Genomic DNA, 184,461 nt, shown 5'->3' on the forward strand with positions numbered 1-184,461 from the left:
TCGAAGGGGGCACGACCGATGGCCGCACCATCACCCGCGAATGGATTGAACAGATGGCCAAGCGCTACAACCAGTCCACCTATGGCGCCCGGGTCAATATGGAACACATCCGGGGCTTCGACCCCAAGGGCCAGTTCAAGATGTACGGCGACATCACCGCCGCCAAGACCGAAGAGGTCGACATGGAAGGTGAAAAGCGTCTGGCCCTGTTCGTGCAAATCGACCCGACCCCTGAACTGATCGAGCTGAACAAGGCTCGCCAGAAGGTTTACACCTCTGTCGAGATCCACCCCAACCTGAACGAGAAAGGCGCCTACCTGGTGGGGCTGGCTGTCACCGACAGCCCGGCCAGCCTCGGTACCGAAATGCTGCAGTTTTGCAGCAAGGCATCGGCCAACCCGCTGGCCGAACGCAAGCAATACAAGGAAAGCCTGTTCACCGAGGCGCTGGAAACCGTCATCGAATTCGAAGACGAAAGCGACAAAGGCCCCAGCCTGGTCGAACGCATCGCCGCTATGTTCAGCAGCCACAAAAAACAATCCACCGCGGATTTCAGCGACGTGCATCAGGCCGTCGAAGCCGTGGCCAAAGAAGTGACCACCATCGACGCAGACCTGCAGAAGAAGTTCACCGAGCAGGCCAAGACCATCACCGAGCTGACCAGCCAGCTGGAAGCCACCGCCAAAGCGCTGGCTGACCTCACCGCCAAGCTGGAAGGCCAGGAAGATCTCAGCCACAAGCGCCAGCCTGCCACCGGTAGCGACGGCACCACCATTCAAACCGACTGCTAAGGACCCCATCCATGCGTAACGAAACCCGCCAGAAGTTCAACGAGTTCACCGGCCAGGTGGCCAAACTCAACGCCATCACCAGCGCCATGGTGCAGTTCAGCGTGCAGCCCAGCGTCCAGCAGACCCTGGAAACCAAGATGCAGGAGTCGGTCGCCTTCCTTTCCATGATCAACATGGTGCCGGTGGATGAACTCAAGGGCCAGAAGGTCGGCATCGGCATCAGCAGCACCATCGCGGGCCGTACCAACACCGATAGCAAGGACCGCCAGCCCAACAACCCGGCCGCCCTGTATGACCACAACTACGAGTGCGCCCAGACCAACTACGACACCATGATCGGCTACGCCCAACTCGATTCGTGGGCCAAATTCCCCGACTTCCAGACCCGTATTCGCGATGCCATCATCACCCGCCAGGGGCTGGACCGGATCATGATCGGCTGGCACGGCACCAGCGCGGCTCCCGACACCGATCGCAATGCCAACCCCCTGCTGCAAGACGTCAACATCGGTTGGCTGCAGCACATCCGCACAGATGCACCGGCCCAAGTCATGAGCGAGGGCACCGAGGGCAGCGGCAAGATCTACGTGGATACCACCGACGGCGACTACAAGAACCTCGACGCCTTGGTGTTCGATGCCGTCAACGAGCTGATTAAACCCTGGTTCCAGGACGACACCGATCTGGTGGTGATCTGCGGTCGCAAGCTGCTGTCCGACAAGTATTTCCCCATCATCAACGACGCCAGCGACAACCAGAACAAGTTGGCAGGCCAGGTGCTGGTGAGCCAGAAGCAAATCGGCGGGCTCAAGGCTGTGCGCGTCCCCTTCTTCCCGGAAGACGCTCTGCTGATCACCAAACTCAGCAACCTCTCTATCTACTGGCAAGACGGAGCCCGCCGCCGCCATATCGAGGAAGAGCCCAAGCGCAACCGCATCGTCAACTACGAAAGCTCCAATGACGCCTACGTGGTCGAGGACTACGACTGCGCCGCCCTGGTCGAAAACATCGTCATGGGGCCGAACCCGGCCCCCGGCGCGTAAGGGGGTGGTATGACTCCCGCCCGTCGCCACCGCGAAAGAGCACTGGCCGCCCTGCAAGGGGCGGCCAGTCCCCAGTTCGACCAGGCCCGTGCCAACGCTTACGAGCTGCAGCTGATGCAGTTGGCCGAACACCGCCGCACCCTCAAGAGCATCCAGAGCATCGAGCGCAAGATCGACGCCAAGCGCACCATGCTGCCGGTCTACAAGCCGTGGATTGACGGACTGCTTGCCGCTGATCGCGGCGGCCAGGATGACGTCCTGGTGACCGTCATGCTCTGGACCCTCGACACCGGCGATCTGGAAGGTGCCCTACCCATGGCGTCCTACGTGCTCCGCCATGGGCTCAGTACCCCTGATCGCTACGAGCGCACGGCCGCCACCATGATCGCCGAAGAGGTCGCCGATACCGCCATCAAGCAACAAGAAGCCGGAGCGGGTCCATCCACGTCGTTGCTAGGCCAATACATGGCCCGGCTGCACGGCAGCGACATCTTCGACCAGGTGCGCGCCAAGCTGCACAAGGCAGTAGGGCGCGCCTGCCTCGCCGATGGGCGCAAGCAACTTGCCGCCGAGCACTATCGGCGCGCCATCGAACTGCACGACAAGGTCGGCATCAAAAAAGAGCTCGAAGTGCTCGAACGTGAACTGAAAAAAGAACAGCAGCCCGACGCCCAAGGCGGCGGCAGCTAACCGAGCGAACCCCGCACCCTGGGCGGCTCGGGCCTGACGAATGCCAGCGGCATACCAGACGGCCCGACCACCGCCCAACAAGCGGATAAACAAACACAGGAGCACCATGAGCACCGGATTCATTGCCACAGCCCCGACCGCGCCAGATGAAGGGGAGATAGCCAACAGCCCCTTCTGGCCCGCGATCTCGCTGCCTGACCTGCGTGAAACAGTCCGGCTTGATGGCACCGTCACCACCGCCCGCCTCACCCATGCCGTGGTCGACGCCATCACCAGCGTCAACCGGGATCTGGCAGATTGGCGCAGCGCCCGTCAGGCCGAAGGCCACGCCACCCTGGCCGCTGTCCCGAGCGAGGTCATCAACAACGAATCGGTGCACCTGCACAGCTACCGGCGCGCCGTCTATGCCATGACCCGCGCCAACCTGCTGGAGCGTTACACCGACTACAGCGCCACCGGTGACGGCGTCAAAGGGGCCGATGCCAAAATCATCAGCTCGGATGACCTCTACCGGGATGCCCGCTTTGCCATTCGCGACATCCTCGGCACCACCCACAACACAGTGGAGCTGATCTGATGCAACTGCGCAGCCAACAGGGCGACACCCTCGATCTCATCCTGTTCCGGCATTACGGCTACACCGCAGGCATCACAGAGCAAGTGCTCAACCTCAACCCCGGTTTGGCCACGCTCGGCCCCATCATCCCGACCGGAACCCTCATCAACATGCCAGCGGCCCCCACCCAGGCCGAGCAGCCGCTGATCCAGCTATGGGACTGACCATGAGCCGCCTCGACGACGAACTCGAACGACTGGCCGACATCAGCGATCAGCAAATCGCTGCCCGCATTCATGCCGCCCGCATCAGCGGCACCGGCCCCCACTACTGCATCGACTGCGAAAACCCCATCCCGCAGGCGCGCCGTGAAGCGATCCGGGGCTGCGAACGCTGCGCCGAGTGCCAGACCATCACCGAATTCCAAACCGCTCGCCACTACGGCGGCAAACGATAACAACAGGAGAGCACGATGCCAGAACCGATTTCATCCAGTGCAGCAACCAGCACCCTCACCGGTCTGGCGCTGCTGTCCCTCTTTCCGGGCGTTGACCCCGGCGTACTGCTCGGTGCATTCGCCGGGGCGCTGGTGTTCATCGCCACCACCGCCGAACTCGGCAACCTGCGCAAGGCGGGCCTGTTCGTTGCCGCCTTCGTGGCGGGCGCGCTGGCGGCTCCGCTGGTTGCCGCCATGCTGGCCAGCGTGCTGCCGCTCAGTGTCGAAGTACCTAGGGCCGTCGGTGCAATGCTGGCCTCGGCGCTGGCCGTCCACCTGTTGCAGTGGATCCTGCGCAAAACGCCGGAAGACCTGCTCAAACTCCGCAAAGGGGGCTGACATGAAACAACAGGAAAAGACAGCTTTCTCTCTGGTCAAGCGGCTGGAAGTACTCCTGATAATTGGTGAGAAATCAGCATTGATATTGGCAGCAATCTGCTTGTGGCTGATGTTGATTGAGTTTCTGAACGGAGCACCTCTAGACCCGGTGAGCACCTTAGGGAAAGCAGTAATTTGCGCGTTCGTTATTGAACTGGCGCGAGTGGTAATCCTGTTCATCAAATGGGCTCAGCGTAAGCGCCAAGCCTGCAAAGGGGGCTGACATGTTGACCATCCTCTACGCCATGATCTGCGCCGCCATCGCCCTGCGACTGGCTACCTTCAACCGCAACGGGGGCGACTACCGCCCCCTTCCTGCCCTGCTGGCATGGGTCATCACAGTGGCCGCCGGCTCCGTGCCACTGCGCGCCATGCTGGGTGTCATGCCATCACCAGATCCCGCCGCCGTCCTGCTGGCCGCCGTGGTGCTGACCGCCCTGCTCGGGTCGAGGGGGTCAGTCATGCGCCTGATGCCCCGCCGCCGCCAGCAGCCAACCACCGCCCGCCACCTGAACGGGAGATTTCAGCCATGAGCCTCAAAAAAGGGGATACCGGCACCGCCGTGGCCGATCTGCAGCGCCGCCTCACCAAGGCCGGTTATCCGGTAGAGCCTGACGGCTGGTTTGGCGATGCCACCGAGCAGGCCCTGCTCGCCTTCCAGCGGGACCACATGATCGCCGCCATCGGTCAGGCAGGCCCCCGCACAATGACCGCCCTGCTTGGCAGCGAGCGCGGCAACCAGCTCACCATCCACCACATGCAGAGCGGGGCTGACCTGCTGGCCCTGCCACTCGCCACCATGGCCACCGTCGCCCAGGTCGAAAGCATCGGTGAAGGCTTCACCAACGCCATGCGCCCCGTGGTGCTGTTCGAGCGGCATGTGTTCTACAAGCAGCTCACCAAGCACCTGGGTAAGGCAACCGCCGACCAGATGGCCGCCAGCTACCCCAATCTGGTCAACCCCAAGCGCGGCGGCTATGCCGGTGGCGCGGCAGAGTGGGAACGGCTGCAACTGGCCATCAGCCTGCATAGGGATGCCGCCATCGAATCGGCCAGCTGGGGCATGTTCCAGATCATGGGCTACCACTGGCAGGCGCTGGGCTTCACCTCGGCCGGCGACTGGCTGGCGGCCATGCAGCGCAGCGAGGTCGACCACCTCACCGCCCTGTGCCGCTTCATCCAGCAAGACGCCGCCATGCACAAGGCCCTGCAAGGGCGTAAATGGGCCGACTTTGCCCGCCGCTACAACGGCCCCGCCTACAAAGAAAACGACTACGACACCAAGCTGGCCAAGGCATACGACCACTTTGCCAAGGTCTACCTGGTGCAGGAGGTGGCAAATGCACATTGAAATAACAGGCCGAGAAACAGGTAAAACGGAACGGCTTATCGCGACAGCGAACCAGTTGATAGCCCAGGGCAAGAAAGTAGTGATTGTCTACCCCAGTGGCGCTCGTCAGGCAGATTTTAAAAAGTGTTGTCCGGGGGCAAAAGTCAGCGGTGACAAAAACCTGACTAAACAAGAGTGGTTTGCAGACCTCGACGCAGACCCTGATGCGATCTGGATGTATGACGAGTTCGACTGGTTCCAAAAACAGAGCGTTATCAAGATCCGTCCCAATGGGTATTACTACACCACGCCAAGGCCGCCATTTAACTTGATGAAGCCAACGGGGAACCGCCCCATTGCCAAGTTGATGCAGACGTATCAGACCCACGTCGACACCATCATCATCATGCCCTGTCACACTCGCCATCGTGACGACTCGATTCCGATGGATTTCTGGGGGATTGATTGTGCTGACTAACCTACTGCGATCCCCCCTCACCTGGTTGCTGCTGGCCTTGGCCATCGCCTTGGGCGGCTGGGGCTGGTCTGCCACCTCTGCGGCGACCGCCAAGGGGAAGGTCACCACCCTGCAAAGTGACCTCAAGGCCGCCGACGACAAGGCCAAAGAGGCCGAGCGGCGGGAACGACTCAAAGACACCACCATCACCACCCTCACCGGCGAGCTGACCGCCCAGGCAGAAGCCGCAGCCCAACTGCAAAACCAGCTCGGCGAACTGTCGATGACCGCCGCCACCCGCGCCGACACCATCAAGAGGCTCAAACGTGAAAATGCTGAACTTCGGACTTGGGCTGATAGCCCTCTGCCTGATCCTGTTATCAGGCTGCTCAAGCGCCCCGCCATCACCGGCGCCGCAGATTATCAGGCTCACCTGTCAGGGCCTGACCCCCTGCCAGCTGCCGCCAGCCAGCCCGGTCAATAACGGCGACCTGCTTGACCAACTGACCCAGACCGAGGCCGCCTGGGCCAGCTGCGCCGCCAAGGTCGATAGCCTCATCACCTGCCAGCAACGGCAGCAACAACAAGGGAGCGGGGATGGAAAAGCCAAAACAGATCCGTGAAGTGCTGACCAACTGCGTGCCGCACCTCAAGACCAACCCAGACAAACTTCACATCTTCATCGCCCCGGGCAACGTTGAAAGCACCGGTGCCCGCTCGCTCTCGTTCGAGTGGCAATACCCGCTCTCTATCGGGATTGAAGATTTCGCCGGCCATCCGGATCAGATCATGGTGCCGCTGCTGGCTTGGCTGCGCCAACACCAGCCCGAGCTGATGACTAACGACGAACGGCGCAAGGATGGCATCACCTTCGAGGCCGAATACCTCGCCAACGACCTGATGGACCTCATCATCACCGTCAAGCTGACAGAGCGGGTCAGGGTCTGGCAAAACGAACAGGGGATAGGCTGGGAGCACCTGCCAGAGCCGCCGGAAGACCCCTACGACGGCATAACCTGGGAACTCTTCATCAATGGGGAGCATCAGCCATGGCCACCGACGACCTGAGCCGCCTGACCCAATGGGCCGATGGGCTGCTGGCCAGCATGGAACCCGCCGCACGCCGCCAGTTGGCGGGCGAAATGGCGCGCAAGCTGCGCGACAGTCAAGCAGGCCGGATCCGCACCAACATCCAGCCAGATGGCAGCCCCATGACCCCGCGCAAGCCACAGCCCAAGTTGAAAAAAGGCAGGGGCCGCTTGCGCAGAAAAATGTTCTTCAAAATCACCAGCAGAACCTGGTTAAAGGCCAGCGCCACCCAATCACAGGCCGTGGTTGAGTTTGTCGGCTCGGCCAACCGCCTCGCCACCATCCACCAATATGGCTTGAAAGACCGCATCAAGGGCCGCGAGATCCGCTACCCCGCGCGTGAACTGCTTGGCATCACAGAACAAGAACGCGATCAACTCGAAACCACCCTGCTTACCCACCTAACCAAAGGGCTGTAATCATCGCCGCCAGTGTATCCACCGTGGATACACTGGCGGCCCCTCGCCTTACTCGCCATTGCCCAAAACAATGGCCCCATGCAACCGACCCCGACCGAACTCCAACGCCTGATCGACAACCTGATCCGCATCGGCACCGTGACCGCCGTGCGCTCAGGGGAATGTCGCGTCAAAACCGGCGACATCGAAACCAACTGGCGGCCCTACACCACAGAAAGGGCCGGGGCTAACCGTACCCGTCACCGCCTGAGTGTCGGCGAACAGGTCATCTTGTTGTCAGTCAGTGGCGATCTGCGCAATGCGTACATCCTCGGCTCACTCAACGCCACCGCCGCAGACGAGCCACTGGCTGACGATGACAATCCCGATATCGATCGCACCGAATACAGTGATGGCGCCGTCATCGAATACAACCCGGACACCGGCGCACTCAACGCCACCGGCATCAAGTCTGCCAATATCGCGGCCAGTGTCACCGTCAAGCTGATCACCCCCTTGGTGGAATGCACCCAGGCGCTCAAGGTCGGTACCACCATCACCGCCGGCGGTAAAATTACCGCGCCCACCGCCAAGATTGGCAACGTCGAAGTCACCACCCACAAACACAGCGGCGTCAGCACTGGCGGCGGCCAAACAGGGGGCCCTGTATGAACTGGCTCGGCATGAACGCTGCAACCGGTCGCGCCATCAGCGCGACCAACCACATCATCCAGTCGGTGCGCGACATCCTCATCACACCGGTGGGCTCTCGCGTCATGCGCCGCGACTACGGCAGCGAGCTGTTTTACCTCATCGACCAGCCCCAGCATCAGGCCACCCGCCTGCGCCTGATGGCCGCCACAGTGCAGGCCCTCATCAACTGGGAACCCCGCATCACCATCACCAAAGTCGATGTGCAGAGCGGCGGCATGGATGGCTCACTCACCATTGAACTGACTTGGCAGCGCAAAGATGGCGGCGCCCCTGAATCAGCAAGCATCACCATCCCCACAGGAGTCGCCTCGTGAGCACCATCACCCTCTCCCAACTGCCCCAGCCAGACGTAATCGAAAGCCTCGATTTCGAGACCATCCTCGCCGAGCGCAAAGCCTATTGCATCAGCCTCTATCCGGCAGATCAGCAAGCCGCCATCGCCGCCACGCTTGACCTCGAATCCGAGCCCATCACCAAGTTGCTGCAAGAAAATGCCTATCGGGAGCTGATCCTGCGCCAGCGCATCAACGAAGCCGCCGTGGCCAACATGCTGGCTTGGGCAAAAGGGGCCGACCTCGACAATCTGGCGGCCAACTGGAATGTGCAGCGCCTCACCATTCAGCCAGGTGACCCGACAGCCACCCCACCTGTGCCAGAAATCAAAGAAGATGACGCCGCCCTCAGCCTGCGCGCCCTGATGGCGTGGGATGGCCTCAGCGTGGCAGGCCCGACGGGCGCCTATGAATATTTCGCCCTCTCGGCAGATGGCAAGGTGGCGGATGCCAAAGGCTCCAGCCCATCCCCTGCCCAGGCGCTGGTCACCATCCTCAGCACTGAAGGGGACGGCACCGCCGATGCCGCCCTGATCGCCAAAGTCACCGCCGCCCTGAACGGCGAAAACGTCCGCCCGGTGGCCGACCGGCTCACAGTGCAAAGTGCCGGCATCATCAACTACACCATCAACGCCCAACTGCACATCGACAGCCAGGGCGCAGAAGCAGACGTGATCCTGCAAGCGGCCAGCGACAGCCTGGCCGCCTTCATCAATCCCCGCCGCCGCATCGGGGTCGAAGTGCCCCGCTCTGCCATTGATGCCGCCCTTCATGTGCAGGGGGTGCGCAAGGTCGACCTGATCGGCTGGGCAGACATCACCCCCAGCGCCACCCAAGCCGCCTACTGCACCGGCTTCACCGTGGAGCGGGCATCATGAGCGCCCTGTTGCCGCCCAGCACCAGCCGCACCGAGCGCCATCTGGCCACCACGGGGGCGCAGGCCCAACAGCTGCCGCTCCCGTTGCGCACCCTCTGGTCACCCTGGACCTGTCCCGCCCACCTGCTGCCCTATCTGGCTGCCAGCTGGAGCGTCGACCGCTGGGATGACAAATGGCCAGAAGCCACCAAGCGCCAGGTGATCGCCAACAGCTACTTCGTTCACAGCCGCAAGGGCACCATCGGCGCCATTCGCCGGGTGGTCGAACCCCTCGGCTTTCTGATCCGGGTGCTCGAATGGTGGCAAGAAACCCCCGCCGCCACCCCGGGCACCTTCAAGCTCGACATCGGGGTACTCGATACCGGTATCACCGAGGCTATGTACCAGGAGCTGGAACGGCTGATCGCCGATGCCAAACCCATGACCCGCCATCTGACCGGCCTTGCCATCAGCATGGAATCCCGTGGCCAGATCTACATGGGGGCAGCCTGCCACTTGGGGGAAGAGCTCACTGTTTACCCCTATCAGCCTGGCCCTATCGTTGTCTCTGGGGTCGATGTCTTTGGCGCAGCTGTCCACACCATCGATATCACCAGTATCAGTACCGAAGCTGGCGAGTATCACTTCAACAAATGGGCCGCAGCCGTTGAATTTGCATGCGCCCTCGGATTTTCGGAGGTAACTAATGGCGTCCACTAACCAGGGCGATGACGCTGTATCACGGCTTGATGCAGCCGTCACCGCGTTTGAAGAAGTCCTGACAGGGCAAGAAGGGCAAACAGTGACTGTTCCTGGCCATGATCCGCAGCCTACTCTGGCTGAACGGGTTAAGCAGTCGCTGAAACCAAGTACAGACACAGCTGAAAATGCAGCACAACAAGCTGAAATATCTAAAAATCAGGCTGTTGCTGCAGCAGCAGAAGCAAGGAGGATTTCTGGTTTAGAAGATATTGACGATGTTATGATAAACAGTGGCTTATCTTATGGTGGCCCTTCTGGGAGATTTGCTCTTAGTGGTGCGGCATTCAGGAGAAATACAAAAGACTCTCAAGAGTGGAAAATGGTTACAGACCCGACACATGTGCCTGTTAATACATTTAGTATCACAGGCGGGGTTGACCTAGAGATAACATACCAAGGGAGGCTAATAGGTGCTCTGGTATGTGGGGTTGATGAATCTCTTGCAATAGATGGTGTTTTTGTTGGTGGTTCTGTTGGGCCAGACAGAGCAATTATAAGCATGGGTGCGCCATGCAGCTTTGTTGTTGACTTGGATAATGACAACGCTATTAAATTTGACAATAAGTTTTTTGATATAAGTCGTTTTCAGGTATCCATATCCGCCGGTGGTCAAATCACTATTGGTCATCCTCAGAGAAGGCTAATGCAGTCACCTATAGTTCAATTCTCTGCAGCAAACTCTCAGTTTGAATACCTTGTGCCTCACTATGTTAACGAGCCTACGCTGGGCGGGTTCAGTTTTTTCTTGATTGGTGAGGCAGAGGGTGTAATTGCTTACAATGGAAGTAAATGGGTAATAAGCTCTTCTGCTTGGATAAATGATGGTGTAAATGATGAAGTGTCATTTAGTTACGATGCTGTGCAAGGTCGACTTGATGTTACTCACCCATCAATTATTGGAAGTCCAGGGATAAGTATTGATCCTATTTATAATGGGGCTTCTTTTAATACTCAAGTAGGGTCGTCAAAGTCACAAACATCTTTTAGTGTGTTCTTTAGAAAGCCAGACGGCTCTATTCCTTCCCTTAGTAGCGCCCTGTCGTTTGAATTTTCAAGAGGTATGAGCGCAATAAGAAAAAAGCCGTCAGGAAAAATAAAGGTGTACTTGGGTAACGTTAAGGTCAACTGCAATCATGTTGATTATGAATTTGGTAACTTCTGGACCATCGGGTTAATGGGGGATTAAATGGCAAACTTTTTCGCAATTCTGACCAACGCCGGTGCGGCCAAATTGGCAAATGCCACCGCGTTGGGCATCCCACTAAAACTGACCAGTATGGCCGTCGGTGATGGTAATGGGCAGCCGGTTACCCCAAATCCGGCAGCAACCAATCTTGTCAACGTAAAACGAACGGCTCCCCTCAATGCCTTGTTTGCTGACCCGGTGAATCCATCACAGTTGGTTGCCGAACAAATCATCCCTGAATCTGTCGGTGGATGGTGGATCCGTGAACTAGGCCTATTCGATGAGGATGGCGTTTTGATTGCCATCGCCAACTGTCCAGATACATATAAACCACTGCTGTCCGAAGGTTCTGGCCGCACCCAGGTTATCCGCATTGTGCTGATCGTCAGCGACACCAGCGCGGTGGAACTCAAGATTGACCCGTCCGTGGTGCTGGCCACCCGCAGGTATGTCGATGATTTGATGGCTGCACACAAGCAAAGCCGCGATCACCCGGATGCCAGCGAAACAGCCAAGGGCTTTACCCGCTTGGCCACCCAGGCAGAAGTGGATGCCGTCACTGCAGATGATGTGGCCGTCACCCCGAAAAAACTGACTCAGCACTACAAACGCAAAAATATTCTGGGGCCTGTGTCACAAACTGCCGGCATCCCGACCGGGGCGATCATTGAGCGGGGCAGTAATGCCAACGGTGAATACATCAAGTTCGCCGACGGCACCTTGGTATGCATAGCGTTGGTATCCATCACCTATTTTCAGTCAACCATGCTGCAAAAAAACTGGGTGCTCCCCCATCCGCATGTCAGTGGCACCATCGTCATATTCACAGGGCCCCAACTCACAGATGTCTCCTCACGTCTGAACCGAGCAGCGGCACCAGCAGCCGCATTCAATGGGCCAATATCCACCACCCCACTGAGGCTGTTTGCCACTGGCTCGGATGTGTTTCAGTCAGGGGATTATGCCAATGCATGCGGCGCTCTGGCCATTGGCCGCTGGTATTAAGGAGACACCATGAAAATCACCCTCTCACCCGCTCGCCGTGATGAACAACTCACCGCCCGCGTCACCGGCGACACCCTCTATCTGAATGGCGAAGCGATCGACTTCACTCCGCTGCAAGACGGGGATGTGCTGCCATATACCGCCATCGACAATCCCTTCATAGGGGATGACGTCTGCCGTATTGATGGCGAAATTCACCTCACCCTGGTGCTGCCTTACGGCGCCAATGCCCCCTATGAAACCCGCTTCCCGGCAGCATTCACCGAGCCCATGACAGTGGTCAATGGCGCGGTACCCTTGCCAGCCTATGACGCAGTGGAACAGGAGACCACATCATGACGATTGACTGGACACAACGGATCACGCAAGAACAGCAGACTCAGCAACTTGCCAACTCGTTGCGCGCCCTGCGCGATGTGGCGATCAGCAAGACATCCTGGCTCGTTGACCGTCATCGTGATGAACAAGATGCCGCCATCGCCACAACATTGACGGCAGAGCAGTACACTGACCTGCTCGCCTACCGTCAGCAGCTCAGAGACCTGCCCTCCGCCACCGGCTGGCCCGCCATCGAGATGCCGCCGCCCCCTGCCTGGCTGGCACAACCCTAACCAACACCCCGCCCTGTGCGGGGTGTTTCGTTACTGCCGCTCATCAACCCCTTGTCACCGCCGTTCCAGTGTATCCACGCCGGATACACTGGCCGCCGCTCGCCTGTCATCCCCTGCCCCTGCATCCTGACCCTGCTCGCACCACATGCATTACCTACGCAAAGAATGCTCCGTCCGGACAACAGGAGAACCTATGGCACTGGACCAATTTCACCACGGCGTGCGCGTCGTGGAAATCAACGAGGGCACCCGTACCATCCGCACCGTCGCCACGGCGGTGATCGGCATGGTCTGCACCAGCGCCGATGCTGATGCTGCCTACTTCCCGCTCGACAAACCCGTGCTGATTGCCAACCTGCCGGCAGCCATCGCCAAAGCAGGCAGCAACGGCAACCTCAAAAAGTCGCTGCAAACCATTTATGACACCGTCAACACCATCGTCATCGCCGTGCGCGTGGCTGACGGCGCCGACGCAGCCGAACTGACCAGCAACATCATCGGCACCATCAAGCCCGATGGCAGCTACACCGGCCTCAAGGCACTGGAACGGGCCGCCCCGGTCACCACCGTCAAGCCGCGCATCCTCTGCGTGCCGGATAACTGCACCCTGCCGGTGGCCACCGCCCTTGCTGGCATGGCCAAGAAACTGCGCGCCTTTGCCTACGTGCCGACCATCGCCGAAACCGTCGAAGCCGCCTTGGCCTATCGTGAGAACTTCGCCAGCCGTGAGTTGATGCTGGTGCATGCCGACTGGACGGCGTGGGACGTAGCAGCGAATGCCAGCGTCAAGCTCGATGCCTGCCTCAAGGCCGCCGCCATGCGGGCCCTTATCGACAAAGAGATCGGCTGGCACAAGACCCTGTCGAACGTCGGTGTGACCGGGGTCGATGGCATGACCAAGTCCCTGTTCTGGGATCTGCAAGACCCCGACACCGAAGTCGGCCTGCTCAACGCCAACGAAATCACTGCCCTGATCCGCGCGGATGGCTTCCGCTACTGGGGCAACCGTACCTGCGCCGACGATCCCCTGTTCCAGTTCGAAAACTACACCCGCACCGCCCAGGTGCTGGCCGACACCATCGCCGACGCGCACATGTGGGCCGTCGACAAGCCCATGACCCCGACCCTGGTGAAAGACATCATTGAGGGCATCAAGGCCAAGGGTCGCGAACTGGTGACCGGCGGTTACCTGCTCGGCTTTGACTGCTGGTACAACGAGGAGCTCAACGACAAAGACACCCTCAAGGCTGGCAAGCTGCGCATCGATTACAACTACACACCGGTGCCGCCGCTGGAAGACCTCGGCTTCCAGCAGCGCATCACCGATTCCTACCTCATCGACTTCAGCGCCCGCGTCGCGGCTGCAGCATAAGGAGCCACCATGGCACTGCCACGCAAAATCAAACGACTGAACGTCTTCCTCAACGGCGATAACTGGGTCGGTGAAGCGGAAGACTTCACCCCGGCCAAGCTCTCTCGCAAATTCGAGGCCTATCGCGGCGGCGGCATGGGCGGTGCCGTCAACATCGACATGGGGATGGATGACAGCGCCCTTGATGTCTCCTTCACCTTTGGCGGCTACGGCGACCAGCTCCTGCGCTGCATGGGTGAACCCAAAGCCGACGGCACCAGCCTGCGCTTTGCCGGTTCCGTCCAACGCGATGACACCGGTGAAATCGTCGCCGTCGAGATCGTCTGTCGTGGCCGCTTCAAAGAGCTCGACCGTGGCACCCTCAAGGCGGGTGACAATACTCAGGCCAAGGTCAGCATGGTCAACACCTACTACAAAGAGACCGTCAACGGCCAGGTGATGCATGAGATTGACCTGCTCAACATGATCGAGATCGGCCCCGATGGCATCGACCGCATGGCCGAGCACCGTAAAGCCATCGGCCTCTAACCCACCCAACAACACAACGGGCGGCCAACAGCCGCCCTCACCACATCAACATCAGGAACAAACACCATGGAAAACAAAGTCATCACCCTCGACACCCCGATCCAGCGCGGCGAAAGCACCATCACAGAGCTGACCATCCGCAGCCCCCAAAAAGCGGGCCACCTGCGCGGCCTCAACACCATGGACATCGTGCAGATGAACGTCGACACCCTCATCAAACTGCTGCCACGCATCACCGAACTGAGTGAAACCGAAGTGGCAGACATGGCTCCGGCTGATCTGCTCAAGGCTGGGGTAGTGGTGGTCGGTTTTTTGATGGGCTCGCAGCAGGAGGCTTACCTCACTGCATAGATGACCTGATGGCCGAGATTGCCATCATCGCCCACTGGCCGCCATCCGAGATGGCGGCCATGGAAATCAGCGAGCTGATGGGCTGGCACCAACGCCTCGTTGAGACTCACAACCGCATCAACGGGGCAGAAGAACAATGAACCCTCTCAAACTTCAAATCCTGCTCGGGGCGGTCGACAAGCTCACCGCCCCCCTCAAAGCAGTCAGCGGCCAGAGCCGCCTCACCGCCAAAGACTTGGTCGACACCAAGAAAAAAATCCGCGACCTCGAAACCCAAGCGGGTCAAATCGAAGGTTACAAAACGCTGGGTGCCCAGATTGGTGCGACCAAAGCTAAGTTAAAGCAGGCCGAGGGTTCGTTCAGCGAACTGCAACGCAAGATTGCCGATACCCCCAAGCCAACCCGGCTGATGATCAATGAGTTCAACAAGGCCGAAAAAGCCCTCAACCAGCTCAAGACCAAACAGGGCGAGATGATCACCCGTCACGGTCAGATGGGTGAGGCGATGCGTAAGACTGGCATCAACACCGGTAACCTCAGTGAAAGCCAGCGCCGCCTCAAAACAGACTTGGCCGCAGCCAACACCGTGCTCGACTCTCAGCGAACCAAACTGGGCCAACTGGCCGACCAGCAAAAGCGCCTCAACCAGGTAAAAGCCAACTACCGGAAAACCCAAGAACTGCGCGGCCAGATCGCGGGCCACGGTGCGACCGCTCTTGCCACGGGTACCGCCGTAGGTATGACAACGTTGAAACCTGTCATCGAATTCGCTAGAGCCGAAACATCAGTCGTTGACCTCAAGGTGTCCATGATGGGTAAGGGCGGCCAAGTGCGGCAGGAGTTCCAAGCCATCAGCGATCTGGCCACTAAGCTTGGCAACAAACTGCCGGGCACCACAGCCGACTTCCAGAACATGATGAGCACGCTGATCCAGCAGGGTATGAGCGCCAAATCCATCTTGGGCGGTCTGGGCGAAGCGACCGCCTATCTCGGCGTGCAGTTGAAAATGCCGTTCGACCAAGCGGCGCTGTTTGCGGCCAAGCTGCAAGACGCCACCGGAACAGCCGAGAACGACATGATGGGGTTGATGGACACCATCCAGCGCTCGTTTTACCTCGGCGTTGACAGCGGCAACATGCTGGGCGCCTTCACCAAGCTCACCCCGGCCATGGGCATATTGCGCAAGTCAGGGCTTGAGGCAGCCAAGGTGCTGGCCCCGCTGGTCATCATGGCCGATCAGGCTGGCATAGCGGGTGAGTCATCAGGGAACGCCTACCGCAAAGTTTTCCAGATGAGTATGAACACCGGCAAGATTGCCAAAGCCACAAAAGGCACCGGGTTGAAGCTGAATTTCACCGATGGCAAGGGGGAATTCGCAGGGATGGAGAACATGTTTGCCCAGCTCGCCAAGCTGAAAGGGGTGAACACTGAGCGCCGCCTGCAAGTCCTGAAGGGCATCTACGGCGACGATGCTGAAACATTGCAGGTGCTGGAGCTGATCATCAGCAAAGGCATGGACGGGTACCGAGCCACCCAGAAGAAAATGGCAGACCAAGCCGCCCTACAAGAGCGGGTCAATGCCCAGCTAGGTACCCTGGGCAGCTTGTGGGATGCCGCCACTGGTACCTTCACCAATGCCATGGTCAACTTTGGTGAAGCAATCAGTCCAGAAATCAAAGCCATCACCCAGTGGATAGGTGACCTGTCCGAGCGCCTCGGCAACTGGGCAAAGAAAAACCCTGAACTATCCAACACCCTGATGAAGATTGGCGCCATTGTGTCGGTCGTCACCATCGCATTCGGTGGTCTGTCACTGGCAGTCGCCGCCCTGCTTGGCCCTATGGCAATCATGAAACTGACGTTCGGGATCTTGGGGGTCACTTTTGGCGGCATGCTCGGGGCGATCACAGCGGTGTTGGTGCCCATCGCAGCCTTGATCGCGCTGGGTATTGCCATCGTCAAATTCTGGGAACCCATCAGCGCATTTTTCAGCGGGCTATGGCAGGGCATCATGACCGGGCTGGCTCCCGTCTTTGAGGCCTTCAAACCGTTCGCCCCGCTGATTGATGGCATCGGCACCGGGGTTAAAGCGCTATCAGGCTGGTTTGGCGACCTGCTCGAACCACTCAAGTTCTCCAAGGAAACGCTGGAAGGGTTCGGCAGCGCTGGCGAGTTCGTCGGCCGTATCCTGGGCGAAGCCTTCAACATTGCCCTAACCCCGCTCAAAGCCTTCCTGTCCGGCATCGAGTGGCTGCTTGAATCGCTGGGCATCCTCGAAACCAAGAAAATCCCGAAGTTCGAGATCCCAACCCCCAGCACCCCTAGCTATGCCAATGGCAACTTAGGCACACCAGGGCTTTCATCGGCTTATCGCTACGGTACCGGAAACTACAACCAGCCTGCTGCGCTTGCAGGTGGTACTGGCTACAGCCCACGCATCGCCGACACGCCAAAAATAAAACCCAAGGCCAGTACCACTACAGTCAACAGTCAGCCGTTCTACCAGCTCACCATCAACGCGGCGCCGGGGATGAATCAAGAACAACTTGGCCAGCTGATGATAGAAAAAATCAGAGAACAGGAACGCGCCAACAAGACGCTGGGCCGTGCCAGATTCAGCGATGGGAGCTGATATGCAAGTGTTAAATTTCACCCAAAACAAACGTAGCGGGCCGTGCTGGCCCGCCTTACCCTGTGCCGGTGCGTGGGGTGGTGATGTGGCTTATTTGCCATTATTTGCCCTGAATTGTGTGGTTCGGATGTTGCTGGTTGCATCAGGTTGCGCGATACTGCGCTTGCAACGGCAAAATCCGTTGCCGGGATTAGCCTCCTGTCAGCATGAAAGCGCACAACACGCGCCCGCGTGTTTTTTTGTGCGGCTCAGTCACACCCTGACAATGGTGGACTGGGCGAGGGCCCTTCGGGGCGCCGGGTTCATTTCGGCCGGTACGCCAACCTCGTCCAGTTTGCCACCCCTTGTTATGGCGGGCTGGGCGGGAGCGCTTCGGCGCGCCGGTTTCCTTTTGTGCCCGGTAAGGCTAATCCCGTCCAGTTCGCCACCAGTTATTAGCCTGACGGTGGCGATTCACTTGCACAAAAGGAATCGAGCCATGAACACCATCACCACCTTTGCCCCTGCCGACATCATCAGCCTCAACCATGGCCAGCCCATGACCACCTCTCTCAAGGTGGCCGAAATCTTTGGCAAGCGTCATGACAACGTGCTGCGCAAGCTGGAATCGTTGGAATGCAGTCAGGATTTTCGTCTCCTCAATTTTGAGGAGACGTTCCAAGACGTGGATATGCCGAAAGGTGCAACTAAGAGAGCGCCGGTTTGGAACATGACCAAAGACGGCTTTATCTTTCTGGTCATGGGCTTCACCGGCAAACAGGCCGCTGCCATCAAAGAGGCATACATCAATGCCTTCAACTGGATGGCCGCCCAGCTCGCCGCCCGCACCAGCCCAGACTACGCCAACCCCCTCGCCACCATCGACAACTACACCAGCATGTTGCGCAAAGCTGACCGTGACAACGTGCTGCTCGAACGCCAGCTCGAAGACCGCCTTTTCCTGCTGATGGAAGAAATGAACCGCCTGCGCGACGACATGCGCACCATCCACCGTAACCACACCATCGCCCGCGATCTGGCTGACCATATCGGCATCACCGCCCGCTTCGCGCTGCCAAGAAGGAGCTGACACCATGATGATGACCCTGGGCTGGTTCGTGTTTATGCGCTCGACCGTGGCCCCCCAATCCCAACAAGATGAATGGGCATGGCGCCACCCGGGCAATAACCGGGTCGGCGCTCGCCCGGCTTATCAGTTCCTCGGCCCCGATGATGAAACCAGCACCCTGAGCGGGGTGCTGCTGCCCGAGGTGACCGGCGGCCCCGTCTCCCTCGACATGCTGCGCCAGATGGGTGACAGCGGTGAAGCCTTCCCCCTGATCCAGGGCGATGGCGTGATGCGTGGATCCTTCGTGATAGAGGGCATCAGCACTACCCGTACCGAGTTTTTCGACGATGGCGCAGCCCGCAAAATTGAATTCACCATCAAGCTCAAGCGGGTCGATAGCAACGACAGCTCCCTCGGCAACACCTTGCTGGGCCGCACCGCTGGCAACCTGCTCGGCCGCCTGGGTGTGGGCAAACTGATCGGCAGTGTCGGCAATAAACTAGGGGGGCTGTTCTGATGGGCGCCTTTGACCAGTTCGGCAGTCGTCTGGCCGACAATCTGGGCATCACCAACCCGCTCGACGCCCTGCGCCAAGGCCATCCGGTACCGGCTTACCAGGTACTGGTCGATGGCAGTGACATCTCGGCCGCCATTCGCCCGCGCCTGATGTCGATGACCATCACCGACAACCGGGGCTTCACTGCCGACACCATCGAGATCACCCTCGATGACAGCGACGGTCAGCTCGACATGCCACGCCGTGGCGCCACCCTGCGCGCCTTCATCGGCTGGCAGGGCAGCGCCCTGGTCGACAAGGGCACCTATAAAATTGACGAGGTGGAACACAGCGGCGCCCCCGACGTGCTCACCCTGCGTGGCAAATCGGCCGATTTAAGCGGTGAAATGAACAAACTACGCGAGCGCAGCTGGCACTATGAAACCATCGGCGCCATCGTGGACGTACTGGCCACCCGCTATGGCCTAGTCCCTACAGTAGGTGATGTGTTCAAGGGGATGATGATCGACCACATCGACCAGACCAACGAAAGCGATCTCGCCTTTCTCACCCGCTTGGCGACTGAGCAGGATGCCATCGCCACCGTCAAGTCTGGCCGCCTCATGTTTATCAAGGCCGGTCAGGGCACCACCGCCAGCGGCCAGCCACTGCCGGCCATCACCATCACCCGCCAAGATGGCGATCAGCACCGATTTTCAGTGGCAGACCGTGACGCTTACACCGGCGTGACGGCCTACTGGCAAGACAACAAGGCCGCCGAGAAAAAGAAAATCGAGGTGAAGCGCAAGAAGAAGACCAAGCCGAAACCGGAGCGGCCCCTGCCACCTGGCGTGGTCGTCAACAAGACCGAGCGTGAACTGCTGATCGGCAACAGCGACAATGTCAAAGTGCTGCGCCACATCTACACCAGCGAGCGCAGAGCAGCCAACGGAGCCAGGGCTGCATGGGAAAAGCTGCAGCGTGGGGTAGCCGAGTTCGACATCACCCTGGCCAAGGGCCGCCCCGAGCTTTACCCCGAACAGCCCACCACCGTCAGGGGCTTCAAACCCGACATCGACGCCGCTCCTTGGCTGCTCACCCAGGTGGTGCACGACCTCACCAATCAGGGTTACACCAACCGCGTACAGCTCGAAGTGAAGCTGGAAGAACTGCCAGAATGAAAAATGGCGGCAGAGCCTAAGCCCTGCCGCCACTATCGATCATCAAACTCCCTGCCGCCACTTTGCCGCCACAAACCAAGAACCAAAGCTCAAGCAACTGAAAGTAAAGGCATTTTCAGCACATAACCACTAGAGGTGATTGTAATTAAGGTGTGACATCCGATGGGATTCCCGCTTTACGCGGACTCCGGTAGCAGCTGAGTTCAGCCGCCAGAATGTCATACATGTCGCTGATCGAGTCAACCTTGTTTGCAGTGAAGTTCGCCTGCAGTGTGCTTTTGAGATGGGCCTTGTCCGGCATCCGCTCACCGCAATAACGCTTGTTGGACTGCTTGACCATCTCACCAGCCCGGCTGCTCAGCGCCCGCTCGGCGAAGGTCTCACCAAACTTGGCCTTGGCCTGCTTGTCTCCCAACATGAGCGCGCTGTCGACCACACCGTTCAAATAGGCAGAGCAGCTCGCCGATACTGCATCTTGCTTGCAATCCTCCAGACTGCCGGCCCAAACAGCCGGACTCATCAGTATCATTAACCACCCATATTTTCTCATAACCCCTCCGTGCTTTGATCCGCTTCCCGGTTGGGAAGCGACATCCGCAAGGCGAGATAACCGACGACTGCCGCCAGCGTGGACCCCACCAGGATCCCGAGACGTGAATAGCTGCCGTAATCCAATCCGCCATGCTCGAACGCCAGCGATGCAATGAACATCGACATGGTAAAACCGATACCACACAAAATGCTGACGGCAAAAATCTGCTTGAAGTTGACCCCGCTCGGCAATTGAGCAATGCCCAGTTTGACCGACAGCCAGCTGATGGTGAATACCCCAAGCGGTTTGCCCACAAACAACCCGAGCATGATACCCATTGGAACCGGACTCAGCAGGGAGGACAAACCGATTCCCTCAAGGGAAACCCCGGCGTTGGCAAAGGCAAACAGCGGCAGGATCAAATAAGCACTCCAGGGATGCAAAGCATGCTCCAGATGCTTGAGCGGTGAGGCATAGCGCTTGCCGTTGAGCGGGATCATGAAGCCCACGATCACGCCAGCCAGGGTCGCATGGACGCCAGACTTGAGCACCGCAACCCAGAGTACCAATCCGACCAGCATGTAGAGGCCAATCCTGTCCTCGCCACGACGATTCATCCACAGCAGAGTCAGGGTCGCAAGGATGCCAACTGCCAGTGCCTCCAGCGACAGCTGCTGGGTATAGAAGAGCGCTATGATGATGATGACCCCAAGGTCGTCCATGATGGCCAGCGCCAACAGGAATACCTTGAGGCTCACCGGCACCCGCTTGCCGAGCAGCGCCATCACCCCGAGGGCAAAGGCGATGTCGGTCGCAGCCGGGATCGCCCAGCCAGCGCGCGCCACTTCATCCGAATAGTTGAAAAAGGCGTAGATCAAGGCCGGAGCCAGCATGCCGCCCACCGCCGCGATGGCCGGAAAAGTCGCTTGCACCCGAGAGGAGAGCGCCCCTTCCAGCATTTCACGCTTCACTTCCAGACCAACCAGCAGGAAGAAGATCGCCATAAAGCCATCGTTGATCCAGAGCAACAGCGGCTTGTTGATATCAAGAGCTGCGATTCGCACCTGTACCGGCGTATCCAGGAACGCCTGATACCCACTCGCCAGACCCGAGTTGGCCAGTATCATCGCCAGCACGGCCGCCATGATCAGAATGATTCCGGAGGCGGCCTCCAGCTTAAGAAATTTTTTGAATACATCACTCATGGTTAAATTATCCTCGGCATTGCTTTGATTTGAGTCTATATCCCATAACAATTAATGGAAAATCGTTTCTTACTGCTAAATACAACGGGAAAACCGAGAATATAATGGAGGGGCATCTGCGATTTGCCGGTTCTCGCCGTCCTCTGTACGACAACGGCTCAACCGATGAAATGAATTTCAAACTGTATTGATATATGAAAAAGGCGCCCCGGGGCGCCTTTCGATCAGATGGCGACGGGCGCCTTGATACCGGGATGGGGGTCATACCCCAGGATTTCGAAATCCTCGAACCGATAGTCGAAGATGGAATCGGGCTTTCGCTTGATCGCCAGCTGAGGCAAGGGCCTCGGCTCACGAGAGAGCTGCAGCGCAGTCTGCTCCATATGGTTGGAGTAGAGGTGCACATCACCCCCGGTCCAGACGAAGTCGCCCACTTCCAGATTGCACTGCTGAGCCATCATGTGAGTCAGCAGAGCATAGCTGGCGATATTGAACGGCAGGCCGAGGAAGACATCACAGCTACGCTGGTAGAGCTGACACGAGAGCTTGCCATCCGCCACGTAGAACTGGAAGAAGGCGTGGCAGGGAGCCAGCGCCATTTTGTCCAGTTCACCCACGTTCCAGGCTGAGACTATGATGCGGCGCGAATCCGGATTGTGCTTGATGTCATCCACAGCCCGCTGGATCTGATCGATGACAGCGCCGTCGGCCGCCGGCCAGGAGCGCCACTGGGCGCCATAAACCGGGCCCAGATCGCCATTCTCGTCGGCCCACTCATCCCAGATGCTGACACCCTGCTCTTTCAGATAGGCGGTATTGGTGTCGCCATTGAGGAACCAGAGCAGCTCGTGAATGATGGAACGCAGGTGACATTTCTTGGTGGTGACCAGCGGGAAACCCTGCGCCAGATTGAAGCGCATCTGATGCCCGAACAGGGAGACGGTACCAGTGCCAGTCCTATCGGACTTGACGGTGCCCTCATCCAGGATCTTCTGCATCAGGTCGAGATAAACCCTCATTGCTTGACCTCCTTCCCGGCATTACCGAACAACTGCGGACGCTTGTAAGCAGCCCAGACCATCAGGGCTCCGGCGACAATCATGGGCATAGACAGGATTTGGCCCATGCTGATCTCCTGGAAATAGAGACCAAGCTGGCTGTCCGGTTGGCGTACAAACTCCACCAGGAAGCGGAACAGACCATAACAGAACAGGAACAGGCCGGAGATGGCGCCACCGGGCGGGTTCTTGCGCCAAAAGAGATTCAGGATAATGAAAAGCACCACTCCTTCCAGCGCGAACTGATAGAGCTGGGAGGGATGGCGCGGCTCGGGCCCAGCCTCAGGGAATATGATGGCCCAGGGCACATCGGTCACCCGTCCCCACAGCTCACCGTTCAGGAAGTTGCCGACACGACCCACACCCAGACCAAACGGAATGAGCGGCGCCACAAAGTCGGCCACAGTAAAGAAGTGACGCTTGGTCTTGTGGGCAAACCAGATCATGGCGGTAATGACACCGATCAGGCCACCGTGGAAGGACATGCCACCGGTCCAGATCTTGAACAGGTAGAGGGGGTCGGCCAGGAACATGTCGAAGTTGTAAAACAGTACATAACCAACCCGGCCACCGAGGATCACCCCGAGGAAGCCGTAAAACAGCAGGTCAGAGACCTCGTTGCGGGTCCAGCCGCTGTTCGGTGCATCGGCGCGACGTCCCGCCAGCCACATGGCGAAGGCGAAACCAAACAGATACATGAGACCATACCAGCGTACCGATAGTGGCCCCAAACTGAATGCTACAGGATCAACCTGCGAGAAAACCCAATATCCATCGTGCTGCATATGCGGCCCCAGTCATTAGAAAAGCCGCATTTTCCGATCATTCGTCAGCAGGGACAAGGCATGATTATCAATCAGTCTGTTTCGTTTTGTGACCGGCCCGCAGCAAGCCGCCCAAACCGTGCTCTTCCAGATAACGAGCGAACAAGCCACGCAGCACATGGGGATTGTCGTGCTTCAGGCCATCAGCCATCAGCGCAGTCAACTCGCTCAGGGTGGATTGACGCAGCACATACTTGATTCTGGAGATGTTGTGGGTGTTCATACTGAAGCGGCGATACCCCATGGCCAGCAACAGCAGTACGCCAACAGGATCGCCCGCCAGCTCGCCGCACACAGACACAGGTTTCTGGTAACGATGGGAGGCATCGACCAGCAGTTGCAGGGCGCGGATCACAGCAGGATGGAAGGCATCGTAGATGTTGGCAACGCGGGCATTGTTGCGATCCACTGCCAGCAGATATTGGGTCAGGTCGTTGCTGCCCACCGACCAGAAGTCGATGAGCGGCGCCATCTCCGGCAGGATATAGAGAGCGGAGGGCACCTCTATCATCACCCCCAGGCTGGGGTAGCGGATCACCGCATCGCGGCTGGCCGCCTCTTCAGATACTTCCCGCCAAGCTTGATCGAGCAGCCGGCGGGAGGCCTTGATTTCACTGACGCTGCTGATCATCGGCAACATGATGGCCAGATTGTCCAGCCCTTCGCTGGCCCGCAGCATGGCCTTGAGCTGTACCAGGAACAGTTCGGGGTGATCCAGCGTGAGCCGGATCCCCCGCCAGCCAAGGAAGGGATTTTCCTCGACGATGGGGAAATAGGGCAGTTGCTTGTCTCCCCCCACGTCCAGGGTCCGCATGCAGACAGGGCGATTGCGATAGGTTTCCAGAATGCCGCGATAGCGCGCCGTCTGCTCCCACTCTGAGGGGAAGCTGTCTTGCAGCATGAAGGGGATCTCGGTGCGATAAAGCCCGACCCCGTCCGCCAGATGATTGAGGGAGATCTCGGTATCGGCACTCAGCCCCGCATTGAGCAGCAATGACACCGGGGTACCGTCGGCAGTTTCCGATGGCTGGTTGTCGACGCTGCGCACCAGCGTATCCAGCGCCCGCTCCTCATTGAGCAGTTGCCGATACTCGGTCAGGATCACCTGATTGGGCTCGATGAAGAGATCGCCGCTGTAGCCATCGACCACCAGCATGCGACCGCCGATGTCGCCGAGCGGCAGATCCACCCCCATGATGGCCGCCACCCCCATGGCGCGGGCCAGTATGGCGGCATGGGAGTTGGTACCGCCCTTGAGCGATACCACACCGGTCAGGTACTCTCGCGGCACCTCGGCGAGGATGGTGGCCGTCACCTCGTCGGCCACCAGCACCACAGGCTCGCCGACCGTGATGTGTTCGGGTTCATTCTGCACCAGTCGGCTGATGAGCCGCTGGGCTATGTCCTTCACATCGGTGGATCGCTCCTGCAGATAGGGGTCTTTCATCCCCTTGAACTGCTCGATCAACCGGTCACTGATGAGCTTCACCGCTGACACGGCCGTCCAGTGCTCTTTGCTGACCTTGTTGCGGATGGGCTTGATGTAACCGGGGTCATTGAGCAGATGCAGGTAGATGTCGAAGATGGCGACCGAGTCCTGGCTGTAGCTCTCGCGAAAACGCAGGGCCAGACTCTCCAGATCGTGGCGCACCACTTCCACTGCCACGTTCAACCGTTCCAGCTGCTTGGCGTGCTCCTCATCCTTGCGCGGCGTGATGGCGCTGAGTTCCTTGCGAGGCCGCCACACCCAGGCCTTGGCCATGGCGATGCCACTGGCGCCGGCGATACCACGCAGTGGCTTGCTCCAGTCAGTTTTCTGCAACCAGCCCTTGGCCTGGGCCTGGGCGATGCGCGCGGCCAGCTGGGCTGCCAGCGTCACCATGAAGGACTCCTCCCCCTCATCGAAACGGCGGCTGTCTTTTTGTTGCACCACCAAAATGCCCACCACCTGGCGCTGATGCATGATGGGAGCGCCGAGGAAGGAGCGGAACGCCTCTTCCGCAACATCGGGCAGGAACTTGAAACTGGGGTGGGAGGGAGCATCGGCCAGGTTGATCAGCTCTTCGCGCTGGCCCACCAGGCCGACGATACCCTGCTCGAACGGCAGGGTTGCCTTGCCTACCGCCGACTCGGCCAGACCATCGGTCGCAGCCAGTCGGTAGCGGCGCATGTCCGGCTCGGACACATAGACGGAACAGCAGTCCACCGTCATGGCCCGCCGGGTCTGGCTGACCAATGCCTGCAAAGCCAACTCCAGAGTGTTGGCTTCGGCCATGCTTTCGACGATGCGTCTGAGATCCGTCAGCAACGAATTTGCTCCTTAGCGAGAGCGGTTGCGCCGCCCATCTTTCCGATTTACTTGCACCACAGGCACTGGCATCGCCAACGGGGCAAACTCCGTCATCACCCGTCGATAGACTTCCCGCTTGAAGGAGACAACCTGGCGTACCGGGTACCAGAAACTGACCCAACGCCAATCATCAAACTCGGGGTGACCATGACAGCCGAACTGGATCCTGGACTCCCTGCCCGGATCCAGCTGTAGCAAGAACCATTTTTGTTTTTGGCCAATACAGACCGGTGAACTGTCCCAACGAACAAGGCGTTTTGGCAAGCGGTACTTCAGCCAGTTGCGACTGGTGGCCATGATGGTCACATCCTCGGGCTTGAGGCCTATCTCCTCATACAGCTCACGATACATGGCCTGTTCTGGCGTCTCACCGTCATCAACTCCTCCCTGCGGAAACTGCCAGGAGTGCTGCCCATAGCGCTTAGCCCACAATACTTGCCCGTCACGGTTACAGATCACGATTCCGACATTGGGACGAAACCCGTCGCCATCTATCACGTGATCACCTTATAAAGGCTGAATCTATAAGGAGATTGTTCCACATTCACTCCGTGGCAGCAAACAAGGACTGCAATCCCCCACGCATGAATAACTTTCAATTTCAAGCCGACTTATGAACAAATCCAAGGATCAAGCCCCGCAAGTTGCCCACCCAGACTGTGCATAAGCCTGTTAGCAAGCGGGTATATACAGTAGTTTTGGTTATCTACTCTAAATTAAGCATCAGCATACAGCATGGTGATAAAAACAAAATATGTATTTAAATACATGGTGTTGAATGAACAGTGCTGGATCAAGATCCATGCCTTTCCCCGCCGGAGATCCGGGATCCCGATTGTGAACAAGTTCAACTGTTCAAAGATCCACCACGGCCAATTTATCCACAGGAGTGGCACACTATCTGCCCTGCCATCGCAGCAAAAATCGGTGCAGTTTCACATTTTTTTGTAACAACACCCTGACTATTACCACTTTACGGCAGTTATCCAAGATTTCTGTGGATAACTGTGTGCAACAGCATGAGCAAACCCTTGGACAACTATTTCAACTCGGGATCTTGTGCCGGGAAGATCTGCACTATAAAGACAAACTCTTTAAAAATCATTATGATAAGTCCTCACCTACAAAACGCCCCCCCCTGTGCAGCCCCCTGCCAGGAACGGTTATAAAAACAGCGATCCTCATCAAGGATCAGACTTGCTAAAATAATTCCCCTTTGCAGGAGTCATTCATGCCCACCAATCCCCAGTCAGAACAGGAACTGCTGGCCCGTGCCGACGCCATGGCTGGCTTCTCGCTGGCACAGCTGGCCACCGATGCAGGCATTGCTGTCCCTCGCGATTTGAGGCGGGACAAGGGCTGGGTCGGTCAACTTATCGAGTGGCAACTCGGGGCCAGCGCAGGCAGCAAGCCGGAGCAGGACTTCCCCGAGCTCGGCATCGAGCTCAAGACGATCCCCATCGATCCTTATGGCAAGCCGCTGGAAACCACTTTCGTTTGCGTAGCACCACTGATCGGCGTCAGCGGTCAGCGCTGGGAAGAGTCGAATGTGCGTAACAAGCTCTCGCGGGTACTCTGGATCCCGGTGGAGGGTAGCCGTGACATCCCCGTAGGAGAGCGCCGGATCGGCATGCCGCTGATGTGGAGCCCGAGTGAAGAGGAAGATAAATTGCTGCGCCAGGACTGGGAAGAGTTGATGGACATGATAGTGCTGGGAGAGGTCGAGCAGATAAGTGCTCGCCATGGTCAGGTGATGCAGTTACGCCCCAAGGCAGCCAACAACAAGGCGCTGACCCGTGCCATCGGCCGCAATGGTCAGCCAATTTTGACACTGCCACGAGGCTTTTACCTCAAGACAGGGTTCACTCATGGCCTGCTGCAACGACACTTTGCCCTGCCCCTTTGATCTCCGTTATAAACATCCTTGTCATAAAGTGATATAAAAATGGCCAGCAGCTATTTCTTCGCAATCAATGACAAGGAGGCGTCATGCCGATCAACAAGCAATTTCTCAAGTCCCGCCCCGAGGTCAAGGTGACCTTCGCGGTGGAAAAAGAGGCTGCAGGTGAAGCTGAGCAGGTATTGCTGCTGGGAGAGTTCAGCCAGTGGCAACCCATAGAGCTCAAACGGATGAAGAGCGGGGAGTTCAGGACCACTCTCAACCTGCCCACCGATGGCCCCAGCCATTTCGAATACTGCTACCAGCTGGTGAAACCGAACGGAGAGACGCTCTACGACAACGACTGGGAGGCGGACGACTATGTGCCAGGCCCCTTCGGACGGGACAACTCTGTGGTACGGGTCAATCAGTAAGCTGCGGTCAGAACGCTGGCGTACGGTCAGGATCCTGAACAGCGGACACAAAAAAGGCTCGCCATTGGCGAGCCTTTTCACTACCTGTCGAGCTATTTGCCGACATATCGACACCAATTCGAATCGAATTAGTTGAGCTTCTCTTTGATACGAGCAGCTTTACCGGACAGGTTGCGCAGGTAGTACAGTTTGGCGCGGCGAACATCACCACGACGCTTCAGTTCTACACTGTGGATCAGCGGAGAGTGAGTCTGGAATACACGCTCAACACCTTCGCCATTGGAGATCTTGCGAACGGTGAAAGCAGAGTGCAGACCGCGGTTACGCTTGGCAATAACGATGCCTTCGAAAGCCTGCAGACGCTCTTTGCCACCTTCTTTAACACGAACTTGAACACGTACGGTGTCGCCCTGGGCAAATGCCGGGATGTCGGTACGCAGTTGCTCTTGTTCAAGCTGCTGAATAATCTTGCTCATTGTCTTTCCTTACCTAGGATAAACTGAAAACTCTACTTAACGCTGTCACGCACTTCGCGGACATACTCGGCAAGAAGTAATTCTTGCTCGTCAGTCAGAGCTAGGTTGTTAATAAGTTCCGGCCTTCTTTGCCAGGTTCGTCCGAGCGACTGTTTGAGACGCCAGCGCCTGATCACTTCGTGATTGCCGCTTGTCAGCGCCTCGGGCACCGCCAATCCATCCAACAACTCCGGCCGAGTGTAGTGGGGATGATCCAGCAAGCCATCCGTGAAGGAGTCTTGCTCGGCACTGGCCTGATCACCCAAAACCCCAGGGACCAGACGCGAAACCGCATCGATCAGGGTCATGGCAGGCAACTCGCCACCACTTAACACGTAATCCCCGATAGACCACTCTTCGTCGACTTCGGTTTGTATCACGCGTTCATCGATACCTTCGTATCGACCGGCTACCAGAATCAGTTTCTGATTCGTCGCCAACTCGGTTACGCCCGCTTGAGTCAGCTTGCGTCCCTGAGGAGAGAGATAGATGACTTTCGCCCCGTCTCCCGCCGCTTGCTTGGCTGCATGAATCGCGTCACGCAGCGGCTGAACCATCATCAACATGCCGGGCCCACCACCATATGGACGATCATCGACCGTACGATGTTTGTCGTGGGTAAACTCCCGGGGGTTCCAGCACTCAATCTGCAGCAGGCCACTCTTGACGGCCCGACCCGTTACCCCGTGCTCGGTAATAGCTCGGAACATTTCCGGGAAGAGGCTAATCACCCCAATCCACATAAGAAACCTCCGGCACTCGTGTTACCGCGGGAAACTAGAAACCAGGATCCCAATCAACTTCGATTGTTCGAGCAGTCAGATCAATATGCTTGATCACCTGCTCTTCCAGGAACGGAATCAACCGCTCCTTCGCGCCAAAGGCATCTTTTACATTGGCCTCAACCACCAACACATCGTTGGAGCCGGTTTCCATCAATTCGGTCACCTTGCCCAGGTCGTATCCCTTGGTGGTCGATACCGAGCAACCGATAAGGTCACGCCAGTAAAACTCACCTTCAGGCAACGCAGGCAACAGATCAGCGGGTACGCCAATCTCGACATTGGTCAATGCCAGGGCATCTTCACGCAGATCGATACCATCGATCTTGCAAATCAGACCCTTGTTGTGACGTTTCCAGGCCGAGACCTTGAGTTCACGCCACACCCCGTTCTGATTGATCATCCAGGGGTTGTAATCGAAAATCGCTTCGGCAACATCGGTGAAGGAGTTCACTTTAAGCCAGCCCTTGATGCCATAAACGGTACCCAGAGTGCCCAGAACTACAGGTTTTTCCACCTTAACTCCTTACCGTTGGGCTGATTAAGCAGCTTTGGCAGCGTCTTTGATCAGCTTGGCAACGCGGTCAGAAACAGCGGCACCAGTAGCAACCCAATGCTCGATACGAGCCAGGTCCAGATTCAGCTTTTCAGCAGAACCAGAAGCGACCGGGTTGAAGAAACCAACGCGCTCGATGAAGCGACCGTCACGGGCGCAACGGCTGTCAGAAACTACTACCTGGTAAAACGGACGCTTTTTCGCGCCACCACGTTGTAAACGAATGGTTACCATATCGTCCTCATAAACATCTAATGAACAAGGCCTGCAAATACGCAGACCCTAGCTTAAAATAAGCCGCGTAATTCTACTTGGATTCGTAATAATTGCAACCAAGCCAGCTATTTTTTGCGCAAGGGTTGGCATGAAAAAGGCTCACCTCGGTGAGCCTTTCTGCCTGACAAGCAGGAAAATCAGAACGGACCGCGACCACCGCCACCAAATCCGGGCGGCAGCATGTTCTTCATCTGCCCCATCATCTTGCGCATGCCGCCCTTGCCGGACATCTTTTTCATCATGCGCTGCATTTCGGTGAACTGCTTGAGCAGCTTGTTCACGTCCTGCACCTGCATGCCGGAACCCGCAGCGATGCGGCGCTTGCGGGAACCCTTGATGAGATCAGGATGGGCACGCTCCTTGGGCGTCATGGAGCTGATGATGGCCTCCATCCGCACTGTGAGCTTGTCATCCATCTGATCTTTCACGTTATCCGGCAGGCCGGACATACCCGGCAGCTTGTCGAGCATGCCCATCATGCCACCCATGTTGCGCATCTGGGCCAGCTGTTCACGGAAGTCTTCCAGATCGAAGCCTTTGCCACTCTTGACCTTGTTGGCCAGTTTGGCGGCCTTCTCCTTGTCGACCGTGCGCTCCACTTCCTCGATAAGGGAGAGTACATCGCCCATGCCGAGGATGCGGGAAGCGAGGCGATCCGGATGGAATGGCTCCAACGCGTCTGTCTTCTCACCCATACCGATGAACTTGACCGGCTTGCCGGTGATATGGCGCACGGAAAGGGCGGCACCACCACGGGCGTCACCGTCGGCCTTGGTGAGGATCACGCCGGTGAGCGGCAGCGCCTCGTTGAACGCCTTGGCAGTGTTGGCGGCATCCTGACCCGTCATGGCATCCACCACGAACAGGGTCTCGACCGGCTTGATGGTGGCGTGGAGATGGATGATCTCGTCCATCATGTCGCTGTCGACGTGCAGACGACCGGCGGTATCCACGATCACAACGTCATAGAACTTCTTGCGCGCCTGATCGATGGCTGCGGTGGCGATATCAACCGGTTTCTGGCTGGCATCACTCGGGAAGAAGTCGACGCCGACATCGCTTGCCAGGGTTTCCAGCTGCTTGATCGCCGCAGGGCGATAGACGTCGGCACTGACGACCAGCACTTTCTTCTTGCTTCGCTCTTTGAGCAACTTGGCCAGTTTACCAACCGTAGTGGTCTTACCGGCACCCTGCAGACCTGCCATCAGTATGATGGCGGGCGGCTGGGCAGCGAGGTTGAGCTGTTCATTGGCCTCCCCCATCACAGAGACCAGCTCGCCGTGCACTATCTTGATGAAGGCCTGGCCCGGGCTCAGGGACTTGGCTACTTCCTGGCCCACGGCACGTTCTTTCACGCGGGCAACGAAGTCACGCACTACCGGCAGGGCGACGTCCGCCTCGAGCAGCGCCATGCGCACTTCGCGCAAGGTATCCTTGATGTTTTCTTCGGTCAGCCGGCCACGGCCACTGACATTGCGCAAGGTGCGCGAGAGTCGTTCAGTCAAATTCTCAAACATGACGCATTCCGGTTCTTGGCGTAACAAATAGGGGGATTATACCCCAGTCAGCCCTGTGAGGACGATTATTCACCGCTCGTGGCGCTCATCAGCCAGCTAACGGGCAAGCTTAACAAATGGGGGCATTATAATACCTCAGCCAGCGTGAGGTAGCGCTGGAGGACAATTATTCACCGCGCAAAGCGGTAGCCTGCTGCCTATATATGGGCAGATCGGCGGTAGCACAACTGGCGAGCATATCTTGTGCAAGGTATACTGCCACTCCTGTTCCAATCGCTTGTTCAACAACGACCTGGTTATGATCGTGATCTCTATTCTGGCCCTGGCATTCTATCTGCTCGCCATCGTCGCCTCGCTGCACCTGCTGCTCAATGCCAAACAAGTCGGGCAAGCGCCCCTGTTTGCCTGCATAGGACTGGCTCTGGTCGCCCATGGCGCGTCTGTGGCCAGCGAAGTGCTGGTGACCCATTCCGGCCAGAATCTCAGCATGCTCAACGTCGCGTCTCTGGTCAGCCTCATCATCAGTTGCTTCATGACGTGCGTCACCCGTCGCTTCAACGGCTGGATCCTGCTGCCCGTGGTCTACAGTTTTTCAGCCCTGCTGCTGGCCGCCAGTGCCCTGATACCGGGTCGCTATATCACCCATCTGGAAGCTCATCCCCAGTTGCTGCTGCATATAGGTCTCGCGCTGATGGCCTATTCGGTGCTGATGATCGCCTGCCTGTTTGCACTGCAACTCGCCTGTCTGGACCGTCAGTTGAAATCCCGCAAGATCAGCCAGCTACCGTCAATGCCTCCCTTGATGACGGTAGAGAAACGGCTGTTCCAGCTGATTTCGGCGGGCCTGTTTCTGCTGACACTTTCCATCGCCTCCGGTCTGTTCTTTCTGGAGGACATGTTCGCTCAGGGTAAATCCCACAAGGCAATCCTCTCGATCCTTGCCTGGTGCGTCTATGTATTGCTGTTATGGGGTCACCATACTCGTGGCTGGCGTGGTCGCAGGGTCATTACCCTGAGTTTTGTCGGCAGTGTCATCCTGACGCTGGCCTATTTCGGCAGCCGCTTCGTGAAAGAAGTGCTGCTGAGCTGATATTCACTTTTACTCACCTAGCCCCAACAGGAGCCCTTTTTGGACAGCATCTCAACGAGTACACTACTGATTGTCCTCGTTATCTTGATCTTTCTATCCGCTTTCTTCTCCAGCTCCGAAACCGGCCTGATGTCCATCAACCGCTACAAGCTGCGGCATCTGGCACAGACCAAACACAAAGCCGCACGCCGTGTCGAGCAACTGCTCGCCCGCCCTGATCGTCTGCTGGGCCTGATCCTGATAGGCAACAACCTGGTCAACATCTTCGCCTCGGCCATCGCCACCATTGTCTGTATCCGGCTCTTTGGCGATCTGGGTGTTGCCATCGCCACCTTCGGTCTGACCCTGGTCGTGCTGGTATTTGGCGAAGTCACCCCCAAAACCCTGGCGGCCATGTTCCCCGAAAGAATTGCCTACCCCGCCTCCTGGATCCTCAAGGGGCTGATGGTGCCGCTCTACCCCTTCGTCTGGCTGATCAACGGCATCACCAGCGGCCTGCTCAAGCTGCTGCGAGTGACGCCCAACAAGAATGATGCTCTCAATACCGAGGAGCTGCGCACCATAGTCAACGAGGCCGGAAGTCTCATCCCCCAGCGCCATCAGGAGATGCTGCTCAGTATCCTGGACCTGGACAAGATGACGGTGGAGCACATCATGGTGCCACGCAGCGAAATCTACGCCATCGACATCAACGATGACTGGAAAAGCATACTGCGCCAGCTGGCCCACGGCGCCCACACCAAAATACTGCTCTATCGAGACAACATCGATGACGTGGTGGGCTTTCTGCACGCCCGCGATGCGCTGCGGCTGATGGCCAGGGATCAGTTCAACAAGTCGAGCCTGCTGCGGGAAGTGGACGAGATCTACTTCATCCCGGAAGGGACGCCGCTCAACGTGCAACTGGCCAAGTTCCAGCGCAACAAGGAGCGGATCGGCCTCATTGTGGATGAGTACGGTGACATTCAGGGGCTGATCACTCTGGACGACATCCTGGAGGAGATAGTGGGCGATTTCACCACCACCATTACTCCCGCGCCCAGCGAAGAGATCCATCCTCAACCGGACGGTTCTTTCCTGGTGGAAGGCTCGGCCAGCATCCGCGAACTGAACAAGGAAATGAACTGGCAACTGCCCATCGACGGGCCGAGAACCCTCAATGGCGCAATTCTGGAATATCTGGAGGAGATCCCCCAGCCCAACATCAGCCTGCGGCTGGCTGGCTATCCCATCGAGATCATGGAAGTAGAGAACAATATGGTGAAGATGGCGCGGATCATGCCAGATTTATACCGCAACGTATCGGGTTTCGAAGATTGAAAAAAGGCTGCCGATGGCAGCCTTTTTTATCTCACTCATTCTCGTCGTCAGGCTCTGGTTCCAGCACCAGGGTCGGGATCAGCTCACCGAACACCTTCTGCAGCTCGTCGCGATTGGCCAGCAGGTCTTGCAGCGTGTAGCTGTCCATCACCGCCAGGAAGGCGTTCATCGCCTCCTTCAGGGCGCTTTTCAGCAGACAGACAGAGACGATATGGCAAACGGGCGAGTTGCAGTCGATGCCGTCCAGGTTGCCCTCCAGCGCACGGATCACCTGGCCAATATTGACTGTCTCTGGCGCGCAAGCCATGCGGATCCCGCCATTCTTGCCCCGCTGTGACTGCAGATAACCCAGCTTCACCAGCTGATTCACCACCTTCACCATGTGGTTGCGAGAGACGTCATACAAGGCGGAAACCTTGGCCACGCTCGACAATTCCCCCTGTGGCAAGGTCGCCAGATAGAGCAGGGCTCTCAATCCAAAATCGGTATAGCTAGTTAGTCTCATAGGGCCTGTGTCGCATCACGCGGAAAATTGATTATTGATCCAGATCAAATAAACATCTAGGATGCAGCTTATTAAGTGACATTTTAAATGTTTAATTAGAAAGGACCCCTTATGTTAGATCAAGCCACCATCGCCGTCATCAAAAGCACCATACCTTTGCTCGAATCGGCGGGCCCTGCACTCACCCAGCACTTCTATCAGCGCATGTTCAGTCACAACCCCGAGCTGAAGGATATTTTCAACCTGGCTCACCAGCGCAGCGGCGGCCAACCGCTGGCCCTGTTCAACGCAGTGGCGGCTTATGCCAAGAACATCGACAACCTGGGGGCCCTGGCAGGTGCAGTAGAACGTATCGCCCACAAACACACGGGCTTCATGATCCAGCCGGAACAATATCACATTGTAGGTAGTCATCTCTTGGCCACGCTCAAAGAATTGGGCGGAAGTGCAGTCACCGACGAAGTGCTGGATGCCTGGGGCAAGGCTTATGGGGTACTGGCCAGTATTTTCATCGGCCGGGAGAGCGAGATCTATCAGGAGAAGGCGAGCGAGATCGGTGGCTGGCAAGGCCCCCGCCCCTTCATCATCAAAGAGAAGCGGGTCGAGAGCGAGCTCATCACTTCCTTCATGCTGGCGCCGATCGATGGCAAACCCGTGCTGCATTTCAAGCCGGGCCAGTACCTCAGCATCCAGCTCAACCACCCGGAACTGGAATATCAGGAGATCCGTCAGTACTCCCTCTCCGATGCACCCAATGGTCGCGATTACCGTATCAGCGTCAAGCGCGAGCCGCAGGGTCAGGTTTCCAACCTGCTGCATGACCATCTGCAAGTCGGTGACAAGGTGGACCTGATGCCGCCAACCGGTGATTTCTTCCTGCAAGCCAGCTCCAACACCCCAGTGGTGCTGCTCTCCGCCGGCGTGGGCCTCACCCCCATGCTGAGCATGCTCAACCAACTGCTTAGCACGGGCCATGATACCGATGTCTGCTGGCTGCACGCTTGTGAACGGGGTTCGCTGCATGCCTTCAAGGAGGATATCCAGCGCAAACGCCAACAGCACCACAAGCTGCAGAGCCGGGTTTGGTATCGGGAGCCAAGTGATCAGGATGAGCAAGGGAAGGACTACGACTTCAGCGGCACCATGGACTTGAGTCAGGTGTCCGGGTTGCTGGTACCGCAGGCCCACTACTACTTCTGCGGCCCACTCGGCTTCATGCAGGGGATCAAGACACAACTCAGCTCGGCGGGTATCCCGACCGAACAGTTGCACTACGAAGTTTTTGGCCCCCACCAGGATCTTTAATCGGGGTTGCACCATATAAAGCAGTGAGGACCCGGCCTGTCATGGCACGGCGGCCGGATCCGGACCCACAGGTGAGAGCCTGTGGGTCCTTTTTATTTAACGCATCGCCTTGGCACGGGCAATGGCGTTGGCAGGCATGCGGTTGCCCAGTCGATTCAGCAGGCTGGTCGCCTTCTGATGCTGGGCCTTGTCACCAATGACAGTACTGTGCAGCCAGTGATACGCCTCTTCATAATCCAGCGGGCTGCCCAGCCCCTGCAGCAACATCTCGACCCACTCTATCTGTGCCCGTTGAAACCCCAGACTGGCCGCTTCACGCATCAGGGTTTCGGCCTTGAGCAGATCTTTTTGCACCAGGGTGCCCTTCCAGTAATAACGGCCCAGCTGTTCCAGCGCAGGTGCCAACCCCTGATTGGCTGCATCCCACATGAATTTGACCCCGAGCTCCGCATTGGGCTTGATGCACACTCCCCAGGCCAGCATGTCTCCCCACAGGAACTGATAGGCAGGCACCTTCATTACTTCGGCCCGCACCTCGATATCCTGGGTGAGCTGGCATCTGTCCTGTTTTACCTGCTGTAAATGACGCCCCTGCTCAATCCAGTTGAGCAACTCGTCCTGACGATAGAGGGGCACAGCCTGCAGGTTGCCGCTGTCATCTACACCGCTCGTCGGCGTACTGGTCATGGGTGGACTGGTTGGAGAAAGTCCGCCATCCGACGCGGTGGCAGCCGCAGCTGATGAGGCCTGCGCCATTGAAGGAGCGACTGGCAGTGGTGCTGCTGGCCCGGCTGCAGACACCTCAGGCTGATATGACGCGACCGGTCCAGCGGCGGAAACCGCAGGCTGAGATACAACCACCGGCTCGGCGGCGGAAACCGCAGGCGGGGATGCGGTCGCTGACTCTGCCACGGAAACTGCACTGCTTGCCGTAGGTGCGGCGGCGGATACCTGTGGCTCCGCGCCCTGTGCCTGGGTCGTCAGCAAACAAGCAAGGCCAAAAAGGGGAAGGGGTTTCATCATAAGGTTCTCCTGCTGCTCTCTATTATCGGCAGCCAGGCCCATCCCCTTAGCCCGTCACCGTCAGCACCCTGCAGCAATGACAAAGGGGAGCCGAAGCTCCCCTTTTTGTCAGCCATGCGGCTTACTTGACGAACTCGACACCCAGCTGGATATCGGCTTTCAGAGTGGCCAGCATGCCCTCCATCGCCTCTTGCTCGAAGGCACTCAGCTTGCCGTAGTCCAGCACGGTTTCGACGCCATTCTTGCCCAGCAAGATGGGCTGTGCGAAGAAGGTAGCGTGCTTGCCATCCCCTTCCACATAAGCGCACTCGATGACGTTGGCTTCGCCCTGCAGACCCTTGATGAGGGACAGGCCAAAACGACAGGCAGCCTGACCCATGGAAAGTGTGGCAGAACCACCACCGGCCTTGGCTTCAACCACTTCGGTGCCGGCGTTCTGGATACGCTTGGTCATGGCTGCCACTTCTTCTGCAGAGAAGGAAGCCCCTTCGATCTGGGACAGCAGCGGCAGTATGGTCACGCCACTGTGGCCGCCGATCACGTTGACACGCACCTTGTCGACATTCAGACCCTTGGCGTCGGCCACGAAGGTCTCGGCGCGGATCACATCCAGGGTGGTGACGCCAAACAGGCGACGCTTGTCGTAGACACCGGCTTTTTTCAGCACTTCAGCCGCGATGGCGACAGTGGTGTTGACCGGGTTGGTGATGATGCCGATCAGCGCTTTCGGGCAGGAGGCGGCACATTTTTCGACCAGATTCTTGACGATACCGGCGTTGATATTGAACAGATCGGAACGATCCATGCCGGGCTTGCGCGCCACACCGGCGGAGATCAGCACCACATCGGCGCCGACCAGAGCGGGGCTAGGATCTTCACCGCAGAAACCTTTTACTTTCACGTCAGTCGGGATATGGCTCAGATCGACCGCCACACCCGGAGTGACAGGGGCTATGTCATACAGGCTCAGTTCGGAACCAGCAGGGAGGCGGTTTTTCAACAGCAGAGCGAGGGCTTGGCCGATGCCACCGGCGGCACCCAGAACGGCAACTTTCATGATCAACTCCATGTTTAAGCGTAGGTTTAAGGTTGTTTCTTGTTGTGGGCCCAACCTTAATGGATCCCCCCATAAAAAACAATCTGATAACAGTTGCAATCACGGGTTCTGTGAGCCAATAAACAGGCGGCGCATAAAAATGGGGGGAAATGCAAAAAATCAGAGGAGAAGCACAGATTTCCCGCATTTATACCTACCACAAAGAGGTAGATCTACCGAGCTCAGGCCTGGAATGCCAGGGCTCGCAGTTCACACCAGCGAAACCCAATTGTTAACAATCCGTTCATGGTCAGGTAAAGCGCACCGGCCACAGTGAACACAGCCAGGGTGTCATAGGTCTGGGCGTTGAGGCGCTGGGCCAGACCCATCACGTCCATGATGGTAATGGTGCTGGCCAGTGAACTGCCCTTGAGCACCAGGATCACCTCGTTGGAATAGGCAGGCACCAGTCGCCGCGCAGCATGACGCACCTTCATCCACAGGGTCTGCCCGGCCGAAAAGCCGAGGGCGCGGCACGCCTCCACCTCACCGGACGGAATGGCATCGAGCGCCCCCTTGAACAAGCGGGTTGAATAGGCCGCAGTGTTGAAACCAAGGGCCAGCACGGCGCAGAACCAGGGCTGCTTGAGCAGCGGCCAGAGCGGTCCTGATTTGAGCCACTCGAACTGTCCCGGTCCGTAGTAGATGAGGAAGATCTGGATCAGCAGCGGCGTGCCGGTGAAGATCAGCACCCACAGCTGTACCAGCTGGGTCGCCACCGGAATGCGCTGCTCCAGCACCCATGTCATGGCAGCCGCCATCAGTACGCCGAGCAGCAGACTGAGAGCAGTTAATTGCAAGGTGATCGCCAGACCACCAAGCAGAGTCATGAAATAGTCCTGCATGGTCAACCTCCGTAGCGGCGGGTATAGCGGGCAGCCTGCTTAAGGCCAAATTCACTCACCAAGCTGATGGCAAGATAGATGAGGGCCGCGGCAGCATACCAGGTGAAAGGTTCATAAGTGCTGGCCGAGGCCATCTGGGCCTGACGCATCATCTCGTTCACCCCTATGAGGGAGACCAGCGCCGTATCCTTGAGCAACACCAGCCACTGATTGCCGAGGCCCGGCAGGGCATGACGCCAAGCTTGGGGCAACACGATGCGAAAGAAGATGTGCCCCTTGCCAAGACCGAGCGCCAGCGCCGCCAACCGCTGTCCGGCGGGCACCGCATTGAGCGCCGCGCGCAGAGTCTGGGTGGCATAGCTGGCAAACAGCAGAGAGAGTGCAAGCACGCCACAGGCGAACGGACTGAACTCCACATACTCGCCTGTGATGAGAAACAGCACCTGGGTCGAGCCGAAGTAGATGAACAGCACCACCAACAGCTCGGGCAAGCCACGGATCAAGGTGGTCAGTGTAGCCACAGGCCACACCAGCCAAGGCTGCTTACTCAGCTCGGCGGCGCTCAATCCCAGCGCCAATACCATGCCACCGACCAGTGATGCCAAGGCCAGCCCGAGGGTCATCCAGGCTGCATCCAACAACAGGCTCAACATGGCTTACTGCGCGAAGTATTTGTCGAAGATTTTCTGATAGGTGCCGTTGGCCTTGATTTCGGCCAGCCCCTTGTTCAGCTGGGTCAGCAGCTCCAGGTTACCCTTGGCCACTGCGATGCCAAAGCCGGTACCGAAGTACTTGGCATCGGTCACAGGCGCACCGATCACGACATACTCCTTGTGCTGCTTGAGCCAGTCGGCAGCGACTGCAGTATCGGCAAACACACCATCGGTGCGGCCATTCATCATGTCGAGGAAGGCACTCTGGTAGCTGGCATAGGGCACGGTCAGCAAGCCTTTGCTGATCCAGTTATCCACCAGATAGGACTGATGGGAGGAACCATTCTGCACGCCGACCGTCTTGTCGACCAAGTCTTCCGGTCCCTTGAAGGTCCCTTTCTTGGCCACGAACACGGCTGAGTTCTCGTAATAGATGTCGGAAAAGTCGACCTGGGCTGCCCGCTCCGGGGTCACATCCATGGCTGCAATGGCAGCGTCATAACGACGGAACTTGAGGCTGGGGATCAGGCTGTCGAAGGCCTGGTTGTGGAAGCTGCACTCCAGCTTGACCTGGGTACAGATGGCACGGGCCAGGTCGATGTCAAAGCCCTGAAACTCGTTTTTGTCGTCCAGGTATTCGAACGGTGCATAAGTCGCCTCGGTGGCGAACTTGATCTCTTTGGCCAGCACAGAGGTGCTCAGCAAACCCATGGCAGCAACCAGCAACAGACTCTTTTTCATGACAGCTTCCTTATCGATTTGAATATCAATGCATCAAGAATTCGGCAAACCGGCTGGTTTGCGGGGATTGGAAAATGGCGGCGGTGCCGGACTCGATGATCCGCCCCTTTTCCAGATAAATCACCTGACTGGCCACCTTGCGGGCAAACTCCACCTCGTGGGTCACCACCACCTGGGTAATACCTGTCTGGCCCAGATTGCGGATGATCTCGGCCACCTCTTTGGTGATCTCGGGATCGAGTGCAGCCGTCGGCTCGTCAAACAGCAGCACTTGCGGATCCATCATCAGGGTACGGGCAATGGCCACCCGTTGCTGTTGACCACCCGAGAGGCGGGCAGGCCAGGCATCACGCTTGTCGGCCAGTTGCAACTGGGTCAACAGGTAGGCACCCTTCTCGATGGCCGCGGCCTTGCTCATGCCGAGCAACTTGACGGGTGCCTCTATGAGGTTCTCCATCACGGTCAGATGTGGCCAGAGATTGTACTGCTGGAACACCATGCCTACCTTGCGACGCAGTGCCTGTGCCTGACGGTTGAATTCGGCAGCAGACAGGCCGGACGGGAAAGAAAATTCACTTTCACCGATGCGCAATACGCCGGCATCCGGCGTGTCCAGCAAGTTCATCATGCGTAGCAGCGAGCTCTTGCCAGCACCGCTCGGGCCCAGCAGCACCAAGGTTTCACCGGGCTCAGTCCGAAAGCTGACATCTTGCAGTACCGGCACTTTGTGCCAGGATTTTGCGATACCGATTAGTTCAATACCCATACAGCCCAATTGAATAAGTTTTCAAAATTTCGTCCCGATTTTAGCCCCAACATGGGGGGATGCAAGCTAATTTTGAATCAATATGCAGAACAACCGCCGCTTCCTTGCAAAAATAGGCACATGAATGCAAAATGGGCACGCTGTTCATATCTGCCGCCTGAGCGTGACAGGCAGCCACACCTCCTCATTCGTGAGTCCAAGATGAAACACAACGACAAGCAAGAAAAACTGGCCAAGGCCTTTAAAGCCTTGCTGAAAGAAGAACGATTTGGCTCCCAGGCAGAGATAGTGACTGCCCTGCAAGAGATGGGCTTCGAAAACATCAACCAGTCCAAGGTATCGCGCATGCTGAGCCGCTTCGGCGCCGTTCGCACCCGCAATGCCAAGATGGAGATGGTTTACTGCCTGCCGGTGGAACTGGGTGTACCCACCACTTCCAGCCCGCTCAAGAACCTAGTACTCGACGTCGACCACAACGGCGCCCTGGTCGTGATCCACACCAGCCCGGGTGCAGCCCAGCTGATCGCCCGCCTGCTCGACTCACTCGGCAAGGCAGAAGGGATCCTCGGCACTATCGCCGGTGATGACACCATCTTCATCACTCCGACCAGCGACACCGATATCGAAGAGCTCTATCTCTCCGCCCTCGAGCTGTTCGAACAGACCCCTTAATGTCAGCCAATGCGCAGGCCACCGCCTACTAGCGGTACCGCCAGAACGCAAAATCCCGGCCAAGGCCGGGATTTTTGTTTTCTGCGCACAGGTAAATGCTGACTTATTGACCCTGTGCCACCAGAAAATCTTCCGAGGGGGCAAAGAAGGCCGCACCAGTCACTGCCGTGGTGAAGCGCAGCAGGTGATCGAAATGGCCGCCCTCCCCCTTGTACATGCTGGCCATCATGGCATTGAAGTGCAACGGCGTGCGGCAGCAGGAGATGAAATAGAGTCCCTGCTCCGTCATGGTTCCCCAGGGCATGCTCTGACGCAGTATCTCCATGGATTCACCCTTGGGCGTCTTGAGGTTGACCCGCTTGATATGGGAGGTCAGCGGCTTGTCGGCCGACTCGTATTCGATGTTGTCGCGCTTGGTGCGGCCAATGATATCTTCCTGTTCCTTCAGGGCGAGCTTCTCCCAGTCGCTCATGGCATGTACCCAACGCTGCACATGGACATAGGAGCCACCGGCAAACTCGCCACCCTCAAGCAAGGCCACCTCAGCGCGGTGTTCATCTTGCGGGTTCTCAGTGCCGTCGACGAAGCCGGTCAGGTCCCGGCAATCCAGATTGCGGAAACCACGCACCTCTTCCACCAGCGCCACCAGTCCGGCCAGCAGCGCCATCACCCTTTGACCGGCGTGATGCAAAACATCGACCCGATCGGCACGCAATTGCACGAAGAGGTCGAACGGCGTATTTGGCGCCTGCTGACCGTTGGCTGATTGCGTCATAAAGCCGCGAAACTGGGGCGGACGGGCCACAGGGTAGAGGTCATCCCAGGCATCGGCGCCGACGGCGACCAGGCCAGTGAAACCGGCATCGGGGAAATCGGCGGCAACCGCTTCCCACAGGGCAGGCAAGCTGGCCAGACGGGCAACCAGTGCGGTCGCCTCTCCTGTGCGATTGAACATCAGATAGAGGGCGTGCAGATTCGGCTCTGCGCAGATCCCGGCTTGGGCTTTCATTTGTCTCTCCCCTGTATAGGCATTAGCGTGGTGCGATTATAAACCAGAGTGAATTCAATTCATTGATTTCATAACGATATCAAGTGGTTCACTGCACTGGTTCAAACAACACCAACCCATGGGGAGCGACCTTGACCCGAGCGCGATCCCCGCCGAGTGGCTCACCTATGCTCGCCTCCAGTCGCTGACCGCCACACTCGAACAACACCCGACAGTGATGACCGAGAAACTGCTGCTCCAGCACAGTCAGTTCGCCGTCCACGACGGCCTCCAGCAACAGTTGCTGGGGTCTGAGCATCAGTTGCAGCAGCTCGCCCAGGTTGCGACCATGAGGCTCGCTGCCACAGATAACCCCGAGCGCCGTCTGCACGCAGTGACTGTCCACCACCTCGGCGGCCAGATAATTCACCCCGCCCAAAAACTCGGCCACGAAGCGGTTCTGCGGGCGGCGATAAAGCTGCTCCGGCTGTCCCACCTGCTCGATATGACCAGCCCGAAACAGAGCCAGCCGGTCGGCGAAGGCAAACGCCTCCTCCTTGCTGTGGCTGACGAAGATGGCGCCGATCCCCTGCTGCTTGAGCAGGGTGCGGATCTCGAGGATCAGCTTCATCCGCACCTGGGTATCTATGTTCGAGAAGGGCTCATCCAGCAGCATCAACTTCGGCTTGCACACCAGAGCGCGAGCGATGGCAACCCTTTGCTGCTGCCCGCCAGAGAGTTGATGGGGATAGCGATCTCCCAGCCCCTGCAGCTTGACCAGCGTCAGCGCCTCCTCCACCTGCTGCTGACGGGCGGAGCGGTCAAGGCGAGTCAGCCCGAAACCGACGTTGTCGGCCACCGTCAGATGGGGGAAGAGGGCGTAATCCTGGAAGATCATACCGATGTTGCGCGCCTCGGGTGGCACGCTGACGCCCGGCCCATCCAGCAGGGTAGCACCGAGGCGGATCTCCCCTTCGGCCAGCGGCAACAGGCCTGCAATGGCCTTGAGCAGCGTGGTTTTACCGCAGCCACTGGCCCCCAGCAGACAGACAATCTCGTTGTCGGCCACCGACAGAGACAGCTGCTCCAGCACATTGCGACCGTTATAACGGCAACTGACGTTCTCAACCTGCAAGCAAGACACGGCTGACTTCCTCATATTCTTTTGATTCAGGCCGACCTGCGCCGGACAACAATTCAGGGAGTGATCTGCAGACTCAGTGCCCCTGGCTATCCAGGCTGCGGTTGACCCAGATGAGCGGCAACAGCCCTACCAGCACGATAACGATGGCCCCCAGGGCGCCGCGTTCCAGCATCTCGTCCGAGACAAATTGATAGACGTGGGTCGCCAGGGTATCGAAGTTGAACGGCCGCAGCAGCAGGGCGGCGGGCAGCTCCTTCATGGATTCGATGAATACCAGCATGGCACCGGCAAACAGACCCCGTCGCACCAGCGGCAGATGAACCCGCCGCAGCATACCGCCATCTCCCTGTCCCAGGGAACGGGCCGCCATGTCGAGGCTGGGGGAGATCTTGCCCATGCTGCTCTCCACCGAACCGATGGCAATGGCCACGAAGCGCACCAGATAGCCGAATACGATGGCAGTGAGGGTACCGGTCAGCAGCAAGCCAGGCCCCTGCCCCCCAAGCCACTCGGCCAGATCATTGATACCAAAATCGAGGGCTGTCAGCGGCACCAGCACGCCGATGGCGAGCACGGTTCCCGGCATGGCGTATCCCATGGCGGCGATACGCAGGGGCAGCAGACTCTTGACGCCGCCATCGAGGCGGCGGAAGAAACCGAGCAGCAAGGCGATCCCCATGGCCAGCAGGGCTGTCAGCGCCGAGATGAGCAGACTGTTGCCGGCGAAGCGGAGAAACTCCGGCGTCCAGGAGAGTTCGAAATAGCGCACGCCGTAATCGAGCAGGATGACAAATGGCAGGCCGAAACCCGCCAGCACCAGTCCCCAGCACCAGAGTCCGGCCAGCCAACGGCTGACTCCCTTGAGTGGATAACGCAGCGGCTGCTCATGACCCATGGATTTCTGAAACACCTGCTGACGCTGGCGGGAGCGGCGCTCCAGCGCGATGAGCAGCACCACGGCTAGCAGCATCATGCAGGAGAGCTTGGCAGCGGTGGCCAGGCTGCCATAGCCGAGCCAGGTATCATAAACCGCCGTGGTCAAGGTGTTGATGGCGAAGAAGTGGACAGTGGCAAAGTCGGCCAGGGTCTCCATCGCTACCAGGGAAACCGCCACCATGATGGCGGGGCGTGCCAACGGCAAACTGAGGCGGCGAAAGCTCTGCCAGGGGGTGCAGCCGAGCAGACGGCTGGAGTGAATGAGGCTGACCGACTGCTCCAAGAACGAGGCGCGGGCCAGCAGATAGACGTAGGGAAAGAGCACCAGCGCCAGTACCCAGGCGGCGCCGCCCAGGGATCGGATGGCCGGGAACCAGTAATCCGCCGGTCTGCTCCACTCAAACAGGGTGCGCAGCCCCGCCTGCAGCGGCCCCGAGTAGTCGAGCAGGTCGGTGTAGACGTAGGCGACGATATAGGAGGGCATGGCCATGGGCAGCATCAGCGCCCACTGCAGGGCTCGGCGCCCCGGTACCTGACACATGGCTACCAGCCAGGCGGTAGGTACGCCGAACAACAGGCTGAGTAGCACTACGCCCGCCACCAGTCCCAGCGTATTGGCCAGATAATCGAACAGCACAGTATCGGCGAGGTGGCGAAACAGGTCTCCGTCTGCCGAGAAGGCTGAGAAGATAAGGGCGAGTACCGGCAAACCCAGCAGCAGGGCGGTGGCCCAGCTGCTGACAATCCATCCACAATTTTTCATGAGACCACAGAAGTGGATGGGGCCCTTGGCCCCATCTGATTACAAGTCGAATTTTACTTCATCCAGCAACTGCAAGGCATCCTTGCGGTGCTTGGCGTACTCGCTGACCGGCATGGGATCAGACTTGAAACTGCCCCAGGACTTGACCATGGCGGAAGGCTCGACCCCGACCTTGACCGGGTACTCGGCATTCACGTCCGCATACATGTGCTGGGCAGTATCGCCAGCCAGGAACTCCATCAGCTTCTGGGCGGCTTCCTTGTTCTTGGCATGCTTGGTCATGGCCACGCCGCTCACGTTGACGTGGGCGCCACGGTCAGCCTGGTTCGGGAAGTTGATGTAGACAGCATCAGCCCAGGACTTCTGAGCCGGATCTTTCAACATGGCACCCAGGTAGTAGCTGTTGCCGAGGGACAGATCGCAGATGCCATCCTTGATCGCCTTGACCTGATCCCTGTCGTTGCCTTGCGGCTTGCGCGCCAGGTTGGCCTTGACCCCTTCCAGCCAGGTTTTTGCATCCGCCATGCCGTGATGGGCGATCATGGAGGAAACCAGCGCCACATTGTACTCATGCTTGCCGCTACGGGTACAAATTTTCCCTTTGAATTCAGGCTTGACCAGATCTTCGTAGCGGATGGTGTCGAGTTTGCCGAGGCGTTCCTTGCTCGAATAGATGGCACGCACTCGGGTGGTCAGGGCGAACCAGCGGTTCTCCGGGTCACGATAGATAGCGGGAATATTCTCCTGCAGTATCTTGCTGTCTACCGGCTGCACCAGCCCCTTGTCCACCAGATCAGTCAGACGGCTGATGTCTACGGTCAGCATCAGGTCAGCCGGAGAGAGCTTGCCTTCCCGCTCCAGACGCTCGTTCAGCCCCTCTTTGGCGAACACCACGTTGACCTTGATGCCCGATTCCTTCTCGAACTGCTGGATGATGGGCTTGATCAGTTCATCCTGACGGTTGGAGTAGACATTCACCTCTCCTGCCGCCAACGCCCCCTGAGCAGCCAGGGTAGAAAAAGCCAGTGCCAGCATCTTCATTTTCATCATCCATTCCTTGAGTTGCTATATCGAGTGATAACCATTGCTGTTTGTATTTTGCATTGGCCTCGCCAACCGGATCAAGAAAACATCGAGTGCGGGATCACATATTTAAACGCCGTGCAAACAAAAGGGCCGGATAGAATCCTATCCAGCCCCACCATGGAGTCAATCAACGACTACCTGTCGGCAACCCGTCCGGTCTGGCAATCCGAAACAGGGTTACCCATGCTCAAGCCGCCAGGGCACCCGAGCGATCAGAGCGCCTCGTCATCGCTTTCACCGGTACGAATGCGCACCGCCTGCAACAAATCGTAGACAAAAATCTTGCCATCGCCGATCTTGCCAGTGTACGCCGCCTTGCAGATCGCCTCTATGACCCCTTCGACGTTGTCATCGGCCGTCGCAATTTCCAGCTTCACTTTGGGTAAGAAGTCGACCTGGTACTCGGCTCCCCGGTATAATTCGGTGTGCCCTTTCTGGCGGCCAAACCCCTTGACCTCGGACACTGTCAGTCCTTCGACTCCCAGACTGGCGACGGCTTCACGCACATCGTCCAACTTGAAGGGTTTGATAATCGCAGTAATCAGCTTCATCTGGTTGCTCCCAATCCATGGTATGTGGTGAATTGGGTATCAATTCTTGTGCCAAGTCTTTTTATTGTTTAATTTCAAAAAGATAGCATTTATGCCCTGGATGAATCCCCCCCGGCATCACCAAGGGAGCACATCTCGCCCCATAATGAGGCACCAAGCTGAACCAGCCTCTCCCTATGCACCAAACAAGAGCACAGCAGTATGCTAGTCATCTCCAACAGCGTCACCCTCCCCTGGCATGAGCTGCAGTTTCAGGCCATGCGGGCCCAAGGGGCCGGCGGCCAGCACGTCAACAAGACTGACTCCGCCGTCTGGTTGCGCTTTGATTACCGCAGCTCTCCCAGTCTGCCCCCGCTCTACAAAGAGGGGCTCGACAAGCTGAGCGACAGCCGGGTACACGATGGTTTTATCCAGATCCGCGTCGAGACCCATCGCAGCCAGGACATGAACCGAAAAGAGGCCATGAGCCGCCTGGTGGAGCTGCTCAAGAAAGCCGCCTGGCGCCCCAAGGCCCGTCATGCCACCAAGCCGACCCGCAGCTCCCAGCGCAAGCGGATCGACGCCAAGAAGCGCAAGGGCGACATCAAGTCGGCCCGCGGCAAACCCGTGCTGGAGTGATACTGCCAGCCTTACGACTTGCCCACGCCAAGGATGAGAGAAGATGAGATACAGTTTTTGCGACAGCGCCCACGGCCCCCTGCTCATCGCCATCGATCAGGATGGCCTGCGCCACGTGGAGTTCATGCAGGGCGAGCGCCCCATAATGCCAACCCAGCAGTGGCGTCAGGATGATCTGGCTCTGGCCCCTTACGTCGAGCAGTTCGCCGCCTATTTCGCTGGCCGTCTGCAACGCTTCGATCTGCCGCTCGCCGCCAAGGGAACCCCCTTCCAGCAGTCGGTGTGGCGCGCTCTGTGCGACATTCCCTATGGCAAGACCGTCAGCTATCTCGAAATAGCCCAGTCCATCGGCAACCACAAGGCGGTGCGAGCCGTGGGTGCCGCCAATGGCCGCAATCCTCTCAGCATCATAGTGCCCTGTCACAGGGTGATAGGGCGCAGCGGCGAGCTGACCGGTTATGCCGGCGGCATCCCCATCAAGCGCTGGTTGCTGGCGCTGGAACAACAGAACGCCAGTTCGTTCGAGTTGACCCCTTGATAGTGGCTCCATCCCTGTAAAACACTCACTTCAGCCATTGGCACAACAGAGATCAGGATTGTTCGATTGGAGCCGTTTTGCGTTTATAAAAATGAACATAGTATGAAGAATCGCCTCAGAAGGGCTTCAGACAGGGTCAGGCATCATGGCTTCACACTTGGATGGCATGGCTCATCCCTCATTCAAGTGGCACCCATGTGACGCTTCCAATCTGTCTTTTTCCCCGCGCCTCCTCTGAGGCGCTTTTTTTTGTCTGAAAAACAGCCACAAAAAAGCCCGCCGAAGCGGGCTCTGACCGGAAGGTGCAAGCTTCGAGGTCAATCAGAGGGCGAGGAACAGCCCCGCCAGCGAGGCGCTCATCAGGTTCGCCAGCACACCCGCCAGTATGGCGCGCATGCCGTAACGGGCGATGAAGGATTTGCGCTCCGGCACCATGGCGCCCAGGCCACCGATGAGGATCGCCATGGAGGAGATGTTGGCGAAACCGCACAGGGCGAAGGTGACGATGGCCTTGCTCGATTCGTTCAGGGTCTGATCCTGCACCAGGGCGATGAAAGCGACGAATTCGTTGATGACTATCTTGGTCCCGATCAGGGCGCCAGCCGCCTGGGCCTGATCCCAGGGCACGCCGATCAGCCAGGAGACGGGGGCGAACAGCCAGCCCAGTATGATCTGGAAGCTCAGCTCCAGTCCCACCAGATCACCGGCCCAGCCGAGCAGGCCGTTGAGCATGGCGATCACCCCGACGAAAGCCAGCAGAGTCGCGCCGACCGCGACCGCTATGTTGAGGCCTGCCATGGCGCCATCGGCCGCCGCTTCGATGACATTGGTCGCACGGGGGATCTCCACGTCCTGATGGTGATCCACCTCGCCGACTCCGGGCGGCACCAGGATCTTGGCCATGGCCAGACCGGCAGGTGCCGACATGAAGGCCGCCGCTATCAGGTACTTGAGCTCAACCCCGATACTGGCGTAGCCCACCAGGGTGCCGCCAGCCACGGAGGCGAGACCGCAGCTCATCACGGCGAAGAACTGGGAGTCGGACATCTTGGAGAGGTAGGGCTTGACCACCAGCGGCGCTTCCACCATGCCGACGAAGATGTTGGCGGTGGCGGAGAGGCTCTCGGCACGGCCGGTACCCAGCAGCTTCTGCAGACCGCCGCCCAGCAGGGCGATGACCCGCGGCATCAGGCCTATGTGATAGAGGATCGCGATCACCGCAGAGAAGAAGATGATGACCGGCAGCACGTTGAACGCAAAGATGAAGCCCAGCTTGAACTTGGCCAGATCCCCGAACAGGAAGGCGATCCCCTCCTGACCGTAACCGATCACGCTGCTGACGCTCTCGCTGACCCCATTCAGCACGTGCTGACCGGCAGGCAGCCATAGCACCAGACCGGCAAAGAGGACTTGCAGGCAGAGGGCGAGACCCACTGTTCGCAACGGGATACGACGACGATTATCAGAGCAGAGTACGGCCAGGGCCAGGATACTCAGTATGCCGAGCAGGGCAATCATAGGGACTCCATCAGGTGAGGCAAAAGATGGGCGCGGATTCTGCTCCCCCCGCCCCACTACTGCAAGCCCGCCTGGTTACAGCCCTGTTAGCAAAAACGTTTGCACGATATCGGTTGCGCCAACCCGCTGATTTGGTTCAATTTTGGTATCATGCGAAAGCCAGTGTTCTTATATGGAAACGATTATTCCTCTGTACCGGACAATTTGCCGCCGAGCCAGGGGGCAAGTCGCTGCTCCCAATAGGGATTGGGGCCGAAGCTCTCCTTGAGGAAATCGATGAAGAGACGGATCTTGGGATCCAGATGTTCGCGCCTGGCGTAGACGGCGTGCACCGCCATCTTCTGGTTCGGCCGCCACTGGGGCAGCAGGGGGATCAGCTGACCGGACTGCAACTCCTTGTCCAGCAAGTAGTTGGCGACATAGGCGATGCCGAGCCCGGCCAGGGCGGCATCGCGCACCGCCTCCGCCAGATCCACCCTGTAGTTGCCTGCCACCTGCACCGTCTGGCGCTCCTTGCCCTGGCGAAACGACCACTCGTGGTAGCGCCGCTCCCGGCTCTGGTAGGTGATGCAGTTGTGCTGGGCCAGATCTTTTGGGTGCAAGGGTGTGCCGTGGCTCAGCAGATAGTCAGGCGAGGCCACCAGCACGAAGTGGATATCCGCCAGCCGCTGCCCCACCAGCGCTTCGGGCTTGTCTTCATAGGTGGTGATCCAGAGATCCAGCCCCTCATCCACCAGGTTGGTTCTGTGATCGAACAGGGAGACTTCCAGCTCCAGCTCGGGGTAGCGATCCTGAAACGCCTTGAGGCGCGGGATCACGTGCAGCCGTCCAAACGACTGGCCCACCCCAAGATGAAGCACGCCACTCACCTTGCCACGGCGCTCCGCCACCATGGAGTCCGCCTCCAGCGCCACCGCCACCAAAGCGCGGCAGTGACGGGCATACTCCTGGCCGAGTTCGGTCAGGGAAAAGCGGCGAGTGGTGCGCTGCACCAGCTGGGCACCGAGTTCGGCCTCAAGCTGGGCCAGCTGTTTGCTGATGTGGGATTTGGAGACGCCGAGCCGCCGTGCGGCCGCCGAGATGCCCTGTTCACGGACCAGGGCATCGAAGATCACCATTTGGGGCAGACGTTGCAGCACAGAGTTACCAGACAGGAAAGCGGACCTCCATTATTCCAGAGCAGCCCGCAGCGGGGTAGACCTAAAGCCCGAGCGCCCGTTTGACCTCTTTTTGCAGAGGATCGTCGGCCGGATTCTGGTTCGCACCATAGCTTGCAATCAGCTTGCCATCTCGCCCTATCAGGTACTTGTGAAAGTTCCAGCCCGGCGCCTCGCCCGCGGCCGCGGCCAACCCCTTGTAGAGCGGGCTCGCATCGTCACCGCGTACCGCCAGCCGGTTGAACATGGGGAAGGTCACCCCGTAGTCACGGCGGCAAACAGCGGCAGTTTTGTCCTCATCCCCCGACTCCTGCCAGAAGTCGTTGGACGGAAAACCCAGCACTATCAGCCCCTTGTCCTTGTAGGTCTGATAAAGCGTCTCCAGATCCCCAAACTGGCCGCGATAACCGCAATAAGACGCCGTGTTTACCACCAGTACCACCTTGCCTTCGGTCAGCTGGCAGAGGTTGTGGCGCTGGGTGCTGTTGAGCTCCCGTTGCTCCACATTGAAATAATCAGGGCAGGCGGCAGAGGTCGTCCCGACACCAAGCAGCAATAACAAAGTGAACCATTTCATCAGGCAACTCCTTTTGAACAGATGAGCGTCATACGCACAGATGGCGCAGCCGGTTCATCCCCATCATTTAGCGCAAGGGTATGCCGGTCAGCCAGCCATGACCCCAGAAGATCAAGATAGCCGTGACCGCAAGTCCAGCTCCCACGCTGATACCAGTACCAACCCAGTTTGCTGCGGGACGGGGATGACGCTGCCAGTCCCGCACCGAAATCCAGATGATGCTGACCAGGGCCCACAGACCGATACCGCCGAACAGCACCAGGGAGCGGGCCTCGCTGTTGACCGCAAGATGGGCGCCAGCCCAGAGCAGGGTACCAAGCAGCTGGGGATGAACCAGCCAGCGCCGGAAGTGGTTGGGCCCCTGGCCCGAGAAGAAAAGAATGAGCGCGACTGGCATCACGCCCATCACCAGAGCCGGGCCCCAGGCGGGCGGAAAATAGAGTGGCATGGGGCTGGACGAACGCCAGCCAGCCAGAATCAAGCCGAAAGCGACGAACACCAGCAGCGAGAAGAGTCCCTTGTAACGGTTCTCTCCCAACCGGTCGCGCAGGCGGGTTCGATGGGCCGCAGCGAAGCAGGGATAGAGATGGATAAGGGTAAACAGCAGTACCCCCAGGGTCAGCAAGATCATGGGTGGCTCCTTGTACTATGGGGGATCACTATGCCGCAAAGTGGTCGGCCAAAATATAGAAACCGTAGAAAAGCGATGGAGATACAGCAAGATAATGAAAAAAGCCGATCGGGAGATCGGCAAGGTATTGCGGTCAGATCTGCCACAAAGACAGGTCATCACCACGACACGGGGCAGGGTAAAGCCGGTGCCCGGCACCGGCCAAAAGAGGATCAGCGTCGCAGCATATAGAGCGCGGCCACGTTGCGGGCCGTGAGCTGCAGGTTGGTGGTGGCTGTCGCCAATGCCTCCGGCAGGGACATGGCGCGGTTGACCACGGCGAACACCGCATCCAGCCCGTGCTCATGCACCACACCGTAGTCGTCGGTGAGACACCCTGAAATACCTATCACCGGCTTGCCAAACTGCTTGGCACAGCGTGCGACACCGATTGGCGTTTTGCCGTAAATTGTCTGGCTGTCGATACGCCCCTCCCCCGTGATGACGAGATCCGCATCGGCCACAGCCTCGGCCAGTTTCAACGCCGCTATGACGATCTCGATGCCGGGCTTGAGCTCGGCACCGAGCAGGCCCACCAAGGCCGCCCCCATGCCACCGGCGGCGCCCGCCCCCGGGATTTCCCTCACCTGTTTGCCAAGGGCCTGCTCGATGCAGTCGGCGTAGCGGGAGAGGTTGGCATCCAGCTGGGTCACCATATCGGCGTTGGCCCCTTTTTGCGGGCCAAACACGGCGGAGGCTCCTGTCGGGCCGCACAGCGGATTGTCCACGTCACAGGCCACCTCTATGGTGATCCTGCTCAGCCGGGAGTCGAGCCCGCTCAGATCTATGGTGGCCAGATCCGCCAGCCCGACGCCGCCCGGCGCTATGGGAGTGCCATCGCGTTTCAGCAACTTGCCGCCGAGCGCCTGGATCATGCCGGCACCGCCATCGTTGGTGGCACTGCCGCCGATGCCGAGGATCAGGTGCTTCACCCCCATGTCGAGGGCCGCCAGGATCAGCTCACCGGTACCGAAGCTGGAGGTGTGCAGCGGATTGCGCAGCTCGGGGGGGACAAGGTGCAGGCCGGAGGCTGCCGCCATCTCGATGACGGCACGCTCGCCATCCCCCAGCAGGCCGACGAAGCCCTGCACCTGGTTGCCGAGCGGCGCTGTCACATAAAACGGCAGTATGCGACCATCGGTGGCATCCACCAGGGATTGCACTGTGCCCTCGCCGCCATCGGCCATGGGCAGCTTGATGTAGGTGGCCTCTGGCAACACCTGCTTGAAACCCGCCTCGATGGCATCAGCCACCGCCATGGCGCTCAGGCTCTCCTTGAATGAATCCGGTGCGATAACAATTTTCATATCAGTTCCTCAGGCGAGACCAAACACGCCAAACATCAGGGTGGAGACGGCTGCTATGGTCAGACCGACGGCTGTTTCATAAGGGATAAGCTTGAGGCGCTCCCCCACGCCCATGTGGACGCTGCCACCAGTGGCATGGAAGAAGGAGCCGTGGGGCATGTGGTCAAACACGGTAGCACCGGCATGGATCATGGCGGCCCCCGCCAGACTGCTGATGCCCAGCTCGATCAGGGTGGAGCTGAACACGTTGGAGGCCACCACGGTACCGGCCGTGGTCGAGGCGGTCGCCAGCGACATCAAAGCGCCCGAGATGGGGGCCAGCAGGTAGGAGGGCAGACCTGAGGCGGTCAGGCCGCTGATCAGCACATCCTTCAGACCCGAGTTGGCAATGATGCCCGCAAGGGTACCAGTACCCAGCAGCATGATGGCCACCGGCGCCATGCGGGCCAGGCCCGAGACCGCAAACTGGTTCACCTTGCTGAACTTGCCCATCATAAGGGCCCCGACCAGGCCGCCGAGGGGCAGAGCGATGAGCGGATCCACGACGATACCGGCCAGCGGACGCAGGGCCAGCAGCAGTATGGCAACCAGGGGCGCACTGATGGCGGCGGCAAAGCCGGGCAGCTTGCTGCCACTGAAGCTCACCACCTCGTCGGCGGCGACCTTGCTGCCCTTGTTGTTAAGCCGTTTGGCCAGCCAGTAGGCCATCACCAGCCCGAACAGGCCAGGTATGATGCCGGCCGCCATGACGGAGGTGAGCGGCAGGTGGAAGGCATCGGCCGCAGCGATGGCGTTCGGGTTGGGGGACATGACGTTGCCCGCCTTGCCGCCGCCTATCATGGCCAGCAGTATGGCCGCCTTGGATAGGTCGGCACGGCGCGCTATGGCCAGCGCTATGGGGGCGACCGTGATGACGGCCACGTCCACAAAGACGCCGACTGCAGTCAGGATCAGAGTGGCGAGTGCCAGCGCCAGCAGGGCCCGGGTCTCGCCCAGCTTCTTGACGATGGTCTCGGCGATGGTGGTGGCGGCGCCCGATTCGATCAGCACGCCCGCCAGCACACCGGCCGCCAGGATCCGCATCACGGCCGTGGTGATCCCCTGGGCGCCACCTATCATCAGGGCGACGGTCTGGGTCAGATCGGCCCCGCCGATCAGGCCACCAGCCAGGGCGCCGACTATCATGCCGTAGGCGGGCGGCACCTTCTTCAGGATGAGGAAGATGGCGATGGAGAGCGCGGCGAGAGCGCCGAGCGCGGATACAGGGATCATGACGGGCACCTTGAATGGGAGTGAGTGGTGGCCATTATGGTGATCCGGGATCGGAATGCGTTGGCTGAAAAGCCAAATAAGGTCTCTTTAAAGAGATGTTTTTTGTTCGTTAGAACAAATCAGCTGTCGAGATTGAGCCCGAGGTAGAGCAGGAACTTGTCGTCTAACTTGTTGAAATTCAACTCAGTTATCTGCTCGATCCGGGTCAGCCGATAGCGCAGTGTATTGGGGTGGATGAAGAGCGCCTCGGCACAGGGATGCAGATCACAATCCTGCAAGAAATATTGGCGCAGCGTCTTTTGCAGCGTTCCCTTTGTGTCCTCCTGCGCCAGCCTGAGCAGGGGCGCCCGCAACTGATCCGCCTGCCAGGAGTCCGCCAGACTGCCAAGCAGTACCGGCAACCGGTAATCCTCGAAGAAGTAGACCTGCTTGCGCGGAGCCTGCCGCATGCCCCGGCGTAGAGTATCCCGCGCCGTCTGGTAAGAGCGCGCCAGACCATCTATGCCGCCGAAGTAATCACCCACCCCTATCCGAACCTTGAAGTGGGGAATGCGGGCCAGCAAGTGCTTGATGCGGCTGCGCTCCTGCTCCGATTGCCAGACGCCGTCGCTCAGCTGAGCCGGTTTGAGCACCACTATCTCGTCGAGGCCGTTGATGGCCACCAGATTGTCCCGCTCCGGATTTTCCAGCAGATGCACTAGCTCCCGCAGGCGGGCGGGATCCGCCTCCTCCAGCGCCAGTACCGCCACCACCCGAGGCTGGGCCAGATCCAGCTCGAGGAAACGGGCTGCCTGTTGCAGTTGATCGATCCGCCCCTCACCGCGGATGAGCTGCAGTACCAGCTCCTCTTTGTGGCGCTTGTCCCACTGCAACTGCTCGGTGAGCGCCGCCTGCTCCAGAATGAGCTCGGCCGTCATGCGCACCAGCTCGGCGTAAGCACGCACTATGTCCGGATCACCCGAGATGCCGATGACCCCGAGCAACTCCCCCTGATAGGCAATGGGCAGGTTGATGCCAGGGCGCACCCCCTTGAGCTGCTGGGCGGTCGCCTCGCTTATCTCCACCACCCGGTTCTCGGTCAGCGCCAGCACGGCGCCCTCGTGGCGCTGATGGAGGCGCTCGGGATTGCCGGAGGCGATGATCAAACCGTGTTCATCCATCACGTTGACCGAGAACGACAGTATCTTCATCGCCCTGCTCACTATCTGACGGGCCAGGGTATCGTTTAGCTGCATAACATCTCCGGACAACAAGCTGGCATGACGCCTGGTGGCCCACAATCACACGGGCCGACGTGCAAAGATCCCACATCATCAAGACAAGCGCGGGAGGGATCGCTAGAATAGGCCACTTTACGCTATGTGTGACCCACCATGGATCATGGATCTGACGCTATGCCAGTCCGCTTTGTGGTGGCCTCATCCTTCCGATATGGACTCCGCTATGGACTATGAATTTCGCCGCGACCCGTTCGGTGGCTATCGCGCCCGGTTCTCCATGGGTCATGAGGCCATCGGTCAGTGGTTGATCGATGAAGTTGGCAAGGATGAGGAGAAGCTCGATGAGCTCTTCTCCATCATCGACCAGCTGTCCAATCGCACCCGCACAGAGTACCAGCTGCACGGCGGTGACTATTCACTGCTGCTCACCCATGAGGAAGCCGAGGTGAAAGCCAACGTCCTCAATATCGAACAGGATGAGGATCTCGACGATCTCGCCTACTACGATGATGAGCAGCTGGCCATGTGCGGGCTGGAAGACTTTGCCCAGGTGCTCGGCTCCTGGCGCGCCTTTATCCGCAATGAGGATATGGGCTGAATACCCACATTTAGGGCGAGCATGCCCCTTGCAACCCAACAGGATTGACTATGTCTATTTACGATTTTGACGGCGAACAACCAGAACAGCCGGAAGACGAGCAGGACCAGACCAAACAAGCCGTGCCTGCCAAGAAGAAAGGCAAGCAGGTGATGAACACTCAGGTCAACCTGAGCCCGCGCGATGCCAGCCGTCTGAACGGTCTGCACGTCGAAGCCATCACCACCCTGGACGATGTCAGCCTGCCGAAGAACGTCATTTTCAAGGCCGGCCTCATCGCCCTGGGCGAGCTGGAAGCCACCAAGCGCGCCGACATCATAGCCCGTGTCATCGCAGAATCTGGTCGATAAATCCCGTGTGATTGCCGGGGCTGGTCGCTAAAACGCCCCCAACCTGGCAATGCCGTATCAGAAAAGCCGGAGCCTCAGCTCCGGCTTTTTCATGGCGGCTCCTCGCCGCAGACTTACCCTTGCAGGGATCCGACCAGCCTATTAAGGCTTGTGTCATGATGTAACGACTTGTTAAGGTGCGGGACTTTTCTCGGCCTTGGAGACTCAATGTTACCTCTACCTGATTCGCTCATCTGGGGAGCACTGGCGCTGGCCGTCTTGCTCTGTCTGGTCCGTCAACGCCTGCCCGGCCTGCTCCTGTTGGGGGTCGCCCTGCTGGCCGCCCTTTACCTCGGTCGCCTCAGTCCTTCCGCCCTGCTGATCACGCTGGCAGGCCTCTTGCTGGCCTGGCGCACCCCCGGCCTGCCCCAACCCTGGCGTGGCGCCGCCCTGACGCTGGTGCTGCTGTGGGCCATAGCGCTGATGCTGCACTTCATCCCCGGCTTCAGCAATCTGAAGGTGCTGGACCAGGCACAGGCAGGCCCCGCCAGCGTGCCCTTCAACATGTACCTCAATCTGGACAAGCCGCTGGTCTTCTTCGGCCTGCTGCTGGCCTGGCCTGCCTTGCTCGGCCAGGGCGGTGCGATCCGCTGGCGAGCGCTGGCCCTCTTGCTGCTGCCGCTGGCGGCCCTGCTGATCACCGCCTGGCAGCTGGGGGCGCTCAAGCCCGAAGCGGGTCTGCCCCACTGGTGGTGGCTGTTTGCCCTCAACAATCTGTTGTTCACCTGCGTGGCGGAAGAGGCGCTGTTTCGCGGCTTCATCCAGCAAGGGGTGGCCGCCCGCAGCCGGCTTTGGCTCGGCATCCTGATGGCCAGCCTGCTGTTCGGCGCAGCCCACCTGGCCGGCGGCCCGCTGCTGATGCTGTTTGCCGCCCTGGCGGGCGCCTGCTACGGCCTGGCGTTCCAGTTCAGTGGCCGCCTGAGCGTCGCCATCGCGATCCACTTCCTGTTCAACTTCGCACATCTGGCCCTCTTTACCTACCCCCTGGCCAGCCGCTGATCCCAGGCGCCCCGGTCGGGCGCCCTTGTTATTCCTGCGTGCTGTCACTGCGACAACACTCACCCCCATTCTCTCTCTTGCTGATTCCTCCCTCTCCCCATATGGGGCCTTTCATTTATTTGTAACAAAAATGTAAATGAAATGACCTCTATGCCCGCCATAACAGTCACTTTCCATCGTGCCTCAACCAAAAGGACTTAATGATGCACAAGCCCCTCAGTTATGCCGCCCTGCTGCTGGTCAGCCAGTTTCCATTGCAGGCGCTGGCCGATACCGATGTCTACCTCACCAACAACGGCCCGGAACCCCTGCAGCTGGCGATCAGCCAGAGCGGCAGCGGCCAGCTGCAGGCTGGCAGCCAATGGATCCAGCACAGAACGGAGCTGGGCCCCTGGGAGAGCGCCATGGTGCTCAGCTTCAATCGCTACGAGGGGGTGAAGGCGGGCAAAAGCTATCTGTTCGAAACCCGTGTCACCACGGCCAGCGGCGACACCTATCGCCTCAACCAGTTGATGGAGGGCACCTGGTGGAACACCACATTGCAGCACGGTGGCGACACCCCGACCGTCAGCTCGGGGTGGAAGAGCGACCGCGCCCTGCATCGTACCCAGGGGCCGCAGGAGCTGGCCTTTGCCGCCAAATTCACCGGCCGTTACGACGATCTGCACTACATGCTGACCCCGCCACAACCATGGGAACAACCGGAGCCTTCACAGAGCAAGCTCAAGGTGGCCAGCTACAACGTCTGGGCGCTGCCGGTGATCGCCTCCAGCATTGGCGAACGGTTAACCTTGCTGCCCGATTACCTCAAGGGCTATGACGCCCTGCTGCTGCAAGAGGTGTTCGACGGCCGCCGCGAGGGCTTCCTGCAGGCGCTGGCCAAAGAGTACCCCTATCAGACCAAGGTGCTCGACAAGCCGGGGGTCAACATCCACGACGGCGGCGTGGTGATCGTCAGCCGCTACCCAATCGTGCGGGAGGCCCAGCTGGTCTATCCCCAGTGCACTGGCACCGACTGTTTCGCCGACAAGGGGGTCATGTATGCCGAGGTGATCAAGGGGGGCAAAGCCTGGCATCTGTTCGCCACCCACACCGCCAGCTTCGACACCGACGAGGCGAGACGGCTGCGCCAGATCCAGTTCGGCCAAATTCGTACCCTGGCCGCCAGCCTCAAGATCCCGGCCAGTGACACCGTCATCTATGGCGGCGACTTCAACGTCAACAAACGCAAGTTTGCCGATGACTACGCCAGCATGCTGGCCAACCTTGACGCCTATGAACCCGGCTATGGCGGCTATACCGAAGCCACCTTCGATCCCAGGATCAACCCCTACGCAGGCGGCCCCCTCTCCGGTGGCGCCAACGTCGAGTATCTGGACTATCTGGTGGTGAGCCGGGAGTACGGTGCCGCCAGTCATAACCTCAACAGCGTCTGGATCCCCCGCAGCAGCGATGGCAGCCTCTGGCCCGCCAGCAACCTCTCCGATCACTTCCCGGTCAAGGGCGAGATCAGCCGATGAAGCGCCGCTACGGGATCCTGGCCCTGGCAGTCCTCTCGCTCTTGCTGCTCAACCTCGGCTGGCAGAATGAGCCACCGCAGACGCCGGCCGAGGCACATTCCAGCCTGCGCGGAGCACGTCAGGCCCAGCAGGTGCCAGCCACCCCTATGACAGCCCTTATGCCCCGGCTCACCCCGGCTGTCAGCGGGGGCAAGCCCACCCAACAGCCCCCCAGCTGGCGGGAGATGCCACAGGAGCTGAGCCAGCGGCTCGCCAGCGAGATCAGCGACACCGACCAGCCGCTGAACGAGCGGCTGGTCAATCTGATCGCGCTGGAATCCCAGTGGATGAGTGAGGGGGAGAGCCTGACACGGTTGCAGGGGCGCTACGCCCAGGCCCTGGATCAGTTGGCCGCCGACAGCGAACAGCTGGCGCTGGCCGAACGGCTGGCCGCCCTGACCCGGCTGCAGGATGAGTGGGCGGCGGATCACCCGGATCTGGCGGCGGATCTGTTCAACCCGGATGCCCGCCTCTTGCAAGCACGCCAGTTGTGGGGGGATGAGGAGCTGGAGACATTGGCCCGCCACTTCCTGCCTGCCGACCGGGCCGAGACCAGCCTGGCCTTTGCCGCCACCCGTCAGCAGCAGCTGGATCAGCGCGGCCGCTACCAGCAGCAGCTGGCCGAGCTGGAGCAGCAACTGGCGGCCAGTCAGGGGAACATGGATCCCGAGCGCTGGCAGCAGCACAGGGAGGAGGTGCTCGGCCAGTTTCGGCGCGACTTCTTCGCCCAGGCACAAGGCAAGCCCTGAGCATGAAACGGCCCGGGGAGCATGACGTGGAAAAGAAAAAAGGGCCCGCCGGGGCCCTTTGTGTTTGTCCGACCATCAGGCCAGCGGATAGCTGGCGGCCAGCCCGTTCTCGCAATGCCAGTTGACCCACAGCTTGTGGTCGCTGCCCATCAGCAGGGTGGCGAAGTTGCGGGTGCGCAGGTAGACGGGGGCGCCGAACGGCTTGATGAGCTCGGCGCGTATCAAGCGGTTCTCGTCGAGGTATTCGGGATTGTCGTTGGTCATGGCGAGGATCCCCATCCACTGAAACTGGGTGGGACAGGGATGGACTATGCCGGAGGAGACCAGCTGGTGCACATTGGTGACCCCTTCCCGCTTGTCCTGGATGACGCCCAGGCAGCCCACGTGCACGTCGCCGGAGAGGATCAGTGTCTTGCTGCCCTGATCCTGCTGGCGCCGCAGTCGGGCGTTGTCCAGCAGCCGCATGATGAGACGGGCCCGCTCCCCCTGATGAGCCTTGGCCCGCCAGTGATCCTTGAGATCGTCGGTCAGCTCCTCTTCCCAGGGGGTGGCATCCAGCGCCGCCTCTGTGAAGGAGAAGTCCCGATAAACTACGGGCACCCCCGCCATCACCAGCAGGTGGCCCGCGTCGCAGGCGGCCAGCGCACCGTTGACCTGATCCCACTGGGACCGGCTCATCACCTGGGCCTGGGTGCGGGTTGCTCTGTTGTCCAGCGCCAGGATCCGGTAACCCCGAAACGTCAGCAGCCAGGAGTGGTGATTCAAATTGACCGGGTCCAGCAGGGAGGCATTGGCGCTGCTGCGCAGCTGGAACAGCCGGAAATAACGGGACGCGGCAGCATAGATGGCCCGATAGACATCACAGCCCTGCAGATCCTCGGGATAGCTGCCCCAGCCATCGAAGATGTCGTGGTCATCCCACATCATGGCGCTTGGCACCCGGGCCAGCAGGCGGGCCACCTCGGGCCGGCTCCACTGCTTGCAGTAGAGATCGCAATAGAAGCGATCGAGCTGCTCCTCCATGGTGCGGGTCGCCTTGCGTTTGACCTTCTCCGTCCTGTCCAGCTCGTTCCAGGCCTTGAGGCTGGGAACCGTGGTCCAGAGGGAATCGGCATAGACCTGATCCCCCCCCATCAGCAACAGCGAGAAGGGATGCGCGGCGTGTTCGGCGGCAAGCCTGTCCCACATCACATAGGGCTGAGGCGTGGAGGTGAGCAGCTTGAAGTCGGAAAAACCGTTGCAAGAGGCGTAACCGATGCGCACCGGCTCCGCCAGCCCCGGCAGATGAAACTGCCAATGGTCGTCCCCGGCCAGATCCCGGGCGGGTTCCCCATCTAGCAGGATGCGGTACTCCACAGCAGCACCCTCGGCGGCCGGGCTTGCCGTCCAGCTGGCCCGCCACAAGCCCCCTCTGGGGGTATCCGCCTGCTTGCTGGCAGGCAGCAAGGCGCCGTTGATCCTGATGCTGGCGCCCTTGCAGCCGGGCCCAGCCAGAAAGCAGATGCTGTACTGCGTCTCCGCTTCGAGCCCCAACAGGGGCCCCATTAACAGGCTTGTCATCTTCTATCCCTCCATGGTTGAACCCATGGAGCATAGTGAAACCGGCGTCCTTTGGTACTGCCCAATCAGGCAGTCCAACTCAGCCTTGAACTAGACCTTGCCCTTGAACTGCTTGACGCTGCGCTTGTTGGCGGTACGGCGGTTCGCCTGCTTGTCGCGCGGGGGGCGCTTGCCCTCCCCGCTGGCGGGCAGATCGGTCACCGGGAAACCTGCGAGTTCCCCCAGCGGCAGCTCGCGGCCGGTCAGAGTGCGGACCGCCGCCAGGATATCGCTCTCGCCGTGACACACCAGCGAGATGGCCAGCCCCTCGCACCCGGCGCGGGCGGTACGGCCGATACGGTGAACATAAACGGGGGCGCTGGCGGGCAGATCCAGATTGATCACCAGCGGCAGCGCTTCCACGTGGATGCCCCGCGCCATCAGGTCGGTGGCCACCAGCACCCGCACCTTGCCGGCCTTGAAATCATCGAGCGCCTGCTCGCGCACCGCCTGCTCCTTCTCCCCATGCAGGGCGGCAACCGGGATCCCCGCCCTGGCCAGCTTCCTGGCCACGCCGTCGGCATCGTCTCGCGCACTGATGAACACCAGCACCTGCGGCCAGGCCTGCTCCTTGAGCAAGCCGATCAGCGCAGGCACCTTGCTGCTCTTGTTGACCAGATAGAGCCGCTCCTCGATCTCGTTGACCAGGCTGTTGAGGGGATTGGCCTCGATGCGGGTCGGCGCTGTCAGCAGGCTATGGGCAAGGGCATCCAGCTCGGCAGGCAGGGTAGCGGAGAAGAGCAGGGTCTGACGCTCGGCAGGCATCTCATTCATCAGCCACTGGATGTCGGGCAAGAAGCCCATCTCCAGCAGGCGATCCGCCTCATCCAGCACCAGCTGTTGCAGGCCATCCAACCCCAGCACTTGCTGAGTAAGCAGATCCCGCAGTCGCCCCGGCGTCGCCACCAACAGTTGCGGCCCCAGCGCCAGCTCTGCCTGTTGCCGCTCCTGTGTCACGCCACCGCACAGGGTCAGGACGCGTAGCCCCAGCGCCTCGGCGACCCCTTGCAAGGCAGCGCTCACCTGCATCGCCAGCTCGCGGGTCGGCACTACGACCAGTCCCTGCACTAGGCAGGAGGCGGGATCCAGCCGTTGCAGCAGCGGCAGCCCGAACGCCAGCGTCTTGCCGCTGCCGGTCTGGGCCAGCGCCAGCAGGTCCTGCCCCGCCAATACCAAGGGTATTGCAAGCTGCTGGATGCGAGTCGGCGTGTGCAGGGTGGCAGGCAGGGCAGCCAGCAAGGCGGGATGGAGGTCGAGTTCGCTAAAGGTCATGGGGGTACGCGGATAAAGAAGTGGGAGGCGAAGTCTAGTTAGCAGGGCATAAGAAGTAAAACCCTATCCGCAAGCGGCAAGAGGAAGAGCACTGTGCCCGGGTCATGGCTGTCTACAATAGTATTATTCACCTCGAAGGCAGACAGACCATGCTCAGACATATCCCCATGCTATTGCTCGGCCTGCTCGGTATCACGACCATAGGTCTCTCCCAGACCTCGTCGACCACCTCCAGCCCCCCAGCCCAGCCGGTCCGCGTCATCAAGGCCCACCTTGGTGAATTGCCAGGCCTTATCAACGCCGACAAGACAGGCCCCTTCGTCGATCTGGTCCATGAGATTGATGCGCTCTACCCCGATATGACTATCGAGATCACCATCTACCCCATTGCCCGCGCCATGGCGGGGGTGATCAACGGCAAGGCCGATTTCAGCCTGCCCGCCATTCGCAATCTGCACGATGCAGACATGCTGCCCTATCGCTTCAGCACCCGCAGCTTTGGCAAGGTAGCTCATGTCATCTACAGCAACACTGCGAATCCTGTCACCACCGACATGGCCTATGGCATCGAAGCGACGCAACGGGATTTGTTAATCGAGGCCGTACCCGGTGAGCTCCCCTTTCAAGTACAACGTTCCATGAGTATCGAGCAATCCCTTCGCAAGCTCTCCCGTGGCCGTATCGATGCCTTTATCTGGGCACAGGAGGAAGCGGACCTGATGCTGCGCCAGCTGGGGCTGACCAATATCCAGCGAGAATTTTTTGGCGACTTTGAAGATGTGTTTATTATTCAGAAGGGCGCAGCCGGCAATGAGATGGATGCGTTTTTGGCGCAAGCCATAGAAAGGTTGGCGGCGTCAGGCAAGCTGGATGAGATATACAGCAAGATCCACAGACCCTACGAACACTGGCAGCCACACCCTGAGCCATTACCCGCCACCCAGCCTGTAAAGACCCCCTGATAACCGGGTTCCATCCATAAAAAAATCCCGCCACGGGCATGCCGTGGCGGGATTTTTGCGCTCGGAAGCTTACAGGGCAGCCAGGGCGGCCGCGTAGTTCGGCTCATCGGCTACTTCGGCAACCATCTCGCTGTGCAGCACCTTGTTGTCTGCATCCAGCACCACGATGGCGCGGGCAGTCAGGCCCACCAGCGGACCGGAGGAGAAGGCCACACCGTAATCCTGCATGAAGGCAGCACCACGCAGGGTGGAGAGGGTCACCACCTTGTCCAGACCTTCGGCGCCGCAGAAACGGGACTGGGCGAACGGCAGATCGGCGGAGATGCAGAGCACGACAGTGTTCTCCAGCGCGCTGGCCTGTTCGTTGAATTTGCGCACCGAGGTGGCACAAGTCGGGGTATCGACGCTCGGGAATATGTTCAGGATCTTGCGCTGACCGGCGAAGCTCGCCAGGGTCACGTCAGACAGATCCTTGGCAACCAGGGAGAAAGGCTTGGCCTGCTCACCGGCAACGGGGAAGTGACCGGCTACGGAAACGGGGTTGCCTTGCAGGGTAACGGAATTGCTCATGTTATGTCCTTGATTATCGAGGGAGGATAGGGCCCCCCAGTATAGGCGCGCCGGACGAGGACAAACACCCGCCAATCACAAGGATATAGCGGCACTTGCTCCTGGACCGAACTGGCAGCCCCTCTCAAACGAGAGAGGGAGATAAAGAGGCTTGACCTTGGACTTAACACCAAGGTTTACACTCGGCTCAGTTATCCAAGGTTCCGCACCGGCGGGATCCATCCAAGAGGGACTCATCATGAGCAAATCCTGCTGCAGCCATCAACACACAGCGGCCACCGGCAAGGCCGTCACCAGCCAAGTCGAACATCAACACGACAGCCACTGCTGTGACAATGTCGAACAGGTCAGTTGCTGCGCCAGCAAGGCACCCCATGATCATCAGGATCAGGGGGTGAGTGAATCGCCGGGGGATGAAGAGCCCCCCAGAGGAAGTTGTCAAAGCCAGGGCTGCTGCAGCCCGCAGCCGCCTCATGACCATGACCATGACCATGACCATGACCAGCATGATCATGCTCACCATGAGCACACCACCGACACCGCCGAGCCGTTAATCGCGCCGGAGCAGGACAGCCGCCGCCACAGCTGGCAGGTACTGGGGATGGATTGCCCCAGTTGTGCCCGCAAGATAGAGACCGCCGTCAGCCGGGTGGCAGGCGTGCAGCAGGCGCGCGTGCTGTTTGCCACCGAGAAGCTGGTGGTGGATCTCGCCCCCGGCCTCTCCCCCGACCCCGTCACCGCCGCCGTGCTGGCCGCGGGCTTCCGGCTCAAAGGCGCAACTCAGCCCGGGGACGACAACGCCAGGCGCCGCAGCCCGCAGATGGCCATGCTCGCCAAATATTGGCAGCCCCTGTCGCTGGCCGGCCTGATGCTGGTGGCGGCCCTGCTGCCGAAAGAGTTCGGCCAGCCGCTGTTTACCCTGGCCACCCTCTGGGGCCTGTGGCCCATCTCCCGCAAAGCCTGGGCCCTGACCAAGAGCGGCTCCCCCTTCGCCATCGAGACCCTGATGACGGTGGCGGCGCTGGGTGCCCTCTTCCTCGGTGAAACCGCCGAGGCGGCCATGGTACTGCTGCTGTTCATGCTGGGGGAGCATCTGGAGGCCTACGCCGCCGGCCGTGCCCGCGCCGGCGTCACCGCCCTGATGGCGCTGGTGCCCGACAAGGCGCTGCGGATCCGCACCAGGGTCGACGGTGACGTTCGGGAAGAGGTGGCGGCCGACCAGCTGCGTCCCGGCGACATCATAGAGATCGCCCCGGGCGCCCGCCTGCCGGCGGATGCCCGTTTGCTCGATGTCCTCGGCGCCTTTGATGAGAGCGCCCTGACCGGTGAATCCATTCCGGTGGAACGTCGCCAGGGTGACAAGGTGCCTGCCGGCAGTCTGGCGGCGGATCGGGTGCTGCGCCTCGAGGTGGTGTCCGAGCCCGGCAACAACGCCATCGACCGCATACTGCACCTGATCGAGGAGGCCGAGACCCAGCGCGCCCCCATAGAGCGCTTCATCGACCGCTTCAGCCGCTGGTATACCCCTGCCATGATGCTGGTTGCCCTGCTGGTGGTGATAGTGCCGCCGCTGGCCTTTGGCCAGAGCTGGGACGAGTGGGTCTATCGCGGACTGGCGCTGCTGCTTATCGGCTGCCCCTGCGCCCTGGTGATCTCCACCCCGGCGGCTGTCACCTCCGCCCTGGCGGCGGCAACCCGCCAGGGGGCCCTGATCAAGGGCGGCGCCGCGCTGGAACGGCTGGCCCATATAGACACAGTGGCGTTTGACAAGACAGGCACCCTGACCCTGGGCAAGCCGCAACTGACCGAACTTGTCAGCCTCAATGACCAGCCGGAGGCCGAACTGCTGGCACTGGCCGCCGCCATAGAGCAGGGATCCCATCATCCGCTGGCCCGCGCCGTGGTGGCCGCCGCCCGTGAGCAGGGGCTGACCCTGGCCGCAGCCCGGGATCTGCGCGCCCTGCCAGGCATGGGGGTGGAGGGACGCATCGACGGCACCCTCTGGCAACTGCTGGCACCGAGCCGGATTGACTCGCTGAGCCATGCCCTCAACGCACAAATAGCCACCCTTGAGCAGCAGGGCAAAACGGTGGTCGTGCTCGGCCAGCCGGGCACAGCACCGGCGGCCCTGTTGGCCCTGCGGGACCAGATCAGGCCCGAAGCGGCAGCGGCCCTGGCGGAGCTCAAGGGGCTGGGACTGCGCAGCATTATGCTGACCGGCGACAACCCCCGCGCCGCCGAGGCGATTGCCAACGAGCTCGGCATGGGCTGGCGCGCCGGCCTGCTGCCGGAAGACAAGGTGGAAGAGATCGCCAAGCTGGCCGCCAGCCAGAAGGTCGCCATGATAGGGGATGGCATCAACGACGCCCCCGCCATGAAGCGGGCCAACATTGGAATCGCCATGGGTGGCGGCACAGACGTGGCGCTGGAGACGGCCGATGCCGCCCTGACCCACAACCAGCTCGGTGGCATCGCCGCCATGATCCGCCTGTCGCGGGCAGCACTGGCCAACATCCACCAGAACATAGCGCTGGCGCTGGGACTCAAGGCCATCTTCCTGGTCACCAGTCTGCTCGGCATCACGGGTCTGTGGATTGCCGTGCTGGCGGATACCGGTGCCACCGCCCTGGTGACGGCCAACGCCCTGCGTCTGCTGCGCAAGCGCTGATCCAGCCCGCAAACGAGATCGCCATATGCCAAGCCGTCCCCCGACAGGGACGGCTTTTCTCTTTCCCCCTTCCTTCTCCTGACACCTGCAAAGAAAAAGCGCGGCTGCCGGTTGGCAGTCGCGCTTTGCTTACTCTCTCGGAGTTATCCCACCCTTGGCAAGGTGGAATTCAACCCGGGGCTGCCGAGCCAGCCCCGGACTCTATGGGTGTGCTTACTTGGCACTGCACTCCTGAATGACGGCGGTACCGGCCTTGGTACCAGCCGGGTCAACTTTCACCAGCACGCTCCACAATCCTTGCGGCAATGTGATGCTGTTGTTGGCACTGCCAGCCTGGGAGAAGCCGAGAGAGTAGCCCGTCTCGGCAGTGACAGCGCCACCGCCGTTGAGCAGGTACTCCTTGCTCCAGTCTTCATTGGCGACCTTGAACTCGCTGGTGCCCATGTAGTTGAACGCGGCCTGATAGATGGCGAGGTCGCCGTCCATCCCCTTGTAGCTCAGCTGATACTGGGGCTGGGCAGCCCAACCGGACAGCTCACCCTTGACGAACAGGTTGTAGCCGAGCGGATTGCCCGCCATCGTATCCAGCACCTTGCAGCTCTGCACAGGCTCGGTGAAGCTGACGCTAAGGGTCGGTTTGTCCTTGTTCATTGCCGTGAACACAAACTTGTAGCTGCCCGCCTTGTCAGCATTGAACGGCAGATCCCCGCCATTGGCGCAGAGCACGCTGACCTGACCTGTCGCCAGCTGGTCGGTGTCACTGCACTTGCCGTAGTTGATCGGGCCGTCCCAGTCACTACCGGCAATCTTCACCTGGGTGGTACCAAGCTGATCGGTCGTCACGTCGGTGGTGAACTCGTAGGTAAAGTTGCCACCAAAGATCATTTTGTTGACCGGATCCCACTCGTTCAGGAAACCACGCACGAAGACATCTGTGTCACCAAAGGGCGGAACCGTGCTCAGGTCTATCTTCTTGCTCACCGGCAGACCCACGCCCTGGGCTCCGGCCTGCGGTTTGACGAACACGGCGGCAGACCAGGCTCCCAGGGTCAGCTGACCACCACTGGCAAGGGCGCCATCGGCGATGCTGCTACCGGCATGGTGGGCCGGGCTCAGCTGCAGTGTGCTCAGATCGATGGGCTGATCCTTGCCATCACGGAAGTCGCTGATGCTCTGGGGCTGGTTGGTGGCGTTGATCATCACCACCAGGCCCTCGATGGCGGGATCCAGATCCGCACCGGCATTGACGCCATCATCCACTGTCATCACGATAAGCCCCGGCACCTGGTCAGGCCCGGTATTGCGGAAATCAACCCGTTTGATCACCTCGGCGCCGCTGCCAAGGCGCAGCAGACGGGAGGATTGACGCAGCTCGGCCAGCTCCTGATAGAAGCCCACCATGGTCGCCATGTCGGCCCCGCTCGGCTTGACGTGCTTGCCAAGTACCTGCTCGATCAACGGGTAGTTGTCCCCATCCTTGTCCTTGCGCGGCAACCCCTTGTCGAAGTTGTTGTCGGCAAGGGTGTAGTCGACCCTGTTGTACCAGTCACCCGAGTCATAGCTGTCCCGCTCCATGGACTTGGAGCGCAGCAGCTCGACACCTGCGTGGGTAAAGGGAATGCCCTGCCCCAGCATGGCGGTGGCCAGCGATACACCCTGCATCCGCACCAGATCGGCTCCTTCCGGCGCCTTGTAGATCAGGTTGTCGAACAGGGTCTGGTTGTCATGCTTGTCGACATAGTTCTGCACCTCGAACGGATCCTGGGCATAACCAGCCGGCTGACCGTTGTAGTCGATGTCGGAGCCCTTCTTCGGCATGCCGTCCTTGTCGGTCAGCACGAACTCCTTGAGGTTGCCGGCCATGCCGAGGCGAACCAGGTCGGATTGGTGCAGCGCGGTTGCCAGCTCGACGCCGTCCATCTCGTTGGCATCCACCAGGGCACCGTTGCCAAAGCCCTGGGTCTTGCGAATGGTATCGCCGCCGTCAAACGGACTGCCGCCGCGCACCGCATCACGCAAGCGGTCGGAGAAGGAGCCGATGCCGGTGCCGGCCAGGTGCTTCTGGGTCGCCTGCACGAAGCGCTTGTCATCCTGCACTTCGCCGAAGTTCCAGCCCTCGCCGTAGAAGTACATCTCGGGGTTGACCTGCTTCACTGCGGCCAGCGCCTGCACCATCTGATCTTTCGGGTGGTGACCCATCAGGTCAAAGCGGAAGGCGTCGATCTTGTAGTCGCGGGCCCAGGTCACCAGAGAGTCATCCATCAGCTTGGCGAACATGGCGTGTTCCGGCGCCGTGTTGGAGCAGCAGGTGGAGTTCTCGACCGAGCCGGTCTCCGGATTGAGGCGCTGGTAGTACCAGGGCACTATCTTGTCGAGCACCGACTTGGGACCAAGGCCGGCTTCGTTGGTGTGGTTGTAGACCACGTCCATCACCACGTTCATGCCGATGTTCTGCTTGATGGCCTTGACCATCTCGCGGAACTCCAGGATCCGCTGACTGCCTTCGGCATCGGTGGCGTAGGAGCCTTCCGGCGCCGTGTAGTGATAAGGGTCATAACCCCAGTTGAAGGAGTCAACGCCACGCAGATAGCCGGAGAGCTCCTGCACTTGCGGGCTCTCCTTGCTGTCGGCCCCTTGCAGATCGGCCAGCACGGCTTCTATGGTCTGGCCACCGCCGCAGTAACCGCCAAACTTGGAATCCTTCACCTCTGCATTGACCTGACACAGCTTGCTGAAGTCATCCTGGAGGTTGGCGACCTTGGCCGGATCCTCGTTGACGGTGGCGATGTCGAACACAGGCAACAGGTGCAGATGGCTGACGCCGCTTTGGGCAAGGGATTGCAGATGCTTGACCGGTACGCTGTCGCTGTCGGTCAGGCCGAGGAACTTGCCTCTGTGTTCCGGCTTGGTGGACTCATCGTTGCCGGTCAGATCCCGGACATGGGCCTCATAGATGGTGATGTCGGCAGGGTTCTGCTGGCTGTGGGGCGCCTTCAGGCTGTCCCACCCTTCCGGCTTGAGGGCCGGATCATCGAGATCCACCACCTGACTGAACTCGGAGTTCATCGCCAGGCTCAGGGAATAGGGGTCTGTTACCTGATAGGATTCCAGCTTGCGACTGAGCGGGTGATAGACCTGGATATCATAGCGGTAGAATTTTCCGACCAGCTCCTGACCTCCTTGCACGCTCCAGCTGCCGCTGGCGTCGTCTTGTGTCATGGTGCGCTCGCCGAGGGCCTTGTGCTGCTCGTCGAACAACGCCAGCTTGACCGACTTGGCGGTTGGCGCCCACAGCCGGAAGGTGACATTGCCCCCCTCAACGATGGCGCCATAGGCCAGCTTGGTGGCTTCCTCTGCGTAGAGGGCATCGAGGGCGCCGGCGCTCTGCACCAGGGTCGCCCCCTGCAAAATGCCGTCGGCATCCGTGCCTATGGCCACCAGCTCGCCCTTGAGCAGGGGCTTGAGATCTTTGCCGGATGGCAGGGCGAAGGCGGCGGCATCCTTGAGGTGCGGGTACTTGGCCTGCTGTTCGGCGGTCAGGCTGGTCGCGGTCAGGCTGAGATAAGGGAAGTCGAACACACCCTCGGCATTGGCCTTGATGGTGCCCGACTCCGTGTAATAGAGGCGCACATGGGGCTTGTCCTTGCCCCCTTGCCAGATCAGGGTGTTGCCGTCGATCAGATGGGCGCTGGCCCCGGCCACGCCAAAGGCAGCGGTAAAGGCATCGGCACGACTGTCGAAGACTTCGCTCTTGCCCGCAACTATGGCCACGGTGCGATCAGGGTGATCGCTGAAGACCACCTTCATGTCGGCGCCGGTCAGGTTGGCGAGATCGCCGTTGCGAACAATAAAGTTGATACAGCCTTCCAGCTTGGCCAGGGGAACCACCCAGCTGGGGCCGAAACTGTCGACCGCCGTCGGGGTATTGGCCTTGTCATCCCAACCCGCATTCAGACCGCTCTCGGCGGTGGCGTTACAGGCGTCGTTGTTCCACAGGTGCAGGCTGTGGTTGGCAAAGGGCCCTTCTATCCCGCGCGCGGCGCTGGTCTGGGTATCCACCAGGGCGATCACCGCCTGATCGGGGCCGGCAACCAGTTGCTCGGCAGGGGGCTGCACATCGGGCAGACGGGCGACAGGCCCATCCGTCGGTTCAGGGGTGGAGGGTGAAGAGCTGTTGTCATTGCAGCCGGACAAAAGCGCGAGCAGTGAGGCTGTTACCAGCGCCACTTTGGTCTTTTTCATATCCATTTTTTTATAATTCCCGCTGTAGTTAGTCTCGATATCCGAGTACCCGGTCATTGCCGAGCGATGCCATATTAATCAGCGGCAATCGTTTCAAATGTGAGCAGAAGGGCAAAAAAACCAACCATTTTCAACAAGATAACGTTTTCATAACGAAAGTTGGATCCGGCTCACAGACCCGGCCACCATTTGGCGCCATATCTGGTCGAACCCGCTGGCACCTTGAAAAAAACCAGTTTTCAATCAGCCAGATAGCGTGAGCAGGAGCAGCAGATGAAAAGGATTGAAGAGCAGGCCAAACGGCTGGATCTGGAGTATCAGGGGATTGCGCAGCTGTTTGACCAGTTTTGCCAGCAGGCGGGCGGGCTCGCAGAGCAGTATCACTTCTTCAATTGGCCCGACTTTGAAGACACGCCGCCCCTGAGTCGGGCCTTCACCCTGCTGGGAGAACCCCGTGAGCTGCGGCTGCGCTGCCTGCCGGGAGAACGCGGCACCTTGAGCGGCCTCATCCAGGTGCGCGGCGAAGATGGCACAGTGCATGCCAGCCTGGGTTTTCGGGCGGATGGTCACCTGTTGCTGGAGTCCGGACACTTGCTGGACAACCCGCCCGGGCTGCTGCTCAAGCTGCTGCTGGGGGCCATCTGGCAGCACAAGCCGGACGATGACCACAGCCAGCATCACTGACGCGCACCAAAGAAGGGGCCTTGGCCCCTTCTTTGAGCATCCACTCGACGTGTCTGCTTATGGCTGGGCGATCTCTATGGTGATGTGGACCAGCTCCTCGTGGATGGCGAGCCGCTCACGGATCTGGCCAGCCGGGATGGGCGTCGCCATCAATAGAGAGAGTACGCAGGCATACTGCTCCTGCCCCACCCGCCAGACGTGCAGATCGCGGATCTCGGCGTCCGGCAAGTCGGCTATCACCTCGCGGATCTCCGCCACCAGCGGGGTATCCATCTCGGCATCCAGCAGTACCCGGCCCGAGTCGCGCAGCAGCCCCCAGGCCCACACCGCCACCAGCACGGCCCCCGCTATACCCATCAGGGGATCCAGCCAGTCGGCTCCCCACAGCATGCCACCCACCAGCGCCAGGATGGCCAGCACAGAGGTGGCCGCATCCGCCAGCACATGGATGTAGGCGGCACGCAGGTTCAGATCCTGATGACCGTGATGATCAGCATGGTCATGATGAGAGTGATCGTGATCATGATGACCATGGCTGTGACCGTGATGATGACCCTGATCATCCTTGAGCAGCCAGGCACAGGCGAGGTTCACCAAGAGGCCCACCAGCGCGATGGCGATCGCCTGTTGATAGTGGATCGGACTGGGATCCAGCAGCCGGAACACCGACTCGAACAGCATCAACCCGGCCACCCCCACCAGCAGCAAGGCGCTGGTGAAGCCCCCCAGTACCTCTATCTTCCAGGTACCGAAGCTGAATCTGTGGTCGCGGGCAAAATGACGTGCGGCACGATAGGCCAGCACGGAGAGGCCGAGCGCCAGCGCGTGGGAGCTCATGTGCCAGCCGTCCGCCAGCAGCGCCATTGAGTTGTAGAACCAGCCACCGCTGATCTCCGCCACCATCATGATGACGGTGAGCAGCACGGCCCAGCGGGTTTTCTGTTCCGCCAGCGGATTACCCTGGTGCACAACGGGTTGATGGCAGTGGGATGAGACGAGGGATGACATGGATTTCTCCTGAGGGCGATGATGCAATATACTATACCCCAGTATAGTTTTATTGATCGAGAGGATCCTCCATGTCACACACCATTCACGGCAAGAAGAAGCTGCTGGCGCGGGTGCGCCGCATCAAGGGCCAGACAGGTGCACTGGAAACCGCACTGGAGCAGGAGGGTGACTGCGCCGCCATTTTGCAGCAGATCGCCGCCATCCGCGGTGCCGTCAACGGCCTGATGCTGGAGGTGCTGGAGGGTCATATGCGCGAGCATCTCGGCGCCGAAGAGGCCACCCCGGCTGAGCGGCTGGAGGATCTGGATCAGGTAGTGCGGGTGCTGAGATCCTACCTGAAGTAAAGGCTCCCCAGCCTGCTCGCCACTGGCGCCAGCCATGGGAGCAAGTCCGGACCCGAGCCCTTTACAGCAAAGGGGACCATGGCCGTGCACGGCAGGTCCGTTTCAGACTTGAGCCCTCGCCCGCTTTACGCCATCATGACCGCCGATCATTGATCCCCTTACCCTGGATTCCACTTCGCAAGGACCCCCCATGTTTGAACACGTCGATGCCTACGCTGGCGACCCCATACTGACCCTGGTCGAGACCTTCCACAAAGACACCCGTGAGCAAAAGGTGAATCTGGGGATCGGCCTCTATTACGACGAGCAGGGCCGCATCCCGCTGCTGGCGTCCGTGCAACAGGCTGAAGCCCGGCGCGCCGCTGCACCAGCTCCGCGCCCCTATCAACCGATGGAAGGGGCCGCCAACTACCGCACTGCGGTGCAGCACCTGCTGTTTGGCGCTGACCATGAAGCGGTCAAGGCCGGCCGCATCGCCACCATCCAGACCATAGGCGGCTCCGGCGCGCTCAAGATCGGGGCCGACCTGCTCAAGCGCTACTTCCCGACCTCAGAGGTGTGGGTCAGCAATCCGACCTGGGACAACCACAAGGCCATGTTCGAGGGGGCCGGTATCCAGGTGCACGACTACCCCTACTACGACGCTGCCACCGGCGGCGTCCAGTTTGATGCCATGATCGACTGCCTGAGCGCCCTGCCGGCCAGGAGCATAGTGCTGCTGCATCCCTGCTGTCACAACCCGACCGGCGTGGATCTCTCCTCTGCCCAGTGGGACAAGGTGATCGCGCTCGTGGTGGATAAGGGGCTAATTCCCTTTATGGACATCGCCTATCAAGGCTTCGGTGATGGTCTGGAAGAGGATGCCTACGCCATCCGTGCCATGGTGGCCGCCGGCGTCAGCTTCTTCGTCAGCAACTCGTTTTCCAAGAACCTCTCCTTCTACGGCGAACGCTGCGGCGGCCTGTCGGTCATCTGCAAAGATGCCGAAGAGGCGGGTCGGGTGCTGGGCCAGATGAAGGCGACAGTGCGTCGCAACTACTCCAGCCCCCCCACCCACGGCGGCCAGATCACAGCGGCCGTGATGAACGATGCCAGCCTGCACGCCCTCTGGGTCGATGAGGTGAGCGAGATGCGCATCCGCATCAAGGCCATGCGCCAGAAGCTGTTCGAGGTGCTGAGCGCCAAGGTGCCTGGCCGTGATTTTGGCTACTTTATCAGCCAGCGCGGCATGTTCAGCTACACCGGCTTCACGCCGGAGCAGGTTGACCGCCTGCGCGAAGAGTTCGCCGTCTATCTGGTGCGCTCCGGTCGCATGTGCGTGGCGGGCCTCAACAGCCGCAACGTCGACTATGTGGCCGACGCCATGGCCGCCGTGCTCAAGGGCTAACCCGTGCAAGCCCCACTCAAGCGGGGCTTTTTGTTTGTCCCTATGTTGTGGAGCTGTCATGGATCTGATTGCACTGTCCAGGCTGGGAGGCCGTCATCTGGTCACCCTGCATCTGCTGCTCGACAGCCAGAGCGTCACCCGCACGGCCGAGCGGCTCTGCACCACCCCTTCCACCGTCAGCAAGACCCTCAACCAGTTACGGGATCTGCTCGGCGATCAGCTGCTCTACCGCCAGGGCAACCAGCTGCTGCTCACCCCCATGGCCGAACGACTCGGCCCTACCCTGCACCGACTGCTGAGCGAGCTAAACAATCTCACCAGCCAGGGCGGTTTTGACCCCAAAACCTGGCAGGGACAACTGAGGTTTGCGCTGCGGGAAAGCAGCATGGTCTGGCCGATGGGGCCCATTCTGGGCCAGCTGATGCAGGAAGTACCGGGCCTGGTGCCCAACGTCTGGAACAAGGATGAGCAAGGTCTGACGGCACTGGCAGCGGGCAAACTCGACTTTGTTATCCTGCCCCACGACCAGAGCCAGCCCCTGCCCCGCCAGCCGGGTCTGGTATGGGAAACCCTGCGGGAAGACAGGCTGGTCTGTCTGCTGCGGGCGGACCATCCGGCGCTGGACAAGCCCTGGGATCTGGATGCCTACCTGAGCTGGCGCCATATCGCCATTCGCGATCAGGAACTGGCCAACCCCTTCTTCGAGCAGAGCCTGGCCCAGCTGCAGGTACGCCGCCAGATTGGTGCCACTCTGCCGGATTTTGGCAGCGCATCAGCCCTGCTGCGCCAGAGCGATCTCATCCTGACCGCCATCGAGGGTTGGGCGTTACAGAGCGCGGCTTTGGGGTTAGCGATCCGTCCAGTCCCGTTCGACTATGGCGCAGTCACCCACAGCCTGGTGTGGTATGGGCCGGCGGGCGAAGAGCCGGCGCTGTGCTGGTTCAGACAGCGGATCCTGACACTGGCCAGGGAGCTGGGTTAACGCCCCCGGGCTACACGCATTGCAGATCCTGCGGGCGCCATTACAGACCCGAAGAGGAGATGGCCCCACCAGGGGAACTCCCATGGCAAGGCTCGCAGAGAGGAGAAAGCCTCAGGGCTTCCTGGTGTAGATGGGATTGGGGAAGGGCGCGATGTTGTTGCCCAGCTCAGTGATGCGGGCGGCCCCTTGTTTGCGCACCTGATCGACCCGCAATACATGGTGCATGGGGATCATGGTGCGGTCGACGTCGGCAAATTCACTCTTCAATTTCTCGTGGCTGGGATCGACGATCAATGCCGTGTGGTTATCCCACACGAAGTGAGCGATCTCGATAAAGCCGAACAGCTGACCCTGACTCACTTCCCTGACATAGACTTCATAACGCTCGCTGTGGCAAATGAACTGCACTCGGTATAAGGCGTTGGATTCACTCATGTTCGTCTGTTGATTGTGGGCGAATACCCCATTCTAGCCGCCCCCTCTCAGAGCTCAAATAGACAGCAATCACAGTTACGTCATCTTCAGACTCAGACTGCAAAAAAGCCGCCTCCAGACTCAACATCAGGCAGGGCGCTGGCAAAAGCATCCCATCAAATTGCTTTGCGATCAGTTAATTAGCCTGCAAACACAGGGTCAGATAATGGCCGGCAGGGAAACGGGTCCAAGTCCCCTGTCGCTCACCGCCCTGGCGAGGCGGGTCAGCTCATCTCTGCCCGCCTCCGGCCAGCTCGTCGCCACCCCGCGCACACCATGCTGACGAAAGCCGTTGAGGCGGATGGGCACTGGCCCCAGACTCTGCAAGAAGAGGACAAGCGCTGCCCCCAGCTTGCCGTCGGCATCCAGAAAATCGCTGCGTCCCGGCACGTGGAGCAGCCGCAGCTCGGCCAGCTTGCCATGCCTCGCCAGCAGGCGCAGCGAGGCCAGCACCCGCTCGCGGCCAACACCTGTGAGTGAGTGGTGCACCGAGTCGCGCCACCCCTTGAGATCTATCATGGCGCCGTCCAGTACCGGCAGCAGCCGCTGCCAGCCCATTTCGCCAAGGGATCCGTTGCTGTCGAGCAGACAAGTCAGGTGCGAGAGATCCTGTGCCTGCCTGATGGCCGTGAACAGGGCGATCACGAACGGCAGCTGAGTCGTGGCCTCGCCGCCAGAAACGGTAATGCCGGTGAGCAGAGGGCCGTAGCGGCGCAGCAGGGCCAGCACCTCGGCAACCGACATCTGGCTGGTCTTGGGGCTGGCATGGCGCGGGCAGCCGTCGATGCAGCGATCGCAATCGGTGCAGAGCGCCGCCTGCCAACGCACTCTTCTCTCGCCAGGACGGCCCTCGATGAGCGTCAGGGCACCGCTCGGGCAAGTTGCCACGCAGTCACCGCAGTGATCGCAAAACCCCATGGTGTGAGGGTTATGGCAGCCGGGGCAGCGAAAGTTGCACCCCTGCAGGAAGAGCACCAGCCGGTTGCCCGGCCCGTCCACGCAGGAGAAGGGCAGCCAGCGGCTGACCGTTGCGGTGCGCTCCGTTGGCTCCCTCCTTTCCTTGCCACATTCAGTAGTCACACAGGGTCGCCTCACGGCCAACCACTCTCGGCGCTCGCTGACGAATGGCCGTCAGTTCACTCGCCTCGGCACCGAGACAGGTGGTCTGCAGCCGCGACCCTTCGGTCGCGAAACGGGCCACGTCGCTCTTGCGGATCATGTAGCCGGTCACCCGCACCAGATCGCTGTCCGCCACGTTGGCGGTGAACTCGCGCATGCCGATGGCGAGGGCCCCCTTGCAGAGCTGCAGCAGCGCCTGCGGGTTCTGGCGTATGGTGGGATCCAGGGTCAGGATCTCGCTGATCCCGGAGTGATAGAAACCGTGGTGCGGCGCCAGGGCCAGCACATGGCTGGCGGGATCCGGCTCCTGACCATAGGGGATGCGCACCCCGGGAGTCACATCGCGATCCACGCTGAGCCCACCCTGAGAGTGGAGCAGGGCGCGACCGCCCCAGGCGTGTACCTGTGGCGTCTCGCTCACATGGCGGGAGAGCTGGGCCGAGATGCGATAGCCAAGCTGGTTGGCCTCCTCGTCATGTCCGTAGCGCTCGGGCAGATTCTCCTTGTCCATCAGCAAATTGACCGCCTCCGCCATGCCATAGATGCCGAACATGGGTACGAAGCGGTCTTCGTCGATCAAGCCCTCCTGCACCAAAAAGCTGTCGAAGAAGCCGGACTCCTGATGGAGAAAGGCGGCGCGTGCCCCGATCAGCTGGGAGGCGAGACGGCAGTAGTGGGGTAGCAGACAGCCCATGAAGTCGTCTATGCCGTGGGCCTGCTCGGCCACACGCTTGAGGGAGAGTCGCACCAGGGTATTCGCGCCACCGGCCTGGGGCAGAGCGTTGTAGCAGCTGACGATGCCAAAGCCGCGCTGGTCGAAGGTGTTGCTATGGAGCGGATAGTTGGCGATGTGCGGCTTGCTGCAGCTGGCTATGTTCTGCACCGCCAGCATCAGCAGGTTGTCCGGGGTCTGCGCCGGATCGTGAAACAGGGTCAGGTTCGGCGCCACCTGCTTGAGCTCGCCGTCGATGCGCAGGATCAGGCGGCAGAGACGGTTGTCATCGGGACCTATATTGACGTGCATGAAGGCGTCCGGCAATACCCGATCCAGGTAGATCCAGAACCCTTTCAGCTTGCGATGGAGGGTCTCGTCATCCAGCTCGCCCACAAAGGGCAGCAGCAGATGATCGAGGCGCCCCAGCCAGACCGGCATGCCGGTGACGGAGGGCACATGGTGGTAGAGGATGCGCAAGGCATCGAGCGCCTCGTCAAAATCCTTGGGGGGAGCCAGCTCCAGCCAGGCGGATCCCTGACTCAGGAACTTTGCATAATCCGGCAGCACGTAACGCGGCTTGTAGGGGGCATGTCCCTCGAACATGTCACAGAGAAACCCCTGCGCCAGCGCCTCGGCGACCGCCGGTGGCAACTCTGGGTAAGGCAGCGCATTTTCGGCGGCCAACGCCAGGGCATGGTTCTTCTGAGCGGGCGAGAGCAGGGGATCGCGCACTATGCGCTGACAGGTTTCGGTGAAAGACATGGGGTGCTCCTTGGCGGATAGTCCCTAAATCCTCACACTTGAGAGGTGTTTTTTGAAGTGACATTCACAACATGGCGGATATCCATAAAGGACATCCACCATGCCAGATCACGGACCTACCCCAGCCAGGGCAAGAGGGCGGCCATGCCCCCCTGCCAGCGCAGCAGGAAGAAGCCCCCCATGCCCACCACGACCACCAGCAGGGTAGGCAGCCGCAGCAAGGTCAATACCGTCACCAGCAGGGTGGCGGCCAGGTAGTCCGGATCCCAGTCCAGCCCCTTGCCCGGCTCATAGCTGAAGACGATGGGCAACCAGATGGCGGTCAGCACCGACTGGGCCGAGAAGCTGAGGAAGGCCCCCATCTCGGCGCCGGGTTGATAACGGGTCAGCCGCGAGAAGAAGGCGAAGCGATTGAAGAAGGTGATCAGGGCCAGCAGGCCTATCATCAGCCAGCTCATTGTCATCTCCTCATCCGATGCAGCACATAGCCCACCACCATGCCGGCCAGCGCCGATATGATGATGTAGACCTCCGCCAGCAGCGGCTTGGTGAGCAGTGCAGTGCCGCCGCTGACCAGGGTCGCCGCCACCATGGGCAGGTTCTTGAGGGCGGGTATGGTCATGGCGATAAAGGTGGCCGCAATGGCGAAGTCCAGTCCCATCTTGTCCAGGCCGTCTATGTACTGACCGGCGGCGATACCGAGCAGGGTCGCCAGATTCCAGAACAGGTAGAACACGAAGCCCGCGATCAGGGCATAGCCGGGATGGAAGCGGCCGCTGCGCTCCCTGTCCTTGAGCGCCACCGCAAACATCTCGTCGGTCAGAAAGAACGCCAGACTGGCACGCCAGCGCAGGGAGAGCGGCAAGACATCACGGCGGAAGGTAAAGCCATAGAGCAGATGCTGGGAGGTGATGACGAAGGTGGATCCCATGATGGGCAGCAGGGGCGTCCCCGCCCCGAACAAGGTGGTAGCCGAAAGCTGGGCGGCACCGGCATAGACCAGCAGGGACATGCATTGGGCCTGTAGCGGGCTCAGCCCCACCTGCAATGCCAGGGCGCCGCACAGTATCCCCCAGGGGATGACGGAGATGGAGAGCGGCAGAATATCGATGGTGGCGCGCCACCAGAGCGTACGGGCGCTCTCGGCACCGGCGGGAAGGGCACTCGTTGCTGACGGCATGGGGTCATCCTTGTTGCATCCACGGCGAGCGGGAAAAACTAGCACGACACAAGGCCACAGACCAAGGACTAAAACGGATACTGCAAGGGTTCAGAAATGCAGTGCGCCCCCATGAAGGGGGCGCGCAGAGAGGCAATCAGGGCTGGATGATGATGGGGGTGCCGGGCTCGATGGCGTTCCACACTTCGTCCAGATCATGGTTGAGCATGGCGATGCAGCCATTGGTCCAGTTGGACGGCTGCAAACGTGTGTTGCCTATGCTGTTGCGCTGACCATGGATCATGATCATGCCACCCGGATTCACGCCCATTTCGTTGGCCGTCTTGATGTCGTCCAGATTCGGGTAGTTGATGTGGATGGCTTTGTAATAGTTGGAATTGGTTTTCTTGTAGTCGAGGATGTAACGCCCTTCCGGCGTACGCTGATCCCCTTCACGCTGCTTGTGTCCCTTTGGGGCCGGCCCCAGGGCAATCCAGTAGCGTTTGACCTCCTTGCCATCCTTCATCAGGGTCAGGCTGTAGGAAGACTTCTTCACCACTATCATGTCGGCAGACAAGGTGGCAAAACTCAATGCGGGCCACAGCCCCAGCAAACACAGTAATACGGCTCTCATTCCATCCCTCGACAAGCCTCTGGTTAGGGCTTTTCTTGTTACCAAATCATCTGAATGGCACCACCCCATGGGGCGGGCGAGCGCCATCATATTGGATCGCCATCAATACTCAATATATCCAGAGAAACATATCCCGTGCCATCTTTTATAAATTGTTACAATTAACAGCCAAAACAAGGGGATATCCCCCCTATATCGGGATAGTGCCCCCCGGGCGATTGGGGGGAAGATAAGGCGCTTTTTCACCTACTTGGAAACTTCCATCATGCGATGCCGACTCTCCCTGCTAATCCTGCTGATCTGCTCCCCTTTGCAGGCGGCCGAACCGCTCTGGCTGCGCGAGCCTGCGCTCTCCCCCGATGGCAAGCAACTTGCGTTCACCTGGCAGGGCCGAGTCTACCTGAGCGCAGGGGATGGCGGACTCGCCATGCCGCTCACCGACAGCGACTACCTGAGCCAGCGCCCGCTCTGGTCACCGGATGGCAAACAGATCGCCTTCGCCGCCAACTTATATGGCAACGAAGATGTGTTCGTGGTACCGAGCGCAGGGGGCGAGATGGTGAGACTGACCCGTGACTCCCGCCCCGATCTGCCCCAGGCATTCAGCGCCGATGGCAAGCAGTTGCTGCTGAGCAGCCAGCGACTGACCACGCCCGAATCGGATCACTTCGTGGCGGAAGGATTCCAAGCCAGCGCCCTCTACTGGACCCCCGTCGGTGGCGGCACCCTGACGCCGGCACAACCTCTGCCCGCCACCCTGGCTCGCCCCCATGGCAAGCAACTGGCCTATCAGATGCCGGGCATGGATCAACCGTTTCGCAAACATCAGCACTCGTTTGCCGTCTCCCGCCTCTGGCTGTTCGATGGCAAAGCCCATCACCAGCTGACCGAAGACAGAGTGGCCGCCAGCGATCCCGTCTGGGATGACAAGGGTGAGGCACTCTATTACCTGAGCGAGCGCAGCGGCGATTTCAACGTCTGGCGGCGGGATCTGGCCAGCGGTCAGGATCGTCAACTCACCCACTTCAAGGGTCACCCTGTGCGCGGCCTCTCCGCCTCCCGCCAAGGGGATCTGGTCTGGTCCTGGCAAGGGGAACTGTACCGTCTCGATGCGGGCAGCAAGACACCGCGCAAGCTGGCCATACAGCCACTCTTTGCCAACGCGCCCGCCGAGAGGAGCTGGATGCCAGGCCCCATCGACGAGGCCCTCGCCCGCCAGGATGGTGACGAGGTGATACTGGTGAGCCAGGGTAACTTGTATGCCATCGATACCCGCCGCGAGCGAGTGCGCCAGCTCACCCGTCATCCCAGCGAGCAGTCATCCCCCCTGTATGTGGACAAAGAGCAGGGGCTCATTTATCTCTCGGAGCAGGACGGCCCGGCCGCCCTCTATCGCCTGAACAAAGCGCAGCCGGATGGCTTGTTCAGCGATCCCGGCACCCTCACGGAACAGAAGTTGCTGGCCATGCCGGATGCCGCCATCAGCAAGCCGACCCTCTCTCCCGATGGCAAGCAGCTCGCCTTCGTGGTGGATGGTCAGGCCGTCCACCTGCTGGATCTCGCCAGCGGCAAACAGCGACCGCTGGTCGCCGCCGAGTTCAACCCCTCCCGCCACACAGTGGAGCTCGCCTTCGCCCCCGATTCCCGTCATCTGGCGCTGACCATACAGCCTGACTCGGCCCAGCAGGAGATCGCCGTCATCGACATAGCGGACCCCAAAGCCGAGCCGATCAATGTCAGCCTCAACGGCTATCGGGATATGAGTCCTGCCTGGAGCCAGGATGGCGGCATCCTCTACTGGCAATCCACCAAATACGGGGTTCTGGGTGCCGATGGGGAGCCGCTTGGCGGCAGCCTGCTCGGCCTCTACAGCAGCCGCGCCGCCAAGAGCGACTTCATCGCCGAGCAGACGCCCCCCAAAGCGGGTTACGGCTTCGAATCCGACCGGTTGGCACACAGAGAGGCGCTGCAATTGCAGCCCCCAGGTCTCATCCTCGCCAGCCGCATCGTCGATGATCACCTCATCTCGCTGGTGGAAGAGAGTGACACCAACGGCGAGAGCGAGATCAAGGGCTACGCCCAGGATCTGCGCAAGGGCGAGACCCGGGTGCTGTTTGACGGCCAGCCCGGCCCGGCGCAGGCCAGCCTCAATCAGGATGCCAGCCTGGCCACCCTGGTGCGGGAAGGAGAAGTGACCCTGATTGACACAGGTTCAGGCGAGGCAAGGTCACACCCTTTCGACCTGCTGCAGACCGGAAGCTCGCTGGCGCTCATGACCGCCGCCTATGACCAGATAACCCGGCTCACCCGCGACGAGTTTTATCATGCCGACATGAACGGCGTGGATTGGGATGGCTATGTGGCCGCCTATCGCCGCCAACTGGCCGGTATCAACAATGGCAGGGACTTCGGTCATCTGCTGGCGGAGCTGGCCGGTGAACTGAACGTTTCCCACACCTGGGGAGTGGGTCCGGCGTCATCCCCGCGAATGCCCGACAACACCGCCAGCCTCGGCGGCTACTGGCAAGATGGCAAGACGGGGGTTGAACTGGTCGCCCTGCTGGCCGGCGGCCCGCTGGAACAGGAGACAGACCTGACACCGGGTGCCCGTCTGCTGGCCATCAATGGCACCGAGGTTCCTGACCTGAACGCGCTGGATGCCCAGCTCAACCACCAGGCCGATCAGCGGCTGGCCCTCACACTGCTGCCCAAGGGGAGCAAGGCGCCGGTGCAGCTCGACGTCACCGCCATGGATCTGCAGCAGGAGTACAAGTTGCAACTGGATAGCTGGGTCGCCAAGCGCCGCGCCCGAGTGGCGCAGTTGAGTCAGGGTCGGGTGGGATATGTCTATCTGCCGGAGATGAACAGCGCAGTGTATGAGGAGATGGTCGCCGATGCCCTCGGCCGCCAGCGCAACCGCGAGGCGCTGATCGTGGACGTGCGCTTCAACAAGGGAGGCTATCTGGCCAATACCCTGGTGGAGTTCCTGACCGGCAGCGGCAGTGACAAGGGCATGGCGCGCAGCTGGCCACGCCACGGCAAGGGGGAGACAGACGCCGCCACCCGCCAGTGGACCAAGCCCTCGGTGGTTCTGGCCAATGCAGGCAGCTACTCGGAAGGCTCGGCCTTCCCCCAGTACTACCGCACCCTCAAGGTCGGCCCCATCATAGGTGAGCCAGTCCCGGGCACGGGCACCATGGTCTATGCCCATGACTCCAGACTGATCCCCGGACTCGCCTACGGCATCCCGACCCTGGGGCTGCGCAACCCGGATGGCAGCTTCTACGAAAATCAGGAGCTGATCCCGGATCTGCAGGTAGCGCTCACACCAGCCGACATGATCAGCGGACGAGATCCCCAGCTGGAGGCAGCCGTCGAGGCTGCCCTCGCCCAGCTGTCAACGAAAGCGAAATAGCTCCCGATGCAGGCGCCCGCCCGGCAACAGCCGGGTCAGGGCGTCTGCCATTCCTTCCGGACCGCAGAACCAGACGTCACCGGGCTTGCCCTGTGCAAGACCGGCCAGGTCCAGCCGCCCCGCTTCCTTGTCCAGATGCAGCCGATAACGAACCCCGGTACGCTGACACAACTCGGCCAATCGCTGGTGATAGACGGCGCCGACCAAGTCCGGAGCACACTGGATCAATGTGATCCCCTCCCCCCGTTCACCACGGGCCACCAGCCCCTCCAGCCAGGCGACAAAAGGGGTAATGCCGATCCCGGCGCCGAGCCAGAGCGACTGCCCCTGCCGGGGGGGACAGATAAAGGCGCCATAAGGCCCCGTCACTGTCACTGGGCCATCGACCCGAGCCGCCTCGACCAGCTGGCGGGTATGATCCCCCAGCGCCCGCACCGCAATCACCAGCTGACGCTTGTCGGGCGACACCCGCACCAGAGTGAAGGGGTGTGGGCCTTCCTTGGCATCAAACTCGAAGAAGGCAAACTGGCCTGGCCTGTAGTGCGACAGCGGCGTCTCCAGCTGCAAGGTGAATTCACGGGTACTGTCCGCCAGGGTGCGCAGCGCCACTATGCGGCCCTGATGGCGATCCCGCTGACCAGTCAAGCCCAGCAGGGAGTAAACCGCAGCCACAGCCCCTGCGCCGCCCAGCAGTGAGATCCCGAGCCCCACGGGTGTCAGCAGGCCAACCTGGGGCAACAGGCAGAGACCGTGTACCCACCCCGCCAGATAGATGAGCGGCGCCAGACGGTGGATCACCCGAAAGCGGCCATAGCTCACCAGCGACAACAGGCTCACCACCACCAGGGCTATCAGCAGATAGAAGCTCCACTCCCCCAGTGTATTGCCAAGGGCATGCAGGGAGAGGCCATTGCCAGCCCCTGCTCCCGCCCCGCCACCAGCCCCCCGGCGGGCAGGCCGGGTCAACCAGCCGGCCGTCACAGCCCACTTGGGTGCTTCCACCAGCAGCCAGTGACTGGTCAGGGCCAGGGTCGCGGCCATGGCGCTGTGACGATGGAGCCGCAACATGCGATCCAGCCCGCCACACCAGACTTCCAGCCTCGGCAAACGCAGCGCCAGCAACAGGGTCAGCGCCATGTAGCCCAGCCCCAGCAGGCCGGTCAGCAACAGCATCTCATGGCGCCAGGGCCAGATGCCGTTGGCATCCCCTGCATATCCAGCCCACCAGATCAGTGCCGCCAGCACCGGCAGCAGCCATAACGCTCGCTTGGTCACCATTTGTTGCTCCTTGTCCCGTCATCTCATGCATTGCTCACCCGGCTCGCCCAATGGCCACGCCGGTATCCTGATCCCATTACACGCCTGTGCCATGACAAGACTTTGCCAGCCACCGGCCATTTGGTGACAGAGTGTGACAAGAGGGAAGATACAAAAATGGGGCCTGATGGCCCCATGGTTAACCGGCTTTGCGCAGTGCCCGCTTGCGCATCAGGCGGTAAAGCAGCTGATTGTATTTGGCCCAGGAGTGGATCAGCAGGAAGATGCCGAGCAGCAGGGCCAAAAATAGCTGCCCGGCGCCCTGCGCATCCAGCGAGCCGATAAAGCTGTCCCCTTCCCCTTTATCCAGATAGTTGAGCCAGGGTTGCAGCGCCAGAAACAACCAGCCAATCCAGGTCACCAGCAGGATCAACAGATCCCGTAGTCGGTACTGCCAGCTGCAACGGGCACCGTTGCGTATGATCATCTCGTTGGCGAACTTATTTTTTGTCACGGAAGGACTCTCCTCTGTCAGGGCTTTCCCATACGGCAAGCTGGCCACGACGACGCAGGATCGCCTTGGGCACGGCAACGATCACTGTCACCAGATTGAGCAGCCAGTAGATAAGCGGATACCAGATACACCAGACGAAGCTGCGGGCCATTGTCTTGTCATAGTGGTTGTCGATGAAGATGCTGACCCCGAACTGCAGCAGGCAGATGGCGGTCATGATGACACCGGTCCACTGGAACAGCTGACCTTCGGCCAGCTCCCCCAGATCGGGCCGGATCAGCCAGATCAGCGCCAGCAGCAACATGCTGTAGCACCAGAGGACACTGGACAGATACTCCAGCAGCAGCAACCAGAAGTGGCGGTTGCGCCAGCGCATTGCCTGCAGGCCGTAACGCAGTATCACTTCGGCCCCGCCCTGGGCCCAGCGCAGCCGCTGCTTGTAGAGACCGCGCACCGTCTCCGGCATCAGCACCCAGCACAGTGCCTGGGGCTGGTAATGGATGAGCCAGCCCGCCAGCTGGAGTTTCCAGCTGATGTCGATGTCTTCGGTGACCATGTCCGTGCTCCAGCCACCCACCGCCTCCACCGCCGACTTGCGAAAGGCCACCACCACCCCGGACACGGTAAAGACGGTGCCATAGATGCGCTGGGCCCGTTTGATGAGACCTATGATGGAGCTGAACTCGCCGGTCTGGATCTTGCCGATGATGGTGGATCGGGTACGTACCCGCGGGTTGCCGGTGACAGCCCCCACCTTGGGGCTCTCGATGAAGTGCTTCACCATCCAGCGCACAGCGTCATGGTCGAGCACGGCATCCCCGTCTATGCCCACCAGTATTTCCCCCTTCGCCCGTTCGAGACCATTGTTGAGGGCCATGGCCTTGCCCTGATTGTGCTGGTGCAGCACGGTAAGGCGCGCATCCTGCGCCGCCAGCCGATCCAGTCGCTGCCCTGTGTCATCCTTGCTGCCATCGTTGATGGCCAGCACCTCGAAATCGGGATAACGCTGGCGCAGCAGGTGGCTGATGGTCTCCTCCACATTGGCCCCCTCGTTGTAGCAGGGCACCATCAGGGTCACCTTGGGATAGCGAGGCAACACCAGCCCGGTTCTGGCGAGCGCTATGTCCCGCCGCTCCCACTGGAAGTAGTAATAGAGGCCGCCACAGATCCACACCATGGCCATCATGCTGGGGTAGGCCAGGGTAAAAATCGCAATGCCTGAGAGAAATCCGCTCACCGTGCCGCCCCCGCTTGTGTGGCCATGGCCGCACTGACGGGCACGGCGGGGGCCACCGGCAGCTGGACTGGCTGAGGCAGGGTCTGCACCGAGAAGACGGGCTTCAGCACGGCGGGATCCGGCTGATTGTTGTGAGAATCGTCCGGGTAGTAGCCGAAGTTTTTCACCCCCTTGCGCTGGATGATCTGCATCCAGCGCGCCAGCTCCTCATCCGGGATCGGCTGATCGGTGCGCCAGTTGCGGCTTTGCAGCTCGAACACCAGCCGCTCCACCGGCACCTGGGCCAGGGATGTTTCCGCCAGCCGGGCCAGCCACTCATCCGGGTTTTCTGCCTGTTCCATGTAGGGCATGGCCATCACGGCCGTGTAGTCATAGGCCTTGGCGAACGCCGCCATGCTCTGGGCAAACCACTGCTGGGCGTCAGGCTCGGTCACCAGGGCCGCGTAGATGTTGCGGGCTGTCTTGAGGCCGTCAGCCCCTCCCTGGCGATAACGGGCGGCAGCGTCGCGCAGCGCCAGCGTAAAGTCGATCAGCAGGTCAGTCTTGTGCTCACCCTGAGCCCGCAGGGCCTGGGTGGTGCGCGCCAGCGGCATGGGCCCTTCGTAATCGCTGAGGAAGGCGTCATCATGGAACAGCAGGCCGTCGAACTTGGTGTAAAAGCCGAGATCCTCGTAGATATCCAGCAGCAGCTGACGGCTGGCGGCATCCCAGGGCGAGAGGCGCAGATACTGACCCCTGGCGGGGGTGCCGGTGCGGCTGTCGGTCACATAGGTGTGATTCGGCCCCATGTCATAGGCCATCACCGGCATCCAGGCATACACCTTGACCCCGACCCGGGTCTTGAGCTGCCAGGCGACCCGATTGAACAGATCCGCCCTGACCGGCATGTGGCGATTGGGGAAGTAGAGCGCCTCCGCGACCCCGTCACCGTTGTCATCGGCATAGGCCTGCAGATAGACAGTGGTGATGCCGTATCCCTTGATCCGCTCCAGCAGCAGGTCGATGTTCTTGTTCAGCTGCAACGGATCCTTGTCATAGACATAGTCCAGATCCACGTGCACCAGTCGCTCCTCCTGCCGCTCCCAGGTGTTGCCCCCCATGATCTCGTCCAGAGTCTCCAGGCTGGTGTCCTCCTCCAGCAGATAACGGCGCACAGTGGCTCCGGAATCCCCCAGGGTGTTGAGCCCCTCAATCAGGGTGAAGCTGTAGGGCATGCCGCTGTCACGGGCCAGGTTCAGCGCCGTCTGGTTGAAGGCACCATAGGGCCAGACCATGATGCGCGGTGCCCGGCCGGTCTGCTCCTTGAGCTGGCGGACAGACGCATCGAAGTCGGCTTTAACCCGCACCTGATAGTCCGCCATGGTTTCGTAACCGGCCGGACTCCAGCCCGCCGTGGTCACCGCCGGCTGCACATTGCCCTGGGGATTGGCGAGCAAGCCGTAGTGGGAGGCGAAGGTGTGGGAGGCTATCTCCACCAGTCCGGAGGCCTGCATCTCGCGGATCTGCGGCCAGCCGACGAAGTAGCTGCGCGGCAGCCTGTCGTTGCCATAGGGCACCAGCTTGTCGTCAGGCACATCCAGCCAGCTGCCCACCAGGGCATAGACGGCCGGGTAGTTGTAGAGCTTGAGCAGCGGGTAGACCAGCCGGTAGAAGCTCTCGTAGCCATCGTCGAAGCTGAGCAAAATGGCCTTCTCCGGCAGGGCTGCCTTGCCAGCCTTGGCATCCAGCACCTGCTGGAAGCTGACCGGGTGATAGCCCTGCTGCTTGATCCAGTTGAAGTGGCGGATCAGGGTGTCGCGCCGTATGGTCTGGGGATAGAGCTTGAGGTTGGGGGTCAATTTCAGATCGACGATGTCGTGGTAGCAGAGCACCACATAGTCATCGGGTTGACGGGCAGCCTGTGCGGCCAGCGGCATGAGCACGGACAACAACAGGAAAAGAGGGGCAAGCCAGCGTCTCATCACATGAAACTCCATTGCAGATTGGCGAAGACGAAATTTCCATATTCGGGGTTGCCGTCGTAGACGGCCTGGCGCCGGCCCAGGCCATAGCCCAGGCTCAGTGCCGGGGAGAACACCCAGTCGTGGCGATAGCTGAGTTGCCAGCCCGGGTCGCCGCCATACTCCTGCTGCCAGTACTGATTGCCGCCGATGACAAGGCTCTGCAGCAGGGCGCGACGGCCATCCAGCGGCAGCCGGTAACGCCCCGCCAGTTCCAGCTCCAGATTGCGATCCCGCAGGGGATTGAAGTAATCCACCGCAACCGCCTCGTTGCGGGAGGTGGCAGCCCGCAGTGTGGTGTCGAACCACCAGCGATCCCGACGCCAGAGATCCTGACGCAGCCAGCCGGAGGCGGTGAGCCGCCGATTGCCATCACTGATGTCCATTCGTTCCAGCCGCAGGCCCGCCTCCCGGGTCTCGTCCTGGCGCCAACCCAGATCCAGCTGATATTGATCTGCGTAGTTGCCCCGAGCCAGCGCCCGCAGCGGGGTATCGGCGCTGTTGAGGTTGATGGCAGCACCCAGGGTCCAGCGATCGCCCAACCGCCAGTCGAGGCGACTCCACAGATAGCCTTTGTGGTTGAGCTCGCTGCCCGAGCCGCCCTCCAGCGTCAGTTGCAGCGGATAGAAGGAGACTTCGGCCCCGAGCCCGCTGTAGGCGGCACGCTCCGGCTGCCCGTCAAATTCACCGAAGCTGCCTTGACGGCGCACAAACAGCCGATCGCCGCCATCATTGCGAGCGCTGTAAAGGCGGCTGTCGTAGCTCCAGTCACGACTGGCCTGTACCGAGCCCCCTTCATTGCGACCATGGGTCAGCTCAGTGGTCAGCATGGGGGCTTGCTCCAGAGCCAGCCGCTGTTGCAACTCCCGGCGATCCTTGGTCAGGTTGCCGAGGGCCCGCACCGCCTGCGGTGTCTGTTGCCACTGCCCCTGATCGAGGCGGGCGTGGAGGCGACCCGGCTCGGCGAGTCGGGTACGGCCAGTCGGCAGCCAGCGCACCGCCTGCTGATAGGCCTGCTCGGCGCCATCCGGGTGACCGCGCCAACGGCGGATGTCCCCCAGCTGCAACCAGAGCCAGGGATTGGCAGGGGCCGTTTTCAGCCAGCCTTCCAGCTGCGCCTCTGCCTGCCCGGCCTGACCCCGCCAGGCCAGCAGCAGGGTTCTGAGCTGCAGCACCTTCTCGTAGTCATCGTTGGGCATGCGCATATTGCCGGTGAAATCCCAGCGGGTCGGCGGCTCCTGCCAACCCGCCAGCAACCCCTGGGCGGCGCCGTAACGCTCCGCATCCGAGTAGGCGTAGAAACGCTTCTCCAGCAGCGTCTTGTCTTTGGCCCGCTGCGGGGTCGCCAGTTGCCGATAGATAAGGGAAGCCTCGTCCACCCGCCCGAGCCCAACCAGCGCATCGGCCCGCGCCTCCTGCACGTATTCCGGCAGCGGCCCCTCGGCTTGCAGTGCGGCAGACTCCCGCTCCGCCTGGGCAAACTCACCGAGGGCAACCAGGGTCACCACCAGATCACGGCGGGCACTGAGGTAGAGCACATGATCGCGGGGAGCCCGGGCCAGGATCTTGTCCTGCAGGGCCAGGGTGTGAGTGAGGGAAGTGCGAGCCAGCGCCGGATCCTCGGTCTGCGCCGAGATCCGCAGCAAGTTGACCGCCTGGTAGTAGTCGAGCCAGAGCCGATCCACCGGCTTGAACAGGGCAGGATACTGCCCCATCAAGTCGGCAGCGGCGGGACCCGCCCCCAGGCTCACCGCTACCCGATAGAGCGCCAGCACCTGTTCACTGTTGCCGGGTTCCAGCGCCAGCCACTGCTGGCGGGCCAGCATCTCCCCCATGGGATCCTCGGCCTGACGGGCGGCATAGATACGCGCCTCCAGCACGGCCCGATCGCGACCGAAACGGGCCTCGTACTCTCCTGCCGCCTGATGGGCCAGCACACGGTTGCCCTGATCGCTGGCGGTGAGAAACAGGCCAAGCCAACCGGTGGGATTGCCCGGGTCACGCCCCTGCAACACCCGGTAATAGCTGATTGCCTCAAAGTAGCGCTTCTCGTCCCGGGCGGCACGGGCCACCCCTTCCAGCGTGCTGTTGGCAATGGGACTGAACTCGCAGGGGGCGCAGGCTGCCAGCGCCCCCTTGCGATCCCCGCGCCACAACTGCACGGCAATCAGATCGTCCAGCACCTTGCCGTCGCCGGTTTGTCGATAGAGGGCATCCAGTCCTTGCGCCGCGGCGTCAAGCTCCCCTGCCCTGGCCTGGATGACCCAGGTTTCCCGTGCTCTATCCACTCCGCCAGCCAACACCAACAGGGGCAAGAGCGCCAATAACCAAAAGATGCGATTCATTCGCAACATTCCACCTTTGACACGCGCCGGGCAGATCGGTCCTTGAATGCCCTGACGATTACGCACATATGTCCGACCCTGCTGCCGTGGCAACGCAGGGTGACTTCCTGACGGATGTGCGGTTGTGATGGTGAAAGGCGAGGGATGAACCAACGCCTTCCTCAATGCGCGGTCCAGCTGTCTCCGGGAAGAGACCTGTGACTTTCCGAACCCGATTCGCATCGGGGGTGGCGAGGCGGCCAATTCTGCAGCGGCGGACGAGTTAGTCAATCGAGTCAGACAGGAACCATTCTCGATAAGCCACCGTCTGTTGCCTGTCCCTGTGGACTCAATTTTTCACTATTACTATTGAGGTAATTAACAGAATTCCATTTTGATTGGCCTGCATCGGAGGTCCATCAAGCAATGGGGTTAAGCTTCCCCCCTTGATTGCCCCCTGCAGCGAAGCTGACGCATCCGAATCCAGTATTGGCTAACTACGACAGACTACGTCACGACCACAAACAAGCCCCATCCGATAACCCCCTGACAGGGCGTCATCGACCCGAGCCTGCCCACGGATCCAGTGCAAGGACCTGTGGCTTGCCGCCGCTGGTGCGGGCAAATTTGGCTGTACCGCAGAACGGGCAAGGGCGTACCCTGATGCCATCGACTTGGCCAAGGATCTTGAATGAAGGGTTTACGGATAAAGGCGCCAGTACTGGGCTGCCTGCTGATTTCACTGCTGGCGGCGCCTCTGGCCGCCTCCCCCCTGATACTGCAAGGGGAGACGCTGAGCTATCGCATCGCCCCCGATACCCTGGCCATCTCGGTCAACAAGGTGCCGGTCAGTGCCGGTCAACCCGCCCGTCAGGTCGACAAGCTGACCCGGGGGGAGCAAGAGGCCAGCTGGCACTGGCCTGCCCAGGACGCCAGGGTCGAGGTCAAACTGGACGGCGATGATCTGCTGCTGACCCTTGTCAGCGACACGCCCCGTCAGCTGGCCTGGTACAGCCTGCCGAAAAACCAGACCCACCTCTCCATGGCCTTTGGCGAGGGCAGCCGCTTCTCGGTGCGTGACAGCGACTGGATCGGCTATGTCGGCGACGAACTGGCCGAACTCAACACCCATTACGACCTCAAGCTGCCGCTGTGGAGCCAGGATGCAGGCAAACAGACCTACAGCTGGATCCTGCAAACCCCCTACGACAACCAGCTCAACTTCACCCGCAAGGGGGGGCGCCTGCAACTGAGCGCCCGCCACGAATTCAGCAGCTTCAACCAGCAGGCTCCCATGGTGGTGCGTCTGAGCGTGGGGGATGACTGGCTGGCGGGGGCCCGTCGCTATCGGGAGTGGTTGCAGGCCGAGGGGGAGTGGCAATCCCTCGCCGACAAGTTTGCCCGGATCCCCGCTGGCCGCCGCCTGATTGGTGCCAGCCATGTCTATCTGTGGGGAGATGCCCTGCTGGATCGACAGGATGTGAAGGATTGGCCAGGCCTGCAGGCCAGACTCAATCAAAAACCGGCCTGGCTGCAAGCGTTCAGCGGTGAGGAGCGGGAAGCGCTGGCCGCAACGACCCCCGAGCCCTGGCAGCAGACATTGATCATGGCCGGGCTCAACCGGCTGATTGCCAGCCAGTTGCCCCTGCCCGCCCAGCAGGGCCCCGTCAGCCAGAGCAAGGTGCTGACCCTGCGCCAGCAGTGGGTCAGGGGTCAGCTGGGAGATCTGCTGGTTGCGCAGACTCGCTGGGGACAGGGCCTGTCACTGCCTGTGATAGAGGCGCTGCAACAGGCGGGACTGCACAAGCTCTGGCTCGGCACCCCGCAATGGACGGCAGCTCTGCAACAGAGTTATGCCGTCACCGCCGCCCAACGTCTGGGCTATCTGGTGGGCAGCTATGACTCCTACGATACCGCCATCCTCCCCGGCAGCAACGACAGCTGGCTCACCGCCCAGATCCCTCCCAAGATCGGCAAGCGCTGCGCCATCATGGAGGCCAACGGCAAACCCAAACCCGGCTTTGGTGGCGAGGGAGCCTACCTCAATCCCGGTTGCACCCTGCCCTTCGCCAAGAACCGCATGAGCGAGCTGGCCAAAGCCAGCGGTATCAACAGCCTCTTCCTCGACGTGGACGGCACCGCCATGGCCTCCAACGATTACAACCCGGCTCACCAGCAGGGGAGCCAGGCCATGATCGCCGCCCGCAATGCCCGCATGGCCTGGGTGGGAGAGCGGCTCGGACTGGTGCTGGGCTCGGAGGATGGCAATGCCCTCACCAGCAAGCCGCTGATGTTTGCCCACGGCATCCAGAGCTGGGGGGTCGGCTGGCAGGATGCCAGCATGCGCAAGCAGGCCAAGTCACCCTATTACCTCGGCAAGTGGTGGCCGGACGAGGCGCCGCAGGTCTTCTTTCAGCCCACTCGCCTCAAGCCGCGCTACCTGAAAACCGTGTTCAATCCGGCGGACAGGTTGCCCCTCTATCAAGCTGTGTTCCACGACTCAGTGCTCAACAGCCATCACTGGCTGCTGGACAACCTCAAGTTTCCAGGCATCAAGGAGGAGCGTGCCCTGCTCGGCCTGCTTTACAACACACCACCGCTGGTCAACCTGAGCCGCAGCACCCTGGAGAGCCGCCTGCCCGAGCTGGTCAGACTGAGCGATCAATTCGCGACGCTGCACGAGGCATTGTGGGACAAGGCGCTGGTGGGATTTCGCTGGCGCGACGGGGCGGGCCGGGTGCAGGAGACCCGATTCTCGGATGGCAGCCGGCTGGTCGCCAACTTCAGCAACAGCTCCATCATGCTCGATGGCCAGAAACTGCCGGGCAAGCACCTGCTCGTCGCCCTCAAGGGCAAGCCGGTCACCCTGCTGACGATGTAATCGACTCGCTCGCCATATAAAGAGAGAGCCCTGCCAATTGGCAGGGCTCTTTTGCAGGCGGGGTTCATCTAGCCCAGGGTGGCGGGCTCGACTTCGCTCTGGCACCGGATCCAGCCCTCGAAGTCCGCCAGCATGCGCGCCTCCGACTCGCTGTTGTCGGCAATCAGCTCAGTGCCATGCACCACCCGGATGCGGGCATTGAGGGGCGCCCCCTCACCGGCCGGCGGCCTTTGCTGCGCCGCCGCCATGCAGGCTTGGGCCTGCGCCCAGGCGTCGGCCACGCTCTGGTTGCATACCTCGGCCAGCGGCACTGCGCTGAATCCCTCGCCGGTCAGGCTCTGCAACGTCTCATCGTGGGTCATGCCGTTGCCCGGCCCCCAGTAGTGAGCCGCCAGATCCGGTCCGATGCGCGGGTTGTCGGTGAGGTATCCATCGCGCTGAAGGAAATAGGCGCGGGTCTGCTCCACCGCCATCAGTGCCAGCAGATAGCCGTGATAGGCACAAGCCGACTCCTGATTCAGCAGATGCGGAATGGCCAGCAGCGGCCTCGGGCTCTCTGTCCCCAGTATCTTGCGCTCCCACTGACGGGCCAACGCCAGCACGGCGTCCGGAGTGCGCTCGCTCTCCTCCATGGCGTAAAGATCCCGCTCGAAGTAGGAAACCAGCGCTATCTGGCGCTCGTTGAAGGCACGAAACGGCTGACGCGCCGCTATCATGGCCTTGATGAGCGAATCTGGGATCACCTCTCCCGCCGCGTTCCTGGCATAGCGCTTGAGCCAGTCCGCATCGTCCAGCAGGCTGTCGCAGAACATGGACTGGGTCTCGGCATAGGCCATGGAGGTGGGTGGAAACTCCTGTGAAAAGCAGGGGGCGTTGCCAGTCACATTGGCAAAGTGAGCGGCGTGGCCCCCCTCGTGGAACAGGGTATTGAGGCCACTCCAGCCGCTGCCCACCTGAGCCGGGTTGGCCAGACTGGTGAAGTTGACCACGGCGGGAACCCACTTGTCCTCCTGCCAGAAGCTGGGCACAGGGCCGTGGCAGAAGCCGTTCTCGTATTTCCCCTCCCGGGTCAGCAGATCCAGGGTCAGAGTCGCATCCCGATACTGGATGCCGAGCCGGCGGAAGCTCTCGACCCAGTCCTTCAGCGCCCGCGAGAAAGGCACATAGGGGTCGAGCTGGCGGGTCACGTCGCCGCTGACGAAATAGCGCAGGTTGTGGGGCTGCAGCGCCGCCTCTCCCTTGGCGCTTTTCAGCTCTGCCAGACTCTGTTGCACCCGCTGCTCGGTGCGGGCGATAAAATCATCCAGCACGGCAAACAGCTGTTCCGGGCTCATCTGCTCGTTCTTGCGCACCTTGTAATCGAAATAGTCGCGATACCCCATGGCACGGGCGAAGCGGTTGCGGATCGCCACTACCTCGAGAAAACCGTTGTCGACCACCCACTGCTCCAGGGTATGGAACATGGCCAGCGCGCTCTGGCGCACCGCCTCGTTCGGGCTGGCGGCAAGGGAGGTGCTGGCGGCGGGCAGACTGCCGGCGACCTGCTGACCCTGCTCATCCAGCAAGCTGAGTTTCAGCTCCCGGCGACGGGCAAACAGCGCCGCCTCGGCCGCCACCAGCTCGTCCATCAGGGCGGCGGCAGCCGGATCCTCGATGACGTTGCACTCGAAGAAGGCAATCCAGCCCCCCAGACCACGCTTGAGATCCGCCTCTTCGGCCTGGGCCAGCATCTCTCTGAGCTCCGGCAGTCGGGCCGGGTTGGCGCAAAACGCCTTGTAGGCCTGCTCGGCGGCGGTGAAACCTGCCTGATCATCACTGGTGCCCATGTAGGTGGACCAGAACAGGTCCTCCTTGCGCCTGTGTACCTGCAGGTAATCGGCATTGAGCTGATTCAAATAATTCCTGGCAATGGAATGCATAAATTCCCTCTTGTATGGGGCAGACCCGCACGGGTGCCCGCTCCTTTTGGTGAAATGCCAAGCCATTCACATTTTTTGGCAAATGATGCGCCGGGATGCGCACAACCACGCTACCAAAAGCGACGGTTTCTGTCTGCTGGCTATACTGGTTGTCAAAACACTCAATTAGCATTCAGTCACCACAAGTTATTGAAAGTTAATTAAATGTTAATAACGAAATAATCAGGGCCATCGTCATGTCTGGCCACAGCAAGACCCACAGGGAAATCAGGGAGACCTTATGTTCAAGCTTGGTGATATCGCAGTGAGCCGCAAATTGATGTTGCTGCTCTCACTGGCGCTAGTCGGTTTCATCGCACTGCTGCTTATTTCGGCCAGTGCCTTGCATCGCAATCTGATGAGTGAGCGGGAGGCCCGGCTGCAGGCCGTGCTGGATCTCGCCATGAGCCGCATCCAGTCACTCGCCACCACCTTGCCCGCCGCACAGGCTCAGGCAGAAGCAAAGGCCATGCTCAACAGCATGCGCTTCGATGGCGACAACTATCTGTTCGTACTCGATGAAACTCGCCACGTTGTGGTACACCCCGTCAAACCGGAGCTGGTTGGCCAGCAGATGGGCCAGAGCGGCACCGAGACGGCCGGGGATCACTGGCAACGCATGGTGGAACTCGGCAAGGGTGGCCAGCAGGGGCGGCTGGAATACCAGTGGATAGGACCCTCCGGTGATGCCGCCCAGAAGATGTCGCTGGTCGCCGGCTATCAGCCCTGGGGCTGGATCCTGGGCTCTGGCGTACTGCTGCAGGACATTGAAGCCACCATCTGGTCCCAGTACCAGCTGATGGGGGGCGCCACCCTGCTGGTGATCCTGCTGATGGGGCTGCTGGGGTTTGCCATCAGCCGCTCCATCGTCACTCCCCTGGCCGAGATCAAGCGAGCCATGCAGCAGGTGGCGGCCGGGGATCTGGTGATCAGCATACCGGTACACGGCAAGGATGAAATGGGGGTCGTCGCCGCCTGTACCAACCAGGGGCTCGATGCCATTCGCCACGCCTTGCTTGAAGCCAGCCAGGGGGCCCGCAATGTGGCAGATGCCGCCCTGCGGATCGCCTCCTCGGCGGAGGAGACCAATCAGGCGGTCAACAGCCAGCGGGACCAGCTCTCCCAGCTCGCCACCGCCATGAACGAGATGAGCGCCACCATTGCCGATGTGGCGGGTCACGCCGAAAATACCGCCCGGGATACCCAGGAAGCCACCAGCGAGGCCGGGCTGGGCAACCGTGATGTGCATGCCAGTGTCAATGGCATACAGGCACTGGCCACAGAGGTGGAACAGGCCACCCAGCAGGTCAATCAGCTCAAGGAGGGGGTAATGCAGATAAGCGAGGTGACCGCCGTCATCAGCGCCATCTCCGAACAGACCAACCTGCTGGCCCTCAACGCCGCCATCGAAGCAGCCAGGGCGGGTGAGCAGGGGCGCGGCTTTGCCGTGGTCGCCGACGAGGTACGCCAGCTGGCGAGCCGCACCCGCCAGTCCACCGAAGAGATACAGAGCACCATAGCCCAATTGCAGCAGCGGGCAGTGACCGCCGCCAGTGCCATGGATGCCAGCCGCAAGCTGGCGGAGAGCAGCGTCAGCCAGTCCGAAAAGGCAGGGCAGGATCTCTCCCTCATCGTCAACCACATCCAGCATGTGAGCGACATGGCGATCCAGATAGCCACAGCGGCGGAACAGCAGAGCGTGGTGGCCGAGGATATGAACCGCAACGTCAGTGGCATCAATGATTCGGCCCAGGAGATGTCACAATCCGCCACCTATCTGGCGAAAGAGAGCGAGCTGCTGGCAGACCTCTCCCGCAGTCTGGATGAGCGACTGGCGGTGTTCAAACTCGGCACTGCCATCGATCAGACCCTGGCACAGTGGCTGGCCCCGCTGCATCAGCAATCACATCAGGCCGAACGCCCCCGCGCGCGCCACTGAATCGTCTCGCCTTGTCGCACTCCATCCTCTGTCAGCCCGGCTGGCAGAGGATTTTTTCATGGATGAAAAATGTCGAATTTTTGCATCTTATCGACATGATGACCGACATTCGGCGTGATGAGACGATTAAATAATCCATTAAAAACATAACGTTAATTTTTAGCTCTACTCCGATGAGTCAAGCTGTAAACATTTACACTTAATTAACTAATCAAAATTGGCCATGATGATGGTGTCGCAATACGCGACACCATGACCCTTTATGTAGTCATTTGGCAAACTGGTTGAAAGGCCAGGACGCAAAGCCTCCGGTCTAAAGACATGTCGTCCAGGATAGCGGGGTTGCCACACGCAAGTGTGTATCGGGGAACTCCCCTGCCAACTTGACTGCCCACATCTATCGAACAGAGGAATGTATGGCAGCAAAAATCCAACTCAATCGCGTCGCGGCAGCGCTGGCGCTGCTGGCCAGTGGTAGCGTTCTCGCCCACGGCTACATCAGTCAGCCGGAATCGCGCAACTATCTGTGCAAGACCGGTGGCAATAGCCAGTGTGGCGCAGTGCAGTGGGAGCCCCAGAGCGTGGAGGGCCCCTCCGGCTTCCCGCAATCCGGCCCTCAGGATGGTCAGATTGCCTCGGCGGGCAGCCCGAACTGGAGTGAACTCAACGCCCAGACCAGCGATCGCTGGACCCGACGTGAAGTACAGGCAGGGCCATTCGCCATCAGCTGGACCTTCACCGCCAACCATGTCACCCGCAACTGGCGTTACTACCTCACCAAACAGGACTGGAACCCGAACCAGCCGCTGACCCGTGCCGCCTTCGATCTAACCCCTTTCTGCGTGGTGGATGGCAACATGGTACAGCCGCCCAAGCAGGTCACTCACAACTGCAACCTGCCGGAGCGCACCGGTTATCAGCTGATCCTGGGGGTGTGGGAAGTGGGGGACACCAGCAACAGCTTCTACAACCTGATCGATGCCAACTTCAAGGGCGGCACCCAGCCCCCCTTGAGCTGGAGCCAGGGGGGCACCATTTATCCCTCCACCGATCTGGCGGCCGGTGACAAGGCCAGAGCTCTGGTGTTCGACGCCAATGGCGTGCGCCCCGATCTGCAGACCGAGTTGACCATCACCACCACGGAACAGGGCCAGAAAAACAACTGGGCCCATGCCCTGGCCAGCAAGATCAATGCGGAGCAGAGCCAGATCCGCGCCGGTCAGCAGAACGCCGACAATCAGTTCAACCCCGTCTACGGCCAGAACCCTGTCTACCTCAAGGCAGGCAGCGCACTGGAACGGGTCGAGATCCAGCTCGAACAGCTGCAACCGCCGGTGGGCAACGACATCAGCGTGAGCGGTCTGGAGAGTGAATACCTGCTCGACGACGGCAAGGTGACCCTCGACTTCACCATCACTGCCCAGGGGGATCTGACTGTCACCAATACCTTGTATGACCATGGTGGTGTGGCCAGGGGGCAGTCTGCCGCCGACATCAAGGACAGCAGCCAGAGCTTCACCATGCCGCTCACCGGGCTCAGCGCAGGTCACCACCAACTGGTGATCGAGGCCAAGCCGAAGGCGGGTGGCGAAGCCCTGCAACAAACCCTGGACCTGATGCTCAAGGACTCGGCAGGTGGCGGTGACTACCAGTTCACCTTCCCGCAGGGACTCACCTCCTACACGGACGGCACCAAGGTGTTGCAGCCCAAGAACGGCAAGGTCTATCAGTGCAAGCCCTTCCCCTACCGAGGCTGGTGCAGCCAGTGGTCGGCCAGCGCCACCCAGTATGAGCCGGGTATTGGCACCAACTGGCAGGATGCCTGGATCCTGGTCAACTGATCCGCAGGCGCAGCATGATGCCATCAACAAAACGGGGAGCCACTGGCTCCCCGTTTTCTCTGGTGTTCTCTGGTGTGACAGCTCAGATCTGGAAGTCGATGGCGGGCTCGCCGCCCATGGCGCGGGCCTGAATGTCCGCCAGCGCCAGCTCAGGGTTGCAGAGCTGGATGAACTGCCAAGCGAAGTTGTGCTGGAACTGCCCCTGCTTGAGGCCGATCCAGGCGGTGTGGGGCGCAAACAGCCGGCTGCCGTCCAGCTGCACCAGTCCCTTGTCGCGCTGGGTGTCGAACGCCATGTCCGCCAGTATGCCCACCCCCATCTCCAGCTCGACATAGGTCTTGATGACGTCGGAGTCCTGCGCGGTCAGCAGGATCTGCGGGGCGATACCGGCCTCGGCAAACGCCTCATCCACCCGCGCCCGTCCGGTCAACCCGGCCTGATAGGTGATGATGGGCCAGTGTGCCAGCGCCGCCAGGGTCAGCTCCCGCTCGGCAGTGAGGGGGTGCTGCTCGGGCACCACTATGTTGTGATGCCAGCGGTAGTAGGGAAACGCCACCACCCCTTCGCTCTTGTCGAGCCGCTCGCTGCTGATGCCGATATCCACCTCGCCGGTCTGCACCAGCCGCACTATCTCCTCAGGGCTGCCCTGACGCAGCTCCAGTTGCACCAGCGGAAACTGTTCGCGAAACGCCTTCACCACCCGCGGCAGGGCGTAACGGGCCTGGGTGTGAGTGGTTGCCACCAGCAGCCTGCCGGACTCGCGGTTGGCAAAGGTGCTGGCCAGTTTGCGGATATTGTTGGCGTCATTGAGGATGCGCTCGGCGATCACCAGCAACTCCTTGCCCGGCTCTGTCATGCCGAGCAGCCGCTTGCCGTAGCGGATGAACAACTCGATCCCCAGCTCCTCTTCCAGCTCGCGGATATGGCGGCTGACCCCGGACTGGGAGGTAAACAGGGCATTGGCCACCTCGGTCAGGTTGTAATCCCGCCGTGCTGCCTCTCGAATGATTCGCAACTGCTGAAAATTCACGTCATCGCCTCCTGCGCTGACCGGCCGGTCGGGTTGGTCCCGCCGCCGTTTTTGTTATTGCCAGCCCGACCCTGTGCCGGACTGCAAGCCTGATACTGTTATCGCGATAAGAGGGTCACGCCCTGATCCTGTCGGTTGGCAAGGGTGGCGGCGAGTCGCTCTCGCCTGGATGCAAACCCTGGCCATCAAATCTGGTAGTCCGGGTAGAGCTGGGCCTGTTTGGCCACCAGCCGCACCCCCTGGCCCGGACTGAAGGCGCGGGCCGCCTCCTTGCTCAACTCGGCTTCGAAGTGTGCACCGTTTGTATCCCCATTGCCACGCAGTTCCACCCGGATGCGCGGCCCCATGGGCAGCAGTCGGGTGATGGTGGCGCGGATCCCCCCGCTTGCATCCGCAGGCACTATCTCCAGCTCGTGGGGACGCACATAGGCGATCGCAGCGCTGCCCTCCGCCAGTTGGGAGCTGATGGGCCCGCCCAACAGCTGCTCGCCGATACCGAGCCCCTGCCCGGCCACCCGACCGCGAAACAGGTTCACGCTGCCGAGGAAGCTATGCACGAAGGCGCTGGCGGGCTGGTCGTAGACCTCGGCTGGGGTGCCGATCTGCTCGACCTTGCCGGCGTTCATCAGCACCACCCGATCCGCCACCTCCAGCGCCTCCTCCTGATCGTGGGTGACGAACAGGCTGGTGACGTGCAGCTCGTCGTGCAGCTCGCGCAGCCAGCGGCGCAGCTCCTTGCGCACCTGGGCGTCGAGGGCGCCGAAGGGCTCGTCCAGCAGCAGCACCTTGGGCTGCACCGCCAGGGCGCGGGCCAGGGCCACCCGCTGGCGCTGACCGCCGGAGAGCTGGGTTGGGTAGCGATCGGCCACATGGCTGAGCTGCACCAGATCCAGCAGCTCCTTGACCCGGGCGCGGATCGCCGCCTCGGCCGGTCGCTCGCGGCGCGGCTTGACCCGCAGGCCGAATGCCACGTTCTCGAACACCGTCATGTGGCGAAACAGGGCGTAGTGCTGGAACACGAAACCCACGTTGCGCTCACGCACATCAAGGTCGGTTGCATGCTCACCGCGGATGATGACGTGGCCAGCGTCGGCCTGCTCCAGCCCGGCTATGATGCGCAGCAAGGTGGTTTTGCCACAGCCGGAGGGGCCCAGCAGCGCCACCAGCTCGCCATCGTGAAAGTCGAGGTTGATGTCGGCCAGCGCCGCGTACTGGTTGAAATGCTTGTTGAGCCCTTGAACCTGAATGCTCATAGATGCCTCTTTTCAATAATCGTTATATCGAGATCAATGGGGTATGGGGCCCGGCAGCTCGCGCAGCCGTGCCTCTCTCGCAATATCAGTGGGGCTTGTCAGGCTGCACACGTAGCCGGGCCAGCAGGGTTTCGCCCAGCAGGGTGAAGATCCCGAACAGGGCCAGCAGGCTTGCCACCGCGAAGGCGGCGCCGGTCTGGTACTCGTTGTAGAGGATCTCGATATGCAGCGGCAGTGTATTGGTCTGGCCGCGAATATGGCCGGAGACCACCGACACGGCCCCAAATTCCCCCACAGCCCGGGCGGTACAGAGCAGCAGGCCATACATCAGGCTCCAGCGGATGCCGGGCAGGGTGACACGCCAGAACATCTGCAGGCCGCTCGCCCCCAGCATGATGGCCGCCTCCTCCTCTTCCGGGCCACGGGCCTCCATCTGGGGCAGCAGCTCGCGCACCACGAAGGGCACGGTAATAAAGGTGGTGGCCAGAATGATGCCCGGGGTGGCGAAGATGACCTTGATGTCGTGCTCGCTCAGCCAGTCGCCAAACCAGCCGCGACTGCCGAACAGCAGCACCAGCATGAGCCCGGCGATCACCGGCGAGACAGAGAACGGCAGGTCGATGAGGGTGATGAGCAGCTGCCGACCGGGGAAGCGGAAACGGGCTATGGCCCAGGCCGCCGCCAGCCCGAACAGCAGGTTGAGGGGCACGGCGCAAAGCGTGACCAGGGCGGTCAAGCCCAGGGCGCTCAGGGCATCCGGCTCGCTGATGGCGTGCCAGAAGAAGGTAAGACCCGGGCTCAGCGCCTGAATGAAGACGGTGGCCAGCGGCAACAGCAGCAGAGCGGCAAACCAGCCCAGTCCAAGGGCAATGAGCAGCCATTTGACCCAGACGGGCTCACGCGTGACGGAAGGGTGGCGGGCCAGCGGGGCTGGCGCCACACCCTGGACCAGATCCAGTGTCGAGTTGGATGCGCTCATACGCGAGTCCCTCCTATGCGTGCCCAGCTCCAGGCCTGCAACTTGTTAATGAGCAATAACAAAATAAATGAGACCAGCAGCATGACCACGGCGATGGCAGAAGCGCCTGCATAGTCGTACTCCTCCAGATGACTCATGATCATCAGGGGGGCAATCTCGGAAACCATGGGCAGGTTGCCGGCGATAAAGATGACGGAGCCGTACTCCCCCACGCCACGGGCAAACGCCAGGGCAAAACCTGTGAGCAGTGCCGGGATCAAGGTCGGCCACAGCACCCGCAAAAAGGTTTGCCAGCGGTCGGCCCCCAGGCTGGCGGCGGCCTCTTCCTGTTCCGTCTCTGCCTCCCGCAGCACTGGCTGCAGGGTGCGTACCACGAAAGGCAACCCGATAAAGGTGAGGGCAATCACCACGCCGATGGGGTTGTAGGCAAGCTCTATGCCCAGTGGGGCGACCCACTGCCCGATCCAGCCGTTGGGGGCGAAGATGGCGCACAGGGCAATACCGGAGACGGCGGTGGGCATGGCGAACGGCAGATCGATCAGCGCATCCACCAGCCGGCGACCGGGGAAGGTGTAACGCACCAGCACCCAGGCGAGGATCAGGCCGAACAGGCTGTTCAGCAGCGCCGCGATGAAAGCGGCACCGAAACTCAGGCGAAAGGAGGCGAGCACCCGGGGTGAGCCGATCACCTGCCAGAATTCCCCCGCAGTAAGATTGTTCACCGCGAACAACACCAGCGCCGAGAGCGGCAGCAGTACCAGGATACCGAGATAGAGCAGGCTGAAGCCGAGGGTCGGACCAAAGCCTGGCAAGACGGAATAAGAACCAAATCGCATAACGCTTCCGTTTGTTATGAAAAACATTCGATACAGCGATTCTGCGCACGCCTGTTTGAGACAACAAACACCAATAACGCCTTTGCTAAGCACTTTTTTATCTAACCAGGGCGGCACTGGTTTTTAGCGCCATAAAATGAAAAAAAGGTCTTTTATATAAATAAAAGACCTAAAAAAATGGAGCGTCGTGCAATGTACCAAGCAATCAAAATCAGGCTGTTGTCATGTCGGGTGCTCTCTCTCCTTCTCTGCAAATTGAACGGGTATTGGCAACCCTTTCACCGAAAACTGAGGGCCGCGCGTCGCTCCCACGCAGCAGGCGCAGGCTCGACCACCATCTCGGCCCGGCGATAGAGGGTGCCGAGCAGGTTGAGCCCCAGGCTCCACTCCCCATGACCGGACTGGGCATTGATATGGCCCACCTCACCGGCATCGAACAGCGGCACCTGCCACTGGCGACTCCAGTATTCGGCTCGCTCGAAACTGAGCCAGGGATCGTTACGACTGGCGATCAGCTGGGCCGATACCTTGGGCGAACCGGCCAGCGCCTCATCCACTATGCCGAAATGGGCAGGATCGGCTGGCGCCACGATAAACAGCGAGGCCACCTTGTCGGGCTGCTGACGCGCCGCCGTGATGGCCGCCAGGGCGCCAAAGGAGTGGGCCACCAGATGGGCCCGGCCGCGCCGGCTGCGCAGCTTGCTCGCCAGCTTGGCGCTCCAGACCGTCAGGTCCGGCTTGTCCCACGGCAGGCCAACCATGCGCTGCCAGTGGGGGAAATATTGATGCCAGCGGCTCTGCCAATGATCCGGCCCACTGTTGTGCAGACCGGGAACCAGGAGGATCTTGTTCATCTTGGTGCTCCTATCAGCTGGCACAGGGGCCAGTGCGGGGTGAACATGCCACAAGGAAGCAGGGGGCCTTAGCCGCCCGGCTGGTAAATCTGGTCAAACAGCCCGCCTTGGGCGAAGTGCTTCTGCTGGGCCTTGTCCCAGTCCCCTTCCAGATCCTTGACGGTAAACAGGGTCAGTTGCGGGAACTGGGCTGCCGTCTCCTTCTGGATTGCAGGATTGCTGGGGCGGTAGTGATACTTGGCGATGATGCGCTGCCCCTCGTCCGAGTAGAGATACTCAAGGTACCCCTTGGCGACAGCCTCGGTGCCATGCTTCCTGGCCACCTTGTCGACCACGGCCACCGGAGGCTCCGCCAGGATGGAGACGGACGGCACCACTAGTTCAAACTTGTCGCTGTTGCCCGCCTGACCCAGCACCAGCAGGGCTTCGTTTTCCCACGCCAGCAAGACATCGCCGAGACCACGCTCGATAAAGCTGGTGGTGGCACCACGGGCCCCTGAATCCAGCACCTTGACGTTCTTGAACAGATCGCCGACGAACTGTTTGGCCCCCTCCTCACTGCCGCTTTTCTTCAGGGCATAGCCCCAGGCCGCCAGGTAGTTCCAGCGCGCCCCGCCGGAGGTCTTGGGGTTGGGGGTGACGATGGCCACATCCTTGCGCACCAGATCGCCCCAATCCTTGATCTGCTTGGGATTGTCCTTGCGCACCAGGAAGACGATGGTGGAGGTGTAGGGGGACGCGTTGTTGGCAAGGCGACTCTGCCAGTCGGCGGCGATAAGCCCCTCCTTGGCGATGGCATCGACGTCATAGGCCAGCGCCAGCGACACCAGATCCGCCTCCAGCCCATCCACCACGGCCCGCGCCTGCTTGCCGGAACCACCGTGAGACTGGCTCACCACCACATCGTCACCCGTCTTCGCTTTCCACTCTTTGGCAAAGGCGGCGTTGTACTCCTGAAACAGCTCGCGGGTCGGATCGTAGGAGACGTTGAGCAGACGTATCTCGGCGGCATTGGCCTGACCGAAGGCCAGCAGGGAGAGCAGGGTGAGGGCTGTCATTCGTAGTTTCATGGTGATACTCCATATCCTTGGGTTGAATGCAGCATGCCGCGGGCTTGTTATGCCGAGAACCAAGAAATAACGCTTTGCTTATCTCTTTTGCTCATATCAATCCGCAGCACGGTGCCACTCGCACACTCTGTGAGCCATGCCTCTCTGCCCCGGTACAGCCTGTGCCATCATGGGTTCAAGGTAATCACACAGCGAAAAGGAAGTCGTTATGTGGATCAATGCAGACCCCGTCAATGGCGCCCTGGTGTCGCTGGCCATCGGCCTCATCATAGGACTGGAGCGTGGCTGGCAGGTGCGCCAGCTGGGGGACAACCAGCGCATCGCCGGGATGCGAACCTATGGCCTCATCGGCTTGCTCGGCGGCGTCTGCGCCCTGCTGTTGCCGACCCTGGGCCCCTGGCTGCCGCTGCTCGGTCTGCTGGCGGTGGTCATGGGCTGCGGCCTCTCGGTCTGGCTGGCCCAGCGCTGGCAAGGGGAGTTCGGCCTCACCAGCTCGGTGGCCATGCTGCTCACTTATCTGCTGGGGCTGATGTCCGTGCTGCTGAGCCCGAGCGAAGCGGTGGCCTGCGCCGTGCTGGCCGCTCTCTTGATGGGGCTCAAGGGCAAGATCCAGCAAGGGATGCTGTTTCTGAGCGAAACCGAATTTCACGCCACCCTGCGCTTTCTGCTTATCTCCCTGGTGCTGCTGCCGGTGCTGCCCAACGAGGAGATGGGGCCCCTCGATGCCTTCAACCCCTTCAAGATCTGGCTGATGGTGGTGGTGATCGCCGGCATCTCGTTTTGTGGTCACTTCGCGGTGCGTCTGCTCGGCACCCGCGCCGGGCTGGTGCTCACCAGCATGCTGGCGGGGCTCGCCTCCTCCACCGCTCTCACCTTGCAGTTTGCCCGCCTCAACAAGGAGCAGGGCGGGCTGGAACGGCTGCTGGCCACCGGCATACTGCTGGCGGGAGCCACCATGTGGGTGCGGCTGCTGGTGCTGGTATTGCTGATCCACAAGGAGCTGGCGATGCGCCTCGCCGCTCCCCTGCTGCTGCTGGCAGTCATTGTCTACGGCTTTGCATTCTGGTTCTGGCGCCAGCGGGAAGCGCTGACCGACGGGCCAGTGCAGCCCAGAACCAGCAATCCGCTGGATCTCGCCACCGCCATCAAGTTCGGCCTGCTGCTGGCGCTGATAGGTTTCATGGCAACACTGTTGCAAAGCCGGGTGGGTGACTCGGGTGTCTATCTGCTGGCACTGGTGTCGGGGATCACGGACGTGGACGCCATTACCCTGTCGCTCTCCCAGCTCTCCCACAAGGAGCTGGGGCTGGAGGTCGCGGCCCGGGGCATACTGCTGGCGGGGCTGGTCAACTCGCTGGTGAAAGGCGTGTTGGCACTGGGTATTGGCGGGCGCCGGCTGGGACTCATGGTGCTGCTGCCCTATCTAGTTTCTGCCCTGCTGATCCTGCCGCTCATCTGGCCAAGCGCCTGATCTTGCAGCAAGTGACAGCCTGACGCTGCAAGACGGGTGGCGTATACTGGCTCCTCTTGGCACATGAGGAGAGACGAGCATGGCAAGCGACTGGGACAAGATACTGGCGGGCGGCGCCCTGGATAGCCAGAGCGAGGAGATAGCGGATGACAGGATCCGGGGTCAGGCGCTGCTGGCACAACTCAATGCGTCATCCGCTGGGGATCACCCCTTGCGCCAGCGCCTGTGCGGCGAGCTGTTCGGCCACTGTCCCGCTTCCAGCTGGATAAGCACTCCTTTCACTTGTGAATTTGGCCGCAATATCCACATAGGCGAGCAGACCTTCTTCAACTTCAACGTCACCATTCTCGATGTGGGTGAAGTGCATATCGGCAACCATGTGCTGCTGGCCCCCAACGTGCAGATCTACACGGCCACCCACAGCATGGATTACCTGGAGCGCCGCAACTGGACCGCTTACAACAAGCCGGTACACATAGGCGATGACTGCTGGATTGGCGGCGGCGCCATCATCTGCCCCGGTGTCACCATAGGGGCGCGTTCCATCATAGGGGCTGGCGCCGTTGTGACTCGCGACATCCCCGCCGACTCGGTGGCGGTGGGCAACCCCGCTCGCGTGATCCGCAGTCTGAGCCCTGACGCCCCCCGTGGCTGGGAGCTGGCACTGTGATCTGGCTCGCCCTGTTTCCACTGCTCTGGACCGCCTGGCTTGGCCTTGTTGACGCCAACTGGTGGCCGCTCGCCATCCTCACCACCATGAGTCTGCTGACGGTACTGGCCTACGCCCACGACAAGCGGCAGGCCATTCGCGGCGGCTGGCGCATCCCCGAATCCCGCCTCCATCTGCTGGAGCTGTGCGGTGGCTGGCCCGGGGCGCTGGTCGCCCGTCACTGGCTGCGCCACAAGACCCAGAAGGGCAGCTACCGGCTGGTGTTCTGGTTTATCGTGCTTCTGCACCTCACCCTGTGGGGACTCTGGCTAGGACGCCCCCTCTGGCAGGGGGTCTGAGGCGCCACTACCACAAACGTGGCCGGCATCAAGTCCCGGACAGGAACGAGGCCATCAATGGCATGATCCCGGGTATCTCCGGGCTCATGCTCACCACCAGAGCGGGCATTGCGGCTCCTCACCGGGTATGAGACAACAGGGCCATTTCTCGCATATTTATCGACAAGGAGTCACTCATGACCATGTGGACAGGCATAGTCCTGATCGTCTTTATCAGCATGCTGTTCGGCTATCTCACCAAACGAGCACGCTACCAGCTGGGAGATGCCCGCATCACTGACCGCCTCGGCAAGCAGGATGTGATCATCAACAAGTTGCAGGAGCGTATTGCCAACCTGGAAGCCATCGTCATCGAAGAGGAGAAGCGTCGCCCCTTCAGGGACCTCTGATCCGGCGACCTCGGCGGCAAACCGGCCAGCCTGGCGCTGCAAGGGTTTGCCGCTTCTCCCGCAATCCTTACCCTCCCCCGTATAGCCCCAAAAACTAAATTCACAGCAGGATCAGGACCCTGTCTTAGATTGCTGCATTTTTCGCCAAACTGGCTCAATCCCTGCTCTGTCATTGTCATCAGCCGTACCGGAGAGTGACATCATGATCAGCACCCTGCTTCCCATCGCCTCGATAGCCCTCAAGCTGGGCAGCTATCTGCTGAGCAGCAACGCCAAAGCCCAGCCCGAACCTGAGCCGGTACAGGAAGAACGCCTGCCCCCCACAGTCCAGAGCCTGTTCCAGCGGCTGGGGGTCAAGGATGCCGACAGCGAGCAGAACCGCCCCGCCATCAACCAGTTTATGAGCGAGCTGATGCAGACCCTGGGGCAGGAGAACAATGGCCAGTCCCTGCCCGAGGCCATAGACACAGCCCGCAACCAGCTCGCCAACGGCACCCAGAGCACCCGCTTGGATGCCCTGCAAAGCAGACTCGATACCCTCAAAGGCACACTGGGCAGCAGCGACCTCAATCTGGATCAACTGCTCGGCGCCTTCAAGCAGACCCTGCCCAATGGCAAGGGAGAGAAAATTGGTCAACTGTTTAATCTCAGTCTTTGATGAAGGATGAAGAGTTGTTGGTAGTAAAGAAGCCGCTATTTTTGCTGCTTTCTTGTCGCCTAGCTGTGTCTTATGGGGAGTTTTTGAATTTTGTTGGTCCTGAACACTATTTTTGGTTGATTTTTGCGGTTTTTACGTAAATTATTGCCATTGGTAGTTTTGGAGGCGGATAATGCTTATACAATTCAAAGTCACTAACTTTGGTTCCATTAGAGACGAACTCACACTTAGTATGGTGGCCAACGCTGAGAAAGAAATTGGTGGCCCGTTAGTTAAAACGTTTTCCCCTGGGGCTCCAGCAACAAAAGATTTGTTAAGAACAGCTGCTATCTATGGGCCGAATGCTTCTGGTAAAAGTCATTGTATATATGCAATGGCCCAGATGAGGAATATTATAATTCGCTCAGCAAGAACCCAAGAGGGTGATGAACTTCCATATAATCCATATCTTTTTTCTAAAGATAGTAAAGAGGAAGATACTGAATTTGATATTGAGTTTGTTACCCAAGGCATCAGATACCAATATGGTTTCTCATATAACAAAAATAGAATTGTTGATGAATGGTTATTTGCATATCCAAAAGGTAGAGCACAGAAATGGATTATGCGATATGTAGATGAGTCTGGTGAAAGCGCTTATGAGAGAAGTGACTTTTTATCAGGGTCTAAAAAATTATGGGAGACAGCGACAAGAAATAATGCGCTATTCTTATCTACAGCTGTCCAATTAAAATCAGAAGCATTGAAGCCAGTTCTTGACTGGTTTAGACATACATTAAGAGTAGTTAGCGTAAATGGTGTTGGTGAGTCTTTTTCACTTGAGCAAATATCACAAATAAAAACAAAGCAGAATATATTGAAATTCATGAAGTCTGCAGACTTTAGTATCAGTGACTTTGTTGTTGAAGAAAGAGAAGATATCCCTGATGATATACTTAAAAAGTATGATACAGATAAAGAGGATGTTAAGTTTGTTGACTTTAAAACTGTGCATAAAATGGATGATGGTGATATAGCAGAGCTAGATTATGAGCAAGAGTCTGATGGGACACAACGTATTTTCCAGTTGTCAGGGCCATGGATTGATACTTTAGAAAATGGTTATGTATTAATTATTGATGAATTGAGTCTTCATCTTCATCCGTCACTATCATCGTTTCTAGTCAAGCTATTCTATAGCAGGGCAAATAAAAATCACGCACAGCTGATTTTTACTACTCATGAGGTATCTCTTCTTTCTGATGAGTTAATGCGCAGAGATCAAATTTGGTTAATGAAGCGGACATCTGGAAAAGGATCAGTACTAGAGCCATTGTCAGACTTTTCCGCTAGAAAAGATGAGAATATAAGGAAAAGATATCTTGATGGTCGGTATGGTGCCGTACCGATGGTAAATGTTTCCAGTATGCTTGAAGCTTGGGATGCTGCTCCCTCTCTGAATGAGAAAGAGGGTTAATTTATGGCGAGAAAAGAAAGGAGGGCTAATGGAAATATATTTTCTAGAGCAAAATCAAAAAGAGAGTCATATGATAAAGTTCTGATTGTATGTGAGGATACAAAATCAGCCAAATATTATTTGGAGGGTTTCGTTCTGGATATAGGTTTAAGTAGTGCCAATGTCAAGGTTGTATCTGGCTCTGGTTCGGCACCAATCAATGTAGTTGATACTGCTATATCTTGCTCTGAGCCTGTAGGGGAAGATATTTATGATCAGGTGTATTGTGTGATAGACCGAGATCATCATGAGTCATTTGATCGAGCAATTGATAAAATAACTCGTCACATGTCTCTTCGGAAAACAAAATCAAAATTTTATCTCATAGTGAGTTATCCTTCATTTGAGATTTGGGTACTATATCATGGTCGTTACACCAGTGCCCATTTTGAGTATTGTGATGATGTAATCCGAGAGATAAAAAAACACTACATTAATGATTATGACAAATCAGATAGGGACATCTATGATAGAACTAAATCAGACATTAGTAATGCAATTTCTAACTCAAAGCGGTCTATGAAAAGGGTCGGCGATGAAGGAGGGGTTAATCCCTCTACAAATATGCATACACTGATCGAGCAGCTGAAATACATACTAAATCCGATATCTGCTTAAATTAGATAATGAACACACAGAAATAAATCCCACCTTCATCAAGAACAATATGGCTGTATTAACTTAATGTAAAACGGCAACCTCGGGTTGCCGTTTTGCTTTCTTCTTCGAATGACAAGCCGATGGGGTTAACCCGCCCGTTTGGCCAGCCACTGTTCGGCGGCGGTGAGGGCCGCATCCACCAGCTCGCGGGCGACGCCGCCTTTGGCAACCCGCTTGGCCAGCGTCGCTTCCAGCTCCAGGTTGGGATAGACATCCTCGCCGATGACGGGGCTGAAGCGCTGGAACTCGGGCAAAGAGAGATCTTCCAGCGGCTTCTTCACCTCAAGCGCATAGACCACTGTCTCGCCGACGATATGGTGCGCCTCACGGAAGGGTATCCCTTTGGCCACCAGATAGTCCGCCAGCTCGGTGGCATTGGCGTAGCCGCCCTGGGCCGCCGCCTTGGTGTGCTCGACGTTCACCTTCAGGTCGATCAGCACCAACGCAGCCATGTCGAGGCAGTCGTGCCAGGTGTCGAGGGCATCGAACAGCCCTTCCTTGTCTTCCTGCATGTCCTTGTTGTAGGCCAGCGGCAGCGCCTTCAGGCTCATCAGCATGCCCATCTGGGCGCCGACCACCCGCCCTGTCTTGCCACGAATGAGCTCAAGCGCATCCGGGTTCTTCTTCTGCGGCATCAGGGAGGAACCCGAGGTGACTGCATCGGAGAGCTCGACAAAGCCCGCCTCGCCGGTGTTGTAGAAGATGAGGTCTTCGGCAAAACGCGACAGGTGGGTCATGGAGAGGGACGCCACGTGCATCAGCTCCACCACGTGATCCCTGTCCGACACCGAATCCAGGCTGTTGCGGGTCGCGCCGCCAAAGCCCATGTCCAGTGCCAGCGCTTCACGGTCGATGGCATAGGCGGTACCCGCCAGGGCGCCGCAGCCGAGCGGGCTGGTGTCGAGCCGCTTCAGGGCATCCTGCAGACGGGAATAGTCCCGCTCCAGCATCTCCACATAGGCCAGCGCCCAGTGGGCGAAGGTGACCGGCTGGGCGCGCTGCAAGTGGGTGTAGCCCGGCAGCACGGCAGCCTGATTGGCACGGGCAGAGGCGACCAGCCCGGCTTGCAGGGCACTGATGGAACCGAGCAGCAGCTCGCCCTGCGCCTTGCACCAGAGTTTCAGGTCGGTGGCGACCTGATCGTTGCGCGAGCGGCCGGTGTGCAGCTTCTTCCCAAGATCGCCGACGGCGGCAATGAGCTGACTTTCGACCCAGGAGTGAATGTCTTCGGCATCGGAATTGAGGATCTGGTGGGGATCCTGCTGCACCGAGGCGAGCAGCACTTCCATCGCCTGTTGCAGCTTTCCTTGCTCGTCGGCGGTCAATACGCCCACTTTCACCAGCGCCTTGGCCCAGGCCATGGAGCCCTGGATATCCTGCTCCGCCAGCCGGTAATCGAACCGTAGCGAATCGTTGAACTGCTTGAACCTGCTATCGGCTCCCTGACTGAAGCGTCCACCCCAAAGTGCCATACTACTCTCCTTGAATGCGTTGTCGGCGGCGTCTGGCGCCGTCGAGCTTGAAATCGTGCCCTGTTTTTCTGCGAGCCTGTTATCTCACAGAAGCGGCCGAGGTGCTGCCGCTCTGCTCACGCCCCGCCATATGGGAGGACTGATAAAAGAGGGGGCCATGCCCCCTCACCAGTATCAGCGGATTGGCGTCAGCTTAGCCGTGGGTGTGGTCACCACCGATCGCCTGATGCTGCTCCTTCATGGCGCGGATCCGGCTGGCCAGGGTGTAGAGACGGATAAAGCCTTCCGCATGGCTCTGGTCGTACACCTCGTCGGCGCCGAAGGTGGCGAAGTCTTCGGAGTAGAGGCTGTTCGGCGACTTCTTCTGCACCGCAGTGACCTGACCCTTGTACATCTTCAGAATGACTTCACCGTCGAGATCCTCGGCGATGGCATTGGCGGAGGCGACAATGGCCTTGCACAGCGGAGTGAACCAGCGACCGTCATAGACCAGGTGAGAGAACTCGGCACCCAGCTTTTCCCGCCAGGCGCGAGTCGGTCTGTCCAGTACCAGCTCTTCCACCGCGCGCAGTGCCGCCACCATGACGGTGCCGCCCGGAGTTTCGTAGCAGCCACGGGACTTCATGCCCACCATGCGGTTTTCGGTGATGTCGATCCGGCCCACGCCGTGCTTGCCGGCACGCTCGTTCAGGGTGGTCAGGATCTGGTGCGGGCTCAGCGGCTGGTCGTCCACGGCAACCACTTCGCCTTTGGCGACGGTCAGCTTGACGTATTCCGGCTCGTTCGGTGCCTGCTCGGCAGAGACGGTCCACTGCCAGACCGCTTCGGACGGCTCGTTCCAGGTGCTCTCCAGCTCGCCACCCTCGGTGGAGATGTGCCAGGCGTTGGCATCACGGCTGTAGATCTTCTTCAGAGTCGCCTTGCAGGGAATGTCGCGGGCTTCCAGATAGGCCAGCAGATCTTCCCGGGAGCGCATGTCCCACAGACGCCACGGGGCGATCACTTTCAACTGGGGTGCCAGGGCAGCCACGGCACCTTCGAAACGCACCTGATCGTTGCCCTTGCCGGTACAGCCGTGGGAGATGGCATCGGCGCCTTCCGCCAGCGCTGCTTCCACCATCGCCTTGGCAATGATGGGACGGGCCATCGAGGTGCCAAGCAGGTAGGTGCCTTCATAGACGGCGCCGGTTTTCAGGGTCGGATAGACGTACTCTTTGACGAACTCTTCCCGCAGATCCTTGACGATGCATTTGACCGCGCCGGAAGCGATGGCCTTCTGCTCTATCCCTTCCAGATCGTCACGCTCCTGACCCACGTCGGCGACGAAGGCGATGATTTCGGCATCGTAGTGCTCTTTGAGCCAGGGAATGATGGCCGAGGTATCCAGTCCGCCCGAGTAAGCCAGTACGATCTTGTTGATTCCGCTCATTTTACTTCTCTCCATGATGATTCGATAAGGTGTTGTAATTCAGGGTCGGTGGTCGCGTTGCTTATTCCGCTACTTGTTGCCAAGCAGGGTCAGCAGCACGGCGTTCTGGATATGCATCCGGTTCTCTGCCTCATCCATGATGAGGGAAGCAGGCCCGTCCATGACGTCGGAAGTGATCTCCAGCTCCCGGTGCGCCGGCTGGCAATGCAGCACGTGCTGGATGCCGGTGCGCTCAAGCAGGGCCTGGTTGATCTGATAAGGCATGAAGATATCTTTTACCTGCTCCATTGGTGTGTTGTCACCCATGGAGACCCAGGTATCGGTATAAACCACGTCAAACCCTTCAATGTCGCCCACGTCATCGCTGATGTGAATGGTGGCGCCGGAATCGGCCGCCAGCGCCTGGGCCTGCAGGAAGATCTGGGTATCCGGGCCATAGCCTTTCGGGCAGATCAGGGTCACGTCTGTACCCAGAGTGGCCCCCAGCAACAGCAGAGAGTGGCTGACGTTGTTGCCATCGCCGAGGTAGGCAAGCTTCACCTTCGACAGATCGTCGTAATGCTCGGCAATGGTCATAAAGTCGGCCAGCCCCTGACAGGGGTGGTAAAGATTACACAGGCTGTTGACCACGGGCACAGAGCCGTAGGCTTGCAGGTCAACCAGGGTCTGGTGATCGAATACCCGCGCCACTATGGCGTCACACCAGCGGGACAGGTTGGTGGCGAAATCCTTCACCGATTCCCGCTTGCCCAGGGCACCGTTCTGTTGATCCAGATAGACGCTATGGCCGCCCAGTTTGGCGATGCCGATGTCGAAGGTCACCCGGGTACGCAACGAGGGCTTCTCGAACAGGGTAACCACACTCTTGCCCGCCAGTGCCTGGCTGTACTTCTTCGGGTCGGCCTTGACCGCTTTCCCCAGCGCTATCAGCGCCTCGATTTGAGCCTTGCTCAGATCGCTATCTTTCAGAAGATGTTGCATCGGAGGTTCCTTTTTCCAGCCAGGGTTAGAGGGTGACTTGGGTGCCGACGGCACCGCCAGCCAGCAGCTTGAGCAGTTGATCCGGGTAACGCCAGCTGGCGACACAGACCGGCTTGCCGAGGGTCTCGGCGGCGTGCAAGGCGGCTTTCACCTTGACCGCCATGCCATCGCTGATCACGCCCTTCTCCATCAGATCCAGTGCGGTTGCCTTGTTCAGCTGCGGCACCAGCTTGCCCTTGCCATCCAGGATGCCGCTCACGTCCGACAGCATCACCAGATCGGCGCCGAGCGCCTCGGCGATGGCGGTGGCAGCCTGATCCGCGTTGACGTTCATCAGCTGGCCGTCGGCCGTGATGCCGATGGAGCTCACCACGGGCAGGAACCCCTGCCCCAGAATACCGGTCACCAGCGCCGGGTTGCCCGGCTGGCAATCACCGACCGCACCGAGATCCGGATCGAGCTGGGTCACCTGGCACAGACCGCCATCGGCGAGGCACAGACCCACTGCCGGAATACCGGTGGCGATGGCCTTGGCCATCATCTGCTTGTTGGCCGTCCCGGCCAGCGCACCCGCAATGAAGGGGATCTGCTCGAACGGGGTGACCCGCAGGCCGTTCTTCTTGGTGGAACTCAGGCCCAATCCCTTGAGCAGGTCATCCACCAGACAGCCGCCACCGTGCACCAGCACCAGGGGTCTGTGTTGCTCATCCAGAAACGTTTTGAGGGTGCCGAACAGGGCGGTCAGCGCCTCGTCGTTCTCGATCAGGGCCCCACCCAACTTGATAACCAGTGTCTGCTTGTCCATATCTCTCAATCCTTTCTTAAATCAGGCCGGTGGCCGGGTCAAAACCGAATTTAATATTTATGCATTGCATTGCCTGGGAGGCGGCGCCCTTGAGCAAGTTGTCGATGGCAGAGACCACCACCAGCATATTGCCCTGCTGCTGCCAGGCGATATCGCAGTAGGGAGTGCTTGCCACGCCACGGATGGAGGGCATCTGGCCGGTGAGGCGCACCAGGGGTTTTCCTTCGTAGGCCTTGAGGAATGCCTGATCCACCTGGGTCGGCGTCACGCCATCCGCCAGCTGCACATAAATGGTGGCCAGGATGCCGCGCACATAGTTGCCAAGGTGGGGCTGGAACAACACCTCCTTGCCCAGGTGGTGGCTGATCTCCGGCTGATGCCTGTGGTTGAAGGTGCCGTAGGGGCTCAGGCTCACTTCGCAAAAACTGGTATTGATGGCCGCCTTGCGACCGGCCCCGGAGACGCCGGATACCGCATTGATGATGGGCTGCCACCCCTCGGCAATCAGACCGGCCTGTTGCAGCGGTTTGAGGGCGCACAGAGAAGCAGTCGGGTAGCAACCTGGCACAGCAATCAGCTGGGCGGCGGCAATGGCATCGCTGTTCCATTCCGCCAGACCGTAGGCGGCCTGCTCCAGCAACTGCTCGTTCTCGTGGGTGAAGCCGTAGAAGGAAGAGTAGAATTGCTGGTCCTTGACCCGGAAGGCGCCGGAGAGATCGAACACCGGCAGCCCCTTGGCCAGGAACTTGGGTGCGAGCTCGGCACTCACCTCATGGGCGGTCGCCAGCAACACCAGGTCGGCCTGGGTCAGGATCCGGGTCATGCCATCTTCATCCAGCGGCAGCAGCGGCTGATCCAGCGCGCCGACCCACTGGGGATGCAGAGAAGAGAAGCGTTTGTGGGCATCCTGGCTGCCGGCGGAAACATAGAGACCGAACAGCTTGAGTTGAGGATGGTTCTGGACCAGTGCGGCCAGTTCGGCTCCCGCGTAGCCACTGGCACCGACGATAACGGTGTTAAGCATTTTTGAGTATTCCAAGTCAGAGTTCGAAATTCACAGCATGGCGCTGCAGACAGTGCAAGGGGTGAGGAACCGCCCCTTCAATGCAACGAGTGCGGAGGGGCAATTCAGGCGGGGTTGTGTCGTCGGTTATAGATCAGGTGACAGAACATTAACTTTCCCTTACAACTAGAAGCCTTGTTGATGAGCCACGAATTCAGGCAAACTCACAGAATATTCATGCACTCACTTTGCATTTGTATTTTCTAACAGAAACGTTCCGGGGACGCAAGGAGCAGCTGATGGCCAATCTGGATTTTTTTGCACTTTATAAGAATATTATTGCGATTCCCTCTATTAGCAGCACAGATCCGCACTGGGATCAGAGCAATGAGGCGGTGATCCGGCTGCTGGCCGACTGGTTCGGCCAACTCGGCTTTCAGTGTGAAGTGACGGCGCTGCCGGAGCTGCCCGGCAAGTTCAATCTGGTGGCCACCATAGGCCAGGGAGAAGGCGGCCTGCTGCTGGCGGGCCACACGGACACAGTGCCGTTCGATGAAGGGGGCTGGAGCAAGGATCCCTTCAAGGTGACCGAAGAGGGCAACCGCCTGTACGGCCTCGGCACCATCGACATGAAGGGCTTCTTCGCCTTCATAGTGGAAGCGCTCAAAGAGATCGACCTCACCACTCTCACCAAGCCGCTGCGCATTCTGGCCACCGCCGATGAAGAGACCACAATGGCGGGGGCACGCGCCATCGCCGCCGCGGCCGAGATCAAGCCAGACTATGCGGTGATCGGCGAACCGACCGGGTTGGTGCCCGTGGTGGCCCACAAGGGCCACATGTCGGAAGCGATCCGCATTACTGGCAAGAGCGGTCACAGCTCGGATCCCGCCAACGGCGTCAATGCACTGGAGATCATGCATCAGGCCATGGGGCGGGTGCTGCGCCTGCAACTGCGTCTGGAAGAGACCTATGCCGACTACCGGTTCGCGGTGCCGCAACCCACGCTGAATCTGGGATACATACATGGGGGAGACAGCCCGAACCGCATCTGCGGCTGCTGCGAGCTGCACATCGACATGCGTCCCACCCCGCAAGTGGGGCCGGACGAGCTGATGGGCATGCTCAAAGAGGCGCTCGCGCCCATAGAAGTTCACCAGCCAGGCTGCCTGCACCTGCAACACCTGCACGAGCCCATTCCCGCCTATGCCTGCGCGGACGACTCAGTGCTGGTGCGCGAGGCGGAGCAGGCGAGCGGACACAAAGCGGAATCGGTGAACTACTGCACCGAAGCGCCCTTTATCCAGCAGTTGGGATGCCAGACGATAGTGATGGGCCCTGGCCACATAGCCCAGGCCCACCAGCCGGACGAATACCTGGATCTGTCGTTCGTCAAACCCACCACGGCAGTGCTCCAACACCTGATCCGCCGCTTCTGCCTGTAAGCCATAGGGTATGTAAGTAAGTTACTGACAGTCTGCCCGGGACAGGTGAAGGAAATACATGTTCTGAATCGGCCTGTTATTTGACCTTGCGCAGACAATCTGGGTAGATTGTCACCCTAAGATGACGGAGCATATGTTGTAATCACACAACAATAAGTGAGGCTGTCTCTCACCTCGGATGGAGAGAGACACCAACCAGATAAGGATGTGGAATGAACGAAAAGTACGCCGCTCTACGCGCCAACGTAGGCATGCTGGGTCAACTGCTGGGCAAGTCCATCAAGGATCATCAGGGACAAGCCTTCCTCGACAAGATCGAAACCATTCGCCAGTTGGCCAAGTCCTCCCGCAAAGGCAATGAGGCAGACCGGGAACGTCTGCTCGAAACCCTGCGCACCCTGAGCGATGACGAGCTGTTGCCGGTGGCCCGCGCCTTCAGCCAGTTTCTCAACCTGGCCAACGTGGCCGAACAGTTCCACACCATCTCCCGCCGCTGCGAAGAGCAGGTCTGCACGCCGGATCCGCTGGAGCAGATGTTCGCCAAACTCAAGGCATCCAACCTGTCGCAGGAGGCCATCATCCAGGCCGTGCGCGAGCTGGATATCGATCTGGTGCTGACCGCTCACCCGACCGAGGTGACCCGTCGAACCCTGATCCACAAACACGTGCAGCTCAACGACTGCCTGGAAGCGCTGGAACTCTCCGATCTGCTGCCCCGCGAGCGGGACAAGATCCTCAATCGCATCGAACAGCTGGTCAATCAGGCCTGGCACACCAACGAGATCCGCGAGCAGCGCCCGACACCGGTAGACGAAGCCAAGTGGGGCTTTGCCGTGGTGGAAAACAGCCTCTGGCCGGCCATTCCCGAATTCATGCGCAATCTGGACGAGCGTCTGCAACAGCACCTGGGTGTGCGGCTGCCGCTGGATGCCGCGCCGGTCAAGTTCACCTCCTGGATGGGCGGTGACCGCGACGGCAACCCCTTCGTTACGGCCAAGGTGACCGCAGAGGTACTGGAACTGGGCCGCTGGATGGCAGTGAGCCTCTTCTACAAGGACATCAAGGAGCTCACCTCCGAGCTCTCCATGTCCGACTGCACCGACGCCGTACGCGAGCGAGTGGGCGATCACCCCGAGCCCTATCGCGCTCTGGTGCGCGAGCTGCGTGAAGCGCTGCGCGAGACCCAGGAATACCTCACCGCCAAGGTGCAGGGTCAGGTGAGCGAGAGCCGCGACCTGATCACCACCACAGCCCAGCTGCGCGAGCCGCTGGAGCTCTGCTACCACTCAATGCACGCCTGCGGCATGGGCAACATCGCCGACGGCATGCTGCTGGACGTGCTGCGCAAGCTGGCCTGTTTCGGCATCCATCTGGTCAAGCTGGACATACGTCAGGATGGCGAGCGCCACGGTCAGGTCTTCTCCGAGCTGACCCGTTATCTCGGCATGGGCGACTACGCAGAGTGGAGCGAAGACGATAAGCAGGCTTTCCTGCTCAATGAGCTCAACTCCCGCCGCCCCCTGATCCCGACTGACTGGGAGCCGAGCGACGAGACCCGCGAGACCATAGACACCTGCCGGGTGATCGCCCAACACGACCCGGATGCGTTCGGCATCTACATTATCTCCATGGCGGGCGCCCCGTCCGATGTACTGGCGGTACAGCTGCTGCTCAAAGAAGCCGGTTGCAAGTTCCGCATGCCGGTCGCCCCCCTGTTCGAAACCCAGGAAGACCTGATGGCGGGCACCGCCGTGATGGAGCGCCTGTTGTCGGTGGACTGGTATCGCGGTTATATCCAGGGTCGCCAGTACGTGATGATCGGCTACTCGGATTCCGCCAAGGATGCGGGCATGATGGCCGCAGGCTGGGCCCAGTACGCTGCCATGGAATCTCTGGTGGCACTGGCCGAAGCCAGCAATCTGCGCCTGACCCTGTTCCATGGCCGTGGCGGCACCGTCGGCCGTGGCGGCGCCCCCGCCCATCAGGCGATCCTGTCCCAACCGCCAGGATCCCTGCGCGGTGGGCTGCGAGTGACCGAACAGGGCGAGATGATCCGCTTCAAGTTCGGTCTGCCGAAAGTCGCCATTCACAGCCTGAACCTCTACACCAGCGCCGTGCTGGAAGGGAACCTGCTGCCGCCGCCCAAGCCGAAAGAGAGCTGGCGCGCCGTGATGGAACAACTTGCCACCGTCTCCTGCGATCACTACCGCAGCATAGTGCGCGGTCATCCGGACTTCGTGCCCTACTTCCGCGCCGCCACCCCTGAAATGGAACTTGGCAAGCTGCCGCTCGGCTCACGCCCGGCCAAGCGCAAGCCCAACGGCGGCGTCGAGAGTCTGCGCGCCATCCCCTGGATCTTCGCCTGGACCCAGAACCGGCTGATGTTGCCGGCCTGGCTTGGCGCCCACAAGGGGCTGGAGCATGCCATCACGGACGGTCAGAAGAGCGTGCTGGAAGAGATGAGCCGCCAGTGGCCCTTCTTCCGCACCCGCCTCGAGATGCTGGAGATGGTGTTCCTCAAGGCCGACCTCTGGCTCGCCGAGTACTACGACACCCGTCTGGTACCGCAAGAGCTGTGGAATCTGGGCAAGCAGTTGCGCCAGGAGCTTGCCGACGCCATCCAGATCGTGCTGCAGCTGCGCCCGCAGGGAGACCTGCTGGACGACCAGCCCTGGATCAAGGAGTCCATCAATCTGCGCAACCCCTACACGGATCCCCTTAACGTGCTGCAGGTCGAACTGCTGGGCCGCTCGCGCAACCACACCGAGACCCTGCATCCCGAGCTGGATCAGGCGCTGATGGTCACCATAGCCGGTATTGCCGCAGGCATGCGCAACACGGGTTGATTAACAGCAGGCTTTAGCCATCTCGATCAAACCAAAGGGCGCCTCAGCGCCCTTTGTTGTTTTCTTGCAGCTAGACACAGGTGATGGCCTGATGATAAGAGCGACAAGAGACAAGGTTCGATTCGCAAAACGTCATCAACTCCAAGGCCTGCTCTCGACCTTTACTTGATCCGCTTCCCCTCTGCATCAACGACCCTCTCCCCATCTTCCTTGGTAAAAGCGCCTTGCTGGGGGCTCGGCAATATATCCAGCACTACTTCCGATGGGCGGCACAGTCTGGTACCAAGCGGGGTCACCACTATGGGGCGGTTGATCAGGATGGGATGGGCCAGCATGGCGTCGATCAAGTCGTCATCGCTGAAGCGGTTTTCGGCCAGTTCCAGCGCCTCATAAGGAGGGACGTTCTTGCGCAGCAGGTCGCGCACCGGCATCCCCATGGCCCCAATCAGCGCAACCAGCGTCTCGCGGCTCGGCGGTGTCTCCAGGTAGTGAACGACGGTCGGTTCAACCCCTGAGTTGCGGATAAGTTCCAGCGTATTGCGGGAGGTGCCGCAAGCCGGGTTGTGGTAAATGGTGATCTGGGTGTTATGCATGATTAAGCCTCTGCGTTGAGATAGTTGCGTTTCATTCTAAGAGCCACATTGACCAAGGCGATCAAGACAGGCACCTCCACCAGCGGGCCTATCACACCGGCAAACGCCTGATCCGAATTCAGGCCAAACACGGCGATGGAAACCGCAATGGCCAGCTCGAAGTTGTTGCCGGTGGCGGTGAAGGCGATGGAGGCATTCTTGTCATAGGGAATACCCAGCTTCTTGCCGACCAGGAAACTGGTGAAGAACATCAGCACAAAGTAGACCACCAGCGGGATGGCAACGCGTACCACATCCATCGGCAGCTCGACGATCATCTCGCCCTTGAGGCTGAACATCAGCACTATGGTGGCCAGCAAGGCGATCAGTGTGATGGGCGAAATGGCGGGGATAAAACGCTCGTTATACCACTTCTCCCCCTTCGCCTTGACCAGGTATTTCCGGCTCAGGAAGCCTGCCAGGAAGGGGATCCCCAGATAGATCAGCACGCTTTCGGCGATATCCAGCATGGTGATATCCACCGCGAAACCCTGCAAACCAAACAGCGGAGGCAGCACTGTAATAAACAACCAGGCCATGAAGCTGTAGGTAAGGATCTGAAAACCGCTGTTGAGCGCCACCAGACCCGCACCGTACTCCTTGTTGCCGCCGCCCAGATCGTTCCACACCAGCACCATGGCGATGCAGCGTGCCAGACCGATCAGGATCAGGCCCACCATGTAGTCCGGGTAGTCATGCAAGAATGTCAGGGCTATCACGAACATCAGGATGGGGCCGACCAGCCAGTTCATCACCAGTGAGAGGGTAATCGCCTGACGGTCGCGGGTCATGGCCCCCATGGTGCCGTAATTCACCTTGGCCAGCGGCGGATACATCATCAGAATAAGGCCGATGGCCAGCGGGATATTGGTGGTGCCGACCGACATGGCCTCGTTCCACTGGGCCACCTGGGGGAACAGATAGCCAATCCCCACCCCCATGCCCATGGCGACAAAGATCCAGAGGGTGAGATTGCGGTCGAGAAAGCTCATTTTTTTGCTGACGGGCAGATCGCAGCAGGCATTGGTACTCATCAAGAGACTCCATGGGGATTGGATGAAACGAAGGACTCAACCCGGGCAAATGCCTCTGTTGGTTGCGCCTTGGCAGTAAACTCGCTCTGATGCATGTCACCCCGCCCTGTGGACAGGGTGACACAGCGCTTGCAGCGCCTTGACACCCACTGGCTCGACGGCCTGCAAGGGCACTACGGCATAACGCTTCGCATGCTCCTGCTTGACCGCTTCGATATGGGGCTGCTGACGATACGCTCGCTGGGCCAGCAGTGGCGAGGTGACGCTGGCCGGGGCCAGCATGTGATTGACCACCCAGGCCCAGGGCTCGATACCGGCACGGCGCAGGTCAGCTTGCAGGTTGGCCGCCTCCTGCACCGGGGTGGGCTCGGGCAGGGTGACTATCATCACCTTGGTCTGTTTCGGGTCTTGCAACTGCATCATGGGGGTGGTGAAGTGCATCCCCTTGCCCCCCATCTGACGGGCAATTTCCCTGTGATAGGCACCGGTCGCATCGAGCAGCAAGAGGGTGTGACCGGTGGGCGCCGTATCCATCACCACGAAGCGCTTGCCCGCCTCGCGGATGATCCGCGAGAAGGCCTGAAACACGGCTATCTCTTCGGTACAGGGAGAGCGCAAATCTTCTTCCAGCAGAGCCCGGCCCTGTGCATCCAGACTCGCCCCCTTGGTGGCCAGCACCTGGGCGCGGTAACGCTCGGTCTCGGCGTGGGGATCGATACGGCTGACCTCCAGGCTGGGCAGTGCCCCTGCCAGTGTCTCCCCCAAATGGGCCGCGGGATCTGAGGTGGTCAGGTGAACCGGCAGGCCCCGACTGGCAAGCTCTACCGCCACCGCTGCCGCCAGGGTGGTTTTACCCACACCGCCTTTGCCCATCAGCATGATGAGCCCGTGACCATCGGTGGCCAGCTCGTCGACCAGTTGCTTCAAGCCGGGATGTTGCTGGTCCTGTGACTCGGCGGCCGGGCGCTCGACCTCGTCGGTCCCGTTGACAGGCGCTGCACCGAGCAACTGGCGCAGGCTCTCCACCCCTACCAGATTAGTGGCCAGCAGCGGCACTCTGTCTTGTGGAAGACTGGCCAGCAGCGCTGGTATCTGCGCCATCGCCTGTTGCTCACGTTGCCATACGGCAGTTGCCAGGGGGTCATCCGCCAGCTCGCTTTGGGGGAAGATGCCATTGATGACCAGTTGCTGATTGGCAAGGCCGATAGCGGCCAGTTCGTCATGGGTACGCGTTACTTCCCGCAGGGTCGAGGCTTGCGCCCGAGCCACCAGAACAAGCCGGGTTTTCCCGGCATCTGACAGGGCTGCAACGGCCTCTGCGTATTGGCTTCGCTGTTTTTCCAGTCCGGCCAGTGGCCCCAGACAAGAGGCATCCCCCTTGCCCTGCTCCAGAAACTCGCTCCATGCCCCCGGCAGTTGCAACAGACGTATGGTGTGACCTGTGGGTGCCGTGTCGAAAACGATGTGGTCGTATTCCCCCACCAGCTTGATGTCGGTCAGCAGGGCAGTGAACTCGTCAAAGGCGGCAATCTCTGTGGTGCAGGCACCGGAGAGCTGCTCTTCAATGCTGCGCACCACGCTGTCGGGCAATTTGCCGCGCACCGGGCCGACGATCCGTTCCCGATAGACTTGCGCGGCCGCTTGCGGGTCTATCTCCAGCGCCGACAGTCCGCTGACTGCCGCTATGGCGGTCATCCTGTTGCCTATCTGGGTATCAAAGACCTGACCTACGTTTGAGGCCGGATCCGTGCTGACCAGCAGCACCCGTTTACCGCTATCACACAAGGCGACCGCGCTGGCGCAGGCCAGCGAGGTCTTGCCTACGCCACCCTTGCCGGTAAAAAAGAGAAACGGCGGTGCATCAGTCAGAAACGAATAGCTCAGAAACGAGGACATAAGGGACTCCTATCAGGCAAAACAAGGCAATCAACCCCGCAGGCGGCAGGGATACGGCCAACTAAAGGGTCACGCTTAGCAGCAACCGCTGCTGCCGGAGCAGCAGCCACCCTTGACGATCCCTTTGATGGCGCCCGCTTTGCCCGGCCCGGCTGCTGGCGGATTGGCTTCAGCATCATCGATTGTTGTGCCACCGCTTTCAGCCGCTTTCGGTGACGCAAGACCGGCATAACGGGTCAATTCCGCGCGGCTGGGATAACGGCCTGTCAGCACCACCTGACCCTCTACCAGCACCAGCGGCAAGCCTTCCTCCCCCGCGTGGACAAGAAAGGCACTCACCGCCGCTGTCTCGGCAAACACCATGGGTTGCTGGGCCAGATTGAATCGCTCTATGGCAACCCCCTGCCCCTTGGCCCAGGCGAGGTCGGCGGCGAAGCTCACCAGGCGCTGTTCAACCTCGGTTCCGCACACACCGCTGGCACAGCACAGTGCCGGATCGAAAATCTGGATAACTGACATGGTATTACTCCTTATTGCAGCAAGATTGCTCGGGCAATACATGGGGCGAGCAGCCGGATTCGGCCCGCATCACGCCACAGGCTTCGGGGTGACCGGCACAGCACTCCTCGGTGAGATAACCGATCAAATCGAGCATCAGGGGGATATTGGCGCGATAGCGCAGAAAACGCCCCTCCTGCTCCACCGATACCAGTCCGGCGTGAAGCAGGGCCTTCAAGTGAAACGAGAGGCTGTTCGGTGCAATGTCGAGCTCGCCAGCGAGCTCACCGGCCACCCGCCCTTCCAACCCGGCCTTGACCAGCAAGCGCCATACATCGAGACGGATACCGGATGCGAGAGACTCGAACACCCTGGTGGCCACATCTTTGTGCATTTGAAGTCCCTCAATCCATGGAATGGATTCAACTATACAAGAATAGTTGAAGTGATCAATATGCCCACACTATCTCTGCACTCTGTTTTTGGCATTTTCCCTGTTGTGGGTAGTCCGGATGATTTTGTGAATGCATGGCCTTTGTTGCCACGGCAGGGATGATAAGATTGGCACCAACTCGTGGCCTTGGTTGTGGTGTGACGCTTTGCCACCCGGGCTGACGCGCACCGGACTCAATATACTCCTCGGATGATCGCCTCATCGAGCCTCTCATTCCAGACGCTCATCCGTGGAAAAACAGCACATCACAGACCCGATGCCAGATGACAACACAGCTCAAAAACAACGACTTAATGGTGGATGCACATTGATTAACATAGAAAACATCCAGCAGCACACCCCCATGATGCAGCAATACCTTGGCCTCAAGGCCGAGAACCCCGAGATACTGCTGTTCTACCGGATGGGTGACTTCTACGAACTCTTCTACGACGATGCCCGCAAGGCCTCCCAGCTGCTCGATATCTCCCTGACCAAGCGCGGCCAGTCGGCAGGCAACCCCATTCCGATGGCGGGGGTGCCCTATCACGCCATCGAAGGCTACCTGGCCAAGCTGATACAGCTCGGCGAATCTGCCGCCATCTGCGAGCAGGTGGGGGATCCCGCCACCAGCAAGGGGCCGGTGGAGCGCAAGGTCATTCGCATCATCACCCCGGGTACCGTCTCCGACGAGGCGCTGCTCTCGGAGCGACAGGACAACCTGATCGCCGCCGTCTATCACGATGGCCGTCGCTTCGGTTACGGCACCATGGACATAGGTTCTGGCCGCTTCTTCATCAACCAGTTCGACAAGGAAGAGACGCTGCTGGCGGAGCTGCAACGCACCAACCCGGCTGAACTGCTCTATCCGGAATCCTTCGCATTTTTGCAGCACGTCGAGGGCCGCCGTGGCCTGCGCCGCCGTCCCGAATGGGAGTTTGAACTGGGCACAGCCCGCAAGCTGCTGTGCCAGCAGTTCGGCACTCAGGATCTGGTGGGCTTTGGGGTCGACAAGAGCGAGACCGCCCTGTGCGCCGCCGGCTGCCTGATGCAGTACGTCAAGGACACCCAGCGCACCGCCCTGCCCCACATCCGCAGCGTGCGCCTCGAGCAGCCGGACCATGCGGTCATCATGGATGCCGCCACCCGCCGCAACCTGGAGCTGACCCAGAATCTGGCGGGCGGCTATGAAAATACCCTGGCCGAAGTGCTCGATCGCACTGCCACCCCCATGGGCAGCCGTTTGCTCAAGCGCTGGATCCACCAGCCGATCCGCGATCGGGTGATCCTGAAAGGTCGCCAGAGCACCATCAAGGAACTGATCGAGCAGAACCTCTATGACGAGCTGGGCGCCCTGCTGCGCCAGGTCGGCGACGTGGAGCGGGTATTGGCTCGCCTCGCCTTGCGCTCTGCCCGCCCCCGCGACCTCACTCGCTTGCGTCAGGCGTTTGCCCAGTTGCCAGAGTTGCAGCGCCTGCTGGCGGACAACCGGCACGAAGCGGTACAGCAACTGGCCGAGCGGGCCAGCACCTTCCCCGAGCTGCTCGACCTGCTGGAGCGTGCCGTGATGGAGGTGCCGCCCGTGCTGATCCGCGATGGGGGCGTCATCCGTGACGGCTTCAATCAGGAGCTGGACGAGCTGCGGGATCTGGCCAACGGCGCTACCGCCAGTCTGGCCCGCATCGAGGAGCGCGAGAAGGCGCTGACCGGCATCAACACCCTCAAGGTGGGCTACAACAGGGTGCACGGCTTCTATATCGAGGTGAGCCGCGCCAACAGCCATCTGGTACCGGCCCACTACATCCGCCGTCAGACCTTGAAGAACAACGAACGCTACATCATAGACGAGCTCAAAAAATACGAGGACAAGGTGCTCACCGCCCAGGCCCAGGCGCTGGCGCTGGAGAAACGGCTCTACGAAGAGCTGCTCGACACCCTGCTGCCCCACCTCGGCGATCTGCAAGAGTCGGCGTCCGCGCTGGCAGAGCTGGATGTACTGGCCAACCTGGCCGAGCGGGCCGAGACCCTGGACTACCGCTGCCCGACCCTGATTGACGAGGATCAGATCCTGATCGAGGCGGGCCGTCATCCGGTGGTGGAGCAGGTGATGAGCGATCCCTTTATCGCCAACCCGATCCGGCTTGAGCGGGAGCGCAGGATGCTGATCATCACGGGCCCCAACATGGGGGGTAAATCCACCTATATGCGCCAGACGGCCCTTATCGTGCTGCTGGCCCATATCGGTGCCTTCGTGCCCGCCGACAGCGCCCGCATCGGCCCCATAGACCGCATCTTCACCCGGATCGGGGCGTCGGACGATCTGGCATCGGGCAGATCCACCTTTATGGTGGAGATGACAGAAACAGCCAACATCCTCAACAACGCCACCGCCCGCAGTCTGGTGCTGATGGACGAAATTGGCCGCGGCACCAGCACCTACGATGGTCTTTCCCTGGCGTGGGCTTGCGCCGAGCAGCTGGCAAGCAAGATTGGCGCCTATACCCTGTTCGCCACCCACTACTTCGAGCTGACCCGCTTGCCCGAGCTGATGAGCGGGCTGGCCAACGTCCATCTGGATGCGGTGGAGCACGGCGACACCATCGCCTTTATGCACGCGGTGCAGGAAGGCGCGGCCAGCCGCTCTTACGGCCTGCAAGTGGCAGCGCTGGCGGGGGTGCCGAAATCGGTGATCAATCAGGCTCGCCACAAGCTGGCGGAGCTCGAAAGCGCCACGCCCCTGGCCACAGGGGAAGTTCGCCCTGCCTCCATACCGTTGCTGCCCCAATCCCACCCTGTAGTGGATGAGCTGGAAGCGGTACGGCCGGACGAGCTCACTCCTCGTCAGGCGCTGGATCTCCTCTATCGCCTCAAGCAGATGCTCTAACCGCCAGCTGACTACAGCAGCATACAAAAGGGGAACCTCACGGTTCCCCTTTTACTTTGCACGGTTTGACTCTCAGGCCATCAGCCCGGACCTATCCGGTCCATCAGACTCAGGTTGACCGAGCCGGGGTGACGCTTGAGCTTCTGTCGATACTCGAACTGATGCTGACTTTCTTGCTTGAGCCCCAGCACCAGGGAGTAACACATGGCCAGCATGATCACCGAGAACGGCAGTGCGGCTATGATGCTGGCCGCCTGCAAGGCTGCCAATCCACCGGACACCAGCAAAATAGCGGCGACCAGCCCCTGCCCCAGGCCCCAGATGGCACGGTGCAACACGGGAGGATCCTGATCGCCGATGGAGAGCAGCGTGGTGATAACGAGCGTGCCCGAGTCGCTGGAGGTGATGAAGTAGGTGCAGATAAGCAGGGTCAATACCGCCTTGGCGATCCAGCCGAAGGTCTCCCACTGCATCAGATCCACCGTCTTGTAGAGCGCCAGGGTCACGTCCTGATTGACCGCCGCCACCACGCCACCAGCGCCGAACAGCTCCAGGTTCATGGCAGTACCGCCGAACACGGTCAACCAGAACATGCCGAGCAGGGAGGGTACCAGCAGCACACCGAGCACGAACTCACGTATGGTACGGCCCTTGGAGATGCGGGCGATAAACATGCCGACAAACGGTGCCCAGGCGATCCACCAGCCCCAGTAAAACGCGGTCCAGCTCGACTGCCAGGCCGAGGTACCGTTGGCTTCGGTGTTGGTCCAGAAGCTCAGCTTGACGATGTTTTGCAGGTAGTCACCGATATTCTGCACATAGGCGTTGAGTATGTAGGTGGTCGGCCCCAGCACCAGGAAGAGGCCTAGCACGAAGACGCTCAGCCAGATGTTGAGCTCGGAGAGGATCTTGACCCCGCGCCCCACGCCGGAGACCGCAGACAGGGTCGCGATCAGGCTGATACCGCCGATGAGCCAGAGCTGGTTGGACTGCGACACCGCCATGCCGAACATCTGGTTCAGACCGGTATTCATCTGGGAGACGCCGAGGCCGAGGGAGGTTGCCACCCCGAACACGGTACCGAACACCGCCAGCACGTCGGCGGCATGACCCCAAAAGCCGTAGATGCGCTCACCGAGAATGGGGTAAAGCACAGAGCGAATGGCCAGGGGCAACTTGCGGCGATAACTGAAGAAAGCCAGCGACAGGCCGACGATCACATAGATGGCCCAGGGGTGAAGACCCCAATGGAAGAAGGTCAGCCGCATGGCGATCTGGGCCGCCTCCGGCGTCATTCCTTCGGTGATGAAGGGGTTGCCCTGCAGGTGATTCATGGGTTCTGCAATGCTCCAGAACACCAGACCTATGCCCATGCCGGCGCTGAACAGCATGGAGAACCAGGCAAAGTAGCCAAACTCCGGTACCTGATCGTCGTCACCCAGGCGGATGCTGCCAAAGCGGCTGAACATCAGATAGACGGCGAAGAACAGGAACAGGGCGACCACCAGAATGTAGTACCACTTGAACCCGGCAATGATCTGATCCTTGGCGCCGGTAAACCAGGCGGCGGCCGTCTCGGGTACAAAGACGCCGAACAGCAGGAACAGGGTGATGACGGTGAGGGCCGTCATGGCCATGGTCGGGTTCAGGCCTTTCAATAGCCCTTTGGTTGCTCTCATCGGGCCTCCTTAGTCGTTGTTGAAAAAGTCTTCACCCACATGCTCGCCTGCACCGCCGATGGCGCGATAGACCATCTGGCCGGCAGCAAGTTCGCGATGATCTACCAGAGTGACGGAAGGTTGACCATTTACGGCATGGCGCTTGCCCAGGAAGATGGCCATGGGCACACCCAGATTGGAGATGCCGCTGGTGATCCAGAGCCGGTTGAAGTCGTAGGATCCGCCGATAAACTCCAGTTGGGCCAGACCGGTATCGAGGCCGGTCAGGTAGAAATTCATGGCGCTCTCGTCAGGGAACAGGTGGACCAGCACATAGGCATAGCGCAACTCGTTCACCAATTCCTTTAGGTTGAAAGCACCAGTCTCGCTACAAGAGAGCGGCAGCTCACCGTCGTAATGATGCACCTTGAGGGTATTGGGATCCTCTTCATAGGCAGGCTGATAACGTACGAACGCCGAGGTGTCAGGCAGTTCGTAACGGACTCTGACCACACGTAAATCAGCCACCAGAGACCTGATGTCCAGATAGTCATTCATCATTTTACTCCTCAAATATCAGGTTAAAATTCGGTGAACGGCCGATAATCTAACACAAAAACCATTAGAGCAGAAATCATTAGACCAAAACCATATTGATCTTGTGATGAAATAGGCGGAGAATTTTGCGCCTCTCAACAGCCCTGCAATGACTCACACCCATGGAAAAACATGATGAAGTGCTGGTTGCACTGCGCCAGATTATTCGTGCCATCGATATGCACTCCAAGCGCTTGATCAAGGAAGCCGGACTGACGTCGCCGCAGCTCTTGCTGCTCAAGGGGATCAACGAGCTGGGACAGATTTCCATGCGTCAGCTGGCCGACCACACCAACATGAGTCAGGCTACTGCGACCACCATCATGGACCGTCTCGAGAGCCGCCAGCTGGTACAGCGCATTCGCAGTGAAACCGACAAGCGAAAGGTTCACGCGACACTGACTGACGCAGGCCGTGCCCTGCTGGCCCAGGCGCCAACCCCGCTGCAAGAACGTTTCATCCAGCGCTTTCAGGCACTGGAAGCCTGGGAGCAGACCCTGTTGCTCTCCTCCCTGCAGCGCATCTCGTCGATGATGAATGCCGACGCGATAGATGCCGCTCCCGTATTGAGCGTTCGTCCGCTCACCGAAGAACGGGCATGAAAAGGGTACGGGCATAAAAAAAGCTCCCGTCGGGAGCTTTTTTTCTATGGAGACGTTTTCTACAGACCCAGTGGCTGTATCACTCGTCCAGGCTGATGCCGATGTTGGACACACCGTCCTGGGCTGCAAATACCTTGATCGCCAGGATGCGGTCACTGTCACGCTCGTGGGCCACCCGCTTGAGCAGCTCAACCTGAAACTCCAGCTCGGCCTCGATGTACTCGTGCTCGTAGAGTTCCTCTTCGGTCAGCTCGCGCTCTTCCAGCATCTCGATGAAACCGGCCACGGTTCCCACTGAGGCATGGCTGGCATCTTCGGCCTCTTCACCGACCCGGCAGATCACCGAGTTGTAGGCGCTGCCTAGTGCCACGCAGGCATCCAGTGCCGGATAGGCACCGTAGGATTCAAACTTGCTGGGCTCCGGAATGTAAACTTCAAACGCCTCCAGGATAGCCCCCAGATTGACGCGGGATCCCTTCACCGTCAGGTAGTTCCACATCTGATCCAGCGCGTGTCGAAAAGCCTTCGCATCACCAAAGCCGGACGCCTGGGCAAACAACGCATAGTTGGGGTACATGCGCTCTGCCAGCGCCAGGGTGTAGACGGTCTGTTGCCAAGGCTGTAGCTCGGCCAGTCGCTTATAAAACTTGTCACCAAACACTGGAGTCGGATCCTTTGCAAAATGTGGGGCAGATTGTAGCCCACGAGGGGCCGCTCGAAAACGAAAAAGCGGCCTGCTCGACTATCTTGCCCGATCAACTCGGGTAAGATGAAGACAGAGCGGCCTCTCTCCCGCGCCGCAAATCTGATAAGGAACAAGAGTATGAGTCAACGTACCCTTCTTTTGCTCAGCCAGGACAACGCGCACTACGAGCGTCTGCTCAAGGCGGCTCACCTCCCCCATTTGCGTATTCTGAGAGCCGACAACCAGAGCGATGCCGAGAAACTGATCGGGGAAGCCCATATCCTGATGGCCGAGCCGGCACGTGCCAAGCCGCTGCTGGCCAAGGCCAACAAGTTGAGCTGGTTTCAGTCCACCTATGCCGGGGTCGATGTGTTGCTGGATGCACGCTGCCGCCGTGATTACCAGCTCACCAATGTGCGCGGTATCTTCGGTCCGCTGATGAGCGAATATGTCTTCGGCCACCTGCTCAGCCTGATGCGTCAGTTGCCACTCTATCGGGAACAGCAAAAACAGCGACTGTGGCAGAGTCATCCCTATCAGGGGCTCAAGGGACGCACCTTGTTGATCCTGGGCACAGGCAGCATAGGCCAGCACATAGCCCACACCGGCAAACACTTTGGCATGAAGGTGCTCGGCGTCAGCCGCAGCGGCCGTGAGCGGGCCGGTTTCGATCAGGTGTATCAGCTACCGGCACTCAACAAGATGCTGACCCAGGCCGATGTCATCGTCAGCGTCCTGCCCGCCACCCGCGAGACCCATCATCTGTTCACCGCATCCCGTTTCGAGCATTGCAAGCCGGGCGCCATCCTGTTCAACGTCGGTCGCGGCAATGCCATCAACGAAGGCGATCTGCTCACTGCCCTGCGTACCGGCAAGCTGGGCATGGCGGTGCTGGATGTGTTCGAGCAGGAGCCCCTGCCCGCTGACAGTCCGCTCTGGGGCCAGCCCAACCTCATCATCACGCCGCACAACAGCGCCTACAGCTTCCCCGATGATGTGGCCCAGATCTTCGTGCGCAACTACATCCGCTTCATCGACGGCCAGCCGCTGGATGGCAAGATAGACTTCGACAAGGGTTACTGATACGCCCATGACACCAATGAAAAGGCCCCGCCAATGTGGCGGGGCCTTTTCTATTTGGCTGGAAACCGGCTTCAGCCTGCCTCCATCTCCTTGCGATAGCTCTTCACCTTGGCAAGGAACTGGCGCTTGGCCTTGCCGGAGAGCGGTTCTGCCATCGGCAACTTGACCTTCATGGCATCGACCGGACGATTGTTGATCCGCACCTCGTAGTGCAGGTGAGCACCGGTGGACCGGCCCGTGTTGCCGGAGAGCGCAATCTTGTCACCCATCTTCACCTTCTGGCCGGTTTTCACCAGCAGCCTGCTCAGGTGCAGATAACGGGTCATCAGGGTACGACCGTGCTTGATCACCACATAGGTACCTGCCAATGGGTGGCTGGTCGCCTTGAGCACGACACCGTCGCCGGTAGCCAATACAGGCGTGCCCACCGGCAAGGCAAAATCGGTGCCCTCGTGGGGGCGGACCTGGCCAGTGATGGGGTGACGGCGGTTCGGGTTGAAACTGGAGCTCACCCGATAGCGGCTGTGGGTCGGATAGCGGCGGAAGCCGCGCTCCAGGCTGTTGCCCTGGCCGTCATAGTAGTTGCCATCTTCGGACAGCCAGGCCGAGACCCCCTTGCCCTGATTGAACACTTCAACGCCCAGCAGCTGGGTGTTGCCCGTGCTCTTGCCCTCGACCGTCTCCTGACGAACCAGCACCCTGAATTTATCGCCCTTTTTCAAATCCTTGGCGAAATTGAGCCGCCACTGGAACAGGTTGGCAATCTTCTGGATATGGCTGGCCGGGATACCCGCATTGCGGGCACTGACATAGAAACTGCCGTTGATGACGCCGTCATAACTCTTCTGCTGCCACTCCACCTCTTCATTGAGCATGTTGGCGCTGTAAGTGTCGTCGGTACGTTCCAGGACCAGGGTCTGCTTGATGTTCAGACGAATCTTCATCTGTTGCAGTATGTTGTCCTGATCGATCAGCAACTCTATGGTCTGGCCGGGCTTGAGGCGGGCAAGGTTATTCTTGCTGTCCGCATCCAGCACCTTGTAGAGGGTGGTGGTAGAAAGTCCCAGATTGTTGAAGATGGTGGTCAGATTCTCGCCACTGCGCACCCGATAATCCTGCCACTGGGGAGTGGCATCGGTCGGGATGTCATCTTCCGGGGTCGCGGCTTCCACCAGCTCATGATCCGGGATGTCGTTAAAGTCCGTATTGTCTTCGTTGGTTGCTGTGCCATGGGTCGCAATCGGCAACTCAAGACGCAATGGCCGCTCCAGGATGTCACCTGGTGCCGGCAATATGGCTACCGCTGACAGCGTCATGGCCGTGAGCAGTAACATGGCATAAAAATGCTTGCGGGGAACCGGGGGTTCCCAATTGGCAGCCTGTGCTACCAAGGGACGGAGACGTTTCATCCGCTATCCTGTCATTAGATTCAATGGGTGTTAGTGGTCGGTCTGATTGTTATAAAACCGTATAAAACTGATTGTTTGACCTAAATACTCACAATAAGTTCATACCAATCTGCATGAACCTCACATTTTATGCATAACATTCCTTTATGGGCAGAAATGATCGTCTTTTTTAACTATTTTTTCCTATTTTTAAGAACCGGGTCCGATCGTGTTTGACCCAAGGTTTCATGATGTTGCGATAACTTTTCCATGGAGTGGATATGTCGTTAGCAAAACTGTTAAACCGAATCATTCTGATCCTGTTCATTATCGGTGCCGCCCTGCTGTTCATGCTGGAAGTCACCACGGTACGTCAATCCATCATCGACCAGATGTCAGCCAATCTTGAAACGGCCATCACGGCACTCGGGCTGGTACTGCAAGGTACCCTGCTCAACGATGACAAGGTGCTGGCAGAAACCATCGTCAATGCCATGTTTGACGGCGGTTTCGTCAGCTCGGTCACCCTGCTGGATCCTGACGGTCAGCCGCTGTTTCAGAAGGTCTTCCACACAGCGCAGCAGAACGTACCAAGCTGGCTCCCTTCTGTTATCGACATGCCGCCAGTCAACATTGAGCAGGAACTGACCGATGGCTGGCGCATGCTGGGCACCCTCACCCTGGAGGGACATACCGGCTACGCCTACCAGCATCTGTGGAATGCCATCAGCCGTACCGGACTGGCCCTGCTCGCCGGCTTGCTGGTATTCACCCTGGTGATCTCCTGGGTATGCAGACGCCTGCTTCGCCCCCTCGAGCAAATCAACCAGCAACTGGTCAGGATCCGCAAACGCCAGTTCAGCGGCAGCCTGGAATCCCCCTGGCTGCAGGACCTCAAGGAGCTGGTCATCTCGGTCAATCAGCTGGTCTCCGAGCGCAAGCGTGACCTGCTGCAACAAAGGCTCAAGGTCACCCAGCTTGGCAAGCAACAGGCAGTGACAGCTGAACTTCCGCTGCAAGGGCTGATGGACGAAGAAGAGGGCATGCAGCAACAATATTTCTTCTCCACCCAGGGCAAGATCCGCCTCTACAGCCGCCTTGTCCCAACCATTTCCCCCTCTCTGGACAGCTCGCCGGACGAAATCCAGCACCTGCTTGAACTCTGGCTGCGCAACCCGGCGGAAGGGCTGCAACTGCCCCTCAGCCTGCTCAGTCATGCCGACTGGACACAATTTGCGCCGCTACTGGCCAAAGCAAGGGGAAAGACCCTCGACTGGCGCTGGGATCTGGCAAGCTTCCCGCCTCTCGGGGAGGAACGGCTCGCTACCTTGCAGGAGCAGGGCGTCGAGATGGCATTTAGCGCCATCCCCATGACCAACGACACCTTCAACCAGCTCGACCCCATCAATCCCGTCTTCATCAGCTGCCAGCCGTCACAGGATCCCCTCTATTGGAATCTGGTCGCTCAATGCCTGCACAGTTCGGGCTACACCCTGCTGGCTGAAGCCAGCGAGATCCAGGATATAAATACCCTGCGCGCCTGGGGTATCGATGGCTATGCCAGCAAGGAGGCATCATGAACAGAACCTGGTCGTTGCTCGCCCTGCTGTGGCCGCTGCCGCTGCTGGCCAACCCCGTTACCCTCGCCACCGGCGGTGAGCAGGGGATCTATCATCAGGTCGCCAGGGAGTTCTGCCGACTGGCCAACAAGAGTGATCCCGAGCTGCAATGCAAACCGCAGGCCACCTCAGGTTCCATCGAGAATCTTCGCCAATTGCAGGCCGGCCAGACAAGCTACGCTCTGGTGCAATCGGACTGGCTCTATCAGGCCAGCAAGGGGCTGGGTCCCTATGTCAGCCAGCCTCAACCCGAGCTGAGAGCCCTGTTTGCCACCCATGCAGAACCCTTCACCATAGTGGTGCGGGCCGATGGCGATATCACCAGCCTGGAGCAACTCAAGCTGGCTCCCATCGACATGGGGCTGAAGAGCTCGGGTACCCGCCAGACGGCGCTGGCGCTGTTCGACCTGCTGGGTGCAAAGGAGCAGGATCTCGATCTGAAGAGTGCAGGCAATCTGGTCGATGCACTCTGCAGCAAACAGATAGATGCCTATGGCCTGGTGATGGGCCACCCGAACCGGATCGTGCTCGATACCGCCAAGCGCTGCGCCATCCGCTTTCTGCCGATTGAGGGAACGCTGCGGGAGCAACTGATTAAGGGGGTCAAGTATTACCAGCGCAGTCAGGTGCCCGCTCGCATCTATCCCGGCAACCTGAAAGCGACCCCCACCTTTGCCATCGCGGCTACCCTGGTGACCAATGCCGCTACGCCGGAGGCCGATGTCTATCGCCTGACCAGAGCCATGCTGACCCAGCAGACCAACTTCAACGAACAAACCTATGGCTACGCCAACCTGTTTCACAAGGCGCGCAACAAGACAGGCCCGGTGCTGAGCATCGAACAGCACCCGGGCGCAGCCAAATATTTCGAGGAGCTGAAAACAGCGGGGAAACTATAACTGACGGCGGGGAGAGCGCAGTTGCTCGCTGGAGAAACGGGTCTTCATCGATGTCCACTGCGCCAACCGGTCAGCACTGCCCGCCAGGGTGCCTTCACGGCGGGATTTCATGATCCAGATGCTCTTGGCGTCGAAGCTGTAAACAGGGATGAGATCGGTCCGCTGGCTACCGGGCAGGATCCGGCTGTTGATGTTGTCGAGCACCATAGGGTCAGACTTGGGGGTCGGGAAATAAAGCGTCACCATGTGAAACTGGTTGTATTTCACCGCCTTGACATAAGCCAGCCGCAGCTTTTTCTCATCCACCCCCAGCTCCATCAGGGTGTAGTACTTGGCAATGCTGTAATCCTCGCAATCCCCACCTCGGGCACCGATGAACTCCAGCGGATTGGCCCAATAATCCTCATCTCCCCACAGTCTGGGATCCTCGCTGTAGGTCAGGTTGTTGAAGTAGTTGTTCACCAGCTCTATTTTCTGCTGATCCGTGGTGCCGGCCCTCGGTGACAGTAAACGGGAGAACGCCTCGGCCCGCTGGATCGCCCTGCCACCATAGACCTCCTGCAATTTTGCCCGCAGTTCAGGGCTGGCGATATATTCGGAGAGGCGAGAGGCCTGCACGCTGGCGCAGAGCAACGCCAGCGTGCAGGTGGGAATGAGCAGCCATTTCATACGAGACACTCCATGTCAGATGATGAAGGTCAGTATAGTTGGCCACGGTTGCCCTATCGATCAACCCGCCCTGGCTCAGCGGCACTGGGCGAAGGCGTCGGCCAGTTGCTGCATGAACTGCGGATAGCCATCCGGCCCGAGCGGCACCTGCTCACCCACCTCGTCCAACAGCAGCACCTTGGCGCCGGTATTGCGGGCGACCGACTCGATCACTGCCGGCGAGAACTGCGGCTCGGCATAAATGCAACTCGCCTGTTTCTCCTGCAGCGCCTTGCGGATATCGACCAGCGTCTTGGCGCCAGGGCGACGTTCCGGGCTCACGGTAAAGTGCCCCTTGGAGCTCATGCCGTAGTGACGCTCCCAGTAACCATAGGCCTCGTGAAACACGAAATAGCCCTTCTGGCTCACCGCCTTCATCTGCCCGGCAATCAGCTTGTCCTTGGCATCCACCTTGCCCTTGAAGGTCAGCAGGTTGGCGCGATAGCGCTCGGCATTGGCCGGATCCTGGGCGCTCAAGGTTTCGCTCAATGCGCTGGCGATGACCATCGCCTGGGTCGGCCCCAGCCAGATATGCGGGTCGACCCCTTCATGATGATGCCCTTCGTGTCCGTCATGGTCTGCATGATCATGGGCAGCATGGTCATGCTCATCGGCATCATGATGATGGCTGTCATGGCTCGCCTGAGTTGCGTAATTGAACAGCGGCATCCCTTCAACCTGGGTAAGGGTCAGCACGTGAGGATGCTTGGCCAGCGGCTTGGCCATGAAACCTTCCAGCTCAGGACCCACCCACACCACCAGATCGGCGCCGTTGATGCTGCGAATATCGGAGGGGCGCAGGGCAAAATCGTGGGGAGAGGCGCCGGTCGGCAACAGTACCTTGGGCTCGCTTACGCCATCGGTGATCGCGGCCGCGATAAAGCCGAGGGGCTTGATGGTGGTCAGCACCTCGAGGGCACGGACAGGCAGACTCACCGCCAGCAGGGCAGTGATCAGTGTAAGAATTCGCATAGAGATCTCGTCAGGAAGTGAGTGTGTGATAATATAACAAACCAATGCTGCTGTTATATTATAACTCTCACAGGCTGTAAACCCCGGAGCTGTCATGACCCAACTGGTGGAGCTGAAAGAGGTCTGTCTTTCGTTCGACGGACGATCCGTGCTCGACAAGGTCTCCTTTACCCTGAATAAAGGCAAAATCACTACCCTGGTCGGCCCCAACGGGGCGGGCAAGAGCACATTGAGCAAGCTGGTGCTGGGCCTGCTCACCCCGGATTCCGGCGAGATCAATCGCAGTCGGGACCTGAGGGTCGGCTATGTCCCCCAGCGCCTCTATCTGGACCCTACCCTGCCGCTGACGGTGCGTCGCTTTCTGCAGCTCGGCAAGAATGGCCGCCTCTCCATCGATGAGGCGCTGGATCGGGTCGGCGCGGGGGACCTGCTGGACAACCGGATGCAGAAACTCTCCGGCGGCGAAATGCAGCGGGTGCTGCTGGCTCGCGCCCTGCTGGTCAAACCCGAGCTGCTGGTGCTGGACGAGCCGGTTCAGGGCGTGGATATCACGGGCCAGATCGAGCTCTACGCCCTCATCAGCCAGCTGGCGGCCGAGCTCAACTGCGCCGTGCTGATGGTCTCTCACGACCTGCATCTGGTGATGGCCAGCACCCATGAGGTGATCTGTCTCAATCGTCACGTCTGCTGTCACGGTGAACCGGAAAGCGTGGCCCGCCATCCCGAATTTGCCCGCCTGTTCGGGCGCCCTGAACAGGAGGTGCTGGCGGTCTACACCCACCATCATCACTGCGACGGCGAACATCATCATCACGAACCGCAGGCGCCCGTCATCCGCCTGCCGTCTCGCAATCAATAAGCGCAGCTAAGGACATTCAAGTGGACAGCTTTCTGTTATATGCCCTCGCGGCAGGTCTCGGCATCGCCCTGCTGGCCGGGCCTCTGGGCAGCTTTGTGGTGTGGCGCAAGATGGCCTATTTCGGCGACACCCTCTCCCACGCCTGCCTGTTTGGCATAGCGCTGGGGATACTGCTGCAGGTGGATCTCACCCTGGCCGTGGTGGTCTGCTGCCTCGCCATGGCCATGCTGCTGGTGATCATGAGCCGCAACCAGCAGGTGGCGACCGATACCCTGCTCGGCATCCTGGCCCACAGTGCCCTGTCGCTGGGCCTGGTCACCTTGAGTTTTATGGATAACGTGCGGGTGGATCTGATGGCCTATCTGTTCGGCGACCTGCTCTCGGTACAGCCGGTGGATCTGCTCTGGATCTACGGCGGTGGCGCCCTGGTGCTGCTGACCCTGTGGCGACTGTGGGATCCCCTGCTCTCCATGACCATCTCGGAAGAGCTGGCGCGGGTGGAAGGGGTCAGGGTCGATGTGCTGCGCTGCGTGCTGATGCTGCTGATTGGGCTGGTGATCGCCGTGGCGATGAAGTTTGTCGGGGCGTTGATCATCACCTCCTTGCTGATCATTCCCGCCGCCACCGCTCGCCGCTTCAGCCAGACGCCGGAGCAGATGGCCGGTTTTGCGGCGTTGATCGGCTGTCTGGCTGTGCTGGGCGGGCTCAGCCTCTCCTGGTATCAGGACACGCCTGCGGGCCCTTCCGTCGTGGTCTGTGCCACCAGCATGTTTATTCTGAGCCAGTTCAAGAAAGCCTGAGTATCGTATGGCCTGATGCTTGCCATCAGGCCACTGCAAATCCCTCGGGGGCGTCTGTGCCGCCAGCCTGTGTATTCTGCACCTGTCTAGTCCTGAAATAGGTTTACACATTTTCGGCTAGCATTTCTCCACTCAGAACCCCCGATGCACTGCATCGGGGGTTCTGTATTTCAACGCATGATGCGGCCGCTCCACGTTGTAGATATCCACCGCCTCACGCACCATCTCCCGCGCTTGCGCCAGGTCCTGTGGGCTTTGCAACAACAACTATCCTTTCAAAATCCCGTTCACCCGCTCCGCCAACGCATTCTGGTAGCAGTCATACCCATCGGTCATCGAACATCTCACCCCGTACCCTTCATGCAATGACTGATACAAGCCCGAGCAATACTGCACGCCGCGGTCCGAGTGATGGATAAGCCCCTCGCCGCCACGCCGTTGCTTCAGTGCTTTCTTAAACGCCATCGCCACCGACTCCGCGTGCATCCCTTCGTGCACGTGATGGCCCACTATCTTGCGTGAGTAAGCATCCGTCACCAGGCTCAGGTACAGTGGCCCGCTCCTGGCTGGCAGATAGGTGATGTCGGCGACCCAGACTTGCTCCGGAGCCACCGGCGTGACCTGCTCAGGCCCTGCCTTGAGCAAGTTGGGATGACGGTAGAAACGGTGAAAACTGTGGGTGGTCTTGTGATACGCCCGCCTGGGTTGCACTAGCAGGCGGTGCTCGGCCAATATCCGAAACAGCCTGTCCCGCCCGACCTTGAGCCACACATCATCCTGACCCTGAAGCAGATAATGCAGCTTGCGGGTGCCCACCCGTGGTTGGCGTAACCGTACCTGACGCACGAAGCGCACCACCTGCAGCCCCTGTGAGTGGCGCAGGTCGGCAACTCGATTGCGCTTGTAGTAAGCCTGACGGCTTATTCCCAGAAACAGGCAAGCCCTGACAATGGTCAGCCTCTCGACTTGCCGCTGCGAGAGGACTTGCCGGGTCGCTTTTTTACGATGGAGACGCCGTAGTCGTTCTTCAGCACATCGACGACGGCCTCAAAGAGCTGGGCCTTCTGGCTCATCAGCGCCAGCTGCTGCTCGAGTTCCTTGATACGCTGTTCGGGCGTCTGGTTGTCGTGGTCAGGCATGGTGATGCTCCTGCCGGCGCGCACAGAAGCCCCCTGGCTCCAATCTTGCCGACCATGTTTACGCAACCATACCAGAACGGTGGAGCGGCCCTGAATGCCATAACGCGCCTGAGCCTGTTTGTAGGTGAGCTCGCCTTTTTCAATCTGCTCGACCAGCGCCAGTTTAAAAGTCAGCGAGTAATCGCGCTGTGTCCGTTTCACACCTTGTCCCATCGGGCTCTCCGTTTATGTGGGGGAAAGGTGTAAACCATATTCAGGACGGGACAGCCAGTTCAAACAAGCCCAACCTTAGCATCAGGGTTGGGCTTTTGTTTGCAAGGCCATGCTCTGACGCGTCTCCATCATCAGCCATTGGCGCAACCGGCTGATGGCGGGCTCATGGGCCCGGGATCGTTTGCAGGTGAAATAGAAGGCATCCCCCGTCTCCAGCTGGTGTACCGGCAAGGCCACCAGCTGGGGATCATCCGGCCGCAACATGTAGTCGTTCACAAAGGCCACCCCCTGATCCCAGGCCGCCGCCTCCATCGCCAGCAGCACATGGCTGAAGTGGTGCATGCGCGCCTCATCGGGAATGACCAGCTCACCCGCCTTGGCCCAGCGCAGCCAATCCTCTCCCCGCGCCTTGTAGATGGACTGTACCGACAGGAGCGGCAGTTGCCAGATGGCCTGCGGCCATTCCCCTTCAACTTGCTGCAACAACCGTCGGCTGCAAACCGGAAAGAGCCGCTCCCGATAGATGAGATCGTGGCAATAGCCACGGCCATGGGGCGAGACTGTGATAAAGCAGTCCGCCACCCGATCGGAAAGTTCGGGGTCTTCCGCCACCATCTCCAGGCTCAGATCCAGCTCGGGATAGAGCTGACGCAAGCCCGCCAGGCGCGGGATCAACCACTTCACCGCGAACGAACTGTAGACGGCAAGCCGGACTCGCATCTCGCCACCACCGCGCAGTTGTTCGCTGCTTTGGGCGATCTGGCCGAGCCCGGCCGCTATGCCCTCAAAATACACCTCCCCCTGGGCGGTCAATGACAACAGCCGTCCCTGGCGCAGCAGCAGCCGCTCCCCCAGAAAATCCTCCAGCAATCGGATCTGGTGGCTGACCGCACTCTGGCTGACGTTCAGCTCAAGGGCCGCGCGAGAAAAGCTGAGCAGGCGGGCGACCGCCTCGAAGTATTGAACGGCACGCAGGGGAGGCAGTTTCATTATCCAAAAATCTCATGGATGGTGATTTTTTATCATTTTACTGGATAACTGACCCCGAGCTACCCTGCCCTCATCTGACGTGGGAGGTGGTATGAATGCAGTCGGGATCGGGATCCTCTATCTGGTGCTGGGCAACATGGTGGCGGTCTTTTCCGATGCGCTGGTCAAGGTGCTGGAGCCGAGCCAGCCCGTGTTCCAGTTTGTCTTCTTTCGCCAGCTCTCCGCCGCCCTCTTGCTGACTCCCTGGCTGCTCTGGTCATGGCGTCGCAATCCACCGGTCGCCATCAAGTGGCATCTGCTGCGAGCCCACATCTGGGCGGTTGGCGTCTGCCTGATGGTGATCGCCCTCACTCGTCTGCCACTCGCCACCGCCAATGCCCTCTTCTATTCGGCGCCCCTGATGATGGTACCGCTGGCAGTGTGGATGGCGGGGGAAGCCATCTCGCGCCAGAAGGTGCTGACCGCGCTCATCGGTTTTATCGGAGTGCTGATCGTGCTGCGGCCGACCGAGGTGAACTGGGCCGCGCTGGCAGCACTCGGGGTGGCGCTCTCCATGGCGCTCAACAACTTGCTGATCAAGCGGATCCCGCTCAAGCAGCCCATCGCCCAGACCCTGTTCTTCACCAACGTGCTGAGCATGCCTTTCATACTGGCGCTGGCGCTATGGGAAGGGGGCGACTGGCAGTGGCAGATGTGGTGGCCCGCCTTCGGCTCATCGGCGCTGATCATGGTCTATGCCGGCTTGTGCGTGGTGGCCTATCGCAAGGCGGAGGCGAGCAAGATCGCCTCGGCGGAATATACAGGCCTCTTGATGGCGGTTGCCATCGGGGTCTGGCTGTTTGACGAGCAGCCGGGTCTGCCGCTGCTGCTGGGGTGCTTGTGCATCATAATCCCGCTGCTTGCCATGGCCCGCAGCAAGCCAAAACCCCTGGCAGAACCGGCGGCCTGAATCAAAGCAGCAAGGGGGCGACCCTTTGCTGCAGATGGGGGAGCACGTCCTGCTCGAACCAGGGGTTCTTCCTGAGCCAGAAGGTATTGCGGGGAGACGGGTGCGGCAACGGCAGCCAGGCGGGACCATAGTCGGCCCATTGTCTTACCGTCTCGGTCAGCGAACCTTTGCCGGCCTTGCCCAGATAGTACTGTTGGGAATACTGGCCGATGAGCAGGGTCAGCTCGATATTGGGCAACAGCATCAATACCTTGTCGTGCCAGGTGGGCGCACATTCAGGACGAGGGGGCAGATCCCCCGACTTGCCCTTGCCGGGGTAGCAGAGCCCCATCGGCATGATGGCGATGCGGGACTCGTCGTAGAAGGTCGTTTTATCCACGCCGAGCCAGTGACGCAGCCGATCGCCAGAGGGGTCATCCCAGGGGATGCCGCTGGCATGCACCCGGGTGCCGGGAGCCTGACCGATGATCAGCAGACGAGCACTCTCTTTCCCGCGGATCACAGGACGCGGGCCCAGCGGTAAATGAGCCTCGCACAACCGGCAGGCCCGGATCTGTTCAAACAGCGTATCGAGTCGGTTCATGGACCCGATGGTAACAGAATTCCCCCCCTGATCCTGCTTGTGAAAGATTCAACAGATACTTATCATGCGGCCACGAATGTTTAATTTAATAAACGAAAAACGATGAAAAACTGGATGGGCACCGGCAGCGCGGCCCTCTCATTCGCGCTGTGGGGCATGCTGCCCCTCTATTACCAGTTCATGCCCGAGGTCAACATGTGGGAGCTGCTTTCCCACCGTGTACTCTGGTCTGTGGTTCTGCTGGCTGCGCTCTTTGCTCTCTTCGGCTATCAGGTGCCCTGGGCACGGCTTCGCAGTGAACCGCGCCAGCTGGGCCTCATACTGCTGGCGGGCCCCGTCATGTCCATCAGCTGGTGCATGTTCACCTGGTGTCTGACCACGGGTCAGGTGCTGGCCACCAGCCTCGCCTTCTTCATGACGCCGCTGTTCAATATCGTGTTCGCCGTCATCTTCCTCAAAGAGAAGCTCACAGTGCAAAAGCACCTGGCAGTCGCCCTGGCACTGGCCGGACTCGCCTACATGCTCTTCTCCTACGGTCAGCTGCCCTGGTTCTCCCTCATCATGGGGGCCAACTTCGCCTTCTATGGTCTGCTCAAAAAGAAAGTGCACTACGACGCCGGTGTCAGCCTCTACCTCGAAGCCCTGGTCCAGCTTCCCGTCGCCCTGCTGATCATTGGCGCTCTGACGCTCAACGGCATGAGCCAGTTCATGGCCGGTGACTGGGCCGACCGACTGCTGCTGATGGGCAGCGCTCCCGCTACCCTGCTGCCGGTGGGGCTGTTCTGTTACGGCATGATGCGCACCCGCATGAGCACGATGGGGCTGCTGCAATATATCGAGCCGAGTCTCGCCTTCCTGCTCGCCATCCTCTGGTTTGGCGAGGCGGCGGATCCGGTCAAATCGGTCGGGTTTGCCTTTGTCTGGGCGGGCCTGCTGGTGAGCCTGCTGCCGCTGCACCACCTCAGGCGCGGCGGCAGCAATGATGCTCAGGGTCTGCTGCGATAGGATTCCAGAATGGCATGCCACTTGGGATCACGATCCATCTGTTCGGCGATGTCGTTCAATCTGGTATGCAGCTTGTGGCGGGATTTGGGCAGCAGCAGGTGGCGGGTATAACTGGATTGGGGGAAAGGTGAAATAAAGAGTTTCCCCTCGAAACCGGGGTCATGGGTAAAAAAGGCCAGCGCAGAACCGGACACCAGAGTCACATCGATGCGGCCCCGCACCAGCAGGCTGAAATTGATTTTGACCTTTTTGGCATCGTGGCGCACCAGATCGCCCCGGGCCACAGCATCATCGATGCCCTGATAGCGGTAGCCCTCTATGCCACCGAAAATCAGCCCCTTGAGTGAATCCGGGCCACGATAGGTAACGGGTTTGGCCAGGCTGGAGATAAGCTCGTTGGTGTCGCGCATCATGGGAAAGGTCCACAGATAGTGCTCGCGCTGGGGATCCCCGACCCAGGCAGGATTGACCCAGCTCACCAGGCCGTCAAAGCCAGGATCCGACATCTCCAGCGCCAATCTGGCGCGATTCACCAGCCAGAGCTCAAATCTGGGTTCTCCGCCAAGCTTTTCGTTGAGATACTTCACCAGATCCCGGCTCAGCCCGGTCGTCTCCCCCGTCACGAAAGGGGGATGCTGATGATAATCGTAGAGACGCAGCGTCTCTCCGTGAGCCGACATCGACAACAGACACCACAACCAACACCAGACTCGCATCGCACCTCCTTGCGCTGCTTTGAGTTTGGCACAGACAGATCGAATGAGAAAACCCGTGATGGATGCCAAACCGACTCCCCCGCCCGCCCCCAGCCAGTGGTCCATCTATCTGGTTCGCACCGCGGCCGGTCTGCTCTATACGGGGATCAGCACAGACCCGATCAGGCGACTTCGCCAGCACCAGAGCGGCAAAGGCTCACGCGCCCTGCGCGGCAAGGGGCCATTGGTGCTGGTGTGGCAGCAGACAGTCGGTGACAAGGGGGCCGCGCTGCGGCTCGAATATCGCCTCAAGCAGCAGAGCAAAGCCTTCAAGGAACGCCTGGTGCAAGAGCCGGATGGCTGGGCCGACTGGAGCCAGCTCTGGCTGACGGTCGTCACGCCGCCCCTGGAAGCACCACAAAAAAGGCCACTGCAAGCAGTGGCCAAGGAAGGATTCGATAACAGGGAGGGTTAACGGTAGGTATTTGATTGCTTGCGCCTGTTGCTGATGAACCAGCACACCACCAGCAGCACCAGCAACCAGGGCGCCAGCTTGATGATGAGAGCAAACATGCCGGCCAGGGCGCCGAACAGCACGAAGACACCGCTCACCACCAACATGGCCAGCACGGTGAACCCCGTCAGCGCCATGGCGACCAACACCAGCATCAAGACGATAAATTCCAGCATGTTCTGCTCCTCACAGGCTTCTCTTGCTGGCTGAATGACCCAGGGGTCAGTCCAGCCAACGCTTCAACTCACGACGGGGCGGCATGATCAGCACCGCCAGCAGATAGGCGGCCAGGGTCAGCGGCGGCATCAGGATCAGGGCGATCAGCGCCACTATCCGTACCGTCACCCTGGAGAGCCCCAGCCGGCTGGCAATGCCGGCGCAGACCCCGGTCAACTTGCGATGGGCAAGGTCTTTCGGCCAGGGCGTCATGATTATGCCTCCACCTTCTGACCCTTCAGACGGGCCAGCTCGCGTTCAATCTCGTCATTGAGTTCCAGCTCGCGGAACTGGGCCTCCAGCGAGGGATTCTGCCCCAGGGTCGCCGCCTCCAGCTGGGCTTCCAGCTGATCGACCCGCCCCTGAAAACCGTCAAAACGGGCCATCAGCTCATGCATGCGCTGATTGTCGACCTGAGCACGGGCACGGATGCGACTGTGGGCTGTCTGCTCACGCAGGGTCAGCATCTTTTGCTTCTCGCGGGCCTCGCTCAGCTTGGCCGCCAGTCGCTCGCTGTCGGCGGTGAGCTGGGCCAGCACCTCGGCCACACGGGCCTTGTCCTGCTCCAGTTGCTCGCATTTTTTGACCTCGGCCAACTTCTCTGTGAGAGCGGCACGGGCCAGATCCTCACGCCCTTTCTGGATGGCGAGCTCGGCCTTGGCCGACCACTCCAGGATCTGGTGTTGCAACGCCTGCTGGTGACGCTCCAGCTGTTTCTGCTCGGCGATGACGCGGGCGGCCTGGGTTCTCATCTCGACCTGCACCTGCTCCATCTCTTCGATCATCAACCGCAGCATCTTCTCCGGCTCTTCACTCTTGTCGAGCAGGCTGTGCAAGTTGGCATTGATCACGTCGGTCAGGCGGCTGAATACGCTCATGGTCTGGCTCCTTGTTCATTGGGATGGCTATCTCTTCCCATAGCATTACAAGAGCCGTGCCAAAATAATTTATTGTTGTTTTACATGTAGATATAGATTTTATGCTGAAATTCAAGATGAGAGGGTTGGTTAAAATAACCAATAAAGTAGTGATTTTAACCAACCAAAAAGGGAGCCAGCGGCTCCCTCCATGTCATCTTCCATTCAAATTCAGGCAGCCTGATGACGACCCAGCTTGCTGTCCAGTTCGACCAGCTTGCTTTCCATCGCTGCACGGCAGGTATCAGACAGATCTCGAATGCCGGCGGCGCCGTGCTCCTTGCTGCACAGCGGAGCCATCACCTCGACCAGCACTTCACCATTGTCCCAGCGGTTCAGGTCAACCTGACCGAAGTAGCTGGAGCAGACGATGGGCACCACGGGCACCTCGGCCTGCACGGCGGTGTGGAAGGCGCCTGCCTTGAACGGCAGCAGGCCACGGCCCTTGGAACGAGTGCCTTCAGGGAACATCCAGATGGAGGTACCGTGATGCTTGATGCGATCCACTACCTGACCTATGGTGCCGATGGCACGAGAGCGGTTGGAGCGATCGATCAGCACGTTGCCGGAGAGCCAGAAGATAAGACCGAAGAAGGGCAGCCACAGCAGACTCTTCTTGCCCACAGCCACCACGCCCGGCATGACGGCACCGGTCACGGTGAAGATGTCGAAGTTGCTCTGGTGGTTGCAGACGTAAACCGCCGGGCCGAGCGACTTGATCTCGTCCGGTATGGTTACCTTGACCTTGAGCCCGAGCAGCGGGCAAACCGCATGGTACATGCGGGCGAATACAAAGACGTTGTTGGGATGACGCGGACGCACCAGACAGAGCAACAGACCGAACACGAACCAGAAGACGAGCAGCAGGGTTAGCAGCAGCACACGGGCAAGTTTGAGCATCGAACACCTCGGATTTTAACTCGGCGCAGTATACTGATCCCCCTTTTAGCGAACAAGCGTTCGCCAAACAGAACTGACCATCCCGCAGCGCACATATGGTCGTATCGAATCCTGCTGACTTGCCCCTGACATTATTGATCGATAGGATATGCACCATTCAACAGGGTAGGGCGAGCATGATTTTGCGACAACGCGTGGCGACAAGACTCCTGCTGCTGGTCTGCATTCTGGTGCTCAACTGTGCGGCCCAGCCGCTGGCCCGGCTGGCTCAGCTCGATCAGGCCCTGAGTTGCCAGCTGCTGCCTGTCCCATCTTCCGGCGCCGAAGCCGACGATGCCCAAACCGCGACACCCCAGCCGAGCAGTTGCCAGCTCAACGGCAAGTGGCTCAGTGCCGCTACCCTGCTCTGCGTCGAACAGATCTTCTTTGCCATCGCCTTCGTGATTGCCCTGCTGGCGCCGCTGTCGCGCCGCTCTCCCGCCTTGCCCCCACCCAGAAACATATCTCCGCCTGAACGGCGACTTCATCTTACTCTCTGTGTCTGGCGAGAATGAGTTAGCCGCGGTTTACACCACCCTAACTTTCATTTTCAAGAGACAAAAAAATGTCAAACATCATCAAGACCGCCCTGTTGATGGGCGGCCTGCTGTGGCAATCCATGGGATTGGCCAGCGATACCGGCTGGCTTGCCAGCCCCCAGAACGATCACGCCAAAGTGCGGCTGCAAGCGGATACCCGAGATCCCGCCCAAACTCGTGTGCTGCTGAGCCTGGAGCTCGAGTCCGGCTGGAAGACCTATTGGCAGAACCCGGGGGAAGGTGGCATTGCCCCTGAAATCTTCTGGGATGCCCCTCAAGCCACCCAGCAGTGGCACTGGCCCGTGCCGGAGCGATTTGACGTCAGTGGTATCTCGACCCAGGGCTATCAGAAGACCGTCAGCCTTCCTATCACGCTTGCTCACAGCAGCAGCGATGCGCTGACTGGCACCCTGCGCCTTTCGACTTGCAGCAATGTCTGCATTCTGACCGACTACCCTTTTACCCTTGCGCTTGATGGCACTGCGCCGGAAGGGTTCGACTTTGCCTACGCCCAGGCGATGAGCAAGCTGCCACAAACCCTGCCGGATACCGTCATCCTCAACGCGGGTTATCAGCAAAACCAGCTGCAGCTGACCGCCGACAACCCGCAAGGCTGGCAGGATCCCCAGGTTTTCCTCCAGCGTCTGGAAGGGGCCGAATTTGGCAAACCCGAGCTGGAGGTGCAAGGCAACACCCTGATCGCCCGCATTCCGGTCAGCGATGGCTGGCAAGGCGATGCGCCCGACATCCGTAACCAGCAACTCGGGTTCGTGCTGAGCAGTGGTGAACAGGCCTGGCAGAGTGACGCCAGCATAGGTGACCCGCTGACCCTGCCCCAGAGCGCTCACTCCCTTGTCTGGTTGCTGGGCGCCGCCCTGCTGGGTGGCCTTATCCTCAATCTGATGCCCTGCGTGCTGCCGGTGCTGGCACTCAAGCTGGGGTCGGTGTTGCAGCTGGAAACCCGCGAGCGCCGTCCGGTTCGCCTGCAATTCCTGGCGGCCAGTGCCGGCATCCTGGTCTCCTTCTGGGCGCTGGCACTGATGAGCACACTGCTGCGCGCCACCCAGGGAGCGGTCGGTTGGGGTATCCAGTTCCAGAGCGTCTGGTTTATCGGCTTTATGGTGGTGGTGACCCTGCTGTTTTGTGCCAACCTGCTGGGGCTGTTCGAGTTGAGGCTGCCAAGCAACCTCAATACCCGTCTCGCCACCACGGGTGGCAACAGCCTGGGCGGTCACTTTCTGCAGGGGTGCTTTGCCACCCTGCTGGCAACCCCCTGCTCGGCGCCCTTTCTCGGTACAGCGGTCGCCTTTGCGCTCGGAGCACCCCTGGGTCAACTCTGGCTCATCTTCACCGCACTGGGGATTGGCATGAGCCTGCCCTGGCTGCTGATCGCCGCCTTCCCCCGCCTCGCACTCTGGCTGCCGAAGCCGGGCCGCTGGATGGGCCGCCTGCGCATCCTGCTCGGTCTGATGATGCTGGGCTCCAGCCTCTGGCTGCTCAGCCTGCTCGGCAACCATATCGGTCAATTCTGGATGCTGATCCTGATGGCGCTGATGCTGGCTGCCCTGCTGCTGGCCGTGGTGTGGCGCCATGGCATTCGGGGTGTGACCCTGGGACTGGCCCTCACCTGTCTACTGGGTGGAGCCCTGCTGCTGGGCGGCGCCTTTACGATGGAAGGAAAACCCCAGCGAGATACCGTCAACTGGCAGCCACTCTCGGAGCAAGCCATCCAGGACGCGCTGGCGCAGAACAAGCGGGTCTTTGTCGATGTCACCGCCGACTGGTGCATTACCTGTAAAGCCAACAAATTCAACGTGCTGCTGCGAGATGACGTGCAAAAAGCGCTGAGCGCCCCCGATGTGGTAGCCCTGCGCGGGGACTGGAGCCGTCCCTCCGCCAGCATCGCCGATTTCTTGCGCCAGCGCGGCAGCGTAGCCATTCCCTTCAACCAGATTTATGGGCCGGGCCTGCTTGGTGGCGAGATCCTCTCCCCCCTGCTGGACCGACCGACTCTGCTTGGCACCCTGAAGCAAGCAGCCATAGCCCCTTCTCAAGGAGACACCAAATGAAATCGACCCTGCTCACCCTGACCCTGCTGGGCACCCTGCTGACCCAGGCCCTGCACGCAGCCCCCTTCACCCCGGAGCAGGAGTCCCGCATCAAGGAGTTGATCCGCGAGACCCTGGTGGCCAACCCCAAGATCCTCGATGAGGTGGCCGATGCCTGGGAGAAACAGAATGCGGCGGATCAGGCCAGCCAGCTTGGCAACTTCATCAAGGGCAACCAGGATGTGCTGTTCAACAGCGCTACCAGCCCGCGCCTGGGCGCCAAAAACCCCAAGCTGACCCTGGTGTCGTTCACCGACTACAACTGCCCCTTCTGCAAACAGTTCGATCCCCATCTGGCCAGGCTGCTGAAGGCCTACCCAAATGATGTCGGGCTGGTGATCAAGCTGTTGCCGTTCAAGGGGCAGACCTCTGCCAAGGCGGCCCAATACAGCCTGACCCTGTGGCAGCAGGATCCCGCCCGCTTCCTCGCCCTGCACGACAAGCTGATGAGCAAGCAGGGCATGCTGACCGAGGCTGATATCAACAAGGCGCTGGCGGCCACCGGCAACACTGCGCTCAAACCCGAAGCCAGGGCCACCGAGGAGCTGCGCAACAGCCTTCGCATCGGCACGCTGCTGGGGGTGCAAGGGACACCGGCCACATTGATCGGCAACCAGCTGGTGTCGGGCGCCATCCCCTACGAAGAGCTTGAGCAAATCGTGAAAGCCGAACTGGCCAGGAAGGGGTAACCATGGAAGCCAAACCATCCCTCCCCCATCGCCTGCGACGCTGGGGCAAAGAGGCACTCTGGCTGCTGCTGTTTGGCGTGGTCATTTCGACGGCGCTGGACTTCTGGCGCAGCCCGGCGCTGCCAGAAGGCAACCCTCTGCCCACCCTCACCCTGCAAGATGGCACCACCGCCGACCTGCAGGCCATGAGCCGGGACAAGCCGCTGCTGGTCTACTACTGGGCCAGCTGGTGCGCCGTCTGCCGCTTCACCACACCGACCGTGGAGCAGCTCTGGCAGGACGGTGAAAACGTGCTGACGGTGGCACTGCGCTCAGGCAACGCGCAGCAGTTGAGCAAGGGGATGGGCAAAAAGGGGCTGACCTTCCCGACCCATAACGATGAGCGAGGGGACCTCGCCGCCCGCTGGCAGGTGAGCGTCACCCCCAGCTTCCTCATCGTCAAGGACGGCAAGGTGGTGAGTACCACCACAGGCTGGAGCTCGGGTCTGGGGCTGAAACTGCGCCTGGCCTGGGCCAGCCTTCAGTAACCTCTGTGACAACGCCCGGCCTGCCGGGCGTTTTTTCAACCGCCATCACACATGCCCCACCCTCTTCTTGCCAAAATGGCAGCGATCGGAGCTTTTCTCGCATAAGCAACTTGCTTGCCATATCACCTCCTATTCATGGCGGAGCTGGCCTGTTTCCGTTAAAATGACGGGTTTTTGCCGTGCCTGGTTTCTCAAGCTCCACCATCAGGCGCCCGCATTGTGAATTCCAAGATGCCAGTGATGCAGGATCTGCCATGAACAACTACTTTCGGGTACTGGGCGTCAAGTCCAATGCCAGCGAAAACGACATCAAAAAAGCCTATCGACGGCTGTCGAACCAGTACCACCCAGACAAGCTGTTAGGGGCGAGCGAAGAAGAGCGAGAGCTGGCAGCCATCAAGCTGCACCAGGTAAAGCAGGCCTATGAAGTGCTGTCAGACCCGAAACAACGGGCCGCTTTCATCAAGGATTTCAACAACGTCATCGTGACCGATCCCGCTTCTGCCATGCAGGAGATGTGGGACCAATTTTACCCCTGAGGCGCTATGCAGAAAAAATGGGACCAGGCGCGGATCAAAGCGCTGATGAGTGATGCCAGTGAAAACATCGAATCCTACCGGGATCAGGACGACCCCAAGGCGCTGGAGCAATTCACCGGCAAGATGAAGACACTGCTGCTGGCTGACATGAGCATGCTGGAATTCATGCCCGAATACCTGCCGCTGGCCCTCTATGGCCGGGTGCAGTTCCCGGCCAAGGCCAAGCCCGAGTGGAACAAGTGGCTCGGCAGCGGCGTACAACCCTCATGGGACGAATTCAAGGTGTCGGTGGCGTTCAACAATGCCGACCTGCCGCTGGTGAAAGCGGTACGGGCCCAGAGCGAAGATCAGCTGATCGAAGCCTGCGCCGTGCTGTTCCAGCTGGACAACCCGCTGCCGCGCGGCGGCCGCCGTGCCGATGACGACTACGAACTGCGTGACGACGACGATGACGACGGGGAAAACGCTGACGCCGACTACAACGGTGATGGTGACGACGACGGCGATCAAGACATGTACGACGAAGTACGTTTCTAACTTGGGGCAAAGCATGCACAGTCTGATAGAAATTACCGCCATCGAGATCAAAGAGCTGGCCGTGATCGAGCCGAAACAGGCCAGCGAGAAGTTCGAACTGATCGCCAAGACAATGTCTGACGATCAGTTGGCAGAAGTCATTGAACAGATTGATATCGTCACCCTGACCCAGATCAACGGCCAGCACGACATGTCGTTCCCGTCCATCATCTCCGAGCTGATGACCCCGGAGCGGATCCGCGACATCGTCTGCCAGCAGCCCCTCTACTGGGAAGAGGCGATCAAGAACAACGCCGAAGAGCTGCAGCAGCACACCTTCGACTTCCTCAACTACCTGATCCGCACCCAGGACAGCGACGCCAAGCAGGCGGAGATCCTGGAGTGCATCGCCGAGGATCCGGCCGGTCTCTTCTACCTCGCCATCCCCTTCATCGAGTTCTATCGCGGTGAGCGCTTCGAGGATGAAGAGGGCTTCCACGACACGCTGCACGCCGAAGAGGAAGACTTGGAAGAAGCACTCTCCTACAGCGACCGCCAGCAGAGCGAAAATGCCCACGACTACCCGCTGGATGACCCGCGCAGCCTCTTGATGCTGATCCGCGAGCTGACCCCGGACGTGGAAAAAGCTATCAAGGCACTGCTGCGCAATGAGCACTCATCCTGGGAAGGGATCATCAGCAAGTTCGCCAGCGAGCTGGTGATGCAGGCCAAAGATAAGAACGATGCCTCCGACGAGTACGCCGAAGTCGACGACATGTTCAGCTTCCTGGATTGAGGAACCCCGTCATGCAACTAGTCATACGCGATGTCAATCAGGGCCCCTTTCTCACTCAGGTGCTGCGCTTTGGCCGCGAGAGCGAACACTTGAGCGATCAACAGCTGGGCCAGATCAAGGGCAAGGCTGTGCTGATGAGCCTGAAGTTCGCCGACAAGTACTACAACAAGTACAAGATGCATCTGCTGGAACAGGCCGCCCACGACGTCATCGGCGTGGTCAGCCTGGGCCTGCTGGAGCTGTCGCAACGGGATACCGCCAAGGCACTGGCCCTGCTGCAGGCGCCGGAGGGGCCCATCAAGCCGTTCCAGAAGGGCTGGTCCATGCTGATCTCGGTCAGCACCAAGCAGCCCGGTGGCAACAGCCTCTATGGGGATGTGGATGCGCGGCTTTTGGACAAGATCTCCAGCCCGCCGGATGTGGAGGAGTGGCAAGGCTGGCAGGAGTACGAGAAGGCGCTGGTGGAGCATAACAAGGCCCGCCTGATGAGCCTGCTCGATCAGCACTTCTTCGCCTGCGAAAACGACCACCCCACCATGGAGGACAAGCTGGCCGAAGCCCTGCTCTACCGCATCCTCTGCGGCAATGGCAGCGGGGCCGCCAAACTGAAGGTAAAGCAGGATCTCAAGCGCAAACTGGCGCGGGAGATTGAGCTGCAAGAGAAGTGGTACGACACCGACTATCTGGCCGCCCAGCTGGAGCTGCTGCTGGCGGAGCTGCCGGGCGAGCTGATCGCCGGCCTGCGTCAGGAGCTCAGCAAGGGATTCGTCGCCAACCTGCTGCACACCCTGGGCTTTGTGCGCCAGTACCAGTTGCTGCAACAAGAGAACGCCGAGCCGGAGAAGCTCGACAATTTCGAGATGCGCGCCGGTCTCAAGCACCCCCTGCTCGGCTGGCCGCTCTACCACGACTTCTAAGCCAGCTTTGGCTCGGGGCCACTGCCAACGCAGGTGGCAGCAAGCAGGATCTGCCCCGTCATGACCCAACAACGCCCGGCTTGCCGGGCGTTGTTGTATCTGACCACCACAGTGACGAGCGGGGAACACTGGGGGACGAGGTCAGGCCATCCAGGTAGGGTGCAATCAGCGAAGCACACCCGCGTATCAAGAGTGATGCAACTCCCCCTGTTCACGTCCCCGTGGGCTACGGGAACAGGGTTTGAATGAGAGGGTAGTCTCAGCCACGCCCCTCAAGACATCAGTGCGTGATAGTCCACATGGCGCTATCCACCCCGGTTTCACGAAAATCGATGAGCACCGGATACTGTTTGCCGCACCCTTCCACCGTCCAGCGCTCTTGCCAATAACGGCTACCCGGTTCTCCCTTTGGCGGCTGCAACACAACCGGCACAAAGCGCTCTGGCGCTTCACAGCCCTTGGTTGCCACCCAGCCAGCTACACCGACCATGGCATCCTGGATCAACTGCTGATTGGCCAGGGTTCCCTCCTGTTCCGGTTCGGGCGTCTCGGCTTGCGCGTACAAGGCCCAGCAGCAAAACAAGAACGGGACATATTTCATCATCAGATCTCCAGCAGGCAATCGACAAAATTGGTTCGTTTGGGGCTTTTATGATGCACTGAAACACTCCTGAAAAAAATCTCTCTCGGTGCAAGGAGGGATTATCAAGCCGATGCCTCCCTCCCAGATGGTGAGCCGAAGACGGGGGAAAGTCCGGTATTCCTATCGAATCCCCATAGGAACTACCTCGTTAGCGTCATTGGTCCATAGAATGTAAGGAATATAATGAATCCCCCATACCAGCAGCAGGGGCCATGCTGTGAGCAGAAAACCCGACCGTATTACCGCGATGCAGCAGATCATCGATGCAGTGAAGCAGGAATTTCCGCTCTATCAGCCGGATACCTTCAGATGCGGACCAGACAATAGCTGCATCGGCTGCCCCAAGAAGCTGATGGAGCTGGTCGACACTGACTTATCCTATTGGCAATATCAGATAGATAGCGGCATTCCCCCCTCCTTCGACGAGCTCAACCGCTTTGGCAAGCTGTGCAAGAACATCCGCCGGGCGCTGATGCGCAATGGTCGGATCCCCGCCTGATACTTTGCATCTGCATCTGATAAGGTTTACCGACAGGCCCAGATAGGGCACAAACGAGAAGGAGAGGAAGATGACCCAGGAGCGGATCCAGACCCGATATAGACTGGCGGGCACCTTTACCACTCAGGCCGAGCGGGAGCAGGCCATCGCCCGGGCGATAGAGGCCCACAAACAGGACTTCTTCCCCCTGCTGGAACGACTGGTAGATGTGGGTGACAATCGGGTCAAGCTCAGCCAGAAAGATCCGCTGCGGGTACTGGGGGTGGAGCTCGACAAGGCTTACACAGGGGGCAGCGCCCGCCTCAACTACGAATCCAATTTCGCCGAGGGCTGCCGCCTTATCGACGAATATGACCAGCACCAGACCAGCGTGCCCTTTCGCCTGGAAGGTGATGAGCTTGTCTTCGACCTTGAGCTGCCCATAGCGTGGAATTTCAATAATTGAAGGCTCGGCGGTGCAATTCACCTTGTTTATTGCACCAGCAGCATATGTGAAGTCGATGGGGTGTCAGTCATGGTGCTACGGGCCGAATGAAGCGGCTGTCAGGAAGGCGTGAGCCCGCGAAAGAAGGGATTTACACCTTGATGGTTGGCATTTAAATAAAGATGCAAGAGCCGCCAATTAACTTAGCCATCTGGTATAGGGTTGTTTCCAGGACAACAAATTGAAATATCGAGGGTCACCATGCGTGAGCATCAATCTGCAGCAATACCGGTATTGAATGACAGTGATTACTATGGTTTCGAGCGCAAAAGTGCCGGGGATTTTCCCTTTTATCGCGAGGGGCCCCATGCATTATCTGCCCGTCGCTGGGTACTGATCCTGCTTGGTGTAGCCCTGGGTTTCTCGATGCTGACGGTGCCTGTCGCATTTTTTAAAACCACCATGGGTGGCTTTGTTCCCGCCATCCTGTTCCCGCTTATCCCACTGGCTGTGCTCGCCATGATGGTGGGTAAAGGGTGGCGAGCACTGTTTCGCACGCCGACATGGCGGGATGTTCTGTTGATGGTGGCCATTGTTGGCGCCAATATTCTGGTCTCCTTTACCGTTGCAATCTTGCTGCAGCTGCTTTTCAAGATGAATACCAATCCGGTCAATACTCTGCTGGCAGGGGCATCCGATACGGCACTCATCCTCTTTTATTTAAAAACGGTCCCGCAACTCTTCGGTGAGGAGGTGGTCTCCATATTGCCGTTTCTGGCTGTGCTCTGGTTTTGTCACCAAACACTCGCCATGACGCGCAAGCGTGCCATTATTACCGCCTGGCTCTGTACTGCGCTTATCTTCGGTGCGTTGCATCTGCCCACTTATGAGTGGAATTTTGTGCAATGTTTTCTGGTCATCGGGACGGCCCGCATTGTGCTGCTAAGTGGCTACATCATTACCAAAAACATTTGGGTATCAACCGGCGCACACATTATCAATGACTGGCTGCTGTTTACCATCATGGCGGCTTTTCTGGGCGCTCACGCCGCCGGGTAGGACGTAGGGTGCAATAAGCGAAGCGCATTGCACCGGCAACCTCGCGGGGTCAATCACGGTGCAATTCACCTTGTTCATTGCACCCGACGGTTACCTCCCCTCACCCTAACCCTCTCCCAAGGGGAGAGGGGACAAGTACCTGCCAACCTTTGGCCGTAGCTGTCACGCCATTCCAAAATCGCTGCGATCTGGGCTCCCCTCTCCCTCTCTTTGCCATAAACAGGGGGAGAAGGGCTGGGGATGATGGGGCACACCCAATCACAACAGAAGCCACCGACAAGCAGCATAACGTTAAAGAAAACAGAGAGAAGTAGGGTCGATTAGCGAAGCGTAGTCGTCCGCACCGCAATCTCGGTGGCTATAGACATAGAGAAGAGATCAGCTGGAGCACCAGCAGAATTACGGCAACCTGTTTTCGCTAGATAAAAAATCAGACAGGGATCACGATAAGAAATCAGTCAGTTCAGGTAAACTATTACTAGATATTTAAATAACTTCAACGGTTACATTTTATGAAATAAAAATTCATTCACAACACGCAAATTAAACAACAATCCATCTCATAAAAACACTAACAGCCAGATCAGAAATAACATGGAAGAAAAAGCCCTCTCTTTTCACGATTTATATCGTCACGCCGAGATTGACCATTCACTTATAACAACAGAACTAACTCCTTTCCAAATTTTTTCATTAAAAAATGACTGTAAAGAAAGTTGGCTTTTTAACAAAAATGATATCGAATTTAAACTATATCAAACCCTCCTTAAATTCGAGAGTAATGACACTAATTACAATGAGAGATATGGAATAGAAAAAGCTGTTGATGCTTATGTTCGAGTCTTGGTGAAATGTGAATTCATAAAAAGGCTAATAAATGCTAAAAAATACGACAACCACTTAAAAATAAAAGAGTTTAACTGGAATGGAATTTTCGTATCGTCCTACTTTGGTACAAATGATATCTTAAATGCACCTTTTTTTGAAATTTATACCATGTATGATACTAACATAATAAATCTGGAAAGAACTCATTTATATGAGATTGCAATAGACCTTGTTGCAACTAATAAATGTAGAAGCTACCTATTAGGTGAAATTCTTTATCACAGAACAAAGCTGATCGAAAAAACCAACGAAAAATTAGACTATACACTTCGCTTGGTGTATGAAACAAACAAGAAAATAAATTATACGTTAGTATTCTCTATAATACTTTCACTTTTAATTTTGTTAATTAAATGATAATTAAAAAATTTAATTACTCTTCCGATTATCCAAAATTAGATGGGGAAATATGATAACTCTATATGTAATAGGAAATGGTTTTGACCTTCACCATAGGTTACCAACAAGTTACTCTTATTTTCACCAAGAAAATAATGAGCTGCTTGATGGCTTGTCCGATTATTTCCCAAATAACCATGATGAAACCCCTTGGCATAACTTTGAAGAGAACTTAGGAAAATATGATTCTGAGATTATTTTTAGTGAATGCGATCATTTAGATATTGGGGATGAAAAATTTAAACTCAGTATGTTATATGGGCTAGAAGATGAACTTGCCGAACAAACAGAAAACATAGTATCGAATTTACAAGATGCATTTTCAGAGTGGATAAATTCCATTGAAATAGATCCCAATGAAATAGCTGAACGTCTAAACCTAGAATCTAACTCGTTGTATCTATCATTTAACTACACAACAACCTTAGAGAAAATATACAACATCTCAAAAGAGTCGATTCTTTATATACATGGCTGTGCAGAAAGATATGATGACTTGATTTTTGGACATGGTTTGAATATCGATGAAGAACTAGAATTTGATGAAAGTGGCGAAAGTCTAAGAACGCCATTTAGTGATGCAATCGCATCCTCTAGATATCCGTTAAGTGCACTGAAGAAACCAGTTGTAGAAATAATAAATAAAAACAGTATTTTCTTTTCATCCTTATCTAATCTAGAGCGAGTGTTAATTATTGGCCACTCCATTGGTTGTGTAGATCACCCTTATTTTATAAAAATAAAAGACAATGTATCAGACAATTGTCAGTGGGTAGTAAGTTACTACAATGATAAGGATATGGAAGAACACAAGAAAAATTTAAGTTCTTGTGGGATTGAAATTAAGAATATAACCCTATTGTCTATTTCAGACCTTAATGCTTATTTTAAACATATATAGAAGGGCGCTTTCGCGCCCTTTCTATATTAATTACCCTTCCTGACTTTCCTCCACGACCGGCTCGGCGGCGGGTTCAATCTCGATGCGGTCTACCCGCTGCAAGCCACGGGGCAGCTTGGCGCCGCGGCGGCCGCGTTCGCCGCGGTAGTAGTCGAGATCGGCAGGTTTGAGGGTCAGCTTGCGCTTGCCGGCGAACAGGGTGACATATTGCCCCTGCGGGATAATGGCGGCCATCACCATAAACTCTTCCCGCGCCTTGACTCGCGCCGACGGTATGCTGATCAGCTTGTTACCCTTGCCCTTGCCGAGCACCGGCAGGGTGTTGAGCGGGAACAACAGCATGCGCCCCTCGTTGGAGATGGCCATGCAGAGATCGGTCTCCGGCGAACCAATCTTCTGGGGAGCCATCACCAGGCCCCCTTCCGGCACTGTGAGCAGCGCCTTACCGTTCTTGTTCTTGCCGATGAGATCGTCATAGGTACAGACGAAGCCGTAACCGGCATCCGAGCAGATGAGATACGGTTCCCCCTCGTTGCCCATCACCAGATGGCGCACCTCTTCCCCTGCGCCCAGCGCAAAGCGGCCGGTGAGCGGCTCACCCTGACTGCGGGCAGATGGCAGGGTGTGGGCTTCCAGTGCATAGGTGCGCCCCAAGGTGGAGAGGAACACCGCCTGCTGATTGCTGCGACCGCAGGCGTGGGCAAGATAGCCATCACCCGCCTTGTAGGAGAGGCCTGCCACGTCCACGTCGTGGCCCTTGGCGGCCCGAACCCAGCCTTTATCGGAGAGAATGACAGTGACCGGCTCGCTTGGGGTCAGCTCTTTTTCGGTCAGTGCCACAGCGCTGGCACGCTCCACCAGCGGAGTGCGGCGATCGTCGCCGTACTTCTCGGCATCCGCCAGCAGCTCCTTCTTGAGCAGGGTGTTGAGGCGACGCTCGGAGCCCAGCAGCAGTTCGAGCTTGTCGCGCTCTATGGCCAGTTCGTCCTGCTCGGCACGCAGCTTGAACTCTTCCAGCTTGGCCAGATGGCGCAGTTTGAGCTCGAGGATAGCCTCGGCCTGGGTCTCGCTGATGTTGAAGCGCTCCACCATCACCTTGCCCGGCTCATCCTCGGTGCGGATGATCTCGATCACCTCGTCGATGTTGAGATAGGCCACCAGCAAGCCTTCGAGGATGTGCAGGCGAGCCAGCACCTTGTCGAGGCGATACTGCAGGCGACGGCGCACCGTCTCGCGGCGGAAAATGATCCACTCGGAGAGGATCATCTTGAGGGTCTTCACCTGGGGGCGGTTGTCCAGCCCCAGTATGTTGAGGTTGACGCGATAGTTCTTCTCCAGATCCGTGGTGGCGAACAGGTGGGCCATCAGCGCCTCCATGTCCACCCGGTTGGAGCGGGGGATGATCACCAGACGGGTCGGGTTCTCGTGGTCCGATTCGTCCCGCAGGTCGGTGACCATGGGCAGCTTCTTGGCCACCATCTGGGCGGCGATCTGCTCCATGATCTTGGCGCCGGAGGCCTGATGGGGCAGCGCCGTGATGACGATGTCGCCATCCTCCTCGTTCCACACAGCCCGCTGCTTGATGGAGCCCTTGCCGGTCTCGTAGATTTTGCGGATGTCATCGCGCGGCGTGATGATCTCGGCGCTGGTCGGGTAGTCCGGCCCCTGAATGTGCGCCATCAGCGCATCCAGCCCGGCATTGGGGTTGTCGAGCAGCTCGGCACAGGCGTAGGCCACTTCCCGCGCGTTGTGGGGCGGAATGTCGGTCGCCATGCCCACGGCTATGCCTGTGATGCCGTTGAGCAGTATGTGCGGCAGGCGGGCGGGCAGCACCACCGGCTCTTTCATGGTGCCATCGAAGTTCGGCGTCCAGTCCACAGTGCCCTGGCCGAGCTCGGAGAGCAGCAGCTCGGAGAAGCGCGACAGCCGCGCCTCGGTATAACGCATGGCGGCGAAGGATTTGGGATCGTCCGGCGCCCCCCAGTTGCCCTGACCGTCCACCAGCGGGTAGCGGTAGGAGAAGGGCTGGGCCATCAGCACCATGGCTTCATAACAGGCGCTGTCGCCGTGAGGGTGGTATTTACCCAGCACGTCACCCACGGTACGGGCGGATTTCTTGTGCTTTGAGAGGGCCGACAGACCCAGCTCGCTCATGGCGTAGATGATGCGCCGCTGCACGGGTTTTAGGCCATCGCCGATGTGCGGCAAGGCCCGATCCATGATGACGTACATGGAGTAGTTCAAGTAAGCCTGTTCGGTAAAGGTGCGCATTGGCTGGCGCTCTACCCCGTCCAGACTGAGCTCGATAGCATCACTCATGTGATAGTTCTCTTTCGGTTCGGGAGCCGCCACAGGGCGACTCCGGCTAAATGCTTGCTGGCCCGCACAGGACCAGCCGACGGCTTAGATGATGGCGAGGTTGCCCTTCTCTTCCAGCCACTCGCGGCGATCCGGGGCACGTTTCTTGGCCAGCAACATGTCCATCAGTTGCAGGGTCTCGTCCCCCTCCTCCAGCTCGCCCATGGTGAGCTGCACCAGACGGCGGGTATTGGGATCCATGGTGGTTTCCCGCAGCTGTTTCGGGTTCATCTCGCCCAGACCCTTGAATCGGGTCACCATCACCTTGCCCTTCTTCTTCTCGGCCTCGACCCGCTGCAGCACGCCGTTCTTCTCGTCCTCATCGAGGGCGTAGAACACCTCCTTGCCGATGTCGATCCGGTAGAGCGGCGGCATGGCCACATAGACGTGGCCATGATTGACCAGGGTGCGGAAGTGCCTCACGAACAGGGCGCAGAGCAGGGTGGCGATGTGCAGACCGTCCGAGTCCGCATCCGCCAGTATGCACACCTTGCCGTAGCGCAGGCCGGAGAGATCTTCGGAGTCCGGATCCAGGCCGATAGCCACAGAGATATCGTGTACTTCTTGCGAGGCGAGCACCTGACCAGCCTCCACCTCCCAGGTGTTCAGGATCTTGCCGCGCAGGGGCATGATGGCCTGAAATTCGCGATCCCGCGCCTGCTTGGCGCTGCCGCCCGCTGAGTCACCCTCCACCAGGAACAATTCACCTTGCATGGGGTCGGCGCAGTTGCAGTCGGTGAGCTTGCCGGGCAGCGCCGGGCCCTGGGTGATTTTCTTGCGCACCACCGTCTTGGCGGCGCGCAACCGGCGCTGAGCGCTGGAGATGCAGATCTCGGCGATCTGCTCCGCCAGCTCGGTGTTGCTGTTGAGGAACAGGCTGAAGGAGTCCTTCACCACCCCCGACACGAAGGCCGAGCTCTGGCGCGACGACAGCCGCTCCTTGGTCTGACCGGCGAACTGGGGATCCTGCATCTTGATGGAGAGGATGTAGGCGCAGCGATCCCAGATGTCTTCAGGGGTCAGCTTGACCCCGCGCGGCAACAGGTTGCGGAACTCGCAGAACTCGCGCATGGCGTCGAGCAGGCCCTGACGCAGGCCGTTGACGTGAGTACCGCCCTGCGGCGTCGGGATCAGGTTCACATAGGATTCGGCGAGGCACTCACCCCCTTCCGGCAACCAGCACAGCGCCCAGTCCACCGCAGACTGCTCTGTGCTGAAGGCGCCGACGAAGGGCTGCTCCGGCAGGCAGGTGAACTGCTTGACCGCATCGACCAGGTAATCCTTGAGGCCATCCTCGTAGCACCACTCCAGCTTGATGCCGGTGTTCTTGTCGAGGAACTTGATGGTGAGGCCGGGGCAGAGCACGGCCTTGGCCTTGAGCAAGTGCTCCAGCTTGGTGACCGAGAAGCGGGGCGAGTCGAAATAGCTCGCTTGCGGCCAGAAGCGCACCCGGGTGCCAGTGTTGCGGCGCCCGCAGGTGCCGGTGATGGTCAGCTCCTGCACCTTGTCGCCGCGCTCGAAGGCGATGTCATAGACCTGGCCATCGCGGCGCACCGTCACCTCGACCCGATCGGAGAGGGCGTTCACCACAGAAATGCCCACCCCGTGCAGACCGCCGGAGAACTGGTAGTTCTTGTTGGAGAACTTGCCCCCCGCGTGCAGCTTGCAGAGGATCAGCTCCACACCACACACCCCCTCCTCCGGGTGAATGTCGACCGGCATGCCGCGGCCATCATCGATCACCTCGAGGGACTGGTCTTCAAACAGGGTCACCTCCAGAGTACGGGCGTGGCCCGCCAGCGCCTCATCGACGCTGTTGTCGATGACCTCCTGGCCGAGGTGATTGGGCCGGGTGGTGTCTGTGTACATGCCGGGGCGACGACGCACCGGTTCGAGGCCATTGAGGACCTCAATGGCATCCGCATTGTATTGAGTGGACATGGAGGGCCTTGCGAATTGACGTTTGGGGAGAATCTTACTCGTTGGGAGGGCCTTGGACAAACCCGACGGCGGGAAAGGGTGATCCAGACAGGGGCCGACAAGATACTGAGCCGGGATCAGATGCGCCTGACGCCACAGAGAGTGCCTGTGTCAGCCTGGAGAAGGAGACATTGAAACCAAAAGACGCTGCCACCCTGATGATGACATCTGCGGATGACGCCCTTGTGGCTATTTCCCTCGATCCGCCGGATGGTTGATCCCGTCGCGCAGCGGCACCTCAGCCAGCTCGAACGGGTTGACCCCCTCCAGACAGGCAAGGTTGTAACCATACTCGGCCGGGTTGGATCGACGTTGATGATGGGTATAGATGCCGCAGACGCTGCAGAAGTAGTGCTTTGCGGTGCGGGTGTTGAACTGGTAGCAGCGCAGTTCGACCTCCCCTTGCAGGATGCGTATGCCGTCCAGCGGCACAGAGGCGACGATGGCGCCCCGTCGCCGGCAGAGGGAGCAGTCGCAGCGACGGGGATCCACCACCCCATCCGGCAAGGTAAGTTCCAGTACCACGGCCCCGCAGTGGCAGCTGGCCCTGTGCTTTTCCTCAATCCGGGTATTGCCAATGCGTTTGATCATCCAGCCTCCTTGCTAGCTGATGCGCCCTCCAATCGGGTCAGTCGAACAGGGTATCGCGCCGTCCTTGCAACAGATGGCCATGCAGGGTGCGCAGTTGGGACGCCACCACCCGATGACGGGAGAGTTCAGGCAAGTCGTCGATGGGGAAGTAACCTGCACCTTGTGTTTCATCGGTTTCGCCGAGCAGCTGACCGCCGATCACCTCGCACAAAAAGAAAGCCTTGTGGGCGTGGGGCAGCTGGGGCGGATGGGGGTGCTTGAGCTTGTCGAACAGAGCCAGCAGCTGCACGGCCCGACATTCGAGGCCAGTCTCTTCAACGACCTCGCGCACCACGGCACCGGCTGGCGAGTCCCCGATATCACACCAGCCGCCGGGCAGGGTCCAGCAACCGTCGCTGCGCTCCTGCACCAGCAGGATATGGCCAGCCTTATCAACGATAAGGCCTCGTACATCCAGCTTGGGAGTGGGGTAGCCGCGATCGAGGTCGATCCACTCGGCGATGGCGTCCGGTTTCAGGTCGCTATGACTGGCAATCAGGGCGACCGTGGCCGCTCTGAGCGCCTCAAAGCGGCCAATCTCGAAGGGATCCCTGGAGTAGGTGAGGCCGGCCTGCGCTGTGGCCAGCACCTGTTCCAGAAAGGTGGCCAGCGGCGGTTGCATCGCTAGAGCCCGAGGAAGTGGATGATCTGGGCGGGATAGCGTTCAAACCCGGTGAAGGCGTGATTGCCGCCGCACTCCAGCGAGAGACGGGCGAACTGATATTCGGTCAGCGCCTTGCGATAGTCGAGCACCTCGTCCTCCTGCTGTTGCAGGATCCAGAGCCGTTCAGGCGCCACCACAGATACCGCCAGTGCCTTCAGTTCGTCCATGTGTACCGGCAGCAGCTCATAGCGCTCGTTGGTATAAGGATTGGTCTGGGGGCCCAGATAGTCGCAGAGCAGCTCATGGGGGCGCACCGCCGGATTGATCAGGGCCGCGCGGCAGCCATAGCGCTCGGCCACCCGGGTCGCCATAAAACCGCCGAGCGAGCTGCCCACGGCGCCGAGCTTGAGATGGGCGCCATGACGGGTACTGACATCTTCGATGATTTGTTCGATGGCAGCCCAGGCAGCGGCAGGCGTATTGGGCTGGGCCGGAATAATGACCTCGATGTCGGGTCTGTATTCGGCCACCCAGGCAGCCATCTGCTGTGCCTTGGCAGAGCCTGGCGAAGAGTTGAAACCGTGCAGATAAAGGAGAACCGACTTCATGCAATGCTCTCCTCAATAACCGGTGGCATCGGGGTCTGGCACAAACTGCCCCACTGGCAGGCGCCACACCTGGCTCGCCACCCGGCCATCGGGATGCAGGGTGAGATAGCGCCAGCCCGGGCCGGACTCATCCAGCGCGAAACCATCGCTGAGCGGTTTGAACTGGATGCAGGTGGAGGGGCTGGCAATCAGCCGCACCCCGCGGTGCACCTCGTCAAACTCCTGATGGACATGGCCAAACAAGATGGTTTTCTGCTGGGGATGACGAGCCAGCACGGCGAACAAGTCGTCTGCATTCTTGAGATTGTGCTGATCCAGCCAGGCGCAACCGACCGGCACAGCCTGATGGTGCAGGGCGATCAGGGCGTGGCGCTCGGGATGTTGACGCAGTGCACTGTCCAGCGCCGCCAGTTGGTGATCCCCCAGCACGCCATGGGGTTTGCCGCGTACCTGGGTATCCAGCAGCATCACTTGCCAGTGTTCGCCCACCAGTTGCTTGGCCTCGCTGATCCCGGCCGCATGCAGGTACTCGGTCATCAGGGGGCCGTCGTCGTGGTTGCCTGGCAACCAGTAGATGGGGCGCGCCAGCGGGGCCATCATGCTGGCAAAGCGCTGGTAGGACTCCGGACTGTGATCCTGCGACAGATCGCCAGTCGCCAGGATCAGGTCGAACGGGTACTCATTGACCTGCACCTGTTCCAACACGGCAGCCAGGCTCTCTGCGGTGCGCACAGCCAATAGCCTCCCCTCGGCACTCGCGAAGAGATGGGTGTCGGTAATTTGTAACAGGCGCACACTGCCGTCCTGCGCCTGGGGTAGCTCTGTTTCCAAAATCACGCTTCTTTGTATAAGTTCAACTAGAGGATTAGAGGATGTTGATCAAGCTGGTACCATGTCTGAGACAAAATCTTAGCCAATCGGCCAGAAACAGATTTACCTGCTCCTTTTCATCCCGCTGGTGCATTTTTTTATTGGGATAATCATAACGTGGTTGCAACCTCGAAATCTGTTGCGCCGCACACACTTCCGCCATCCGCACGTCATGATACAAACGAATCTCGATGCGAGCCTGCAAGTAGCTCGGCAATTCCGGGTTGTGCTGTGCCAGGATCACCTGACTGGTAAAGCGGCTCTCCTCGCTGACGATGAGCTGGAACTGCAACCCGTTGCCCACCTGATAGCGGCGTTCGGCCCCGACTGTGCCACCGGGTGGCAGCAGTTTCATCAAGGCCATATAGTTCACCTCGCAGGTGCGCTGCAAGGACATCAAATCAGGCACATAGCGCTTGCCCTGCTGCTGGACGCGCACCACCTCAGCGCTCCGCCAGCCAGCGAGCCCGCAGCTCGCCGTGATTGAGGGCCAGCCACTGCAGTGCGATGACGGAAGCCGCATTGTCGATGCGCCCCTCCTTTAGCCAGGCATAGGCCTGTTCACGACTCACCACGTGAACCCGGATATCCTCGCCCTCTTCCGCCAAACCGTGGATCCCTTCGGCCTTGCTGGCATCCACCTCGCCCACATAGACCTCGATACGCTCGGTACTGCCGCCCGGGCTCACCAGATAACTGATGGCATGCTCGCAGCGACCGACCTCAATCCCCGCCTCTTCCACCGCTTCCCGGCGCACCACCACCTCGGCAGTCTCCCCTTCATCTATGATGCCGGCCACCAGCTCCAGCAGCCAGGGGGTGGAACTGGTCTCGATGGCGCCGATGCGAAACTGCTCCACCAGCACTATCTGGTCGCGCACAGGATCATAGGGCAGCAGCGCGGCCGCATGGCCGCGCTCGAACAGCTCGCGCACTATGGGCTCATTCCAGCCCCCCGCAAATAACCTGTGTTGCAGGCGATAGACATTTACTTTGAAGAAGCCGTTATATCCCGATGATTTCTCGATAATTTTTACATCATCAGCAGAATAGTGACGGGTTTGGGGCAAGGCTTGCTGCGACATACGAGACTCCCGCCAGCTTGACTTGGCTCGGTTTGACCATAAAATCCGAGAACATGAATGAACATTCATTCACTCGTTCCCGACGGAGATGAGGGATGGATTTTAGCAGTCACAGGGCATTTGGCTAGGCACGAGGGGGAGAAAACTCCCCCTCGTGCTTGACGTTCCTGTCGCTGGAAAAGAGACAGTTATCATAATATTTTGCTTATAGTAGAGTGATTAAGCTGAAATCAAGCTTGCTCAGTGACAATACCCCTCCTTCATCCAGCGACAGCTTTGGGTTAATACATAAGGTTAAAACGATCTATGAAAAGAACACTCTTGTCAGCCATGGTGTTGCTGGGCGTCAGCGCCGGCGCCCACGCCGAGAACCTGCTCGATATTTACCAACAAGCCCAGATCAAGGACACCCAACTGCAGGAATCCAAGGCCAAGCGTGACCAAGCCTTCGAGAAGATCAATGAATCCCGCGCAGCCCTCTTGCCGCAAATCAAGCTGGGAGCCGGCCTGAACTACCTGCAAAACAAGGGTGATACCCAGACCAACAGCAACGCCACTGGCTCCCTCTCGCTGGATCAATCTATCTATCGTCGCAGCAACTGGGTCAACCTGGACCTGACCGAGAAGAGCGCTACCCAGTCCGACGTGGCCTACAACCTCGAAATCCAGAATCTGATGCTGCGCACCGCCCAGGCCTATTTCAACGTGCTCAAGGCAATGGACACACTGGAATTCGTCCGCGCCAACAAGGCCGCCGTAGAACGTCAGCTGGAACAGACCCAGCAGCGCTTCGAAGTGGGCCTGACCGCCATCACGGACGTGCATGAGGCCGAGGCCGAGCGCGATCAGGCACTGGCGGACGAGATCAATGCCGAGAACACGCTGGACAACAGCTACGAGAGTCTGCGCGAGCTGACCGGCATCGACCACCGTCAGCTGGACGTACTCAATACTGAGCGTTTCAGCCCGCAGAAGACGCCGTTCAACTCCGACAAATGGCTGGAGCTGGCACTGGACAAGAACCTGCAACTGCACAGCGCCCGCATCGGCAAGGATATCGCCAAGGAGCAGATCGATCTGGCCAAGACCGGTCACGAGCCGACGCTGGATCTGGGTGCCGGTCTCTCCAGCACCTATAGCGACTACAAAGACGAGATCCGCAACCCCGAGAGCAACAGCAATCAGGGCAACATAGGCCTGAACTTCAAGCTGCCGCTCTACACAGGTGGCGCGACCACCTCCCAGGTCAAGCAGTCCCAGTTCAATTACGTGGCGGCCAGCGAGCAGCTGGAGCGCAGCTTCCGCTCAGTGCAGAGCACAGTACGCTCCTCCTACAACAACGTGAACGCCAGCATAGGTTCGGTACGCGCCTACGGCCAGTCCGTCATCTCCGCCGACAGCGCCCTCAAGGCCACCGAAGCGGGCTATGAAGTCGGTACCCGCACCATAGTCGACGTGCTGGACTCTACCCGCAAGCTCTACCAGGCCAAGCAGAAGCTCTCCGAAGCCCGTTACAACTACATTCTCAGCATCCTCTCCCTCAAGCAGGCCGCCGGCACGCTGGAGCAGAAAGATCTGGAGGAAGTAAACCAGGGGCTGATACCCGCCGCTCAGGTCAAGAACAAGTCCTGATCCCGACTCGTATCCAGTAAAAAGGCGACCCCAGGGTCGCCTTTTTGTTATCCGCTTTCTGTTGCCCGCACCGGCCGGTTCTCTTGCCACAGGCTGGTGAACGCCGCGAGACTTCCATACTCCGGTGCGGGCCAGACATAAAAAACCCGGCCGGGGCCGGGTTTTGACTCATCCGCGTTCGCGGATGGTCTTGATGATGTCGCTGGTGGAGCAGCCATCTTCGAAGTTGAGCACGCGCACCTCGCCACCGTTGGCGGTCACTTCATCATAACCGGCGATATCCTTCGGCTTGTAGTCCCCCCCCTTGACCAGCAGGTCGGGCAGCACTTCGGCGATCAGCCGCTGGGGCGTATCTTCAGCGAAGGGCACCACCCAGTCCACGGCGCCCAACGCGGCCAGCACGGCCATGCGACGGTCGGTCGAATTGACCGGACGACCGGGTCCTTTCAGGCGACGGACGGAGTCATCGGTATTGACCGCCACTATCAGGCGATCCCCCAACTTGCCGGCATTGGCGAGGTAAGAGACGTGACCGGCGTGCAGTATGTCGAAGCAACCGTTGGTCATCACCACCTTCTCGCCACGCAGGCGGGCAGCCTGCACGGCAATCTTGAGCTGGGCCTCGGACATGACGCCGAAACCGGTCTCCTGCTCGGTGTAAAGAGCATTGGCAAGCTCCACCGGGCTGACGGTGGAAGTACCCAGCTTGCCGACCACGATACCGGCGGCGGTATTGGCCAGGGCACAGGCCTCGTCCAGACTCATGCCGGCGGCCAGCGAGGTGGCCAGGGTGGAGATGACGGTATCACCGGCACCGGTCACGTCGTAGACCTCGTGGGCCTGGGCCGGCAGGTGCAGCTCTGGCTGACCTTCGCGGATCAGGGTCATGCCGTTTTCGGAACGGGTAACCAGCAGGGCCTCCAGCTCGAAACGCTTGACCAGCGCCAGTCCCTTGGCGACCAGATCCTCTTCCCCCTTCACCTTGCCCACCACGGCTTCGAACTCGGACATGTTGGGGGTCAGCAGGGTGGCGCCGCGATACTTCTCAAACTCGGTCCCCTTGGGATCGACCAGCACAGGAATACCGGCGGAGCGGGCACGCTGGATCATGCCGGGTACGTCGTTGAGGGCTCCCTTGCCATAATCGGAGAGGATCATCACGTCGCTGTTGGGCAGCGCCTGCTCCACCTTGTTCATCAGCAGAGTGGAGTCGACATCGTGGAAAGCCTCTTCGAAGTCGAGGCGCAGCAGTTGCTGGTTGCGGGAGAGCACCCGCAGCTTGGTGATGGTCGGATAGTCGGCCAGACGAACGAAATCACAGGCGACCTTGACGCCAGCCATCTGGCCAGCAAGGGCATCGGCCGCTTCATCCTGACCGGTCAGGCCAAGCAGAACGGCATGAGCGCCCAGAGCGGCGGAGTTGAGGGCCACGTTGGCGGCGCCACCCGGGCGCTCCTCAATGTGCTCAACCTTGACCACAGGCACCGGTGCCTCAGGCGATATCCGGCCGGTGGGGCCATGCCAATAGCGGTCCAACATGACATCGCCAACGACCAGAACGCGGGCTTTTGCAAACTCGGGCAGGGTGATTTTCATCTGTATCGACTCTCAAAACCTGAAAAATCAGCCGCCGATTTTATCACACTCTTTTGCGGGGTGTGAAAAAAGCACGCGGCCCTGCTTCGCTACCGTGAGCCGACACAGTGAGCAGACATGGACCAGCCATGTCAGCTCTGACCAGGCGAGAGGCCATTCGCACCCGACCCCGCTTTTCGGCTAGAATCCCCCGATTGCCAGTAAAACTATCCAATCAGGATATCCACGAGCCTTTATCGCCTCCCCTTTTTGGCTGGACTCTCCAGATCATGGCGATTGCGAACAAGAGATTTTTCATGGCCCACGAACACGCCCCTCGCCTCGAACCCCATCTGTTCCATCCCCGTTACTGGGGGAGCTGGATTGGCCTCAGCCTGCTTTGGCTGCTGGTATTGTTGCCCTGGCGCAGCCAGATGTGGTTGGGCCGTCAACTGGGCACCCTGGCCCGCGTATTGTTGAAATCCCGCGTCAAAATTGCCCGCCGCAACCTTGAACTGGCCATGCCGGAATTGACCAAGGATGAGCGGGAGAAGCTGCTCAGGCAGAATTTCGAAAGCGTTGGCTGCGCCATCTTCGAAGTGGGTATGGCCTGGTTCTGGCCCGACTGGCGCATGCGCAATCTGATGAAGGTAGAAGGGGAAGAGCACGTCATCGCCGCCATGGAAAAGGGTCAGGGCATGCTGCTGCTCTCCTGCCATTTTCTGACGCTGGAGCTCAACGCCCGCTGCTTCGGCTTGGTCAGGCCGGGGGTTGGCGTCTACCGCCCCAACACCAATCCTGTCCTGGAATATGCCCAGTACCACGGTCGCTGCGCCTCCAACAAATATCTGGTGGACCGCATGGACGTGAAGGGAATGATCAAGGCGCTGCGCAACGGCGATGCCCTCTGGTATGCCCCGGATCACGACTACGGCTCCCACGCCAGCGTGTTCGTCCCCTACTTCGCCGTTGAGCAGGCGGCCACCATCACAGGGACCGCCACCCTGGCCCGGGTGAAAAACACAGTTACCCTGCCCTGCTACAACATTCGCACAAAAGAGGGCTATGTCTTGCACATAGGCGCCCCTCTGGCGGACTACCCCAGCGGCGATGACGTGGTCGATGCCACCCGTGCCAACAAAGAGATAGAGGCCGCAGTACGCAAGGCCCCCGAGCAGTACATGTGGCTACATCGCCGCTTCAAGACCAGACCGAGCCCGGATGACATTGGATACTATTGAGTAAGAAAAAGATGAAAAGACCGCCGAAAGGCGGTTTTTTATGGCCTGCCGCCCACAAAGGGTTTTCATTCGTAGCTGAATATTTTATTAATAACCCTGCCGAGCGGCGGGCGGCCCCCGCCAGGAACAATAAAGCGAACGAAGGGAAGCGAACATGAAAGCCACTCTTTTACTGGGCGCCCTGTGCGTATTGACCGGTTGCAGTCACCAGACCCAGAGCGTGCACCTCACCTCACTCCCCCTGAGCAACATCACGGATGTGAATGCCCAGTGGACCCCCCTGACCAGAGTGGAGTCACGCTATCCCAAGGAGGCCATTCTGGCCGAAAAGATGGGATGCACCTCACTCGAGTATGTGATCAATGAAGCGGGTCAAGCCGAGCAGATCCGCGTACTGGCTCGCAGTGACGAACAGTTCAGCGAGGTCGCCATAGAAACGCTGCAACAGTGGCAGTGGCAGGCGACTACCGCCAATCCGGACCATACCCCCATCAAGTCCCAGACCCGATTCGAGTTCTGTATCGAGCACAACGGCCAGCCCTGTGACACCAGCGGGCTGGCGCAACTCTGCCAGGGGGAAGACATGGTCCGCAGCACAGGACTGGTCTACACCCAAGTCTGAAGCCTTCGCCTGTGATGAGAGTGTCGACCATGAAAAAGGTGAGCCCGGGCTCACCTTTTTCGTCACTACCCGTCACGCCCGCCGGGCACAAGCATCATGCAGTAGCGTGCAACCAGGCGGCGATGGCCAGTTGCAGCCGCACATAGTCAGCCCGATGGAAGAGAGCAGACAGTGCCGTCTGCCACTCAGGTTCGGCCACGTCTTGCGCCAGCAAGGCCAGATGAGTCGACAAGTCGGTCAGCGCCGCCAGCCAGGCCGGTGCCACCAGCGTATCGGCTGCCTCGATGACAAGCGCAATACCTTGCCGGATCTCTTGCAGCGCCAGGCGTCGCTGCTCGGGGTCCGCCTGTTCCAGCCAGTACTGCTCATGATGTTGCCAATGCTGCAGGCCCGAGGTGAGGCGTATAGCGGCATCGACCCCATTGACCACAGGCAAGGATTGCAACGCCAGCGGCTTGCCGAGCCCTGCCAACCGATAGCCGCGCTGCGCCTTGGATTGCGCGCCCAGCCTGACACCACCCAGCACGGTCAGCCGTTCTGCCAGCGCGAACAGGGCGCTGGCATCGCCGGATTTAAGCTCAAGTTCCAGTTCGTTGATGGCCGTTTTTCCCAGCGAGCCGACGATCTCGCCCTGATCCCAGGCCAGCTCGATCTCGGCTCCCTCGAAGGCAATCAGCCAGTGACGACGCAGGAAATCGGTACGGAACTGGGCAACCAGCTTGCCCTGAATCTCGTCGCGGACAGTCAGACTCGGGAAGATCTCGTCCGGAAAGGCAGATAGCCGCGGAACATCCCCATGCACAGGGGCATTATATTCAGGCCTGGCGTGCAATCCCCCCACCACCTGACCCCGGCATTTAATCGTCTGCTCGGCAAAATCGTCACTGCGACGAATGCGTAATCCCATTTCGAGCCAACGTAAATCCAGGGTCGGCGTATCAAAATAGACATTGCCAAGCTCCACCTGGGCATTGGATATAATTTCAATAGAATTCAGCAGGTTGGATAATGATTGTTGAATGTCTTGTGAGACAAAAAACTTTATCTCGATCTCAGTTTGCATAGTCATTCCGGGCTGGCAGGCAACTTGGGGGGGCATGATACTGAACGCGAGGATATAATGCCTGCGATACATCAGGATTAATTCACGGTTTTATTGATGGCGCAGTTCGGTTATCCTGCGCGCCTCATAACATCGTATCGAGTGTTTTTTCACCGACACAGGTTTGACCATGCCAGTAAATACTATTTTGGGGCTTTTTGCCAAGTCCCCCATCAAGCCGTTACAGAAGCATATCGTCAAGGTTCACGTGTGCTGCGAGCAGCTCATCCCCTTCTTTGATGCCGTGGCCGAAGACCGTTGGGAAGATGCCGAGAAGATTCGGGAACATATCGCCCAGCTGGAAAAAGAGGCGGACATCCTCAAACGTGAAATTCGTCTGAAACTGCCTCGTGGTCTCTTCCTGCCGGTCGCCCGTACCGACCTGCTGGAGCTGCTGACTCAGCAAGACAAGATTGCCAACCGTGCCAAGGATATCTCCGGTCGCATGCTTGGTCGTAAAATGGAATTCCCTGCCGAGATGCGCGCCGATTTCATGGCCTATCTCAAACGTTGTATCGATGCGACCGCCCAAGCCGAAAAAGCCATCGGAGAACTCGATGAGCTGCTCGAAACCGGCTTCAAAGGACGAGAAGTTGAAATGGTTGCCGAGATGATCCACCAGCTGGATCTTATCGAGGACGATACTGACACCATGCAGATCGGACTGCGCCAACAGCTGCAAGCCGTTGAGCAGAAGTACAATCCGATCGACGTTATGTTCCTCTACAAGATCCTCGAATGGGTAGGTGACCTGGCAGACCAGGCCGAGCGCGTTGGCGCCCGTCTGGAACTGATGCTGGCTCGTTCGTAATCGACTGACTGGGTAAACACTATTAATGGACATTATCGCGAATTACGGCACTACTCTGGTGCTCGTGGCGGCCTTGTTCGGCTTTTTGATGGCCTGGGGTATAGGCGCGAATGACGTGGCCAACGCCATGGGCACATCGGTCGGCACCAAGTCCCTGACCATACGTCAGGCAATCATCATCGCCATGATCTTCGAGTTTGCCGGTGCGTATCTGGCGGGCGGTGAAGTGACCGCCACCATCCGCAATGGCATCATAGATACCAATGCCTTTGCCGATACACCGGATCTGCTGGTGCTCGGCATGATCGCCTCTCTGCTGGCGGCGGGCTCCTGGTTGATCCTGGCCTCCTACTTTGGCTGGCCTGTCTCGACCACCCACTCCATCATTGGCGCCATCGTCGGTTTTGCGATGGTGAGCATTGGTCCGGAAGCGGTGCAATGGAGCAAGTTCGGCGGCATCGTCGGCTCCTGGATCATCACTCCGGCCATCTCCGGCATCATCGCCTACTTCATGTTCATCAGCGTGCAGAAGCTCATCTTCAACACAGATGATCCTCTGGCCAACGCCAAGCGTTACGTGCCCTTCTACATGTTCCTGACAGCGCTGGTGATCTGTCTGGTCACCATCAAGAAGGGGTTGACCCACGTCGGTCTGCACCTCACCGACGGCGAAGGGATCATGCTATCCGTCGCCATCTCCATCGCCGTGGCGTTTGCCGGCTGGCTCTACATTCGCGGCCAGAAGTACAATCCGCAAGATGACAGCAAGATGCACTTCGCCAACGTGGAGAAGGTATTTGGCATCCTGATGGTCATCACTGCCTGTGCCATGGCCTTTGCTCACGGCTCCAACGACGTGGCCAACGCCATAGGTCCGCTCTCTGCTGTCGCCTCCATAGTGGCGTCAGGTGGCGAGATCGCCGGTCAGTCCTCCATCGCCTGGTGGATCCTGCCCCTTGGCGGCATAGGTATCGTCATCGGTCTGGCGACCATGGGCGGCAAGGTAATGGCAACGGTCGGTACCGGTATTACTCACCTGACCCCGAGCCGTGGTTTCGCCGCCCAGCTGGCAACTGCCGCGACCGTGGTGATTGCCTCCGGTACCGGTCTGCCCATCTCCACCACCCAGACTCTGGTCGGTGCCGTCATGGGTGTCGGTCTGGCGCGCGGTATTGCGGCACTGAATCTGGGTGTGCTGCGCAACATAGTGGTCTCCTGGATCATTACCCTGCCCGCAGGAGCCATCCTGGCCATCGCCATTTTCTACGTCTTGCAAGCTTGCTTCTCTTGACGCAAGCCGCAGCAAAAAGCCCGGGTCACTGACCCGGGCTTTTTTATATCTGGCAGCAGAAGAAGCTACTCCTCGTCGATAAAAGTCCACTCGTCGCGCACCCGACTGATGGCATCGAGCCGGCGCTTGGCGAGCTGCTCGCGAATGGCCTCCCCCTTGAAACCGGCTGCCACTATCTCCTTCACGGGCACGGCCTGGGCCGCGCCGAACGCCTGTGCCACATAGTCGGGCTCGGCATAGACCCGCTCCTCGAAGCCGGTACGACCGTGGAAGTCGGCGCGGCAGGCGTCCAGCAGCTGGGCGAAACGCTCGGGTCTGCGCCAGGCATCCGCCTTGTCGAACACCTTGAGCAGGGTCGCGGGCTTGAGTTCGAAGGCGATGTGGATATGGGTGTGCAGATCGCTCACAAGCAACGCCAGATCGCGGCAGTCGTTCGGCACCCGAAAGCGCTCGCAAAAGTCGCGGATCAGCGGCAGTCCCTTCTGGCCATGCCCATGATGACTCGGCCAGAAGGCGGGCGGCGTCAGCCCCTTGCCAAAGTCATGACACAGGGCGGAGAAGCGCACCGCCAGCTCGGGGGAGAGACGACACGCCTGCGCCAGCACCATAAGCGTATGGATACCGGTGTCGATCTCCGGATGCCACTTGGCGGGCGCCGGCACACCGAACAGGGCGTCCAGCTCGGGGAACAGCGCCTTGAGAGCGCCACATTCGCGCAGCACCTCGAAGAAAATCTGGGGAGTCTCTCCCAGCAGCACCTTTTCCAGCTCCTTCCAAACCCGCTCCGGGGTCAGGTGGGCCAGCTCACCTGCGTCGGTCATCTCGCGCATCAGCGCCAGCGTCTCGGGGGCCACCACGAAGCCCTGGGCATGAAAGCGGGCGGCGAAGCGGGCAACCCGCAGGATGCGCAGCGGATCCTCGGCAAAGGCCGGGGAGACGTGACGCAGCATACGCTGTTCCAGATCCCGGATACCGCCGTAGGGGTCATGCAGCCTGCCCTCTTCATCCTCTGCGATGGCATTGATGGTGAGATCCCGGCGCAGCAGATCCTGCTCCAGCGTCACCTCGGGGGATGCGTGGCAGACAAACCCGGTGTAACCGCGGCCCTGCTTGCGCTCGGTGCGGGCCAGCGCGTACTCCTGCTGGGTCTTGGGATGGAGAAACACGGGGAAATCCCTGCCAACCTGGCTGAACCCCAGCGCCAGCATCTGCTCCACGGTCGCCCCCACCACCAGGTGATCTCGATCCCCTTGCGGCAATCCCAACAGGCGATCCCGCACTGCGCCCCCAACCAGATAAGTCTGCAATCTGCGTCTCCCTTGATAAACCTGCCCCGATTATACCGGTTTAGCCAGCAGAGACTATGCCTGCCCCCCGCCTCGTCGGCGATAACCCAGCCGTGCTGCAAACTACAGCTTTCGCCAGCAGGTGCACTGACCTCCCGGCCCACACCATGGCGGCACTTTCGATCCCTTGGCCCCGCTCAAAACGCCGAAGTGGAGCAAGGCAGGCGCCAGCCCCCCTTATGGCATCCGGGTCTTTGACATCCCAGTGGGGAGGCTTTAACCTGCCGCCCATAACAATGGAATGGATCCTTATGTACACACAGTTCTTCGGTCTGTCGGAGCCCCCGTTCTCCATCTCTCCCAACCCCAAATATCTCTATATGAGTGAACGTCACGGGGAAGCCTTGGCCCATCTCAACTACGGGTTGCAGGATGGCGGCGGCTTCGTGCTGCTGACAGGGGAAGTGGGAACCGGTAAAACCACCGTCTCCCGCTGCCTGTTGCAGCAGTTGCCGGCCGAGACCGAGATCGCCTACATCCTCAATCCATCCCTGACCGAGCGTGACCTGCTGGCGGCCATCTGCGACGAGTTCCAGCTGCCGTACGACAAGGATGCCGGTCTCAAGCTGCTGTTCGATCTCATTCGCGACCACCTGCTGGCCAACCTGGCGGCAGGCAAGCGCAGCGTTGTGCTGGTGGATGAAGCCCAGCATCTGCTGCCCGGTGTGCTTGAGCAGCTGCGTCTGCTCACCAATCTGGAAACCGACGAGAAGAAGCTGCTGCAAGTGGTGCTCATCGGCCAGCCCGAGCTGCAACAAATGCTGCGCCAGCCCCTGCTGCGCCAGCTGGCACAGCGCATCACGGCCCGTTACCATCTGCTGCCCCTTTCGCATCAGGACGTGGATGCCTATGTGCGCTTCCGGCTGCAGGTCGCAGGCTGTGTTCAGCCCATCTTTACTCCCAAGGCGACTCAGACCCTGCACCGCCTCTCCGGCGGCATTCCCCGCCTCATCAACCTCATCTGCGATCGCGCCCTGATCGCCGCCTTTGCCCGTGGCAGCCACAAGATAGTTCACGGCGACATCAGCCTGGCGGCCTATGAGGTGAGCGGCATTCGCGACGAGGGCACCTGGCAGTCCGGCCTCATGGTCGCTCTGGCGGGGGCCTTGCTGGTCGCCACCGGCTGGTGGGGCTGGCAGTTCTTCGGCTTCTTCCCCGAGCGCCCCGTGATCAAGGTGGAGGTGCCGGTCAAGGTGGATGACACCCCTGAGCAGCAGGAACAGCTGACCCGCGCCATCAATCAGGCGCTGGAACCGGACAGTGCCATGCAGAATCTCTACAAGGTGTGGGGTTACCAGACTGAACTGGAAGAGGCGACCTGCGACAACGCACCGCGCGCCGGCTTGCGCTGCCAGGAGGGCGACGCCTCGCTGGCGGATCTGCAGGCCCTGCAGCACCCGGCCCTCATCAGCCTGACCGACGAGACGGGCGGCATCTATTACGCAACCCTGGTCAGTCTGGGGCCGGACAAGGCCAACCTGCTCATCGGCAACCAGAGCTGGCAAGTGGACAGGCAGTGGCTGTCCGACTTCTGGGGCGGCAGCTACACCCTGCTGTGGCGCATGCCCAAGGGCGGCGTCGCCCTGATCGGCAACAATGCCGGCGCGACCCAGGTACAGTGGCTGGACAACGCTCTCAGCCGCGCCCTGCAACAGCCGGATCGCAAGGTGCGTCGCTTCGATGCCGAGCTCAAGAACAAGCTGCAACAATTCCAGCGCGAGCAAGGGCTCAATCCGGACGGCATAGCCGGCAGTAATACCCTGCTGCGTCTCAATGTGATGGCCGGTGAACCTATGCCCAGACTGGAAGATGAGTCCAAGCGCACCGGCACGCCGGCCAAACTGGATGCCATGGACGACGAGTCCATGGTCACACTGTCCGAGGAGGCTTCCTGATGTCTACCCTGCTCAAGGCGCTGCGCCGGGCCGATCAGCCCCAGTTTACCTCGCATATTCCGGCGATGGGGTTGCCCGTCACCCAGGAAGAGGAACAGAACCGGCGCTGGATCTGGTGGCTGCTGGCCCCCTTTGCTCTGCTGATGGGCGCTGGCGCCAACTATGGCTGGCACCTGCTCAACAACCGCCCCATCGAGAAGACAATCGAAGTGAAAGAGGTGGTCACCCCCCCCTTCGTTCGCATCGAGCCCAGGCCCATGATCACCCGCCCGCTGCCTCCGCCACTACCTGAACCCGTGGTGCGTCCGAGAGCAGTGCCCGAGAACAAAACGCCGGCTGCCGACAGCAGCCAGGGGCTTGCCGAGCGCATCATGAATGCCCTCAACAACACGCCGCTGATGGAAGAGGCTGTACCGCAGGCCCAACCCGAGGCGCAGGCCATGCCGATCAGCGCCCTGCCTCTGGAGCTGAAGCAACGGATCCCCGCCCTCTCCTACGGCTCCCACGTCTTCTCTTCCAATCCGGCCAAACGGGCCGTGATGCTGAACGGACGTGAGTTTCGCGAGGGCAGCGAGGTCGCCTCCGGGGTGACCCTGATCGCCATAGCACAGGACTACATCATATTGCAGGTGGCGGGTCAGAACGCCAGCCTCAAGGCACTGCAGGACTGGCGCGGCTGATCCCGTCACGACCACAACGCCGGCTCAGCCCCGCTGAGCTGGCATCCATTTCAAGAGGGAGCCTGAGAGCTCCCCTTTTTAATCAATAACATGAGAACCATGTGAGCAATTCAGACAACACCACTTTCGCCACCCGGATCCTCGACTGGTATCAGGTCCATGGACGCAAGACACTGCCCTGGCAGCAAGACAAGACCCCCTATCGGGTCTGGGTCTCCGAAATCATGCTGCAGCAGACCCAGGTCGCCACAGTGATCCCCTATTATCAACGCTTCATGGCCCGCTTCCCCGACGTGCAGGCCCTGGCTGACGCACCCATCGACGAGGTGCTGCACCACTGGACCGGGCTCGGCTATTACGCCCGGGCCCGCAACCTGCACAAGGCGGCACAGCAGATCCGCGATCTGCATGACGGCCTGTTTCCGGAACGGCTGGAAGAAGTGATAGCCCTGCCCGGCATTGGCCGCTCCACCGCAGGTGCTGTGCTCTCCCTGTCCCTTGGGCAACCCCACGCCATTCTGGATGGCAACGTAAAGCGGGTACTCACCCGCTGGCTGGCGCTGCCGGGCTGGCCCGGCCAGAAACAGGTGGAGAACGATCTGTGGGAGCTCGCCATCCGCCTCACCCCCAAACTCGGCGTGGCCCACTACAACCAGGCCATGATGGACATGGGGGCCACCGTCTGCACCCGCAGCAAGCCCGCCTGTGACCGCTGCCCGGTGCAGACCGATTGCCAGGGGCTGTCGCAGGGCAAGCCCACTGCCTACCCCAACTCAAAGCCGAAGAAGAGCATTCCGGCCCGCACCGGCATCATGCTGCTCATTCGTCACGGCGACGAGCTGCTACTGGAGAAGCGGCCGCCGCAGGGGATCTGGGGCGGGCTCTACTGCTTCCCGCAGGTGGAGTCACCAGCCGAAATCGACGGACTCTTGCAGCGGCTCGGGCTGAGCGGGCACGATTATCGGGAGCTGAGCGGATTTAGGCATACATTCAGCCACTTCCATCTCGATATTCAGCCTTTTCTGATTGAAATGGATGCGCCACCAGCCCCCCAGCTCATGGAAGCGGATAACCGACTCTGGTATAACTTACGCCATCCTGCAGAGGTGGGACTGGCAGCCGCCACGGCCCGCCTGCTTGCCTACCCGGACTTACAACCATAGAGGTCAACATGAGCCGTACTGTATTTTGCCAACGCCTGAAAAAAGAGGGCCCGGGCCTGGATTTCCAACTCTACCCCGGTGAACTCGGCAAGCGGATTTTTGACAACATCAGCAAGGAAGCCTGGACCGAATGGCAGAAGAAGCAGGTGATGCTGATCAACGAGAAGAAGCTGAACATGATGAACCTGGAGCATCGTCAGCTGCTGGAAAAAGAGATGGTGAGCTACCTGTTTGAAGCGGGCGAAGTGGCCATCGATGGTTATACCCCTCCCAGCCAATGAGTTGTACCTGTGAGCCAGCGACGGCTATGCATCTCTTAGCTCACAGCCAATGAATGACGGGCGGCTTCGCCGCCCTGTTTGAGGATCCTATGGGCCGAATTTTTTGGCTGCTTTGCACCCTGCTGTTTCTCTCTGCCTGCTCATCTTCCCCCAAGCCCAGCGGGAGCGAGGATGACACCCTGGTCAACGGCAAGGACATTCGCGGTTTCGAACACATGATCAGTGCGCTCTCCCATAACGTGAACGAGATATGGGGGCGTGAGGCGCTGTTTGCGGGCAAGTTTGACTATGTCAAATACACGGATCAATACAAGAGCCGTGCCCACATCGACTTCTCCAGCGGCCACATCATGGTGGAGACGGTCTCCGGACTCGACCCCCAGGCTCACCTGCGCCGCGCCATCATAGAGACACTGCTGACCCCGGACGATCCGGCTGAGGTGGATCTGTACTCCGATCGGGAAATCCTGCCCGGTGGCGAGCCCTTCCTCTATGGTCAGGTGCTGGACAATCAGGGGCAGCCGATCCGCTTCGACTGGCGCGCCGAGCGTTACGCCGACTACCTGCTCAGTACGGCGATGAAGAAACGCACTCTGGGGATCCGTACCATCTTCTTCGTCGATATTCCCATGGTGGCCAACCATGAAGACAAGCGGGGTTACAAGTACGCCAGCATCATTCGTCAAGCGTCCCGCAAGTACGGGGTGGCAGAGAGCCTGATCTATGCGGTGATCAAGACAGAGAGCAGTTTCAACCCCTATGCGGTCAGCCACGCCAACGCCTACGGCCTGATGCAGGTGATCCCGGCCACCGCAGGACGGGATGTCTATGTAAGGGTCAAGGGCAAGAATGGCCAACCAACCCGGGATGATTTGTTCAATCCGGCCTACAACATAGACGTGGGAACCGCCTACCTGCATCTGTTGCAGACCGTCTATCTGGCGGATATCCAGGACCCGCTCTCACGTCGCTATGCGGTCATCTCGGCTTACAACGGTGGTGCAGGCGGGGTGCTGAACACCTTCTCCAGCGATCGCAAAGCTGCGCCCGGCAAGATCAACCGGCTCTCGCCAGAGGTGGTCTACCAGATCCTGACAGAGCAGCATCCCAAGGCGGAAGCACGCCGCTACCTCTACAAGGTCAATCAGGCCGAAAAGGGGTTCAAGCGCTCGCTGGCTCGCACCGGCTAGCTGTGATCTCTCTGTAGGTTGTTCACTCGGGGCATTCCCGGAAAACTGGAGGCGCCAACCAAACCAATCATCCGAGGTGCCCCAGTGAACAACCATAAAAATGCCCGATTAACCGTCTTTGGTCGAC

General features: G+C 59.7%; 184 protein-coding genes, 1 pseudogene and 1 riboswitch. Of the genes and pseudogenes, 96 read left to right on the forward strand and 89 right to left on the reverse strand.

Going from position 1 to position 184,461, the window contains the following annotated elements:
• From GWQ31_RS10015 to GWQ31_RS10165, 31 genes are all read left to right on the forward strand, one after another.
• A partial coding sequence (locus tag GWQ31_RS10015) for a GPO family capsid scaffolding protein (protein ID WP_275909264.1) occupies positions 1–791 on the forward strand: 791 nt, incomplete at its 5' end.
• A gap of 11 nt (positions 792–802) precedes the next feature.
• The gene (locus GWQ31_RS10020; protein ID WP_275909265.1) at positions 803–1,834 is read left to right on the forward strand and encodes a phage major capsid protein, P2 family; all 1,032 of its coding nucleotides are present in this window, start codon (positions 803–805) and stop codon (positions 1,832–1,834) included.
• A gap of 9 nt (positions 1,835–1,843) precedes the next feature.
• Positions 1,844–2,524 (forward strand): phage terminase small subunit, encoded by a 681-nt coding sequence (gene gpM, locus GWQ31_RS10025; protein ID WP_275909266.1) that lies wholly within the window; start codon positions 1,844–1,846, stop codon positions 2,522–2,524.
• A gap of 106 nt (positions 2,525–2,630) precedes the next feature.
• Positions 2,631–3,101: a head completion/stabilization protein gene (locus GWQ31_RS10030; RefSeq protein WP_270687268.1), complete on the forward strand. Its 471-nt coding sequence runs from the start codon at positions 2,631–2,633 to the stop codon at positions 3,099–3,101.
• Positions 3,101–3,304 (forward strand): tail protein X, encoded by a 204-nt coding sequence (locus GWQ31_RS10035; protein ID WP_024943547.1) that lies wholly within the window; start codon positions 3,101–3,103, stop codon positions 3,302–3,304. The genes GWQ31_RS10030 and GWQ31_RS10035 overlap by 1 nt, the downstream gene beginning before the upstream one ends.
• 2 nt (positions 3,305–3,306) lie before the next feature.
• Entirely contained in the window at positions 3,307–3,537 is a 231-nt protein-coding gene (locus GWQ31_RS10040; protein WP_192896299.1) for a TraR/DksA C4-type zinc finger protein, read from the forward strand.
• Between the two features lie 15 nt (positions 3,538–3,552).
• Positions 3,553–3,915: a putative holin gene (locus GWQ31_RS10045; protein WP_017411174.1), complete on the forward strand. Its 363-nt coding sequence runs from the start codon at positions 3,553–3,555 to the stop codon at positions 3,913–3,915.
• A 1-nt stretch (position 3,916) separates the two neighbouring features.
• Positions 3,917–4,177: a hypothetical protein gene (locus tag GWQ31_RS10050; protein ID WP_275909267.1), complete on the forward strand. Its 261-nt coding sequence runs from the start codon at positions 3,917–3,919 to the stop codon at positions 4,175–4,177.
• 1 nt (position 4,178) lies between these two features.
• Positions 4,179–4,487, forward strand: coding sequence for a phage holin family protein (locus GWQ31_RS10055; RefSeq protein WP_271774203.1), 309 nt, complete (start codon positions 4,179–4,181; stop codon positions 4,485–4,487).
• The gene (locus GWQ31_RS10060; protein ID WP_275909268.1) at positions 4,484–5,305 is read left to right on the forward strand and encodes an N-acetylmuramidase family protein; all 822 of its coding nucleotides are present in this window, start codon (positions 4,484–4,486) and stop codon (positions 5,303–5,305) included. The genes GWQ31_RS10055 and GWQ31_RS10060 overlap by 4 nt, the downstream gene beginning before the upstream one ends.
• Positions 5,295–5,762 (forward strand): hypothetical protein, encoded by a 468-nt coding sequence (locus tag GWQ31_RS10065; protein ID WP_275909269.1) that lies wholly within the window; start codon positions 5,295–5,297, stop codon positions 5,760–5,762. Before GWQ31_RS10060 ends, GWQ31_RS10065 begins: the two co-directional genes overlap by 11 nt.
• Complete coding sequence (gene lysB / locus GWQ31_RS10070; RefSeq protein WP_275909270.1) at positions 5,752–6,225, forward strand: Rz-like lysis system protein LysB; 474 nt, start codon at positions 5,752–5,754, stop codon at positions 6,223–6,225. The genes GWQ31_RS10065 and lysB overlap by 11 nt, the downstream gene beginning before the upstream one ends.
• Positions 6,116–6,364: an Rz1-like lysis system protein LysC gene (lysC, locus tag GWQ31_RS10075; protein WP_275909346.1), complete on the forward strand. Its 249-nt coding sequence runs from the start codon at positions 6,116–6,118 to the stop codon at positions 6,362–6,364. Before lysB ends, lysC begins: the two co-directional genes overlap by 110 nt.
• Entirely contained in the window at positions 6,339–6,809 is a 471-nt protein-coding gene (locus GWQ31_RS10080; RefSeq protein ID WP_275909271.1) for a phage tail protein, read from the forward strand. Before lysC ends, GWQ31_RS10080 begins: the two co-directional genes overlap by 26 nt.
• Complete coding sequence (locus GWQ31_RS10085) at positions 6,791–7,249, forward strand: phage virion morphogenesis protein (protein ID WP_275909272.1); 459 nt, start codon at positions 6,791–6,793, stop codon at positions 7,247–7,249. The genes GWQ31_RS10080 and GWQ31_RS10085 overlap by 19 nt, the downstream gene beginning before the upstream one ends.
• A 78-nt stretch (positions 7,250–7,327) precedes the next feature.
• Positions 7,328–7,900, forward strand: coding sequence for a phage baseplate assembly protein V (locus GWQ31_RS10090; RefSeq protein WP_275909273.1), 573 nt, complete (start codon positions 7,328–7,330; stop codon positions 7,898–7,900).
• The gene (locus GWQ31_RS10095; RefSeq protein ID WP_275909274.1) at positions 7,897–8,256 is read left to right on the forward strand and encodes a GPW/gp25 family protein; all 360 of its coding nucleotides are present in this window, start codon (positions 7,897–7,899) and stop codon (positions 8,254–8,256) included. Before GWQ31_RS10090 ends, GWQ31_RS10095 begins: the two co-directional genes overlap by 4 nt.
• Positions 8,253–9,152, forward strand: a complete 900-nt coding sequence (locus tag GWQ31_RS10100; protein ID WP_275909275.1) for a baseplate J/gp47 family protein — start codon at positions 8,253–8,255, stop codon at positions 9,150–9,152. The genes GWQ31_RS10095 and GWQ31_RS10100 overlap by 4 nt, the downstream gene beginning before the upstream one ends.
• Positions 9,149–9,850: a phage tail protein I gene (locus GWQ31_RS10105; protein ID WP_275909276.1), complete on the forward strand. Its 702-nt coding sequence runs from the start codon at positions 9,149–9,151 to the stop codon at positions 9,848–9,850. The genes GWQ31_RS10100 and GWQ31_RS10105 overlap by 4 nt, the downstream gene beginning before the upstream one ends.
• Positions 9,837–11,078, forward strand: a complete 1,242-nt coding sequence (locus tag GWQ31_RS10110) for a hypothetical protein (protein WP_275909277.1) — start codon at positions 9,837–9,839, stop codon at positions 11,076–11,078. The genes GWQ31_RS10105 and GWQ31_RS10110 overlap by 14 nt, the downstream gene beginning before the upstream one ends.
• Positions 11,079–12,083, forward strand: coding sequence for a phage tail protein (locus tag GWQ31_RS10115; RefSeq protein WP_275909278.1), 1,005 nt, complete (start codon positions 11,079–11,081; stop codon positions 12,081–12,083).
• A 9-nt stretch (positions 12,084–12,092) separates the two neighbouring features.
• On the forward strand, positions 12,093–12,422 hold the full coding sequence (locus GWQ31_RS10120; RefSeq protein ID WP_275909279.1) for a hypothetical protein: 330 nt from the start codon (positions 12,093–12,095) through the stop codon (positions 12,420–12,422).
• Positions 12,419–12,694: a phage tail assembly chaperone gene (locus GWQ31_RS10125; protein WP_275909280.1), complete on the forward strand. Its 276-nt coding sequence runs from the start codon at positions 12,419–12,421 to the stop codon at positions 12,692–12,694. The genes GWQ31_RS10120 and GWQ31_RS10125 overlap by 4 nt, the downstream gene beginning before the upstream one ends.
• 199 nt (positions 12,695–12,893) lie before the next feature.
• The gene (locus GWQ31_RS10130; RefSeq protein WP_256688419.1) at positions 12,894–14,066 is read left to right on the forward strand and encodes a phage tail sheath protein; all 1,173 of its coding nucleotides are present in this window, start codon (positions 12,894–12,896) and stop codon (positions 14,064–14,066) included.
• 9 nt (positions 14,067–14,075) lie between these two features.
• Positions 14,076–14,594 carry a phage major tail tube protein gene (locus GWQ31_RS10135; protein ID WP_275909281.1) on the forward strand — a complete coding sequence of 173 codons (519 nt, stop codon included), beginning with the start codon at positions 14,076–14,078 and terminating at the stop codon, positions 14,592–14,594.
• 66 nt (positions 14,595–14,660) lie between these two features.
• Positions 14,661–14,945 (forward strand): phage tail assembly protein, encoded by a 285-nt coding sequence (locus GWQ31_RS10140; protein WP_059169878.1) that lies wholly within the window; start codon positions 14,661–14,663, stop codon positions 14,943–14,945.
• Between the two features lie 8 nt (positions 14,946–14,953).
• Positions 14,954–15,085, forward strand: a complete 132-nt coding sequence (locus tag GWQ31_RS10145) for a GpE family phage tail protein (RefSeq protein ID WP_024943529.1) — start codon at positions 14,954–14,956, stop codon at positions 15,083–15,085.
• Positions 15,082–17,577: a phage tail tape measure protein gene (locus tag GWQ31_RS10150; RefSeq protein ID WP_275909282.1), complete on the forward strand. Its 2,496-nt coding sequence runs from the start codon at positions 15,082–15,084 to the stop codon at positions 17,575–17,577. The genes GWQ31_RS10145 and GWQ31_RS10150 overlap by 4 nt, the downstream gene beginning before the upstream one ends.
• 478 nt (positions 17,578–18,055) lie before the next feature.
• Positions 18,056–18,646, forward strand: coding sequence for a Rha family transcriptional regulator (locus GWQ31_RS10155; protein WP_275909283.1), 591 nt, complete (start codon positions 18,056–18,058; stop codon positions 18,644–18,646).
• Between the two features lie 4 nt (positions 18,647–18,650).
• Positions 18,651–19,142 (forward strand): phage tail protein, encoded by a 492-nt coding sequence (locus tag GWQ31_RS10160; protein ID WP_275909284.1) that lies wholly within the window; start codon positions 18,651–18,653, stop codon positions 19,140–19,142.
• On the forward strand, positions 19,142–20,302 hold the full coding sequence (locus GWQ31_RS10165; protein ID WP_275909285.1) for a phage late control D family protein: 1,161 nt from the start codon (positions 19,142–19,144) through the stop codon (positions 20,300–20,302). The genes GWQ31_RS10160 and GWQ31_RS10165 overlap by 1 nt, the downstream gene beginning before the upstream one ends.
• A gap of 145 nt (positions 20,303–20,447) precedes the next feature.
• On the opposite strand, the gene GWQ31_RS10170 is transcribed toward GWQ31_RS10165, so the two are convergent.
• From GWQ31_RS10170 to rppH, 6 genes are all read right to left on the reverse strand, one after another.
• The gene (locus GWQ31_RS10170) at positions 20,448–20,852 is read right to left on the reverse strand and encodes a hypothetical protein (RefSeq protein WP_265422198.1); all 405 of its coding nucleotides are present in this window, start codon (positions 20,850–20,852) and stop codon (positions 20,448–20,450) included.
• Positions 20,849–22,039: a Na+/H+ antiporter NhaA gene (nhaA, locus tag GWQ31_RS10175; protein WP_275909286.1), complete on the reverse strand. Its 1,191-nt coding sequence runs from the start codon at positions 22,037–22,039 to the stop codon at positions 20,849–20,851. The genes GWQ31_RS10170 and nhaA overlap by 4 nt, the downstream gene beginning before the upstream one ends.
• A 224-nt stretch (positions 22,040–22,263) precedes the next feature.
• Complete coding sequence (gene thyA, locus GWQ31_RS10180) at positions 22,264–23,058, reverse strand: thymidylate synthase (protein WP_275909287.1); 795 nt, start codon at positions 23,056–23,058, stop codon at positions 22,264–22,266.
• Entirely contained in the window at positions 23,055–23,882 is an 828-nt protein-coding gene (lgt, locus tag GWQ31_RS10185; protein ID WP_275909288.1) for a prolipoprotein diacylglyceryl transferase, read from the reverse strand. The genes thyA and lgt overlap by 4 nt, the downstream gene beginning before the upstream one ends.
• Positions 23,883–23,949: 67 nt before the next feature.
• Positions 23,950–26,229: a phosphoenolpyruvate--protein phosphotransferase gene (gene ptsP / locus GWQ31_RS10190; protein WP_275909289.1), complete on the reverse strand. Its 2,280-nt coding sequence runs from the start codon at positions 26,227–26,229 to the stop codon at positions 23,950–23,952.
• Between the two features lie 12 nt (positions 26,230–26,241).
• Positions 26,242–26,769, reverse strand: coding sequence for an RNA pyrophosphohydrolase (gene rppH, locus GWQ31_RS10195; RefSeq protein WP_005313497.1), 528 nt, complete (start codon positions 26,767–26,769; stop codon positions 26,242–26,244).
• Between the two features lie 733 nt (positions 26,770–27,502).
• Between rppH and mutH the strand changes: the two genes are divergently transcribed.
• Together mutH and GWQ31_RS10205 are read left to right on the forward strand one after the other, a co-directional pair.
• Positions 27,503–28,177, forward strand: coding sequence for a DNA mismatch repair endonuclease MutH (gene mutH, locus GWQ31_RS10200; RefSeq protein WP_275909290.1), 675 nt, complete (start codon positions 27,503–27,505; stop codon positions 28,175–28,177).
• Positions 28,178–28,260: 83 nt separating this feature from the next.
• Positions 28,261–28,584: an isoamylase early set domain-containing protein gene (locus tag GWQ31_RS10205; RefSeq protein ID WP_005313501.1), complete on the forward strand. Its 324-nt coding sequence runs from the start codon at positions 28,261–28,263 to the stop codon at positions 28,582–28,584.
• A 128-nt stretch (positions 28,585–28,712) separates the two neighbouring features.
• Here the strand turns inward: GWQ31_RS10205 and rplS are convergent, their stop codons facing one another.
• The 5 genes from rplS to ffh all read right to left on the reverse strand — a co-directional run bounded on the left by rplS (position 28,713) and on the right by ffh (position 32,230).
• Positions 28,713–29,060: a 50S ribosomal protein L19 gene (gene rplS / locus GWQ31_RS10210; RefSeq protein WP_005313505.1), complete on the reverse strand. Its 348-nt coding sequence runs from the start codon at positions 29,058–29,060 to the stop codon at positions 28,713–28,715.
• A 32-nt stretch (positions 29,061–29,092) separates the two neighbouring features.
• Positions 29,093–29,842, reverse strand: a complete 750-nt coding sequence (gene trmD / locus GWQ31_RS10215; protein ID WP_271787468.1) for a tRNA (guanosine(37)-N1)-methyltransferase TrmD — start codon at positions 29,840–29,842, stop codon at positions 29,093–29,095.
• 34 nt (positions 29,843–29,876) lie between these two features.
• Positions 29,877–30,398 carry a ribosome maturation factor RimM gene (gene rimM / locus GWQ31_RS10220; RefSeq protein WP_005313510.1) on the reverse strand — a complete coding sequence of 174 codons (522 nt, stop codon included), beginning with the start codon at positions 30,396–30,398 and terminating at the stop codon, positions 29,877–29,879.
• A 24-nt stretch (positions 30,399–30,422) separates the two neighbouring features.
• On the reverse strand, positions 30,423–30,671 hold the full coding sequence (rpsP, locus tag GWQ31_RS10225; protein WP_021141082.1) for a 30S ribosomal protein S16: 249 nt from the start codon (positions 30,669–30,671) through the stop codon (positions 30,423–30,425).
• Positions 30,672–30,850: 179 nt separating this feature from the next.
• Positions 30,851–32,230 carry a signal recognition particle protein gene (ffh, locus tag GWQ31_RS10230; protein WP_042467608.1) on the reverse strand — a complete coding sequence of 460 codons (1,380 nt, stop codon included), beginning with the start codon at positions 32,228–32,230 and terminating at the stop codon, positions 30,851–30,853.
• Between the two features lie 298 nt (positions 32,231–32,528).
• Between ffh and ccsA the strand changes: the two genes are divergently transcribed.
• On the forward strand, positions 32,529–33,320 hold the full coding sequence (gene ccsA / locus GWQ31_RS10235) for a cytochrome c biogenesis protein CcsA (protein WP_275909291.1): 792 nt from the start codon (positions 32,529–32,531) through the stop codon (positions 33,318–33,320).
• A 39-nt stretch (positions 33,321–33,359) separates the two neighbouring features.
• The gene (locus GWQ31_RS10240) at positions 33,360–34,640 is read left to right on the forward strand and encodes a CNNM domain-containing protein (RefSeq protein ID WP_021138818.1); all 1,281 of its coding nucleotides are present in this window, start codon (positions 33,360–33,362) and stop codon (positions 34,638–34,640) included.
• 31 nt (positions 34,641–34,671) lie between these two features.
• On the opposite strand, the gene GWQ31_RS10245 is transcribed toward GWQ31_RS10240, so the two are convergent.
• The gene (locus GWQ31_RS10245) at positions 34,672–35,145 is read right to left on the reverse strand and encodes an Rrf2 family transcriptional regulator (RefSeq protein ID WP_034523613.1); all 474 of its coding nucleotides are present in this window, start codon (positions 35,143–35,145) and stop codon (positions 34,672–34,674) included.
• Between the two features lie 111 nt (positions 35,146–35,256).
• Here GWQ31_RS10245 and hmpA point away from each other — a divergent pair, with 111 nt between their 5' ends.
• Complete coding sequence (gene hmpA / locus GWQ31_RS10250) at positions 35,257–36,450, forward strand: NO-inducible flavohemoprotein (RefSeq protein ID WP_169046788.1); 1,194 nt, start codon at positions 35,257–35,259, stop codon at positions 36,448–36,450.
• Positions 36,451–36,546: 96 nt separating this feature from the next.
• Here hmpA and GWQ31_RS10255 read toward each other — a convergent pair whose 3' ends face one another.
• The 6 genes from GWQ31_RS10255 to GWQ31_RS10280 all read right to left on the reverse strand — a co-directional run bounded on the left by GWQ31_RS10255 (position 36,547) and on the right by GWQ31_RS10280 (position 41,574).
• The gene (locus GWQ31_RS10255; RefSeq protein WP_265455256.1) at positions 36,547–37,137 is read right to left on the reverse strand and encodes a flagellar protein MotX; all 591 of its coding nucleotides are present in this window, start codon (positions 37,135–37,137) and stop codon (positions 36,547–36,549) included.
• A gap of 457 nt (positions 37,138–37,594) precedes the next feature.
• A complete protein-coding gene (mdh, locus tag GWQ31_RS10260; protein WP_017411604.1) occupies positions 37,595–38,530 on the reverse strand; it encodes a malate dehydrogenase in 936 nt (311 codons plus the stop codon).
• Between the two features lie 221 nt (positions 38,531–38,751).
• Positions 38,752–39,414, reverse strand: coding sequence for an arginine ABC transporter permease ArtM (artM, locus tag GWQ31_RS10265; RefSeq protein WP_219615105.1), 663 nt, complete (start codon positions 39,412–39,414; stop codon positions 38,752–38,754).
• Positions 39,415–39,416: 2 nt separating this feature from the next.
• On the reverse strand, positions 39,417–40,067 hold the full coding sequence (gene artQ, locus GWQ31_RS10270) for an arginine ABC transporter permease ArtQ (RefSeq protein WP_017411605.1): 651 nt from the start codon (positions 40,065–40,067) through the stop codon (positions 39,417–39,419).
• Between the two features lie 3 nt (positions 40,068–40,070).
• Positions 40,071–40,808 (reverse strand): transporter substrate-binding domain-containing protein, encoded by a 738-nt coding sequence (locus tag GWQ31_RS10275; protein WP_005313547.1) that lies wholly within the window; start codon positions 40,806–40,808, stop codon positions 40,071–40,073.
• A 25-nt stretch (positions 40,809–40,833) separates the two neighbouring features.
• Positions 40,834–41,574, reverse strand: coding sequence for an ATP-binding cassette domain-containing protein (locus GWQ31_RS10280; protein ID WP_005313549.1), 741 nt, complete (start codon positions 41,572–41,574; stop codon positions 40,834–40,836).
• Positions 41,575–41,775: 201 nt separating this feature from the next.
• Between GWQ31_RS10280 and argR the strand changes: the two genes are divergently transcribed.
• A complete protein-coding gene (gene argR / locus GWQ31_RS10285; protein ID WP_005308670.1) occupies positions 41,776–42,246 on the forward strand; it encodes a transcriptional regulator ArgR in 471 nt (156 codons plus the stop codon).
• Positions 42,247–42,349: 103 nt separating this feature from the next.
• Here argR and GWQ31_RS10290 read toward each other — a convergent pair whose 3' ends face one another.
• The 5 genes from GWQ31_RS10290 to glnK form a co-directional block, all read right to left on the reverse strand.
• The gene (locus tag GWQ31_RS10290) at positions 42,350–43,255 is read right to left on the reverse strand and encodes a Dyp-type peroxidase (protein WP_099991596.1); all 906 of its coding nucleotides are present in this window, start codon (positions 43,253–43,255) and stop codon (positions 42,350–42,352) included.
• Positions 43,256–43,343: 88 nt separating this feature from the next.
• Positions 43,344–44,378 carry an ABC transporter ATP-binding protein gene (locus tag GWQ31_RS10295; protein WP_087756510.1) on the reverse strand — a complete coding sequence of 345 codons (1,035 nt, stop codon included), beginning with the start codon at positions 44,376–44,378 and terminating at the stop codon, positions 43,344–43,346.
• A gap of 73 nt (positions 44,379–44,451) precedes the next feature.
• Positions 44,452–46,077: an iron ABC transporter permease gene (locus GWQ31_RS10300; protein ID WP_275909292.1), complete on the reverse strand. Its 1,626-nt coding sequence runs from the start codon at positions 46,075–46,077 to the stop codon at positions 44,452–44,454.
• 39 nt (positions 46,078–46,116) lie between these two features.
• Complete coding sequence (locus GWQ31_RS10305) at positions 46,117–47,124, reverse strand: Fe(3+) ABC transporter substrate-binding protein (protein ID WP_111588017.1); 1,008 nt, start codon at positions 47,122–47,124, stop codon at positions 46,117–46,119.
• A gap of 251 nt (positions 47,125–47,375) precedes the next feature.
• On the reverse strand, positions 47,376–47,714 hold the full coding sequence (gene glnK / locus GWQ31_RS10310) for a P-II family nitrogen regulator (protein WP_005313561.1): 339 nt from the start codon (positions 47,712–47,714) through the stop codon (positions 47,376–47,378).
• A 201-nt stretch (positions 47,715–47,915) separates the two neighbouring features.
• Between glnK and arfB the strand changes: the two genes are divergently transcribed.
• The gene (gene arfB, locus GWQ31_RS10315; protein ID WP_005313563.1) at positions 47,916–48,332 is read left to right on the forward strand and encodes an alternative ribosome rescue aminoacyl-tRNA hydrolase ArfB; all 417 of its coding nucleotides are present in this window, start codon (positions 47,916–47,918) and stop codon (positions 48,330–48,332) included.
• 43 nt (positions 48,333–48,375) lie between these two features.
• Positions 48,376–48,870: a methylated-DNA--[protein]-cysteine S-methyltransferase gene (locus GWQ31_RS10320; RefSeq protein ID WP_005313565.1), complete on the forward strand. Its 495-nt coding sequence runs from the start codon at positions 48,376–48,378 to the stop codon at positions 48,868–48,870.
• Between the two features lie 321 nt (positions 48,871–49,191).
• Here the strand turns inward: GWQ31_RS10320 and GWQ31_RS10325 are convergent, their stop codons facing one another.
• The 7 genes from GWQ31_RS10325 to GWQ31_RS10355 form a co-directional block, all read right to left on the reverse strand.
• Positions 49,192–50,388 carry a NupC/NupG family nucleoside CNT transporter gene (locus GWQ31_RS10325; protein WP_111588018.1) on the reverse strand — a complete coding sequence of 399 codons (1,197 nt, stop codon included), beginning with the start codon at positions 50,386–50,388 and terminating at the stop codon, positions 49,192–49,194.
• 182 nt (positions 50,389–50,570) lie between these two features.
• Positions 50,571–51,506 carry a LysR family transcriptional regulator gene (locus tag GWQ31_RS10330; protein ID WP_059111818.1) on the reverse strand — a complete coding sequence of 312 codons (936 nt, stop codon included), beginning with the start codon at positions 51,504–51,506 and terminating at the stop codon, positions 50,571–50,573.
• Positions 51,507–51,588: 82 nt separating this feature from the next.
• Positions 51,589–52,122 carry a glutathione peroxidase gene (locus GWQ31_RS10335; RefSeq protein WP_111588019.1) on the reverse strand — a complete coding sequence of 178 codons (534 nt, stop codon included), beginning with the start codon at positions 52,120–52,122 and terminating at the stop codon, positions 51,589–51,591.
• A gap of 67 nt (positions 52,123–52,189) precedes the next feature.
• Positions 52,190–52,753, reverse strand: a complete 564-nt coding sequence (locus GWQ31_RS10340; RefSeq protein WP_059168756.1) for an NnrU family protein — start codon at positions 52,751–52,753, stop codon at positions 52,190–52,192.
• A 212-nt stretch (positions 52,754–52,965) separates the two neighbouring features.
• Complete coding sequence (locus tag GWQ31_RS10345; RefSeq protein WP_275909293.1) at positions 52,966–54,099, reverse strand: glycerate kinase; 1,134 nt, start codon at positions 54,097–54,099, stop codon at positions 52,966–52,968.
• Between the two features lie 9 nt (positions 54,100–54,108).
• On the reverse strand, positions 54,109–55,371 hold the full coding sequence (locus tag GWQ31_RS10350) for a GntP family permease (protein ID WP_043557498.1): 1,263 nt from the start codon (positions 55,369–55,371) through the stop codon (positions 54,109–54,111).
• Between the two features lie 119 nt (positions 55,372–55,490).
• A complete protein-coding gene (locus GWQ31_RS10355; protein WP_275909294.1) occupies positions 55,491–56,606 on the reverse strand; it encodes a sugar diacid recognition domain-containing protein in 1,116 nt (371 codons plus the stop codon).
• A 208-nt stretch (positions 56,607–56,814) separates the two neighbouring features.
• On the opposite strand from GWQ31_RS10355, the gene GWQ31_RS10360 reads away from it, so the two are divergent.
• The 5 genes from GWQ31_RS10360 to GWQ31_RS10380 all read left to right on the forward strand — a co-directional run bounded on the left by GWQ31_RS10360 (position 56,815) and on the right by GWQ31_RS10380 (position 60,885).
• Positions 56,815–57,189, forward strand: coding sequence for a YacL family protein (locus tag GWQ31_RS10360; protein WP_005313595.1), 375 nt, complete (start codon positions 56,815–56,817; stop codon positions 57,187–57,189).
• A 50-nt stretch (positions 57,190–57,239) separates the two neighbouring features.
• Positions 57,240–57,539: a hypothetical protein gene (locus GWQ31_RS10365; protein ID WP_005313598.1), complete on the forward strand. Its 300-nt coding sequence runs from the start codon at positions 57,240–57,242 to the stop codon at positions 57,537–57,539.
• Positions 57,540–57,746: 207 nt separating this feature from the next.
• Entirely contained in the window at positions 57,747–58,577 is an 831-nt protein-coding gene (locus GWQ31_RS10370; protein WP_275909295.1) for a CPBP family intramembrane glutamic endopeptidase, read from the forward strand.
• A gap of 203 nt (positions 58,578–58,780) precedes the next feature.
• Positions 58,781–60,097, forward strand: a complete 1,317-nt coding sequence (locus tag GWQ31_RS10375) for a sphingomyelin phosphodiesterase (RefSeq protein ID WP_275909296.1) — start codon at positions 58,781–58,783, stop codon at positions 60,095–60,097.
• Positions 60,094–60,885 carry a hypothetical protein gene (locus GWQ31_RS10380; protein ID WP_275909297.1) on the forward strand — a complete coding sequence of 264 codons (792 nt, stop codon included), beginning with the start codon at positions 60,094–60,096 and terminating at the stop codon, positions 60,883–60,885. Before GWQ31_RS10375 ends, GWQ31_RS10380 begins: the two co-directional genes overlap by 4 nt.
• A 75-nt stretch (positions 60,886–60,960) precedes the next feature.
• Here the strand turns inward: GWQ31_RS10380 and GWQ31_RS10385 are convergent, their stop codons facing one another.
• Together GWQ31_RS10385 and GWQ31_RS10390 are read right to left on the reverse strand one after the other, a co-directional pair.
• Positions 60,961–62,445, reverse strand: coding sequence for an alkaline phosphatase D family protein (locus tag GWQ31_RS10385; protein ID WP_275909298.1), 1,485 nt, complete (start codon positions 62,443–62,445; stop codon positions 60,961–60,963).
• Positions 62,446–62,535: 90 nt separating this feature from the next.
• Positions 62,536–63,756: a DEAD/DEAH box helicase gene (locus tag GWQ31_RS10390; protein ID WP_275909299.1), complete on the reverse strand. Its 1,221-nt coding sequence runs from the start codon at positions 63,754–63,756 to the stop codon at positions 62,536–62,538.
• Positions 63,757–63,905: 149 nt separating this feature from the next.
• Between GWQ31_RS10390 and GWQ31_RS10395 the strand changes: the two genes are divergently transcribed.
• The gene (locus tag GWQ31_RS10395; protein ID WP_275909300.1) at positions 63,906–64,718 is read left to right on the forward strand and encodes a transporter substrate-binding domain-containing protein; all 813 of its coding nucleotides are present in this window, start codon (positions 63,906–63,908) and stop codon (positions 64,716–64,718) included.
• 69 nt (positions 64,719–64,787) lie between these two features.
• On the opposite strand, the gene tpx is transcribed toward GWQ31_RS10395, so the two are convergent.
• On the reverse strand, positions 64,788–65,288 hold the full coding sequence (gene tpx, locus GWQ31_RS10400) for a thiol peroxidase (RefSeq protein WP_005313625.1): 501 nt from the start codon (positions 65,286–65,288) through the stop codon (positions 64,788–64,790).
• A 238-nt stretch (positions 65,289–65,526) separates the two neighbouring features.
• Between tpx and GWQ31_RS10405 the strand changes: the two genes are divergently transcribed.
• Positions 65,527–67,956 carry a zinc/cadmium/mercury/lead-transporting ATPase gene (locus GWQ31_RS10405; RefSeq protein WP_275909301.1) on the forward strand — a complete coding sequence of 810 codons (2,430 nt, stop codon included), beginning with the start codon at positions 65,527–65,529 and terminating at the stop codon, positions 67,954–67,956.
• A 213-nt stretch (positions 67,957–68,169) separates the two neighbouring features.
• Here the strand turns inward: GWQ31_RS10405 and pulA are convergent, their stop codons facing one another.
• On the reverse strand, positions 68,170–72,204 hold the full coding sequence (gene pulA, locus GWQ31_RS10410) for a pullulanase-type alpha-1,6-glucosidase (RefSeq protein WP_275909302.1): 4,035 nt from the start codon (positions 72,202–72,204) through the stop codon (positions 68,170–68,172).
• Positions 72,205–72,471: 267 nt separating this feature from the next.
• On the opposite strand from pulA, the gene GWQ31_RS10415 reads away from it, so the two are divergent.
• Positions 72,472–72,882, forward strand: a complete 411-nt coding sequence (locus tag GWQ31_RS10415) for a hypothetical protein (protein WP_059111759.1) — start codon at positions 72,472–72,474, stop codon at positions 72,880–72,882.
• A gap of 57 nt (positions 72,883–72,939) precedes the next feature.
• On the opposite strand, the gene dmeF is transcribed toward GWQ31_RS10415, so the two are convergent.
• On the reverse strand, positions 72,940–73,890 hold the full coding sequence (gene dmeF / locus GWQ31_RS10420; protein ID WP_275909303.1) for a CDF family Co(II)/Ni(II) efflux transporter DmeF: 951 nt from the start codon (positions 73,888–73,890) through the stop codon (positions 72,940–72,942).
• Positions 73,891–73,961: 71 nt separating this feature from the next.
• Here dmeF and GWQ31_RS10425 point away from each other — a divergent pair, with 71 nt between their 5' ends.
• The 3 genes from GWQ31_RS10425 to GWQ31_RS10435 all read left to right on the forward strand — a co-directional run bounded on the left by GWQ31_RS10425 (position 73,962) and on the right by GWQ31_RS10435 (position 76,606).
• On the forward strand, positions 73,962–74,237 hold the full coding sequence (locus tag GWQ31_RS10425) for a metal/formaldehyde-sensitive transcriptional repressor (RefSeq protein ID WP_021138847.1): 276 nt from the start codon (positions 73,962–73,964) through the stop codon (positions 74,235–74,237).
• A 190-nt stretch (positions 74,238–74,427) separates the two neighbouring features.
• Positions 74,428–75,624 (forward strand): amino acid aminotransferase, encoded by a 1,197-nt coding sequence (locus GWQ31_RS10430; protein ID WP_155602265.1) that lies wholly within the window; start codon positions 74,428–74,430, stop codon positions 75,622–75,624.
• A 58-nt stretch (positions 75,625–75,682) separates the two neighbouring features.
• Entirely contained in the window at positions 75,683–76,606 is a 924-nt protein-coding gene (locus GWQ31_RS10435) for a LysR family transcriptional regulator (RefSeq protein ID WP_265421078.1), read from the forward strand.
• A 111-nt stretch (positions 76,607–76,717) separates the two neighbouring features.
• Here the strand turns inward: GWQ31_RS10435 and GWQ31_RS10440 are convergent, their stop codons facing one another.
• From GWQ31_RS10440 to GWQ31_RS10465, 6 genes are all read right to left on the reverse strand, one after another.
• Positions 76,718–77,041: a DUF1820 family protein gene (locus tag GWQ31_RS10440; protein WP_005313662.1), complete on the reverse strand. Its 324-nt coding sequence runs from the start codon at positions 77,039–77,041 to the stop codon at positions 76,718–76,720.
• A gap of 198 nt (positions 77,042–77,239) precedes the next feature.
• On the reverse strand, positions 77,240–78,160 hold the full coding sequence (locus GWQ31_RS10445; RefSeq protein ID WP_275909304.1) for a YjjW family glycine radical enzyme activase: 921 nt from the start codon (positions 78,158–78,160) through the stop codon (positions 77,240–77,242).
• The gene (locus GWQ31_RS10450) at positions 78,150–79,676 is read right to left on the reverse strand and encodes a YjjI family glycine radical enzyme (RefSeq protein ID WP_275909305.1); all 1,527 of its coding nucleotides are present in this window, start codon (positions 79,674–79,676) and stop codon (positions 78,150–78,152) included. Before GWQ31_RS10450 ends, GWQ31_RS10445 begins: the two co-directional genes overlap by 11 nt.
• Positions 79,677–79,792: 116 nt before the next feature.
• A complete protein-coding gene (locus GWQ31_RS10455; protein WP_096119925.1) occupies positions 79,793–80,134 on the reverse strand; it encodes an AzlD domain-containing protein in 342 nt (113 codons plus the stop codon).
• Positions 80,135–80,136: 2 nt separating this feature from the next.
• Positions 80,137–80,856: an AzlC family ABC transporter permease gene (locus tag GWQ31_RS10460; RefSeq protein WP_021138854.1), complete on the reverse strand. Its 720-nt coding sequence runs from the start codon at positions 80,854–80,856 to the stop codon at positions 80,137–80,139.
• A gap of 136 nt (positions 80,857–80,992) precedes the next feature.
• A complete protein-coding gene (locus tag GWQ31_RS10465; protein WP_034284004.1) occupies positions 80,993–81,469 on the reverse strand; it encodes a L,D-transpeptidase family protein in 477 nt (158 codons plus the stop codon).
• A 265-nt stretch (positions 81,470–81,734) separates the two neighbouring features.
• Here GWQ31_RS10465 and GWQ31_RS10470 point away from each other — a divergent pair, with 265 nt between their 5' ends.
• The gene (locus tag GWQ31_RS10470; protein ID WP_275909306.1) at positions 81,735–84,884 is read left to right on the forward strand and encodes a S41 family peptidase; all 3,150 of its coding nucleotides are present in this window, start codon (positions 81,735–81,737) and stop codon (positions 84,882–84,884) included.
• Here GWQ31_RS10470 and GWQ31_RS10475 read toward each other — a convergent pair.
• The 5 genes from GWQ31_RS10475 to pgaA all read right to left on the reverse strand — a co-directional run bounded on the left by GWQ31_RS10475 (position 84,867) and on the right by pgaA (position 92,237).
• Entirely contained in the window at positions 84,867–86,162 is a 1,296-nt protein-coding gene (locus GWQ31_RS10475) for a ferric reductase-like transmembrane domain-containing protein (RefSeq protein WP_265421073.1), read from the reverse strand. The genes GWQ31_RS10470 and GWQ31_RS10475 overlap by 18 nt on opposite strands.
• A 178-nt stretch (positions 86,163–86,340) precedes the next feature.
• Positions 86,341–86,655 (reverse strand): hypothetical protein, encoded by a 315-nt coding sequence (locus tag GWQ31_RS10480; RefSeq protein WP_017412598.1) that lies wholly within the window; start codon positions 86,653–86,655, stop codon positions 86,341–86,343.
• A complete protein-coding gene (pgaC, locus tag GWQ31_RS10485; protein WP_169046810.1) occupies positions 86,642–87,892 on the reverse strand; it encodes a poly-beta-1,6-N-acetyl-D-glucosamine synthase in 1,251 nt (416 codons plus the stop codon). The genes GWQ31_RS10480 and pgaC overlap by 14 nt, the downstream gene beginning before the upstream one ends.
• Complete coding sequence (pgaB, locus tag GWQ31_RS10490; RefSeq protein WP_275909307.1) at positions 87,889–89,853, reverse strand: poly-beta-1,6-N-acetyl-D-glucosamine N-deacetylase PgaB; 1,965 nt, start codon at positions 89,851–89,853, stop codon at positions 87,889–87,891. Before pgaB ends, pgaC begins: the two co-directional genes overlap by 4 nt.
• Positions 89,853–92,237 carry a poly-beta-1,6 N-acetyl-D-glucosamine export porin PgaA gene (gene pgaA, locus GWQ31_RS10495; protein WP_275909308.1) on the reverse strand — a complete coding sequence of 795 codons (2,385 nt, stop codon included), beginning with the start codon at positions 92,235–92,237 and terminating at the stop codon, positions 89,853–89,855. Before pgaA ends, pgaB begins: the two co-directional genes overlap by 1 nt.
• A gap of 670 nt (positions 92,238–92,907) precedes the next feature.
• On the opposite strand from pgaA, the gene GWQ31_RS10500 reads away from it, so the two are divergent.
• Positions 92,908–95,097, forward strand: coding sequence for a glycoside hydrolase (locus GWQ31_RS10500; protein ID WP_275909309.1), 2,190 nt, complete (start codon positions 92,908–92,910; stop codon positions 95,095–95,097).
• A 68-nt stretch (positions 95,098–95,165) separates the two neighbouring features.
• Here the strand turns inward: GWQ31_RS10500 and GWQ31_RS10505 are convergent, their stop codons facing one another.
• Positions 95,166–97,016 carry a M3 family metallopeptidase gene (locus GWQ31_RS10505; RefSeq protein ID WP_275909310.1) on the reverse strand — a complete coding sequence of 617 codons (1,851 nt, stop codon included), beginning with the start codon at positions 97,014–97,016 and terminating at the stop codon, positions 95,166–95,168.
• A gap of 280 nt (positions 97,017–97,296) precedes the next feature.
• On the opposite strand from GWQ31_RS10505, the gene GWQ31_RS10510 reads away from it, so the two are divergent.
• Both GWQ31_RS10510 and gbpA read left to right on the forward strand, forming a co-directional pair.
• Positions 97,297–98,994, forward strand: a complete 1,698-nt coding sequence (locus tag GWQ31_RS10510) for a methyl-accepting chemotaxis protein (RefSeq protein WP_275909311.1) — start codon at positions 97,297–97,299, stop codon at positions 98,992–98,994.
• A 264-nt stretch (positions 98,995–99,258) separates the two neighbouring features.
• Positions 99,259–99,344, forward strand: a riboswitch (cyclic di-GMP riboswitch).
• A gap of 66 nt (positions 99,345–99,410) precedes the next feature.
• The gene (gbpA, locus tag GWQ31_RS10515) at positions 99,411–100,835 is read left to right on the forward strand and encodes an N-acetylglucosamine-binding protein GbpA (RefSeq protein ID WP_275909312.1); all 1,425 of its coding nucleotides are present in this window, start codon (positions 99,411–99,413) and stop codon (positions 100,833–100,835) included.
• A gap of 82 nt (positions 100,836–100,917) precedes the next feature.
• Here gbpA and cbl read toward each other — a convergent pair whose 3' ends face one another.
• The 6 genes from cbl to GWQ31_RS10545 form a co-directional block, all read right to left on the reverse strand.
• On the reverse strand, positions 100,918–101,865 hold the full coding sequence (cbl, locus tag GWQ31_RS10520; RefSeq protein WP_275909313.1) for an HTH-type transcriptional regulator Cbl: 948 nt from the start codon (positions 101,863–101,865) through the stop codon (positions 100,918–100,920).
• A gap of 185 nt (positions 101,866–102,050) precedes the next feature.
• Positions 102,051–103,118 carry a sulfate ABC transporter ATP-binding protein gene (locus GWQ31_RS10525; protein WP_275909314.1) on the reverse strand — a complete coding sequence of 356 codons (1,068 nt, stop codon included), beginning with the start codon at positions 103,116–103,118 and terminating at the stop codon, positions 102,051–102,053.
• Between the two features lie 85 nt (positions 103,119–103,203).
• Positions 103,204–104,097 (reverse strand): sulfate ABC transporter permease subunit CysW, encoded by an 894-nt coding sequence (gene cysW, locus GWQ31_RS10530; protein WP_275909315.1) that lies wholly within the window; start codon positions 104,095–104,097, stop codon positions 103,204–103,206.
• Entirely contained in the window at positions 104,094–104,933 is an 840-nt protein-coding gene (cysT, locus tag GWQ31_RS10535) for a sulfate ABC transporter permease subunit CysT (RefSeq protein ID WP_219591741.1), read from the reverse strand. The genes cysW and cysT overlap by 4 nt, the downstream gene beginning before the upstream one ends.
• Positions 104,934–105,211: 278 nt before the next feature.
• Positions 105,212–105,787 (reverse strand): alpha/beta hydrolase, encoded by a 576-nt coding sequence (locus GWQ31_RS10540; RefSeq protein WP_275909316.1) that lies wholly within the window; start codon positions 105,785–105,787, stop codon positions 105,212–105,214.
• A 68-nt stretch (positions 105,788–105,855) separates the two neighbouring features.
• A complete protein-coding gene (locus GWQ31_RS10545) occupies positions 105,856–106,857 on the reverse strand; it encodes a sulfate ABC transporter substrate-binding protein (protein WP_275909317.1) in 1,002 nt (333 codons plus the stop codon).
• Positions 106,858–107,065: 208 nt separating this feature from the next.
• Between GWQ31_RS10545 and GWQ31_RS10550 the strand changes: the two genes are divergently transcribed.
• The 7 genes from GWQ31_RS10550 to GWQ31_RS10580 all read left to right on the forward strand — a co-directional run bounded on the left by GWQ31_RS10550 (position 107,066) and on the right by GWQ31_RS10580 (position 112,496).
• Positions 107,066–108,328: an MgtC/SapB family protein gene (locus GWQ31_RS10550; protein WP_087756551.1), complete on the forward strand. Its 1,263-nt coding sequence runs from the start codon at positions 107,066–107,068 to the stop codon at positions 108,326–108,328.
• A 79-nt stretch (positions 108,329–108,407) separates the two neighbouring features.
• The gene (locus tag GWQ31_RS10555; protein WP_059168818.1) at positions 108,408–108,998 is read left to right on the forward strand and encodes a sugar O-acetyltransferase; all 591 of its coding nucleotides are present in this window, start codon (positions 108,408–108,410) and stop codon (positions 108,996–108,998) included.
• On the forward strand, positions 108,995–109,336 hold the full coding sequence (locus GWQ31_RS10560) for a DUF1294 domain-containing protein (protein ID WP_021138873.1): 342 nt from the start codon (positions 108,995–108,997) through the stop codon (positions 109,334–109,336). The genes GWQ31_RS10555 and GWQ31_RS10560 overlap by 4 nt, the downstream gene beginning before the upstream one ends.
• 176 nt (positions 109,337–109,512) lie before the next feature.
• Positions 109,513–109,725: a hypothetical protein gene (locus GWQ31_RS10565; RefSeq protein ID WP_111588049.1), complete on the forward strand. Its 213-nt coding sequence runs from the start codon at positions 109,513–109,515 to the stop codon at positions 109,723–109,725.
• 202 nt (positions 109,726–109,927) lie between these two features.
• The gene (locus GWQ31_RS10570; RefSeq protein ID WP_275909318.1) at positions 109,928–110,383 is read left to right on the forward strand and encodes a hypothetical protein; all 456 of its coding nucleotides are present in this window, start codon (positions 109,928–109,930) and stop codon (positions 110,381–110,383) included.
• A gap of 172 nt (positions 110,384–110,555) precedes the next feature.
• Positions 110,556–111,839: an ATP-binding protein gene (locus tag GWQ31_RS10575; protein WP_275909319.1), complete on the forward strand. Its 1,284-nt coding sequence runs from the start codon at positions 110,556–110,558 to the stop codon at positions 111,837–111,839.
• A gap of 3 nt (positions 111,840–111,842) precedes the next feature.
• Positions 111,843–112,496: an RloB family protein gene (locus GWQ31_RS10580; protein WP_275909320.1), complete on the forward strand. Its 654-nt coding sequence runs from the start codon at positions 111,843–111,845 to the stop codon at positions 112,494–112,496.
• Between the two features lie 128 nt (positions 112,497–112,624).
• Here GWQ31_RS10580 and argH read toward each other — a convergent pair whose 3' ends face one another.
• The 5 genes from argH to argC all read right to left on the reverse strand — a co-directional run bounded on the left by argH (position 112,625) and on the right by argC (position 118,249).
• Positions 112,625–114,010 carry an argininosuccinate lyase gene (gene argH, locus GWQ31_RS10585; RefSeq protein ID WP_275909321.1) on the reverse strand — a complete coding sequence of 462 codons (1,386 nt, stop codon included), beginning with the start codon at positions 114,008–114,010 and terminating at the stop codon, positions 112,625–112,627.
• A gap of 193 nt (positions 114,011–114,203) precedes the next feature.
• Positions 114,204–115,439 (reverse strand): argininosuccinate synthase, encoded by a 1,236-nt coding sequence (locus GWQ31_RS10590; protein WP_005313759.1) that lies wholly within the window; start codon positions 115,437–115,439, stop codon positions 114,204–114,206.
• 69 nt (positions 115,440–115,508) lie between these two features.
• Positions 115,509–116,420, reverse strand: coding sequence for an ornithine carbamoyltransferase (locus tag GWQ31_RS10595; RefSeq protein WP_059168825.1), 912 nt, complete (start codon positions 116,418–116,420; stop codon positions 115,509–115,511).
• 25 nt (positions 116,421–116,445) lie between these two features.
• Positions 116,446–117,225, reverse strand: coding sequence for an acetylglutamate kinase (argB, locus tag GWQ31_RS10600; protein ID WP_058395388.1), 780 nt, complete (start codon positions 117,223–117,225; stop codon positions 116,446–116,448).
• A 16-nt stretch (positions 117,226–117,241) separates the two neighbouring features.
• Positions 117,242–118,249, reverse strand: coding sequence for an N-acetyl-gamma-glutamyl-phosphate reductase (argC, locus tag GWQ31_RS10605; RefSeq protein ID WP_021139683.1), 1,008 nt, complete (start codon positions 118,247–118,249; stop codon positions 117,242–117,244).
• A gap of 278 nt (positions 118,250–118,527) precedes the next feature.
• On the opposite strand from argC, the gene argE reads away from it, so the two are divergent.
• Entirely contained in the window at positions 118,528–119,673 is a 1,146-nt protein-coding gene (gene argE, locus GWQ31_RS10610; RefSeq protein ID WP_219593355.1) for an acetylornithine deacetylase, read from the forward strand.
• A gap of 212 nt (positions 119,674–119,885) precedes the next feature.
• Positions 119,886–122,519, forward strand: coding sequence for a phosphoenolpyruvate carboxylase (ppc, locus tag GWQ31_RS10615; protein ID WP_021139685.1), 2,634 nt, complete (start codon positions 119,886–119,888; stop codon positions 122,517–122,519).
• A gap of 161 nt (positions 122,520–122,680) precedes the next feature.
• Here the strand turns inward: ppc and arsC are convergent, their stop codons facing one another.
• The 5 genes from arsC to GWQ31_RS10640 form a co-directional block, all read right to left on the reverse strand.
• Complete coding sequence (gene arsC / locus GWQ31_RS10620; RefSeq protein WP_275909322.1) at positions 122,681–123,112, reverse strand: glutaredoxin-dependent arsenate reductase; 432 nt, start codon at positions 123,110–123,112, stop codon at positions 122,681–122,683.
• 2 nt (positions 123,113–123,114) lie between these two features.
• Positions 123,115–124,185 (reverse strand): ACR3 family arsenite efflux transporter, encoded by a 1,071-nt coding sequence (gene arsB, locus GWQ31_RS10625; protein WP_275909323.1) that lies wholly within the window; start codon positions 124,183–124,185, stop codon positions 123,115–123,117.
• Positions 124,186–124,281: 96 nt separating this feature from the next.
• Entirely contained in the window at positions 124,282–126,081 is a 1,800-nt protein-coding gene (arsA, locus tag GWQ31_RS10630) for an arsenical pump-driving ATPase (protein ID WP_275909324.1), read from the reverse strand.
• Between the two features lie 75 nt (positions 126,082–126,156).
• Positions 126,157–126,600, reverse strand: a complete 444-nt coding sequence (gene arsD / locus GWQ31_RS10635; RefSeq protein WP_275909325.1) for an arsenite efflux transporter metallochaperone ArsD — start codon at positions 126,598–126,600, stop codon at positions 126,157–126,159.
• A gap of 4 nt (positions 126,601–126,604) precedes the next feature.
• Positions 126,605–126,973: a helix-turn-helix domain-containing protein gene (locus GWQ31_RS10640; RefSeq protein WP_021139691.1), complete on the reverse strand. Its 369-nt coding sequence runs from the start codon at positions 126,971–126,973 to the stop codon at positions 126,605–126,607.
• Between the two features lie 367 nt (positions 126,974–127,340).
• On the opposite strand from GWQ31_RS10640, the gene mutS reads away from it, so the two are divergent.
• A complete protein-coding gene (gene mutS / locus GWQ31_RS10645; protein WP_275909326.1) occupies positions 127,341–129,896 on the forward strand; it encodes a DNA mismatch repair protein MutS in 2,556 nt (851 codons plus the stop codon).
• Between the two features lie 80 nt (positions 129,897–129,976).
• Here mutS and GWQ31_RS10650 read toward each other — a convergent pair whose 3' ends face one another.
• Together GWQ31_RS10650 and GWQ31_RS10655 are read right to left on the reverse strand one after the other, a co-directional pair.
• Positions 129,977–131,575, reverse strand: coding sequence for a BCCT family transporter (locus tag GWQ31_RS10650; protein ID WP_234575943.1), 1,599 nt, complete (start codon positions 131,573–131,575; stop codon positions 129,977–129,979).
• Between the two features lie 9 nt (positions 131,576–131,584).
• Entirely contained in the window at positions 131,585–132,112 is a 528-nt protein-coding gene (locus GWQ31_RS10655; protein WP_159165506.1) for a hypothetical protein, read from the reverse strand.
• 161 nt (positions 132,113–132,273) lie between these two features.
• Between GWQ31_RS10655 and GWQ31_RS10660 the strand changes: the two genes are divergently transcribed.
• Positions 132,274–132,753 carry a MarR family transcriptional regulator gene (locus GWQ31_RS10660; protein WP_005313803.1) on the forward strand — a complete coding sequence of 160 codons (480 nt, stop codon included), beginning with the start codon at positions 132,274–132,276 and terminating at the stop codon, positions 132,751–132,753.
• 79 nt (positions 132,754–132,832) lie between these two features.
• Here the strand turns inward: GWQ31_RS10660 and GWQ31_RS10665 are convergent, their stop codons facing one another.
• Positions 132,833–133,414, reverse strand: coding sequence for a YjaG family protein (locus tag GWQ31_RS10665; protein ID WP_021139694.1), 582 nt, complete (start codon positions 133,412–133,414; stop codon positions 132,833–132,835).
• 162 nt (positions 133,415–133,576) lie between these two features.
• Here GWQ31_RS10665 and GWQ31_RS10670 point away from each other — a divergent pair, with 162 nt between their 5' ends.
• Complete coding sequence (locus GWQ31_RS10670) at positions 133,577–134,521, forward strand: D-2-hydroxyacid dehydrogenase (protein WP_059111792.1); 945 nt, start codon at positions 133,577–133,579, stop codon at positions 134,519–134,521.
• A gap of 71 nt (positions 134,522–134,592) precedes the next feature.
• Here the strand turns inward: GWQ31_RS10670 and mepM are convergent, their stop codons facing one another.
• Complete coding sequence (gene mepM / locus GWQ31_RS10675) at positions 134,593–135,930, reverse strand: murein DD-endopeptidase MepM (RefSeq protein WP_265462631.1); 1,338 nt, start codon at positions 135,928–135,930, stop codon at positions 134,593–134,595.
• 260 nt (positions 135,931–136,190) lie between these two features.
• Between mepM and GWQ31_RS10680 the strand changes: the two genes are divergently transcribed.
• Both GWQ31_RS10680 and GWQ31_RS10685 read left to right on the forward strand, forming a co-directional pair.
• Positions 136,191–137,489, forward strand: a complete 1,299-nt coding sequence (locus tag GWQ31_RS10680; RefSeq protein ID WP_265462630.1) for a LapD/MoxY N-terminal periplasmic domain-containing protein — start codon at positions 136,191–136,193, stop codon at positions 137,487–137,489.
• The gene (locus GWQ31_RS10685) at positions 137,486–138,427 is read left to right on the forward strand and encodes a TAXI family TRAP transporter solute-binding subunit (protein ID WP_005313814.1); all 942 of its coding nucleotides are present in this window, start codon (positions 137,486–137,488) and stop codon (positions 138,425–138,427) included. The genes GWQ31_RS10680 and GWQ31_RS10685 overlap by 4 nt, the downstream gene beginning before the upstream one ends.
• Here GWQ31_RS10685 and GWQ31_RS10690 read toward each other — a convergent pair.
• Both GWQ31_RS10690 and znuA read right to left on the reverse strand, forming a co-directional pair.
• Positions 138,422–139,096, reverse strand: coding sequence for a transglutaminase-like cysteine peptidase (locus tag GWQ31_RS10690; RefSeq protein WP_021139699.1), 675 nt, complete (start codon positions 139,094–139,096; stop codon positions 138,422–138,424). The two genes, GWQ31_RS10685 and GWQ31_RS10690, sit on opposite strands and share 6 nt — an antisense overlap.
• Before the next feature lie 75 nt (positions 139,097–139,171).
• A complete protein-coding gene (znuA, locus tag GWQ31_RS10695) occupies positions 139,172–140,107 on the reverse strand; it encodes a zinc ABC transporter substrate-binding protein ZnuA (RefSeq protein ID WP_099991541.1) in 936 nt (311 codons plus the stop codon).
• Between the two features lie 94 nt (positions 140,108–140,201).
• On the opposite strand from znuA, the gene znuC reads away from it, so the two are divergent.
• Both znuC and znuB read left to right on the forward strand, forming a co-directional pair.
• A complete protein-coding gene (znuC, locus tag GWQ31_RS10700) occupies positions 140,202–140,966 on the forward strand; it encodes a zinc ABC transporter ATP-binding protein ZnuC (protein ID WP_005313822.1) in 765 nt (254 codons plus the stop codon).
• 20 nt (positions 140,967–140,986) lie between these two features.
• Positions 140,987–141,766, forward strand: a complete 780-nt coding sequence (gene znuB, locus GWQ31_RS10705) for a zinc ABC transporter permease subunit ZnuB (protein WP_005313824.1) — start codon at positions 140,987–140,989, stop codon at positions 141,764–141,766.
• Positions 141,767–141,898: 132 nt separating this feature from the next.
• Here znuB and GWQ31_RS10710 read toward each other — a convergent pair.
• Together GWQ31_RS10710 and GWQ31_RS10715 are read right to left on the reverse strand one after the other, a co-directional pair.
• Positions 141,899–143,118: pseudogene (locus GWQ31_RS10710) on the reverse strand (IS3 family transposase).
• Between the two features lie 81 nt (positions 143,119–143,199).
• Positions 143,200–144,108 (reverse strand): LysR substrate-binding domain-containing protein, encoded by a 909-nt coding sequence (locus tag GWQ31_RS10715; RefSeq protein ID WP_275909327.1) that lies wholly within the window; start codon positions 144,106–144,108, stop codon positions 143,200–143,202.
• Positions 144,109–144,199: 91 nt separating this feature from the next.
• Here GWQ31_RS10715 and GWQ31_RS10720 point away from each other — a divergent pair, with 91 nt between their 5' ends.
• Positions 144,200–145,057 carry a DMT family transporter gene (locus tag GWQ31_RS10720; protein WP_275909328.1) on the forward strand — a complete coding sequence of 286 codons (858 nt, stop codon included), beginning with the start codon at positions 144,200–144,202 and terminating at the stop codon, positions 145,055–145,057.
• Between the two features lies 1 nt (position 145,058).
• Here GWQ31_RS10720 and GWQ31_RS10725 read toward each other — a convergent pair whose 3' ends face one another.
• Complete coding sequence (locus tag GWQ31_RS10725; RefSeq protein ID WP_021139702.1) at positions 145,059–145,640, reverse strand: uracil-DNA glycosylase family protein; 582 nt, start codon at positions 145,638–145,640, stop codon at positions 145,059–145,061.
• Between the two features lie 102 nt (positions 145,641–145,742).
• On the opposite strand from GWQ31_RS10725, the gene rarD reads away from it, so the two are divergent.
• Positions 145,743–146,645, forward strand: coding sequence for an EamA family transporter RarD (rarD, locus tag GWQ31_RS10730; protein WP_275909329.1), 903 nt, complete (start codon positions 145,743–145,745; stop codon positions 146,643–146,645).
• Here rarD and GWQ31_RS10735 read toward each other — a convergent pair.
• Positions 146,627–147,361 (reverse strand): ABC transporter substrate-binding protein, encoded by a 735-nt coding sequence (locus GWQ31_RS10735; protein ID WP_275908259.1) that lies wholly within the window; start codon positions 147,359–147,361, stop codon positions 146,627–146,629. The genes rarD and GWQ31_RS10735 overlap by 19 nt on opposite strands.
• Before the next feature lie 43 nt (positions 147,362–147,404).
• Between GWQ31_RS10735 and GWQ31_RS10740 the strand changes: the two genes are divergently transcribed.
• Positions 147,405–147,815, forward strand: coding sequence for a GIY-YIG nuclease family protein (locus GWQ31_RS10740; RefSeq protein ID WP_275908260.1), 411 nt, complete (start codon positions 147,405–147,407; stop codon positions 147,813–147,815).
• On the opposite strand, the gene pspG is transcribed toward GWQ31_RS10740, so the two are convergent.
• The 4 genes from pspG to GWQ31_RS10760 form a co-directional block, all read right to left on the reverse strand.
• The gene (gene pspG, locus GWQ31_RS10745; protein WP_005313840.1) at positions 147,812–148,030 is read right to left on the reverse strand and encodes an envelope stress response protein PspG; all 219 of its coding nucleotides are present in this window, start codon (positions 148,028–148,030) and stop codon (positions 147,812–147,814) included. The two genes, GWQ31_RS10740 and pspG, sit on opposite strands and share 4 nt — an antisense overlap.
• Before the next feature lie 46 nt (positions 148,031–148,076).
• Complete coding sequence (locus GWQ31_RS10750; protein WP_021139706.1) at positions 148,077–148,283, reverse strand: PspC domain-containing protein; 207 nt, start codon at positions 148,281–148,283, stop codon at positions 148,077–148,079.
• Between the two features lie 2 nt (positions 148,284–148,285).
• Positions 148,286–148,948, reverse strand: coding sequence for a phage shock protein PspA (pspA, locus tag GWQ31_RS10755; protein ID WP_021139707.1), 663 nt, complete (start codon positions 148,946–148,948; stop codon positions 148,286–148,288).
• 210 nt (positions 148,949–149,158) lie between these two features.
• Positions 149,159–149,887, reverse strand: coding sequence for a 1-acylglycerol-3-phosphate O-acyltransferase (locus tag GWQ31_RS10760; RefSeq protein WP_265466536.1), 729 nt, complete (start codon positions 149,885–149,887; stop codon positions 149,159–149,161).
• Between the two features lie 176 nt (positions 149,888–150,063).
• On the opposite strand from GWQ31_RS10760, the gene GWQ31_RS10765 reads away from it, so the two are divergent.
• The 8 genes from GWQ31_RS10765 (at position 150,064) to GWQ31_RS10800 (ending at position 156,557) form a co-directional block, all read left to right on the forward strand.
• Positions 150,064–150,441, forward strand: coding sequence for a hypothetical protein (locus tag GWQ31_RS10765; RefSeq protein ID WP_005313850.1), 378 nt, complete (start codon positions 150,064–150,066; stop codon positions 150,439–150,441).
• Positions 150,442–150,491: 50 nt separating this feature from the next.
• Positions 150,492–152,534: a protein-disulfide reductase DsbD domain-containing protein gene (locus GWQ31_RS10770; RefSeq protein ID WP_275909330.1), complete on the forward strand. Its 2,043-nt coding sequence runs from the start codon at positions 150,492–150,494 to the stop codon at positions 152,532–152,534.
• Positions 152,531–153,262, forward strand: coding sequence for a DsbA family protein (locus GWQ31_RS10775; protein WP_275909331.1), 732 nt, complete (start codon positions 152,531–152,533; stop codon positions 153,260–153,262). Before GWQ31_RS10770 ends, GWQ31_RS10775 begins: the two co-directional genes overlap by 4 nt.
• 2 nt (positions 153,263–153,264) lie before the next feature.
• Positions 153,265–153,789 (forward strand): protein disulfide oxidoreductase, encoded by a 525-nt coding sequence (locus tag GWQ31_RS10780; protein ID WP_275909332.1) that lies wholly within the window; start codon positions 153,265–153,267, stop codon positions 153,787–153,789.
• 254 nt (positions 153,790–154,043) lie between these two features.
• The gene (locus tag GWQ31_RS10785; RefSeq protein WP_005313867.1) at positions 154,044–154,328 is read left to right on the forward strand and encodes a DnaJ domain-containing protein; all 285 of its coding nucleotides are present in this window, start codon (positions 154,044–154,046) and stop codon (positions 154,326–154,328) included.
• A gap of 6 nt (positions 154,329–154,334) precedes the next feature.
• Positions 154,335–154,865 carry a hypothetical protein gene (locus GWQ31_RS10790; RefSeq protein WP_021139714.1) on the forward strand — a complete coding sequence of 177 codons (531 nt, stop codon included), beginning with the start codon at positions 154,335–154,337 and terminating at the stop codon, positions 154,863–154,865.
• A 13-nt stretch (positions 154,866–154,878) separates the two neighbouring features.
• Positions 154,879–155,640, forward strand: coding sequence for a hypothetical protein (locus GWQ31_RS10795; protein ID WP_005313872.1), 762 nt, complete (start codon positions 154,879–154,881; stop codon positions 155,638–155,640).
• 11 nt (positions 155,641–155,651) lie between these two features.
• Complete coding sequence (locus tag GWQ31_RS10800) at positions 155,652–156,557, forward strand: hypothetical protein (protein ID WP_275909333.1); 906 nt, start codon at positions 155,652–155,654, stop codon at positions 156,555–156,557.
• 280 nt (positions 156,558–156,837) lie between these two features.
• On the opposite strand, the gene GWQ31_RS10805 is transcribed toward GWQ31_RS10800, so the two are convergent.
• Positions 156,838–157,161, reverse strand: a complete 324-nt coding sequence (locus GWQ31_RS10805) for a hypothetical protein (protein WP_058394521.1) — start codon at positions 157,159–157,161, stop codon at positions 156,838–156,840.
• Positions 157,162–157,447: 286 nt separating this feature from the next.
• On the opposite strand from GWQ31_RS10805, the gene GWQ31_RS10810 reads away from it, so the two are divergent.
• From GWQ31_RS10810 to GWQ31_RS10830, 5 genes are all read left to right on the forward strand, one after another.
• The gene (locus GWQ31_RS10810) at positions 157,448–157,699 is read left to right on the forward strand and encodes a hypothetical protein (protein WP_345893584.1); all 252 of its coding nucleotides are present in this window, start codon (positions 157,448–157,450) and stop codon (positions 157,697–157,699) included.
• Between the two features lie 70 nt (positions 157,700–157,769).
• Positions 157,770–158,144, forward strand: a complete 375-nt coding sequence (locus GWQ31_RS10815; protein ID WP_275908264.1) for a hypothetical protein — start codon at positions 157,770–157,772, stop codon at positions 158,142–158,144.
• Positions 158,145–158,384: 240 nt separating this feature from the next.
• On the forward strand, positions 158,385–159,182 hold the full coding sequence (locus tag GWQ31_RS10820; protein WP_275909335.1) for a CPBP family intramembrane glutamic endopeptidase: 798 nt from the start codon (positions 158,385–158,387) through the stop codon (positions 159,180–159,182).
• A 594-nt stretch (positions 159,183–159,776) separates the two neighbouring features.
• The gene (locus tag GWQ31_RS10825; RefSeq protein WP_275909336.1) at positions 159,777–160,427 is read left to right on the forward strand and encodes a hypothetical protein; all 651 of its coding nucleotides are present in this window, start codon (positions 159,777–159,779) and stop codon (positions 160,425–160,427) included.
• 52 nt (positions 160,428–160,479) lie between these two features.
• Positions 160,480–161,370, forward strand: coding sequence for a bacteriophage abortive infection AbiH family protein (locus tag GWQ31_RS10830; protein WP_275909337.1), 891 nt, complete (start codon positions 160,480–160,482; stop codon positions 161,368–161,370).
• Positions 161,371–161,400: 30 nt separating this feature from the next.
• On the opposite strand, the gene parC is transcribed toward GWQ31_RS10830, so the two are convergent.
• The 8 genes from parC to nudF all read right to left on the reverse strand — a co-directional run bounded on the left by parC (position 161,401) and on the right by nudF (position 169,505).
• Entirely contained in the window at positions 161,401–163,689 is a 2,289-nt protein-coding gene (gene parC, locus GWQ31_RS10835) for a DNA topoisomerase IV subunit A (protein WP_275909338.1), read from the reverse strand.
• An 84-nt stretch (positions 163,690–163,773) separates the two neighbouring features.
• Positions 163,774–165,669, reverse strand: coding sequence for a DNA topoisomerase IV subunit B (gene parE, locus GWQ31_RS10840; protein WP_275909339.1), 1,896 nt, complete (start codon positions 165,667–165,669; stop codon positions 163,774–163,776).
• Positions 165,670–165,897: 228 nt separating this feature from the next.
• Entirely contained in the window at positions 165,898–166,299 is a 402-nt protein-coding gene (locus tag GWQ31_RS10845) for a GFA family protein (RefSeq protein WP_275909340.1), read from the reverse strand.
• A 37-nt stretch (positions 166,300–166,336) separates the two neighbouring features.
• Positions 166,337–166,960 (reverse strand): NUDIX hydrolase, encoded by a 624-nt coding sequence (locus tag GWQ31_RS10850; RefSeq protein ID WP_275909341.1) that lies wholly within the window; start codon positions 166,958–166,960, stop codon positions 166,337–166,339.
• A gap of 2 nt (positions 166,961–166,962) precedes the next feature.
• Entirely contained in the window at positions 166,963–167,550 is a 588-nt protein-coding gene (locus GWQ31_RS10855) for a YqiA/YcfP family alpha/beta fold hydrolase (RefSeq protein ID WP_275909342.1), read from the reverse strand.
• 12 nt (positions 167,551–167,562) lie between these two features.
• A complete protein-coding gene (cpdA, locus tag GWQ31_RS10860; protein ID WP_275909343.1) occupies positions 167,563–168,381 on the reverse strand; it encodes a 3',5'-cyclic-AMP phosphodiesterase in 819 nt (272 codons plus the stop codon).
• A 34-nt stretch (positions 168,382–168,415) separates the two neighbouring features.
• Entirely contained in the window at positions 168,416–168,817 is a 402-nt protein-coding gene (locus GWQ31_RS10865; protein ID WP_059111820.1) for a DUF1249 domain-containing protein, read from the reverse strand.
• A gap of 46 nt (positions 168,818–168,863) precedes the next feature.
• On the reverse strand, positions 168,864–169,505 hold the full coding sequence (nudF, locus tag GWQ31_RS10870; protein WP_005313918.1) for an ADP-ribose diphosphatase: 642 nt from the start codon (positions 169,503–169,505) through the stop codon (positions 168,864–168,866).
• Between the two features lie 306 nt (positions 169,506–169,811).
• Here nudF and tolC point away from each other — a divergent pair, with 306 nt between their 5' ends.
• Positions 169,812–171,137: an outer membrane channel protein TolC gene (gene tolC / locus GWQ31_RS10875; RefSeq protein ID WP_159165534.1), complete on the forward strand. Its 1,326-nt coding sequence runs from the start codon at positions 169,812–169,814 to the stop codon at positions 171,135–171,137.
• A 168-nt stretch (positions 171,138–171,305) separates the two neighbouring features.
• On the opposite strand, the gene hldE is transcribed toward tolC, so the two are convergent.
• On the reverse strand, positions 171,306–172,733 hold the full coding sequence (hldE, locus tag GWQ31_RS10880; RefSeq protein WP_265421024.1) for a bifunctional D-glycero-beta-D-manno-heptose-7-phosphate kinase/D-glycero-beta-D-manno-heptose 1-phosphate adenylyltransferase HldE: 1,428 nt from the start codon (positions 172,731–172,733) through the stop codon (positions 171,306–171,308).
• A gap of 296 nt (positions 172,734–173,029) precedes the next feature.
• Here hldE and lpxL point away from each other — a divergent pair, with 296 nt between their 5' ends.
• Positions 173,030–173,953, forward strand: a complete 924-nt coding sequence (gene lpxL / locus GWQ31_RS10885; RefSeq protein ID WP_169046854.1) for an LpxL/LpxP family Kdo(2)-lipid IV(A) lauroyl/palmitoleoyl acyltransferase — start codon at positions 173,030–173,032, stop codon at positions 173,951–173,953.
• Positions 173,954–174,107: 154 nt separating this feature from the next.
• Positions 174,108–174,575, forward strand: coding sequence for an energy transducer TonB (locus GWQ31_RS10890; RefSeq protein WP_021140556.1), 468 nt, complete (start codon positions 174,108–174,110; stop codon positions 174,573–174,575).
• A gap of 94 nt (positions 174,576–174,669) precedes the next feature.
• Here GWQ31_RS10890 and GWQ31_RS10895 read toward each other — a convergent pair whose 3' ends face one another.
• The gene (locus tag GWQ31_RS10895; protein WP_169046855.1) at positions 174,670–175,638 is read right to left on the reverse strand and encodes a CYTH domain-containing protein; all 969 of its coding nucleotides are present in this window, start codon (positions 175,636–175,638) and stop codon (positions 174,670–174,672) included.
• Positions 175,639–175,807: 169 nt separating this feature from the next.
• On the opposite strand from GWQ31_RS10895, the gene GWQ31_RS10900 reads away from it, so the two are divergent.
• Both GWQ31_RS10900 and GWQ31_RS10905 read left to right on the forward strand, forming a co-directional pair.
• Positions 175,808–176,488, forward strand: a complete 681-nt coding sequence (locus tag GWQ31_RS10900) for a TIGR00153 family protein (RefSeq protein ID WP_021140558.1) — start codon at positions 175,808–175,810, stop codon at positions 176,486–176,488.
• 25 nt (positions 176,489–176,513) lie between these two features.
• Positions 176,514–177,779, forward strand: a complete 1,266-nt coding sequence (locus tag GWQ31_RS10905; protein ID WP_021140559.1) for an inorganic phosphate transporter — start codon at positions 176,514–176,516, stop codon at positions 177,777–177,779.
• Positions 177,780–177,844: 65 nt separating this feature from the next.
• Here the strand turns inward: GWQ31_RS10905 and GWQ31_RS10910 are convergent, their stop codons facing one another.
• A complete protein-coding gene (locus tag GWQ31_RS10910) occupies positions 177,845–179,086 on the reverse strand; it encodes a multifunctional CCA addition/repair protein (RefSeq protein ID WP_275909344.1) in 1,242 nt (413 codons plus the stop codon).
• Positions 179,087–179,376: 290 nt separating this feature from the next.
• On the opposite strand from GWQ31_RS10910, the gene GWQ31_RS10915 reads away from it, so the two are divergent.
• The 5 genes from GWQ31_RS10915 (at position 179,377) to mltC (ending at position 184,334) form a co-directional block, all read left to right on the forward strand.
• Positions 179,377–181,020, forward strand: a complete 1,644-nt coding sequence (locus GWQ31_RS10915) for an ExeA family protein (protein ID WP_265453125.1) — start codon at positions 179,377–179,379, stop codon at positions 181,018–181,020.
• Entirely contained in the window at positions 181,020–181,700 is a 681-nt protein-coding gene (gene exeB / locus GWQ31_RS10920; protein ID WP_005313960.1) for a GspB family T2SS assembly factor variant ExeB, read from the forward strand. The genes GWQ31_RS10915 and exeB overlap by 1 nt, the downstream gene beginning before the upstream one ends.
• Before the next feature lie 101 nt (positions 181,701–181,801).
• Positions 181,802–182,863, forward strand: coding sequence for an A/G-specific adenine glycosylase (gene mutY, locus GWQ31_RS10925; RefSeq protein ID WP_275909345.1), 1,062 nt, complete (start codon positions 181,802–181,804; stop codon positions 182,861–182,863).
• A gap of 8 nt (positions 182,864–182,871) precedes the next feature.
• Entirely contained in the window at positions 182,872–183,144 is a 273-nt protein-coding gene (locus tag GWQ31_RS10930) for an oxidative damage protection protein (protein ID WP_005313967.1), read from the forward strand.
• A gap of 89 nt (positions 183,145–183,233) precedes the next feature.
• A complete protein-coding gene (mltC, locus tag GWQ31_RS10935) occupies positions 183,234–184,334 on the forward strand; it encodes a membrane-bound lytic murein transglycosylase MltC (RefSeq protein ID WP_265421018.1) in 1,101 nt (366 codons plus the stop codon).
• The last annotated feature ends 127 nt before the right edge of the window (positions 184,335–184,461 follow it).

This window comes from Aeromonas sp. 2MA4 (genome assembly GCF_029237305.1).
In the GTDB taxonomy this organism is placed as follows: Bacteria; Pseudomonadota; Gammaproteobacteria; order Enterobacterales; family Aeromonadaceae; genus Aeromonas; species Aeromonas salmonicida.

Bases quoted from the DNA above. Each gene is read 5' to 3' on its own strand.
- GWQ31_RS10020 (WP_275909265.1), top strand. From the start codon at position 803: ATGCGTAACGAAACCCGCCAGAAGTTCAACGAGTTCACCGGCCAGGTG.
- gpM (WP_275909266.1), top strand. From the start codon at position 1,844: ATGACTCCCGCCCGTCGCCACCGCGAAAGAGCACTGGCCGCCCTGCAA.
- GWQ31_RS10030 (WP_270687268.1), top strand. From the start codon at position 2,631: ATGAGCACCGGATTCATTGCCACAGCCCCGACCGCGCCAGATGAAGGG.
- GWQ31_RS10035 (WP_024943547.1), top strand. From the start codon at position 3,101: ATGCAACTGCGCAGCCAACAGGGCGACACCCTCGATCTCATCCTGTTC.
- GWQ31_RS10040 (WP_192896299.1), top strand. From the start codon at position 3,307: ATGAGCCGCCTCGACGACGAACTCGAACGACTGGCCGACATCAGCGAT.
- GWQ31_RS10045 (WP_017411174.1), top strand. From the start codon at position 3,553: ATGCCAGAACCGATTTCATCCAGTGCAGCAACCAGCACCCTCACCGGT.
- GWQ31_RS10050 (WP_275909267.1), top strand. From the start codon at position 3,917: ATGAAACAACAGGAAAAGACAGCTTTCTCTCTGGTCAAGCGGCTGGAA.
- GWQ31_RS10055 (WP_271774203.1), top strand. From the start codon at position 4,179: ATGTTGACCATCCTCTACGCCATGATCTGCGCCGCCATCGCCCTGCGA.
- GWQ31_RS10060 (WP_275909268.1), top strand. From the start codon at position 4,484: ATGAGCCTCAAAAAAGGGGATACCGGCACCGCCGTGGCCGATCTGCAG.
- GWQ31_RS10065 (WP_275909269.1), top strand. From the start codon at position 5,295: ATGCACATTGAAATAACAGGCCGAGAAACAGGTAAAACGGAACGGCTT.
- GWQ31_RS10080 (WP_275909271.1), top strand. From the start codon at position 6,339: ATGGAAAAGCCAAAACAGATCCGTGAAGTGCTGACCAACTGCGTGCCG.
- GWQ31_RS10085 (WP_275909272.1), top strand. From the start codon at position 6,791: ATGGCCACCGACGACCTGAGCCGCCTGACCCAATGGGCCGATGGGCTG.
- GWQ31_RS10090 (WP_275909273.1), top strand. From the start codon at position 7,328: ATGCAACCGACCCCGACCGAACTCCAACGCCTGATCGACAACCTGATC.
- GWQ31_RS10095 (WP_275909274.1), top strand. From the start codon at position 7,897: ATGAACTGGCTCGGCATGAACGCTGCAACCGGTCGCGCCATCAGCGCG.
- GWQ31_RS10105 (WP_275909276.1), top strand. From the start codon at position 9,149: ATGAGCGCCCTGTTGCCGCCCAGCACCAGCCGCACCGAGCGCCATCTG.
- GWQ31_RS10110 (WP_275909277.1), top strand. From the start codon at position 9,837: ATGGCGTCCACTAACCAGGGCGATGACGCTGTATCACGGCTTGATGCA.
- GWQ31_RS10115 (WP_275909278.1), top strand. From the start codon at position 11,079: ATGGCAAACTTTTTCGCAATTCTGACCAACGCCGGTGCGGCCAAATTG.
- GWQ31_RS10120 (WP_275909279.1), top strand. From the start codon at position 12,093: ATGAAAATCACCCTCTCACCCGCTCGCCGTGATGAACAACTCACCGCC.
- GWQ31_RS10125 (WP_275909280.1), top strand. From the start codon at position 12,419: ATGACGATTGACTGGACACAACGGATCACGCAAGAACAGCAGACTCAG.
- GWQ31_RS10135 (WP_275909281.1), top strand. From the start codon at position 14,076: ATGGCACTGCCACGCAAAATCAAACGACTGAACGTCTTCCTCAACGGC.
- GWQ31_RS10140 (WP_059169878.1), top strand. From the start codon at position 14,661: ATGGAAAACAAAGTCATCACCCTCGACACCCCGATCCAGCGCGGCGAA.
- GWQ31_RS10145 (WP_024943529.1), top strand. From the start codon at position 14,954: ATGGCCGAGATTGCCATCATCGCCCACTGGCCGCCATCCGAGATGGCG.
- GWQ31_RS10150 (WP_275909282.1), top strand. From the start codon at position 15,082: ATGAACCCTCTCAAACTTCAAATCCTGCTCGGGGCGGTCGACAAGCTC.
- GWQ31_RS10155 (WP_275909283.1), top strand. From the start codon at position 18,056: ATGAACACCATCACCACCTTTGCCCCTGCCGACATCATCAGCCTCAAC.
- GWQ31_RS10160 (WP_275909284.1), top strand. From the start codon at position 18,651: ATGATGATGACCCTGGGCTGGTTCGTGTTTATGCGCTCGACCGTGGCC.
- GWQ31_RS10165 (WP_275909285.1), top strand. From the start codon at position 19,142: ATGGGCGCCTTTGACCAGTTCGGCAGTCGTCTGGCCGACAATCTGGGC.
- GWQ31_RS10170 (WP_265422198.1), bottom strand. From the start codon at position 20,852: ATGAGAAAATATGGGTGGTTAATGATACTGATGAGTCCGGCTGTTTGG.
- nhaA (WP_275909286.1), bottom strand. From the start codon at position 22,039: ATGAGTGATGTATTCAAAAAATTTCTTAAGCTGGAGGCCGCCTCCGGA.
- thyA (WP_275909287.1), bottom strand. From the start codon at position 23,058: ATGAGGGTTTATCTCGACCTGATGCAGAAGATCCTGGATGAGGGCACC.
- lgt (WP_275909288.1), bottom strand. From the start codon at position 23,882: ATGCAGCACGATGGATATTGGGTTTTCTCGCAGGTTGATCCTGTAGCA.
- mutH (WP_275909290.1), top strand. From the start codon at position 27,503: ATGCCCACCAATCCCCAGTCAGAACAGGAACTGCTGGCCCGTGCCGAC.
- GWQ31_RS10205 (WP_005313501.1), top strand. From the start codon at position 28,261: ATGCCGATCAACAAGCAATTTCTCAAGTCCCGCCCCGAGGTCAAGGTG.
- rplS (WP_005313505.1), bottom strand. From the start codon at position 29,060: ATGAGCAAGATTATTCAGCAGCTTGAACAAGAGCAACTGCGTACCGAC.
- trmD (WP_271787468.1), bottom strand. From the start codon at position 29,842: ATGTGGATTGGGGTGATTAGCCTCTTCCCGGAAATGTTCCGAGCTATT.
- rpsP (WP_021141082.1), bottom strand. From the start codon at position 30,671: ATGGTAACCATTCGTTTACAACGTGGTGGCGCGAAAAAGCGTCCGTTT.
- ffh (WP_042467608.1), bottom strand. From the start codon at position 32,230: ATGTTTGAGAATTTGACTGAACGACTCTCGCGCACCTTGCGCAATGTC.
- ccsA (WP_275909291.1), top strand. From the start codon at position 32,529: ATGATCGTGATCTCTATTCTGGCCCTGGCATTCTATCTGCTCGCCATC.
- GWQ31_RS10245 (WP_034523613.1), bottom strand. From the start codon at position 35,145: ATGAGACTAACTAGCTATACCGATTTTGGATTGAGAGCCCTGCTCTAT.
- hmpA (WP_169046788.1), top strand. From the start codon at position 35,257: ATGTTAGATCAAGCCACCATCGCCGTCATCAAAAGCACCATACCTTTG.
- GWQ31_RS10255 (WP_265455256.1), bottom strand. From the start codon at position 37,137: ATGACCAGTACGCCGACGAGCGGTGTAGATGACAGCGGCAACCTGCAG.
- mdh (WP_017411604.1), bottom strand. From the start codon at position 38,530: ATGAAAGTTGCCGTTCTGGGTGCCGCCGGTGGCATCGGCCAAGCCCTC.
- artM (WP_219615105.1), bottom strand. From the start codon at position 39,414: ATGCAGGACTATTTCATGACTCTGCTTGGTGGTCTGGCGATCACCTTG.
- artQ (WP_017411605.1), bottom strand. From the start codon at position 40,067: ATGTTGAGCCTGTTGTTGGATGCAGCCTGGATGACCCTCGGGCTGGCC.
- GWQ31_RS10275 (WP_005313547.1), bottom strand. From the start codon at position 40,808: ATGAAAAAGAGTCTGTTGCTGGTTGCTGCCATGGGTTTGCTGAGCACC.
- GWQ31_RS10280 (WP_005313549.1), bottom strand. From the start codon at position 41,574: ATGGGTATTGAACTAATCGGTATCGCAAAATCCTGGCACAAAGTGCCG.
- argR (WP_005308670.1), top strand. From the start codon at position 41,776: ATGAAACACAACGACAAGCAAGAAAAACTGGCCAAGGCCTTTAAAGCC.
- GWQ31_RS10290 (WP_099991596.1), bottom strand. From the start codon at position 43,255: ATGAAAGCCCAAGCCGGGATCTGCGCAGAGCCGAATCTGCACGCCCTC.
- GWQ31_RS10300 (WP_275909292.1), bottom strand. From the start codon at position 46,077: ATGAAAAATTGTGGATGGATTGTCAGCAGCTGGGCCACCGCCCTGCTG.
- GWQ31_RS10305 (WP_111588017.1), bottom strand. From the start codon at position 47,124: ATGAAAATGAAGATGCTGGCACTGGCTTTTTCTACCCTGGCTGCTCAG.
- glnK (WP_005313561.1), bottom strand. From the start codon at position 47,714: ATGAAGCTGATTACTGCGATTATCAAACCCTTCAAGTTGGACGATGTG.
- arfB (WP_005313563.1), top strand. From the start codon at position 47,916: ATGCTAGTCATCTCCAACAGCGTCACCCTCCCCTGGCATGAGCTGCAG.
- GWQ31_RS10320 (WP_005313565.1), top strand. From the start codon at position 48,376: ATGAGATACAGTTTTTGCGACAGCGCCCACGGCCCCCTGCTCATCGCC.
- GWQ31_RS10325 (WP_111588018.1), bottom strand. From the start codon at position 50,388: ATGATTGCCCTGCTCGGCATACTGAGTATCCTGGCCCTGGCCGTACTC.
- GWQ31_RS10330 (WP_059111818.1), bottom strand. From the start codon at position 51,506: ATGGTGATCTTCGATGCCCTGGTCCGTGAACAGGGCATCTCGGCGGCC.
- GWQ31_RS10335 (WP_111588019.1), bottom strand. From the start codon at position 52,122: ATGAAATGGTTCACTTTGTTATTGCTGCTTGGTGTCGGGACGACCTCT.
- GWQ31_RS10340 (WP_059168756.1), bottom strand. From the start codon at position 52,753: ATGATCTTGCTGACCCTGGGGGTACTGCTGTTTACCCTTATCCATCTC.
- GWQ31_RS10345 (WP_275909293.1), bottom strand. From the start codon at position 54,099: ATGAAAATTGTTATCGCACCGGATTCATTCAAGGAGAGCCTGAGCGCC.
- GWQ31_RS10350 (WP_043557498.1), bottom strand. From the start codon at position 55,371: ATGATCCCTGTATCCGCGCTCGGCGCTCTCGCCGCGCTCTCCATCGCC.
- GWQ31_RS10355 (WP_275909294.1), bottom strand. From the start codon at position 56,606: ATGCAGCTAAACGATACCCTGGCCCGTCAGATAGTGAGCAGGGCGATG.
- GWQ31_RS10360 (WP_005313595.1), top strand. From the start codon at position 56,815: ATGGACTATGAATTTCGCCGCGACCCGTTCGGTGGCTATCGCGCCCGG.
- GWQ31_RS10365 (WP_005313598.1), top strand. From the start codon at position 57,240: ATGTCTATTTACGATTTTGACGGCGAACAACCAGAACAGCCGGAAGAC.
- GWQ31_RS10370 (WP_275909295.1), top strand. From the start codon at position 57,747: ATGTTACCTCTACCTGATTCGCTCATCTGGGGAGCACTGGCGCTGGCC.
- GWQ31_RS10375 (WP_275909296.1), top strand. From the start codon at position 58,781: ATGCACAAGCCCCTCAGTTATGCCGCCCTGCTGCTGGTCAGCCAGTTT.
- GWQ31_RS10380 (WP_275909297.1), top strand. From the start codon at position 60,094: ATGAAGCGCCGCTACGGGATCCTGGCCCTGGCAGTCCTCTCGCTCTTG.
- GWQ31_RS10385 (WP_275909298.1), bottom strand. From the start codon at position 62,445: ATGACAAGCCTGTTAATGGGGCCCCTGTTGGGGCTCGAAGCGGAGACG.
- GWQ31_RS10390 (WP_275909299.1), bottom strand. From the start codon at position 63,756: ATGACCTTTAGCGAACTCGACCTCCATCCCGCCTTGCTGGCTGCCCTG.
- GWQ31_RS10395 (WP_275909300.1), top strand. From the start codon at position 63,906: ATGCTCAGACATATCCCCATGCTATTGCTCGGCCTGCTCGGTATCACG.
- tpx (WP_005313625.1), bottom strand. From the start codon at position 65,288: ATGAGCAATTCCGTTACCCTGCAAGGCAACCCCGTTTCCGTAGCCGGT.
- GWQ31_RS10405 (WP_275909301.1), top strand. From the start codon at position 65,527: ATGAGCAAATCCTGCTGCAGCCATCAACACACAGCGGCCACCGGCAAG.
- pulA (WP_275909302.1), bottom strand. From the start codon at position 72,204: ATGGATATGAAAAAGACCAAAGTGGCGCTGGTAACAGCCTCACTGCTC.
- GWQ31_RS10415 (WP_059111759.1), top strand. From the start codon at position 72,472: ATGAAAAGGATTGAAGAGCAGGCCAAACGGCTGGATCTGGAGTATCAG.
- dmeF (WP_275909303.1), bottom strand. From the start codon at position 73,890: ATGTCATCCCTCGTCTCATCCCACTGCCATCAACCCGTTGTGCACCAG.
- GWQ31_RS10425 (WP_021138847.1), top strand. From the start codon at position 73,962: ATGTCACACACCATTCACGGCAAGAAGAAGCTGCTGGCGCGGGTGCGC.
- GWQ31_RS10430 (WP_155602265.1), top strand. From the start codon at position 74,428: ATGTTTGAACACGTCGATGCCTACGCTGGCGACCCCATACTGACCCTG.
- GWQ31_RS10435 (WP_265421078.1), top strand. From the start codon at position 75,683: ATGGATCTGATTGCACTGTCCAGGCTGGGAGGCCGTCATCTGGTCACC.
- GWQ31_RS10440 (WP_005313662.1), bottom strand. From the start codon at position 77,041: ATGAGTGAATCCAACGCCTTATACCGAGTGCAGTTCATTTGCCACAGC.
- GWQ31_RS10450 (WP_275909305.1), bottom strand. From the start codon at position 79,676: ATGTCTTTCACCGAAACCTGTCAGCGCATAGTGCGCGATCCCCTGCTC.
- GWQ31_RS10455 (WP_096119925.1), bottom strand. From the start codon at position 80,134: ATGAGCTGGCTGATGATAGGCCTGCTGGCCCTGATCACCTTCTTCAAT.
- GWQ31_RS10460 (WP_021138854.1), bottom strand. From the start codon at position 80,856: ATGCCGTCAGCAACGAGTGCCCTTCCCGCCGGTGCCGAGAGCGCCCGT.
- GWQ31_RS10465 (WP_034284004.1), bottom strand. From the start codon at position 81,469: ATGAGAGCCGTATTACTGTGTTTGCTGGGGCTGTGGCCCGCATTGAGT.
- GWQ31_RS10470 (WP_275909306.1), top strand. From the start codon at position 81,735: ATGCGATGCCGACTCTCCCTGCTAATCCTGCTGATCTGCTCCCCTTTG.
- GWQ31_RS10475 (WP_265421073.1), bottom strand. From the start codon at position 86,162: ATGGTGACCAAGCGAGCGTTATGGCTGCTGCCGGTGCTGGCGGCACTG.
- pgaB (WP_275909307.1), bottom strand. From the start codon at position 89,853: ATGAGACGCTGGCTTGCCCCTCTTTTCCTGTTGTTGTCCGTGCTCATG.
- pgaA (WP_275909308.1), bottom strand. From the start codon at position 92,237: ATGAATCGCATCTTTTGGTTATTGGCGCTCTTGCCCCTGTTGGTGTTG.
- GWQ31_RS10500 (WP_275909309.1), top strand. From the start codon at position 92,908: ATGAAGGGTTTACGGATAAAGGCGCCAGTACTGGGCTGCCTGCTGATT.
- GWQ31_RS10505 (WP_275909310.1), bottom strand. From the start codon at position 97,016: ATGCATTCCATTGCCAGGAATTATTTGAATCAGCTCAATGCCGATTAC.
- GWQ31_RS10510 (WP_275909311.1), top strand. From the start codon at position 97,297: ATGTTCAAGCTTGGTGATATCGCAGTGAGCCGCAAATTGATGTTGCTG.
- gbpA (WP_275909312.1), top strand. From the start codon at position 99,411: ATGGCAGCAAAAATCCAACTCAATCGCGTCGCGGCAGCGCTGGCGCTG.
- GWQ31_RS10525 (WP_275909314.1), bottom strand. From the start codon at position 103,118: ATGAGCATTCAGGTTCAAGGGCTCAACAAGCATTTCAACCAGTACGCG.
- cysW (WP_275909315.1), bottom strand. From the start codon at position 104,097: ATGAGCGCATCCAACTCGACACTGGATCTGGTCCAGGGTGTGGCGCCA.
- cysT (WP_219591741.1), bottom strand. From the start codon at position 104,933: ATGCGATTTGGTTCTTATTCCGTCTTGCCAGGCTTTGGTCCGACCCTC.
- GWQ31_RS10540 (WP_275909316.1), bottom strand. From the start codon at position 105,787: ATGAACAAGATCCTCCTGGTTCCCGGTCTGCACAACAGTGGGCCGGAT.
- GWQ31_RS10545 (WP_275909317.1), bottom strand. From the start codon at position 106,857: ATGAAACTACGAATGACAGCCCTCACCCTGCTCTCCCTGCTGGCCTTC.
- GWQ31_RS10550 (WP_087756551.1), top strand. From the start codon at position 107,066: ATGTGGATCAATGCAGACCCCGTCAATGGCGCCCTGGTGTCGCTGGCC.
- GWQ31_RS10555 (WP_059168818.1), top strand. From the start codon at position 108,408: ATGGCAAGCGACTGGGACAAGATACTGGCGGGCGGCGCCCTGGATAGC.
- GWQ31_RS10565 (WP_111588049.1), top strand. From the start codon at position 109,513: ATGACCATGTGGACAGGCATAGTCCTGATCGTCTTTATCAGCATGCTG.
- GWQ31_RS10570 (WP_275909318.1), top strand. From the start codon at position 109,928: ATGATCAGCACCCTGCTTCCCATCGCCTCGATAGCCCTCAAGCTGGGC.
- GWQ31_RS10575 (WP_275909319.1), top strand. From the start codon at position 110,556: ATGCTTATACAATTCAAAGTCACTAACTTTGGTTCCATTAGAGACGAA.
- GWQ31_RS10580 (WP_275909320.1), top strand. From the start codon at position 111,843: ATGGCGAGAAAAGAAAGGAGGGCTAATGGAAATATATTTTCTAGAGCA.
- argH (WP_275909321.1), bottom strand. From the start codon at position 114,010: ATGGCACTTTGGGGTGGACGCTTCAGTCAGGGAGCCGATAGCAGGTTC.
- GWQ31_RS10590 (WP_005313759.1), bottom strand. From the start codon at position 115,439: ATGAGCGGAATCAACAAGATCGTACTGGCTTACTCGGGCGGACTGGAT.
- GWQ31_RS10595 (WP_059168825.1), bottom strand. From the start codon at position 116,420: ATGCAACATCTTCTGAAAGATAGCGATCTGAGCAAGGCTCAAATCGAG.
- argB (WP_058395388.1), bottom strand. From the start codon at position 117,225: ATGGACAAGCAGACACTGGTTATCAAGTTGGGTGGGGCCCTGATCGAG.
- argC (WP_021139683.1), bottom strand. From the start codon at position 118,249: ATGCTTAACACCGTTATCGTCGGTGCCAGTGGCTACGCGGGAGCCGAA.
- argE (WP_219593355.1), top strand. From the start codon at position 118,528: ATGGCCAATCTGGATTTTTTTGCACTTTATAAGAATATTATTGCGATT.
- ppc (WP_021139685.1), top strand. From the start codon at position 119,886: ATGAACGAAAAGTACGCCGCTCTACGCGCCAACGTAGGCATGCTGGGT.
- arsC (WP_275909322.1), bottom strand. From the start codon at position 123,112: ATGCATAACACCCAGATCACCATTTACCACAACCCGGCTTGCGGCACC.
- arsB (WP_275909323.1), bottom strand. From the start codon at position 124,185: ATGAGTACCAATGCCTGCTGCGATCTGCCCGTCAGCAAAAAAATGAGC.
- arsA (WP_275909324.1), bottom strand. From the start codon at position 126,081: ATGTCCTCGTTTCTGAGCTATTCGTTTCTGACTGATGCACCGCCGTTT.
- arsD (WP_275909325.1), bottom strand. From the start codon at position 126,600: ATGTCAGTTATCCAGATTTTCGATCCGGCACTGTGCTGTGCCAGCGGT.
- GWQ31_RS10640 (WP_021139691.1), bottom strand. From the start codon at position 126,973: ATGCACAAAGATGTGGCCACCAGGGTGTTCGAGTCTCTCGCATCCGGT.
- GWQ31_RS10650 (WP_234575943.1), bottom strand. From the start codon at position 131,575: ATGAGAGCAACCAAAGGGCTATTGAAAGGCCTGAACCCGACCATGGCC.
- GWQ31_RS10655 (WP_159165506.1), bottom strand. From the start codon at position 132,112: ATGAATGACTATCTGGACATCAGGTCTCTGGTGGCTGATTTACGTGTG.
- GWQ31_RS10660 (WP_005313803.1), top strand. From the start codon at position 132,274: ATGGAAAAACATGATGAAGTGCTGGTTGCACTGCGCCAGATTATTCGT.
- GWQ31_RS10670 (WP_059111792.1), top strand. From the start codon at position 133,577: ATGAGTCAACGTACCCTTCTTTTGCTCAGCCAGGACAACGCGCACTAC.
- mepM (WP_265462631.1), bottom strand. From the start codon at position 135,930: ATGAAACGTCTCCGTCCCTTGGTAGCACAGGCTGCCAATTGGGAACCC.
- GWQ31_RS10680 (WP_265462630.1), top strand. From the start codon at position 136,191: ATGTCGTTAGCAAAACTGTTAAACCGAATCATTCTGATCCTGTTCATT.
- GWQ31_RS10685 (WP_005313814.1), top strand. From the start codon at position 137,486: ATGAACAGAACCTGGTCGTTGCTCGCCCTGCTGTGGCCGCTGCCGCTG.
- GWQ31_RS10690 (WP_021139699.1), bottom strand. From the start codon at position 139,096: ATGAAATGGCTGCTCATTCCCACCTGCACGCTGGCGTTGCTCTGCGCC.
- znuA (WP_099991541.1), bottom strand. From the start codon at position 140,107: ATGCGAATTCTTACACTGATCACTGCCCTGCTGGCGGTGAGTCTGCCT.
- znuC (WP_005313822.1), top strand. From the start codon at position 140,202: ATGACCCAACTGGTGGAGCTGAAAGAGGTCTGTCTTTCGTTCGACGGA.
- GWQ31_RS10715 (WP_275909327.1), bottom strand. From the start codon at position 144,108: ATGAAACTGCCTCCCCTGCGTGCCGTTCAATACTTCGAGGCGGTCGCC.
- GWQ31_RS10720 (WP_275909328.1), top strand. From the start codon at position 144,200: ATGAATGCAGTCGGGATCGGGATCCTCTATCTGGTGCTGGGCAACATG.
- GWQ31_RS10725 (WP_021139702.1), bottom strand. From the start codon at position 145,640: ATGAACCGACTCGATACGCTGTTTGAACAGATCCGGGCCTGCCGGTTG.
- rarD (WP_275909329.1), top strand. From the start codon at position 145,743: ATGAAAAACTGGATGGGCACCGGCAGCGCGGCCCTCTCATTCGCGCTG.
- GWQ31_RS10735 (WP_275908259.1), bottom strand. From the start codon at position 147,361: ATGCGAGTCTGGTGTTGGTTGTGGTGTCTGTTGTCGATGTCGGCTCAC.
- GWQ31_RS10740 (WP_275908260.1), top strand. From the start codon at position 147,405: ATGAGAAAACCCGTGATGGATGCCAAACCGACTCCCCCGCCCGCCCCC.
- pspG (WP_005313840.1), bottom strand. From the start codon at position 148,030: ATGCTGGAATTTATCGTCTTGATGCTGGTGTTGGTCGCCATGGCGCTG.
- GWQ31_RS10750 (WP_021139706.1), bottom strand. From the start codon at position 148,283: ATGACGCCCTGGCCGAAAGACCTTGCCCATCGCAAGTTGACCGGGGTC.
- pspA (WP_021139707.1), bottom strand. From the start codon at position 148,948: ATGAGCGTATTCAGCCGCCTGACCGACGTGATCAATGCCAACTTGCAC.
- GWQ31_RS10760 (WP_265466536.1), bottom strand. From the start codon at position 149,887: ATGCTCAAACTTGCCCGTGTGCTGCTGCTAACCCTGCTGCTCGTCTTC.
- GWQ31_RS10765 (WP_005313850.1), top strand. From the start codon at position 150,064: ATGATTTTGCGACAACGCGTGGCGACAAGACTCCTGCTGCTGGTCTGC.
- GWQ31_RS10770 (WP_275909330.1), top strand. From the start codon at position 150,492: ATGTCAAACATCATCAAGACCGCCCTGTTGATGGGCGGCCTGCTGTGG.
- GWQ31_RS10775 (WP_275909331.1), top strand. From the start codon at position 152,531: ATGAAATCGACCCTGCTCACCCTGACCCTGCTGGGCACCCTGCTGACC.
- GWQ31_RS10780 (WP_275909332.1), top strand. From the start codon at position 153,265: ATGGAAGCCAAACCATCCCTCCCCCATCGCCTGCGACGCTGGGGCAAA.
- GWQ31_RS10785 (WP_005313867.1), top strand. From the start codon at position 154,044: ATGAACAACTACTTTCGGGTACTGGGCGTCAAGTCCAATGCCAGCGAA.
- GWQ31_RS10790 (WP_021139714.1), top strand. From the start codon at position 154,335: ATGCAGAAAAAATGGGACCAGGCGCGGATCAAAGCGCTGATGAGTGAT.
- GWQ31_RS10795 (WP_005313872.1), top strand. From the start codon at position 154,879: ATGCACAGTCTGATAGAAATTACCGCCATCGAGATCAAAGAGCTGGCC.
- GWQ31_RS10800 (WP_275909333.1), top strand. From the start codon at position 155,652: ATGCAACTAGTCATACGCGATGTCAATCAGGGCCCCTTTCTCACTCAG.
- GWQ31_RS10805 (WP_058394521.1), bottom strand. From the start codon at position 157,161: ATGATGAAATATGTCCCGTTCTTGTTTTGCTGCTGGGCCTTGTACGCG.
- GWQ31_RS10810 (WP_345893584.1), top strand. From the start codon at position 157,448: ATGCAGCAGATCATCGATGCAGTGAAGCAGGAATTTCCGCTCTATCAG.
- GWQ31_RS10815 (WP_275908264.1), top strand. From the start codon at position 157,770: ATGACCCAGGAGCGGATCCAGACCCGATATAGACTGGCGGGCACCTTT.
- GWQ31_RS10820 (WP_275909335.1), top strand. From the start codon at position 158,385: ATGCGTGAGCATCAATCTGCAGCAATACCGGTATTGAATGACAGTGAT.
- GWQ31_RS10825 (WP_275909336.1), top strand. From the start codon at position 159,777: ATGGAAGAAAAAGCCCTCTCTTTTCACGATTTATATCGTCACGCCGAG.
- GWQ31_RS10830 (WP_275909337.1), top strand. From the start codon at position 160,480: ATGATAACTCTATATGTAATAGGAAATGGTTTTGACCTTCACCATAGG.
- parC (WP_275909338.1), bottom strand. From the start codon at position 163,689: ATGAGTGATGCTATCGAGCTCAGTCTGGACGGGGTAGAGCGCCAGCCA.
- parE (WP_275909339.1), bottom strand. From the start codon at position 165,669: ATGTCCACTCAATACAATGCGGATGCCATTGAGGTCCTCAATGGCCTC.
- GWQ31_RS10845 (WP_275909340.1), bottom strand. From the start codon at position 166,299: ATGATCAAACGCATTGGCAATACCCGGATTGAGGAAAAGCACAGGGCC.
- GWQ31_RS10850 (WP_275909341.1), bottom strand. From the start codon at position 166,960: ATGCAACCGCCGCTGGCCACCTTTCTGGAACAGGTGCTGGCCACAGCG.
- GWQ31_RS10855 (WP_275909342.1), bottom strand. From the start codon at position 167,550: ATGAAGTCGGTTCTCCTTTATCTGCACGGTTTCAACTCTTCGCCAGGC.
- GWQ31_RS10865 (WP_059111820.1), bottom strand. From the start codon at position 168,817: ATGTCCTTGCAGCGCACCTGCGAGGTGAACTATATGGCCTTGATGAAA.
- nudF (WP_005313918.1), bottom strand. From the start codon at position 169,505: ATGTCGCAGCAAGCCTTGCCCCAAACCCGTCACTATTCTGCTGATGAT.
- tolC (WP_159165534.1), top strand. From the start codon at position 169,812: ATGAAAAGAACACTCTTGTCAGCCATGGTGTTGCTGGGCGTCAGCGCC.
- hldE (WP_265421024.1), bottom strand. From the start codon at position 172,733: ATGAAAATCACCCTGCCCGAGTTTGCAAAAGCCCGCGTTCTGGTCGTT.
- lpxL (WP_169046854.1), top strand. From the start codon at position 173,030: ATGGCCCACGAACACGCCCCTCGCCTCGAACCCCATCTGTTCCATCCC.
- GWQ31_RS10890 (WP_021140556.1), top strand. From the start codon at position 174,108: ATGAAAGCCACTCTTTTACTGGGCGCCCTGTGCGTATTGACCGGTTGC.
- GWQ31_RS10895 (WP_169046855.1), bottom strand. From the start codon at position 175,638: ATGCAAACTGAGATCGAGATAAAGTTTTTTGTCTCACAAGACATTCAA.
- GWQ31_RS10900 (WP_021140558.1), top strand. From the start codon at position 175,808: ATGCCAGTAAATACTATTTTGGGGCTTTTTGCCAAGTCCCCCATCAAG.
- GWQ31_RS10905 (WP_021140559.1), top strand. From the start codon at position 176,514: ATGGACATTATCGCGAATTACGGCACTACTCTGGTGCTCGTGGCGGCC.
- GWQ31_RS10915 (WP_265453125.1), top strand. From the start codon at position 179,377: ATGTACACACAGTTCTTCGGTCTGTCGGAGCCCCCGTTCTCCATCTCT.
- exeB (WP_005313960.1), top strand. From the start codon at position 181,020: ATGTCTACCCTGCTCAAGGCGCTGCGCCGGGCCGATCAGCCCCAGTTT.
- GWQ31_RS10930 (WP_005313967.1), top strand. From the start codon at position 182,872: ATGAGCCGTACTGTATTTTGCCAACGCCTGAAAAAAGAGGGCCCGGGC.
- mltC (WP_265421018.1), top strand. From the start codon at position 183,234: ATGGGCCGAATTTTTTGGCTGCTTTGCACCCTGCTGTTTCTCTCTGCC.